Source organism: Salinicola acroporae, from assembly GCF_003206615.1.
Classification (GTDB): Bacteria; Pseudomonadota; Gammaproteobacteria; order Pseudomonadales; family Halomonadaceae; genus Salinicola; species Salinicola acroporae.
On record NZ_PZJW01000006.1, the window covers coordinates 1 to 230,686 of the forward strand.

At 63.3% G+C, this 230,686-nt stretch carries 202 protein-coding genes and 6 tRNA genes (1 of these 208 cut by a window edge); 127 read left to right on the forward strand and 81 right to left on the reverse strand.

All coding sequences use genetic code 11. The features are described 5' to 3' along the window. The first annotated feature begins 191 nt into the window (after positions 1-191). Together rlmM and tusA are read left to right on the forward strand one after the other, a co-directional pair. Complete coding sequence (gene rlmM, locus DOM54_RS09415) at positions 192-1,271, forward strand: 23S rRNA (cytidine(2498)-2'-O)-methyltransferase RlmM (RefSeq protein ID WP_420852740.1); 1,080 nt, start codon at positions 192-194, stop codon at positions 1,269-1,271. Positions 1,272-1,297: 26 nt separating this feature from the next. Beyond that, positions 1,298-1,540 carry a sulfurtransferase TusA gene (gene tusA, locus DOM54_RS09420; RefSeq protein ID WP_110716101.1) on the forward strand — a complete coding sequence of 81 codons (243 nt, stop codon included), beginning with the start codon at positions 1,298-1,300 and terminating at the stop codon, positions 1,538-1,540. A 46-nt stretch (positions 1,541-1,586) separates the two neighbouring features. Here the strand turns inward: tusA and DOM54_RS09425 are convergent, their stop codons facing one another. Next, positions 1,587-2,282 carry a hypothetical protein gene (locus DOM54_RS09425; RefSeq protein ID WP_110716102.1) on the reverse strand — a complete coding sequence of 232 codons (696 nt, stop codon included), beginning with the start codon at positions 2,280-2,282 and terminating at the stop codon, positions 1,587-1,589. Positions 2,283-2,372: 90 nt separating this feature from the next. After that, entirely contained in the window at positions 2,373-3,812 is a 1,440-nt protein-coding gene (locus DOM54_RS09430) for an MATE family efflux transporter (protein WP_240613841.1), read from the reverse strand. A 112-nt stretch (positions 3,813-3,924) separates the two neighbouring features. Here DOM54_RS09430 and DOM54_RS09435 point away from each other — a divergent pair, with 112 nt between their 5' ends. Next, positions 3,925-4,518, forward strand: a complete 594-nt coding sequence (locus DOM54_RS09435; RefSeq protein WP_110716103.1) for an elongation factor P hydroxylase — start codon at positions 3,925-3,927, stop codon at positions 4,516-4,518. On the opposite strand, the gene DOM54_RS09440 is transcribed toward DOM54_RS09435, so the two are convergent. Together DOM54_RS09440 and DOM54_RS09445 are read right to left on the reverse strand one after the other, a co-directional pair. Next, positions 4,475-4,957 carry a hypothetical protein gene (locus DOM54_RS09440; RefSeq protein ID WP_110716104.1) on the reverse strand — a complete coding sequence of 161 codons (483 nt, stop codon included), beginning with the start codon at positions 4,955-4,957 and terminating at the stop codon, positions 4,475-4,477. The two genes, DOM54_RS09435 and DOM54_RS09440, sit on opposite strands and share 44 nt — an antisense overlap. After that, the gene (locus DOM54_RS09445; RefSeq protein ID WP_110716105.1) at positions 4,954-5,829 is read right to left on the reverse strand and encodes a TatD family hydrolase; all 876 of its coding nucleotides are present in this window, start codon (positions 5,827-5,829) and stop codon (positions 4,954-4,956) included. Before DOM54_RS09445 ends, DOM54_RS09440 begins: the two co-directional genes overlap by 4 nt. A 199-nt stretch (positions 5,830-6,028) precedes the next feature. Here DOM54_RS09445 and DOM54_RS09450 point away from each other — a divergent pair, with 199 nt between their 5' ends. Next, complete coding sequence (locus DOM54_RS09450) at positions 6,029-7,957, forward strand: ATP-binding cassette domain-containing protein (protein WP_110716106.1); 1,929 nt, start codon at positions 6,029-6,031, stop codon at positions 7,955-7,957. 63 nt (positions 7,958-8,020) lie between these two features. On the opposite strand, the gene DOM54_RS09455 is transcribed toward DOM54_RS09450, so the two are convergent. Further along, positions 8,021-8,476 (reverse strand): universal stress protein, encoded by a 456-nt coding sequence (locus DOM54_RS09455; protein WP_110599056.1) that lies wholly within the window; start codon positions 8,474-8,476, stop codon positions 8,021-8,023. A gap of 224 nt (positions 8,477-8,700) precedes the next feature. Here DOM54_RS09455 and DOM54_RS09460 point away from each other — a divergent pair, with 224 nt between their 5' ends. Then, a complete protein-coding gene (locus DOM54_RS09460) occupies positions 8,701-9,222 on the forward strand; it encodes a hypothetical protein (RefSeq protein WP_110716107.1) in 522 nt (173 codons plus the stop codon). A 74-nt stretch (positions 9,223-9,296) separates the two neighbouring features. Here the strand turns inward: DOM54_RS09460 and slyA are convergent, their stop codons facing one another. Continuing rightward, positions 9,297-9,749 carry a transcriptional regulator SlyA gene (gene slyA, locus DOM54_RS09465; RefSeq protein ID WP_110716108.1) on the reverse strand — a complete coding sequence of 151 codons (453 nt, stop codon included), beginning with the start codon at positions 9,747-9,749 and terminating at the stop codon, positions 9,297-9,299. Positions 9,750-9,826: 77 nt separating this feature from the next. Next, positions 9,827-10,963, reverse strand: a complete 1,137-nt coding sequence (locus tag DOM54_RS09470; protein WP_338067020.1) for a DUF5924 family protein — start codon at positions 10,961-10,963, stop codon at positions 9,827-9,829. 309 nt (positions 10,964-11,272) lie between these two features. Here DOM54_RS09470 and fadB point away from each other — a divergent pair, with 309 nt between their 5' ends. Beyond that, positions 11,273-13,438: a fatty acid oxidation complex subunit alpha FadB gene (gene fadB / locus DOM54_RS09475; RefSeq protein ID WP_110716109.1), complete on the forward strand. Its 2,166-nt coding sequence runs from the start codon at positions 11,273-11,275 to the stop codon at positions 13,436-13,438. A gap of 26 nt (positions 13,439-13,464) precedes the next feature. Beyond that, positions 13,465-14,640, forward strand: a complete 1,176-nt coding sequence (fadA, locus tag DOM54_RS09480) for an acetyl-CoA C-acyltransferase FadA (protein WP_110716110.1) — start codon at positions 13,465-13,467, stop codon at positions 14,638-14,640. 83 nt (positions 14,641-14,723) lie between these two features. On the opposite strand, the gene DOM54_RS09485 is transcribed toward fadA, so the two are convergent. After that, positions 14,724-15,608, reverse strand: coding sequence for a S66 peptidase family protein (locus tag DOM54_RS09485; protein ID WP_110716111.1), 885 nt, complete (start codon positions 15,606-15,608; stop codon positions 14,724-14,726). A 33-nt stretch (positions 15,609-15,641) separates the two neighbouring features. Between DOM54_RS09485 and DOM54_RS20410 the strand changes: the two genes are divergently transcribed. Beyond that, positions 15,642-16,007, forward strand: a complete 366-nt coding sequence (locus DOM54_RS20410) for a M24 family metallopeptidase (RefSeq protein WP_240613842.1) — start codon at positions 15,642-15,644, stop codon at positions 16,005-16,007. Positions 16,008-16,210: 203 nt separating this feature from the next. Here the strand turns inward: DOM54_RS20410 and DOM54_RS09495 are convergent, their stop codons facing one another. The 6 genes from DOM54_RS09495 to DOM54_RS09515 all read right to left on the reverse strand — a co-directional run bounded on the left by DOM54_RS09495 (position 16,211) and on the right by DOM54_RS09515 (position 23,801). Continuing rightward, positions 16,211-18,343, reverse strand: coding sequence for a putative bifunctional diguanylate cyclase/phosphodiesterase (locus DOM54_RS09495; RefSeq protein WP_110716112.1), 2,133 nt, complete (start codon positions 18,341-18,343; stop codon positions 16,211-16,213). A 156-nt stretch (positions 18,344-18,499) separates the two neighbouring features. Beyond that, complete coding sequence (locus DOM54_RS09500) at positions 18,500-18,895, reverse strand: MAPEG family protein (protein WP_162619818.1); 396 nt, start codon at positions 18,893-18,895, stop codon at positions 18,500-18,502. Between the two features lie 86 nt (positions 18,896-18,981). Then, complete coding sequence (locus DOM54_RS20015; protein ID WP_162619819.1) at positions 18,982-19,209, reverse strand: MmgE/PrpD family protein; 228 nt, start codon at positions 19,207-19,209, stop codon at positions 18,982-18,984. A 25-nt stretch (positions 19,210-19,234) separates the two neighbouring features. Then, positions 19,235-20,683 (reverse strand): TolC family protein, encoded by a 1,449-nt coding sequence (locus DOM54_RS09505; protein ID WP_240613843.1) that lies wholly within the window; start codon positions 20,681-20,683, stop codon positions 19,235-19,237. Then, positions 20,683-22,020 carry an HlyD family type I secretion periplasmic adaptor subunit gene (locus tag DOM54_RS09510; protein ID WP_110716115.1) on the reverse strand — a complete coding sequence of 446 codons (1,338 nt, stop codon included), beginning with the start codon at positions 22,018-22,020 and terminating at the stop codon, positions 20,683-20,685. Before DOM54_RS09510 ends, DOM54_RS09505 begins: the two co-directional genes overlap by 1 nt. After that, the gene (locus tag DOM54_RS09515) at positions 22,017-23,801 is read right to left on the reverse strand and encodes a type I secretion system permease/ATPase (protein ID WP_110716116.1); all 1,785 of its coding nucleotides are present in this window, start codon (positions 23,799-23,801) and stop codon (positions 22,017-22,019) included. Before DOM54_RS09515 ends, DOM54_RS09510 begins: the two co-directional genes overlap by 4 nt. A 658-nt stretch (positions 23,802-24,459) precedes the next feature. Between DOM54_RS09515 and DOM54_RS09520 the strand changes: the two genes are divergently transcribed. After that, the gene (locus DOM54_RS09520) at positions 24,460-31,929 is read left to right on the forward strand and encodes a carbohydrate-binding protein (RefSeq protein ID WP_110716117.1); all 7,470 of its coding nucleotides are present in this window, start codon (positions 24,460-24,462) and stop codon (positions 31,927-31,929) included. Positions 31,930-31,976: 47 nt separating this feature from the next. Here the strand turns inward: DOM54_RS09520 and holA are convergent, their stop codons facing one another. From holA to leuS, 3 genes are all read right to left on the reverse strand, one after another. After that, a complete protein-coding gene (gene holA / locus DOM54_RS09525; RefSeq protein WP_110716118.1) occupies positions 31,977-33,035 on the reverse strand; it encodes a DNA polymerase III subunit delta in 1,059 nt (352 codons plus the stop codon). Then, entirely contained in the window at positions 33,032-33,520 is a 489-nt protein-coding gene (locus DOM54_RS09530; RefSeq protein WP_110716119.1) for an LPS-assembly lipoprotein LptE, read from the reverse strand. The genes holA and DOM54_RS09530 overlap by 4 nt, the downstream gene beginning before the upstream one ends. Before the next feature lie 106 nt (positions 33,521-33,626). Further along, a complete protein-coding gene (leuS, locus tag DOM54_RS09535) occupies positions 33,627-36,197 on the reverse strand; it encodes a leucine--tRNA ligase (protein ID WP_110716120.1) in 2,571 nt (856 codons plus the stop codon). Between the two features lie 238 nt (positions 36,198-36,435). Between leuS and DOM54_RS09540 the strand changes: the two genes are divergently transcribed. Together DOM54_RS09540 and DOM54_RS09545 are read left to right on the forward strand one after the other, a co-directional pair. Next, a complete protein-coding gene (locus DOM54_RS09540; protein WP_110716121.1) occupies positions 36,436-36,987 on the forward strand; it encodes a zinc ribbon-containing protein in 552 nt (183 codons plus the stop codon). Between the two features lie 106 nt (positions 36,988-37,093). Then, the gene (locus tag DOM54_RS09545; protein WP_110716122.1) at positions 37,094-38,458 is read left to right on the forward strand and encodes an alpha/beta hydrolase family protein; all 1,365 of its coding nucleotides are present in this window, start codon (positions 37,094-37,096) and stop codon (positions 38,456-38,458) included. A 24-nt stretch (positions 38,459-38,482) separates the two neighbouring features. On the opposite strand, the gene DOM54_RS09550 is transcribed toward DOM54_RS09545, so the two are convergent. From DOM54_RS09550 to miaB, 7 genes are all read right to left on the reverse strand, one after another. Further along, positions 38,483-39,853 carry an MFS transporter gene (locus tag DOM54_RS09550; protein ID WP_110716123.1) on the reverse strand — a complete coding sequence of 457 codons (1,371 nt, stop codon included), beginning with the start codon at positions 39,851-39,853 and terminating at the stop codon, positions 38,483-38,485. A 115-nt stretch (positions 39,854-39,968) separates the two neighbouring features. Next, on the reverse strand, positions 39,969-41,345 hold the full coding sequence (gene hglS / locus DOM54_RS09555) for a 2-oxoadipate dioxygenase/decarboxylase HglS (RefSeq protein ID WP_110716124.1): 1,377 nt from the start codon (positions 41,343-41,345) through the stop codon (positions 39,969-39,971). A gap of 246 nt (positions 41,346-41,591) precedes the next feature. Next, positions 41,592-43,079, reverse strand: coding sequence for an apolipoprotein N-acyltransferase (gene lnt / locus DOM54_RS09560; protein ID WP_110716125.1), 1,488 nt, complete (start codon positions 43,077-43,079; stop codon positions 41,592-41,594). A gap of 90 nt (positions 43,080-43,169) precedes the next feature. Beyond that, positions 43,170-44,063 carry an HlyC/CorC family transporter gene (locus DOM54_RS09565; protein ID WP_110716126.1) on the reverse strand — a complete coding sequence of 298 codons (894 nt, stop codon included), beginning with the start codon at positions 44,061-44,063 and terminating at the stop codon, positions 43,170-43,172. Between the two features lie 291 nt (positions 44,064-44,354). Continuing rightward, a complete protein-coding gene (ybeY, locus tag DOM54_RS09570; protein WP_110716127.1) occupies positions 44,355-44,840 on the reverse strand; it encodes an rRNA maturation RNase YbeY in 486 nt (161 codons plus the stop codon). After that, on the reverse strand, positions 44,837-45,841 hold the full coding sequence (locus DOM54_RS09575; RefSeq protein ID WP_110716635.1) for a PhoH family protein: 1,005 nt from the start codon (positions 45,839-45,841) through the stop codon (positions 44,837-44,839). Before DOM54_RS09575 ends, ybeY begins: the two co-directional genes overlap by 4 nt. Before the next feature lie 250 nt (positions 45,842-46,091). Further along, the gene (gene miaB, locus DOM54_RS09580) at positions 46,092-47,441 is read right to left on the reverse strand and encodes a tRNA (N6-isopentenyl adenosine(37)-C2)-methylthiotransferase MiaB (RefSeq protein WP_110716128.1); all 1,350 of its coding nucleotides are present in this window, start codon (positions 47,439-47,441) and stop codon (positions 46,092-46,094) included. A 265-nt stretch (positions 47,442-47,706) separates the two neighbouring features. On the opposite strand from miaB, the gene DOM54_RS09585 reads away from it, so the two are divergent. The 3 genes from DOM54_RS09585 (at position 47,707) to DOM54_RS09595 (ending at position 49,581) form a co-directional block, all read left to right on the forward strand. Next, a complete protein-coding gene (locus tag DOM54_RS09585; protein ID WP_110716129.1) occupies positions 47,707-48,036 on the forward strand; it encodes a DUF1820 family protein in 330 nt (109 codons plus the stop codon). A 239-nt stretch (positions 48,037-48,275) separates the two neighbouring features. Then, the gene (locus DOM54_RS09590) at positions 48,276-48,893 is read left to right on the forward strand and encodes a TIGR04211 family SH3 domain-containing protein (protein ID WP_110716130.1); all 618 of its coding nucleotides are present in this window, start codon (positions 48,276-48,278) and stop codon (positions 48,891-48,893) included. Between the two features lie 19 nt (positions 48,894-48,912). Further along, entirely contained in the window at positions 48,913-49,581 is a 669-nt protein-coding gene (locus tag DOM54_RS09595; RefSeq protein ID WP_110716131.1) for a class I SAM-dependent methyltransferase, read from the forward strand. An 80-nt stretch (positions 49,582-49,661) separates the two neighbouring features. Here the strand turns inward: DOM54_RS09595 and DOM54_RS09600 are convergent, their stop codons facing one another. The 8 genes from DOM54_RS09600 to ggt form a co-directional block, all read right to left on the reverse strand. Continuing rightward, positions 49,662-50,255, reverse strand: a complete 594-nt coding sequence (locus DOM54_RS09600; RefSeq protein WP_110716132.1) for a YajG family lipoprotein — start codon at positions 50,253-50,255, stop codon at positions 49,662-49,664. Between the two features lie 105 nt (positions 50,256-50,360). Then, the gene (locus tag DOM54_RS09605; protein WP_110716133.1) at positions 50,361-51,446 is read right to left on the reverse strand and encodes a sulfate/molybdate ABC transporter ATP-binding protein; all 1,086 of its coding nucleotides are present in this window, start codon (positions 51,444-51,446) and stop codon (positions 50,361-50,363) included. Then, positions 51,443-52,270, reverse strand: a complete 828-nt coding sequence (gene cysW, locus DOM54_RS09610) for a sulfate ABC transporter permease subunit CysW (protein WP_110716134.1) — start codon at positions 52,268-52,270, stop codon at positions 51,443-51,445. The genes DOM54_RS09605 and cysW overlap by 4 nt, the downstream gene beginning before the upstream one ends. Further along, positions 52,270-53,106: a sulfate/thiosulfate ABC transporter permease CysT gene (cysT, locus tag DOM54_RS09615; protein ID WP_240613844.1), complete on the reverse strand. Its 837-nt coding sequence runs from the start codon at positions 53,104-53,106 to the stop codon at positions 52,270-52,272. Before cysT ends, cysW begins: the two co-directional genes overlap by 1 nt. Positions 53,107-53,120: 14 nt before the next feature. Continuing rightward, positions 53,121-54,149, reverse strand: a complete 1,029-nt coding sequence (gene cysP / locus DOM54_RS09620) for a thiosulfate ABC transporter substrate-binding protein CysP (RefSeq protein WP_110716136.1) — start codon at positions 54,147-54,149, stop codon at positions 53,121-53,123. Positions 54,150-54,316: 167 nt separating this feature from the next. Further along, the gene (locus DOM54_RS09625; RefSeq protein ID WP_110716137.1) at positions 54,317-55,477 is read right to left on the reverse strand and encodes an MFS transporter; all 1,161 of its coding nucleotides are present in this window, start codon (positions 55,475-55,477) and stop codon (positions 54,317-54,319) included. 21 nt (positions 55,478-55,498) lie between these two features. Further along, entirely contained in the window at positions 55,499-56,728 is a 1,230-nt protein-coding gene (locus tag DOM54_RS09630; RefSeq protein ID WP_110716138.1) for an SH3 domain-containing protein, read from the reverse strand. A gap of 68 nt (positions 56,729-56,796) precedes the next feature. Then, positions 56,797-58,545, reverse strand: coding sequence for a gamma-glutamyltransferase (gene ggt, locus DOM54_RS09635; RefSeq protein ID WP_110716139.1), 1,749 nt, complete (start codon positions 58,543-58,545; stop codon positions 56,797-56,799). A 304-nt stretch (positions 58,546-58,849) separates the two neighbouring features. On the opposite strand from ggt, the gene DOM54_RS09640 reads away from it, so the two are divergent. The 8 genes from DOM54_RS09640 to DOM54_RS09675 all read left to right on the forward strand — a co-directional run bounded on the left by DOM54_RS09640 (position 58,850) and on the right by DOM54_RS09675 (position 68,765). Next, positions 58,850-59,560, forward strand: coding sequence for a gluconate 2-dehydrogenase subunit 3 family protein (locus DOM54_RS09640; RefSeq protein ID WP_206019068.1), 711 nt, complete (start codon positions 58,850-58,852; stop codon positions 59,558-59,560). Positions 59,561-59,563: 3 nt separating this feature from the next. Next, positions 59,564-61,336 (forward strand): GMC family oxidoreductase, encoded by a 1,773-nt coding sequence (locus DOM54_RS09645; RefSeq protein ID WP_110716140.1) that lies wholly within the window; start codon positions 59,564-59,566, stop codon positions 61,334-61,336. 11 nt (positions 61,337-61,347) lie between these two features. Then, positions 61,348-62,673 carry a cytochrome c gene (locus DOM54_RS09650; protein WP_110716141.1) on the forward strand — a complete coding sequence of 442 codons (1,326 nt, stop codon included), beginning with the start codon at positions 61,348-61,350 and terminating at the stop codon, positions 62,671-62,673. A 135-nt stretch (positions 62,674-62,808) separates the two neighbouring features. After that, complete coding sequence (rpe, locus tag DOM54_RS09655; RefSeq protein ID WP_110716142.1) at positions 62,809-63,495, forward strand: ribulose-phosphate 3-epimerase; 687 nt, start codon at positions 62,809-62,811, stop codon at positions 63,493-63,495. A 12-nt stretch (positions 63,496-63,507) separates the two neighbouring features. Beyond that, a complete protein-coding gene (locus DOM54_RS09660; protein ID WP_110716143.1) occupies positions 63,508-63,840 on the forward strand; it encodes a GIY-YIG nuclease family protein in 333 nt (110 codons plus the stop codon). A gap of 41 nt (positions 63,841-63,881) precedes the next feature. After that, positions 63,882-64,628: a ParA family protein gene (locus tag DOM54_RS09665; protein WP_110716144.1), complete on the forward strand. Its 747-nt coding sequence runs from the start codon at positions 63,882-63,884 to the stop codon at positions 64,626-64,628. A 76-nt stretch (positions 64,629-64,704) separates the two neighbouring features. Continuing rightward, positions 64,705-66,450, forward strand: coding sequence for a VRR-NUC domain-containing protein (locus DOM54_RS09670; RefSeq protein WP_110716145.1), 1,746 nt, complete (start codon positions 64,705-64,707; stop codon positions 66,448-66,450). After that, positions 66,447-68,765 carry an ATP-dependent DNA helicase gene (locus DOM54_RS09675; protein ID WP_110716146.1) on the forward strand — a complete coding sequence of 773 codons (2,319 nt, stop codon included), beginning with the start codon at positions 66,447-66,449 and terminating at the stop codon, positions 68,763-68,765. Before DOM54_RS09670 ends, DOM54_RS09675 begins: the two co-directional genes overlap by 4 nt. Here the strand turns inward: DOM54_RS09675 and DOM54_RS09680 are convergent. From DOM54_RS09680 to DOM54_RS09690, 3 genes are read right to left on the reverse strand one after another with little or no spacing between them, the layout of a single operon-like run. Further along, entirely contained in the window at positions 68,762-69,196 is a 435-nt protein-coding gene (locus tag DOM54_RS09680; protein WP_206019069.1) for a RidA family protein, read from the reverse strand. The genes DOM54_RS09675 and DOM54_RS09680 overlap by 4 nt on opposite strands. Beyond that, positions 69,180-70,838 carry a dihydroxyacetone kinase subunit DhaK gene (locus DOM54_RS09685; protein WP_110716147.1) on the reverse strand — a complete coding sequence of 553 codons (1,659 nt, stop codon included), beginning with the start codon at positions 70,836-70,838 and terminating at the stop codon, positions 69,180-69,182. The genes DOM54_RS09680 and DOM54_RS09685 overlap by 17 nt, the downstream gene beginning before the upstream one ends. Positions 70,839-70,872: 34 nt before the next feature. Then, the gene (locus tag DOM54_RS09690; RefSeq protein WP_110716148.1) at positions 70,873-72,171 is read right to left on the reverse strand and encodes an NAD(P)/FAD-dependent oxidoreductase; all 1,299 of its coding nucleotides are present in this window, start codon (positions 72,169-72,171) and stop codon (positions 70,873-70,875) included. Between the two features lie 320 nt (positions 72,172-72,491). On the opposite strand from DOM54_RS09690, the gene DOM54_RS09695 reads away from it, so the two are divergent. The 3 genes from DOM54_RS09695 (at position 72,492) to DOM54_RS09705 (ending at position 75,645) form a co-directional block, all read left to right on the forward strand. Then, positions 72,492-73,157, forward strand: coding sequence for a phosphoglycolate phosphatase (locus DOM54_RS09695; protein WP_110716149.1), 666 nt, complete (start codon positions 72,492-72,494; stop codon positions 73,155-73,157). 219 nt (positions 73,158-73,376) lie between these two features. After that, a complete protein-coding gene (trpE, locus tag DOM54_RS09700; RefSeq protein ID WP_110716638.1) occupies positions 73,377-74,873 on the forward strand; it encodes an anthranilate synthase component I in 1,497 nt (498 codons plus the stop codon). A gap of 154 nt (positions 74,874-75,027) precedes the next feature. Beyond that, entirely contained in the window at positions 75,028-75,645 is a 618-nt protein-coding gene (locus DOM54_RS09705; protein WP_162619821.1) for a TVP38/TMEM64 family protein, read from the forward strand. 76 nt (positions 75,646-75,721) lie between these two features. Here DOM54_RS09705 and argF read toward each other — a convergent pair whose 3' ends face one another. Beyond that, positions 75,722-76,639 carry an ornithine carbamoyltransferase gene (gene argF / locus DOM54_RS09710; protein ID WP_110716151.1) on the reverse strand — a complete coding sequence of 306 codons (918 nt, stop codon included), beginning with the start codon at positions 76,637-76,639 and terminating at the stop codon, positions 75,722-75,724. Between the two features lie 416 nt (positions 76,640-77,055). Here argF and grxD point away from each other — a divergent pair, with 416 nt between their 5' ends. Next, a complete protein-coding gene (gene grxD / locus DOM54_RS09715) occupies positions 77,056-77,400 on the forward strand; it encodes a Grx4 family monothiol glutaredoxin (RefSeq protein ID WP_110599175.1) in 345 nt (114 codons plus the stop codon). Positions 77,401-77,471: 71 nt separating this feature from the next. Here the strand turns inward: grxD and rnt are convergent, their stop codons facing one another. Next, a complete protein-coding gene (gene rnt / locus DOM54_RS09720; protein WP_110716152.1) occupies positions 77,472-78,137 on the reverse strand; it encodes a ribonuclease T in 666 nt (221 codons plus the stop codon). Between the two features lie 223 nt (positions 78,138-78,360). On the opposite strand from rnt, the gene DOM54_RS09725 reads away from it, so the two are divergent. The 4 genes from DOM54_RS09725 to DOM54_RS09740 all read left to right on the forward strand — a co-directional run bounded on the left by DOM54_RS09725 (position 78,361) and on the right by DOM54_RS09740 (position 81,390). Continuing rightward, positions 78,361-79,581 (forward strand): argininosuccinate synthase, encoded by a 1,221-nt coding sequence (locus DOM54_RS09725; RefSeq protein WP_110708706.1) that lies wholly within the window; start codon positions 78,361-78,363, stop codon positions 79,579-79,581. A gap of 61 nt (positions 79,582-79,642) precedes the next feature. After that, complete coding sequence (locus DOM54_RS09730; RefSeq protein WP_110716153.1) at positions 79,643-79,948, forward strand: HlyU family transcriptional regulator; 306 nt, start codon at positions 79,643-79,645, stop codon at positions 79,946-79,948. Positions 79,949-80,103: 155 nt separating this feature from the next. Then, entirely contained in the window at positions 80,104-80,766 is a 663-nt protein-coding gene (locus DOM54_RS09735) for a glutathione S-transferase family protein (RefSeq protein WP_110716154.1), read from the forward strand. 108 nt (positions 80,767-80,874) lie between these two features. Further along, positions 80,875-81,390, forward strand: coding sequence for a DUF1161 domain-containing protein (locus DOM54_RS09740; RefSeq protein WP_110716155.1), 516 nt, complete (start codon positions 80,875-80,877; stop codon positions 81,388-81,390). 15 nt (positions 81,391-81,405) lie between these two features. Here DOM54_RS09740 and nth read toward each other — a convergent pair whose 3' ends face one another. The 3 genes from nth to metG form a co-directional block, all read right to left on the reverse strand. Then, positions 81,406-82,044 (reverse strand): endonuclease III, encoded by a 639-nt coding sequence (gene nth / locus DOM54_RS09745; protein ID WP_110716156.1) that lies wholly within the window; start codon positions 82,042-82,044, stop codon positions 81,406-81,408. After that, the gene (locus DOM54_RS09750; protein WP_110716157.1) at positions 82,041-83,057 is read right to left on the reverse strand and encodes an RnfABCDGE type electron transport complex subunit B; all 1,017 of its coding nucleotides are present in this window, start codon (positions 83,055-83,057) and stop codon (positions 82,041-82,043) included. The genes nth and DOM54_RS09750 overlap by 4 nt, the downstream gene beginning before the upstream one ends. 211 nt (positions 83,058-83,268) lie before the next feature. Beyond that, the gene (gene metG, locus DOM54_RS09755; RefSeq protein WP_110716158.1) at positions 83,269-85,329 is read right to left on the reverse strand and encodes a methionine--tRNA ligase; all 2,061 of its coding nucleotides are present in this window, start codon (positions 85,327-85,329) and stop codon (positions 83,269-83,271) included. A 251-nt stretch (positions 85,330-85,580) separates the two neighbouring features. Between metG and DOM54_RS09760 the strand changes: the two genes are divergently transcribed. From DOM54_RS09760 to DOM54_RS09795, 8 genes are all read left to right on the forward strand, one after another. After that, complete coding sequence (locus DOM54_RS09760; RefSeq protein WP_240613845.1) at positions 85,581-86,003, forward strand: DoxX family protein; 423 nt, start codon at positions 85,581-85,583, stop codon at positions 86,001-86,003. Next, positions 86,000-86,341: a DUF2845 domain-containing protein gene (locus tag DOM54_RS09765; protein ID WP_110716159.1), complete on the forward strand. Its 342-nt coding sequence runs from the start codon at positions 86,000-86,002 to the stop codon at positions 86,339-86,341. The genes DOM54_RS09760 and DOM54_RS09765 overlap by 4 nt, the downstream gene beginning before the upstream one ends. 113 nt (positions 86,342-86,454) lie before the next feature. Continuing rightward, positions 86,455-87,384: an AEC family transporter gene (locus DOM54_RS09770; RefSeq protein ID WP_110716160.1), complete on the forward strand. Its 930-nt coding sequence runs from the start codon at positions 86,455-86,457 to the stop codon at positions 87,382-87,384. 37 nt (positions 87,385-87,421) lie between these two features. Next, positions 87,422-89,809, forward strand: a complete 2,388-nt coding sequence (locus DOM54_RS09775; RefSeq protein WP_240613846.1) for a DNA polymerase II — start codon at positions 87,422-87,424, stop codon at positions 89,807-89,809. Between the two features lie 167 nt (positions 89,810-89,976). Continuing rightward, a complete protein-coding gene (locus DOM54_RS09780) occupies positions 89,977-90,246 on the forward strand; it encodes a hypothetical protein (protein WP_110716162.1) in 270 nt (89 codons plus the stop codon). 223 nt (positions 90,247-90,469) lie between these two features. Beyond that, positions 90,470-91,198: a glutathione S-transferase gene (locus DOM54_RS09785; protein WP_110716163.1), complete on the forward strand. Its 729-nt coding sequence runs from the start codon at positions 90,470-90,472 to the stop codon at positions 91,196-91,198. A gap of 82 nt (positions 91,199-91,280) precedes the next feature. Continuing rightward, on the forward strand, positions 91,281-91,796 hold the full coding sequence (gene luxS / locus DOM54_RS09790; RefSeq protein WP_110716164.1) for an S-ribosylhomocysteine lyase: 516 nt from the start codon (positions 91,281-91,283) through the stop codon (positions 91,794-91,796). Between the two features lie 164 nt (positions 91,797-91,960). Beyond that, positions 91,961-92,422 (forward strand): tellurite resistance TerB family protein, encoded by a 462-nt coding sequence (locus tag DOM54_RS09795; RefSeq protein WP_110708718.1) that lies wholly within the window; start codon positions 91,961-91,963, stop codon positions 92,420-92,422. A gap of 7 nt (positions 92,423-92,429) precedes the next feature. Here the strand turns inward: DOM54_RS09795 and DOM54_RS09800 are convergent, their stop codons facing one another. Both DOM54_RS09800 and DOM54_RS09805 read right to left on the reverse strand, forming a co-directional pair. Continuing rightward, on the reverse strand, positions 92,430-93,509 hold the full coding sequence (locus DOM54_RS09800) for a serine hydrolase (protein WP_162619823.1): 1,080 nt from the start codon (positions 93,507-93,509) through the stop codon (positions 92,430-92,432). Further along, on the reverse strand, positions 93,506-94,696 hold the full coding sequence (locus DOM54_RS09805; RefSeq protein WP_240613847.1) for a heparan-alpha-glucosaminide N-acetyltransferase domain-containing protein: 1,191 nt from the start codon (positions 94,694-94,696) through the stop codon (positions 93,506-93,508). The genes DOM54_RS09800 and DOM54_RS09805 overlap by 4 nt, the downstream gene beginning before the upstream one ends. A gap of 184 nt (positions 94,697-94,880) precedes the next feature. Between DOM54_RS09805 and apbC the strand changes: the two genes are divergently transcribed. Continuing rightward, a complete protein-coding gene (apbC, locus tag DOM54_RS09810; protein WP_232822251.1) occupies positions 94,881-95,684 on the forward strand; it encodes an iron-sulfur cluster carrier protein ApbC in 804 nt (267 codons plus the stop codon). Between the two features lie 226 nt (positions 95,685-95,910). Continuing rightward, positions 95,911-96,477, forward strand: coding sequence for a dCTP deaminase (gene dcd / locus DOM54_RS09815; RefSeq protein WP_110599211.1), 567 nt, complete (start codon positions 95,911-95,913; stop codon positions 96,475-96,477). A 138-nt stretch (positions 96,478-96,615) separates the two neighbouring features. Here dcd and DOM54_RS09820 read toward each other — a convergent pair whose 3' ends face one another. From DOM54_RS09820 to purM, 3 genes are all read right to left on the reverse strand, one after another. Continuing rightward, a complete protein-coding gene (locus DOM54_RS09820) occupies positions 96,616-97,704 on the reverse strand; it encodes an aldo/keto reductase (protein WP_110716166.1) in 1,089 nt (362 codons plus the stop codon). Between the two features lie 175 nt (positions 97,705-97,879). Next, positions 97,880-98,632, reverse strand: a complete 753-nt coding sequence (gene purN, locus DOM54_RS09825; RefSeq protein WP_110716167.1) for a phosphoribosylglycinamide formyltransferase — start codon at positions 98,630-98,632, stop codon at positions 97,880-97,882. Next, positions 98,629-99,723, reverse strand: a complete 1,095-nt coding sequence (gene purM / locus DOM54_RS09830; protein ID WP_110716641.1) for a phosphoribosylformylglycinamidine cyclo-ligase — start codon at positions 99,721-99,723, stop codon at positions 98,629-98,631. Before purM ends, purN begins: the two co-directional genes overlap by 4 nt. A gap of 91 nt (positions 99,724-99,814) precedes the next feature. On the opposite strand from purM, the gene DOM54_RS20020 reads away from it, so the two are divergent. The 3 genes from DOM54_RS20020 (at position 99,815) to dauA (ending at position 102,589) form a co-directional block, all read left to right on the forward strand. Then, the gene (locus tag DOM54_RS20020) at positions 99,815-100,021 is read left to right on the forward strand and encodes a hypothetical protein (RefSeq protein ID WP_162619824.1); all 207 of its coding nucleotides are present in this window, start codon (positions 99,815-99,817) and stop codon (positions 100,019-100,021) included. Further along, entirely contained in the window at positions 100,018-100,719 is a 702-nt protein-coding gene (gene hda, locus DOM54_RS09835; RefSeq protein WP_110599217.1) for a DnaA regulatory inactivator Hda, read from the forward strand. Before DOM54_RS20020 ends, hda begins: the two co-directional genes overlap by 4 nt. Positions 100,720-100,807: 88 nt before the next feature. Further along, complete coding sequence (gene dauA / locus DOM54_RS09840; RefSeq protein ID WP_110716168.1) at positions 100,808-102,589, forward strand: C4-dicarboxylic acid transporter DauA; 1,782 nt, start codon at positions 100,808-100,810, stop codon at positions 102,587-102,589. On the opposite strand, the gene DOM54_RS09845 is transcribed toward dauA, so the two are convergent. Further along, positions 102,568-103,581 (reverse strand): LysR family transcriptional regulator, encoded by a 1,014-nt coding sequence (locus tag DOM54_RS09845; RefSeq protein ID WP_110716169.1) that lies wholly within the window; start codon positions 103,579-103,581, stop codon positions 102,568-102,570. The genes dauA and DOM54_RS09845 overlap by 22 nt on opposite strands. Before the next feature lie 177 nt (positions 103,582-103,758). Between DOM54_RS09845 and DOM54_RS09850 the strand changes: the two genes are divergently transcribed. From DOM54_RS09850 to DOM54_RS09875, 6 genes are all read left to right on the forward strand, one after another. Next, on the forward strand, positions 103,759-104,994 hold the full coding sequence (locus DOM54_RS09850; RefSeq protein ID WP_110716170.1) for an aldose epimerase family protein: 1,236 nt from the start codon (positions 103,759-103,761) through the stop codon (positions 104,992-104,994). A gap of 316 nt (positions 104,995-105,310) precedes the next feature. Further along, positions 105,311-106,303, forward strand: a complete 993-nt coding sequence (locus DOM54_RS09855) for an arabinose ABC transporter substrate-binding protein (protein ID WP_110599225.1) — start codon at positions 105,311-105,313, stop codon at positions 106,301-106,303. Positions 106,304-106,345: 42 nt separating this feature from the next. After that, the gene (gene araG / locus DOM54_RS09860; RefSeq protein ID WP_110716171.1) at positions 106,346-107,839 is read left to right on the forward strand and encodes an L-arabinose ABC transporter ATP-binding protein AraG; all 1,494 of its coding nucleotides are present in this window, start codon (positions 106,346-106,348) and stop codon (positions 107,837-107,839) included. A gap of 52 nt (positions 107,840-107,891) precedes the next feature. Further along, positions 107,892-108,893 (forward strand): L-arabinose ABC transporter permease AraH, encoded by a 1,002-nt coding sequence (araH, locus tag DOM54_RS09865; RefSeq protein WP_110716172.1) that lies wholly within the window; start codon positions 107,892-107,894, stop codon positions 108,891-108,893. Positions 108,894-109,114: 221 nt separating this feature from the next. Continuing rightward, positions 109,115-110,515: a GntP family permease gene (locus tag DOM54_RS09870; RefSeq protein ID WP_110716173.1), complete on the forward strand. Its 1,401-nt coding sequence runs from the start codon at positions 109,115-109,117 to the stop codon at positions 110,513-110,515. Between the two features lie 80 nt (positions 110,516-110,595). Further along, positions 110,596-112,359 carry an IlvD/Edd family dehydratase gene (locus DOM54_RS09875; protein WP_110716174.1) on the forward strand — a complete coding sequence of 588 codons (1,764 nt, stop codon included), beginning with the start codon at positions 110,596-110,598 and terminating at the stop codon, positions 112,357-112,359. Between the two features lie 19 nt (positions 112,360-112,378). Here DOM54_RS09875 and DOM54_RS09880 read toward each other — a convergent pair whose 3' ends face one another. Next, positions 112,379-112,798, reverse strand: coding sequence for a secondary thiamine-phosphate synthase enzyme YjbQ (locus DOM54_RS09880; protein WP_110716175.1), 420 nt, complete (start codon positions 112,796-112,798; stop codon positions 112,379-112,381). Between the two features lie 244 nt (positions 112,799-113,042). On the opposite strand from DOM54_RS09880, the gene attM reads away from it, so the two are divergent. The 3 genes from attM to DOM54_RS09900 all read left to right on the forward strand — a co-directional run bounded on the left by attM (position 113,043) and on the right by DOM54_RS09900 (position 116,952). Next, positions 113,043-113,828 (forward strand): AttM family quorum-quenching N-acyl homoserine lactonase, encoded by a 786-nt coding sequence (gene attM, locus DOM54_RS09885; protein WP_110716176.1) that lies wholly within the window; start codon positions 113,043-113,045, stop codon positions 113,826-113,828. A gap of 148 nt (positions 113,829-113,976) precedes the next feature. Then, complete coding sequence (locus DOM54_RS09890) at positions 113,977-115,104, forward strand: zinc-dependent alcohol dehydrogenase family protein (RefSeq protein WP_110716177.1); 1,128 nt, start codon at positions 113,977-113,979, stop codon at positions 115,102-115,104. A 468-nt stretch (positions 115,105-115,572) separates the two neighbouring features. Continuing rightward, a complete protein-coding gene (locus DOM54_RS09900) occupies positions 115,573-116,952 on the forward strand; it encodes a class II fumarate hydratase (RefSeq protein WP_110716179.1) in 1,380 nt (459 codons plus the stop codon). A 133-nt stretch (positions 116,953-117,085) separates the two neighbouring features. Here the strand turns inward: DOM54_RS09900 and DOM54_RS09905 are convergent, their stop codons facing one another. The 3 genes from DOM54_RS09905 to DOM54_RS09915 all read right to left on the reverse strand — a co-directional run bounded on the left by DOM54_RS09905 (position 117,086) and on the right by DOM54_RS09915 (position 120,783). Continuing rightward, on the reverse strand, positions 117,086-118,162 hold the full coding sequence (locus tag DOM54_RS09905; RefSeq protein WP_240613848.1) for an endonuclease/exonuclease/phosphatase family protein: 1,077 nt from the start codon (positions 118,160-118,162) through the stop codon (positions 117,086-117,088). 111 nt (positions 118,163-118,273) lie between these two features. Next, positions 118,274-119,800, reverse strand: coding sequence for a glycerol-3-phosphate dehydrogenase (glpD, locus tag DOM54_RS09910; RefSeq protein WP_110716180.1), 1,527 nt, complete (start codon positions 119,798-119,800; stop codon positions 118,274-118,276). Between the two features lie 176 nt (positions 119,801-119,976). Beyond that, positions 119,977-120,783, reverse strand: a complete 807-nt coding sequence (locus DOM54_RS09915; protein WP_110716181.1) for a DeoR/GlpR family transcriptional regulator — start codon at positions 120,781-120,783, stop codon at positions 119,977-119,979. Positions 120,784-121,379: 596 nt separating this feature from the next. Between DOM54_RS09915 and DOM54_RS09920 the strand changes: the two genes are divergently transcribed. The 9 genes from DOM54_RS09920 to DOM54_RS09960 all read left to right on the forward strand — a co-directional run bounded on the left by DOM54_RS09920 (position 121,380) and on the right by DOM54_RS09960 (position 129,013). Continuing rightward, positions 121,380-121,456, forward strand: a tRNA-Val gene (locus DOM54_RS09920). Positions 121,457-121,487: 31 nt separating this feature from the next. Further along, positions 121,488-121,564, forward strand: a tRNA-Val gene (locus tag DOM54_RS09925). A 426-nt stretch (positions 121,565-121,990) separates the two neighbouring features. Then, positions 121,991-123,100, forward strand: a complete 1,110-nt coding sequence (locus DOM54_RS09930; RefSeq protein WP_110716182.1) for an ABC transporter ATP-binding protein — start codon at positions 121,991-121,993, stop codon at positions 123,098-123,100. Next, positions 123,101-124,213, forward strand: a complete 1,113-nt coding sequence (locus DOM54_RS09935) for an ABC transporter ATP-binding protein (protein WP_110716183.1) — start codon at positions 123,101-123,103, stop codon at positions 124,211-124,213. It begins immediately after the preceding gene. After that, positions 124,197-125,063, forward strand: coding sequence for a carbohydrate ABC transporter permease (locus DOM54_RS09940; RefSeq protein WP_206019087.1), 867 nt, complete (start codon positions 124,197-124,199; stop codon positions 125,061-125,063). Before DOM54_RS09935 ends, DOM54_RS09940 begins: the two co-directional genes overlap by 17 nt. 7 nt (positions 125,064-125,070) lie before the next feature. Beyond that, on the forward strand, positions 125,071-125,871 hold the full coding sequence (locus DOM54_RS09945; RefSeq protein ID WP_110708739.1) for a carbohydrate ABC transporter permease: 801 nt from the start codon (positions 125,071-125,073) through the stop codon (positions 125,869-125,871). A 30-nt stretch (positions 125,872-125,901) separates the two neighbouring features. Continuing rightward, on the forward strand, positions 125,902-126,174 hold the full coding sequence (locus DOM54_RS09950; protein ID WP_110716185.1) for a DUF2160 domain-containing protein: 273 nt from the start codon (positions 125,902-125,904) through the stop codon (positions 126,172-126,174). Positions 126,175-126,327: 153 nt separating this feature from the next. Beyond that, positions 126,328-128,004 carry an ABC transporter substrate-binding protein gene (locus DOM54_RS09955; RefSeq protein WP_206019088.1) on the forward strand — a complete coding sequence of 559 codons (1,677 nt, stop codon included), beginning with the start codon at positions 126,328-126,330 and terminating at the stop codon, positions 128,002-128,004. 175 nt (positions 128,005-128,179) lie between these two features. After that, on the forward strand, positions 128,180-129,013 hold the full coding sequence (locus tag DOM54_RS09960; protein WP_157958370.1) for an HDOD domain-containing protein: 834 nt from the start codon (positions 128,180-128,182) through the stop codon (positions 129,011-129,013). A gap of 39 nt (positions 129,014-129,052) precedes the next feature. On the opposite strand, the gene DOM54_RS09965 is transcribed toward DOM54_RS09960, so the two are convergent. The 4 genes from DOM54_RS09965 to DOM54_RS09980 all read right to left on the reverse strand — a co-directional run bounded on the left by DOM54_RS09965 (position 129,053) and on the right by DOM54_RS09980 (position 132,248). Next, on the reverse strand, positions 129,053-129,523 hold the full coding sequence (locus DOM54_RS09965) for a GAF domain-containing protein (RefSeq protein WP_110716188.1): 471 nt from the start codon (positions 129,521-129,523) through the stop codon (positions 129,053-129,055). Positions 129,524-129,643: 120 nt separating this feature from the next. Continuing rightward, a complete protein-coding gene (locus tag DOM54_RS09970) occupies positions 129,644-130,444 on the reverse strand; it encodes a MetQ/NlpA family ABC transporter substrate-binding protein (protein WP_110716189.1) in 801 nt (266 codons plus the stop codon). Positions 130,445-130,570: 126 nt separating this feature from the next. After that, positions 130,571-131,224, reverse strand: coding sequence for a methionine ABC transporter permease (locus DOM54_RS09975; protein WP_110716190.1), 654 nt, complete (start codon positions 131,222-131,224; stop codon positions 130,571-130,573). Further along, positions 131,205-132,248 carry a methionine ABC transporter ATP-binding protein gene (locus tag DOM54_RS09980; RefSeq protein WP_110716191.1) on the reverse strand — a complete coding sequence of 348 codons (1,044 nt, stop codon included), beginning with the start codon at positions 132,246-132,248 and terminating at the stop codon, positions 131,205-131,207. Before DOM54_RS09980 ends, DOM54_RS09975 begins: the two co-directional genes overlap by 20 nt. Before the next feature lie 359 nt (positions 132,249-132,607). Here DOM54_RS09980 and DOM54_RS09985 point away from each other — a divergent pair, with 359 nt between their 5' ends. Continuing rightward, positions 132,608-133,198, forward strand: a complete 591-nt coding sequence (locus DOM54_RS09985) for a malonic semialdehyde reductase (protein WP_110716192.1) — start codon at positions 132,608-132,610, stop codon at positions 133,196-133,198. A gap of 25 nt (positions 133,199-133,223) precedes the next feature. Here the strand turns inward: DOM54_RS09985 and rutR are convergent, their stop codons facing one another. After that, the gene (gene rutR / locus DOM54_RS09990) at positions 133,224-133,880 is read right to left on the reverse strand and encodes an HTH-type transcriptional regulator RutR (RefSeq protein ID WP_110716193.1); all 657 of its coding nucleotides are present in this window, start codon (positions 133,878-133,880) and stop codon (positions 133,224-133,226) included. A 395-nt stretch (positions 133,881-134,275) separates the two neighbouring features. Between rutR and rutA the strand changes: the two genes are divergently transcribed. The 18 genes from rutA to DOM54_RS10080 all read left to right on the forward strand — a co-directional run bounded on the left by rutA (position 134,276) and on the right by DOM54_RS10080 (position 147,183). Further along, positions 134,276-135,379 carry a pyrimidine utilization protein A gene (gene rutA, locus DOM54_RS09995; RefSeq protein WP_110716194.1) on the forward strand — a complete coding sequence of 368 codons (1,104 nt, stop codon included), beginning with the start codon at positions 134,276-134,278 and terminating at the stop codon, positions 135,377-135,379. Beyond that, positions 135,376-136,170, forward strand: a complete 795-nt coding sequence (rutB, locus tag DOM54_RS10000; protein ID WP_276309675.1) for a pyrimidine utilization protein B — start codon at positions 135,376-135,378, stop codon at positions 136,168-136,170. Before rutA ends, rutB begins: the two co-directional genes overlap by 4 nt. Positions 136,171-136,172: 2 nt before the next feature. Then, positions 136,173-136,559: a pyrimidine utilization protein C gene (gene rutC / locus DOM54_RS10005; protein WP_110716195.1), complete on the forward strand. Its 387-nt coding sequence runs from the start codon at positions 136,173-136,175 to the stop codon at positions 136,557-136,559. A 43-nt stretch (positions 136,560-136,602) separates the two neighbouring features. After that, the gene (gene rutD, locus DOM54_RS10010) at positions 136,603-137,376 is read left to right on the forward strand and encodes a pyrimidine utilization protein D (RefSeq protein WP_110716196.1); all 774 of its coding nucleotides are present in this window, start codon (positions 136,603-136,605) and stop codon (positions 137,374-137,376) included. Between the two features lie 42 nt (positions 137,377-137,418). Beyond that, positions 137,419-137,979 (forward strand): flavin reductase, encoded by a 561-nt coding sequence (locus tag DOM54_RS10015; protein WP_110716197.1) that lies wholly within the window; start codon positions 137,419-137,421, stop codon positions 137,977-137,979. Positions 137,980-138,100: 121 nt separating this feature from the next. Beyond that, positions 138,101-139,615 (forward strand): NCS1 family nucleobase:cation symporter-1, encoded by a 1,515-nt coding sequence (locus tag DOM54_RS10020; RefSeq protein ID WP_110716198.1) that lies wholly within the window; start codon positions 138,101-138,103, stop codon positions 139,613-139,615. Positions 139,616-139,644: 29 nt separating this feature from the next. Next, positions 139,645-139,863 carry a hypothetical protein gene (locus DOM54_RS10025; RefSeq protein WP_110716199.1) on the forward strand — a complete coding sequence of 73 codons (219 nt, stop codon included), beginning with the start codon at positions 139,645-139,647 and terminating at the stop codon, positions 139,861-139,863. A 14-nt stretch (positions 139,864-139,877) separates the two neighbouring features. Continuing rightward, positions 139,878-140,486: a riboflavin synthase subunit alpha gene (locus DOM54_RS10030; RefSeq protein ID WP_110716200.1), complete on the forward strand. Its 609-nt coding sequence runs from the start codon at positions 139,878-139,880 to the stop codon at positions 140,484-140,486. A gap of 170 nt (positions 140,487-140,656) precedes the next feature. Beyond that, positions 140,657-141,208: an adenine phosphoribosyltransferase gene (locus DOM54_RS10035; RefSeq protein WP_110599292.1), complete on the forward strand. Its 552-nt coding sequence runs from the start codon at positions 140,657-140,659 to the stop codon at positions 141,206-141,208. A 74-nt stretch (positions 141,209-141,282) separates the two neighbouring features. After that, complete coding sequence (gene gpt / locus DOM54_RS10040) at positions 141,283-141,771, forward strand: xanthine phosphoribosyltransferase (RefSeq protein ID WP_110716201.1); 489 nt, start codon at positions 141,283-141,285, stop codon at positions 141,769-141,771. Between the two features lie 18 nt (positions 141,772-141,789). Further along, on the forward strand, positions 141,790-142,479 hold the full coding sequence (gene ung, locus DOM54_RS10045; protein ID WP_110716202.1) for a uracil-DNA glycosylase: 690 nt from the start codon (positions 141,790-141,792) through the stop codon (positions 142,477-142,479). 57 nt (positions 142,480-142,536) lie between these two features. Further along, a complete protein-coding gene (gene upp, locus DOM54_RS10050) occupies positions 142,537-143,166 on the forward strand; it encodes a uracil phosphoribosyltransferase (RefSeq protein WP_110716203.1) in 630 nt (209 codons plus the stop codon). Next, positions 143,163-143,783 carry a molybdenum cofactor guanylyltransferase MobA gene (gene mobA / locus DOM54_RS10055; protein ID WP_240613849.1) on the forward strand — a complete coding sequence of 207 codons (621 nt, stop codon included), beginning with the start codon at positions 143,163-143,165 and terminating at the stop codon, positions 143,781-143,783. The genes upp and mobA overlap by 4 nt, the downstream gene beginning before the upstream one ends. Then, entirely contained in the window at positions 143,776-144,354 is a 579-nt protein-coding gene (mobB, locus tag DOM54_RS10060) for a molybdopterin-guanine dinucleotide biosynthesis protein B (RefSeq protein ID WP_110716204.1), read from the forward strand. Before mobA ends, mobB begins: the two co-directional genes overlap by 8 nt. A gap of 132 nt (positions 144,355-144,486) precedes the next feature. Next, positions 144,487-145,269 carry a cyclic pyranopterin monophosphate synthase MoaC gene (gene moaC / locus DOM54_RS10065; RefSeq protein ID WP_110716645.1) on the forward strand — a complete coding sequence of 261 codons (783 nt, stop codon included), beginning with the start codon at positions 144,487-144,489 and terminating at the stop codon, positions 145,267-145,269. 16 nt (positions 145,270-145,285) lie between these two features. Continuing rightward, the gene (gene moaE, locus DOM54_RS10070; protein ID WP_110716205.1) at positions 145,286-145,747 is read left to right on the forward strand and encodes a molybdopterin synthase catalytic subunit MoaE; all 462 of its coding nucleotides are present in this window, start codon (positions 145,286-145,288) and stop codon (positions 145,745-145,747) included. Then, entirely contained in the window at positions 145,744-146,733 is a 990-nt protein-coding gene (gene moaA / locus DOM54_RS10075; protein ID WP_110716206.1) for a GTP 3',8-cyclase MoaA, read from the forward strand. Before moaE ends, moaA begins: the two co-directional genes overlap by 4 nt. 159 nt (positions 146,734-146,892) lie before the next feature. Further along, a complete protein-coding gene (locus tag DOM54_RS10080; RefSeq protein ID WP_110599309.1) occupies positions 146,893-147,183 on the forward strand; it encodes an H-NS family histone-like protein in 291 nt (96 codons plus the stop codon). Between the two features lie 196 nt (positions 147,184-147,379). Here the strand turns inward: DOM54_RS10080 and DOM54_RS10085 are convergent, their stop codons facing one another. Further along, positions 147,380-148,978 carry a ribonuclease J gene (locus DOM54_RS10085; RefSeq protein ID WP_110716646.1) on the reverse strand — a complete coding sequence of 533 codons (1,599 nt, stop codon included), beginning with the start codon at positions 148,976-148,978 and terminating at the stop codon, positions 147,380-147,382. 416 nt (positions 148,979-149,394) lie between these two features. Between DOM54_RS10085 and purU the strand changes: the two genes are divergently transcribed. Further along, positions 149,395-150,243: a formyltetrahydrofolate deformylase gene (gene purU, locus DOM54_RS10090; protein ID WP_110716207.1), complete on the forward strand. Its 849-nt coding sequence runs from the start codon at positions 149,395-149,397 to the stop codon at positions 150,241-150,243. Positions 150,244-150,260: 17 nt separating this feature from the next. On the opposite strand, the gene dinB is transcribed toward purU, so the two are convergent. After that, the gene (gene dinB / locus DOM54_RS10095; protein ID WP_110716208.1) at positions 150,261-151,328 is read right to left on the reverse strand and encodes a DNA polymerase IV; all 1,068 of its coding nucleotides are present in this window, start codon (positions 151,326-151,328) and stop codon (positions 150,261-150,263) included. A 17-nt stretch (positions 151,329-151,345) separates the two neighbouring features. Further along, positions 151,346-151,993 (reverse strand): transcriptional repressor LexA, encoded by a 648-nt coding sequence (gene lexA, locus DOM54_RS10100; protein ID WP_110716209.1) that lies wholly within the window; start codon positions 151,991-151,993, stop codon positions 151,346-151,348. 292 nt (positions 151,994-152,285) lie between these two features. Between lexA and DOM54_RS10105 the strand changes: the two genes are divergently transcribed. The 3 genes from DOM54_RS10105 (at position 152,286) to DOM54_RS10115 (ending at position 154,708) form a co-directional block, all read left to right on the forward strand. Next, positions 152,286-152,954, forward strand: coding sequence for a TetR/AcrR family transcriptional regulator (locus DOM54_RS10105; RefSeq protein ID WP_110716210.1), 669 nt, complete (start codon positions 152,286-152,288; stop codon positions 152,952-152,954). An 86-nt stretch (positions 152,955-153,040) separates the two neighbouring features. Then, positions 153,041-154,057, forward strand: a complete 1,017-nt coding sequence (gene nagZ / locus DOM54_RS10110; RefSeq protein ID WP_110716211.1) for a beta-N-acetylhexosaminidase — start codon at positions 153,041-153,043, stop codon at positions 154,055-154,057. Between the two features lie 78 nt (positions 154,058-154,135). After that, complete coding sequence (locus DOM54_RS10115; protein WP_110716212.1) at positions 154,136-154,708, forward strand: hypoxanthine-guanine phosphoribosyltransferase; 573 nt, start codon at positions 154,136-154,138, stop codon at positions 154,706-154,708. A 40-nt stretch (positions 154,709-154,748) separates the two neighbouring features. Here DOM54_RS10115 and ppsR read toward each other — a convergent pair whose 3' ends face one another. Further along, the gene (gene ppsR / locus DOM54_RS10120) at positions 154,749-155,582 is read right to left on the reverse strand and encodes a posphoenolpyruvate synthetase regulatory kinase/phosphorylase PpsR (protein ID WP_110716647.1); all 834 of its coding nucleotides are present in this window, start codon (positions 155,580-155,582) and stop codon (positions 154,749-154,751) included. 278 nt (positions 155,583-155,860) lie between these two features. On the opposite strand from ppsR, the gene ppsA reads away from it, so the two are divergent. Next, on the forward strand, positions 155,861-158,233 hold the full coding sequence (ppsA, locus tag DOM54_RS10125) for a phosphoenolpyruvate synthase (protein WP_110716213.1): 2,373 nt from the start codon (positions 155,861-155,863) through the stop codon (positions 158,231-158,233). Positions 158,234-158,334: 101 nt separating this feature from the next. Here the strand turns inward: ppsA and DOM54_RS10130 are convergent, their stop codons facing one another. From DOM54_RS10130 to acnB, 3 genes are all read right to left on the reverse strand, one after another. Further along, positions 158,335-160,149, reverse strand: a complete 1,815-nt coding sequence (locus tag DOM54_RS10130; protein ID WP_110716214.1) for a glycerophosphodiester phosphodiesterase — start codon at positions 160,147-160,149, stop codon at positions 158,335-158,337. A gap of 171 nt (positions 160,150-160,320) precedes the next feature. Beyond that, positions 160,321-160,911, reverse strand: coding sequence for an outer membrane beta-barrel protein (locus DOM54_RS10135; protein WP_110716215.1), 591 nt, complete (start codon positions 160,909-160,911; stop codon positions 160,321-160,323). 257 nt (positions 160,912-161,168) lie between these two features. Continuing rightward, positions 161,169-163,772 carry a bifunctional aconitate hydratase 2/2-methylisocitrate dehydratase gene (gene acnB, locus DOM54_RS10140; protein ID WP_110716648.1) on the reverse strand — a complete coding sequence of 868 codons (2,604 nt, stop codon included), beginning with the start codon at positions 163,770-163,772 and terminating at the stop codon, positions 161,169-161,171. 491 nt (positions 163,773-164,263) lie between these two features. Here acnB and DOM54_RS10150 point away from each other — a divergent pair, with 491 nt between their 5' ends. Both DOM54_RS10150 and DOM54_RS10155 read left to right on the forward strand, forming a co-directional pair. Then, positions 164,264-164,926 carry a MiaE family protein gene (locus DOM54_RS10150; protein ID WP_167406511.1) on the forward strand — a complete coding sequence of 221 codons (663 nt, stop codon included), beginning with the start codon at positions 164,264-164,266 and terminating at the stop codon, positions 164,924-164,926. 110 nt (positions 164,927-165,036) lie between these two features. After that, positions 165,037-168,939, forward strand: a complete 3,903-nt coding sequence (locus tag DOM54_RS10155) for an ATP-binding protein (RefSeq protein ID WP_110716218.1) — start codon at positions 165,037-165,039, stop codon at positions 168,937-168,939. Between the two features lie 37 nt (positions 168,940-168,976). Here the strand turns inward: DOM54_RS10155 and DOM54_RS10160 are convergent, their stop codons facing one another. After that, positions 168,977-169,699, reverse strand: a complete 723-nt coding sequence (locus tag DOM54_RS10160; protein ID WP_110716219.1) for a UDP-2,3-diacylglucosamine diphosphatase — start codon at positions 169,697-169,699, stop codon at positions 168,977-168,979. Between the two features lie 44 nt (positions 169,700-169,743). Then, a complete protein-coding gene (locus DOM54_RS10165) occupies positions 169,744-170,238 on the reverse strand; it encodes a peptidylprolyl isomerase (RefSeq protein ID WP_110599333.1) in 495 nt (164 codons plus the stop codon). A 183-nt stretch (positions 170,239-170,421) separates the two neighbouring features. Here DOM54_RS10165 and DOM54_RS10170 point away from each other — a divergent pair, with 183 nt between their 5' ends. Beyond that, positions 170,422-172,161 (forward strand): glutamine--tRNA ligase/YqeY domain fusion protein, encoded by a 1,740-nt coding sequence (locus DOM54_RS10170; RefSeq protein ID WP_110716220.1) that lies wholly within the window; start codon positions 170,422-170,424, stop codon positions 172,159-172,161. 21 nt (positions 172,162-172,182) lie between these two features. Beyond that, entirely contained in the window at positions 172,183-173,574 is a 1,392-nt protein-coding gene (gene cysS / locus DOM54_RS10175; protein ID WP_206019090.1) for a cysteine--tRNA ligase, read from the forward strand. A 72-nt stretch (positions 173,575-173,646) separates the two neighbouring features. On the opposite strand, the gene mtnN is transcribed toward cysS, so the two are convergent. Both mtnN and folD read right to left on the reverse strand, forming a co-directional pair. Beyond that, on the reverse strand, positions 173,647-174,351 hold the full coding sequence (mtnN, locus tag DOM54_RS10180) for a 5'-methylthioadenosine/S-adenosylhomocysteine nucleosidase (RefSeq protein WP_110716222.1): 705 nt from the start codon (positions 174,349-174,351) through the stop codon (positions 173,647-173,649). A gap of 37 nt (positions 174,352-174,388) precedes the next feature. Then, entirely contained in the window at positions 174,389-175,246 is an 858-nt protein-coding gene (folD, locus tag DOM54_RS10185) for a bifunctional methylenetetrahydrofolate dehydrogenase/methenyltetrahydrofolate cyclohydrolase FolD (protein WP_110716223.1), read from the reverse strand. 245 nt (positions 175,247-175,491) lie between these two features. Here folD and DOM54_RS10190 point away from each other — a divergent pair. The 10 genes from DOM54_RS10190 (at position 175,492) to DOM54_RS10235 (ending at position 184,698) form a co-directional block, all read left to right on the forward strand. Further along, positions 175,492-175,568 (forward strand) — tRNA-Pro (locus tag DOM54_RS10190). Between the two features lie 47 nt (positions 175,569-175,615). Continuing rightward, positions 175,616-175,692: transfer RNA gene (locus tag DOM54_RS10195), tRNA-Arg, on the forward strand. Between the two features lie 45 nt (positions 175,693-175,737). Then, positions 175,738-175,812: transfer RNA gene (locus tag DOM54_RS10200), tRNA-His, on the forward strand. A gap of 24 nt (positions 175,813-175,836) precedes the next feature. Beyond that, a tRNA-His gene (locus DOM54_RS10205) sits at positions 175,837-175,911 on the forward strand. Positions 175,912-176,205: 294 nt separating this feature from the next. Beyond that, on the forward strand, positions 176,206-177,561 hold the full coding sequence (tig, locus tag DOM54_RS10210) for a trigger factor (protein ID WP_110716224.1): 1,356 nt from the start codon (positions 176,206-176,208) through the stop codon (positions 177,559-177,561). A gap of 85 nt (positions 177,562-177,646) precedes the next feature. Next, positions 177,647-178,267 (forward strand): ATP-dependent Clp endopeptidase proteolytic subunit ClpP, encoded by a 621-nt coding sequence (clpP, locus tag DOM54_RS10215; RefSeq protein ID WP_110599345.1) that lies wholly within the window; start codon positions 177,647-177,649, stop codon positions 178,265-178,267. Positions 178,268-178,330: 63 nt separating this feature from the next. Beyond that, positions 178,331-179,614, forward strand: coding sequence for an ATP-dependent Clp protease ATP-binding subunit ClpX (clpX, locus tag DOM54_RS10220; protein ID WP_110716225.1), 1,284 nt, complete (start codon positions 178,331-178,333; stop codon positions 179,612-179,614). A gap of 171 nt (positions 179,615-179,785) precedes the next feature. Beyond that, on the forward strand, positions 179,786-182,188 hold the full coding sequence (gene lon, locus DOM54_RS10225) for an endopeptidase La (protein ID WP_110716226.1): 2,403 nt from the start codon (positions 179,786-179,788) through the stop codon (positions 182,186-182,188). A gap of 177 nt (positions 182,189-182,365) precedes the next feature. Then, entirely contained in the window at positions 182,366-182,638 is a 273-nt protein-coding gene (gene hupB, locus DOM54_RS10230; RefSeq protein WP_110599351.1) for a nucleoid-associated protein HU-beta, read from the forward strand. A 236-nt stretch (positions 182,639-182,874) separates the two neighbouring features. Further along, a complete protein-coding gene (locus DOM54_RS10235) occupies positions 182,875-184,698 on the forward strand; it encodes a SurA N-terminal domain-containing protein (protein ID WP_110716227.1) in 1,824 nt (607 codons plus the stop codon). Positions 184,699-184,860: 162 nt separating this feature from the next. Here the strand turns inward: DOM54_RS10235 and DOM54_RS10240 are convergent, their stop codons facing one another. The 7 genes from DOM54_RS10240 to DOM54_RS10270 form a co-directional block, all read right to left on the reverse strand. Further along, entirely contained in the window at positions 184,861-185,112 is a 252-nt protein-coding gene (locus DOM54_RS10240; protein WP_110716228.1) for a YkgJ family cysteine cluster protein, read from the reverse strand. A gap of 6 nt (positions 185,113-185,118) precedes the next feature. Then, positions 185,119-185,973, reverse strand: coding sequence for a 6-carboxytetrahydropterin synthase (locus DOM54_RS10245; RefSeq protein ID WP_110716229.1), 855 nt, complete (start codon positions 185,971-185,973; stop codon positions 185,119-185,121). Next, positions 185,973-186,626: a 7-carboxy-7-deazaguanine synthase gene (gene queE, locus DOM54_RS10250; RefSeq protein WP_110716230.1), complete on the reverse strand. Its 654-nt coding sequence runs from the start codon at positions 186,624-186,626 to the stop codon at positions 185,973-185,975. Before queE ends, DOM54_RS10245 begins: the two co-directional genes overlap by 1 nt. Positions 186,627-186,844: 218 nt before the next feature. After that, on the reverse strand, positions 186,845-187,543 hold the full coding sequence (gene queC / locus DOM54_RS10255; protein ID WP_110716231.1) for a 7-cyano-7-deazaguanine synthase QueC: 699 nt from the start codon (positions 187,541-187,543) through the stop codon (positions 186,845-186,847). Positions 187,544-187,599: 56 nt separating this feature from the next. Next, positions 187,600-188,655, reverse strand: a complete 1,056-nt coding sequence (locus tag DOM54_RS10260) for an asparaginase (RefSeq protein ID WP_110716232.1) — start codon at positions 188,653-188,655, stop codon at positions 187,600-187,602. A 7-nt stretch (positions 188,656-188,662) separates the two neighbouring features. Next, positions 188,663-189,286 (reverse strand): CBS domain-containing protein, encoded by a 624-nt coding sequence (locus DOM54_RS10265; protein ID WP_110708781.1) that lies wholly within the window; start codon positions 189,284-189,286, stop codon positions 188,663-188,665. 68 nt (positions 189,287-189,354) lie between these two features. Further along, the gene (locus DOM54_RS10270; RefSeq protein ID WP_110716233.1) at positions 189,355-189,855 is read right to left on the reverse strand and encodes a hypothetical protein; all 501 of its coding nucleotides are present in this window, start codon (positions 189,853-189,855) and stop codon (positions 189,355-189,357) included. A gap of 230 nt (positions 189,856-190,085) precedes the next feature. Here DOM54_RS10270 and fliD point away from each other — a divergent pair, with 230 nt between their 5' ends. The 12 genes from fliD (at position 190,086) to cheW (ending at position 202,648) form a co-directional block, all read left to right on the forward strand. Further along, positions 190,086-191,420 carry a flagellar filament capping protein FliD gene (fliD, locus tag DOM54_RS10275; RefSeq protein ID WP_110716234.1) on the forward strand — a complete coding sequence of 445 codons (1,335 nt, stop codon included), beginning with the start codon at positions 190,086-190,088 and terminating at the stop codon, positions 191,418-191,420. A 15-nt stretch (positions 191,421-191,435) separates the two neighbouring features. Then, complete coding sequence (fliS, locus tag DOM54_RS10280) at positions 191,436-191,849, forward strand: flagellar export chaperone FliS (protein WP_110716235.1); 414 nt, start codon at positions 191,436-191,438, stop codon at positions 191,847-191,849. 4 nt (positions 191,850-191,853) lie between these two features. Beyond that, positions 191,854-192,234 (forward strand): flagellar protein FliT, encoded by a 381-nt coding sequence (locus DOM54_RS10285; protein WP_110716236.1) that lies wholly within the window; start codon positions 191,854-191,856, stop codon positions 192,232-192,234. Next, positions 192,231-193,421 (forward strand): flagellar hook-length control protein FliK, encoded by a 1,191-nt coding sequence (locus tag DOM54_RS10290; RefSeq protein ID WP_110716237.1) that lies wholly within the window; start codon positions 192,231-192,233, stop codon positions 193,419-193,421. The genes DOM54_RS10285 and DOM54_RS10290 overlap by 4 nt, the downstream gene beginning before the upstream one ends. After that, on the forward strand, positions 193,418-193,714 hold the full coding sequence (locus tag DOM54_RS10295; protein WP_110716238.1) for an EscU/YscU/HrcU family type III secretion system export apparatus switch protein: 297 nt from the start codon (positions 193,418-193,420) through the stop codon (positions 193,712-193,714). Before DOM54_RS10290 ends, DOM54_RS10295 begins: the two co-directional genes overlap by 4 nt. A 320-nt stretch (positions 193,715-194,034) precedes the next feature. Further along, positions 194,035-194,367: a flagellar transcriptional regulator FlhD gene (gene flhD, locus DOM54_RS10300; RefSeq protein ID WP_110599379.1), complete on the forward strand. Its 333-nt coding sequence runs from the start codon at positions 194,035-194,037 to the stop codon at positions 194,365-194,367. A 3-nt stretch (positions 194,368-194,370) separates the two neighbouring features. Next, complete coding sequence (gene flhC, locus DOM54_RS10305; protein ID WP_110716239.1) at positions 194,371-194,961, forward strand: flagellar transcriptional regulator FlhC; 591 nt, start codon at positions 194,371-194,373, stop codon at positions 194,959-194,961. A gap of 187 nt (positions 194,962-195,148) precedes the next feature. Then, positions 195,149-196,036 carry a flagellar motor stator protein MotA gene (motA, locus tag DOM54_RS10310; RefSeq protein WP_110716240.1) on the forward strand — a complete coding sequence of 296 codons (888 nt, stop codon included), beginning with the start codon at positions 195,149-195,151 and terminating at the stop codon, positions 196,034-196,036. Then, a complete protein-coding gene (motB, locus tag DOM54_RS10315) occupies positions 196,033-196,953 on the forward strand; it encodes a flagellar motor protein MotB (protein WP_110716241.1) in 921 nt (306 codons plus the stop codon). The genes motA and motB overlap by 4 nt, the downstream gene beginning before the upstream one ends. A 716-nt stretch (positions 196,954-197,669) precedes the next feature. Next, entirely contained in the window at positions 197,670-199,346 is a 1,677-nt protein-coding gene (locus DOM54_RS10320; RefSeq protein ID WP_110716242.1) for a methyl-accepting chemotaxis protein, read from the forward strand. Between the two features lie 681 nt (positions 199,347-200,027). Further along, a complete protein-coding gene (cheA, locus tag DOM54_RS10325) occupies positions 200,028-202,151 on the forward strand; it encodes a chemotaxis protein CheA (protein ID WP_110716243.1) in 2,124 nt (707 codons plus the stop codon). After that, a complete protein-coding gene (gene cheW / locus DOM54_RS10330) occupies positions 202,148-202,648 on the forward strand; it encodes a chemotaxis protein CheW (protein ID WP_110716244.1) in 501 nt (166 codons plus the stop codon). The genes cheA and cheW overlap by 4 nt, the downstream gene beginning before the upstream one ends. A gap of 14 nt (positions 202,649-202,662) precedes the next feature. Here the strand turns inward: cheW and DOM54_RS20025 are convergent, their stop codons facing one another. Further along, positions 202,663-202,827 (reverse strand): hypothetical protein, encoded by a 165-nt coding sequence (locus tag DOM54_RS20025; protein ID WP_162619825.1) that lies wholly within the window; start codon positions 202,825-202,827, stop codon positions 202,663-202,665. A 56-nt stretch (positions 202,828-202,883) separates the two neighbouring features. Between DOM54_RS20025 and DOM54_RS10335 the strand changes: the two genes are divergently transcribed. The 10 genes from DOM54_RS10335 (at position 202,884) to DOM54_RS10380 (ending at position 214,562) form a co-directional block, all read left to right on the forward strand. After that, positions 202,884-204,494 carry a methyl-accepting chemotaxis protein gene (locus DOM54_RS10335; protein ID WP_162619826.1) on the forward strand — a complete coding sequence of 537 codons (1,611 nt, stop codon included), beginning with the start codon at positions 202,884-202,886 and terminating at the stop codon, positions 204,492-204,494. Positions 204,495-204,626: 132 nt separating this feature from the next. Next, positions 204,627-206,795 (forward strand): methyl-accepting chemotaxis protein, encoded by a 2,169-nt coding sequence (locus DOM54_RS10340; RefSeq protein ID WP_110716246.1) that lies wholly within the window; start codon positions 204,627-204,629, stop codon positions 206,793-206,795. A gap of 14 nt (positions 206,796-206,809) precedes the next feature. Further along, on the forward strand, positions 206,810-207,712 hold the full coding sequence (locus DOM54_RS10345; RefSeq protein ID WP_110716649.1) for a CheR family methyltransferase: 903 nt from the start codon (positions 206,810-206,812) through the stop codon (positions 207,710-207,712). A 5-nt stretch (positions 207,713-207,717) separates the two neighbouring features. Then, complete coding sequence (locus tag DOM54_RS10350) at positions 207,718-208,773, forward strand: protein-glutamate methylesterase/protein-glutamine glutaminase (RefSeq protein WP_110716650.1); 1,056 nt, start codon at positions 207,718-207,720, stop codon at positions 208,771-208,773. Positions 208,774-208,837: 64 nt separating this feature from the next. Beyond that, positions 208,838-209,227, forward strand: a complete 390-nt coding sequence (cheY, locus tag DOM54_RS10355; RefSeq protein WP_110599394.1) for a chemotaxis response regulator CheY — start codon at positions 208,838-208,840, stop codon at positions 209,225-209,227. Positions 209,228-209,246: 19 nt separating this feature from the next. Continuing rightward, positions 209,247-209,915, forward strand: a complete 669-nt coding sequence (gene cheZ / locus DOM54_RS10360; RefSeq protein ID WP_110716247.1) for a protein phosphatase CheZ — start codon at positions 209,247-209,249, stop codon at positions 209,913-209,915. Positions 209,916-210,066: 151 nt separating this feature from the next. Then, positions 210,067-211,230 (forward strand): flagellar biosynthesis protein FlhB, encoded by a 1,164-nt coding sequence (flhB, locus tag DOM54_RS10365; RefSeq protein ID WP_240613850.1) that lies wholly within the window; start codon positions 210,067-210,069, stop codon positions 211,228-211,230. Beyond that, entirely contained in the window at positions 211,227-213,311 is a 2,085-nt protein-coding gene (flhA, locus tag DOM54_RS10370; RefSeq protein ID WP_110716249.1) for a flagellar biosynthesis protein FlhA, read from the forward strand. Before flhB ends, flhA begins: the two co-directional genes overlap by 4 nt. Continuing rightward, positions 213,308-213,733 (forward strand): flagellar protein FlhE, encoded by a 426-nt coding sequence (locus DOM54_RS10375; RefSeq protein WP_110716250.1) that lies wholly within the window; start codon positions 213,308-213,310, stop codon positions 213,731-213,733. Before flhA ends, DOM54_RS10375 begins: the two co-directional genes overlap by 4 nt. Positions 213,734-213,863: 130 nt before the next feature. After that, positions 213,864-214,562, forward strand: coding sequence for an RNA polymerase sigma factor FliA (locus DOM54_RS10380; RefSeq protein ID WP_110716251.1), 699 nt, complete (start codon positions 213,864-213,866; stop codon positions 214,560-214,562). 134 nt (positions 214,563-214,696) lie between these two features. On the opposite strand, the gene DOM54_RS10385 is transcribed toward DOM54_RS10380, so the two are convergent. Genes DOM54_RS10385 through DOM54_RS10395 form a run of 3 tightly spaced genes read right to left on the reverse strand, consistent with a single transcriptional unit; the run spans position 214,697 to position 218,323 of the window. Beyond that, on the reverse strand, positions 214,697-215,314 hold the full coding sequence (locus tag DOM54_RS10385) for a PqiC family protein (protein ID WP_240613851.1): 618 nt from the start codon (positions 215,312-215,314) through the stop codon (positions 214,697-214,699). After that, positions 215,311-216,963, reverse strand: a complete 1,653-nt coding sequence (gene pqiB, locus DOM54_RS10390; RefSeq protein ID WP_110716252.1) for an intermembrane transport protein PqiB — start codon at positions 216,961-216,963, stop codon at positions 215,311-215,313. The genes DOM54_RS10385 and pqiB overlap by 4 nt, the downstream gene beginning before the upstream one ends. Further along, positions 216,956-218,323, reverse strand: coding sequence for a PqiA/YebS family transporter subunit (locus DOM54_RS10395; protein WP_110716253.1), 1,368 nt, complete (start codon positions 218,321-218,323; stop codon positions 216,956-216,958). The genes pqiB and DOM54_RS10395 overlap by 8 nt, the downstream gene beginning before the upstream one ends. 307 nt (positions 218,324-218,630) lie before the next feature. Here DOM54_RS10395 and DOM54_RS10400 point away from each other — a divergent pair, with 307 nt between their 5' ends. Beyond that, entirely contained in the window at positions 218,631-219,605 is a 975-nt protein-coding gene (locus DOM54_RS10400; protein WP_110716254.1) for a calcium/sodium antiporter, read from the forward strand. 25 nt (positions 219,606-219,630) lie between these two features. On the opposite strand, the gene DOM54_RS10405 is transcribed toward DOM54_RS10400, so the two are convergent. The 4 genes from DOM54_RS10405 to DOM54_RS10420 form a co-directional block, all read right to left on the reverse strand. Next, positions 219,631-220,572 carry an ArsA family ATPase gene (locus tag DOM54_RS10405; RefSeq protein ID WP_162619827.1) on the reverse strand — a complete coding sequence of 314 codons (942 nt, stop codon included), beginning with the start codon at positions 220,570-220,572 and terminating at the stop codon, positions 219,631-219,633. A 29-nt stretch (positions 220,573-220,601) separates the two neighbouring features. Beyond that, positions 220,602-220,898, reverse strand: coding sequence for a cory-CC-star protein (locus tag DOM54_RS10410; RefSeq protein ID WP_110716256.1), 297 nt, complete (start codon positions 220,896-220,898; stop codon positions 220,602-220,604). Further along, entirely contained in the window at positions 220,885-222,642 is a 1,758-nt protein-coding gene (locus DOM54_RS10415) for a carbon starvation CstA family protein (protein ID WP_110716652.1), read from the reverse strand. The genes DOM54_RS10410 and DOM54_RS10415 overlap by 14 nt, the downstream gene beginning before the upstream one ends. Positions 222,643-222,801: 159 nt before the next feature. Next, a complete protein-coding gene (locus DOM54_RS10420; RefSeq protein ID WP_206019071.1) occupies positions 222,802-224,037 on the reverse strand; it encodes a multidrug effflux MFS transporter in 1,236 nt (411 codons plus the stop codon). Between the two features lie 484 nt (positions 224,038-224,521). On the opposite strand from DOM54_RS10420, the gene DOM54_RS10425 reads away from it, so the two are divergent. From DOM54_RS10425 to DOM54_RS10445, 5 genes are all read left to right on the forward strand, one after another. Beyond that, positions 224,522-225,934, forward strand: a complete 1,413-nt coding sequence (locus tag DOM54_RS10425; protein ID WP_110716258.1) for a cytochrome ubiquinol oxidase subunit I — start codon at positions 224,522-224,524, stop codon at positions 225,932-225,934. A 3-nt stretch (positions 225,935-225,937) separates the two neighbouring features. Beyond that, positions 225,938-226,939 carry a cytochrome d ubiquinol oxidase subunit II gene (cydB, locus tag DOM54_RS10430; RefSeq protein WP_110716259.1) on the forward strand — a complete coding sequence of 334 codons (1,002 nt, stop codon included), beginning with the start codon at positions 225,938-225,940 and terminating at the stop codon, positions 226,937-226,939. 38 nt (positions 226,940-226,977) lie between these two features. Further along, entirely contained in the window at positions 226,978-228,663 is a 1,686-nt protein-coding gene (cydD, locus tag DOM54_RS10435; protein ID WP_240613852.1) for a thiol reductant ABC exporter subunit CydD, read from the forward strand. Beyond that, entirely contained in the window at positions 228,660-230,351 is a 1,692-nt protein-coding gene (gene cydC, locus DOM54_RS10440) for a thiol reductant ABC exporter subunit CydC (RefSeq protein ID WP_110716261.1), read from the forward strand. The genes cydD and cydC overlap by 4 nt, the downstream gene beginning before the upstream one ends. A 107-nt stretch (positions 230,352-230,458) precedes the next feature. Beyond that, a protein-coding gene (locus DOM54_RS10445) for an acyl-CoA dehydrogenase (protein ID WP_110716262.1) crosses the window boundary here: on the forward strand, positions 230,459-230,686 show its 5' portion. 951 nt of this gene lie beyond the right edge of the window; the window shows 228 of its 1,179 coding nt (coding positions 1-228); it begins with the start codon at positions 230,459-230,461; its stop codon lies beyond the right edge, outside the window.

Here is a 230,686-nt window from a genome sequence, read left to right on the forward strand (position 1 = left end):
AGTAGGTCATCGTCAGGCACCTATACCGAACCCCCGGCTCAGGCCGGGGGTTCATTCGTTTAGGGGTCTCTCCCTGAAGAGTAGCGGAGCGCCGCCCGGGGCATCGTCAGGCTTCTATCCCAAACCCCAGCTTCGAAAGAGGCTGGGGTTTTTTTATGGCGGATTGACTTCGAGCAAGTATCAGTAGCGAGGTGGTTGTGAATCGAGTGCCCAATGAGTGGCTGCTGTATTGCCGGGCCGGTTTCGAGCCGGATCTCGCGGCCGAGGTCACGGAGCGCGCGTCCGAAATCGGCGAGTTCGGGCAGGTAGTCATGGCAGAGCCCAATAGCGGTTTCATACGCTGGCAAAGTCATGACCTTCAGCCCGCGAATAACATCCATCGCGAGCTGCCGTTGAGGTCACTGGTGTTCGCGAGACAGTCGCTCGTCGCGTTCGAGCCGCTGGCGCTCTCTCGCGAGGACCGAATCTCGCCCATCGCGAACCTGATCAAGGAGAGCGGCTGGAATTTCGAGTCGATCTGGCACGAGACCCCGGACACCAATGACGGCAAGACGCTCGGACGCCTTGCGAAGTCACTCAGCCGCCCGCTGGAGAGTGCGCTGAAGCGAGGCGGCGGCCTGCGTCGCAAGGCCGGCGGGCGAAGGCTGCATCTATTCTGGCTGGCCGGCGATGCGATCCAGGTGGGGATCAGCTTTCCGGGCAATAGGAGTGATCATCCGGGCGGGATCCTGCGTCTCCGCCATCCGGCCGATGCCCCTAGTCGCTCGACGCTCAAACTCGAGGAAGCCTGGCATACCTTCGTGCCGAAAGAGGCCTGGGAGGCGCGTCTTCACGACGGCATGCAAGCCGTGGACCTGGGGGCCGCGCCGGGCGGCTGGACCTACCAGCTGGTGCGGCGTGGCATGTTCGTCTATGCCATCGACAACGGGCCCATGGCGCCAGGATTGATGGCGACGGGCCAGGTCGAGCACCTGCGCGAAGACGGCTTTGTCTGGGAGCCGCCGTACCGGCTCGACTGGCTGGTATGCGATATCGTCGACAAGCCGATGCGAGTGATCGACATGGTCGAGCGCTGGCTGATCAAGCGATGGTGCCGCGAGGCGATCTTCAACCTCAAGCTGCCGATGAAGAAAAGGTGGGACGAGGTTCGGCGCTGTCTGATACGGCTCGAGAACGCGTTGAAGGCAGCGGGCGTGAGCGCTAGCATCGCTTGTCGCCACCTGTATCATGACCGTGAAGAGGTCACCGTCCATGTGAGACTGGATGGATGAATGACGATAGCTTGCGAGAGGCAGCCATGAACGACGCTAGGCTCCAGCCGGGGGAAATACTGGATACACGGGGGCTCTACTGTCCGGAACCGATCATGCTGATGCACAACAAGGTGCGTGACATGGCAACCGGTGACATTCTGGAAGTGATTGCCACCGATCCCGCGACGACCCGCGACATCCCCAAGTTCTGCAATTTCCTGGGGCATCGGCTCGTCGACCAGAGCCAGGATGGCGACGAATACCGCTATCGCATCCAACTGGGATGAGATAGCGGTAGGGCAGGCCGGTCAGCCACTTTTTCACCTGACCGAGTCAGTTTCCCGGCATCACCATCAGCGCCAGCGCCTCCAACGTATCCGGATCTTCGTTCCGGATGCGGTTGGCGATATTGCGCTGGAAGAAATAGAGCGTGCGGTGGCGGCTTCGACCAGGATAGAGGCAGTCGTCCCCCAACAGAACGGGAAGTGACGTGGCCCGTGTGTCGTCGGCCAGCATCGCATCGACTGTTCCATTGCTGTAGAGATGCCATCCGAAGATCTGCTTGAGCTGCCAGGGCTTGCCATCTTCGTCCATGCACAGTGCGTGGGTGCCCTGGGTTTCCGGCAGTTGCTGAGTCAGCGAAACGTCCTGGGTTTCCTCATAATCGAAATAGGCCGCCGCATGCTCGAGCTCGGCGACCTTGTGCTCGGGCGCATCGTGGAATATCTCGTGGGTCTCGGGGTCGCGGTAGCCGACGAAATGACCATATTCAGGATCGTCCAGCTCGTGGCAAGGCGCCAGCGATTCCATCCAGGGCACCAGCCCGACGACTTCGTCATCTTCACGCAGGCCCCACGCCAGCAGCGGCAGGCCGTAGAGCGTGTCGGGGTCGGAGGCGAGGAAGTAGAGCATCTCCAGGCCGTCGAGTTCGGGCGATAGCCGGACCAACCGCTTCCTGGCTCTCAGCCGATGCCTCATGGTTTCCAGATCGATGATCTGCGCGGATCGAGGGGAAAGTGGGACACCCATGGCTACCCTCCTGGTCGGCAATGTCTCGGCTTGAGGCATGACGCCAGTATTAGCATAGCCATGAAGGGCATGTTAAGCCCCGCGATACCCTCAGTGACGATAATTTCCGCTTTTCGCCAATCGTCGGCTGCCGACATGCCATAGCCGCCAGGCAAGTAGCGCCGCTGCCGTCGTCAAGCCCGCATTGAGCCCGATCCAGTAGCCATAGATGCCCAGTGCGTCGAACGCATCTTCCAGGCCGCGCCCCAGCAGATGTCCGCACCCCAGGCCGACGAGCCAGTAGGAAAACAGCGTGATGCCCATCACCACCCGGGTGTCCTTGTAGCCACGCAGGGCGCCAGCCAGGTTGACCTGGAGCGAATCCGAGATCTGAAACAGCATGGCCAGCAGAATCAAAGACATGGCCAGGGTACGCACGTCGGTATTGCTGGTGTAGAGCGACACGACCGGTGCCGCCAGCATCCAGATCAGCGCGCTGTTGAGCAGCGCCAATGCAAGGCCGACGCCGATACCGTTCCAGGCCACGAAACGTGCCTCGGCGGCATTCCCCGCCCCGAGTCGGTTGCTGACCCTGACGGTCAGGGCCATGCTCAACGACAGCGGCAGCATGAACAGTATCGACGTGACGTTGAGGGCGATCTGGTGCGCCGCCACGGTGACCTCGCCGAGGTAGGCCACCAGCAGCGTGATCACGGTGAACAGCGTGACCTCGAAGAAGATGGCCAGGCCGATCGGGAGGCCGATATACAGGAGCTCCGCGATATCCTGTCGACGCGGCGGGGTCGGTGAGGCCCACAGGACCACCGGGGCGTAGGCACGGCTGCGAGTGGTGTACCAGATCATTCCCAGACACATGGCCCACATCGACATGGCGGTCGCGATACCACAGCCGAATGCGCCCAGCGCGGGCAGCCGCTGCAGGAAAAGAGGGATCTCGTTACCGAATAGCCCGACCAGTCCCGGGCCGCCATAGATCAACAGAAAGTTGCCGGGGATATTGACGGCGAGACCGACGAGGCTGATCCACAGCGCCGGCCGAGTGTGATGCATGCCGTCGGAGAAGGCTCGCAGCGCCTGGTATATCGCGATCGCGGGAATGCCGAAGGCCGCGGCATTCAAGTAGGCGGTAGCCAGGCGGGCGACATCGTCGGGAATCTGCATCAGGCGAAAAATGACGCTGGCGCCCAGCGTCATGGCAAGAGCGCTGAGAACGCCCAGTAGCAGCGCCACCCAGAGCGCCTGATGGACCTTGCCGCGGACCTGGTCGTGGTTTCCGGCACCCATTCGATGGGCCACGATGGGAGTGAGCCCCATCAAGGTGCCGGTCATCAGCAGCATCAGCGGTACCCACAAGCTGGCCCCGACAGAGACCGCCGCCAGGTCGATGGCGCTGGCTCGGCCCGACATGATGACATCCGACGCGCTCATGCCTGCCTGAGCCAATTGCGCGCCGCAGATCGGCAGGCTCAGACGCACGAGGCTTCCGGTTTCTCGGCGGCAGCGGTGAAGATGGCTGACGGTCGACGACACGGGATGCTCCTTGACCGAACGGACAGGGCGGCGATTCTAGCAGGAGTCGCGGGGAAGCGCTCGGCGGCAGGTGTGAACTTACGTATACTCCGGCGCAGTTCCGGAGGCCCTGATGACACACGACATCGAAGACCTGATCGCGCTGTTCGACGGTATCTTTACCGATAGCTATCGTACTCGACTGGTGCGTGGGGAAAACGAACCCATCTATCTGCCGGCCGACGCTTGTCACGAGCATCATCGGATCGTCTTCGCCCACGGTTTTTTCGCCAGCGCGCTGCATGAGATCAGCCATTGGTGCATCGCCGGTGCGGCACGGCGGCAGCTCGAGGATTACGGCTACTGGTACGAGCCAGACGGGCGGGATGCCGAGCGACAGGCCGACTTCGAACGTGTCGAGACCGCGCCCCAGGCGCTCGAGTCACTACTCAGCGCCGCCTGTGGCAAGCCGTTCGAGGTCAGTATCGACAATCTCGATGGGGTCGAGGTGGACCGGTGGGCGTTCAGTGCGAAGGTGGCTGCGCGGGTGGCACGATACCGACGCGAGGGAATCCCCAGGCGGGCGCAGGCACTCATCGATGCGCTCGCCATTTTTTACCGCGAAGAGGCTGGGCTTCAGGCAGCCATCGCCGCAGGACGGCGACGGCTGGAGATGGGAGCCTCTATGCGTCGCGCTGGACGAGACGCTGATGGAGATAGAGCATGACCTGGACTTCGTGCTCCGGGCGGAGGGGCTCCAGCCCCATCTCTCCGAACAGTTCGCTGCGAGCCCGTGACCAGTCACCCGCATCGAGCTCCGGGTAAAGGTTGGCCGCCGGGGCAAGCTCGACGAAAGGGTCGACACCGAAGTCGTCGAACATCATCGACAGCGCGGCTTCATCATCCTGAACGCCCGCCGTGTAGAGCGTCTCGCTGAAATGGTCGTTCTCCAGCTCCCGGAGCACGTCCAATGGGCTGATGCCGAGATGTCGGAGTTCGTCCAGATCGTAGCCACCGAGGGACAACAGTTCGTCGTCCAGCCACTCATCGTCGGGCTGAATCAGGGTGTGCTTGATCTGACCGTTGGGTAGCGCCCACGCGATGGCCAATGGCAGCGAATTGTCGTCGCCGGTCTCGACGGCGATGAATCCCGGGTAGTCGGTCATTTGCCAGCGTCCTCGTTCAGCCGAAAGAAGCGCTTGGCCGTCAGCGTGGTTCGATGTGCCAGATCGGCTTCGCTCTCGCCGCGCCAGTGAGCCAGTTCTCTGACTATCCAAGGTAGCAGAGCCGGCTCGTGGCGGCGCCCCTTTATCTTCGCCGGCAGATTGCGCGGCAGCAGATAGGGGCAGTCGGTCTCCACCATTAGCCGCTCGGCGGGGATGTCGGCGACGAACTCACGGAGATGGTGACCACGGCGTTCGTCACTGAGCCAGCCGGTCTGGCCGATGTGCAGGTCCAGATCGAGATAGCCGTGGAGCGTCGCTCTATCTCCGGTGAAACAGTGGACCACGGCATCGCTGAGGCGGTCTCGCCAGTCGCTCAGGATTTCCAGCATGCGTCGCCCGGCATCGCGCTCGTGAAGAAAGACCGGCAGGCCCGACTCCGCCGCCAGCGCGAGTTGCGCTTCCAGGGCGCGCTCCTGGTCCGCCGGCGAGGAAAAGTTGCGGTGGAAATCGAGACCGCACTCTCCCACGGCGACGACCGAATCGTGCCGATGGAGATGGCGCATGGCTTGCTCCAGCTCGGAGCACCAATCGGAGGCATGATGGGGATGCAGTCCGGCCGTCGAATGAAGACCGGGGAACCGGGTCGCCAGCCGAGACGCCCTGGTGGCGCCTTCGAGGTCCGCGCCGGTGATCACCAGGGTCGTGACATTGGCGTGGGCCGCCCGAGCCAGCGTCGCTTCGAGGTCTTGTTCGAAGCTCTCGTGAGTGAGATTGGCACCGATATCGACCAGCGGTGACGGCGAGGTGATGCGTAGTGCTTCCGGCAGGGGGGATTCGTCGCCGGCTGCTTGCTGCTGTGGCGTGTCGCTCACGCGGCACTCCTTTCAGTCGAGGGGAAGATTATCGGCACACATTGTAAAGCGCCCGGGGCCAGGGGCGAAGCATGTGCCAATCCATTTCGGCGAGCGCGGGCTGGCAAGGTACAATACGGGCCGACGACAGGTTCAGCCAGAATAGCCACCGGGCTACCCACTTCCGTCATTTCGAAGACTCACGATCGCGAGGTTCCACGTGGCTCTGCTACGCCTTGAACAACTGCAACTGGCCTATGGCCACCATACGCTTCTCGATGGCGCGGACCTGGAGATCGAGAAAGGAGAGCGCCTGGCACTGGTGGGTCGAAACGGTACCGGCAAGTCGACCCTCCTGAAGCTGATCTCGGGCGACAATCAGGCCGATGACGGCCATATCTGGCGCGCCCCGGGGCTCAAGATCGGTGTGCTCGAGCAGACCCTGCCGGATGCCGACGAGGCGACGATCTTCGAAGTCGTCGCCCAGGGGCTGCCCGAGACCGGGGAGCTGCTGGCCGAGTATCATCGCTTGGTGGCGATGGCCGAACCGGACATGCGACGCCTGGAAACGTTGCAGACACGACTGGAAGCGCAGGACGGCTGGTCCTTTCATCAGCGTATCGATACCGTCCTGACGCGCCTTGGCCTGCCTGCCGATGCCATGATGAGCGGTCTCTCGGGGGGCTGGCGCCGCCGCGTGGCGCTGGCACGGGCGATGGTCTCGGGGCCCGACCTGCTACTGCTGGACGAGCCGACCAACCATCTCGACATCGATACCATCACCTGGCTTGAGGAGCAGTTGCTGGCATTCGATGGGGCGGTGCTGTTCATTACCCACGACCGCGCCTTCCTGTCGAAGCTGGCGACCACCATTCTGGAACTCGATCGCGGCCGGCTGGGGCGCTATCCCGGTGACTACGCCACCTATCAGGCCCAGAAGGCGCACGAGCTGGAAGTCGAGGCTCGCGAGCGGGCGGAGTTCGACAAGAAGCTGGCCCAGGAAGAGACCTGGATTCGCCAAGGGATCAAGGCGCGCCGCACCCGTAACGAGGGGCGCGTGCGAGCGCTCGAGAAGATGCGCAACGAGCGCTCCCAGCGTCGTGAACGCCAAGGCAAGGCATCGTTTCAGGTGGACAGCGGCGAGCGTAGCGGCAAGCGTGTCGTCGAACTGCAGCATGTGACGCAGTATTACGCCGATGCCTGCATTATTCGCGATCTCTCGCTGGAGATTCAGCGCGGCGACCGTATCGGTTTGATCGGTCGCAACGGTGCCGGCAAGACGACGCTGCTCAAGATCCTGCTGGGCGAGCTCGAGCCCAGCGAGGGCAACGTGAGAATGGGCACCAACCTTGCGGTTGCCTATTTCGACCAGTTGCGGGCCGGGCTCGAGCCGAACAAGAGTGTCTACGACAATGTCGCCCAGGGCAGTGACAAGGTGACGGTCGGGGGCAAGGACAAGCACGTCATCAGCTACCTGCAGGATTTCCTGTTTACCCCCGAGCGCGCGAGGCAGCCGGTCAAGGCGTTGTCCGGCGGAGAGTCCAATCGTCTGCTGCTGGCCAAGCTCTTCACCCAGCCGGCCAATGTGCTGGTCCTCGACGAACCGACCAACGACCTCGATGTGGAGACGCTCGAACTGCTGGAGGAGCTGCTGCTCGATTTCGAGGGAACGCTACTGCTCGTCTCCCACGACCGCGCCTTCATGGACAATGTCGTCACCGACGTACTGGCTTTCGAGGGCGACGGTGTCGTGCGCAGCTACGTGGGCGGTTACAGCGACTGGGTGCGGCAGGGTGGCCGGCTCCCGCCAGCGCCCTGGGAGCTGGCCGAGGCCCGCAAAGCCCAGCAGAAACTGGCCGAGCGACAGGCTACCCCGAACCAGTCGGCAGACAAGGCGGACGGCGACAAGCGTCGCCAGAAGCTCTCCTACAAGCTGCAGCGCGAGCTGGATACGCTGCCCGCTACGATCGAGACGCTGGAGGCACGGATCGCCGACTTCGAGTCCAGGATGGGAGCGTCGGATTTCTATCAGCAGGATGGTGAGACCGTGAGTCAGGCCATCGAAGCGCTGTCGGCAACCCAGGCGGAGTTGGATCGGGCCATGGAGCGGTGGATGGAACTGGAAGCGATGGCGGAAGGCAGCGGCTGACGGCGCGGCAGAGTATCGGCTCACCGCCCGCCATGGGCGGGCGGTGAGCGAGAGGCATCGGCCTCACTCTTCGGTTTCACCATCCTTGCCGACGCGGACCGCCAGGACGTCGCACTCGGCGCCGTGCAGCACGCCGGTGGACGTCGAGCCCAGCAGCAAGGCGAAGCCGTGGCGGCCGTGGGAGCCCACGACGATCAGATCGACGTCGTGGTCCTTGGCGAATCGCTGGATCTCGGTGTCCGGCATTCCGACCACGATATGCTGATCTTCCCGCGGGATGTCGTAAGGGTCCGAGATATCGGCCAGACGCTGTGTCGCGTGTTCGTCGAGCTGGTCCTGAATGCTCGTCAGGTCCATGGGGATGTCGCCACCATAGGCGAACCCTAGAGGCTCCAGCGTATGGATGATCGAGAGCTTGGCCTGGTTGCGGCGTGCGATGGGAATCGCTCGCTCCAGTACCTTGTGCGAATCCTTGGTCAGATCCACGGCAACCAGCACGTGATGGTATTCGTTGCTCATCGGGTAATCCCCCGTCCGGCGAATGAACATGGATAACTGTAAGCGTGCCTCATGAACGGCACAACGCTATTTTCGGCAGCGCCCTGCGGTCAGGCGCCGCAGCCGATCATCAAACATGCGTTGGCGTGACGCAACACGATGTCACCATCAGGGTACGATGTATCGTTCGATGTTCGGGTTTATAGCGATCACCAAGAGCCGAGGGCGGGACAATAGGAGAATTTATGGCGGTACTGGGGTTTCTGTTGGTCGCGTTCCTGCTGATGCTCTCGCCGATGGTATGGCTGCGGCCAAGCCGCGGCGAGACGCTGCGGGGGCAATTACGTCGGTACGTCAAGGCCAATGGTGGAGAGTTGAACTTCACCAAGGCACCGCTGGCACTGCCTAACGTTGCCCTGACGGGCTATCGATTGCGCTACCCGGGCACGGCGTCGGGTAGTGACTTCACGCTGATACGCAATGACGTCGCCAGTGACGCACTGGAGGCGGCAACCCCCCAGTGGCGGTGGCGCCAGGCACCGTTGCCGCCATTGAATGCCGAACGATTGCGATTTCTCGAGCAGTGGCTGGATACCTTGCCGAAGGATGCGCTGATCGTCGAATCCGGTAAGCACACGATGTGCGTCTGGTGGCAGGAGGCGATGAGCCTGGAGGATTTTCAGCAGAATTGGGCAAACTGGCTGGCCATGCGAGACAGCCTGGCCGGAAGTGGGAAAAAGGCCGAAGTGCCCACCAGGCCGCTATGATGGATGGCGCCACCCGCTCGGGTGGCATCGCGATATAGCGGCGCGCGAGCCCTCTCGGCACCGATATCGAGTCATCAACTGGCCTTGGCCTGCTCGGACTGGCGTTGCAGCTCCAGACCATTCTTCTCGATGCGGTCCAGCATGCCTTCGAAGAGGTCGATCTCGTCCGGCGTGAAGCCGCCCAGCATCTCGTCGCGCACTTCATTGACGATCTTCTCGATCTTCTCCAGCAGCGGTGTCGCCTCGTGGGTCAGATGCAGCCGTTTGGTGCGGCGGTCCTCGGCGCATGGGCGACGCTCGATCAGGTTCTGCTCCGCGAGTTGGTCCAGCGTCCGCACCAGCGAGGGGGCTTCCACGCCGATGGCTCGCGCCAGATCGCACTGGGCCTGGCCTCCCCCCATGTTGCGCAGATTCCAGAGTGTCACCCAGCGTGTCTGAGTCAAGCCCAGTGGTGCCAGGCGTTCATCGATGACGGCGCGCCAGAGTCGCGGCAAACGTGCCAATTTAAAGCCGATATGCTGTGCCATAGCGGATTACCTGAATCGTGAACGTCCTAACATTCTCCAAAGCACCGCAGGATAATGCAAGCCACAATGGTTGGCGATTAGTCGCCCTGTTTACCGTTATTCCCTAATACATGGCGGATATTCCATCCGGGGATCCCTGGCGGACGCTGAATCCTGCCATCGGCGATCGTCGCGTCATCGTTCGTGGCCACCGTGAATCGCACGCTGCCGATACGCTGCCCGGTCTGCGTGATCACGTCCACCTGCCAGCGTCCTTCCGGTTCACCGGAGAAATTCTGCTTGTGGGTCCAGGCCCGGTAGCCCTGATCACGACCGCCATGGATGACCAGCGCGATGCGCTCAACGACCTGACCGTCATGACGCCAGACGTGATAGATCTTTTCGCGCAGCCCACGCGGGGCCCGGATTGCGGTGTAGACGTAAAGTCCTCGCGAGCGAAGCGCCTGGGGGGTCAGCGTCATGCTGCCGGTGGGCGTCCGGGCCGCCGTATCGAAGCCGGGGGAGAGTGCGCTGCCGGATAGCCACAAGGTCGCTGGCGGTATCCAGGTGCGCCCGGTCCAGGCGATGCCGCCCAGAATGATCAGCAGTCCCACCATGGCGAGCCAGCGAGCGATGCCGCCAGGTCTGATGAGCCCAAGGACACTGGGCAGACTGAAGAACATCATGGCCAGGATCGCCAGTATCAGGCTCTCGCCGGTGGTCAGGCTCAGCATGATCGGCAGCGTGACCAGCATCACCACGAACACGCACAGTGAGTGGAGCAGGAAGTAAAGCCATCGATGCCGATTGGAGAGGCCAAAGTACAGCGGATCCAGGATGGCGAGGATCGAGCAGACGATCAGCAGCCCGGTGAACACCGCCTGACCGCTGGTCCAGATGGTGGTGGCGAGAAAGAACGGCAGGCAGAAGAACAGGGTTTCCTGATGCACCATCTGCGCGATGAAAGTCGCCGCCGCGCGAGGCAGGGCCGCGTTTCGCCCCCGCCGCGATAGCCATTTGCTGGCAATGCTTTCGATGATCAACAGGGCCCAGGTCAGCACCAGGCCCAGCGCCAGCAGGCCACCCAGCCACTGTTGTCGATTGACCAGGAAAAAGCCGAGCAGCCCCAGAACGAAGGCGATGGGTGGCCAGGCCCAGTGATAGCGACGTAAACGAGTGACAAGCGGTTCCAGCCGGGCCAGTATCGAGGGCGTCATGGTCTCTTTCTCGGCCACGGTCCAGGCTCCTTCGAATCGGTTCACGGGGGCGGTCGGGTGATGATCCGGAGGAAGAAGTCCCGGACCGCCGATGGGCGACACATTCTAGCGGTTGGGGATCGATTTTGCGCGACGGCACCGAACACGGGTTTCTCGCTTCCGGTAATGGCTGCGCCAACCTGGGGGTGAACAGGGTGGAGCGAGACTTTGGTTGAGCTTGACGAGCCTCGTCGCGCACCTCAAGCTCTCGATATTCAAACAGTCGTATGATTTGTCCTGTCGTCGATGGCGAGGGACATTTTCGCAGTCATGGCACGGAGGTTTCCCATGCTCTATCAAGGCGATGCCATCCGGGTCGAGGTCCAGGACGGCGGTATAGCGCTTCTGACGCTCGACCTCAAGGATGAAGCGATCAACAAGCTGTCGTCTTCGGTCATTGGCGAGCTGTCGCTGGCCGTCGAGGCTCTGGAAGCCGAAGCCGGCTTGAAGGGATTGATCGTCGCCAGCGCCAAGGACGTATTCATCGTCGGTGCCGATATCACTGAATTTCATGCCATGTTCGCCAAGGACGAGGCGTTCCTGGTCGACATGAACACGCGAATCCACGCACTGTTCAACCGCATCGAAGACTTGCCTTTTCCCACCGTCACCGCACTCAACGGGCTGGCGTTGGGTGGCGGGTGCGAACTCAGTCTGACTACCGATTTCCGTGTCATGGCGGAAACCGCGCAGATCGGGTTGCCCGAGACCAAGCTGGGTATCGTGCCGGGTTGGGGGGGCTGCGTCCGCCTGCCGCGTCTGATTGGTGCCGACAATGCCATCGAGTGGATCGCGGGTGGCTCGCAGAACGATGCCGAGACGGCTTTCAAGGTGGGCGCCGTCGACGATGTCGTGCCTCAGGAAAGGCTCATGGCTGCGGCCCGGGACATCCTCGACAAAGCCACTGCCGGTGATTTCGACTACCGCGCTCGTCGCACCGAAAAGGGGACCCCACTCAAGCTCAATGCGGTCGAGCAGATGATGGCGTTCGAGACCGCCAAGGGCTACGTCGCGGGCAAGGCGGGGCCGCATTATCCGGCACCGATCGAGGCGATCCGGGTCATCCAGAAAGGGGCGGGCGAGGGCCGGGAGCGAGCGCAGGCGATCGAAGCCCAGGCGTTTGCAAAGCTTGCCAAGACCGATGTCTGCTACAACCTCGTCGGCCTGTTCATGAACGATCAGGCGGTCAAGAAGAAGGCCAAGCAGTACGAGAAGAGTGCCGGAACAGTGGCTCGGGCCGCGGTGCTCGGCGCTGGCATCATGGGGGGCGGGATCGCCTACCAGAGCGCCTACAAGGGCACGCCCATCCTGATGAAGGATATCAAGCCGGAGGCGATCGAGCTGGGACTGAAGGAGGCTCGCAAGCTGCTGACCAAACAGCTCGAGCGCGGCAAGCTCAGCCAGACCAAGCTGGCGGAGGTGCTGAGCAACATCCGCCCGACGCTCTCCTACGGCGATTTCGATCACGTCGATCTGGTGGTCGAGGCGGTGGTCGAGAACCCCAAGATCAAGTCCGCCGTACTGGCCGAGGTCGAGGCCAGCGTCTCGGAAGAGACCATCCTGGCCTCGAACACCTCGACGATCTCCATCGATCGACTGGCAGCCGATCTCAAGCGGCCGGAAAATTTCTGCGGCATGCACTTCTTCAATCCGGTGCACCGGATGCCACTGGTCGAAGTCATTCGCGGCGCCAGAACCTCCGACACCGCGGTCGCCGCGACGGTCGCCTACGCTCGCCAGATGGGCAAGACGCCGATCGTGGTCAACGACTGCCCGGGCTTTCTGGTCAATCGTGTGCTGTTTCCCTACTTTGGCGGCTTCAGCGGCCTGGTCGAGCACGGCGTCGACTTCGAGCGCGCCGACAAGATCATGGAACGCTTCGGCTGGCCGATGGGCCCCGCCTACCTGCTCGATGTCGTCGGCATCGATACGGCCGTTCACGCCAGCGAAGTGATGGCCGAGGGCTTCCCGGATCGCATGGCCCACGAGGGCAAGTCGGCAATCCAGATCATGCTCGACAACCAGCGCCTCGGTCAGAAGAACGGCAAGGGCTTCTACGCCTACGAGGAAGACAAGAAGGGCAAGCCGAAGAAAGTCCACGATGACGAGGCGCACCGGTTGGTGGCCGAGGTCGTCCGGGAGACGCGCGAGCTCTCCGACGACGAGGTCATCGCACGAATGATGGTGCCGCTCTGCATGGAGACGGTGCGCTGTCTCGAGGAGGGTATCGTCGGGTCGCCCGCCGAGGCGGACATGGCATTGATCTACGGCATCGGCTTTCCGCCGTTCCGCGGCGGCGCGCTGCGCTACATCGACGCGATGGGCGTGGCCGAGTTCGTGGCGGTGGCCGAACAGCTCGCCGATGAGCTTGGTGCGCTGTATGCGCCGACGGCCCGGCTCAGGGAGATGGCCGCCAGCGGCGAGCGTTTCTACCCTGACGCCAGCGATCGCTGAATCCACCACCAATCGGAGTCAAAGTCATGAGTTTGAACGCTAGAGATGCCGTGCTGGTCGATGCCGTGCGCTCGCCCATGGCCAAAGCCAGGAACGGCGCCTTCCGTCACGTTCGCGCCGAGAATCTCTCCGCTGCGGTGATGCAGGCGCTGTTCACCCGCAACGACAAGCTCGACCCCGCGGGTGTCGACGACATCCTCTGGGGGTGTGTCAACCAGACCCTCGAGCAGTCGATGAACATCGCGCGCAATGCCGCCATCCTGACCGGCATTCCCCGCTCGGTGCCGGCGCAGACCATCAACCGCCTGTGCGGCTCGTCGATGAGCGCGCTGCATATCGCGGTGGCCAATATCCGTGCCGACATGGGCGACTGCTATCTGATCGGTGGCGTCGAGCACATGGAGCACGTGCCGATGACCCACGGCGTCGACGTCAATCCGGCGGCCAGCAAGACCACCGCCAAGGCGGCGATGATGATGGGGTTGACCGCCGAACTGCTGGGCAAGATGCACGGCGTCACCCGCGAGCAGCAGGATCAGTTCGGGTTGCGCTCCCATCAGCGCGCCAGCGAGGCCAATCGCCTGGGCTATTTCGACAACGAGATCGTGCCGATCGAAGGTCACGATGGGCAGGGTTACCGTAGCTTGATCAAGCACGACGAAGTGGTGCGAGAAGACGCCACGCTGGAGCAGATGGCTTCGCTCAAGCCGGCGTTCGATCCCAAGAACGGCACCGTCACCGCGGGCACGTCGTCCGCACTCTCGGTCGGCGCTTCGGCGCTGATGGTGATGAGCTACGAGCGGGCCAAGTCACTGGGGCTGAAGCCTCTTGCCAAGGTGGTATCGACCGGCGTCGCCGGATGCGATGCCTCGATCATGGGTTACGGCCCGGTGCCGGCGTCACAGAAGGCGCTGAAGGCCGCCGGGCTCCAGATCGGCGATATTCAGACGGTCGAGCTCAACGAGGCCTTCGCCGCCCAGTCGATCCCGGTGCTCAAGGATCTCGAACTGCTCGACCGGCTCGACGACGCCGTCAACCTGCACGGTGGCGCCATCGCCCTAGGCCACCCGCTGGGTTGTTCCGGGGCGCGTATCTGTACCACCTTGCTCAACGTGATGCGTCAGCAGGACACCACGCTGGGGCTGGCCACCATGTGCATTGGCATGGGGCAGGGGGTCGCCACGGTCTTCGAACGCGTATAGGGTCGAATTCGGGTAGGGTTTCCATCGACCACGGCCGCCTCGCCTATGCGAGGCGGCTTTTTTCGTTGGCCGCTACCCGCCGTTCAGGCGCGAAACTGCAGTTGACCATCGGCGATTCGGGCCGTGGCTCCATAGCGCCAGGGCAGGTTGTCACGGCCGTGGCCGATGGGCAGGCCGGCATAGAGCGGCAGGCCACGGGGAGTCAGCCAGGTGTCGAACAGCGTCTCTACTCTCAAGTCCCCATAGGGCACGCACTCTTCGAAAGTGCCGATACAGACGGCAGCCGCCTCATCCAATCCACCGGAGTGGACCAGTTGCCAAAGGTCACGCTCGAGCCGATAGAAGGGCTCGCCGACGTCTTCCAGAATCACGATGGCGCCAGGCGGTGCCCGGAACGCCAAGGGGGTGCCGGCGACACTGGCCAGCGTCGAGAGGTTACCACCCACCAGCGGCCCTTCGACGATGGTGGAGGTGGTGGCCGTGATGGGCGTCAACGCCACGCTGTCGGCAGGTCGGCCCTCGAGCAGCGCGAGCAGCGCGCTGAAATCGCGTTGGCTCGCGGCACGCAGGGCGGGATCATCGGCCGTGAGCTTCACGCCCTCCTTCATGACCGGGCCGTGGATCGCCGGCAATCCATGGCGGTGGCACTGATCCAGCAGCACACTGAGGTCGGAGTAACCGATCAACGGTTTGGGCGCCAGCCGGCGCCAGTCGATCTCAGTGGCCAGGTGCGCGCAGCCGTAGCCGCCGCGAACGGCCCATACGGCGTCGGCGTCGGGATCGGCGTAGGCCGCGTAGAGCGTCTCGAGGCGGTGGTCGACATCCCCGGCCAGGTAGCGGTGCCGCTTCTGCAGTTGGGCGGGAAAACGCACCGCGATGCCGAACTGCTGCAAGGCTTCCTCGGCCTGGTCCAGTATCTCGGGGCGGGTGAACGATGCCGGGGCTATCAGGCTGAACGTCATTGACATGGGGGAGCGTCGTCGCAGGTTCGTTGAAGGCAAATGGAGTCCGATACGTTACGTCACTGCCGCCTGGGAGGCTACCGACTCGATTTCCTGAATCGAGCCCGCCTAAGTCACGATGCCGATCAGGCAAGGCAGAACGCTTCGCCGAGCTCGCGCACCTTCCACGTCGGCCCCGGGACGTTCTCGGCCTATCAGCGCAGCCTCTATCGCATGGATGACGATCAGGTTCATCACGACATGGATATTCTCGAGCCGGGAATGAGTTATCGCGAGATCGCCGAACGGGCATGGAAAATTCCGCAACGGTTTCTGGATCGCCGCTATCCGCCGGTCATTCATGGCGTGGGCGTGCACGGCGAGATCCCGCTGGTCGCCCACCACATGGACTTCGACCGATTCTAAGGATGGCATCCTCGAGCCAGGCATGGTGGTATCGGAGGAGAGCTACATCGGGGGAGCGGGGCAGCTGACGGCGTCAAGCTCGAAGGAGAGGTGTTGATCACCGATACCGGTATTGCGAGATGGTCACGCTATCCTTTCAGCGACCCGCTGTTGGCCGGGTAACACCTTGGGCCGGATCGGAGCGGGGCGGCGGGTTTCTCGTGTCATGGCCGCTCCGCCAGACGCGCGATCAGTTGATCCATGTCCATCGGTCGACCCAGGAAGTAGCCCTGGTACTGCTTGACTCCCAGCGTCTGCAGCAGTTGCCACTGCTCCTCGGTCTCCACACCCTCGGCGACGGTTTCCATTCCGAGCAGGTTGCACAGGCCGACGATGCCCGCCAGTAGATGGCGTGAACGCTGGTCCGTCTCCAGGTCATGCATGAAACTGCGATCGATCTTGATGGTGTCGAAGGGAAGCCGCCTGAGATAGCCCAGCGAAGAGTAGCCTGCGCCGAAGTCATCCATCGCCACCCGAAACCCCTGGCGCCTGAGATGCTCGATCCGGGCTTCCGGTGCCCGCGTATTCTCCAGGAAGACGGACTCCGTCACTTCCAATTCGATCTGGTCGGTGGTGATCCGGTGGCGCTGGCAGGCACGCCGCAGGGTGGCCGCCAAATCGTCATCCATGACATGCAACGCAGAGATGTTGACTGCGACTGGCAAGGGGCTGCCGGTCGCGGCGAGAAGCGCAGCGTACTGGGCGGCTCTCTCGATCGCCAGATTCCCCAGCGATGATGCCATGCCGTTATGTTCCGCCAATGGCACGAACACGCTGGGTGGGACCTGGCCATACTCATCGGTGGTCCAGCGTGCCAGCAGCTCCGCGCCGATCACGCGACTGCCGCTGTCGAATTTGGGCTGGACGACGAAGTCGAGCGAATCCTTGGCGATCGCCTCGCGCAGCCGCGAGAGCATCGATATCTGCTCCAGATTGTGGTGTTTCAGCTCATGGTGATAGGCGACGATGGCGTTCTTGCCCCTATCCTTGGCCGCGTACATGGCGACGTCCGCGTGCTTGAGAAGGGTCTCGCCATCGCGACCGTTGTCGGGGGCATGGACGATGCCGATGCTGGCGGTGACACTGATCTGGTGGCCGCTGATGACCATGGGATGAGCCAGCGCCTCGAGCAGTCGCCTGGCGATCTTGTCGGCCAGTTGCCCATCGCTGCCCACATCGATCACCACCACGAATTCATCGCCGCCCCAGCGTGCGACCAGGTCCTTGCTCCGTAGCGTGGCACGCAGGCGCTTGACCATGATCTTCAGCAGGATGTCACCCGATTGGTGGCCCAGCGAATCGTTGATGTGCTTGAAACCGTCGAGATCGACGAAAAGCAAGGCCAGGCTATGCCCCGGGGCGAGCTGGAGCAGGCGCCGGTTCAGGGTCTGCTGAAGCGTCGCCCGATTGGGGAGCTGGGTCAGCGTGTCGATTCTGGCGAGATGCTCCAGCTCTCGCTCGGACCGCTTGCGGGCCGAAATATCGCGCAGGGCGGCGATGTAGTGGGTCTGTCCGGTGTCACCCAGCGTGAAATGGCTGAGTGTCAGCTCGACGGGAATAGGGGACTCTCCATCGACATGAAAGAGCCCCTCGTGATGCTGGGCCCGGTCGCTTCCCGCGGTTGCCGCCGGATCGGCTCGCAGGACCTCGGCCTCGATGTAGCGCTGCAGCGCTTGGCCTTGTATCTCGCCTGTCGGTCGACCGCCGAGCTCGATGAAGGCGTCGTTGGTTTCCAGGATGCGCCAGCGCTCGTCCACCACCAGCATCGGATCGCGAGACGCTGCGAAGGCGTGAGCTCTGACACTGCTGCGCGCAAGGTGGTCGTGAGGGTCGTCGATGATTTCCCAGGTGCCGGTGGCGATGAGTGGGGCGGCTTCTTCGTCTCTGGTCACCACCGCGCCGCGGACATGCCACCAGGTCTTGGGCTGGCGGGTGTCGGGGCGTATCAGCAGGTCGATGTCATCCTGCTCTCCGCCGTTGATACGCCGCCAGAGCGTGACAACACGGCGGCGTTCGGTCGATGGCATCGTCTTCAGCAGCGACCACCAGTCGATCCGCATCTGCTCGTGCGCTTCGATGGTATCGCCCACGGCCGTGCCGCACAGAAAGCCACGATCGGGAGACGACCAGCGCCAGTAGGAGGTCCGAGCGGCTGTCGTCGCCTCCAGCAGCCAGCGACGATGGGTTTCGCTCCCGGTCATCGCGCGTCCCGACGATACCGAGGTCTGCGTCGTCTCTCCGATCGCTTTTCCGTCATCGGGGAGTTGGTCACTCTGTGGATCGTCATCGATGGGCATGAAGTGAGATCTCGATCGCGCTGAATGGCGAAATGCAATCCCGCGGCGTAATGGAGATCGTATCGGCGCATTCAGCGAGAACTTGATGCCTGGGCGTGGCTTATGCGCTTTTGCCTCCACTCATGATCGCGAGCGCTTCCTTGTCGGGGCCGGTCCCTACAATAGGGCAATGGCGAACAGGCCCAGAACCGCGAGAAAACCCACCACGAAGAGTGCCGAACGCAGGGTGGGAAGATCTAGCGCATAGCAAAGGCCGTGGCCAACCCGCGCCAATACGAAGACGACGCAGGCGACATCCACCAACCAGCCACCATTCCCCACCGTCATGGTGGCCACGATGGCGGCGGTGAAGAGGGCCAGGGCTTCCCAGGCATTCTGCTGTGCGGCCCATAGACGGGCGCCTTTGCCCTCCATCCGCGCGTACTGCTGGCGCGGGTGCTGGTTGTCGATGCGCCCAAATTCACGCCGTCTGACAGCGCTACCCCAGAAGGCCAGCCAGAACGGCAGCAGGGCGATTATCAGCAGGCACCATAGCGGCAGATTCATCATCATCCTCTCGACCGGCTCCCGTTTGCGACGCGACTCCGTCGCTCCTAACCAAGGTAGCAGATCACCTGCCGGCCGTTGCTCCAGTGTCATCACGATCTTGAGGAGGGGCCCGCCCGCTTGCCGAGCACCGGCGCCGTCAACTGGCGATACTTGGTCTCGATGTCGCTGAGGGGACTGGTGGGATTGTCACGAGCCTCGCAAGGCTCGCTGGCGGCCACCCGGCCATCGCCGAGCGTGACAGTGGCACGCGCCCAACGCTCCGCCGGGGATTTTGCATCGTAGTCGTCATGACGGTGTACGTGAACGCGATCAGGCATTGCCAAATGACGTGGATGGTGGACATCAGCGACTGGCCGGCGCCGTGGTGGCAGGGGTAGCGCCCTCCTCGATGCGGGTGAGGATGCCGGCGACCTCCTCCAGGGTCGATGTGTCGAGTTGGCCGACGGCCGCATCGAGGTAGGTACGATCCTTGAGATAGAGACATAGCGTCTCGACCAGGCGGATGCGCAGATCGTAGAGCGAGGAACGCGCGTCGAGCACATCGACCAGATCCCTCAGGCCCAACGACTCGCCCCGAATCGCCGCCTGCAGGAACAGGCTGCCCGAATCCACCGAGCGCTGCAGGGCTTCGATCTGACGCAGGTCGCCTTGCATGCTTCTCAGGCGCTTGCGGACTTCCTGCTTGGCCAGGCGACTCTCGTTCTCCATCGATGCCGTGCCGGCAAGCGCCGTCAGCTCCCCCTGACGAATGCTGGCGGTCGTATATCCGCCCTGGTAGAGCGACAGGTTCATTTCCACGCTGGCGGTCAAGTCGCTGCTGGTTCGCAGCGCATCATTACTGTCGACATCACTGTAGCCGACCACCAAGTTGAGTTCGGGATAGCGAGAGGCGCGACGCACGTCGGTGTCGATTCTGGCGACGCGCTGACGCTCGGCGGCCAGTTGGACCTGGGGATTGTCGCCAGTCAGCGCCAGCCAGCTCTCCAAGGGCATCGATTCCGGGGCGATGGAGAGACTCTCCGGCGTCTCGATCAGCACTGGATCGAATACCAGCGGCGTGCCGGTCAGTCGCTCGAGATCGCTCGACGCATTGGCCAGGTCGTTCTCCGCGGAGGTCTGGTCGGCAACGGCCTGATCCAGGCGCGACTGGGACTCCAGCAGGTTGATTCGGTCGCCGATACCCAGATCGTAGGCACGTTGCGCCTGGCGCTGCTGGAGCACCAGCGATTCCCGCTGCGCAATCAGCAGGCCCAGCTTGCGCGATGCCTGGTAGGCATCGAGATAGGTCTCGATGACCTTGACCGCCAGATCCCTTTCGGCGACGGCTACCTGCAACGTCGCGGCGTCCATCTGGGCGCGAGCCTTGCCGACCCGGCGCCAGCGCTCGAGACTGAACAGCGGCTGTGTCATGCGCAGTTCCCAACTGGTATCCCGGGTCTTGCCCGCCACGCGGTCGTCGTAGACTTCGTCCGGATAGTCGTCAGGGTTTTCGGTATAGATGTTGTCGGCGTCCGTGTAGCGATACGCTGCGGTGGCGTCGAGTCGCGGACGCAGCCCGGCCTCCGCCATCGGCACCTCCTGCGCCACCGACTGGCTGTCCAGACGCTGGCTCTGCAGGCCGCTGTCGTAGGTCAATGCCAGTGCGACGAGTCGCGACAACGACGGTAGCGGCGCCGGGGCGGCAGTGGTCGGTGCGTCGGTCGGCGGCGTGATCTCCAGTGGCTGGGCATGTGTCGGGGTGGTCAGCGCGGCGAGGCATCCGGCCAGTATCAAGGGTCGTATGGATGGCATCACTCTTCTCGCATCGCTCTTGCCAGCATGTCGCTGAACGGCTTGAACATGTAGCTGGCGAAGGTGCGATCCCCTGTCTTCAGCATCACTTCCGCTGGCATGCCGGCCAGCAACTGCATCGACGAGGTCATCTCGGCATGCCCCGCGTCGGTCACTCTGATGCGTGCCTTGTAATAGTGCGTCCGCGTCGCCTGGTCTTCGAAGCTATCCGCCGAGACATGGCTCACTTCGCCCTCGATGACGTTCGAAAGACGCTGGTTGAAGGCGCTGAATCGAATTTCGGCGGGCTGGCCGGCATGGACATTGTCGATGTCGCGATCGGGAATTCTCGCTTCGACGACGAACGCTTCGTTGGCCGGGACCACCTCCAGGATCGTGTCGCCGGAGCGAATGACCGCACCCTGGGTGTGAACCTGCAGGCCGACGACGGTGCCCGAAACAGGGGCCACGATGGCGGTTCGCTGCACCTGGTCGCGCAGGGCGGTTACCCGCTCTTCGGCATCCGTGACCTGGGACTGAACATCCTTGAGATCCTCGCCCACGCCCTGGTGGTAATCCTGCAGGCGAATCTCCTTCTGGAAGCCGTTCTCGCTGATCTGCGAGCGCAACTGCGCCACCTCGGCACTATGCTGTGCGTTTTCCCCCTGATACTGGAGCACTTGGCGCTCGAGCTCACGCAGGCGCTGATTGTCCCCCAGCCCCTCCTTGAACAGCGTGCGGTAGTCGGCCGCTTCCCCGGACAGCGAGTTGATCTTGGACTGGTTCACCTGGCGCAGCCGCTCGAGCCCGGCAATCTGCTCCTGCATCTGATGGGCCTTTTCGTCGAGCGCGGAGAGCGCATCCTTCAGGGACTGGCGACGAACCTGGAACAGTCGTTTCTGGACATCGACCACCGCCTGGACGCGAGGAGGGACGTCGCCCAGCAGGGCGTCGGGGAACGTCATGGTGTCGCGATCGCTCTGTTCGGCCAGCAGTCGGACCTCGCTGGCCAGGGCAATGCGATACTCCGATTCGGCGATGGAGAGCTTGGCCAGCGGCTGGGTATCGTCGAGCACGATCAAGGGATCACCTGCGCTGACCTGATCGCCATCCGCTACCAGGATGCGCTTGACGATGCCGCCCTCGAAGTGCTGCACCTTCTTGGTCGAGGTCTCGACGGCAACCGATCCCGGTGCGACGACGGCAACCGCGAGGTCGGCGGTCAGCGACCAGAGCACAAAGCCGCCAAGCGCGAACACCAGTATTCCCAGGCCCCAACGGCGGCTGGCATCGTCACGGGTCGGCAACTGGGGCTTGGGGGCGCCGAGCGAGATCGGTGTGGAAGAGGCTGGCGTCATGGCGTCGGCGGCTCCGGTGACAGGGGCGGGAGAGAAGGAGCGTCGCCGGCGTTGCCGCGGGCGCGCATCCGGATCGAATGGACGGCGGCGCTGCCCGCCTGCTGGACTTCCGGGTCCTTCGCCATCGGCTTTCGCGATGGGGCGCAGGAGACCATGCGGCCCTCCTGGAGGACGAGCACACGATCGACATGATCGAGAATGGCCGGTGCGTGGCTGATGATGAATATCGTGGTGCCCTGGGACTTGAGCTGCCGCAGGCAATGTAGCAGCGCGCGTTCGCCACTGGCGTCGAGGTTGGCATCGGGCTCGTCGAGCACGACCATCACCGGGTTGCCGTACAGGGCCCGGGCCAGGCCGAGGCGCTGGCGCTGTCCGCCGGAGAGCACGCCGCCGCTGCCGCTGATCTGAGTGTCGTATCCTGCCGACTGGCGCAGGATCATGTCGTGCACCCCGGCCTTCTGCGCTGCCTCGATGACACGTGCCGGATCGATGTTACCGAAGCGCGCGATATTCTCGCTGATGCTACCGTCGAACAGCTCCACGTCCTGTGGCAGATAACCGACGAATGGTCCCAGCCGTTCTCGTGGCCACTGACCGATGTCGGTCCCCCCGATCCTGACGCAGCCGCTCTGAACCGGCCAGACGCCTAGCATGACGCGGGCCAGCGTCGACTTCCCTGCGGCGCTGGGCCCGACGATGGCGATGTGCTCGCCAGGGTTGACCGTCAGGCTGAGCTCCCACAACGTCGGCTGGGTGTCGCCGGGCGGGGCGGCTGTCACCGCTTCGAGCGCCAGCCGCCCGACAGGCGGTGGCAATGGCATACGCTGGGGATCGCCTGGCACCGCGACGAGTAGCGCCTGGAGTCTGGCGTGCGCAGTGCGTGCCGCGACGAAGCCTTTCCAGCCGCCGATCATCTGGTCGATGGGCGCCAGCGCCCGGCCCATCAGGATGGAGCCGGCGATCATCATGCCGCCGGTCAGGCTGCCCTCGATCACCAGCAAGGCGCCGAGTCCCAGAATCAGCGATTGGAACAGGACCCTTAGCGTTTTCGACACGTTGCTGAGGACACCGGCCCGATCACTGGCGCGCGATTGGTTGACGAGATAGTCGTGGTGCTTTTCCCGCCATCGGGCGAGGAGATGGGGAAGCATTCCCATGGCTTGGAGCACCTCGGCATTGCGCAGGTTGCTTTGGGCCAGGTCTTGGGACTGCACGTGTTCGCGGTTGGCTTCGTTCAGCAGTGACTGGGTGCTCTTCTCGTTGATCCAGGCCAGCGCCAGCAGTATGCCGGCGGCCACGGCGGCGAAGATACCGAACCACGGATGAAACAGGGTCAGAATGGCGATATAGACCGGTATCCAGGGCGCGTCAAAGAACGCGAACAGCCCGTTTCCGCTCAGGAACTGGCGTAGGGTCGTCAGGTCGTTGAACGGTTGGGCCGAGGGTTTGCCCGGTACCAGCAGGGCTCTCTTGAACGTAGCCTGATAGAGACGTTCATTGATCTGCATGTCGAGCCGGTTACCAACGCGTACCAGGATGCGCGAGCGCACCAGGTCCAGCGAGCCCATCACGACGAACAGAAATATCACGACCAGCGTCAACATCAGCAGGGTTTCGGGGCTACGCGTCGTGATGACGCGATCGTAGACCTGTAACATATAAATCGACGGAGCGAGCATCATCAAGTTGATGAACATGCTGAACAATAAAATATACAGAAAAGAACGGCGACTACTGGAGAGCGCCTTTTGAAGATCGGTCTTGTCGTCGGGTTGGGCCACGGTGCTGTACTCTTGTAACGTCATTTTGGAAAGTGGCGTCGGAGGGTGTTGTCACTTTTAGCATGCGGAAATTGTGAACAAGTTTACAAGCGCGTTCTCGGTCGGTATTTCTCCGTTGGATTTGCTTTCTGATCCACTGCTATCAGCATTTATTTAATAATATCAGATAGTTGATGTGTTTTGTTTCGGATTTTCCATGTGTCTTGAAAAACATGGGTCAATAAAAATGGAAATGTGAACCGCATAGGGTCTACGCATTTTTAATGAAGGGTGGTGGTCTGTGTTTAATACCTTTTCCTGATATTTTTGGTTGTTGAAATTTTTTGTAATTTTCATTGCTATGCAACAGCCGGCGAGAAATTGGCAAGTCGATGAAAGTGCGCTGGAAATAGACCGCCGCCAGTAAAGATGCCAAGTTTTTCTCGTCAAACTCGTTTCCGAAGTTTGAGAAGTTTCAACTTTGCGCGGACAGCGATAAACGATAGCTTGCGACCGATAAGACTTTGGTCCTGAGTCTCGTTATCCATACCAACCACGACAGGAACTTCCCGTCAGTCTATTTACGGGACGCTGGCATCGTGTCTGCACGCGCCTGGCGGGTTTCGATCGCCCGGGACTCGTCACATAACCACCATCACAACGCGTAGGGGCTCTATACATGTTCACGTTATCCATCATCGATGCCCAGACCGGAGCTATCGTCGAGTCGCTGGCGCAGGGCGCGGCCGTGACTCGCGCCCTCCTTGGCGAGGACTACTGGCTCGAGGCGACGCCTATCGGCAGCAGCAGCTTCGACGCCAGCGATGTCGCGGCCGTCTCGCTGACGATAACCGACTCCACGGGCACTCCACTGGAATTGATGGCCACCGAGAGCCCCTACCGGTTTCTCCTGCCCTCGGATCTGGACCGGGGGCTGACCAATCTGATGCTGGATGCTCAGGACGACAACGGTCAGCTGCTGGCCGGGAGCGAGCAGTCGACCGATATCGAGATCGTCAACGAACAGGGGTGGTCGGGCGATGTCTTTACCTTGCAGGGTGAATCGCTGATACCCGACGATGGCGCCTCGGTCGCCGATACCGTGATTCGCGACTCGGCCAACCCTGAAACCACGGCGGCCGCCGGGCCCGATGGGTTGTGGAACGGCTCGAGCGGCCCGGGCTATCTCGACATGGGGGGACAGATCGGGGATGCCGCCTATTTCGAGGTGCAGGTCGAGACAGCCGGCACCTACGAGTTGGATGTCCGGTATGCCGGAAGTAGTGCGAGCGGCGCCTCGCGTCCGATGGCGGTGCTTGTCGATGGGGTCGCGCAGGGGAACTTGACGTTTCCCTCTACCGGCTCCGGCGTGGCGGGATGGGAGACCTGGCAGCACGCCACGCTGACCCTGAATCTGGAGAGCGGGGCCAATCTCATCCGCCTGCAGAACCTGGTGGGGGGTGGGCCCAATATCGATAGTCTGACGCTCACGGCGATAGCCGGAGACGATGGGCCGGCGTCGCTGATCATTCAGGCTGAGGATCCCGAACGGGTCTCCATCGTCGACAGCGGCTCCACCAGTAGCAGCGCACTGACACGAGTGGTGGATAGCGAGCACCCCGATGCGCTCGGCAACGTGGGAGCGGGGGCCTTGGGTGGGGGGTATGTCGATTTTGGCACCGACGCCGGGGATGCGGTCACCTTTCATGTCTCACCGGATGATGTCGGCGTCTATAACGCCACCATTCGTTATGTCAACGGCGGCACCGGCGATCGCCCGTTGTTGGTGTCAATCAATGGTGCTGAGCCGACCCTGGTGTCGTTTCCGCCGACGGGTTCCTGGTCCAACTGGAGCGAGGTCAGCATATCGGTACCTCTGTCGCAGGCAGACAACACGCTGACCTTGACGCTGCCGTCGGCCGCGCAGGGTGGCGTGGCCAATGGCCCCAATATCGATCAGATCGGCTTCGACTATGTCGAAGCGCTCCCGGCGGACCCCACACTGGTGTTCTCGATCGAAGGTGAGGCGTTGACGATCGACGACGGGTCATCAGCCGCCGATACCGTGGTACGCGACGCGAGTAACCCCGAGCCGACTGGTGGTGGAGCCGACCGGCTCTGGGGGGATTTTACCGGTACCGGTTATCTGGACATGGGCGGGCAGACCGGCGACGCAGGATCGTTCACGGTCAATGTCGCCAGTGCGGGGTCCTATCTGCTGACGATTCGCTACGCGGCAAGCGGTGCGAACGACCGGCCGATGGCGCTGTCGGTGGATGGCGATCTGCAGGGCACCATCGCTTTTCCGTCAACGGGACTCAGTAGCGCGGGCTGGGAGAACTGGACGGAGACCACGGTTCAGATCGAGCTCGGCGCCGGCGACAATCTGGTTCGGCTCGCCAACATCGGCAATCTCGGGCCCAACATCGACAATCTGTCGATTCATACGCTGCCGGACAGCGGCGGCGATCCGGTTCCGGAGCCGGGAGACAGGTTCGAGGTCAAGATCAATTTCCAGCCCGGCGGGGCGGCAACACCGGAGGGCTACATCGCCGATACCGGGCAAGCCTTCGGGCAGCAGGCCTTGCAGGTCAACGGGCAGACGTTCCAGTACGGTTGGGTAACCGCGGCATCGATCGCCGACGGCACCGCCAATGGCACGACGCCGATGGCGATCGCCGGGCAGGACGCCGATGCCCTCGGCAACCGTGGCGGTACGCTGCCCGGGGTCGACCCGCTGCAGGCGACCTATGCCGGATTCGACAAACCCGGATACAGCCAGGCCGCCGGCTGGGAGATCGAACTGGAAGACGGTTACTACGAGGTCACGATCTCCATCGGCGACAGCGGCGGCGCCTACGACAGCGTCAACCTCATCAACGCCGAGGGCGAAGCGTTCAACACGCCCTTCGCCTCGATGCGGCCGGACGGTTTCCCGGCGGACGGCGATCCCTCCGACGACAGCGATGGTTATCGCTCCAGTCTGGTCACGCGAATCGTGCAGGTGACCGATGGCCGCCTGACCCTGGATTCGATCGGCGTCGGCAGCGACAACACCGAGATCCAGTACATCGAGATCCAGTCCCTACCGGATCTGACGCCGGACGACGATCGTGAAGCCCCGGCGGACTATGCCTTCTTCACCGATCCCAGAGCGGTGGCCGGGGTCGGGCAGCAGCAGGTGGAGGTTCATCTCCAGGCCGACGATGGCACCCTGCCGGTCGGTATCGACCCTACTTCCGACTTCTTCATCGGTATCTCGGTCGTGGAAGGGCGCGGCGGTGCACTGCTGGAGAGTCTCAATGACGGTTCGGTGAAGCTCTTCAACACCGTGACCGGTGAGGCGGTGGCCTTCAACATCAACACCACTGGCGGCTTCGACTCGCTGACCATCTCGCCGGTGGAGGCGCTGGACGAGTACACCAGCTACACGTTGGTGATCGATGGCTTTCAGGACCGCGGCGACAACGAGGATCCCAGCGCCCCGACAAGGGAGTTCCAGAAGTTCACCACGACCTTCGTCACCGGCGCCGAACCTGTCGTCCAGGACAGCGAAGTGGGCTTCGATACGCACGTGGAGCTGAACGGCGCCGAAGACGGCGCCTATCTGTTCAGCTCCATTACCATGTCTCCCGACTACACCAAGATTTATGTCTCGACGCTGGGCGGCGAGGTCAAGCGATTCGACGTCGACCCCATCACCGGCGGGCTCTCCAACGAACAGACCCTGGCGCTGGACTATTTCCAGACCGATGCCGGCGCCCGCGGCATCGTCGGCCTGAGCTTCGATCCCACCGATCCCAACGTGCTGTGGGTGACCGACAACTATCCCATCCCGCTGACCGGGCGCGACAACGGTGTGCCGGACTTCAGCGGGCGAGTCAGCAAGATCACCATCGACGACACCGACGCGACGTTCTCCGGTTCGGCGGAAACCTATATCACCGGACTGCCGCGCTCCAACGGGGATCATGTCACCAATAGCCTGGTGTTCCACGCCAACCCGGCGTTCGATGCCGTGACCAACCCCGACGTGCCGCCTTATCTGATGTATGTCTCGCAAGGGGCCAATACCGCCATGGGGGGCGATGACAGCGCTTGGGGAAATCGTCCGGAGCGGCTGCTGAACGCGGGTGTGCTCGAGATAGACCCCTATCGCGATGCACCGGCGGGCGGCTTCGACGTGTCGACCGAGCCACTGCCGACGGACGGCTCCAATACCCGCTACGAGGACGACGATGGCGACCTCAAGAACGGTCCCATCGATATGGGGGGCGGCCAGTATCTGGTCTTTGCCGAGAACGGCACCGCGACGATGCAGGACGCCAACGGCAACGTACTGATCGACTATTACGATCCGTTCGCCCCGGACGCCGTGCTCAAGATCTACGCGACCGGCATTCGCAATGCCTACGATCTGGTCTGGCACTCGAACGGCAACCTGTACGCGCCGACCAACGGCTCCGCCGCCGGCGGTACCACGCCGGATGATCCCTCGACCGGCTATAACGAGGGGCTGATCAACGTCGGTATCGAGGACGACTGGCTGTTCCGCGTGGAGCAGGGCGGATATTACGGACATCCCAACCCGCTGCACGATGAGTACATCCTCAACGGCGGTAACCCGACCGCCGGCACCGATCCCAACGAGAAGGACGAGTACGTCGTCGGCACGAACCCCGACAGCAACTACCGACTCGACGACGCCTACTCCCTGGGCACCAATCGCTCGCCCAACGGGGCGATCGAATACACCAGCAACGTGTTCGGCGCAACGCTCGATGGCAGTCTGCTCTTCGTCGAATACTCCGGGGGCGACGATATTCGATGGATCTCGCTGGATGAGAACGGCAACGTGTCGAGCGACAACGTGCTACGGGACGTGAACGGCAATGTCATCAAGTATGTCGATCCGCTGGACATCATCGAGAACCCGCTGACTGGCCAGCTCTACCTCATGACCCTCAATCGCAGCACGGGTGAGAGCCAGGTCGTACGCCTGGATCCAGTGCCTGGCGATATCATTGATCCCGGTGAAGGAGATGTCGAATTGACCACTATTGCCACCATCCAGGCCGAGGACGAGTCCCTGGCCGTCATCGCCTCCGGCGCCGGTGCCCAGATCGTGATTCGTGATGGAGACACGCCGGAGCCCACCCCCACCAATCCACCCTACGGTATCCGGCCGGGCGCCTTCGGGATGGACGGCAATACCGACTATAGCGACGGCACCGTGGGCGGCTACGCCGATTTCGGTTCGACCACTGCCGATTTCATCACCTTCAACGTCGATGTGAGCGCCGCCGACGCTGGCGATGCAGTGCTCAGGGTGCGCTACGCCAACGGCGGGACGGGAAACCGGCCACTGGAAGTCTTCGTCAATGACGAGAGCGTGGGCATCTTCGCCTTTGCACCGCCGGTCGGCGTCAGCGGTAACGCGGCCTGGAACACCTGGCAGACGCTGGACATTCCGGCCGAGCTGCTGGCTGGTGCCAACTCGGTCCGTTTGCAGGCGATCACCAATACCGGCCCCAACATCGATCAACTGGAAGTCCTGATCGAGGACACGACCCCGGGTTACGCGGTTTACGAAGCCGAGACGGCAGTGCTGCAGGGCGGCGCCATCGTGGTGCCCGAGACCCAGACGGATCGCGACGCCTCCGGCTCCGGTTTCGTGGACTTCGTCGGCAGCGGTGACCAGAGCATCACCTGGAACGTGGATGTCGACCAGAGCGGTATCTACGAGGTGGCTTTCCGATACTCGCTGACCACGGGTAAAGCCGACCGTCCCTTGGGGTTGACGGTCAATGGCGTCAACTATCCGACCGTCAACTTCCCCGCGGAGAGCCAGACGGTGAGCGACTGGGTCTATCAGACCGTCGAGATGAACCTGACGAAAGGTAGCAACTCGATCACGGTGATCGCCCCCAACGGCGTCGGGCCGGACATCGATTCGCTGGAGGTGCCTGACGAGCCGCTGGCCAATGCCGGCAATGGCGAGATCAGTGTGGTCAGCACCGATCCGGCTTTCTTCAGCGACCGCATCGCCTTCAACTATCTCGAGGACAACGATGCCACCAGTTCCTCTCCGGTTCCCCGCGAGTACAAGGACAGTGGCTCGGTCATCATCACCAACAATGGCACCGGCGAGCTGTCGATCGGCAGTGTGACGCTGAGTGGCCCTTTCATGCTGGCGGACTCGGATGCGCTGGACGATCTCCGACTGGCACCGGGACAATCCGTCGAAGTGGGTGTGCTCTTCAATCGCGCCGCCTATACGCCACCGACCAGCAATGCTGCCGATGGCGTGTTCGAAGGGGTGATGACCATCACCTCCGACGACGTCGACCAGCCGGTGACCGAGATACAGCTGGCTGGCTTCTGGGCCGCACGGGACGAAGGTGGCTGGGAACCCAACCTCAACGAGATCTGGAGAGTGTTCGGTTTCGGCAATCACATCGATGGACTCTCGACGCTGGATGGTGGCGGCCAATCGGTATTGCAGAACTTCGATCTCTACCAGGCCGTCAACGACCAGGAAGTGCTATCTCGCTACTGGCAGATCGCCGACGGTGTCGAATCGGCAACCGTCACCCAACTGGCGGCATTGCACGGGTACAGCGGGGCGCTGCTGGCGCTGCACGCGCCTGGCGACAAGTCGGCCCGGACCGCGCTGAGCAATCACGATAGCCTCTACAGCCAGTCGTTCCTGCCGCAAGTTGCCAATGGCGACTACGCGACAGCGACTTTCAATCGAGGCCGGATCCCCGATGCCTGGGCCGGCGACGACATCTTCGGTATCTCGGTCGCCAACCTCTCGACCGATCCGTCGCTCAATCCATCCGGCGGCGGCACGCCGCCGGCGGAGGATGCCGGCATCGAACGTGGCTATACCGTACGCGTGTTCCAGGCCTATGACACCGCCGGTAACGCCATCGCCAACACCTATTTCGTGGCCATGGATTACACCGGGATCAACTACGACTATAACGACAACGTCTTCCTGATCGAGGGCATTCAGCCGGCAACCCGAACTCCCTTCAACGAGACCGGTACGCCATGGGCCGTCGATCAGGACGGGCTCACGCTGGATGCGGCGCTGTTCGACGAGGGCGCGCCTTACCTGACCTACGAAGATTCCAGCGAGGTCCAGATGGGTACCAATTTCCGCGAAGGCGGGGTGGACATTCGCGGCAATGGCGATGCCATCGGCTGGATCGAGAATGGGGAGTGGGTCGAATACACGCTGGAAGTGGACCAGGCCGGCGTCTACGACCTCTCTTTCCTCTCGGCGCTGGGGGCGCAGACCGGCGCGGCGCGATCGATCACGGCCACCTTCGACAACGGCGCCGGCGTGTACGAGGTCGCTACCATCGGTGTCGACTTCACGGGGGGATGGAACACCTTCGTCCCGACCGACAGCCAGCAGGTGGCGCTGGAAGCCGGTACCCAGACGCTGCGACTGACGTTCAACGGTGGCTCGCAGAACCTGGAGTCGTTCAGCCTCGCGCCCGCCGCCCAGTCTGCCTTCAACGCGTCGGGAACACCGTGGGCCGTCGAGGATGGGCTGACGTTGAACGCCGGGCTCTACGATGATGGCGGCGCCGAGGTTGCCTACCACGACAGCAGCGAGGAGCAGTTGGGCATCAATGCCAGGAACGAGGGGGTCGACCTGCGTGACAACGGCAATTCGATCGGCTGGATCGCCGACGGCGAGTGGGTGGAGTACACCATCGATGTCGCCGCTGCGGGGACTTATCAGCTCTCGTTTGCCGCTGCCACGATGTCCAACGGCCGCACCGTCACGGCCAGCGTCGAGCAGGACGGCGCCACCTATACCAGTGCCGCCCCCCATGCCGTGACCAATACCGGTGGATGGAGCAACTATCAGGCCAACAACGGCATCGAACTGGATCTTGCCGCCGGCGAGCAGACGCTCCGGCTGACGTTCAACGGGGGCGCGATGAACCTGCAGTCATTCACGCTGACCCCGGAGAACACGGTGGCGGCCGCTGCTCCGATGGCAACGAGGATGGCGAGCGAGGAGGATTCGAGCCTGATGCAGACCATGGCGTTCGACGGGGTTGTCTCCAGCGACGACGTCGCCGTGGCCGGTGTCGACCACCCGGATACGGTGGGTGTTGCCTGACGCGCCCCGGGCGCCGATCGGCCGGGCACTTGCCCGGCCTGCGGTGGCTAGCCTGACCGGTAGGCGTGGGGCATCTCGGCCAGAATGCCGCGACCGCCGGACAGGGTGAGGGCTAGATCCTGGAGACAGTCCCAGATGGGGAGCGCAATGGCTCCCTTGATGGCCAGGTCGATACGCTGGGAGAACAGCAGCAGTTTGTGCAGGCGTCGTTGCGGCAGCCGTTTGAGTGCCTGTTGATAGCCGGGACGGCGCTTCTCGGGAATCATCGGTCGTTGAGCCTTGCAGGCGTGTTCCAGGCTCTGGCCCTGATCCAGGTGCTGGAAGATCGACAGCAGAATTCTCAGCTCTCGCGTCAGCGCCCATAGGATGACGGGCGCCTCGACCCCTTCCTGACGCAGGCCGCGGACGATCCGCACGACCCGGTCGCGATCGCCCTTCAGGCAGGCATCGGAAAGCGTGAAGACGTTGTATCGCGCGCTACTCTCCACCCCGCTGGCGATGGCGGCGGCATCGAGGCGGGCATTCGGGGGCAGCAGCAATGCCAGTTTCTGCAGCTCCTGGTCGGCGGCGAGCAGGTTGCCTTCGGTGCGCTCGCCGAGAAGGCGGGCCGCCTCCATGTCCATGCTGAAACCATAGCGATTGGCTCGGTCGCGCATCCAGAACCCCAGGCGTTGGTGATCCACCGGCCATACCGGAACGAAAAGCCCCAGCTTGTCGAGCGTCTTGAACCACTTGCTCGACTGCGCCTTGCGATCGAGTCGCTGACTGGAGAGCAGCAGTATGTTGCCGCTGTCGCCGGCCTGCTCGGCGTAGGCCTCGAGCGCCTTGCCGCCTTCTTGACCGGGGGACTGTCCTCCGAGGCGCAGTTCGATCAGCTTGCTCGAAGTGAACAGCGAGAGACTGGATGCGGACTCCAGCAACTGCGTCCACTGAAAGCCGGACTCGACGTGCATGACTTCCCGCTCCTCGACGCCTCGCTCACGGGCGACGCGGCGAACGGCATCGCACGCCTCGAGGTGTATCAGCGGCTCATCTCCGGCGATCACCACCACTGGCGGCAGGCGCTTGTTGAGCGACTCTTCCAGCTTGTCGGGAAAGACCTTCATGGTGTCTCGAGTGCGTCCAGCCGATCGATCAACTGAGTGGCCGCGTCGCGTCGCAACTGCTCGATGGCGTCGGTGCGTGCCTCCTCACCGGAATAGATGTCATCGGTGGAGAGCAGCACCGTCGTCGACACTTCGAGCTGCTGCTGATTGAGCAGGTAGGCGCTGTCCGAGACACGCTGTACCGAGAACGGGGCGGTCAGGGTGATCGAGGTCTCCCGGCTGCCGGAATCGGATCGCGTCAGTCGATTCTCGCCGATCCTTTCGTCGCCGAGGTTGAGGCGCAGGTCGGCATTCTCGACCACCCGCGTGCCAGCGCTCTTGAGCGAGCGGCGGACTTCCTCGCTGAACGGGGAGATGTTGGCGTTGAGGCTCAGCTCCTGGATGCCCAGAGCCGGCTGATGCAGTCCACGGAGCTGGAAGCCGCAGCCGGCCAGTACGGTCAGCGATACGGCCATCAGGCCGGCCAGAGCGGTGCGACGCATCATGAAAAGCTCCTGTTTGCATGGCGGCACTGCTCTCGCAGTGCCGGATAGGGCTCGGTGTCGCCCCGTGGGGGCAGCCGACGCTATCGGGATAGCAGCCGGCGACACTTCAGTTGGCAACGATATTGACCAGTTTACCGGGAACGACGATCACCTTGCGCACGGTCTTGCCTTCGATATGACGCTGGACGTTCTCCTCGGCCAGGGCCATGGACTCCACGCTGGCCTTGTCTGCGTCGGCAGGCACGTCGAGACGCGCCCGCAGCTTGCCGTTGACCTGCACCACCAGTTCCACGCTGGCCTTGACCAGGGCGTCCGCGTCCACCGTCGGCCAGGCCGCGTCGATGACCGGCTCCTGATGCCCCAGTGACAGCCACAGGGCATGACAGGCATGCGGTGCGATCGGCGCCAGCAGCAAGACGCAGGCTTCGATGGCTTCGCGGGTGACGGCGAGACCCTGCGGCGAGGTGTCGTCGAAACGTCCCAGCGCGTTGGTCAGCTCCATCACCGCGGCGATGGCGGTATTGAAGGTGGTCCGGCGGCCGATGTCGTCCCCGGCCTTGGCGATGGTTTCGTGGGTCTTGCGACGCAGGTCCTTCTGGGTGTCGTTCAGCTTGCCGATTTCCAGCGGCACCGGCGTTCCGGTCGCGAGGTGATCGGCGACCAGTTTCCACAGCCGCTTGAGGAAACGATGCGCCCCCTCGACGCCGGAATCCGACCACTCCAGGGATTGCTCCGGCGGGGCGGCGAACATCATGAACAGGCGCACGGTATCGGCGCCGAAGCGATCGATCATCGCCTGCGGGTCGACGCCGTTGTTCTTCGACTTGGACATCTTCTCGATGCCGCCCATCTCGACCGGCTCGCCGTCGCTGGACAACCTGGCCCGGATCGGCCGGCCCTTGTCGTCACGTTCGACCTCGACATCGGCCGGGTTGAACCACTCCTTGCCGCCATTCGCGGTGTCGCGATAGAAGGTCTCGGCGATCACCATCCCTTGGGTCAGCAGACGCTGAAACGGCTCGTCGCTGTGGACCAGCCCCTCGTCGCGCATCAGCTTGTGGAAGAAGCGGGCGTAGAGCAGGTGCAGGATCGCGTGTTCGATACCGCCGATGTAGAGATCCACCGGCAGCCAGTAGTCGGCACGCTCGTCGAGCATCGCTTGCGGGTTGTCGGCACAGCAGAAACGGGCGTAGTACCAGGACGACTCCATGAAGGTGTCGAAGGTATCGGTTTCCCGCGTCCAGCCGTCCCCGAGGTCGTAGAATGCCGGCATCTTCTTCAGCGGCGAGCCGGAGGCGTCGACCTCGACCTCCAGCGGCAGCGCCACCGGCAGTTCGTCGTCGGTCAGCGGCACGGTCTGGCCCTCGGGGCCGTACTTGACCGGGATCGGCGCGCCCCAGTAGCGCTGGCGGGCGACGCCCCAGTCGCGCAGGCGGTAGTTGATCTTGGTCTTGCCACGGCCGAGCGATTCCAGCCTGGCCGCGATGGCATCGAACGCGGCTTCGAAGTCGAGCCCATCGAACTCGCCGGAGTTGATCAGGTTGCCGTGCTCGGCGAAGGCGGCGGCGGAAAGATCCGGTGCCTGTCCCTCGGCGTCGGCGATGACGGGCTCGATCGGCAGCGCGTACTTGGTGGCGAACTCCCAGTCGCGCTGGTCGTGGGCGGGCACGGCCATGACGGCGCCGGTGCCGTACTCCATCAGCACGAAGTTGGCGACGAAGATCGGCACTCGGCGCCCGGTCAGCGGATGAATGGCCTGGAAACCGGTATCGCGGCCACGCTTCTCCATGGTCGCCAGCTCGGCTTCGGAGTTGCCACCCTGCTGGCACTCGAGCAGGAACTCGGCCATGGCCGGATCGCCCTCGGCGGCCAGCTTGGCCAGCGGATGGCCGGCGGCGACGGCGACGTAGGTCACACCGAACAGGGTGTCGGGGCGCGTGGTGTAGACATCGAGGTGCTGGTCGAGACCGTCGACGTCGAAGGAGAGCTCGACGCCGCGGGATCTGCCGATCCAGTTGCGCTGCATGGTCTTGACCTGCTCGGGCCACTCGACCTCGTCGAGATCGGCCAGCAGTTCATCGGCGTAGTCGGTGATCTTGAGGAACCACAGCGGGATCTCCTTGCGCTCGACCCGAGCGCCGGAACGCCAGCCGCGGCCATCGATCACCTGCTCGTTGGCGAGTACGGTCTGGTCGACCGGGTCCCAGTTGACCGTGGACATCTTCTTGTAGACGACGCCTTTCTCCACCAGCTTGGCGAAGAACCACTGCTCCCAGCGGTAGTAGTCGACGTCGCAGGTGGCGAACTCGCGGTTCCAGTCGTAGGCGAAGCCGAGCGCCTTGAGCTGACCACGCATGTAGTCGATGTTCTCGTAGGTCCACTTGCCCGGCGCGACGCGATTCTTGATCGCCGCATTCTCGGCGGGCATGCCGAAAGCGTCCCAGCCCATCGGCTGCAGCACGTTCTTGCCCTGCATGCGCTGGAAGCGCGTCACCACGTCGCCGATGGTGTAGTTGCGCACATGGCCCATGTGTAGCTTGCCGCTGGGATAAGGGAACATCGACAGGCAGTAGAACTTCTCGCGCGCCGAGTCCTCGACGGCCTTGAAGCTCTGATGCTGGTTCCAGTATTGCTGGGCGGCGTTTTCGATCGCTTGCGGGTTGTACTGTGCGTCCATCGGTTCGGTCAGGCACCTTGCGTTCGGCGTGTGGGAGCGCCAGAGTCCCCGCGAAAAGCTATACTCATCGCAGACGAAAAGCGCGGGGCCGGCTTGATTTTTCAGGCCCACAAGCATACCCCAGACCCGCTGTTGCAGGTAGGGTCTGGGGGCGAGGCGCTTGCAACGAGGTTCTGCAGCATGCAGCACGGAGTTCGATCGACATCGAATTCCGCCAACGCCAGAGAAGGGGATAGCCATGGATGAGCAACAGTCACGACCCGAATCGCGTTCGCGGCTCAGTGAGGCCTACGAACGTATCCTGACTCGCCTCAAGGATGGCGGCGGGGAACTCTCCTGGGAGAGCTTTCAGCACGAACTCGACGAGGCGGTGGCGTTCGAGTCCGAGTTCGAGGAGTTCACCAAGGACGAGATGGCACTGCTCAGGGCCTGGGTCGAGCGCGACATGCGCGACTTCCGCCAGTTCCTTGCCAAGGGGGGCGAGGGTGTCGCGACCTGGCTGGGCATCGATCTCGACGTGTTGTCGCGCCGGGTCAGCGAGGCGCTGTTCTCGATCGCCGATCGCACCACCATCGATCGGGAACGCTTCGATGACGACCTCGAGGCGGCCCGTGCCGACTATACGGCCGGCGAGGTGGCGCTGCCGGGGCGCATGAGCTGCGTCCACTGTGGCGCGGTGGTCCTGCTCGATCAGGTGTCGCGGCTGGATGCGTGTCACGCCTGCGGCCACCGCTACTTCCAGCGTGATTCGGGCGCCGCTCGGACCGAATCCGATCCGGGGCAGCCGTAACGGGCGATCACCGACGGCTGGCGCGAAGCCGGAGATGCCGGGGAACATTCGGCATCGACATAAGTCGTAACGGCATTCCACGCTGAAATCGACGAGGGGTCGGATCGTGCCGAAGTCAATCCACAAGTGGCAACGGGGCCTGCTGGCCGTCGGCCTGCTGGGAGGGATCTGCGGCCCCCTCCACGCCGATGCGCTGGCCCGGGACGCCGAGTCCATGGCGAGCGCCGGCTGCCCTGGCTGGTTGCCCGACGCAACACGCTGCTTTAGCGGCCAGGATGCCCATGGCGCCTATTACTGGATCGCGATCCCCGACGGCTGGAACCACAAGCTGGTGCTTCACAGCCACGGCGGTCCGCGCCCCAACGCGCCTCGACCCGACGATCCGCTCGATATCGATCTGCGCCAGTACGACGTGATGCTCCGGGAGGGTTATGCCTGGGCCGGCTCCAGCTACCGGCGGGGCGGCTACGGCGTGCGAATGGCGGCCGAGGATACCGATTATCTGCGCCAGCTTTTCGTCGAGCGCTTCGGCCGACCCGATCGCATCTATCTCCACGGGCAGTCGTGGGGGGGCAACGTCGCCGCCAAGGCCATGGAACTCTACGGGACTGACGAGGCGGGCCGGCACCGTTACGACGGGGCGCTGCTGACCAGCGGCGTGCTGGGGGGCGGTGCCCAGGCTTACCAGTTCCGCGCCGACCTGCGGGCGGTCTACCAGTACTACTGCGCCAACCATCCCTATCCCGGAGAACGGCAATATCCCTTGTGGGAAGGGTTGCCGGAAGGCAGCGACATGACCCCGGAAGCGCTCAACGCGCGGGTCGACGCGTGCACCGGCGCCGGGCTGCCGGCCGAGCAGCGCACCCTCGTCCAGCAGCAGACGCTGAACAATATCGTCGATGTCGTGCGGATCCCGCCGAGCACGCTGAAGGCGCACATGCGCTGGTCGACGTTCCTGTTCCAGGACATGGTCGAGCAGCGGCTCGATGGGGCAAGCCCGTTTTCGAACCGCGGCGTGCGCTACCGCGGCTCCAGCAACGATGATGCGCTCAACGCGGGGATCTCCCGGTTCGACGAGGATGCCCGTGCGGTCCAGAAGCTGGGCGAGGATGCCGGGCTCACCGGGATGACCGATATCCCCACCGTGACCATGCACGCGATCGACGATCCGATCATCTTCGTGGAGAACGAGTGGCTCTATCGGCGGGCACGTGAGGATAGCGGGACTGCCGACAGCCTGGTCCAGATCTATACCGACGAAGCGGTGCACAGCAAGCTCTCGACGCCGCAGTATGCTGCCGCGCTCGAGGCCCTCGACCGCTGGGTGGAGCACGACCGCAAGCCCACCCCGGAGGCGATCGCCCGCTACTGCGAAACGCGGGAAGCCAGTGTCTACGATGGGGGCTGTCACTTCGATACGGATTACGAAGTGGCCGACTGGCGGGCAAGAGTCTATGCCCGTCAGCCATGAGTGCGCGCTTTGCGAGCGAGAAGTCTAGAGAGCGGGTTGCGCGTCTGGCTTGGGGGTTCGCTGCCACTTGGCCTCGTCGGCGTCCAGCGCCCGGTGCGAGGATTCCGGCAGGCGCAGCCCGCCCCACATCGCCAGTAGCGTGATTGCGATGAGGTAGAGCGCGGGCGACAGGTTGTTGCCGGTGCGCTCGATCAGCCAGGTCGCCACCAGCGGCGCGGTGCCGCCGAAGATCGTGTAGGAGACGTTGTAGCAGAGCGCCGAGGCGGTATATCGAACGCGCGTCGGGAACTGCTCCGACAGCAGTACCGCCGTCACCACGCCGCAGATCACCGCGCCCACCGCCATCAGCATCGCCCCGATCAGCGATGCCCACCACTCGCCACTGCCGGCCAGGGTATAGGCGGGGAAGACCGCTCCGATGAGGCACGCCCCGGCGGTCAGGATCGTCTTGCGGCGTCCGACCCGATCGGCGTAGCGCCCGACGAACGGACACAACGCCGCGGCAAAGAGCAGCGCGACGAGGCTGGCCAGCAGTGCGACGGTGCGGGAGGCGTTGCCGACCACCTGCATGTAGGTCGTGAAGTAGGTCGTGAACATGTAGAACGACAGCGCCGTCACCGAGATGAAGGCACTGAGGCTGACGATGGTGGCGCCATGGGTGCGGACGGTCTCCTTCAGCGGTGCCTGCGGCACGGCATGATGGGCTTTCAGGGCCTGGAAGGCAGGGGATTCGTCCAGGCGCAGTCGCATGTAGAGCCCCACCAGCCCCAGCGGCGCCGCGATCAGAAAGGGGACGCGCCAGCCCCATGCGTTGAGAGCCTGTTCGGACAGCAGTGCACTGATGGCGTAGGTGAGTGCCGCCGCGGTAGCGAAAGCGAGAAAAGTCGAGACCGGCACGAAGCTGCCGTAACGGGCCTTGCGGGTGCGCGGCGCGTGTTCCATCACGAAAGCGCAGGCGCCGGCATATTCGCCACCGGCGGAGAAACCCTGGACGCAGCGGGCCAGCGCCAGCGCCAGCGGGGCGAACAGCCCGACGCTGGCGTAGGTCGGCAATACCCCAATCAGGGTGGTGGCGCCGGCCATCAGCAGCACGGTGACGGAGAGGATGCGCTTGCGTCCGATTCTGTCGCCGAGCATGCCGAAGAAGATGCCGCCCAGCGGACGTAGCGCAAACGAGACTGCGAATACCGCGAATGTCTGCAGCAGTGCCAGTGAATCGTCGCCGGGAGGGAAGAAATGCTGCGCGATGATCACGGCCAGAAAGCCGTAGACGGCGAAGTCGAACCACTCGACGAAATTGCCGATCGCCGATGCTGCGATCACCTTGCGTAGTGTGGCCAGATCGATGTCGGTCGGGGCCGAAGCGGTCGCATTGTTATTGTTGACCGTTGCCATTGCCAGTCTCCATGGATGTCGAGCGAAGCTCTCAGCCTAGGGCGACCGACGAATGGCTATCGCCATTCAGGCGACGAGAAGTGTTCTGGCCACGACGCCTCCTGTGCGGTGGCCCTCACGCCTCCAGCCCCAGCTGTTGTCGGACCCGCTCCAGCGAGTCCGTCTGCAGCCGGCCATAGAGTTCGAACTGATCGTGGACCGGCCTGCCCAGCGCCAGTTCGAAGGCGCTCTGGTTGGATTCGCTGGCATAGGCGTGATGCTGGGCATCGCCCAGGTTCGACTGAAAGATGCCGGCAGCGCTCACCGGCAGGAAATCTTCGTAGGTGATCGGCGTGGCGTCGATCCAGTCGGCTGCCATGGCGGCGTCGAGAGAGACGGGGACCGGTTCGCCTCCGGCCAGCCGCTGGCGGCCGCTATCGCTGACGCGGTATCGAAAGTAGGCGAGGTCGTCGCGTCGCAGCGTCTGAGGATCGTCGGGAAACGCCGAGAAGCACTCGCTCAACTGATGCTGATGCGCCGTATTGTCGGCCGCGGCCGGTGCCTGCCGCGAGCGGGTCAGCAGCTCGTCGTAGAGCGCCCGGCCTTTGGGCGTCAGCGCCGCACCGCGCTGCTCGATTTCGCCGAAGCGGGCGGTATGGGTGCCATTCTCGTCACTGGAAGCGAAACGCACTGGCTCTTCCAGTGCCTTGAAGCTGGTCTGGCGCAGCAGGATGGGGCAGTGGCGCCGTGGCGGGCCCTCGATGACCGCCTTGGGCGTGATGCCATAGCTCGGCATCGCGGCCTGGGCGGCGTCGATATCCAGCGTTCGCGGGGTGAGGTGATTGATGTGCGGGCCGCGAAAGCAGACGACATCGGCCACCAGGCGGTGCGCGTCGTGCAGCGCCCGGTAGGTGTCGTGATCGACGGTCGCGTCGCGATGCCAGCGAAACGTCTCGAGGATTTCGCTGACGAAGCATTCGGCCTGGTCACGGTCGAAACCGCCCTGGCGTTCGCCGACCGCGACCAGCTCCCTGGCCTTGGGCGTAAAGATATCGCGCTCGGCCAGAATCGCGGCGGCCCGGCGGCGCAGCCCGTCCTCTTCGATCAGTTCCAGGCGCAGCAGGGAGGTGAATACCCTGAACGGGTTGCGCTTGAGCGCTGCCTCGTCGATGGGTCGGAACGCCGTGGAGTGAACCGGTACGCCGGCTGCCGACAGATCGTAGTAGCTCACCGGGAACATGCCCATCAGTGCGAAGACGCGCCTGAGCATCGACAGTTCTTCGGCGGTGCCTACCCGAATCGCGCCGTGGCGCTCGACGTCCAGGCGTGACGTTTCGTCGTGGGCACCCAACTGGGCGGCCAGCGCCGGGTTTGCCGCGAGGGCCTCGAGGTTGATGTCGGCGACCAGTTCCAGCAGGTCGCCATACTGCGGCACCTCCTGGCGATACATGTCGGACATGGCTTGCGAGAAGGCGCTGCGGATATCGTCGGGGGAGACCAGTGGCAGTGTCATGACGGACTCGATGACCGGGAGTGAAGACCTCCATCCAACGCTATCGGTCTGCTGTAGGCAAGTGGCAAGCGTCGGCTCGGAACCAATCGATAAACGTGCGTCGCATATTGGAAAAGCGGAAGAGAGTGTAGGGGGAAGAGGGAAGCGCGGAATGGCTGGTGTGGGGGGATCGTTTCGAAAAGACGACACCGCCACCCGCCGGATTCGAGGGAATCCCGTGGATGGCGGTATCGCCGACGAATCGCCTCAAGATGGCTGGCGTGTCTTCCAGACCAGCGCCGGCGCCAGCAGCAGCAGGGAGAGTAGCCAGGTCGGCCAGCTACCGGTGCGTGTGAACGGCGTCAGCCCGGTCATCGGGACGACGTCACCGACGACGCTGGCGGCCTCGAACTGCGGTGCGCGCTCTCGCAGATGGCCCTGATCGTCGATGATCGCGGTGACGCCGTTGCTGGTGGCGCGGACGACGTAGCGACCGTTCTCGAGCGCACGCAGGCGTGCCATCTGGAGGTGCTGCAATGGACCGATCGAGCGGCCGAACCAGGTATCGTTGGAGACCGTCAGCAGGACGTTGGCATCTCGCGCCCGCTCGGCGACCAGGTCGGGGTAGACGATCTCGTAGCAGATGGCGCTGCCGATAGCGACGCCATGGGTCAGGATCGGCGCTTGGGAGTCGGCACCCGCTGCGAAGTCCGACATCGGCAGGTCGAAGAAGTCGATGATCCCACGCAGCAGGAAATCCAGCGGCAGGAATTCGCCGAACGGCACCAAGTGACTCTTGCGGTATTCGCCGCGGACATCGCCGACGCCGGTAATCGCATTGTAGTAACGCCCTGCCTCGTCACGCTGAACGATACCCGTGAGCAGCGAGGTCTGCGGTGGCAGCGTCGACTGCAGGCGGGCCATGAACGGGCGGGCCTGGCGCTCGAACATCGGCAGCGCGGTCTCCGGCCAGATGATAATGTCGACATCGTCGGGTTGCTGGCGGGTCATGCGGGTATAGGTATTGACGGCGTTGCGCTGTCCTTCGGCGCTCCACTTGGAAAGCTGGGGTAGATTGCCCTGCAGCAGCGCCACCCGCAGCGGATCGGCCGCCGGGGTGGTCCACTGGCCGGGCAGCGCCAGCGGTGCCAGCCAGAGCATGGCGATGGGGGCGATCGCCCACCAGCGCCGACGGCAGAACTCGACCAGCAGGGTTCCCGTCAGGGCGACGATCAACGACAGCAGGTAGACGCCGCCGACAGGCGCCCACGGCGCCAAGGGGGAGTCGACCTGGGCACTGCCCAGCAGCAGCCAGGGAAAGCCGGTGAAGGCCCAACTGCGGAAGGCTTCCCCCAGCACCCAGACGCCGGCGAAGCTGAGAAAGGCGAATCGGGGTGCGGTGAAGCGGCGATAGAGACCAAAGATGAAGGCATGGAACAGCGCCAGCGTGGCGACGAACAGCGCTGTCAGGAACAGCGCCAGGGGCACGCCGGTGTAGCCGTAGTCATGGATCGAGACGTACACCCAGGACGTGCCGGTACCGAATAGCCCGACGCCGAACAGCCAGCCGCGGAGTGCCGCCTGGCCGACGCTCAGGCGGTGCTGGCCGAGGTACATCAGGGCCACCGCGACCGGCCCTAGCCACCATAGATGAAAGGGCGCGAAGGAGAGCGTCGAGAACCCGCCGGCGACCAGTGCAGCGAGATAGCCAGGCCACGGGCGGCGGGCGGAAATCAACGGCTTGGCTTGCGGCATGTCGGTGGCACTCCTGATGAAAAGTGCCCCTTATATCAAAGTTGCCGCTCAAATGCGCCAGCTGGTTGCGACCCGCGAGGGCGGGATCGATCAGCCCTCGATCTGGCGCGAGGGCTCACTCTCGACCTCGGCCGGTACTGGCTTGGCTTGCAGCAGCCGGATGCGGCGATTATCGGCATTGAGAACGGTAAACCGCCACGCGCCGAGGTCGGTGTGTTCGTTGCGGCCGGGGAGATGGCCGAAACGCTGCATGATCAGTCCGCCGACGGTATCGAACTCATCATCGGAAAACTCGGTATCGAAGTGGTCGTTGAAGTCCTCGATCGGCGTCAACGCGCGGACGGCGTAGGTACCGTCGCCCATGTCGCGAATGTCTTCCTCTTCATCGGTATCGTGCTCGTCCTCGATATCGCCGACGATCTGCTCGAGGATATCCTCGATGGTGACGATACCGGCGGTCCCGCCGTACTCGTCGACCACTATCGCCATGTGGTTGTGAGTATCGCGGAACTCCTTGAGCAGGCTGTTGAGCCGCTTGGACTCCGGCACGAACATCGCCGGGCGCAGCACGTCCCGCAGCTCGAAGGCTTCGCGTTCCTCGCTGTTGCCCTTGAGCAACGGCAGCAGGTCCTTGACCAGCAGGATCCCGAGCACATCATCGAGATTGTCGTCGATCACCGGATAGCGAGAGTGCGCGGTTTCCAGGATGACCGGCAGGCAGTCCTCCGGTCGCTGGGCCACGCTGATGGCGGTCACCTGGGAGCGAGGAATCATCACCTCCCGCACCTGCTGGTCGCTGATCTGGAAGGCGCCCTCGATGATGGTCAGTGCATCCTGATCCAGGTTCAGGCGGGGACCAGCCTCGCGCAGGAAGGTGAGTAGCTCCTCACGGGAGCTGGGTTCATCGAAATCGCTGGAGAAGGTACTGATGAGTTTTTCAAGCCAGGATCGACTGCCCTGGCTACTCGATCGGTCTTCGCTCATGACTGTGGTCTCTTGTCCTCGGATGACGCACGGAAGGGGAAAGTGATATCGCTCCGGGGCGTCCGGCTGGGTGATGAAGACGCCACGGCACGCGCATACCCGATAGCGGGACGCATCGAATCGATGATCGATATCCAGAGGGGGCCGTCCGCAATCCGGAGGCGGCCAGGCGGAGGCTCGTCGGGCTGTTCGGCCGTCGGGGCCGGGGTCTCGCTGGATCGTTCCCAGTGAAGGCAGGAAGATCTCGTCGGTGTCGGCATGGCACTGAGTGTCGGAGTTGTGTGTCGAAGTCTAGGCCTCGGGTATCGGATCGGTGTCGCGATAGGGGTCCGCAATGCCGAACCGGGCGAGCAGCGCACGCTCCAGCGCCTCCATTCGCTCGGCTTCCTCGTCATCTATATGGTCATAGCCGAGCAAATGCAAGCCACCATGTATTACCAGATGGGCGTAGTGGTCATGGGTCGACTTGCCCTGTTCCCGCGCTTCTCGCACCACGATCTCGTGGCAGATGACCAGGTCGCCGAGCAGCGGCAGCTCGAGCCCGGGAGGGGCTTCGAACGGGAAGGAGAGCACGTTGGTCGGACTGTCCTTGCCCCGATAGGCGTGGTTGAGCTGCCGGCTCTCGTCGCATTCGACGAAACGGACGGTCAATTCGCTGCGCGGATCCGCCTCGTGCTCGAGCACTGCCGTCATCCAGCGTTCGAGGTCGGCTGCCTCGGGCAATTCGGTTTCGGCCCCGTCGCCGACGGCGACCTGGCGATCGATCTCGAGGGTCATGAGTCGTCGTGATCCCGCTGGGTCTCGGCATCGAGACGCGCCTGGCGGCGGTCCTCGCGGCGCTGTCGCTGGGCCGCTTCCTCCGTCGCCTCGTGGATGTCGTAGGCCTCGATGATCCGCTGTACCAGCGGATGGCGGACGACGTCCTTGGGCGCGAACTGGGTAATACCGATACCGGCGGTATCGCGCAGCACCTCGAGGACGTGGATCAGCCCCGAGCTCGAGCCGCGCGGCAGGTCGACCTGCGTCGCATCGCCGGTGATGACGGCGGTCGAGCCAAAGCCGATACGGGTCAGGAACATCTTCATCTGCTCGCGCGTGGTGTTCTGGCTCTCGTCGAGGATGATGAAGGCGTTGTTGAGCGTGCGTCCTCGCATATAGGCCAGCGGTGCGATCTCGATGATCTGGCGCTCGATCAGCTTGTTGACGTGCTCGAAGCCCAGCATCTCGTAGAGGGCGTCGTAGAGCGGGCGCAGGTAGGGATCGATCTTCTGGGCCAGGTCGCCGGGCAGGAACCCGAGTTTCTCGCCGGCCTCGACGGCCGGGCGCACCAGCAGGATGCGCCTCACTTCCTGGCGATTCAGCGCCTCGACCGCCGCCGCGACCGCGAGATAGGTCTTGCCGGTGCCTGCCGGGCCGATGCCGAAATTGATGTCGTGGCGGCGGATGCTGGCGACATACCCCTGCTGGTTGAAGCCGCGCGGCTTGATCAGCGTCCGCGGCGTGCGAATCAGCAGGCCGCCGGCTTCGATATCACCGGTCTCCTCCTCCATCGCCTCGACGCCCGACTCCTGCAGGTAGAGGTGGACCGTGTCCGGCGTCAGCTCGTCGGCTTCGGTCTCGCGATAGAGATGCTCGAGTACGTTCGCCGCCGCCTTGACGCCGGCATCCGGGCCGGCGAGCTGGAAGACGTTGCCGCGATTGCGCAGGGTCACGCCCATGCGCGCCTCGACGAGCTTCAGGTGCTCATCGCGCTGGCCACAGAGATTGGCCAGACGCATGGGGTCGTTGGGTTCGAGTGTCAGGGACACGACGCGGTTGTCGGACTGCTGGTCTTGGGTCAACGCAAAGAGATCCGTTGGAGTGGGTAAGTGTCGTCAGCTTACTGCGCCGCTTCCGGTCGGGGCAATGATCGTGATCAAGTCGGATCGACATCGCTCAGCCGGAGATGAGCCAGTGCGACGAGCGATGCGAGAACGGCGGCCGGGCATGAGGAAAGGCGCGACGTCCGCGCCTTATCCTCACACCGGGTCAATGTCGCTGTGGAGAGGCCAGCTCGCCGCGCAGCGAGTTGGGCAGCGCTTCGGTAATGGTGACATCGACGAAGTAGCCGATCAGCGAGGTCGGGTCCTCGGCCCGGAAATTGACGACGCGGTTGTTCTCGGTCCGCCCCGACAGCTGCCCGGGGTCCTTGGGCGAGAAGCCGGTCACCAGGATCCGCTCGCGGTTGCCGACCATGCGCCGGCTGATCTGCTGGGTCTGCTGGTTGAGTCGGTCCTGCAGGATCGCCAGACGCTGCTTCTTGGTCTCTTGCGTCGTCTCGTCCGGCAGGCTGGAGGCGGGCGTGCCGGGACGTTTCGAGTAGATGAAGCTGAACGACGCATCGAAGCCGATCCGATGGATCAGGTCCATGGTGTCCTCGAAGTCGGCATCGGTCTCGCCGGGGAAGCCGATGATGAAATCCGAGGAGAAGCTGATGTCCGGGCGCAGGGCGCGGATGCGTTCGAGCTTGTCGATGTACATGTCACGCCCGTGGCCGCGCTTCATCGCCGCCAGGATGCGATCCGAGCCGGACTGGACCGGCAGGTGCAGGTGGCTGACCAGCTCCGGGATCTCGCCGTAGGCCTCGATCAGGCTGTCGGAGAATTCGACCGGGTGCGAGGTGGTGAAGCGGATGCGGTCGATGCCGTCCACCGCCGCCACGCAGGCGATCAGTTCCGCCAGATCGATCTCGTCGCCCTCGGCGTCGAGTCCGCGGTAGGCATTGACGTTCTGCCCCAGCAGGTTGATTTCGCGAACGCCCTGTTCGGCGAGATGCACGACCTCTTCCATCACCGACTCGAAGGGGCGCGAGACCTCTTCGCCCCTGGTGTAGGGGACGACGCAGAAGGTGCAGTACTTGGAGCAGCCTTCCATGACCGAGACGAAGGCGGTGGCGCCGTCGGATTTCGGCTTGGGCAGGTGGTCGAACTTCTCGATCTCGGGGAAGGTGACGTCCACCGTCTGGATCGGCGTGGCGCTCTTGCTGCGCGCGTCGAGCATCGTCGGCAGCCGGTGCAGGGTCTGCGGGCCGAACACCATGTCGACATGCGGCGCGCGCTTGCGGATGTTCTCGCCTTCCTGGCTGGCCACGCAGCCGCCCACGCCGATCACCAGGTCCGGGTTCGCGGCCTTCAGCTTCTTCCAGCGCCCGAGCTGGTGGAACACCTTCTCCTGGGCTTTCTCGCGAATCGAACAGGTGTTGAGCAGGATGACGTCAGCCTCGCCCTCCTTGTCGGTGAGTTCCAGACGATGAGATTCGCCGAGCAGGTCCGCGATACGGGCGGAATCGTACTCGTTCATCTGACAGCCGTGGGTCTTGATGAACAGCTTCTTCGTCATAGGTTGCGTTGCTGCGGCCATGCGCGCGTCACCGATGCCCCGTGGAGGATGAGAAAAACAGCTGGAACCGGCTGCCGGCGTGGAGTCGCTGCCGGGCCGTGCTTCCTCGAGAACGCGGCATTATACGGGCGATGGGGCGATACAGCCAACCCGTGTCGCTCGCATGGCGTGGCGGCTGTGGTACCCTTGCGCCTATTTGCGATGCCATGGTCCGGGAACGAATGCTCGCGAGCGTGGCCGATGTTATCGAGAGAGCCGTTCGTCTATGCCCAGCAAGCCGATCTATCGGGTAGTGTTTCACAATCAGGGTGAGGTGTGGGAACTCTACGCCAGGGAGATCTTCCAAAGCGATCTGTGGGGATTCATCGAGGTCGAGTCTTTCGTGTTCGAGGATCAGTCCAAGGTGGTGGTCGATCCCGGCGCGGAAAAACTGCGCCGAACCTTCGATGGCGTCAATCGCAGCTACATACCCTACAGTGCGATCGTGCGTATCGATGAGGTGGAGCGTGGAGGCGTGGCCAAGGCGGTCAAGGCCGAAGGCAACGTTACCGAGTTTCCGCGGCCCATGGCCTGGCCGCCCAGGGACGACAGCTGAGACGGCAACTCGAAACTTCATGAATTGGTTAGTTTTTCATCAGTTTGTCGCGAATGCCGGGGTAGCCGGCGAATGGCGCCACTGTTACGCAAGTTGTCCAAATGGTTATCCACAGAAAGTGTGGATGACTGGATCACCGCCCTCGCAGGACGCGAGGTGTGGTCTCATCGTCGCCCGATTCATCGTTGCGTGAAGAGATGCCCAACCGTTATCGATTAGCCACTTAAGATCACGACGATATGTTGAAAATTCGAAATCTAGTCATGGGCTGCGCCTTGAGCGCCGCCCTGTTCTCCGCTTCCGCTCTGGCGCAGGATGGTCATTGGGTCAGCGATTCCCTGACCACTTTCGTGCGCAGCGGTCCGACCGACGGCTATCGTATCGTCGGGACGCTCACCAGTGGCGATCCCGTGACGGTGCTGCAGACCCAGGGGGACTACACCCAGGTCCGCGGGCCGGATGGCGACGAGGTGTGGGTACAGTCCCAGTTCATCCAGGACCAGCCCAGCGCTCAGCAGCAGTTGCCGGCGCTGCAGAAGAAGGTCGATCAGTTGACCACACGTCTCGACGGCATCGACGATGAGTGGAACCAGCGGGTCGCCGATATGCGCAACGACCTGAAGGACCGCCAGGCGCAGGTCGATGAGCTTCAGGCTACCAACAACCAGCTCAACCAGGCCTACTCCCAGGCGGAAAGCAAGATGCGCGAGATGCAGGCGCGTCTGGATACCCAGGAGGAGGACCTGCTGATGCGCTACTTCATGTACGGTGGCGGTGTCGCCGGTGCAGGCCTGATTCTGGGTCTGATCGTCCCGCACCTGCCGCGCCGCCGTCGCAAGCGCGACCGCTGGTTCTGAGTTTCCGAAGGGGAACGACATGAGCGGGGCGGACTGGCTGGAGCGCTGGCGGCAGGGACGCATCGGATTCCATCGTCAGGCGCCACACCCGGCATTGGAGGGGTTCTGGGACCGGCTCGGGGTGCGCGCCGGCGCCAAGGTTCTGGTGCCGCTGTGCGGCAAGAGTCAGGACATGCACTGGCTGGTCGAGCATGGCAACCCGGTGCTGGGAATCGAGCTGTCGCCGCTGGCCATCGAACAGTTCATTGCGGAAGAGCCGTGCCTCGCGGGAAAGAGGCGGGCGGCGCTACGTTATCGCCAGTCTGGCTTCGAGTGCACCCGCCTGGGGCGTGTCGAGCTGTGGTGTGGCGATTTCTTCCATTTCCAGGTGGAGCAGGCCGCCGAGCTCGCCGCTTTCTACGACCGGGCCGCGCTGATTGCACTGCCGCCCGCCACGCGTCAACGCTACGCCCACCACCTGGGGCAGTTGTTGCTGCCCGGCACGCGCGGCCTGCTGGTTACCCTGACCCATGACGATCCCGACCGAGGCCCGCCGTTCAGCGTGACTCACGCCGAGGTCGAGACGTTGATGGCGCCGAACTTCGAACTGGTGCTCTGCGATGTTGCCACCGCCGCCGACGGCCTGGCCGAGAGCGTCTGGCAACTGACCCGGCGCGGCCCAGCCCGCTCCCGCGACGAACACCCGTAAGCGACGAACCGCCTGCCACGTTACCGTGACAGGCGGTTCGTCGTTCCGGCACGCCGCTGAGGCGCTGTTGCGGGGGAAGGTCAGCGGGCCAGCAGGTTGGCCAGCTGCTGATCGCGAAACGTCCGGTCCAGGGCGTTGCTCAACAGCTCACTGACCATGCGGTTGTTGGTATCCCAGTCCGGCTTGAGCGCGTAGCTCTGCGAGCGCTTGGCGGTGTAGCGGCCGGTGTAGGTGTTGCCGCCGTTGTCGACTTCCGCCTGGATGATCGCCTGCAACTGCGAGGCGCCCAGCAGCGGCTGCTCGGCAGTGCCACGAGCATAGTTCAGCTCCGACAGGGTCAGCGTCAGGGCAGGGCCGCCGCTGTTCTGGCTGGTCGGATTGAATCCCATGCTGCGCAGGGCGTTCTCGGCCTGAGCGCGAATCTTGGGCATCACGTCGTGGGCTTCGACGGTGATCGTCGATGTCGCCGAGGCCGTTCCCGAGCGGGTGCCGATGACGCTGCTGTCTCGTCCGTCGACCACTTCCAGGGCGACCGCCTGCCCATTGCCGGTGTGCGGGAAGTCGCCGCTCACCTTGGGATTCACGGACAGGATCTGTGGACTCTGCGCACACGCCGTCAGCAGGCCGAGCAACAACATTGTGGCCGTGCACTTGAGTGCAAACCATTGACGCATAACGGTGAACCTCTCGAATCATGGAAACGGACAAGGCCCATTATAGACACCGCTCGTCCGTTTCCGGAACGCCAGTAGCCGCATCGCTCCGCTCGCCGGTTCGGTTCAGGAAGTCGCCAGCGGTGCCAGGGTCTGCGGTCGTGGCGTGTCGAAGCGATGCAGGCGGCTGGGCTGGGCGAAAAGACGTTTGCCTCGTTTCACGTCCAGGCGCTCGAACTCGGCGTGACCGATGGTGGCCAGCCAGGGTTCGCCGAGCCAGTCGGCCTCCAGCTCGAGCCGGACTTCCGCGCCGACCGGAACGACAGCCGTGACGCTGACCGGAAGGTGCGCACGGGCATCGGGCTGTTCCCCCAGCCAGATCTCGTGAGGCCGGAGCAGCAGCTCCTGGCGGCCATTCTCGACGCCGGGTACCGCAACGCGAGCGTCGCCGCAGGTCAGGACTTCGTCTTCGACATCGCCTTCAAGTCGGTTGACGTCGCCCAGGAACTCGAACACGAACTGGTTGGCGGGCTGGCGATAGAGGGTATCCGGCGTGGCGATCTGCTCGACCCGACCGTTGCTCATCACCACTACCCGATCCGACAGCTCCAGTGCTTCTTCCTGATCGTGGGTCACGAACAGGCTGGTGAAGTGGAGTTCTTCATGGAGGTGACGCAGCCAACGGCGTAGCTCCTGGCGGACCTTGGCGTCCAGTGCGCCAAACGGTTCGTCAAGCAGCAGCACGTCGGGTTGCAGGGCCAGGGCGCGGGCCAGCGAGACGCGCTGTTGCTGGCCGCCGGAAAGCTGAGCCGGGAAGCGCTGGGCGAAGTCCTGCAGCCGGACCATTTCCAGCAGTTGCATGACCCGGCCGCGGATCTCGCCGCTAGAGGGACGCCGGGCTCGCGGCATGGCGGTGAGACCGAAGGCGACGTTGTCGAACACGGTCATGTGGCGAAACAGCGCATAGTGCTGGAACACGAAGCCGATGCGCCGGTCGCGCACGTGGACCCGGGTCACGTCGCGGTCGCCGAAGTGGATCGAGCCGCCGTCGGCCTGTTCTAGGCCGGCGACGATGCGCAGCAGCGTGGTCTTGCCGGAACCGGAGGGGCCGAGTAACCCGATCAACTCCCCATCGTGGATGTCGAGATCGATGGGCTCCAGTGCGCGGGTGCGCCCGTAGCGCTTGTCGATCTGTGAGATGCGAATACTCATGTCGCGGTCTCCCGGCGCGCGGCGCGCCATTCGAGTGCGGCCTTGGCGGCCAACGTCAGTAGCGCCAGCAATGCCAGCAGCGATGCGCTGGTAAAGGCACCGACGGTGTTGTAGTCCTGGTAGAGCTGTTCGACCTGTAGCGGCAGGGTGTTGGTCTGGCCACGGATGGCCCCGGCGACCACCGACACCGCGCCGAATTCGCCGACGGCGCGGGCGTTGGTCAGGATCACGCCGTAGAGCAGGGCGTGGCGGATGTTCGGTAGCGTGACGCGACGGAAGATCGTCCAGCCGGAAGCGCCGAGGGTGACGGCGGCTTCTTCCTCGCGCGACCCCTGCGTCTGCATCAGCGGGATCAGTTCGCGAGCGACGAATGGGCAGGTGACGAACAGCGTCACCAGCACGATGCCCGGCCAGGCGAACATGATCTGGATGTCGTGGGCGTCGAGCCAGCCGCCAAGCCAGCCGTTGCGGCCATAGAGCAGCAGGTAGACGAGGCCCGCGACCACTGGCGAGACGGCGAACGGGATGTCGATCAGCGTCTGCAGCAGGCGCCGGCCGGGGAAGTCGAAGCGCGTCACCAGCCAGGCCAGAAACACCCCGAAGACCAGGTTGACCGGCACCGTGATCGCCGCGACCAGCAGCGTCAGGCCGATGGCGGAGAGGGTGTAGACACTGCTCAGATTCTGCCAGTAGACGTCGATGCCGCTCATCAGTGCCTGGGCGAAGATCGCCACCAGCGGCAGCAGCAGGAACAGCGCGGTCAACGCCAGCGCCGCGCCGATCAGCAGGCGGCGGACACGCGGTGCATCACCGATACGAATCATCAGCCGCGCCCTCCATGCAGTCGCTTGATGAAGCGGCCCTGCCACAGGTTGATCGCCAGTAGCAGCGCCAGCGAGGTGGCCAGCACGATCGACGCCACCGCCGAGGCGCCGGCGTAGTCGTACTCCTGCAGCTTGACGAAGACCATCAGCGAGGTGATCTCCGTTTCGTAGGGCTTGCCGCCGGCGATGAAGATCACCGCGCCGAATTCGCCCAATGAGCGCACGAAGGCGAGCCCGGTGCCGGTGACCAGCGCCGGCCACAGGTAGGGCAGGATGACGCGCCGAAAGGCGTGCCCATCGCTGGCGCCGAGCGTCATCGCGGCCTCGTCCACCTCGGCGGGAAGGTCCTCCAGTACCGGCTGCACGGTGCGCACCACGAAGGGAATGCTGGTAAATGCCATCGCCAGGGCGATGCCGACCCAGGTGTAGGAAACCGAGATCCCCAACGGTTCCAGCAGCCGTCCGATCCAGCCGTTACTGGAGTAGAGCGTCGCCAGGGTGATGCCGGCCACCGCCGTGGGCAGCGCGAACGGCAGGTCCATCAGCGCGTCGACCAGGCGTTTGCCGGGAAATTCGTAGCGCACCAGCACCCACGCCATCAGCAAGCCGAACGCCGCGTTGAACAGCGCCGCGACGCCGGCACCGAACAGCGTGACGGCGTAGCTCGCCAGCAGTCGCGGGTCAGTGATCAGGAACCAGTACTGCGACCAGCTCAGCTGCGAAAGCTGCCCCACCAGACTGGTCAGGGGCAGCAGCAGGACCAGCGAAACGAAGGTCAGCGAGATGCCGAGGGAGAGCCCGAAGCCGGGGAGCACCCGGCGTTCGCGGCGCCGCATGAGGGCCTGGGCGATCATCGGCGTTGGAGCTGATCCAGTTCACCGCCGCTCGAGAAGTGCGTCTCCATTGCCTCGGGCCAGCTGCCGAAGACGTCTTCGACGCGCAGCAGTTCGGTTTCCGGGAACTGATCGCTGAACTCGGCGGCGACCTTCTCGTCGTTGACGCGGTAGTTGAATCCGGCCAGCAAGCGCTGCGCTTCCTCGGTGTAGAGGTAATCGAGATAGCCCTTGGCCAGGTCTTCATTGCCGTTGCGCTGGGCGTATTCGTCTACCACGGCCACCGGGAATTCGGCCAGGATGCTGACGGGCGGCACCACCACCTCGTAGTCGTCCTTGCCGTACTCGTTGCGGATGTTGTTGACCTCGGACTCGAAGGTGATCAGGACGTCGCCGATTCCACGCTCGACGAAGGTCGTCGTGGCGCCGCGGCCGCCGGTGTCGAACACCTCGACGTTGCCGAGGAACGTCTTCATGTAGTCCTCGATCTTGGCCTCGTCGCCATCGAAGGCCTGGTCGGCGTAACCCCAGGCAGCCAGGTAGGTATAGCGTCCGTTGCCCGAGGTCTTGGGATTGGGGAATACCAGCGAGACGTCATCACGGGCGAGGTCGTCCCAGTTCTCGATCTGCTTGGGGTTGCCTTTGCGCACCAGGAACGCGGTGGTGGAATAGTAGGGCGAGGCGTTGTTCGGATAGCGATCCTGCCAATCCTTGGCGACCAGGCCGGCATCGGCAAGCACATTGACATCGGTGACCTGGTTGAACGTCACTACATCGGCGCGCAGCCCCTGCATGATCGAACGGGCCTGGGTCGAGGAGCCGCCATGGGACTGCTTGACGCCGACGGTCTCGTCGTGCTGTTCCTGCCACCAGTCGATGAACTTCGGATTGATCGCGGCGAACAGTTCGCGAGCGATGTCATAGGAGGAGTTGAGCAGTTCGCGTGGCTGATCCTGGGCCTGAGCCGACGACAGGGCGCCCAGCGTCAATGCCAGGCCAATGGTGGATGCCGCGAAGAGCGAGCGAGGTCTGGAGAGCCCAAGCATGAGTCTATTCCCTACGATTATTAGCGATGCCGGCAAGGCTAGATAAATCCTAATGGAATGACAATTCGTTTACTTAGAAGATTTTATTATAACTTTGCGCGGTAACTCTATAAGCTCCCGTGGCGGCAAGCCGGACGACCCGTCGCTCACTGCAGGGGGCGGCGCGCTCATCCCCGGCCGGATGGCCGGCCCAACCGCCGCAGACCGATCAGTCCCAGCAGCGGGCCGGGCAGCAGCCACCACGCAATCGTCGCTTCCAGCGCGGAGAGCCAAGGTACCAGCAGGGCGATCGAGAGGGCGGAGATGGCGAAGCCGATGGCGTTCTGGAGCGTCAACGCACTACCGACCATCGCAGGCGGGCAGGCGTTGGCGGAGAGGGCGGAAAACTGCGGTGAGTCGATCACCGCGAGCAGGCTCCACACCGCCAGGTACGCCATCAGGGCGACGAAGCCGAGATGGGGCGCCAGCCATGGATATAGCGCGCAGCCCATCGCCGAGCCGGCCAGCCCCAGGGCCGCGACCCGGCGGCTCCCGAGGCGCTGACTTGCCCAGCCGCCCAGCCAGCAGCCGGGGGCGCCGACGGCGATCAGGACAAACGACAACATCGACAGCATCCGCGGGGAAAGCTCGGGGTTCGCCGCGACCAGCAGCAGCGGGATGAGCGTCCAGAGCGTGTAGAGCTCCCACATGTGCCCGAAGTAGGCAATGGCGGCGCGGCGAAAATCGGCGATGCCGAAGGCGGCCAGTCCGGCCAGGCGTGACCTTGGCTGTGGGGCACTCCGTCCGAGGGGAGCGGCATCGCCCAACTGCCAGACGATGGCCGCCGCCAGCAGCGCCAGCAGGGAAGCGAACCACAGTGTCGCCCGCCAGTTGCCTCCCCACTCGATCCCGGCCAGCAGATGGGGCATCGCGGTGCCCAGGACCAGCATGCCGACCAGCCACGCCAGGCCGAGCCCCGCGCGTCCGGGCGCCCAGCCCACCATCAGTTTCATCCCGATGGGGTAGATGCCGGCCAACGCCAGCCCGGTCACCACGCGCAATCCCACGGCTGGCCAGAGTCCGCCAGCGTAAGGCAGCAGCGCATTGGAAAGCGCGCCGATCAGGCACGACAGTGCGAACAGGCGGCTGGCGGGGGCGCGATCGGCAAGTCCGCTCAGGCCGATCCCGAGCGTACCGGCCAGAAAGCCGATCTGGACCGCGCCGGTCAGCCAGCCCAGGTCGGCTGGCGCGAGATTCCACGCGACCTGAAGGTCGCCGATCACGGCATTGGGCGTGAACCACAGGGCGGTACCGAACCATTCGGCAATGGCGATCAGGACGATGGGCATCTGGAATGCCTTCCGAAGCGGCTAGTCGCTGCCTTGAGGATCATTGGCGACATGGTCATCTCCGGCACTGTCATCAATGGCATTGCCATCAACCGCATCGCCCTCTATGACACCGTCATCAACCGCATCCTCGTCAATCTTGTCGTCATTGGCTTTGGCCTGCTGGCCGTAGACGACGGCCCCGGGAATCACGAATTGGCGCATGCCCGTATCGATCTGGTAGTGATCGTCGATTTTTCGGGCGATGTAATCCGCGCCGCCATGACCGCCATGACCGCCATGACCGCCATGACTGATTGCGGTCACCATGCCGGTCTCGAACAGGATATGCAGCGAGTCTTTCGAATCCTGGCCCGGAGGCATGGCGATCCAGATGCCCGCATTGCCGGGCCCGTCGCGAATCACGCCGAAAGGGCATGGCTGGGCGGGTTGGCCCGGTTCCAGCACGCAGTCGACCGTACCCGTGGCATCGAAGTCGTGGTCGCTGCTCTTCAGGCCTTGAAGTTCGGTGTTGCCTCTCGAGGGGCTCGATGCCGACGGCGGGCTTCCCTCGACCAGAAATCGCCCGGCGACCCAGCCGCGGAGCCCCGAGCCCGTGGCGCGAACATGGCACCAGAGATCGGCGCCGCTCAGACGGCAGCCAAGATTCTCGAGCGTTTCGCCATTGGCCAACTGGCCGGCAATGGCGTACTGCTGGCCAGGACCCGACCGAACGTTGAGCCTGGTCGTCGCGTTTTCCAGCGCCACCTGCCAGTATTTTGGCCCGTCCATGTCATCGGGCCGGTTGGTTTCTGCAGGTCCGGTGCTGCGCCTGCTTGCATCGGCCGTCGTGGCATCGCGCGGTTCATCGACACCGATGGTCAGCGTATAGCTCGCCTGTTCGTCACGCCGTGCAGCCGCGCGGACCAGAAACACCTGAACGAGATAGTCGCTGCTTTCTGGCAGGGCGACATCTGCGACATTGCCCGCCATCATCCCCGCAAACAGGAACTCACCGCCGTCGGCCGACTTGATATTGAAGTAGACGCTGTCGCGGGAGGCGTCCAGGTCCACGGACAGGATCTGGCCCTGCTGCGCGGCGACGCGGTACTCGGCGGTCTGGTCGCCGCTGAGCCGAGCCTCGATCACGCGTTCGGGGTCGCTGGCGGCGAGCGTGATGCGCTCGCCGCTCGTCGGTTGGGCGGCGGCGCCAAATGGCATGACGGCGATCGCCAATAGACAGAGGATGTGCCGAGCGGGTGCGGTCAGCATGGCCACCGCCCGGCGTCATCCGCTCGATGCAGCAAGAAGCCGATCCGAGGCTTGGCATCTCTCATGGCTCAAATGCCCATCGCCGACGAGGTCGAGCGCCGCGGGTCGGCACCGCCGGTGAAGGTGCCGTCGTTCTCGATCAGGATCGACTGTGCCGCGCCCATCGCCTCCTGCTGACTGACCTTGTGGCCCATGGCCTCGAGCAGGGCGATGGTATCCGGGCTGATGCCGTCCTCGATGCGGATCTCGTCCGGCAACCATTGGTCGTGAATCCGGGGGGCGCTGACCGCGCTCTGAATGTTCATGCCGTGGTCGATCACGTTCATCACCACCTGCAGCGTGGTGGTGATGATGCGCGAGCCGCCCGGACTGCCGGTCACCAGGAAGTTCTTGCCGTCCTTCTTGACGATGGTCGGCGTCATCGAAGAGAGCATTCGCTTTTCCGGTTCGATCTTGTTGGCTTCCCCGCCGATCAGTCCATAGGCGTTGGGCGTGCCGGGCTTGGCGGAGAAATCGTCCATCTCGTTGTTGAGCAGGAATCCGGCGCCGTCGACGACGATGCCCGAGCCGTAGCTGAAGTTGATGGTGTAGGTGTTGGAGACGGCGAGGCCGCTATCGTCGGCGATCGAGAAGTGGGTGGTCTCGTTGGACTCGTACGGCAGCGGATCTCCCGCGGCGATATCGCTGCTGGGTGTGGCGCGGTCGAGATCGATCTGGCGGCGGAGCAATTCGGCGTAGGCCTTGGACGTGATGCCTTGCAGCGGGACATCGACGAAATCGGTGTCGCCCAGGTATTCGGCGCGATCGGCGTAGGCACGCTTCATCGCCTCGCTCATGACGTGGATCGTGCGCGCCGAGTTGAAGCCCATGGCGTGGATGTCGTAGCCCTCGAGGATATTGAGCATCTGCACGATATGCGCGCCGCCGGAGGAGGGCGGGCTCATGGCGTAGACATCGTAGCCGCGATAGTTGCCGTGCACGGGCTCGCGAATCGTGGGCTGATAGTCGGCGAGATCCTGTGCCGTCATCAGGCCGCCGTGGTTCTGCATCTCCGCCGTGATCAGGCGTGCCGTCTCGCCCTCGTAGAATTCGCGCGGGCCGTTTTCGGCGATGCGCTTGAGCGTTGCGGCAAGGTCGGGCTGGCGAAACCGCTCGCCGGGACGATAGAGCGAGCCGTCCGGCTTGTAGAACACCTTGCGCGTCGAATCCCACTGCTTGAGCCGATCCTGGGACTGCTCGAGCCCCTCCGCGAAGCGCGGAGGAACGATGAATCCCTCCTCCGCCAGCTTGATCGCGGGTGCCAGCGCTTCGGCAAGCGACATCGTGCCGTACTGGTCCAGCGCCACTGCCAGGCCGGCCACGGTGCCGGGCACCCCGGAGGCGTTGTGGGTATAGCGCGAGAGTTCGGAGACGGCTTCGCCCTGTTCGTTCTGGAACATGGTCTCGTAGGCCGCGGCGGGCGCCTTCTCGCGGTAGTCGATGGCGATGACCTTGTCGCTCTTTTCGTCGGAGATCAGCATGAATCCGCCGCCCCCGATATTGCCGGATCGGGGCTGTGTCACTGCTAGCGCGAAACCGGCGGTAACGGCGGCATCGACCGCGTTGCCGCCGTCCTCGAGAACGTCATGGGCGATCTGCGACGCCAGGTAATGGCTGGTGGCGACCATCCCGTGTTCGCCGAGCTGGGGGTGGAAGCGCTCGCCTTCGAGAATGGCGGACTGACCCATCGAGGTCACCGAGTACGCCAATGTCAGGCAGAGAACGCAGAGTCCGGCGACCCGGCGAGGATGGCGTTTGGCAGAAGTGAGTCTCGGCATGCGGTTACCCTCGGAATCCGATTGTTGTGGTGGCGAAAGCTGAATCGTGAAACCTGTCGGGACCACGATTAACGCCTTGGGCAGTATAGAAATTATTCGTCGCCGATGTCCTCTTCGGGTATTTGATTTCCGTGCTAACAAGTTTGGGGTGTGGTAGTTTGTCGCACCAAATGGAAATGAATGAGTACATAACCGCCGGTTATGTCGTGCTGAAGGACGGCGCCTGACCGCCGTCCGCCAATAACAAGGCTCGGAGCCAACGAGCCGACCGCTGTGCTTCACCCGGACTGTGAAGGAGATAACCATGAGCTCAGAGCTCAAGAACGCATCGCGTCGGGGGTTCATCAAGGGATCGCTGATGATGATTCCGGCGGTGACCGTCGGCGGTGGCGTATCGCTGACCGCCGCGGCCGCGGAGCCCCCCGCCAATCTCGACGACTACCAGCCGACGTTTTTCGATGCCGACGAGTGGCGATTCATTCTGGCCGCCTGCGACCGTCTGATCCCCAGCGATGGCGAAGGTCCGGGGGCGCTCGAGACCAATGTGCCGATCTTCATCGACCAGCAGATGGAGGGCAAATTCGGCCATGCGGCGGACTGGTACATGAAGGGGCCGTTTCATCCGGGGGTTTCGCCGCTGTTCGGCTATCAGTCGCCACTGGCGCCGCGGGAGGTCTACCGCAAGGGGATCGCGGCAACGGGGCGCTATTGCCAGGACAATCACGGCAAGGGGTTCGCAGCGCTCGATGTCGACACCCAGACCCAGATACTGACGCAGTTGGAGAAAGGGGAGATCGAGTTCGACGATGTGTCGTCCGGGCAGTTCTTTGCGTTTCTGCTGCAGAACACCAAGGAAGGCTATTTCGCCGACCCGATTCATGGGGGCAACAAGCACATGGCGTCGTGGAAGTTCATCGGCTTCCCCGGCGCGCGTGCCTCCTACCTGGAGTGGGTCGAACAACACAACAAGGCCTATCCGCTCGGTCCGGTCAGCCTTACCGGAGAGAGGGGATAGATCATGGCCAAGACCAACCCGCATGTGGATGTCGTATTGATCGGCCTCGGCTGGACCAATTCGATCATGGGCATGGAAATGACCGACGAAGGCCTCAGCGTGCTGGCGCTGGAGCGCGGCCCGGATCAGGACACCGTGCCCGATTTCGCCTATCCGAAGATGGCCGATGAACTGACCTACGGCGTTCGCTATCAACTGATGCAACGCCCGGCCAAGAATACGCTTACCGTCCGCCACGGGGTCAGGGACCTGGCGGTGCCGTATCGCAGTCTGGGGTCGTTCTTGCCGGGCAACGGCGTCGGCGGCGCCGGCACCCACTGGAACGGGCATACCTGGCGGCCGCAACCGCAGGAGCTGCGGTTGAAGAGTTACGTCGAGGAGACGTTCGGCGCGGATACCATTCCCGAAGAGATGGCCATTCAGGACTTCGGGGTCAGCTACGACGAACTGGAGCCGCATTTCGACTTCTTCGAGAAAGTCGCCGGCATCGCCGGCAAGGCCGGCAACCTCAACGGCGAGATCCAGGAGGGAGGCAACCCCTTCGAAGGCTGGCGCTCCGACGAGTATCCCATGCCGCCGATGAAGCGAACCCTCAATGACACCCTGTTCCGCGACATGGCCACCGAGCAGGGGCTGCACCCGTTCCCGATGCCCGCGGCCAACGCCTCCGAGGCATACACCAACCCATACGGCATGCAGCTGGCACCGTGCAATTACTGCGGGTTCTGCGAGCGCTATGGCTGCCTCAACTACTCCAAGTCGTCGCCGCAGACCTGCGTGCTGGGCGCGCTCAAGCAACGCAAGAACTTCGCCTATCGTGCCAACTGCGAGGTGATGAAGGTCAACCTGGCCAGTGACGGCAAGACTGCCACCGGCGTCAGCTACATCGACGAGAACGGCGACGAAGTGATTCAGCCGGCCGATCTGGTGATCATGGGCGCCTACTCGCTGCACAACGTGCATCTGCTGCTGCTCTCCGGCATCGGCAAGCCCTACGACCCCATCAGCGGCGAAGGGGTTGTCGGCAAGAACTACGCCTACCAGATGAACGGCGGCGCCACGCTCTACTTCAAGGACAAGGAGTTCAACCCGTTCATCGGTGCGGGTGCCAACGCCGAGGTGCTCAACGATTTCGGCGTCGAGCAGATCGATTTCGGTCAGGCGGGTTTCATTGGCGGATCCTACTTCAGCGCGGCCATGACCAACGGCCAGCCGATTCGCAACATGCCGTTGCCCAAGGGCGCTCCCAGCTGGGGCGCGCAATGGAAGCAGGCCGTCCAGGAGACCTACGGTCATACCATGACCATTGGTTCCCACGGCAGCAACATGTCCTACCGCGACTGCTACCTGGATCTCGATCCGACCTATACCGACGATCACGGTCGCCCGCTGATGCGCATGACCTTCAACTGGAAGGACAATGACGTGCGCATGACCCAGTTCATGAAGCAGAAGATCGATATCCTCTCCAAGGCCCTGAAGCCGGACGACTACAAGCTGTCGTTCAAGGATTTCAACTCCCAGTACGACGTCCGGCCGTATCAGACCACCCATAACGTGGGTGGCGCGATCATGGGGACCGACCCGACATCCAGCGTGCTCAACCGCTACCTGCAGACCTGGGACGTTCACAACGTCTTCGTGATGGGCGCCAGTGCCTTCCCGCAGAACATCCAGTACAACCCGACCGGCCTGGTCGGGGGGCTGACGTACTGGGCGGCCAAGGCAATCCGCGAGCAGTACCTGCCCAATCCCGGACCACTGGTTCAAGCCTGAGGAGTGCGATCATGATTCATCGATACTGGATGCCCGCACTCGTCGGGTGCGGTGTGCTGGGAACGGCGGCGGTCGCCATGGCGGCGCAGCAGAGCGAGGCCGAGCGGGGAGCGTATCTCGCGCGAGCGGGTGACTGCGTGGCCTGCCACACGGCGCCGGAAGGCAAGCCCTTTGCCGGCGGGCTGAAGATCGAGAGCCCGTTCGGCACGATCGTCTCGACTAATATCACCCCCGATCCGGAAGCAGGCATCGGCGACTATTCGCGGGACGAGTTCGCCGCCGCGCTGCGCGAGGGCAAGCGCGCCGATGGCGCCAACCTGTATCCGGCGATGCCGTATCCCTCCTACGCCAAGCTGACCGACGACGATATCGACGCCCTCTATGCCTACTTCATGCAGGGCGTGGAACCTGTCGCCGAGAAGGCGCCGGAGAGCGATGTCAGCTTCCCGTTCAACCAGCGCTGGGGCATCAGCCTGTGGAACTGGATGTTCACCGACGCCGATACATTCGCGCCCACGTCAGGTCAGAGCGAGCAGGTCGCGCGTGGTGCCTACCTGGTCCAGGGGCTGGGGCACTGCGGCAGTTGCCATACGCCTCGTGGCGTGCTTTTCCAGGAGAAAGCGCTGGATGACAGCGACGATGCCTACCTGACCGGCGAGACGCTGGAGGGGTGGTGGGCCCCCAATCTGCGTGGCGGTGGTGGCGACGACAATGGCGGGCGAGGGCTGCAGAACTGGAGCGCCGACGACATCGTCGCCTACCTCGCCACCGGGCGTAACGATCATAGCGCGGTGACCGGCGAGATGACCTCGGTCGTCGCTAACAGCACGTTGCATCTGGGCGACGAGGACCTGCACGCGATGGCGGCCTATCTCAAGTCCTTGCCGCGTGCAGCCGACGGTGACAAAAAGACCGGGAGCGAGACGACGCCGGAACAGACCGAGAAGATGCTTACCGCCGCCGATGTCGAGGGCAAGCCGGGAGCGCGGCTCTATCTGGATAACTGCAATGCTTGTCACTTCGCCAACGGTCAGGGCGCGCCCCAGGTCTTCCCCTCGCTGGTTGACAACGAACTGGTCAACGCCGACGACCCCACCGGGCTCGTCCACGTCATTCTGGCCGGGGCGCGTCTGCCATCGACGCCCGGCAAGCCGGAAGCGCTGGCAATGCCGGACTTCGGCTGGCGGCTCTCCGACGAGGAGGCTGCGCAGCTGGCGGCCTTCGTTCGCGGTGCCTGGGGCAACCACGGCGGCAAGGTGACCGCCGACCAGGTCGCGGAGGTCCGCAAGGCGCTGCCGGAGGATCGCCAGAGCAGCAAGCCCGACTTCGTGGATTGAAGCGTCGCCGCCAGGTCGACCGAACCGCCTCGCTGGCGTCGCCAGCGAGGCGGTTTTGCGTCCGGCCCGCCAAACGTCGAGGCACGTGCGCTAGAATGGGCGACAGAAGCCAGCCAGCACAAGGATTCCCCGCTCATGCGCGATTTCAAGATTGCCCCCTCGATTCTTTCCGCCAACTTCGCCTGCCTGGGGCAGGAGGTTGACGACGTGCTGGCGTCGGGGGCCGACATCATTCATTTCGACGTGATGGACAACCACTATGTGCCCAACCTGACGATGGGGCCGATGGTATGCGAGGCGTTGCGCAAGCACGGCATCACCGCGCCAATCGACTGCCATCTGATGGTCAAGCCGGTGGATCGGCTGATCGGCGACTTCATCGACGCCGGTGCCAGCTACGTGACGTTCCACCCCGAGGCTTCCGAGCATATCGACCGCTCGCTGCAGCTCATCCGCAGCCACGGCTGCAAGGCGGGACTGGTGTTCAATCCGGCCACGCCGCTCTCCTACCTGGACTACGTGATGGACAAGGTCGACATGATCCTGATCATGAGCGTCAACCCCGGCTTCGGCGGCCAGTCCTTCATCCCTGCCGCGCTGGACAAGCTCAGGGAGGCGCGTCGGCGTATCGACGCCAGCGGATTGCCGATCCGGCTGGAGGTCGATGGTGGCGTGGGGCCGGACAACATTGCCGAGATCGCCGGTGCGGGGGCCGATACCTTCGTTTCCGGCTCGGCAATCTTCAAGGCCCGTAGCCTCGACGATGCCCACCGCTACGACGGCGTGATCGGCAGTATGCGCTCGGCGCTGGCCGGGCTCTGATCGCCAGTGTCGATGCCAGCCGACCCGGCAACGGGCGCGCAGTCACGGCAGTGGTATCTCTATCTCGTCGAGATGGCCAACGGTTCGCTCTATACCGGCATCACCACCGATATCGAGCGGCGTTTTGCCCAGCACGTCAGTGGCAAAGGCGCACGCGCCCTGCGCGGCAAGGGGCCGCTGACCCTGCGGCACGCCCAGGCGGTCGGCAGTCACGGTGACGCGCTCAGACTCGAGGCCGCGATCAAGCGACTCAGCGCGGCCGGCAAACGTCGCTGGCTCGAGCGTCAGGCGCTGTCATCATCTTGTCATCGAAACGTCATCTCCGCGGATCCGCCCACGCCGTAGAATCCGAGACACTAACCGGCGACTCAGGGAATGTCTCGATCATGAAAGTGGTGGCCCTGCATAATTTCAAAGGCGGCGTCGGGAAGAGCTCGGCCGCCGTCAATCTGGCTCGGGAAGCCAATCGCGACGGTCTGCCGGTTCTGTTGTGGGACCTCGATGCGCAGGGGGCCGCCACCTGGATACTCGGCGGGGAAAACGGCATGAGCCGCAAGGTTGGCAAGCTGCTGGCGGGGAAATCTCCGCTGGGCGAGCAGGTCCAGCACACGCCGTGGGAGCGCTTCGACCTGTTGCCAGCGGATATTCGACTGCGTGATCTCGACCGCCTGCTCGATGACAACGCCGATGGCGGCAAGCACCTCAAGCGACTGATTGCGCCGTTCAGCGAGGAGTATGCGCTGATGGTGCTGGACTGCCCGCCGGGACTTTCCACATTGGCCGAACAACTGGTCCGTGCCGCCGATCGTATTCTGGTGCCGACCATTCCCAGCCCGCTGTCGGTCCAGGCCTTCTCGCGCATGGTCGATCATCTCGACCTCAAGAAGCGCCAGCGCCAGCGGCTCACGCCGTTCTTCAATCTGGTCGACCGACGTCGGACGCTGCACCGCGAATGGCTCGAGGCACCGCCGGCCGCCATCGGAACGCCGATGCAAACCTGGATTCCCTACGCCAGCGACGTCGAGCGCATGAGCCTGGAGTGCAGTCCGCTGGCCGACCTGGCGCCTCGCAGTCGTGCCACCCACGCCTACCGTCGGCTATGGCGGGAACTCAAGGCAGGGCTGGAGGATTAATCGGTTGCAAGACTTCGAACGGCAGTGACAGGTCTGTATACTTAGCCAGTGTTTTGAGTCCGACACTGGGGACGCCATGGCGCTGCCGACGCTCGAGGATCCGCTCTACTATCTCGCCAATTTTCGCCGCGTGCTCGACTGGCTGACGTCGCGTTACGCCGACGTGCTGAGTGTCGACGAAGCTGCTTTCATCGATGATTTCGAACGCCTGCCCCAGCCTTCCCAGGCGCTGCTGGTCAGGATGATCATGCGTCGGGGCGTCGATTTTCGTGCCAGCCGCCTCGACTATGTCGAGATCGGCGATACGCGTGCGGCGGCCGGGCCGCTGATCGCGGCCGGCTGGATCGAGGAGGGGGCGCCGCTGTCGCCGGAGGCGCTGTTCGCGCTGACGACCCGGCCGGAGATCGCTGCGCACCTGGGCGGCTGGCTGGCGACACTCGGTGTCTCCCGGAGCGCCGCCAAGGGGGCGTGGCTGGCGGTGCTGCAGTCGGCGTCTCCCGAACCTCGCCCCCTGGCCGAGTGGGCCCCCAAGCTCGAGGACCGTCACTACCGGCTGGGCGTCGACGCGATGTGCGAGCGTTTTCGGCTGATGTTCTTCGGCAATCTGCGTCAGCAGTGGTCGGAGTTCGTGCTGGCGGAGCTCGGCGTCTACCGTTTCGAGACCGTCGAACTGGAGGCAACCTCGCGGGCGTTTTCCCGACGCCAGGAACTGGAGGCCTATCATCACCTGCACCGCTGCCGGGAACGCTTCGAGGCCGATGAGGCGATGGCGTCGCTGCTGGCCGATATTCCACGCGAGCCGTTTACCAATGAGTGGCTGGAGCGGCGCCGGGGGCGGTTGATCTACAAGCTGGCCTACCGCCTCGAGCGCCAGGGTGAGCTCGACCAGGCGCTGAGTCTCTACCGGGAAAGTTCGGCACCGGAGGCGCGGCTTCGCCAGGTTCGAGTGCTGGAGGTACAGCAGGCGACGTCAGAGGCGCTGGCGCTGGCGGAACGGGCGGCAGCCAATCCCGTCAGCGCGGCGGAGCATCAAGCGCTGGAACGCGTGCTGCCCCGGCTTCGTCGCAAGCTCGGTCAGGCGCCGGGTCGCCGGCCGGAAGCGGCAAAGCCGCCCCGTCTGGACCTGGTACTGCCCCGCGCCTCCAGCGTCGAGCGAGCGGTGGCCCAGCATCTCTGCCGTGACGAGGCGCCGGTCTGCTACGTGGAGAACGCGCTCGTCAATGGCCTGTTCGGGCTGCTCTGCTGGGAAGCGATCTTCGCGCCACTGCCCGGCGCCTTCTTTCATCCGTTTCACTCAGGGCCGGTGGATCTGTTCGAGGCGGACTTCCAGGCGCGCCGGCGCGACCGGTTCGACAACTGCCTGGCAGCGCTCGAGACGGGCGACCACGCCGCGATCATCCGTCGACGCTACCGGGAGAAGTGGGGGACCCAGTCACCCTTCGTGTTCTGGGAGGCGCTCGACGAGCACCTGCTGGAGCTGGCCCTCCAGTGCATCCCGGTGCGCCACCTGCGGCTCTGGTTCGAGCGGCTGCTCGGCGACGTCCGTGCCAACCGCGCCGGGATGCCGGATCTGATCCAGTTCTGGCCGCAGGGCGGTGATCCCTCCCAGGCGACGCAGGACGCCACCGCGCCGGCTTATCGCATGATCGAAGTGAAAGGCCCTGGCGATCGCCTGCAGGACAACCAGAAGCGCTGGCTGGAGTTCTGCGCCCGACACGACATGCCGGTCAGTGTCTGCTATGTCACCTGGGACCCCGAGGACGATATCGAGGCGCCAGGCCTTCCCGGTCCCGATACGGCCGTTGCCGGGAGCGACTCTTGAGCTATCGGATCGCCGTTCGGGCGCTGTGCGAGTTCGCGGCCAAGCGAGGCGACCTCGATCTGCGCTTCACGCCGTCGCCCTCGGCACAGGAGGGGATCGCCGGCCATCAGCTCGTCGCGGAGCGCCGCGGGGAGCGATACGAGCGCGAGATTGCCTTGGCCGGTAGCTATCATCATCTCGAGGTGCGCGGGCGTGCCGATGGCTACGACCCCGACGCCAATCGGCTGGAGGAGATCAAGACCCATCGCGGCGATCTCGCTCGCCAGCCGGCCAATCAGCGTGCGCTGCACTGGGCTCAGGCCAGGGCCTATGGACACCTGCTGTGCGCCGAGCGCGGGCTGGACCAACTCACGGTGACGCTGGTCTATTTCGACATCGTCAGCCAGCGCGAGACGGTCCTGAGCGAACCGTGCTCCGCCGGGGCCCTGCGGGCCGAGTTCGAGACCCTCTGTCAGGCTTTTCTGGCCTGGGCGCAGCAGGAGCTGGCGCACCGCCGCCGCCGGGACGACGCCCTGAAGTCGCTCCGCTTTCCTCATGCCGATTTCCGCGAGGGCCAGCGGCCGTTGGCCGAATCCGTCTACAAGGCCATTCACACCGGCCGCTGGCTGATGCTGCAGGCGCCCACCGGCATCGGCAAGACGCTGGGGACACTGTTTCCGCTGCTCAAGGCGATGCCTGGCGAGCCACTGGACAAGGTCTTCTTCCTGACGGCGCGCAATACCGGGCAGCGACTCGCCCTCGACGCCTTGCATACGCTGGGCGCGGGCCATCGTCGCCACGGCGCAGCCGAGTCGCGTGTCCCCGTGCCCGACGAGACCGGGGTCCTGCCCCTGCGGGTGCTGACGCTGACGGCCCGCGACAAGAGCTGTGAGCACCCCGACAAGGCGTGTCACGGAGATTCCTGCCCTCTGGCCGCCGGTTTCTACGATCGCCTGCCCGCGGCCCGCGCGGCGGCGGTCGAACGCGGCTGGCTCGATCGTGCCGGCCTGCGGGACACGGCACTCGCCCACGACATTTGCCCCTATTACCTCGGCCAGGAGATGGCGCGCTGGGCCGATGTCGTCGTCGGCGACGTCAACTACTGGTTCGATTTTCACGCCATGCTCTACGCCTTGAGCCAGCAGCAGCAGTGGCGGGTCGGCGTGCTCGTCGACGAGGCTCACAACCTGGTGGAACGCGGGCGCGGCATGTACAGCGCGACGCTGGACCACGGCGCTTTCCGACGCCTGAAGCCGACGTTGCCGGCGCCACTCAAGCGGCCGTTCTCGCGGGTGGCCGCCCTCTGGCAGGCGCTGGCGGACGAGAGCGAAGCGGACTATCGGGTCATCGAGACGCTGCCCGGCAAGCTGATCGGGGCGTTGCAGCAAGTGGTCTCGCAGGTCGTCGAGTATCAGAGCGAGCAGCCGATCGCGCTCGACGGCGAACTGCAGCGATTCGCCTTCGACGCCCAGCACTTCTGCCGGGTCGCCGATGTCTTCGGCGAGCATTCGATCTGTGACGTGACCCGCCAGGCGCCCCGCGGGCGCCAGCGCCGGGCAGGGGCGCAGGTGACGTTGCGCAACGTGGTGCCGGCACCGTTTTTGGCGCCGCGATTTGCCGCGGCGCATGGCGGCACCCTGTTCTCTGCCACGCTGACCCCGGAAGCCTACTATCGCGATCTGCTCGGCGTGGCACCGGATACACCTTGGCTATCGCTGGATTCGCCGTTCCACGACTCGCAGCTGGCGGTACACGTTGCCGCATCGCTGTCGACGCGCTATGCCGATCGTGAGGCCTCGCTCACTCCGCTGGCGGATCGTATCGCCGCCCAGTTCCGTCAACGGCGCGGCAACTACCTGGCATTCTTCTCGAGCTTCGCCTATCTCGAGCGGGTCGCCGATCGCGTGGCCGAGCGCCATCCCGACTTGCCGCTCTGGCGACAGGCCGCGCGGATGAATGACGCCGATCGCGAGGCGTTTCTGGCACGCTTCGAGAGCGGCGGCGTGGGGATAGGGTTCGCGGTACTCGGCGGGATCTTCGGCGAAGGCATCGATCTCCCCGGCGATCGCCTGATCGGCGCCTTCGTCGCGACGCTGGGATTGCCCCAGGTCAACCCCGTCAACGAGCAGATGCGCGCCAGGCTGCAGGCGCTCTACGGTCGTGGCTACGATTACGCCTATTTTTTCCCGGGCATGCAGAAAGTGGTGCAAGCCGCCGGACGCGTGATTCGCTCGCCGCAGGACGAGGGTGTGATCCACCTGCTGGACGACCGCTTCGCCCGGCGCGAGTCCCGGGCGTTGCTGCCGGACTGGTGGCCAACCGCCAGTCTCGACTAATCGTCGGAGCGAGCGGGCTGCACCGCGGTACACTTGACTTCGACCAGTAGCCCGGGAAGGGCCAGGTCGACGACACCGATGACGGTCCAGGCACAGGTGCCCTTGGGGAATACGGTGTCCTTCACCTTGCGAAAGGTTTCCAGGTGGCGATGCAAGTCCACGTGATAGGTCGTCATATCGACGACGTCATCGAACGTACAACCGCCCGCGGCAAGGGCACTGCGCAGATTTTCCCAACAGGCTTGAAACTGCGCTTCGGGGTCCGATATCACCTCCAGCGCCGGCGTTCGCCCGACTTGCCCCGCGCAGTAAAGCATGCGACCGACGCGTATGGCCGGCGCGTAGCCCGCCCGCTCTGCCAATCGCTCCATGCCCGGCGGGATGATGATCTCCCGGTCGGCGGTCGATTCGACTTCAGGCATCTCGGTCATGGGTCAACGCCTCGAACACTCTCGCCACGGCTTCGGCGCCGGGGTCGACGATGCCCCTGAGCGCGCTCTCCGGCACATAGGCGGAGCGACCGGCGTTGGCGCGAACGAGCTGGGCGGTAGCCTGGGCGCCATCGCGAGCGGCCTGGGCTGCCTGGGACAGCGTCTCCCCCCGCTGCAGCGATTCGATGGCGGGCACCAGGGCGTCGAGCATGGTGCGATCGCCGGGCCTGGCGCCGCCGTAGGCCTGCATCTTCTCGACACCGGCGGCCAGTGCCTTCTGAAGGTCGCCGCGCTGGTCCAGCGAAGCCGCCGCTGCAGTGAACAGGATCGACAGCAGGACGCCGCTGGAACCACCCATGTCGCGCGAAAGGAGCTGGCCGATGCCGGCGAACATCAATGGCAGGGCTTCGGTGTTGAGCCGCCGGGCCGATAGCGCCTTGGCGATCGACTCGGTGCCGCTCTCCATGCTGGCGCCGGCGTCGCCGTCGCCGCTCTTGGCATCCAGCGCATCGAGTTCCGCGCGTGATTGGCGCAGGGTCGCGATGACTCGCTCCAGAAGGGCGGAAGTGGCGGGATCCTGCGGGGCATCGTCGGCCAGCGCCTCATGATCCTGGCGGGTATCCGGCGAAAAGCGGGCGGGAACCCGGGCGGCGTGCAGCCCTGGCCAGGCCGGCGCCGTCGTCGGAGCCGTCAGTGCCTCCACCACCTCGTCGTCGGCCGGCAGCAGCGTGAGCGAGAAGCCGTGCATGTCCAGCGAGGTCATCAGCGGTGCCGGGCCGATCAGATGGGCTATCTGATCGACGCCCAGTTGGTTGAACAGGCTGGCGGCGAGCACCCCCATCTCCTGGATGGAGCAGCTCCCCAGGTCGTTTAGCATCGCGATCCAGGGGCCGGACAACTGGCGCTCGGACAGTGCGTCACGCAGCGGCTCGAGTACCAGTTGCATCGCCTCGTCGGCGCTGTGCGGGTCGACCTCCCGCGTGCCGGTCTCGTTATGAATGCCCAGGCCCAGCTCCGGCGAGCGTTCGGCCGCCGCCTGGCCCGGCTGGGCCGCGGCGCTCAGCGCCATGCCCAGCGACCCCATGCGCTGGCACAGCGCTTCGGCCCGTTCGCGGATCACGTCCAGCGGCAGTTCCCGGCTCGCCAGATAACCGCTCAGCTTGTGCACCAGCACGGTACCGGCGATGCCTCGAGGCTGGGGGGCGTCCTCGATGGCGACATCGTCGGCGACGATGACCATGGCGACGTCCAGCCCCTCGCCCCGGGCCCGCTCGGCGGCGAGACCGAAGTTGAGGCGGTCGCCGGTGTAGTTCTTGACCACCAGCAGGCAGCCGGCCGCGCCGCAAACTTCGCGAATGGCCGCGAGTACCGCCTCGACGCTGGGCGAGGCGAACAGGCTGCCGGAGATCGCGCCGGTCAACATGCCTTCGCCGATATAACCGGCGTGTGCCGGCTCGTGACCGGCACCACCACCGGACAGTATCGCCACCTGGCGTTGGCCCTGATCCGCCTTGTCCCAATCGCGCCGAATCAGGATCCGCAGGCCGCTTTCCGGCTCGGCGACCCGCACTGGGGCGGTCGCCGCCATCGCCCGTAGAATCTCGTCGACGACCGCGCCCGGGGCGTTATAGAAACGATCCATGATCTCTCTCCGCTGACGTTTCGGGGTCGATGCCTCAGTGCAATTTCATCTTCGGCCTGATGTAGCGGTTGAGGCCATCGACGATGACCGTCATGCCCGTCTTGAAGATGCCGTGAATCGCCATCTGGTGCATCCGGTAGAGGGAAGCGTAGAACAGTTTGGCCAGCCGGCCCTCGATGAACAGGCTGCGCGCCGAGGCGCCACGCATCAGGCTGCCGACCGCCTCGAAGTGGGCCAGCGAGATCAGCGAGCCTCGATCACGGTAGACGAACGGCTTGAGCGGCTTGCCGTCCATGGCGGCACGCAGATTGTGGTAGCAGTGGGTCGCCTGCTGGTGAGCCGCCTGGGCCCGGGGTGGCACGCGTTTGTCGCCGGGCTGCGGGCAGGAGGCGCAGTCACCGAAGGCGAAGATGCGCTCGTCGTCGAGGCTCTGCAAGGTCTCGTGGACCTTGACCTGGTGGTTGCGCTCGGTGGCGAGCCCCAGCTGCGACAGGAATTCCGGCGCGCGAATGCCGGCGGCCCAGACGCTGAGGTCCGTCTCCAGCGGCTCGCCGTCGGCGGTAATGAAACCATGGGCGTTGGCCTCGGTGACCCGGGTGTCGACATGGATCTTGACCCCGAGCCGCTCGAGCTCACCGTGTACCGCGCGGCTGATCCGCTCGGGCAGGGCTGGCAGGATGCGCGGTGCCGCCTCGATCAGGTGAACCTCGAGCTTGCCGCTGTCGAGCGCCGTGAACCCGTAGCTGTGCAGCATCCGGGAGGCACCGAAGAGTTCGGCGGCCAGCTCGACGCCGGTGGCGCCCGCGCCGACCAGGCCGACGGTCAGCTTGGGATGTGTCCGGCGCTCCGGATCGCTGTAGCGCAGAAAGGTGTTGAGCATGTTGCGGCGAAAACTCTCCGCCTGCTGCGGGCTATCGATGAAGTGGCAGTGCCTGGCCACACCGGGCGTGCCGAAATCGTTGGAGACGCTGCCGACGGATAGCACCAGGTAGTCATACTCGAGCTCACGGGCCGGCAGCACGACGGCGTCGTCCTGGTCGTGGATCGGCTCCAGCGTGAGGGTGCGGTTGTCACGATCGATGGCGCTCAGCGTACCCCGCTGGAAGCGGTAGCCGTGACTCTTGGAGTGGCCCTGGTAGGAGACCTCGTCGAGTCCGGAGTCGAGCGTACCGGTCGCGATCTCGTGCAGCAGCGGTTTCCAGATGTGAGTGGGGTTGCGGTCGACAAGGACGATGTCGGCGCGCTGGGACTTGCCGAGCTTGCGACCCAGGCGGGTTGCCAGCTCGAGTCCGCCCGCGCCGCCACCGACCACGACAATGCGTGGTGTGGTCATGGGAAAACTCCAATCGAAAAATCGGGAAAATGAGAAGGGTACAGCCGGGGAAACCGGGATCGTCGGTCCGGGTGTCTCGAGGGGGGCTCGGGAAGGATGGCTGGTGAATGGCAGGCACACCGAGAGCCGAGTGATGACGACATCGGATTGCGAGACTGCACGTTCACGGAAATGAGCACCCGTCGATGCGACGAAAGATGTGCCCGAGGATACGCCGATCGTCGACACTTGGCATCCGTGGGTTGCGTAAACTTACGCCGTTTTGGGTAAGCTGCTGCGCGATGCGTCATCTTTTCAACCGTTCACTCGAGGATTCCCGCATGCACCCGTCGCTCCAGGACATCCGGTTGGTCGCCTTCGATCTCGACGGCACCTTGATCGATTCCGTGCCCGATCTGGCGGCGGCGGTGGACACGATGCTGAGCGAGCAGCGCCTGGCACCGGTGGGCGAGGCCAAGGTGCGCGACTGGGTGGGCAACGGCTCGTACAAGCTGGTAGAGCGGGCGTTGGCCAGCGTACTCGGCGAGGAGCCAGACCCGGCCCAGGTAATGGCGAGCCATGACGGCTTCCTGCGGGCGTATCACGCCGCATCCTGCGAGCGCACCCGGGTGTATCCGGGTGTCCGCGAGGCCCTCGAATCCCTCGAGATGAAAGGAATCATTGTCACGCTGGTCACCAACAAGCCCGCGGCGTTCATCGCCCCGATCCTCGACGCGCTGGGGCTGCGTCGCTATTTCCGCATGACGCTGGGCGGCGATTCGCTGGCGGAGAAGAAACCCCACCCCGCGCCACTGCTTCATCTGGCGGCGCAGTTCGGCGTCGCTCCCGCGCAGTGCCTGATGGTAGGGGATTCGCGTCACGACGTGGAAGCGGGAAGACGGGCCGGTTACCGCACGCTGGCGGTCCCGTACGGCTACAACCATGGCGAGCCGGTGACCTCGAGCCATCCGGATGGCGTGGTTGAATCGCTGGGGGAACTCGTTTAGGGTTTCCTGATCGGCGCCATGGCGGTTGTGGCGCCGTTCTTGCGCACCTCCCGATCTTTCCGTTTTCCCTCGACCGAGCTTTGACATGCGACCGGATATCCAACGCCTTTCCAGCCCCAGCGTGTTGATGCGCCACGTGACGCGTTGGCGATGGTGATCGTCAGTCGAACCGTTTCGTTTGCCGATTGCTGATTCTCACTGCTGGAGCCCGGTCCCATGATGACCCCCGATCGCTTTGCCGAGCTGGCGCAAGCCGGCTACAACCGTATTCCGGTCACTCGAGAGGTGCTGGCCGACCTGGATACGCCGCTGTCGACCTATCTCAAGCTGGCCGATGCGCCCTGGACCTTCCTGCTCGAATCGGTTCAGGGAGGGGAGAAGTGGGGGCGCTACTCGATCATCGGGTTGCCGAGTCGGGAGCGGATCGAGGTGCGGGGCCTGACTGTCCGGCACATCGTCGATGGCAGAGAGGTCGGCGCCAGTCAGGTCGAGGACCCGTTGGCCTGGATCGAGCGGTTCCAGGCCAAGTTCAAGGTGCCTGACCTGGACGACCAGCCACGATTCGATGGCGGCCTTGTGGGTTACTTCGGCTACGACACCATTCGCTATATCGAACCGAAACTGCGCACCGCGCTCGCCGCCGAGAAGCCCGATCCCATCGGCGTGCCGGACATCCTGCTGATGGTGTGCGACGAGCTGGTGGTCTTCGACAACCTCTCCGGTCGACTCCAGTTGTGGACTCACGCCGACCCGGAGTCGCCCCACGCCTATGCCGACGCGGTCGAGCGGCTCGAGACCCTGGAACTGAAGCTGCGCAGCGCGACCTTCAACACCTTGAGTCCGGGTACCGGCCGCGCGGACGTCGCCGAGGATGACTTCCACGCCAGCTTCAGCGAACAGGGCTACAAGGACGCGGTGGCGACCATCAAGGAGTACGTGCTGGCCGGCGACGTCATGCAGTGCGTGCCGTCCCAGCGCATGTCGATTCCCTACCAGGCGCCACCGCTGGATCTCTATCGGGCGCTGCGCAGTCTCAATCCGTCGCCCTACATGTTCTTTCTGAATCTCGACGACCATCACGTGATCGGATCGTCCCCCGAGATTCTGACTCGGCTGGAGGGGGACGAAGTGACCGTTCGCCCGATCGCCGGTACGCGTCCCCGCGGCGCCACGCCCGAGCAGGACAAGGCGCTGGAGGCGGAGCTGCTGGCCGATCCCAAGGAGATCGCCGAGCACTTGATGCTGATCGACCTGGGCCGTAACGATATCGGTCGCATCAGCGAAATCGGCACGGTCGAGCTCACCGACAAGATGGCGATCGAGCGTTATTCCCACGTCATGCACATCGTCTCCAACGTCACCGGCAAGCTGCGCGAAGGCATGTCGGCGATGGACGTGCTGAGGGCCACCTTCCCGGCCGGCACGCTCTCCGGCGCGCCCAAGATCCGGGCGATGGAAATCATCGACGAGCTTGAGCCGGTCAAGCGTGGCGTCTATTCCGGCGCCGTTGGCTATCTCTCCTGGCACGGCAACATGGACATGGCGATCGCGATCCGCACGGCGGTGTTGAAGGATGGCGAGCTGCACGTCCAGGCCGGCGGTGGCATCGTCGCCGATTCCAACCCCGACGACGAGTGGAACGAGACGCTCAACAAGCGCCGTGCGCTGTTCCGGGCCGTGGCGATGGCCGAGAAAGGGCTCGACAACCTCGAGTAAGCGGCCGCGGGAGGGAGCTTCGATCTTTCCCGCGCTTGTCATCGATTCTTCATCGGAACCCGATTAGATTGGGAGCATGCGACGCGCTCCCCTCGATTCCCCTCGATTTCATGTCGGTTCGTCACCACGCCCCGGCCGTCGCTGGTGGCTCCGGGTGTCGGCGCTATTCGGATTCGTCACGCTGACCGCAGGCTTCGTGGCCTGGGCTGGGCTGTCACTCGAGTCGCTGGAAACGCTGCATCCACTGCCGCTGCTGGCGGCGATGATACTGCTGCCGGCGCTGGGCCTGCCGATGACGCCGTTCTACGTCATCGCCGGACTGCGGTTCGGCATTCCCGGCGGGCTGGCGTTTTCCGCCATCGCCACGCTGCTCAATCTCCTGCTCTGCTACGCCATTGCCCATGGCCGCCTGCGGCCGACTCTGAGTCGTGCCATCGAACGGCGCTTCCCGGCACTGGCGGGTCTCGATCAGGCCCGGGGCGATGCCTGGCGAGTCACCTTCCTGATCAAGCTGGTGCCTGGGGTGCCGATGTTCATCAAGCATTACGCCCTGGGGATTGCCGGCGTTCCCCGATCGATCTACCTGACGGTGGCATTGATGACGACCGGACCATATGCCGTGGCGTTCGTGGTACTGGGTAAGTCGGCACTGGAGGGCAATATCGGCCAGATACTCGTCGCGATGGCGCTAGTGGCGCTGGCCGTCGTGACACTGAAGATGGCGGTAGGCTATCGGGAGCGGCGCAGAGCCTCGCGGCCGGCAGGGTCCTGACCGGGCCGGACAGAAGCGGAATGAAACCCTTGGTGCCGCGATCCACGATGGATCGCGGCGTTTTTCCATCGGGGCGTCAGGCGACCCGACCCAGCAACAGGAACTCGATCAGCGCCTTCTGGGCATGGAGTCGGTTGCCGGCTTCCTGCCACACCACGGCGCGTGGGTCGTCGAGCAAGGTGGTGCTGATCTCCTCGCCGCGATGCGCCGGCAGGCAGTGCAGGAAGATCGCCTCCTCGGTGGCCTGATCCAGCAACGCTTCGGTGACCTGAAAGCCGGCGAAGTCCCGCTCGCGCTTGGCCTGTTCTTCCTCCTGACCCATGGAGGCCCAGACATCGGTCGTGATCAGGTCGGCACCGCTGATGGCCTGGCGTGGGTCGCGCAGGATCGTGACCCGGTCGCCGGCGGCCGCGACGATATCCTCGCGCGGCTCGTAGCCCTCGGGACAGCAGATGCGCAGCTGGAAATCGAACTGCCGTGCGGCGTTGATCCAGGAGTGACACATGTTGTTGCCGTCACCGATCCACACCGCCGTCTTGCCCTTGACCGGCCCACGGCACTCGGTCCAGGTCATGACGTCGGCCAGCAGCTGGCAGGGGTGATAATCGTCGGTCAGGGCGTTGATCACCGGCACGGCGCTGGCGGCGGCAAACGCCTCGAGGCCGGCATGGGAGAAAGTCCGGATCATCACCGCATCGACCATTTCCGACAGTACCCGCGCGGTATCCGCGATCGGCTCCCCGCGGCCGAGCTGGGTATCCCGCGATGACAGGAACAGCGCATGGCCGCCGAACTGCGCCATGGCGGTTTCGAACGAGACCCGGGTTCGCGTCGAGGACTTCTCGAAGATCATCGCCAGGGTACGATTGCTGAACGGCGTGTAGACGGGGCCGTTGGTCTTCAGCCGGTTCTTGATCGTGATCCCGCGCTGGATCAGGTAATCGAGCTCTTCGGCGGAAAGATCCAGAAGGGTCAGAAAGTGGCGTGCGCTCATGGGCGGATTCCTGTCGTGTCTTGACGTTGAGACATGGGCTTCAAGGCATGCGGCATCATCCCGGCGCGCCGCACTGAAAACTCGATCGGTGGCTATGCCCGCCATGGCGACTGCCACCAGAAAAAGAAAAAAGCGCCGCGGGCGAAGCGCCCGGTGGGGCGTTTCGCTAGACGGCGCCAGGATCGCTGCGATGGGGAACCGCGCCCTGAGCGGGCGTCGGCGGCCAGCGTCGATCCGTGCGAAAGCCAATCATCCTAACCAGACCCCGTGAGCGGCGCAACGCCGCGGGTTGCCTTCACGGGTCGGCGGGGGTGTTTTCGGCCGGTGTCATCAGTAGAATGGTCTCACGGTCTTTTATATTCGCGCACACGCGAAGGGTGGGCCAGCGGCTCTCTCTTCCCGCTACAGGACGTCTCATGAGCGATACCATCGAAGCGATCAAGCAGCAGATCAGTGACAACGCCATCCTGCTCTACATGAAGGGGTCTCCCCAACTGCCCCAGTGCGGCTTCTCGGCCCAGGCGGTCCAGGCATTGATGGCATGCGGCGAGAAGTTCGCCTTCGTCAACATCCTCGACAATCCGGACATTCGGTCGGAACTGCCCAAGTACGCGAGCTGGCCGACGTTTCCCCAGCTTTGGATCGACGGTGAGCTGGTAGGCGGCTGCGACATCATCGTCGAGATGTACCAGAACGGCGAACTGGAGCCCATGGTCAAGGCCGCTGCGGCCAAGGCTGCCGAGGCCTCCAGCGACAGCTGATTCGTCACGTCGCCGATTGTCGTTGCCATGAAAGGCGCCCGTCCCAGGACGGGCGCCTTTCGTTTCAGCGGTCAGACATCGTCGAGACCCTGCTCCTTCATCGCCAGATTCCAGCCGCCCAGATCCTTGAAGCGGTTGACGATGGCGCAGAATAGCTCCGCCGTGCGTTCGGTATCGTAGCTCGCCGAGTGGGCCGAGGAGTTGTCGAATTCGATACCGGCTGCCTGACAGGCCCGCGCCAGGACCGTCTGGCCGTAGGCCAGGGCCGACAGCGACGCGGTGTCGAAGCTGGAGAAGGGGTGAAAGGGGTTGCGCTTGATATTGCAGCGATTGACGGCGGCGTTGAGAAACCCCTGATCGAATGAGGCGTTGTGGCCGACGAGGATGGCCCTGGAGCAGTCGTGGGACTTGATGGTCTTGCGAATCGGCTTGAAGAGTCCGTCCAGCGCCTCACGCTCGCTGACGGCGATCTGCTTGCGGAAGGCGCTGGAGAGGTCGATGCCGGTGAAATCCAGGGCGGACTGTTCGACGTTGGCCCCCTCGAAAGGCTCGACGTGGAAGGCGATGGTATCCAGTGGCAGCAGGTTACCCTGGTCGTCCATCGTCAGCGGCACGGCGGCGATTTCCAGGATCGCATCCGTTGCCGAATTGAACCCGCCGGTTTCGACGTCTACCACGACCGGGAGATATCCGCGAAAACGCTGCGCCATCAGCTCTTTCGTGCTGGCGTCCGACATGCAATGACTCCCATTCCCTTGGTGTGGTAGTGGTAATGTGTAGAGGAAACCGTGGTCCTGAAACCGCGTAGAGTCTAGCAGTTTCGGTCATTGGCGTCCCGTCGCTCGGTGTTCGTGGCGGGCCGGGAGCGTTATAATTTCGGACCGCATCGTTCGCCGATTGCCGCACGTCAACGAACCACATACCTTGCTCATCAATTCAAACTTGCTAAGGAGCTGTCGCATGTCCGATGTCAAAAAGGTCGTCCTCGCCTATTCCGGCGGCCTTGACACTTCCGTGATCGTGAAGTGGCTGCAGGAAACCTACGCTTGCGAGGTGGTTACCTTTACCGCCGATATCGGTCAGGGCGAAGAGGTCGAGCCGGCGCGAGCCAAGGCGCAGGCGCTCGGGGTCAAGGAGATCTACATCGAGGACCTGCGGGAAGAGTTCGTTCGCGATTACGTCTATCCGATGTTCCGGGCCAACACCATCTACGAGGGCGAGTACCTGCTGGGCACCTCCATCGCGCGCCCGCTGATCGCCAAACGGCTGATCGAGATCGCCAACGAGACTGGCGCCGACGCCATTTCTCACGGGGCGACCGGCAAGGGCAACGACCAGGTGCGCTTCGAGCTGGGCGCCTACGCGCTCAAGCCGGGGGTCAAGGTGATCGCGCCGTGGCGCGAGTGGGATCTCAACTCTCGCGAGAAGTTGATGGCTTACTGCGAGGATAATGACATCCCGGTCGATTTCTCCAAGAGCAAGAAGAAGTCACCGTATTCGATGGATGCCAATCTGCTGCACATCTCCTACGAGGGCGGCATTCTCGAGGATCCGTGGGCCGAAGCGGAAGAAGAGATGTGGCGTTGGAGCGTGGCGCCGGAAGCCGCGCCTGACAAGCCGACTTACATCGAGCTGACCTACGAGAAAGGCGATGTCGTCGCCATCGACGGCGAACCGCTGAAGCCGCACGAGGTGCTGGCCAAGCTCAACAAGCTGGGTGGCGACAATGGTATCGGTCGTCTCGACATCGTCGAGAACCGCTATGTCGGCATGAAGTCCCGCGGTTGCTACGAAACGCCGGGCGGCACCATCCTGCTGCGCGCGCATCGCGCCATCGAGTCGTTGACGCTCGATCGCGAGGCGGCGCATCTCAAGGACGAGCTGATGCCCAAGTATGCCAAGACCATCTACAACGGTTACTGGTGGAGTCCGGAACGGCGCATGCTCCAGGCTGCCATCGACGAAACCCAGACCTTCGTCAACGGCGTGGTGCGGATGAAGCTCTACAAGGGCAGCGCGACGGTGGTCGGGCGCAAGTCCGAGCAGTCGCTGTTCGACGAGTCGATCGCCACGTTCGAGGATGATGCCGGCGCCTACGACCAGAAGGATGCCGAAGGCTTCATCAAGCTCAACGCCTTGCGCCTGCGCATCGCGGCCGGCAAGGGCCGCTCCGCGAGCTAGCGCTCGACCCAACCCTCGATGCCGATATCTGCGATGTCGGCATCCGAATCGGGAGCAACGTATGTTGAAGAAACTGTTCTCCGGGCTGCTGGGCGGTGGCGACGCCAGATCCGCCACGCCCAAGCAAGAGCGCGAGCCGGTCGAGTACAAGGGGTTTCTGATCGTGCCCGAGCCGCAGGATGCCGGTGGCCAGTATCGGGTCAGCGGATGGATTCGCAAACCGGTCGAAGGCGGCGAGACCCTGGAGCGACGCTTCGAGCGTTCGGACGTGGTACCGGGCGAAGATGGTTGCGTGGAACTGACCGTCGCCAAGAGTCAGCGCTATATCGATGACATCGGTGACGAGATGTTCGAGCAGCAGCACTGAAGACCATCGATCGATCTCGATAACGGCGCCTGCAGGGCGCCGTTTTCGTCAGTGGCGGCTTCAACGATAACTTCCTATGGTTAAGAGCGTTCCCGGAGGCCGCTGAAAACCTTGGCGGCCGGGGGAGTCGAAGAAACCGGCAAGGAAGCGTTGACATGATCACTGTTCACCATCTCGAAAATTCCCGGTCGCAGCGTATCCTGTGGCTGCTGGAAGAGCTGGGTGTCGAGTACGAGGTTCGAACCTATCGACGCGATCCCAAGACCATGCTGGCGCCCGCGGAGCTGAAGCGGATCCATCCGCTCGGCAAGTCACCGATCATCACCGATGACGCCTATACCGTCGCCGAATCCGGCGCGATCATCGAATATCTCGTCTCCCGCTATGACGGTGACGCGCTGGTGCCGGAGGCCGATACGCCGGAGCGGCTGCGTTACACCTACTGGCTACATTACGCCGAAGGCTCGGCGATGCCGCTGCTGGTGATGAAGCTGGTTTTCTCGAAACTGGGCAAGCCCCCCGTGCCCGCGGTCATTCGGCCCATCGGCAGGCTGCTGGCCAACGGGGTCCGCCAGAAGTTCCTCGATCCCCAACTCGAGATGCATCTCGATTACTGGGAGAGTGAGCTGCGTCAGCACCCGTGGTTCGCAGGGGACGAATTTAGCGCGGCCGACATTCAGATGAGCTTTCCGTTGCTGGCGGCCGAAAGTCGTGCCGATCTCTCCGAACGTCCTAATATCAAAAAAGTGCTGAAGAACATGCGCGAACGCCCGGCCTATCAGCGAGCGGTCGAGAGAGGCGGCGAGTTTCGATTGTGAGACCCTTCGGTTCCCTGTTGGGTGGGGCGGGAGGATCGGCTCGGTACTTTTCGCGCGAATCGACGGTCCTGTCCGCCGTTCGTGCATTGCCATGGGTGAGGAGTGTCTATGCGTGTTTTTACCTGGAAGTTCGCCGTCTTGGCAGGGTTGAGCAGTGCCTGCCTGGCATCGTCATTTGCCTGGGCCCAGGCGCAGCAGGGTGAGTCGCCGTTCGACCAGCAACCCGAGACGCGCCTGGCCTGCGAGAGGCTCAAGGCACAGATCGATCAGACCATCCGCGACAATGGTGCCCGTCACTTCCTGCTCGAGATCGTCGACAACGCCCAGGTCGACGACGGTGTGGTGAAGGAGGGTGAAGCCTTCGCCGGCGCCGAGGTGGTCGGCAGTTGCGATGGCGGCACACGCAAGATCGTCTACAGCCGTGACGGCGCGACCGAGATGAGCGTCACGACACCGGAAACGGAGGCATCCTCTGCCCATGCCCCGGATAGTGCCGCGAACGGCGATGGCAGCAGCTTGCCGGAGGCCGCGCCCACTGCGCCCGAGTCCATGGGCGAGGGCACGGTGCCGACACAGGAGCAGGAAAGCGTGGATAACGCCCAAGAGCCGGAATCGAGCCCCTGACCGCCGTCGTCGGTTTCAGCCGATCTCGACCTTGTCGGGGTACTCGCACAGATCCTCGATCACGCAGCTGCCGCAGCGCGGCTTGCGCGCCAGACAGGTGTAGCGGCCGTGCAGGATCAGCCAGTGGTGGGCGTCCTTGAGATAAGCCTTGGGGACATGGCGCAGCAGCTTCTGCTCAACTTCGAGCACGTTCTTGCCCTTGGCGATGCGGGTGCGGTTGGCGACGCGAAAGATATGCGTGTCGACCGCCATCGTCAGTTCGCCGAATGCCGTGTTCAGAATCACGTTGGCGGTCTTGCGCCCCACGCCGGGCAGCGCTTCCAGCTCGGCGCGGGTGCGCGGGATCTCTCCTGCGTAGCGCTCGACCAGGATGTGGCAGGTCTTCATCAGGTTCTCGGCCTTGGTGTTGTAGAGGCCGATGGTCTTGATATGGGCCTTCAGCCCGTCGAGTCCGAGATCGATGATTGCCTGCGGCGTGTTGGCCACCGGGAACAGCCTCGCCGTGGCCTTGTTCACGCCCACGTCCGTCGCCTGGGCCGACAACAGTACCGCTGCCAGCAGCTCGAACGGCGTCGACCAGTTCAACTCGGTGGTCGGCTCGGGGTTGTGCGCCTTGAGGCGAGCAAAGATCTGCTCTCGCTTGGTGGCATTCATGAGCTCGTTCCATGATGGTCGCCCGCGTCACTGGCAGGCTGGTTGGCGGGCGATCGGCTGGCCAGGGAGATCAGCCGTTCCGCCTCGCGTATCTTGTCCTGGGCCTCCGCGATGCCGGCCTGGTCGCCCTGACGTCGGTAATGCTCCAACTCCTGTCGCGCCTTGCGCATCGCCTGCTCCGCTGCCGCCAGGGCGATGTGACGGTGATCGCGTGCGGCGTGCCGATTCGGTGATGGCGCGGCTTCGAGTTGTCGTGTCAAGGTGCCGAGCTGTTCCTCGAACCCCGCCAGGCGCTCGAGAAGCGCGGGGCGCAGCGCCTCTTCGGCGTTAGCCAACTGACGCTGCAGGCGTTTTCGACGTGCGGTCAGGGTCGCTACCTGCGCCTTCAGAGCGGTTACGTCGATATCGGCAGGCCGTTCATGTGATGCCGTGGGGGGGGCGGTCACCTGCCGTGCTGCAGCGGCGCGGCGCTGCTCGCGCCTGCGACGTTTCCGTTCGGCCTTGAGGGTCAGGCGCTGGTTGCGGGCCTCGAATCGTTGGCGCCCGTTACGGGCGCGCCAGTCGAGATACCGCTGCCGTTCGACATCACTGTTCGCCTCCACCCAGCGAGGATGCCCGACGAGGTCGATACAGTCGACGGGGCAGGGCGCCACGCACAGCTCGCAGCCGGTGCATTCCGATTCGATCACCGTATGCATCTGCCTGGCGGCACCGAGAATCGCATCGACGGGGCAGGCCTGGATGCACTTGGTGCAGCCGATACACTCGGCTTCTCGAATCACGGCCAGCAGCGGGGGCTGGGGCTGCTCGATCAACTCGAGAGGCGGCCGGCCGGTGAGCGCGGCCAGTCGATCCCGTGTCGCTTCCCCGCCGGGCGGGCAGCGATTGACGGCCTCTCCCTCCACGATCGCCTCGGCATAGGGACGACAGCCGTCATAGCCGCATTTGCCACATTGGGTCTGCGGCAGTTCGGCATCGATAAGCTCGACGGTGATCGTGGCGGGGTGAGACAAGCGATGACTCTCCATTGGCACACATGGCCTGCTCACCGCCTCGGATGGGCGGCGCGGGGCGCTCGAAGCCGGCCATTATAAACGCTCGAAGTGGCCGCTCCCAATCTTGGCCATCTCGCAGCAGCAGACGGCTCGTCCGTGATCAACGCAAAGCGCGCGACCGGGGTCGCGCGCTCGTGGGCAAGGTGTCACGCTGGCCGGGGCCCGGTCTTCAGGTCACACGCTGACCCGGTTTGGCGCCGCTATCCGGCGACAGCAGAAAGATGCCGTCTTCATCGCCGGCGGCCATCACCATGCCTTCGGAGACGCCGAAGCGCATCTTGCGTGGCGCCAGGTTGGCGACCATCACCGTCAGCCGGCCTTCGAGCGCTTCCGGCGCGTAGGCCTTGCGAATACCGGAGAACACGGTGCGGGTCTCGCCACCGAGATCCAGGGTCAGCTTGAGCAGCTTGTTGGAGCCTTCGACGTACTCGGCTTTCTCGATCTTCGCGATCCGCATGTCGACCTTGATGAAATCGTCGAACGCGATCTCGTCGGCGATTGGTTCGATGGCGGGTGCGTCGTCTGACTCGGCATCGGCGGGGGCTTTTCCAGTCAGTTTCTTCTCCTCCTCGAGCACTTCCTTGGAAGACTCGATCATCGAATCGATCTTGTCGCTCTCGACCCGGGTCATCAGCGGCTTGAACTTCCCGATGGCGTGACTTCCGAGCACTTGTTGGCGACTCTCCCAGTGCAGGCTGTCGACCTGCAGGAAGACGCGAGCCTGCTCGGCCATTGCCGGTACCACCGGCTGCAGATAGACCATCAGCGTGCGGAACAGGTTGATGCCCACCGAGCAGATATCGATCACCTCCTGCTCGCGGCCGCCCTCCTTGGCCAGTACCCAGGGCGCCTTGTCGGCGATATAGGTGTTGGCCTCGTCGGCAAGCTCCATCACCTTGCGCATGGCGCGGCCGAATTCACGCGCTTCAAAATCGGCGGCGATCTCGTCACCGGCAGCGATGAACCTGGCGACGAGTTCCGGCGCCGCGCACGTCGCCGAGAGCTGGCCGTCGCCCAGCTTGTTGATGAAGCCGGCACAGCGGCTGGCGATGTTGACCACCTTGCCGACCAGGTCCGAGTTTACCCGCGCCGCGAAATCCTCGAGGTTGAGGTCGAGATCGTCGACCCGGGAGGTCAGTTTGGCGGCGAAGTAGTAGCGCAGGTATTCCGGATTGAGGTGCTCGGCGTAGGTCTGGGCCTTGATGAAGGTGCCGCGGGATTTCGACATCTTGGCCCCGTTAACGGTCACGAAACCGTGGCAGTTGACTCCTGTCGGCGTGCGCAGGCCGGCGCCTTCGAGCATCGCCGGCCAGAACAGGGCGTGGAAATAGACGATATCCTTGCCGATGAAATGATAGACCTCGGCGTTGGAGTCCGCCTTCCAGTAGCTGTCGAAATCGAGACCTTCGCGATCGCAGAGATTCTGGAAGCTCGCCAGGTAACCGATCGGCGCGTCCAGCCAGACGTAGAAATACTTGCCCGGCGCGTCGGGAATCTCGAAGCCGAAGTAGGGCGCGTCGCGGGAGATGTCCCACTCGTTGAGCCCAGCCTCGAACCACTCCTGCAGCTTGTTGGCGATCTGGGGCTGGACCCGGCCGGAGCGCGTCCACTGCTTCAGGAAGTCTTCGAAATTGGGCAGCTTGAAGAAGTAGTGGGTCGAGGTGCGCACTTCCGGCGTCGCACCGCTGATCGCCGACACCGGATTGATCAGCTCCGCCGGCGTGTAGGTACTGCCGCAGACTTCGCAGTTGTCGCCGTATTGGTCCTCGCTACCGCATTTCGGGCAGGTGCCCTTGATGAAACGATCGGCCAGGAACAGCCCCTTGACCGGATCGTACATCTGCTCGATGTCGCGGGTACTGATATGGCCGGCATCGCGCAGTGCGGTGTAGATGCGCTCGCTGTGGAGGCGGTTTTCCTCGGAATGGGTCGAGTGGTAGTTGTCGAAGGCCACGCCGAATCGAGCGAAGTCCGCCTGATGCTCCTCGCTGACCTTGGCAATCAACTGCTCGGAGGTGATCCCTTCCTGCTCGGCACGCAGCATGATCGCGGTGCCGTGGGCGTCGTCGGCGCAGACATAGTGGCACTCGTGGCCGCGGCTCTTCTGGAAGCGCACCCAGATATCGGTCTGGATGTACTCCAGCAGGTGGCCTAGGTGGATCGAGCCGTTGGCATACGGCAGCGCGCTGGTGACGAGGATCTGGCGCGAAAGCGAGGCGTTGTTCGACATGGCGACTGGAACATTCCCGTAACGAAACCCGCGGCGTACCGATGGCATCGACGCCACGGGATGGATAGGCTGAAAACTTGGTCGCCGATTGTAGCATCGATGGCTGGGGCTTTGCGTCTGGTGCGCGCGTGGAGATGGGCATTGCCAAGGTTGCATGCCGGTGGCTGCCTTCGGGGCGGGAGGGGGCGCTTCTGTTCTATGCTGCTGGTAATGGGCCGTCTTTCGCTCTGACTCTCCACCCTTTCATGGAGGTGATTCCCATCGCTCTCGATCATCCTGGCTGGCGTATTGCCGGGCTCTCTCTCGTCTTCATCTGGTTCGCCATCGGTGGAATCGGTCATTTCGTGATGCTGGACGCCTTTGCGTCAATCATTCCTCCGGGTCTGCCCTGGCCCGAAGCGGCGGTGCTGATCAGCGGATTCTTCGAGCTTTTGGGGGCCGTGGGCATCTTGCTGCCACGCTTTCGTGCGTTGGCTGGCTGGGGGCTGGTGGCGCTGACGATCTGCGTGACGCCGGCCAACGTCTACATGTGGCTGCACCCCGAGCTGTTCCCTCAGGTCCCGGAGTGGCTGCTATTCTGGCGGCTGCCGTTCCAGGTGTTTCTGCTGTTCTGCATCGTGGCCTCGACACAGAAGCGCCTGCCAGGTTTCACCACTGAGTCGCATGGCCAATGACCGTGGCGCGCTCGGGTTGTCGTGCAGGTATGCGGGGTGGCCGCCAGGCGACGTCGATCGGCTTGGTGATCCTGTTGCTGAGTGTCGCGAATCCGGTGATCGCGATGCGATGCCAGGATGGGCTGACCGCCAACGGCGATACCCCCGAACAGGTTCTGCGGAAGTGCGGGGCACCGGCATCGCGTGTGATCGAACTGCCGCAGCGGCGCGGCGGCCATGTCATCGAAGGCGCGGTAACCGTCGAGCGCTGGGTATATGGCCCCAGGTATGGCGCGCGCTACCTTCTGCGATTCGTGGCGGGAAAGCTGGTCGACGAGCGTCTAGCGCTCAGCCCCTGATGGCTGGCATGGCGGGCATTCGACCCCTTCGCTCCGGGCCGACCGACGGTACCTTCCAGTGTTACAGTTAGCGGCCAAACCGTTACCGCCGACTGTCGCTCAAGGAATCCCGGATGGCCGAAATCGATCTTTCCCAGTCACTCTGGATGCTGCTCTTCTTCGTGGCGCTGGGCTGGCTGGCGGCGCGACGGTTGAGGGTCGATCCGCGGCCGATAGCGACGCTGCTCGTCTACATCATTTCACCACTGACCTTCTTCCATGGCCTGACCCAGGGGCAGCCCAGCGCCGACAAGCTGGTCCTGACGGCCAGCGTGCTGTTGCTGGCGACTTGCCTTTGTATCATGGTCAACAGGGTGGCCAGCCGCTTCTTTGCCGAACAGGAGCGGGCACTGCTGGCCTTTTCCGCTGGTACCGGCAACACGGGCTACTTCGGTTTCCCGATCGCGCTGGTGCTGCTGCCGCCGGAGGGGGTGACGCTCTATCTCTTCTGCATGCTGGGCGTTTCCCTCTACGAGTTCACGGTGGGCTTCTATGTCAGCGCCCGGGGACGTTTCTCGGTGAAAGAGAGCCTCGCCCGGTTGGCAAGGCTGCCGCTGATCTACGCCTTCGCCGCCGGCATGCTGGTCAGCGCGCTGGGCTGGCAGGTGCCGGATGTCGTTGCGGATGGGCTCGACTACTTCAAGTATTGCTTCACGGTGCTGGGAATGATGATCATCGGCATGACGCTGGGACGCGTGACGTGGCGGGAGTTAGACCTGCGTTTCGTTGCCGGCTGCGTGGGGGTGCGCTTTGTCGTCTGGCCGCTGGCGACGCTATTGATGGTGCTGCTGCTGCGGATGAGCGTGGGAATCTCGGACTCGCTGGCGCTGGCCTTTCTGCTCATCGGCGCCGTCCCCATGGCCGCCAATGTCGTGGTCATCGCCATGGAACTGGAGATTCGTCCCGAGAAGGGCGCCATCGCCGTGCTGATCACCACACTGGCTGCGCCCTTGCTGATACCGGTCTATCTCGGGTTCGCGTTGCCGTGGGTGCTCTCCTTCTGAGTGCTCTTCGAACGGAATGGGACGGATATCGATCGACGTGCAATCGAACAGCGTGACCCAACGGGGCTTCATCCTGACCCGGCATTGGCAGGATACGCCGACCGGTACCGAGGTATCGCTTTGGCTGGCCACCGATGACGGGCCGAAATGGGTGCGCCTGCCGCCACAGACATCGGTGGCTTTCGTCCCGGCCGATCAGCGCGAGAGGGCCGAACGCTCGATTCGCCAGGAGCGCGATGTCGAACTGCGTGAGCTCGATCTGAAGGACTTCGATCACCGTCCGGTGCTCGGCCTCTATTGTCGGCAGCATCGTCAGCTGATGAACCTGGAACGACGTCTCGCCGACGTCGGTGTCGAGCTGTTCGAGGCCGATATCCGGCCACCGGACCGCTATCTGATGGAGCGCTTCATCACCGCACCGGTCGAGGTGGTGGCGACCCAGGCGGCCGACGGTTCCCTGATCGATGCCCAACTGAGGCCGGCGCCGGACTATCGGCCGCAGTTGGCGCTTTGCTCGCTGGATATCGAGACCAGCGAGCGCGGCGAGCTCTACTCGATTGGCCTGCACGGCTGCGGCCAGCGCATCGTCTACATGCTGGGCCCGCCGGCAGGGGCGGGCAGCGAGGCGGATCGCGAGCGCGACTTCGAGCTGGTCTACTGCGACTCCCGCGCCGACCTGCTGCACGCGCTGAACGCCTGGTTCGCGCGCTTCGACCCGGATGCGATCATCGGCTGGAGCGTGATTCAGTTCGACCTGCGCCAGTTGCAGCGTCACGCCGACCGCCTGAATGTCGTCTTGCGGCTGGGGCGAGGCGGAGCGCCGGTCGAGTGGCGGGCCCATGGCCACCAGCCCAACCACTATTTCGTCACCATTCCGGGGCGGCTGGCGATCGACGGTATCGAAGCGCTACGCTCGGCGACCTGGAGCTTTCCCTCCTTCAGCCTCGAAAACGTCGCCCAGACCCTGCTGGGCGAGGGCAAGGCGATCGATAATCCCTACCAGCGCATGGCCGACATCAATCGAATGTTCGCTGGGGACAAGCCAGCGCTCGCCCGCTACAACCTCAAGGATTGCGAGCTGGTGACGCGGATCTTCGCGCATACCCGGATCATCGACTTCCTGCTCGAGCGGGCCAGCGTCACCGGGCTCTCCGCCGATCGCAGCGGTGGTTCCGTCGCGGCGTTTTCGCATCTCTATCTGCCGCGCATGCACCGGCTCGGCTTCGTTGCCCCGACGCTGGGCAGTCGCGATGGCGACGACAGCCCGGGTGGCTATGTGATGGATTCGCGCCCGGGACTCTACGACTCGGTGCTGGTGCTCGATTTCAAGAGCCTCTATCCCTCGATCATCCGCTCTTTTCTGATCGACCCGGTGGGGCTGGTCGAGGGGCTAGCCGATCCCACGCCCGATAAGGCCGTGCCCGGTTTCCTGGGAGCTTGTTTCTCACGCACCCGGCATGCGCTGCCGGCGATCGTGGCGCAAGTGTGGGAGGGGCGCGAGGCGGCCAAGCGCGAGGGCAACGCGCCGCTGGCCCAGGCGTTGAAGATCATCATGAACGCCTTCTATGGCGTGCTCGGCTCGCGGGGCTGCCGCTTCTTCGACCCGCGACTGGCCTCCTCGATCACCATGCGCGGCCACCAGATCATGCGCCGTACCCGGGAGTTGATCGAAGATGAGGGTTATACCGTTATCTACGGTGATACCGATTCGACGTTCGTGTGGTTGGGCGGGGCGCACGAGGCCGACGCCGCGAACACGATCGGCAGTCGGCTGGTGGCCAAGGTCAACAGCTGGTGGCAGCGCCATCTGCAAGAGGCGTTCCAGCTCGACAGCGCCCTGGAACTTCAGTTCGAGACGCACTTCAGCCGCTTCTTGATGCCGACCATTCGCGGTGCCGAGGAGGGCAGCAAGAAACGCTATGCCGGCCTGGTCCGCGAGGCGGACGGCAGCGAACGGCTGGTGTTCAAGGGGCTGGAGTCGGTGCGCGCCGACTGGTCGCCGCTGGCAAGGACATTCCAGCGCGAACTCTACCGGCGGATTTTCGCTGGTGAACCCTACCGTGAGTACGTGCGCGAGATCGTGCGTCTGACCCTGGCCGGGGAGAACGACGATCAACTGGTGTATCGCAAGCGACTCAGGCGCAAGCTGGACGACTACCAGCGCAATGTTCCGCCCCACGTGCGCGCGGCACGCCTGGCCGACGCATTCAATCGCCAGATGGCGCGCCCGCTCCAGTACCAGAATGGCGGCTGGATACGCTACGTGATCACGGTCGCCGGCCCGGAGCCGCTGGAGAATCGGCGTTCGACGATCGACTATGAACACTACGTCAGTCGTCAGTTGCAACCGGTCGCCGACGGCATCCTGCCGTTCGTGGGCGAGGATTTCGAAAAGCTCACCGGTCGCCAACTGGGGCTTTTCTGAACGTCCTCGATGCCCTGCCCCCGCCGGAGGCCGTTGACGCCAGATGCCAATTGACAGCCTTCGGCCGCGGTGCTAAATACGCGCTGCCGGCAATCGTGCCGGTGCTGCGCCAGGCAACCGGGCACGTGGGTGCGCGGTGCCGGGTGCCCCTCGAGGAATCATTCACGATGGCATTTCGCCGTATTCTGATGGCGTCCGGTTTGGTCGTGGCGATGGCCGGTTGCGCCTCCAACACCTTTGCGCCCAATTACCAGTCGAACAATACCGATGTCCTGCGAATCGGTGGCGAGCGCCCCGACGCCGCTGCCCCAGCCGTCGAGGATCTCGGCTCGTTCTGTGTCCAGACCACCCAACAATGGAACGATCAGGGCAAAACGCCGGACGGTCAGCGTCTGTGGGTGAAGAGCACGCTGCGCCAGGCGGTGGCGTGTCGCTGAGCCACTGAGTCTTCGGCCTTCGGTCGGCTGCTCGCGGGTCGTCGCCAGCGGCACGGTACAAGAGGCTCGAACCCTAACGGGTTCGAGCTTTTTTTGGCCTATGCTGAGGGGCGTGCTCGATCGGTGGATCACGCTCGCCTGGGGTTGTCTGCCGACGATCGCGTCGCCATGTACCCAACAGCCGGCACGCACGCGAACGGTGCCGAAGAGGGGAGGGAAACGGATGACCTACGAGCTCTACTACTGGCCGGGCATTCCCGGGCGTGGTGAATTCGTCCGCCTGGCGCTGGAGGATGCCGGCGCGGATTATATCGATGTCGGCAAGCGGTCTTCCGACAAGGGTGGGGGCGCGGGTGCCGTCAGTGAATTCATCCACGGTAGCGACCTGGGGCAGCCGCATTTCGCGCCGCCGGTGTTGAAGGCCGGCGGACTCGTCATTTCCCACGTCGCCAACATTCTGCAGTTTCTTGGCCCCCGGTTGGGGCTGGTGCCGGAGGATGAGTCCGCCCGTGTCTGGGCCAACGGACTGCAGTTGACGCTGACGGATTTCGTCGCCGAGATCCACGATACCCATCACCCGATTGGCAGCTCGCTCTACTACGAGGATCAGCAGGACGAGGCGAAACGACGTGCCAGGGTCTTCGTGCAGGAGCGGCTACCCAAGTTCCTCTACTATTTCGAACGTGTGCTGGCCGTCAACGCCGGTAACGAAGCCTACCTGGTGGGAACGGCGCACAGCTATGTCGATTTGTCGCTGTTCCAGGTGGTGACGGGGCTGCGTTATGCGTTTCCGCGGGCGATGGAGAGACTGGAACCGGAAATACCGGCAGTGACCGCACTGGTCGATCGTGTCAGTCAACGACCGACGCTCTCCGCCTATCTCACCTCGGATCGACGGCTCGATTTCAACCAGGGCGGCATATTCCGTCATTACCCCGAACTGGACGGGTGAGCGCGAGGCGCCGGCGCATGACAGCGCCGGTTAGCGTGCTAAAGTAGGTACCTGTCCGGACACGTCAACAAGGAGGCAAGGTATGCCATTACTCGACAGCTTCATGGTCGACCACACCAAGATGAATGCACCGGCGGTGCGGGTCGCCAAACAGATGAAGACGCCGGGCGGTGACAACATCACCGTCTACGACCTGCGCTTCTGCATTCCCAACGAAGAGATTCTGTCCGAGCGGGGCATTCACACCCTCGAGCATCTCTTCGCGGGTTTCATGCGCCAGCATCTCAATGGCGACGGCGTCGAGATCATCGACATCTCGCCGATGGGCTGCCGTACCGGGTTCTACATGAGCCTGATCGGACAGGTCGACGAAGCCACCGTGGGCGCGGCCTGGAACGCCGCGATGGAAGACGTGCTGGCGCTGAGGGACCAGAAGTCGATTCCCGAACTCAACATCTATCAGTGTGGCACGGCGGAGATGCACTCCCTCGATGAAGCGCAGCAGATCGCCAGGAACGTGACCACCCGCGGGATCGGCGTCAACTCCAACAGCGAACTCAAGCTGACCGAGGAGTTTCTCGCCGCCCACGGGACGTGACGAGCTCGCCTTCCGGCCCGTCGCGAGAGTGCTGACAACGTATCGGACCCGCAGCCCTGGCTGCGGGTTTTTTCGTCGGCGCGACCCGTCCGGAAGAACCTTTGGGGCAATCGGTGTCAAAACGTTACCCGATTGTTCGCCGTTCATCGCAGGGGGATTGACCAATGCTCGATACCGTTCAGCAGTTCTTTCAACGCGTTCTCGCCACGCCGCAGTCCGACAGCCGAGACGTGATCACGACGCAACTGGCGGTCGCCGCGCTGTTGAGCGAGATTCTTCGCGCCGACTACGAAACCGATCCCGAAGAGCTGGCCATGTTGCGTCGGATGCTGATGACGCAGTTTTCGCTGGACGAGGTCGCCGTCGACGAACTGGTCGAGCAGGCGCAGCGGCAGGTCGATGAGGCCGTGGACCACTTTCAGTACGTCTCGCTGCTCAACGAGCGCTACGACTACGATCAGCGTGTCGCGCTGATTGCCGCGATGTGGCGTCTGGCCTACGCCGACCATGAGCTGGCGGCCCTGGAGGAGCACCGGATTCGCCGCCTGGCCGATCTGCTCTATGTGACCCACAGTGACTTCATTCGCACCAAGCTGGCGGTGCAGGAGGAACTGAAGCGGGGGTGACGGAAATTCACTGGTCTTCCGCGGAGTCCTCGCGCGCCAGCACGCCGCTGGATTCGACCGCGCGACCGATGGCCTGGAAGGTGCGGTCGGCCTCCCGCCGCGAGGGCGCGCCGCGCAGGCAACTGACGACGACAACCGCACCCGGTGTCCCGGGGGCGAGGATGCCGGCATCGCAGAAGCGTGCATACTGGGTTCCGGTTTTCTGGGCAAAGGGCCACTGCCGCTGAAACCCGGCGGATAGGCGCCGATGGCCCGTGTCGGCGCGCTGCATGATCGATAGCAGGGTGGCGGTGGCTGCGGCGGGCAGCGCCTCGCCCTTGCCGATCCTCTCCAGCATGTCCGCGTATCGATCCAGCCTACCCGAGTTGAGCCCTGTCGCGTAATAGCGCTGGTAGGCCGCGGCGAGATCGAGCGCTGGAAATTGCTCCCGTCGGCTATCGGTCAACTGGGCGAGCCGGGTCAGGCGCGGTTCGCCGAAGTCGGCCTGTCGCAGGTCGATCAGTTGCCTGCCGGTCAGCGATTGTGCCCTGGGCGTGAAGACGCCGTAGAGATGCCGCCTCACGTCGATCAGAGTGGTAATCGGGCCGATTCCTTCGTCCATCAACGATCTCGCCCGGCGATTGACCGCTTCTAGTCCCACCCGTCTCATCAACATGTCGGTCGCGGTGTTGTCGCTGTCGATCAGCATTCGCTCGAGCAGGGTCCGCAGGGAGATCCTGGTGCCGGGAGCGGCCCAGTTGGTGGCGCCCGCGCCGTCGACGTAGTCGCTGGCGTGGAGTGTCATGGTGTCATCGAGATCGGCACCGTCCCTTGAGATCCGGTTGAGCAGCTCCACCGCCACCGGTACCTTGACCAGCGAGGCCCAATACCAGCGCTCCGCGTCGCGCCATCCGACTCGTTCTCCGTCATCGAGTCGACGAACGTGAACGCCTATCTCCCCGGTGCCCGTGCGGTCGTGATAGCGCTGATCGATCACCGCCAGCTGCTTCTCGATCCGAGCCTGCCAGGCGTCGGCCAAGGTCGGTGGCGCCCAGATCAGGACGCTGAGGCACCCGATCAGTACCCGTCGTCGGCGATGAGGGATCATGAAGCGCCCCGTCTCGATGTCAGCCAGTGGACCAGTCGGATCCATCCGGCCGTGGCGACGATCAGGGCCAGCGTCAGGCCGAGAGCCGTCGAGTAGTCGATGTTGTGCCAGTAGCCGAGCGCGATGCGGAACAGCAGGAAGATCACGCTGATATGGAAGATGAACGCCTGCAGGGCATCGCTGCCGATCAGGGTCACCGGCCTGAGCCATGTCGCCAGCGTCTTTCCGCCGACCACGGCGATTGCCAGCAGCGCCAGAGCCCCACCGACGCTGAACAGCATGAAGTCGAGGGCCGGCGGGTGCTTTCCAACGTTACGGGCCAGGGCCGCAAGGGTGTCGTCGAGGGTGGGCAGCGCGAGCCAGAAGAACAGCGCGAACAGCGTTGTAGAGGCGACGACGAGCGAGGCGATCAGGACCCGTCGAACAGCGGGGCTGGCGAAGCCGTAGAGCATCCACTCCCCGATCAGCAGGCCCAGCAGTACCAGAGGGCCGCGGGTCAGCTGCCCCCAGACGTAGTAGTCCTGGTGCTCGACGACCAGCGCCTGTAGCTGCGGCAGCTCCCAGAAATCGAACTCGCGAGCGAGCCAGAGGCCGAATCCGGCCAGCAGGATCGGGCTGGCCAGTCGGAGCCAGCCGGGAAATCGCTTCCATGCGGAGAGGAACCACGGCATCCAGAGCAGGGCGATGGCGTAGAAACCGAGTATCTCGACGAAGCTCGGAAAGCGCTGGTACCGAAGCGCGTCGAGGATATCCGCCGTCGGATAGAGGTGGCTCATCTCGACGATCGTGAGGATCTTGTACCAGATCCAGACGACCACGCCCCGCTTGATCAGGCCCCAGCGTCGGCGTGGCCAGTCCGGCTCTCCCACGCGGGGCAGGAAGACCACGGCCAGGGCGATACCGAACACGATCACGAACAGCGAGGAGGAAAACTTGGTGACCAGATGAATCGGCACGATGCCCCAGTCGGGGAACTGATCGAATGGCAGCAGCCCCTTGATGCCGTGGCTCAGGATCATCAGCACGACGGCGAAACCACGGGCCAGGTCGATGGCGTCGATCCGGCCGTCGGCCATTGGCGCCGCGAACGGGGCTCGCCACCAGGGAGTGGCGGGCGAGGGCATTACGGCGGAAGAGGTCGCGGTGGCGTGAGCCGCGGATTGGCCAGCGAGCGTCGTGGGGCACATCCCTGTGTCTCCAGGCTGTCACGGGGCGCCCGAGCGCGGGCGGGTCTCGGGTTACTCTACCACCTGCCCGCCGGTACTGCTGGCGTGGCGCGCCAGCAATTCCGACCGCGCCGCTAGGGTATCGGCCCCACGTCTCGTTATACTGGGCGCCAAATCATGGTGTGACCGTTGCAAGGAGAGATTCGTGATCGAGGGCATCAAGCATATCGTGGCCGTCGCTTCCGGCAAGGGCGGGGTCGGCAAGTCGACCGTCACCGCCAATCTGGCGCTGGCCATGGCGGCGGAGGGCTACCGCGTGGGCCTTCTCGACGCCGATATCTACGGTCCCAGCCAGGCCCGAATGCTGGGCCTGCCGGAGAATACCCGGCCCGAAGTGATCGACGAGAAGAGCATGAAGCCGGTGATGGCGCACGGCATCCAGGCGATGTCGATGGCGTTCATGGTCGACATCAATCAGCCCATGGTGTGGCGGGGGCCGATGGTTTCCGGTGCCTTCCAGCAGTTGCTCAACCAGACGCTGTGGGACGATCTCGATTTTCTGTTCATCGACATGCCGCCGGGCACCGGCGACATCCAGTTGACGCTGGCGCAGAAGGTGCCGGTGGACGGCGCGGTGATCGTCACCACGCCGCAGGACATCGCGCTGCTCGACGCCCGCAAGGGCATCGAGATGTTTCGCAAGGTCAATGTGCCGGTGCTGGGCGTGGTCGAGAACATGAGCCTGCACACCTGTTCGAACTGCGGCCACAGCGAGCCGATCTTCGGTGCCGGTGGGGGCGAGCGCATTGCCGAGCAGTACGACACCCAGTTGCTGGGCCAGCTTCCACTGCAGCTGTCGATCCGCGAGCAGGCCGATGGTGGCAAGCCCAGCGTGGTGGCCGAGCCGGATGGTGAGGTCGCCGCCACGTTTCGTGCCATGGCGCGCGCGGTCGTCAGCGGTGTCGCCGGGCAGGATACCGGTGGGCCCTCGATCTCGTTCAGCGACTGATCCCGGCCAGCGCACGAGCCGTCGCCAGCCTCGTTCGGACGGGGTTGGCGCGCGCCGCGGAGACGCGTCTTGCCGCCATTTTTCGCGGCCGGCCAGCCTGAATGCTGTTTTCGGACGCGTCGTTTCCTTCACGGAAGCGGGCCGCTATCATGTCGCCCACCGAGAAGTTTCCCCGATGATTTCATGACGTCGTGACGACGTCTGCCCCTGTCTCAAGGACGCCTGCATGAGCATTAAATCCGACAAGTGGATTCGCCGTATGGCGGAGCAGGAGGGCATGATCGAGCCGTTCGAAGCCGATCAGGTCCGCCACGTGAACAACCAGCGCGTGATCTCCTACGGCACTTCCAGCTACGGCTACGACGTGCGCTGCGCCGACGAGTTCAAGGTGTTCACCAATATCCACTCGGCGATTGTCGATCCCAAGGCGTTTGACGAGAAGAGTTTCGTCGATATCAAGGGCGATGCCTGCGTGATCCCCCCCAACTCGTTTGCCCTGGCGCGTACGGTGGAGTATTTCCGTATTCCACGCAGCGTGCTAACGATCTGCCTGGGCAAGTCCACCTACGCGCGTTGCGGCATCATCGTCAACGTGACGCCGCTGGAGCCGGAGTGGGAAGGGCATGTCACCCTGGAGTTTTCCAATACCACCAATCTGCCGGCCCGTATCTACGCCAACGAAGGCGTGGCGCAGATGCTGTTTCTGGAGTCCGACGAGATCTGTGACGTTTCCTACAAGGATCGTGGCGGTAAGTACATGGGGCAGCGCGGCGTAACGCTACCGCGCACCTGAAAGAACTACCTGCGTTGACAATACTGCGTCAAAAACGGCCTTAAAATGCTCATTTACAAACTCGTAAACTGCGCTTTTTCGGCCGTTTTCTCCTTGTCTTGCCTGCCTCGCTGACGTTCTTCGGTAGTTAGTTGATTATCATGAGGCCGAGCGGTCATCGGTGCGGTTCTTGATGGTCTCACCGAAGCCATCCAGGAACGGCTTTTCGGCCGGATCGAGGCGATCCATGCCGGAGACCACCCGATGCCAGTAGGGGTAAAGCGGTGCTGGGCGGGTCAGCCGTTCGAGGCGCTGGTGCTCCTCCTGGCTCAGCTCGAGATCGGCGGCGGCGAGATTGTCGCGAAGGTGCTCCTCGCTGCGGGCGCCCACGATCAATGAAGTGACGCCCGGGCGATCCTTGAGCCAGGCGAGGCAGGCGCGCGGGATCGAGCAGTCGTGGGCCTCGCCGATGGCGGCCAGCGCCTCGATAATATCGTAGGCGCGCTCCATGTCGTGGATGTAGGGCTCCGGCCAGCCGTTGCCCTGGCGGGTGTCCGGCGGCGTGGGCTGGCCGCGACGGACCTTCCCGGTCAGAAAGCCTTCGCCCAGCGGCCCCCAGATCAGCGAACCAACGTTCTGGTCCAGCGCCAGCGGCATCAATTCGTACTCGGCTTCACGAGATTCCGGGGTGTAGTAGATCTGCTGGCTGATCGGCTTGTTGAAGCCGTGAAGTTCGGCCTTGCCGAGGGTCTTCATCATCTGCCAGCCGGTATAGTTGGAGGTGCCCCAGTAGCGTACCTTGCCGCTGGAGACCAGATGGTGCATCGCCTCCAGAGTTTCCTCGATGGGGGTGACGCCATCCCAGTTGTGCAGTTGATAGAGATCGATATGGTCGGTGCCCAGCCGTTGGAGGCTGGCTTCGACGGCGCGAATCAGGTGGTAGCGCGAGGCGCCGCTGGCGTTGGGATCGTCGCCCAGCGGACTCCTGCCCTTGGTGGCGAGGATGATGTCGTTACGCTTGCTGCCAAGCGCCTTGCCAGTGATCTCCTCGGCCAGGCCCAGCGAATAGAGATCGGCGGTATCGATCAGGTTGACGCCGGCATCGAAGGCGATGTCGAGCAGCTTCTTGGCACCCTTGACGTCGACGCTCGCTGCCTTCTCGAAACCGTTGGCACCGCCGAAAGGCACCGTGCCCAGGGTCAACGTCGATACCATCAGACCAGAATTGCCCAGCGGACGATAATCCATATCGCTTCTCCTCCTTGGTTGCTGAAAGCTGCGCTGACGGAAATGAGAGTCGCCCGGCAGTGGGCCGGGCGCTGCAGGGTATCAGTCTGGCAAAGATTGGCGTCAGGGCAAGCCTAGGAGAGAGGCCGGTGGCAACGGCATGGCTCGCACGCGCCGGCATCCGGCGCGCGCGGGCTCAGTCGTCGAGGTCTTCGTCGAGCTCTTCGGCGGCATCGGCATGGGACATGCGCAGACCGGTGGGCGGCAATGGCATGTTGTCCAGCGTCACCTTGCCGTCGGCCGACAGCTTGATTCGGCCTTCCAGGAACCAGCGTACCGCGATGGGATAGATCAGGTGCTCGCGGGCATGGACCTTCTCGATCAGGGCGTCGAGATCCTGCTCGGGCTCGACCTTGACCACGGCCTGGATCACTACCGGCCCGCCATCTAGCTCTTCGGTGACGAAGTGCACGCTGACGCCATGCTCCGAAACGCCGTCCGCCAGCGCGCGCCGGTGCGTGTCCAGGCCCTGGTAGGCCGGCAGCAGCGAGGGGTGGATGTTGAGCATGCGCCCACGGTAGTGATCGACGAAAGCCGGCGTGAGAATACGCATGAAACCCGCCAGCACCACCAGGTGCGGTTCGTGGCGGTCGATCACCTTGATCAGCGCGGCGTCGAAGGCTTCGCGGGAGTCATACTCACGGTGGGGCAGGGCCACCGCGTCGACCCCGGCATCCCTGGCTCGCTTGAGCCCGTAGGCGTCGGCCTTGTTGGCGACCACGGCGACGATTTCGCCGCCACCGAGCTCCTCGTGCTGCTGGGCGTCCAGCAGCGCCTGCAGGTTGCTGCCGTTGCCGGAGATCAGTACCACCACCCGCGGCTTCTCGGCCGCGGCGGCCTCGAAGTCGTTCAACGTGTCGTGCTGTTGTGAAGGATAGTCACCGCTCATGCCGGCAGGTTCTCCAGTTGGACGGCCTCGGCGCCGTCACCGCGGGCGACGATATCGCCCAGCCGATAGACCGTTTCCCCGCTGGCCTCGAGATGGGCGATGGCCTGGTCGACCTGGTCGCGGCCGACCGCGATGACCATGCCGATGCCGCAATTGAGTACCCGGTACATCTCACGCTCTTCCACGTTGCCCTGCTGCTGCAGCCAGTCGAAGATGGCCGGACGCTGCCAGCGGGTGACGTCGATCCGGGCCGCCAGATCGTCCGGCAGCACGCGTGGCACGTTCTCGAGCAGGCCGCCGCCGGTAATGTGAGAGAGGGCGTGCACGTCGACGCCGCTGGAGCGAATCAATGACAGCAGCGGCTTGACGTAGATGCGGGTCGGCGCCATCAGCAGGTCGGCCAGCGGCTTGCCGTCGAGGGTCTCGTCGAGCTTGCCGCCACCGACCTCGAGGATCTTGCGGATCAGCGAGTAGCCGTTGGAGTGCGGTCCCGACGAGGCCAGCCCCAGCAGCACGTCGCCTTCGCCGACCTTGCTGCCGTCGAGAATCTCGGATTTCTCGACCACGCCTACGCAGAAGCCGGCCAGGTCGTAGTCGCTGCCCTCGTACATGCCCGGCATCTCCGCGGTCTCGCCGCCGACGAGCGCGCAGCCGGCCTGGCTGCAGCCCTCGCCGATACCGGTGACCACGTCGGCGGCGATATCGACGTCCAGCTTGCCGGTGGCGTAATAGTCGAGGAACTGCAGGGGTTCGGCACCGGCGACGATCAGGTCGTTGACGCACATGGCGACGAGATCGATACCGATGGTGTCGTGTCGGCCCAGATCCATGGCGAGGCGCAGCTTGGTGCCGACGCCGTCGGTTCCGGAGACCAGTACCGGCTGGCGGTAGCCACTGGGAATTTCACACAGTGCGCCGAAGCCGCCGAGCCCACCCATGACTTCCGGACGCGAGGTGCGCTTGGCGACGCCCTTGATTCTCTCGACCAGCGCATTGCCGGCATCGATGTCGACGCCGGCGTCACGATAGGTCAAGGAATGCCGGCCAGACGAACCGGGCGCGTTCGGAGTGTCGGAAGAGGAGCGCGTCATGGGAGGACCTTTCTGAATGGGGATGATGTTCGGCGGGGCGCATTGTAGCATTGCTTCATTGAGGGAACAGCCGAAGGGCGACGAGAGCGCGATGACAACACTGCAAATCTGGAGCGTGATCGGGGGCGCGCCGGCGATCTGGCTGTCTGCCCTGCCGGAGCCGGTCTCCCCGCCGGCGTGCGATGGTGCGATCGGTAGAATCGTCGTTGCCGCCATGGGCGGGCCGTTGCCGCTTCGTGGCCGGGCGAGAAACGTCCACGTCGCCCGGGGCCCAAGCTGGGGGAGTGGATCCGCATGAGCGTCGGGCCGTCACAACTCCCGCTGGGGGTCGGTCTTCGCGATGATGCGACGCTCGCCAACTACCTGCCTGGCGACAATGCGTCGCTGGTGTCGCACCTGACAGGACAACTGCAGGAGGGTGGGGAGTCGTTCCTCTACCTGTGGGGCGGCGAGGGCGTGGGTTGCAGCCACCTGCTGCAGGCGGCCTGCCACCAGGCGGATGCCCAGGGCAAGCGCGCGCTCTATCTGCCACTGGATACGCTGGGACACTTCCCGCCCGACATTCTCGAAGAGCCGGAACGGCTCGATCTGCTGGCCATCGATGACCTGCAACTGGTGGTGGGGCGCAAGCGCTGGGAAGAGGCGCTGTTCCACGGTTTCAATCGCTTGCGCGATGCCGGCAAGCGGCTGGTGATCGCTGCCGACCGCTCGCCGCGCCAACTCGAGGTCAAGCTGCCGGACCTGGCTTCTCGCCTGAGTTGGGGGATGGTGTTCCATGTCCAGCCGCTGGACGACGTCCAGCGGCTGGCCGCTCTCCAGCTCCGGGCCAGGGTTCGCGGGATGGAACTGCCGGCGGAAGTGGGGCGGTATATCCTCCATCGCGGGCCGCGCCAGCTCGACCCGCTGTTCGAGATTCTCTCGCGGCTCGACCGCGCGTCGCTGTCTGCCAAGCGCAAGCTGACCATTCCTTTCGTCAAGCAGGCGCTGGAGTGGTGAGCCGGCCCGCGCGGCCGGCGTCCCGTAGCGCCCACCTCTGACACCAATACCGGGCCCCGGTAGCGGGTATTCGACTCAAGGATTCATCATGGCTCGTCGTCGTTTTGCGCTGGACCCACCCGGGATCGCCACCGCCATGCGCGCGGTCTGGCGTGAAGGCTACGGCATCGCCGACCTTCGCAAGGATGTGATGGCGGGAATCACCGTCGGCACGGTGGCCGTGCCATTGTCCATGGCGCTGGCGATCGCCACCGGCGTGGCTCCGCAGCACGGGCTCTACACGGCGATCGTCGCCGGTGCCGTCATTGCCCTGACCGGGGGCGCCCGTTTCAGCGTATCCGGACCCACCGCCGCCTTCGTCGCCATTCTGTTCCCGATCGTCCAGCAGCATGGCCTGGGCGGCCTGCTGATCGCCTCGATGATGGCGGGCATCATCCTGATGGTGCTGGGTGCGCTCCGCATGGGGCGGCTGATCGAATTCGTCCCCTATCCGGTGGTGCTGGGCTTCACGGCAGGCATCGCGGTGGTGATTGCGATACTCCAGATTCCCGACTTCCTGGGCCTCTCCGGCGCCGGGCTGGGTGAACATTTCCTCGACAACGTGACCAGGATCGCCCTGTCGATGCCGAGCCTCGATCCGCTGGAGACGGGGATTGGCATCTTCACGCTCACGGTCATGCTGTTGTGGCCACGCGCCAGGATCCCCGTTCCCGCGCCGTTGATCGGTCTCGTCGCCGGCGCGCTGGTGGCTTATTGCGCCAATCGCTGGGCGGGCGCCGACGTCGAGACCATCGCCTCACGCTTCAGCTGGTCAGCGAACGGGGCAAGCGGAAGCGGGATTCCGCCCATCGCGCCTTCGTTCGCGCTTCCCTGGCTGCTGCCGGGCGCCGATGGCGAACCCCTCGAACTGAGCTTCGACCTGATCCGCTCGCTGCTCGGACCGGCGCTCGCGATCGCCATGCTCGGCGCGATCGAGTCGCTGCTCTGCGCGGTGGTGGCGGATGGGCTGACCCGGAGCAAGCATGACCCCAATGCCGAGCTGATCGGGCAGGGGATGGGCAATATCGTGGCGCCGCTGTTCGGCGGAATCACGGCCACGGCCGCCATCGCGAGAACGGCCACCAACATCCGCAGCGGTGCGCGCTCCCCGATTGCCGCGCTGGTGCACGCCGGCGTGGTCCTGCTCGCGGTGATGGCACTGGCGGGGCTGCTCGGACTGGTGCCGATGGCATCCCTGGCCGCGCTGCTGTTCGTCATCGCCTGGAACATGAGCGAGGCCCGACACGTCCTGCGGGTGCTGCGTTCGTCTCCCCCCGGCGACGTCGCCATCCTGGTCGTCTGTTTCGCGCTGACCGTCCTCTTCGACATGGTGCTGGCGGTGGCGGTCGGTATCGGCCTGGCGGCGGCGCTGTTCATTCGCCGAATGGCGCTGCTGACGCATACCGATCGTGTCGATGTCGAGAACCATCCCGCAACCCTGGGCCTGCCGCCCGAGATCGCGGTCTACGACATCGATGGCCCGCTGTTCTTCGGGGTTGCCGAAAAGGCGCTGACCTCGTTGCATCGCGTCGATCCCAAGGTGCGCATCGTCATCATCGACATGGGGGGCGTCCCGAGCATGGATGGCACCGCCATCGTGGCATTTCAGGCCCTGGTCGAGGCGATGAGGCGCCAGCAGGTCGCCATCATTCTGGTCGGCCTGCCCGCCCGCATCATCGTCAAGCTACGCCGCGCCGGCATCCGCAGAACCGGCACGCTGACGTACTGCCGGGATCTTTCGCGGGCCCGGAGCGTGGCGCTGCGCTGGCAAGGACGGCTGACGGAGTCGGAGGCGAGTTCGGCCCCCGCTCAGAGCGTTACATCCCGGTAATGGGCTGGCGCCCGGGCCTGGCTCCCGTCATCGGCGGCTCTGCGCTCGCGGATCAACTGATGAAGCGTGCTCATCAGCTTCGCGGCACCGGGTGACATGCGTCGTTCGCGCAGGCTGATCAGGCCGAACGGCTGGACGCTGATAACATCCGTCGACGGCAGGATCGTAAAACGGGGCTGGGTGCACAGCAGGTCGGCGACCTCTCGGGTCGTTACGGTGACCGCATCCGACTTGTCGACCATGGCGAGCGCCATGTAGATGTCCGGCGTATTGATGATGCGTTGGGGGGGAGCCACCTTGTGGTGCAGGAAGAGGTGCTCGACGCGCTGGCGCATCAGCGCCCCCGGGGGCTGGAGCACCCATGGGTAGTCCAGCATCGGCGTCAGATCGAAGGTCTCACGGGCGGTGAGCGGGTGATCCGCCCGGCATACGAAACACAGCGCTTCCTCCCCGATCTCCTCGAACACGAAATCGCCGGCCGGCATTCCGCTGGGGATCCGGGCGATGGCGAAGTCGAATTTGCCATCGCGCAGCCGCGGTACCAGGTTGCGGCTGACGTCGACATCGATATTGACCTCCAGGTGCGGGCTGTCGCGGTGGACGCGTTCCACCGCGCTGGCCAGCAGCGTCACGGCCGGCGCGAGAACCGTGCCGATGGAAACCGTCCCGGCGTTGCCGTCATTGAGCGCATTGATCTCCTCGCTGGCCTGCGCCAGCGAGGTCAACATGCCGCGGGCATGACGAATCAGGCTCTCCCCGTACCAGTTGGGCGTCACCCCCCGTGAATGCCGGTCGAACAGCGAGACGCCGAGCAGGTGCTCGAGATCGCCTAGCAGCTTGGATGCTGCCGGTTGACTCATGCCCAGCCGTTCGGCGGCACGATGAAGGTTGCGGCAGTCGTCGAGGGCGACGAACAGCTGTAGATGACGAAACTTGAGCCTGACGCGCAGGAACCAGTCCGGTGGCAGCAACTCGCTGGAGTGAGACTTCATGCCACCATCCCGCGCATGGATTCGACGTTTTTATAAGGCATGTTGCGCTGTTCTCGCGTAGTCAGATCGGGGCGCCCGGTCTAGGGTTTAAACGATCGTGTCGGCGGAAAGGAGCCGGCCGGAACGTCAGCAACGACCCTCGGGACGTGAAGCTCAAATGGAAGACAGGAGTTCGCTATGACTCGCCATCTCTCTGCTGTTCACCGATGTCTCGGCATCGGCCTGTTGGGCATGATGATCGGCCCGGCCTTTCTGCAAGCCCAGGCACAAACGGTGTCGACCACCTCGTCTTCGGCCATGCCGCCGGGAATCGAGCGCTCCTCGTTCGGCCAACTGCCGGATGGCCGCGAGGTCGACTGCTACCGCATCACCAACGACAACGGCATCGAGATGCGGGTCATCAACTACGGCGGCATCATCGTGTCGCTGAAGACCCCCGACCGGGCCGGGCGGATGGATGACATCGTGCTGGGCTTCGATTCGATCGGCGATTATCTCTCCGACACCTATCGTCAGGCCAACCCCTACTTTGGTGCCTTGATCGGGCGCTACGGCAACCGCATCGCCAACGGTCGCTTCACGCTCGACGGGGAGACCTATCATCTGCCGACCAACGATGGACCGAATACGCTGCATGGCGGCGATGTCGGGTTCAATCAGCGGCTGTGGCACGCCGAGCCTTTCTCCTCCGCCGAAGGGCGAGGCTTGGTGCTGACCTACACCAGCGCGGATGGCGAGCAGGGCTTTCCCGGACGGCTCTCGACGCGAGTCAGCTACACGTTGACCAACGACGACGAGCTGGCCATCGATTATCGCGCCAGGACGACACGCGCCACGTCGGTCAACCTGACCCAGCACAGCTATTTCAACCTGAAGGGCGAAGGCAGCCCCAGCATCCTGGACCATGAGCTGATGATCAACGCCAGCGCCTATACGCCGATCGACGAAATCCTGATCCCGACCGGCGAGATCGCCGATGTCAGCGGAACGCCGTTCGATTTTCGCGAGCCGACCGCCATCGGCGCCCGCCTGGGCCAGAAGAATACCCAGTTGGCCTATGCCAAGGGTTACGATCACAACTTCGTGCTGAGCAAAAGTCCCGGACAGGACGACACGCCGACGCTGGCGGCTAGAGTCATCGAACCCCGCAGCGGCAGGGTGCTCGAGGTGGCCACCACCGAGCCGGGCCTCCAGTTCTACTCGGGCAATTTTCTCGACGGAAGCCTCATCGGCAAGAGTGGACGTCCCTACACCCACCGCTCCGGCCTGGCTTTGGAGACGCAGCACTTCCCCGACTCTCCCAACCAGCCGAACTTTCCCTCGACGATCCTGAGGCCCGACGAGACCTATCACTCGCAGACCGTCTATCGCTTTTCGACGACGGCATCGGAAAACCGGCCCGCCACGGATTGAGTCCTGCCCGGAGAGTCGGCCGCGACTCTCCCATGGGTCCCGCTAGAGCCGCCGCCATGGCGGCTCCGGCAGACTGAAACGCCTGTTTTAACCAAAGTCGAAAAACGACTTTAGTCGGCCCGGCGGGTTCGTCCGCTGTGGTTCGCCCCGCCTGCCTGTTGTCCTCCCGGTTTGCTGATAGCAAATCATATATCGGTTTGCCGTTGGATCGTTATTAGCCGGTTATCGAACAACGGCTTAGTGTCACGACAGCCATGTCGTGGCAAACGTTGCCCAATAACAAACCCGATGTCCCCCGAGGGGCTGGAGGCCGCCAATGATTCGCTTTCTAAAATCGTCACTCTTCGTACTCGGCGTGACCGGCCTGGGGGTCGCCTCCGCGCCGCTCCTGGCCCAAGACGAGGTCAAGATCGGGTTCATCGTCAAGAAGCCCGAACAGGCGTGGTTCATCAACGAGCAGGATGCGGCGACCAAGCTCGGCCAGGAGGAGGGTTTCGAGGTGGTGCGGCTGGCCGGCGAGGATGGCCAGCAGGTACTCAGTGCCATCGACAACCTGAACTCCCAGGGCGCGCAGGGATTCGTGATCTGCCCGCCGGACGTGCGACTCGGGCCGGCGATCGTCAATCGCGCCAAGCAGTACGGCATGAAGGTCGTGACCGTCGACGACCAGTTCCTCGGCGCGGATGGCGAACCCATGGCTTCCGTCCCGCACCTGGGAATGTCGGGCTACAAGATCGGCCAGCAGGTCGGCGAGACGATCGCCAAGGAGATGAAGGCGCGGGGTTGGGATCCGCAAAGCGTGGCAGCCCTGCGCATCAGCAACAACGAGCTGCCCACCGCCAAGGAGCGCACCGACGGCGCCACTGACGCGTTGCTGGAAGCCGGCTTCGTCAAGGACAACATCTTCGACGCGCCGCAACAGAACACCGACACCAGCAGTGCCTTCGCGGCGGCGTCTCCGGTGCTGTCGAAGAACGGCCGCTTCGAGCACTGGGTGATCTTCGCACTCAACGAGGAGAGCGTGCTGGGTGGCGTCAGGGCCAGCGAGCAGTACGGGTTGTCTCCCGACCAGGTCATCGGCGTCGGCATCAACGGCTCCGGCGCGGCCTTCGCCGAGTTCTCCCGCGAGAAGCCGACCGGCTTCTACGGCACGATTGCCGTCAGCTCGACCATGCACGGTCGCCAGAGCGCCGAGAATCTCTATACCTGGATCACCGAGGACAAGGAGCCACCGGCCAACACCGAGACCACGGGCACGCTGATGACGCGCGACAACTGGCAGCAGGTTCGCGAAGAGCTGGGCCTGTAGGCCTACTCGCGAGACCGCGCTCCCATCGCTGAGGAGACTGGAATGGCGGAAGCTTATCTTCGCATTGACGGCATTACCGTCGAATTCCCCGGCGTCCGGGCGCTGGAGGGTGTCAGCTTCGCGGCGAGGGGAGGGGAAGTCCATGCCTTGATGGGCGAGAACGGGGCCGGCAAGTCGACGCTGCTCAAGGTGTTGAGCGGCGTCAACCGGGTCACCAGCGGGCAGCTCTGGATCGATGGTGAGCCGATCGTTTTCGCCAACGCGCGGGAAGCGTTGCGCCGTGGGGTCTCGATCATCTACCAGGAGCTGACGCTGTCGCCGAACCTTTCGGTGGCGGAGAACCTGCTGCTGGGGCAACTGCCGGTCAAGCACGGCTTTCTCGACCGGCGCCGGCTGCGCGAACGGGCGATGACGATCCTGGAGGAGTTGGGCGAGGGGAGTATTCCCCCCTCGGCCAAGGTGCGGGATCTGTCGATCGGCCAGCAGCAGATGATCGAGATCGGCAGGGCGCTGCTGCGCGATGCCCGCATCATCGCCTTCGACGAGCCGACCAGTTCGCTCTCGGTCCAGGAGATCCGCCATCTCAAGCGGATCGTCTCGCGGCTGCGCGACGAGGGGCGCGTGGTGCTCTACGTGACCCACCGCATGGAAGAGGTGTTCGAGATGTGCGATGCGGTCACCGTGTTCCGCGATGGCCGCCACATCCGCACCCACGACACCCTCGAAGGACTCGATCACGACACCCTGGTCAGCGAGATGGTGGGCCGCGAGATCGAGGATGTCTACGGTTACCGCCCGCGGGAACGCGGCGAGGTATTGATGCGCCTCGAGGGGATCGAGGGGCGAGGCGTGAGGGCGCCGGTCAGTCTGGAGGTGCATCGCGGCGAGGTGCTGGGGCTGTTCGGACTGGTCGGCGCGGGTCGCAGCGAGCTGATGCGGCTGGTTTGCGGGGTCGAGCGCGCCACCGCCGGCCAGGTCTCGTTCGATGGAACCAGCCGCCGATTCGGCTCGGCCCGTCAGGCGATCCGCGCCGGCATCGCGATGTGCCCGGAGGACCGCAAGTCCCAGGGCATCTTTCCCGTTGCCAGCGTGTCCGACAATCTCAATATCAGCTGCCGGCGCTTCTTCAAGCGCTGGGGAGGCTTTCGCGACCCTGCGCGAGAGACCCGCAACACCCACGACTACATCCGCCAACTGCGGATCAAGACGCCCGGCCCCAAGACCCCCATCGCCAACCTCTCCGGCGGCAACCAGCAGAAGGTGATCCTGGCGCGCTGGCTGGCGGAGGAGATCGACCTGTTCGTGATGGACGAGCCGACCCGCGGGATCGATGTCGGCGCGCGTCGGGACATCTACTCGCTGCTCTACGACCTTGCCGAGCGGGGCAAGGGGGTGCTGGTCATCTCCAGCGATCTGGCGGAGGTCAGCTCCATCTGCGATCGCATCGGGGTTATGCGGAACGGTGAGCTCATCGACATCGTCCCGCGCGAAGAGGCGACGCCCGAGCGTCTGCTGGGTCTGGCGCTACCGGCCTGAGACTGGCAACGGATTTCCACGAGAGTCTTGAATCGCAAGAGGATTCGACAACATGAACGATAAAGTTGCCGCCCAGTCGACGCTGCCCGTCGCAGGGCGCAGGGGACTTCCCAAACCGCTGCGGACGCTGCTGGACACATCGGGGCTGATCGCCGTCTTCATCCTGCTGTTCATCGGCCTCTCGGTGCTGGTGCCGGACTTCCTGACCGGGCGCAACATCGTTGGCCTGCTGCTGTCGGTGACGCTGATCGGCACCATCGCCACCACCATGATGATGGTGCTGGCACTGGGAGAGGTGGATCTGTCCGTTGCCTCCATCGTCGCCTTTTCCGGCGTCGTGGCGGCGATGGTGACGTCCACCAGTGGCAGCGTGGCGGTCGGCGTACTGGTCGGGATCGCGGCGGGCGCCGCCGTGGGCGCCTTCAACGGCTTCGTAGTCGCCCGCTTCGGCATCAACTCGCTGATCGCCACCCTGGCGGCGATGGAGTTCGTGCGCGGCCTGGCCTACATCACCTCCGGCGGCGATGCGGTAATGATCACCGTGCCGGGGTTCTTCGACCTTGGCAGTGCGTCGTTTCTGGGGCTGACGCTGCCGGTGTGGACGATGATTGGCTGCTTCCTGGTCTTCGGTGTCGTCCTGAACATGACGGCGTTCGGCCGCAACACGCTGGCGACCGGGGGCAACTCGGAAGCGGCCAGCCTGGCGGGCGTCAACGTGCGGCGTTTGAAGATCATGGTATTCGCGCTCCAGGGGCTGGTGGCGGGTATCGCCGGCGTCCTGCTCACCTCGCGCATGGGGCTGGGCGATCCCAATACGTCGCAGGGTCTGGAACTGGCCGTCATCTCGGCCTGCGTCCTGGGAGGCGTCTCGCTCTCCGGCGGCGTCGCCTCGATCACCGGCGTGCTGGTCGGGGTTTTGATCATGGGCTGCGTGCAGAACGCGATGGGGCTGCTCAACGTGCCCACCTTCTACCAGTATCTGGTGCGCGGGGCGATTCTGCTGCTGGCGGTCATGTTCGACCGTTGGAAACAGACGCGTCGCGCCGGGGGCTGACGGGGCGAGCGAGAGAAAGCTGCAACTTTGGTCGAGTCGACGGAACCGCCTTGCGTGATGAACCCGGGGCGCCGCGCTCAAGACGTGTCTATTGATAACCATATATATATCAATCGTGCGGATATTTGACATTTCTTGGTTATCGAATCTTGGCGCTAACGTAGCGGCAACCCACGGCGAGCCTGTCACGCTGGCGCCGTGGCAGGAGTCAGGAGGACGCCATGCAAGACACGACACAAGCGGCGGCCGGCCTCCCCACCTTGGGTTTGCTGGGGATTGCCGTTGCCGCCATCACGATTCTACTGATCTTGATCATCCGGGTGCGGCTGCATCCATTCTTCGCCCTGGTCATCGTCAGTATCGGCACCGCGCTGGCGACCGGCATTTCGGTTGCCAACCTGCTGCCGACGCTGCTGGGAGGGTTCGGCAAGACGCTCGGCAACGTGGCATTGCTGATCGGGTTCGGGGCCGTGCTGGGCCGCCTCGTCGCAGTGTCGGGCGGCGCGCGCGTATTGGCCGACACGCTGATTCACTTCTTCGGCAGCAGGCGGGCGCCCCTCGGGCTGTCGATCGCCTGTCTACTATTCGGTTTTCCGATCTTTCTCGACGCGGCCTTCGTGGTGATGCTGCCGGTGATCTACTCGGTGGCCCGCGAACTGAAGGCGTCGCTGTTGCTCTATGGCCTCCCGGCCGCGGGGGCGTTTCTGGTCATGCATGCGTTGATGCCACCGCATCCCGGCCCCGTCGCCGCTGCCGTGTTCCTGCACGCCGACATCGGCCAGGTGTTGTTCGTCGCCCTGCTGGTGGGGCTACCGACCTGGTACGCGATGGGCTATCGGCTGTCGCTGATCCTGGCCAATCGCTCGCCGTTCCAGGCGGTGCCCAACCTGATGGGCGGGGAGAGCGAGGAGCTCCCGCCGGAGAAGCGTCCGGCCTTCGGCACGGTGCTGCTGGTGCTGCTGCTGCCACTGGCGCTGATCTTCCTCAACACCGGTCTGTCGACGCTGGGCCAAGGGGGCGTCATCGATGGCGACAACCCCTTGGTCTCCGCGCTGATGGTGATTGGCGAGACGCCGATCGCGCTGCTGATCAGCACTTGTATCGCGATGTGGCTGCTGGTCATTCGGTCCAGCGAGCGCGGCGCGATGGATTCGATCAACGAGATCGTCGAGCAGGCGTTGTCGCCGGTCTGCAGCATCATCCTGATCACCGGCGCCGGCGGCATGTTCGGCGGGGTGCTGACGGCGAGCGGTATCGGCGATGCGTTGGCGGAGAGCCTGCAGGCGTTCGGGCTGCCGGTGATCCTTGCCGGCTACGTGATCGCCTCGGTGATTCGAATCGCCCAGGGCTCGGCAACGGTCGCGGGGACCACGGCAGCGGGGATCATGGCGCCGGTGGTACTGGGCGATCCTGGCCTTGCCGGACTGCCCGCCGCTTGCATCACCGTGGCGATCGTCGCGGGCGCGATCGGTTATTCCCATGTCAACGACTCCGGGTTCTGGCTGGTCGGTCGGTTCCTCGGTGTCGACACCAAGACCATGCTCAAGACCTGGACGGTGATCTCCACCGGTATTTCGCTGATGTCGTTCGGGCTGGCATGGCTTGTGTTTTCCCTGCTGTGACGCTGCCCGACGACCGGTTGGCAACATCCTGGACGACTGCCGTGGCCGTCATCCAATGACTAGGGTTCGAGGAGAGAGAGATGAGCGATTCATCGGATAGCCCCCACAACAAGCGCCGTCTGCGCTCGGCCCAGTGGTTCGGTACCGCCGACAAGAACGGTTTCATGTACCGCAGCTGGATGAAGAACCAGGGGATTCCGGACCATGAATTCCAGGGCAAGCCGATCATCGGCATCTGCAATACCTGGTCGGAGCTGACGCCCTGCAACGCGCACTTCCGCAAGCTCGCCGAACACGTCAAGAAGGGCGTGCTCGAGGCCGGCGGCTACCCGGTGGAGTTCCCGGTGTTCTCCAACGGCGAGTCCAACCTGCGCCCCACGGCGATGTTCACCCGCAACCTCGCGAGCATGGACGTCGAGGAGGCGATTCGTGGCAATCCCATCGATGGCGTGGTGCTGCTGGTAGGTTGCGACAAGACCACCCCGGCGCTGCTGATGGGCGCGGCGAGCTGCGACATTCCGACGATCGTGGTGACCGGCGGGCCGATGCTCAACGGCAAGCACGAAGGCGAGGACATCGGGTCGGGAACCGTGGTCTGGAGGCTCTCCGAAGAGGTCAAGGCCGGCAAGATATCGATTCATGACTTCATGGCCGCCGAAGCCGGCATGTCGCGCTCGGCCGGCACCTGCAACACCATGGGTACGGCCTCGACCATGGCCTGCATGGCCGAGTCGCTGGGGGTATCGCTGCCGCACAACGCCGCGATCCCGGCGGTGGATTCCCGGCGCTACGTGCTCGCCCATCTCTCCGGCAACCGCATCGTCGAGATGGTCGACGAGGACCTGAAACTGTCGAAGATACTGACCCGCGCTGCATTCGAGAACGCGATACGAACCAACGCCGCCATCGGCGGCTCGACCAACGCGGTGATCCATCTCAAGGCGATCGCCGGGCGCATCGGTGTCGACCTGCCACTGGACGACTGGACCCGAATCGGTCGCGGCACGCCGACCATCGTCGACCTGCAGCCCTCCGGGCGCTTCCTGATGGAGGAGTTCTACTACGCGGGCGGTCTGCCGGCCGTGCTGCGCCGGCTGGGCGAAGCCGACCGACTGCCCCACAAGGACGCGCTGACCGCCAACGGCAGGACGATCTGGGAAAACGTGCAGGATGCCCCGCACTATAACGACGAGGTGATTCGTCCGCTGGACAACCCGCTGCGCGAGGACGGCGGCATCTGCATTCTGCGCGGCAACCTGGCGCCCAACGGCGCGGTGCTCAAGCCTTCTGCGGCCAGCCCCGAACTGATGAAGCACCGCGGTCGCGCGGTGGTGTTCGAGAACTTCGACGACTACAAGGCGCGCATCAACGATTCCGAGCTTGAGGTCGAGGCCAACGACATCCTGGTCCTGAAGCACTGCGGCCCACGGGGTTATCACGGCATGGCGGAAGTCGGCAACATGGGTCTGCCACCGAAGATCCTCGAGCAGGGCATCACCGACATGGTGCGTATCTCGGACGCCCGCATGAGCGGTACCGCCTACGGCACCGTGGTCCTCCACGTGGCCCCGGAGGCGGCAGCGGGCGGACCGCTGGCGGCGGTCGAGAACGGCGACTGGATCAGCCTGGATTGCGACAACGGCAAGCTCGAACTCGAGGTCGACGACGCCGAGATCGCCCGCCGCCTGGCTGCCGCCGACCCGACCGCGGCATCGAGTCAGATCGCCACCAGCGGCGGCTATCGCCAGCTCTATATCGAGCGGGTGCTGCAGGCCGACGAGGGCTGTGACTTCGACTTCCTGCGCGGCTGTCGCGGCGCCGAGGTGCCACGGCACTCGCACTGAGGTGCTAGCGCGGCGGTCGTCACTCGCCCGTCAGGGTGGCGGTGATTCGGCGCGCGCCGCCGTTCTGGCGGTGCTCGCCGAGCCAGATGCCCTGCCAGGTGCCGGTGAGCAGGCGGCCATTGTCCACGGCCAGGGTCAGTTGAGTGCCGAACAGACTGGCCAGCACGTGGGCGGGCATGTCGTCGGGGCCCTCGAGGGTGTGGCGCAGGCCGTCGAGCCGTTCTGGGGCGATCCGGGCGGCAAACAGCGCCATGTCATGGCGTACGTCGGGGTCGGCGTTCTCGTTCAGGGTCAGCGAGGCCGAGGTGTGCATCAGCTGTAGATGGAGCAGACCGGTGCGGATCTCGGCCAGCCGCGGCAGTGCCGCCAGGACCTCCTCGGTGACCAGATGAAAGCCGCGCGGGCGCGCGGAGAGCGTGAATTGCTGACGGTGCCACATGGTTGAGACGTCTCCGTGAGTGTGCTGAGAGAGTGCATGCCTGGGACCAAAGTCCGCTAGTCAGGCCGTTCGGCGGTGTCCTACTCTGACACGCCGGAGCGCCCAGCGGCGAGGGTCGATGCCGCTGGCGGGTGTCGAACCTGGCGCCGTACGTTTACCGCGGTCATTGGCAAGTGAGAGGCAAGTCATTGGCAATGTCGTCTGCATGTCGTCGAACCCGATGTCGTCAAATCAGGAGTGCGTCATGACTACCCCACGTCTGTACATGTTCCAGACCGGCACGCTCAAGTGCCGGGTGTGCAATATCAAGATGAATGCGGGGTTGGATGAGTATGAGATCCCCGTGCCCTGGTATCTGATTACGCATCCGGAGGGAAACGTGGTCATCGATGGTGGCTGCGCCGTCGAGTGCGCCAGCGATCCGGAGAAGCACTGGGGCGATATCACCGCGGTCTATTGGCCGGTGATGCGGGAGGAAGAGGGGTGCGTTCAGGCACTGAAGACGTTCGGCATCGAACCCGAGGACGTGCGCTATGTCCTGCACAGCCACCTGCACCTGGATCACACCGGCGCCACCGGGCGCTTCCCCAATGCCACGCATATCGTCCGCCGACGCGAATACGAGTATGCGATGGCGCCGGACTGGTTCGCCGCCGGCGGCTATATCCGCGCCGATTTCGATCGTCCCGGGCTGAAGTGGCATCTGCTCGAGGATGGTGACGACGGCTACGACGTCTTCGGCGACGGCAGCATCCGCTTCATCTTCACCCCGGGGCACGCCCCCGGCCATGCCAGCTTTCTGCTCCAGCTCCCCGAGACCGGCCCGGTGCTGCTGGCGGTGGATGCGGCCTACACCACCGACCACTGGGAGGAGAAGGCGCTACCGGGCTTTCTCGCTTCGACCGTGGATACGGTGCGCTCCGTGCGCAAGCTGCACGCGCTGGCCGAGAAGACCGGGGCGCTGGTGGTCACCGGCCACGACCCGCAGGCGTGGCCGACCTTCCGTCACGCGCCCGAGTATTATTCCTGACAGACCGAGATTCTCCTGACAGGCCGAGTTTTTCTGACAGACGGAGTGCCGGGCCTGGCGTGTCGAATGCCGGGCCTGGCACATCAACGCCAGGCGCACCCGGCATGATGAGGCGTGCCGGGGCGATCCATCGAATAGGGAAGTCGCGATGAAAATGCATGCAGCCGTGATCCACGAGATGCAGAAGCCACGCCCGTACCGGGAGTCGCAGCCGCTGTCGATCGAGGAGGTCGAGCTCGACCCGCCCGGGCGCGGCGAGGTGCTGGTGCGCATGCGCGCCGCCGGGCTGTGCCACTCGGATCTCTCCACCATCAACGGCGATCGGCCGCGGCCGCTGCCGATGGTGCTGGGGCACGAGGCCGCCGGCGAGGTGGTCGAGGTCGGCGAGGGCGTCGAGGATCTCGCGCCCGGCGATCATGTGGTGTTCTCGTTCGCTCCCAGCTGCGGCGCCTGCGCTTCGTGTCTCTCCGGGCGTGCGGCGCTGTGCGCGCCGGGGCAGGTGGCCAATGGCGCCGGGCACCTGCTGGGCGGCGGCATGCGCCTGCACCGGGGCGGGCAGAAGATCTATCACCATATCGGGGTTTCCGGCTTCGCCGAGTACGCGGTGGCCTCGCGACGGTCGCTGACGCGGATCGATGCCGATCTGCCGTTCCATATCGCGGCGCTGTTCGGTTGCGCCGTGCTCACCGGGGTCGGCGCGGTGGTTCACACCGCCGGCCTGCGTCTGGGGCAGTCGGTGCTGGTGGTCGGCCTCGGTGGGGTCGGCCTGGCGGCGGTAATGGGAGCCGCCGGGGGCGGCGCTCGCCATGTGATCGCCGCCGATATCGCCCCCGACAAGCTGGAGACCGCCAAGGCGATGGGCGCCACCCATGTGGTCAACAGTGGCGATGCCGACGCCATCGACCAGGTGCGCGAGATCAGCGGCGGCGGGGTGGATATCGCCGCCGAGTTTGCCGGTGTCTCCAAGGCGCTGGAGTTCGCCTACGAGTGTACCGCCCGCGGCGGCACCACGGTGACCTCTGGGCTACCGCATCCGGACGTACGTTTCGCCATCAGCCCCACCCGGATGGTCGCCGAGGAGCGTACGCTCAAGGGCTCCTACCTGGGCGGCCACGTGCCGTCGCTGGATGTGCCGGAGTATATCGCGCTCTATCGCGCGGGCCGGCTGCCGGTGGAGCAGCTCTTGACCCATCGTCTGAAACTGGACGAGATCAACCTCGGCTTCGACCGTCTGGCCAGCGGAGAGGCGATTCGCCAGATCATCGACTTTGACTGAGCGCGCTCAGCCACCCAGAGGAGGTGTGCCTGGTGTATCATCATGGCCGCCTCCCGACATCCGCCGCGCGAAGTGGATGCAGTGTGACGACCGACTGCTAGTCTTGATTGAGTCCGGGCGCTGTCTGAAAACTGCCTGCGCTTGGCTGGATGACGTTAGAAATCAGCTCACTTACTGGGTTCGGAACGTCCGAAGGAGGGCGAGCGCCGCGGGTCACAGGCTCATTCGGGCCTCGTTGCCCGGTACACCAGCCCGGTCCGCTTTCGACGCGCGATATCCTGGTCGTTCGCACTTTGCGCAGCGGCGCCGTCCCCATCGTCGATCCTGACGATCTGTCGCTGATTTTTGCTTCGTTTGGCCATCGCACGCCGCTTTCTCAGCGAGCGCCCCACGAGAACCGGGAGATCGGCGGCGTGCCGATCTCCATGGGTTCCTTGGCATTTCATCCGTCATCGATAGGAGAAGGTCATGGCTCAGACACGAGTCGAGCGCGATAGCATGGGCGAGCTGAACGTTCCCGAGAGTGCTCTTTACGGCGCGCAGACCCAGCGTGCCGTCAATAATTTCCCGATCAGCGGCCAACCGCTGCCCTCGGCTTTCATCGCCGCGGTCGCCCATATCAAGCGCGCTGCCGCGGAGGTCAACCGGGAACTGGGGTTGCTGGACGATGACCGAGCGAAGGCCATCGTGGCGGCGGCCGATGAGATCATCGACGGCAAGCACGTCGATCAGTTTCCGATCGATGTGTTCCAGACGGGCTCGGGCACGTCGACCAATATGAACGTCAACGAGGTGATCTCTCACCTGGCCAGCCGGGAGGGTCTCGAGGTCCGCCCCAACGATCACGTCAACATGGGGCAGTCGAGCAACGACGTGATCCCCACGGCCATTCACCTCGCCGCGGCGACGCAGGTTCGCGAGCGCCTGCTGCCGGCGCTCCATTATCTGCGTGCGACCATCGACGACAAGGCGAAGGAGGTCGATGACGTGGTCAAGACCGGACGCACCCACCTGATGGATGCGATGCCGGTTCGCCTAAGCCAGGAACTCGGCGGCTGGTCCAGCCAGATCGGACAGTCGATGGAGCGCCTGGAGGACGGGCTCAAGCGGGTGACTCGCCTGGCACTCGGTGGCACGGCCGTCGGTACCGGCGTCAATGCCCATCCCGATTTTGCCGAGAAGGTGGCAGCGCGCCTGGCCAGCGATACCCACCTCGACTTTCGGCCCAACGACAGCTTCTTTGCCAGTCTGGCTTCCCAGGATGCGGCGGTGGAGCTCTCGGGCCATCTCAAGGCTTATGCCGTCGCGGTGATGAAGATATCCAACGACCTGCGCTGGATGAATTCCGGTCCTCTGGGCGGGCTCGGCGAGATCGAACTGGAGGCCTTGCAGCCGGGCAGTTCGATCATGCCGGGCAAGGTCAATCCGGTGATCCCGGAGTCGGCGGCCCAGGTTGCCGCTCAGGTCATCGGTAACGATGCAGCCATTACCGTGGGCGGACAGAGCGGTAATTTCCAGCTCAATGTGATGTTGCCGCTGATCGCGCACAACCTGCTGGGCTCGATCAAGCTGCTGGCCAATGTGAGCCGGCTGCTGGCGGATCGCGCCATCGCCACGTTCAATGTGCGTCGCGACAACATCGAGCGCCCGCTCTCGAAGAACCCGATTCTGGTCACTGCACTCAACTCGGTGATCGGTTATGACGCGGCAGCAGCGGTCGCCAAGAAAGCCTATCAGGCCGGCCGGCCGATCATCGACGTGGCCGAGGAGGAGACCGATCTATCGCGCCAGGAACTGGAACGCCTGCTCGATCCGGCCAAGCTGACCGAGGGAGGAATCCCCGAGTAGGGTCCGCTCTCCCTTCCGGTCGCCATCTGTAGCCAGATTCTGAGATCAATGGTTCCAGTTGGTGGCCGATACTACGACGCCACCCGCTCGGGTGGCGTCGTGGTCAAGCATGGTCAGTCCAGGCGAAGCGGGTTCAGACCGGCTCCTCGCCATGGCGATCCTGCGCTTCCTCGATCGTCTCCTCCGCCACTTCCCGCTCGTCGCTATCGGCTTTCTCGGGCTCGTTCTCGGCCGCCCGGGTCGGGTTGTGGCGGAGCGTCACCAATATGGGGAAGTGATCGGATCCCACTTCCGGCAGCCGCTCCATGTGGACGAGGGTGAAATGCTCGGTGACGAAGACGTGATCCAGCGGCCAGCGCAGCATCGGATATTTGGCGTGGAAGGTGCTGTACTGACCGCGACCGCGGCGAAGATCGAGCATGCCGCTGATCTTGCAGAACAGTTTCGTCGTCGGTGACCAGGCAACGTCATTGAGGTCTCCGGCAACGACGGTGGGGTCATTGCGCTCTGCAATGGTCTGGCCCACCAGCAGCAGTTCCGCGTCGCGCCACAGTGATTCATCGCTTTCCGAGGGGGCGGGCGGCCGCGGATGCAGGGCGTGGAAACGAATACGACTGCCATCCCTCAACCTTACCCAGGCATGAATCGAAGGGATATCATCCTGAATCAGCCATTTGACCTCGACATCTTCCAGCGGCAGACGGGAGTAGAGATGCATGCCGTAGAGATTGTCGAGGGGGATGCGCACCGCTTCCGGCATCGACTCGCCGATGGCGGCATCCAGTTGATCCCCCCACCATTGATCGGACTCCAACGTCAGCAGGATGTCGGGGTCGTGCTCCTGGACCAGGTCGATCAACTTCGATGCCTGGCGATTGGGAGTCAGGACGTTGGAGACGAGCAGCTTGAGTTCGTGTTCCGGCGCCTGGGAATTGGATTTGACCACCGTGCAGCGTGCCAACGGGGTCCAGGGGTAGATGCGCGCCCACTGGATGACCGCCGCGATCACGCTGGCGGCGACACCGGCCCAGTGCCACCAGCGCTCGGGTTCGAATGCGAGCTGAATCAGCGCTAGCGCGGTGGCGGCGATGGCTATCTGGAGAAGCGGGAAATCGAAACTGCGAACGCTCCAATGGCGAATCCGCATGTAAGGCGCCAGGGTGACCAGCAGCGTGAGGCAGCCGAGACAGCTAAAAAGGAGTTGCAGCAAGGGAGGGTTCCTTGTGTCGGGGTAGGACGCCGTGCTGGGCCAAGCGTAGCAGAAACGCGTTTCGTACCCACGGCAGTATGGCTTCCCGGCAACCTCGTGGCAGCTAATTCCTCATGAGACTTTGGATAGTGGGCGCGACTGACCGGCGATTGGGTGCTGGTCGAGGTAGCGCGCCAGCGTCTGCTGCTCGTCACTGGACAGGCGAAGACCCAGCTTGCTGCGTCGCCACAGGATGTCATCGCTGGTGCGTGCCCACTCGTGCTCGATCAGATAGTCGACTTCGGCACGGGTGAGACCGCCGCCGAAATGCTGGCCAAGATCCTCCTGGCTCTGCGTATCGTTGAGGAAGCCGAGACACAGCGAGCCATAGCTGGAAGCGAATCGTTCGGCCCGCTCTCGACCGAGAAACGGATATTCATCCACGATTCGATCGGTAAATGCCTGGCGTGACTCGATGTCACCGCCGGGTAGCCGGGCGTCGGCCGTCCACGACTGGCCCATGGCAGGCAGCAGTGGCTCGAGTTTGCGCATGGCCGCCTCGGCGAGCTTGCGATAGGTGGTGATCTTGCCGCCAAAGATCGACAGCATTGGCGCGCCGTGCCTGTCGAGGTCGAGGGTATAGTCCCGGGTCATCGCCGAGGGGTTCTCCGATTCGTCGTCGCACAGCGGGCGCACGCCGGCATAGGTCGCGACCACATCCTCGCGACCGAGCTGCCTGGTGAAGTGCGCGTTGAGCACGTCGAGCAGGTAATCGATCTCTTCGTCATTGATGGCGACCTGGGCGGGGTCGCCCTGATAGCGGCGATCGGTAGTGCCGATCAGGCTGTAGCGCTGCTGGTAGGGCAGCACGAAGACGATACGGCCGTCGCGATTCTGCAGAATGTAGGCACGGTCGTCATCGTTGAGGCGTGGCACTACCAAGTGGCTGCCCTGGATCATGCGGATGCCGTAGCGGGAGTCGCGCTTGGCATTGCCCTTGACGAAGGACTCCACCCAGGGGCCGGCGGCGTTGACCAGCACCTTGCACCGCTGTTCCTGGTGCTGCCCGCTATCCAGGTCTTCGAGAATGACCACCCACTCTCCCTGCTCCTCGCGAGCCTCGACGCAACGGGTGCGGACCCGGATATCGGCGCCTTTTTCCCGTGCCTGGATCGCGTTCAGTACCACCAGCCGGGCATCGTCCACCCAGCAGTCGGAGTACTCGAAACCACGCTTGATCGCCGGTACCAGCGGGCTTTCCGAACCGAAACGCAGGCGCTTGGCGTTGGGCAAGCTGTCGCGGTGGCTGAGATGATCGTAGAGAAAGAGCCCCGCGCGGATCATCCAGCCGGGCCGCAGGTGCGGTTGATGGGGCAGGATGAAGCGCAATGGCCAGACGATGTGCGGAGCCTTGCGCAGCATGACCTCCCGTTCCTTCAGCGCTTCGCGCACCAGGCGAAACTCGCGGTGCTCGAGATAGCGCAATCCACCATGGATCAGCTTGCTGCTGGCGGAGGAGGTGGCACTGGCCAGGTCCGACTGCTCGCACAGCAGCACGGATAGGCCCCGGCCGGCGGCGTCGTTGGCGATGCCGGCACCATTGATGCCGCCACCGACGACGATGAGGTCATGGACGTGACGCTGTGTCGTTGAGGCCATACCGCTCTCCGGAAGGTGATGATTCGGTCATGTTCGGTTTCGAACATAGACTAATCATTTCCGAACATCAATGGCCGCAGGCAGTTTCCTCGACCAAAAGGGAAGGCATGGAGGCAATCCATCATCGGGGAGAGCAAAGCCGGCGCGTGGCCGGCTGTTGCATGGGCGGTCGGACTTCAGCCCGCGTGGGCGGGCAGGGGCTCGATGTCCGCGGATATCGAAGGATCGGCGACGTAGAGCGCCACATCGTGCTCCCGCATCAGCCGGCGCAGTCCATCGGGTGGCTGCCGGTCGGTGAAAAAGGCGTTGATCTGGCTGAGGTTGCCCTGGCGTACCACGGCATTGCGGTGAAATTTCGAATGATCCGCCGCCAGGAAGACCTGGCGGGAGTTGCGCAGGATGGCTTGTGCGACTCGGACTTCCTGGTAGTCGAATTCCAGCAGCGAACCATCGCCATCGATGCCGCTGATACCGATGATGCCGTAGTCGACCTTGAACTGATTGATGAAGTCGATGGTGGCTTCACCGATGATCCCGCCGTCCCGCGAGCGGACCTGGCCGCCGGCGACGATGACATTGAAGTCGGTCTTGTGCTGCAGAATGGCTGCCACATTGAGGTTGTTGGTGATGACCTCGAGTCCGCTGTGCTGGCACAGCGCTTCGGCGATGAATTCATTGCTGGTGCCGATGTTGATGAACAGCGACGATGAATCGGGAATATGGCTCGCCAGCATTTCGGCTATTCGGCGCTTGGCGTCCAGATTCAACGTCTTGCGGGTATGATAGGCCGTGTTGACGGTGCTCGATTCCAGGCCGGCGCCACCATGGACGCGTTTGACGATGCCCTCTTCCGCCAGTTGATTGAGGTCGCGGCGCACCGTCTGGGGCGTGACGTCGAAGTCTCTGGCGAGCTGTTCGATCGAGGCATAGCCTTGCCGCTTGACCAGCTCGACGATGGCTTCGTGACGTTCCTGCTGTGTCATGGTGGTTTCCTGCCGCGTTCCGTTGACGGTTCTTTGACTGATTCGAGAGGCCAGTCTATCAAAGCTGGATGGCTTGACGTTGGCTCGGGAGGCGGTAACGGGCCGTTCATGACTACGACCATGGTCTAGATTTTCGGGACAGCGTCTCGGTTCGGCGTGACCCTCCGGCACTGCCGGTAGCCCGATGCTCCGCAACAGCGATGTCCATGGTCGGCATCGGCAAATGGCATCGGTCGAGTGGCGCCGGATATTCTCGGGCGACCAAGAGACCGGATTCTCACGCTGAGCGGCATTGGCATTGGCGTGAAATGAGCCGCCCAGAGCGCTGCAAATCAGCAACTTCGGCGGGGTCGTGACCGCGGCGGGCCGGGAGGGGAGTCGGGATCGCTCTCGTGGTGGCGATAAAATCGCTGTGTTGTTGAGGGTGGAGGTATCTACCAACCGAGGGGACGCCCGGCGCCGGCGGTAATCACAGGCGAATTGTCTCGGCGCGACAGGCAGTTGGCGTGATTTTTTTAGGTGCAGAGGGTTGCATTCCGCGCCCGCCTGGGTAAAATTCGCATCCGTTGTCACGGCGAGCCCGCCGTCATCGATGCAGGACCGTAGCTCAGTTGGTTAGAGCGCCACGTTGACATCGTGGAGGTCAGCGGTTCAAATCCGCTCGGTCCTACCAGTTTGCATCCAGCATCGTGCCAACACCATTCAGGACCATAGCTCAGTTGGTTAGAGCGCCACGTTGACATCGTGGAGGTCAGCGGTTCAAATCCGCTTGGTCCTACCAGATTCGAAACCCGAGCCTCGGCTCGGGTTTTTTGTGGCCTGTCATCCCTGGCGGCCACCCTTCGGGCCGCCCGAGGCCTCGAAAACTGCTCCCGACGGTTTTTTGTTTCGGCGATCTGGTCGTGCCCCGCGCACTGACGTCGGCCTGCGCCATCAGCATTCGCGTCTTTTCATCGCAAGCGATGTTGGTTTTCGAACAAATCCTGTCGAAAAAACACCTTTTTCAGCCGAGTTACCATCCCGAAACTTGTCCCGAGTGTTGGACATTAGTGGTTAAGACTAAGGTTTTAATATAATTAAACCGTTTTAAATCATGGCGTTATGAGTGCCTGTTTGTCATTGGTCCCGTCTGCTTTTTTCGTCGTATAGCTTTATGTAGCGACTGTTCTACGATGCTCGAAAGAGAAAAAAGGGAACGGTGCCACTCATGTCATTACAACTCGACAACGTGACACTGTCGGTGCGAGGCGAGACCTATATCAGCGATGCCAGCCTGACGTTGGAACCGGGGTCATTCAATGTGCTGCTGGGGCACACGCTGGCGGGCAAGACCACATTGATGCGGCTGATGGCCGGGCTGGACAGGCCCGACCATGGCAGGGTCTACCTCGATGGCCGTGACGTGACCCATGTGCCGGTTCGCCAGCGCAATGTCTCGATGGTCTATCAGCAGTTCATCAATTATCCGACGCTCACGGTCTTCGACAACATTGCTTCGCCGCTCAAGCAGGCCAGGGTCTCGCGGCAGGAGATCACCCGGCGGGTCGAGGAAACCGCGGCGATGCTGGGAATCCAGCACCTGCTGGGACGCTACCCGCAGGAACTCTCCGGCGGGCAGCAGCAGCGCACGGCGATGGCCAGGGCACTCGTCAAGGAAGCGGATCTGGTGCTGTTCGACGAGCCTCTGGTCAATCTCGACTACAAGCTGCGCGAGGCGCTGCGGGTGGAGATGCGCAAGCTGTTCGAATCGCGCAATACCATCGCGGTATACGCCACCACCGAGCCGGCCGAGGCGCTGGCGCTGGGAGGCACGACGACGCTGCTCCACCAAGGCCGGATCGTCCAGAGTGGTCCCGGCGACGAAGTCTATCGCCATCCCCGGAATCGTGAGGCGGCGACGCTGTTCGGCGAGCCTCCCATCAACCTGATGCCGATGACGATCCAGGCCGGTGAATGCCGTATCGCCGACCAGCGCCAACCACTGCCCGGGGTCTGGGAGTCGCTGTCCGAAGGCGATTACCAGATCGGTATCCGCCCCCATCACTGGTCGCTGGAGCCGCTCTCGGAGCCGGCCCTACGTTTGCCGACGATCTTGCGGGTGGCGGAGATCAGTGGCTCCGAGACCTTTCTGCACCTGTCACACGATCAAATCGAGCTGGTCGCGCACCTGATCGGCATCCACGAGTTCGGCGTGGATCAGGCGCTGGAGGTTCAGGTCCCTTTTCGCCAGCTCTTCGTGTTCGAGCCGGGGGGCGACCTGGTGTTGTCACCTCCTTCACCGCGATCGACAGTGCCCGACGGGCGAGGAGATCACTAGATGGCCGAGATCCGTCTGGAACAGCTGGCCCATAGCTATCACGGCGCGCCCTCAAATCCGGCCGACTATGCACTCCGGCCGATGGACCATGTCTGGGAGCAGGGCGGAGCCTACGCGTTGCTGGGGCCCTCGGGATGCGGCAAGAGCACGTTGCTCAACATCATATCCGGCCTGCTGGTGCCCTCGGAGGGACGGGTACTCTACGACGGCAAGTCGGTCAACGATCTCACCCCGCAGCAGCGCAACATCGCCCAGGTTTTTCAGTTTCCGGTGGTCTACGACACCATGACCGTTCACGACAACCTGGCGTTCCCGCTGCGCAACCAGGGGCAAACCCGGGAGCGCATCGATGCCCGGGTGAGAGAGGTGGCCGAGGCGCTGGAGATCGAGCCGCTATTGAATCGCAAGGCGCAGAACCTGACCGCGGACGAGAAGCAGAAGGTGTCGATGGGGCGCGGCCTGGTGCGCGACGACGTGGCAGCGATCCTGTTCGACGAGCCGTTGACGGTGATCGATCCGCAGCTCAAGTGGCGCCTGCGGCGCAAGCTCAAGGAGATCCATCAGCGCTTCAACGTGACGATGGTCTATGTCACCCATGACCAGTTGGAAGCGTCCACCTTCGCCGACAAGATCGCGGTGATGTACAACGGCCAGATCGTGCAGTTCGGCACCCCGAGAGAGCTGTTCGAGAACCCGCAACACACCTTCGTCGGTTACTTCATCGGCAGCCCCGGCATGAATCTGCTCGATATCGCGCTGGGTGCGTCGGGCATCGAGCTCGAAGATCGTGCGCTGGCGGTGCCCGATGCGGTCGTCGCCCGGCTTCGGCAGCACGAGAAGGGGCGCCTGCAGTTGGGCATCCGGCCGGAGTTCGTGCAGCTCGTGGCATCGGCGGATGCCGTCCTGCACGGGTATGTCGACCTGGTCCAGGACCAGGGCACCTTCAAGATCGTCGACGTGCGACTCGATACGCCGTCGGCGCCGGTGATCAAGGTGCGGCTGGAGGAGGAGGCGCCCGTGCCGGATGGGCGTATCGGCGTCCATTTCCCCGAAGCCTGGCAGCGCTTCTATATCGATGACCATCTGGTGGAGGCTGCTGATGAAGACCTATAACAACAAGGCCTGGTGGCTGGTTCTGCCGGTATTCGTGCTGGTGGCCTTCAGCGCCATCATCCCGATGATGACGGTGGTCAACTATTCGGTACAGGACATCTTCGACCCGAGCACGCGCTACTTCGTCGGCACCGAGTGGTATCGGGAGATCCTGGCGGATCCGAGGCTGCACGACTCGCTGGTGCGTCAGTTCATCTACTCCTTCTGTGTGCTGGCCATCGAGGTGCCGTTGGGCATCGTCGTGGCGCTATCGATGCCCCGGCGGGGACTGGGCGTGCCGTTCAGTCTGATTCTGCTGTCACTGCCGTTGTTGGTGCCTTGGAATGTGGTTGGGACGATCTGGCAGATCATCGGGCGGGAGGACATCGGCCTGTATGGCTGGACCCTCAACAGTCTGGGGCTCGATTACAACTACGCCTCCAACCCGCGGGATGCCTGGATCACCGTGCTGGTGATGGATGTCTGGCACTGGACGTCGCTGGTGGCACTGCTGTGCTATTCCGGGCTGCGCTCGATTCCTGACGTCTACTACCAGGCGGCAAGGATCGATCGTGCCTCGCACTGGGCGGTGTTTCGATTCATTCAATTGCCCAAGCTCAAGAACGTGCTGTTGATCGCGGTCATGCTGCGCTTCATGGACAGCTTCATGATCTACACCGAGCCGTTCGTGCTCACCGGTGGCGGGCCGGGCACCGCCACGACGTTCCTCAGCCAGACGCTGACCCAGATGGCGCTGGGCCAGTTCGACCTGGGCCGGGCTGCGGCCTTCTCTCTGATCTACTTCCTGATCATTCTGCTGGTGACCTGGGTGTTCTACACCGCCATGACCCACAACGACGACAAGGGATGACGCCGCCATGAGATTGCGCAAGAGCCTGGTGATGCTGGTCTATCTGCTGTTCGTGCTGGTGCCGATCTACTGGCTGGTCAACATGTCGTTCAAGTCGAACCGGGAAATTCTCGGCGGGCTGTCGCTCTGGCCCGCGGCGCCGACGCTGGACAACTACCGGGTCATCTTCACCGAGCCGACCTGGTACATGAGCTACCTGAACTCCCTCAGCTATGTCTCGATGAACATGCTGATTTCGTTGCTGGTGGCGTTGCCGGCGGCCTATGCGTTCTCGCGCTATCGCTTCCTGGGCGACAGGCACATGTTCTTCTGGCTACTGACCAACCGAATGGCACCACCGGCAGTGTTCCTGCTGCCGTTCTTCCAGCTCTACTCGGCGGTGGGGCTGTTCGATACGCCGATCGCGGTGGCGCTGGCCCACTGCCTGTTCAATGTGCCGCTGGCCGTCTGGATTCTCGAGGGCTTCATGTCGTCGGTACCCAAGGAGATCGACGAGACCGCCTATATCGACGGTTACACCTTTCCCAAGTTCTTCATCCGGATCTTCCTGCCGATGATTCGGCCCGGCATCGGCGTCACGGCGTTCTTCTGCTTCATGTTCTCCTGGGTCGAACTGTTGTTGGCGCGGACGCTGACCTCGGTCGATGCCAAGCCGATCGTGGCGCAGATGACCCGCACGGTTTCGGCCTCGGGTATCGACTGGGGCGTGCTGGCGGCCGCTGGCGTGGTCGCGTTGTTGCCCGGTATCGCGGTGATCTATTTCGTACGCAACCACGTGGCCAAGGGCTTCGCCCTGGGACGCGTCTGATCCGTTCGTCCAGAGAGAGGGGGAGTCACCATGGGTTGGATGGCCTGGACACTACCGACGGCACTGTTCTTCGCCGGAATCGCGGCGCTGCTGGTCGTGATGACGGTCTGGCAGACCGTGTCGCCGGGCCGGGAGCGCAAGGGCTTCCTGCCGATCTCCACGTCTCGCGGCGATCGGCTGTTCATTGGTCTGCTGGCGGCGGCATATGGCCATTTGCTGGTCCTGGCATTGACCGACTGGCCGCTCTGGATCGCGACGGCGATCTGCGTGGCAGGCATGACAATCATCATGAAATGGGGGTAACGAATCGACCAGGGATCATTGCTCTTCGGATAGCGCCAAGACAGGAAACGCAGCATAACAACGAGGGTTAACGCTATGTTCGATATCAAGAACGCCAGATCGCGCCGCCGGACGCCACTGGGCATCGGCATTGGAGTCGGCCTTGCAGGGCTGATGGCCGTCTCGGGGACTGCGATCGCCGACCAGTATCAGGATGCCGCCAAACGCTGGTTGAGTGACGAGTTCAAGACCTCGACGCTCACGCCCGAGCAGCAGATGGCCGAGATGCAGTGGTACATCGACGCCGCCAAACCGTTCCGTGGCATGCAGATCAATGTTGTTTCGGAAACGCTCACCACCCATAAGTATGAATCCGAGGTCCTGGCCAGCGCCTTCAGCGAGATTACCGGCATCCAGCTGAAGCACGACCTGATTCAGGAAGGGGACGTGATCGAGAAGCTGCAGACCCAGATGCAGTCCGGTCGCAACATCTACGATGCCTACGTCAACGATTCCGACCTGATCGGTACCCATTTCCGCTACGGCAAGGTGGTGCCGATTTCCGACATGATCGAAGGCGATGCCGCCGAGGTGACCTCGCCGACGCTGGATCTGGACGATTTCATCGGGCTCTCGTTCACGACTGGGCCGGACGGCAAGGTCTATCAACTGCCTGACCAGCAGTTCGCCAATCTCTACTGGTTCCGCGCCGACTGGTTCGACGACCCCGATCTCAAGGCGCGATTCAAGGAAAAATACGGTTACGAACTTGGCGTGCCGGTGAACTGGTCGGCCTACGAGGATATCGCGGACTTCTTCACCAACGACGTCCATGACATCGACGGCCAGCGTGTCTATGGCCACATGGATTACGGCAAGAAGGATCCCTCGCTGGGCTGGCGATTTACCGACGCCTGGTTCTCCATGGCCGGGGCTGGCGACAAGGGGATTCCCAACGGCCTGCCAGTGGACGAGTGGGGGATTCGGGTCGAGGATTGTCGGCCGGTGGGCTCGAATGTCACCCGCGGTGGCGCCACCAACGGCCCGGCCGCGGTCTTCGCGACCCAGAAGTACATCGACTGGCTGCACGCCTATGCGCCGCCGGAAGCCCAGGGCATGACGTTCTCGGAAGCGGGACCGGTGCCGGCGCAGGGCAATGTCGCCCAACAGATCTTCTGGTACACGGCGTTTACCGCCGACATGACCCAGCCCGGGCTGCCGGTGGTCAACGAGGATGGCACGCCCAAGTGGCGGATGGCGCCGTCGCCGGTGGGGCCGTACTGGGAGGATGGCATGAAGAAGGGCTATCAGGACGTGGGCTCCTGGACCTTCATGAATTCGACCCCTGAAAAGAATCGACTCGCCGCCTGGCTCTATGCCCAGTTCGTGACCTCGAAGACGGTCTCGCTGCAGAAGACGCTGGTGGGGCTGACGCCGATCCGCGAGTCCGACATTCGCTCCCAGGCGATGACCGATGCGGCACCGAAGCTGGGGGGGCTGGTCGAGTTCTATCGTAGCCCGGCGCGTCTGCAGTGGTCACCGACCGGCACCAACGTGCCGGACTATCCCAAGCTGGCCCAGCTATGGTGGCAGTATATTTCCCAGGCGGTCAGTGGCGAGACCAGCGCGCAGCAAGCCCTGGATGGGCTGGCGGATGCTCAGGACCGGATGATGGAGCGTCTGGAGCGGGCCAATGTCCAGCCAAAATGCGGGCCCAAGCTGAATGAGCCGCGCGATGCGCAGTACTGGCTGGATCAGCCCGGCGCGCCCAAGCCCAAGCTCGACAACGAAAAGCCCCAAGGCAAGACCGTACCCTACGACGAGATGGTGAAATCCTGGCAGGAGAGCTGAGGGTAGAAGCCGATACTTCACAGGGATGATGGCTGTCGCCTGGGCGGCGACCCTCCCGCCGGTTCTCCGGCGGGATTTTTTTTGTCGGCGCGAACCGTGGCGGGCGTATTCTGGACCCGGCCTCACGACTTTTGGCCGGGCGATAGATAACATGGGGGGACAGCAGGAGTGGAACATGTCACTGAATTCGCTTTTCGAACACATCCATCAGTTACCTAGCGTACCCGCCGTGGTTGGTGAACTGATCGCCAGCCTTGATAACGACAGGATCAGCATTCATCGGGTGTCGGCCACCATTCACAAAGATCCCAGCCTGAGCCTCAAGCTGCTTCGCTCCGCCAACTCGGTGCGATACGGCGTGGGGCGCAACGTGGCAACGATCGACGACGCCTTGCTGTTGCTGGGTTTCGATCGCGTGCGCACGCTCGTCATCGCTTCTGGCATGGTCGGCATGCTCAAGGAAGTGCCCGGGCTCGATCGCAAGGCATTCTGGCGCGAGTCATTCATGGTCGCCAATCTCAGTCGCACGATCGTTCGTCATAGCCAGTTGGGCGATCTGGCGCCGGAAACGGCGTTTACCTGCGGTATCCTGCATCACGTGGGGTCTGCGTTGATGCATATCGCCCATCCGGATGTCATGCAGCGCATCGATGCGCTGGTTGCCCAGGGAGCCCCTCGCACCGAGCTGGAAGCCAATCGATTCGGTTACACGTTCAGCGAAGTGGGCGCCGAGCTGGGCCGTCGCTGGCGCTTCCCGGAGACCATCTGCAACGCGCTGACCTACCAGGACAAGCCTCTGGATGCCGTGCCTTTCTCGCCGTATGCCGCTGCCGTGCACCTGGCGATCGGACTCTACCAGAACATCGCCAGCGGGCGCCGGGAGGAGCACGCCTTGGGCGAGATGCCGCGTGAGGTTCGTCGGCCCTTGGCACTGGACCTGTTGGCACTCTACGAGGACATCCTGCAACTGGTGCGCTCGGACGATGAATTGGGCGTCTTCCTGGATTGAGACCGGCTGCCATGCCTGGCAAGAGGATGGCGAGCGATCTCAGACAGCCGGGGCGCTCGCCAGGTCGCTGGCGGCGCCGAACACTCGACATAGGCGTTCGATGCCGGCCTGGTCCTCGCGGCTGAAGCGCGCGGGCAGCGGACTGTCGATATCCAGCACTCCCCAGAGCTCTTCACCGACGACAATCGGCACCACCAGTTCGGAACGTGAGGCGGCGTCGCAGGCGATATGGTCCGGGACGGCGTGGACGTCGTCGACGCGCTGGGTCTGGCGCGAGCGTGCAGCGGCACCACAGACGCCCTTCGAGAACGGAATCGGGTTGCAGGCTGGCAGGCCCTGGAAGGGGCCGAGGATGAGCGTCTCGGGCTGACGCTGGAGGTAGAAGCCGACCCAGTTCAGGTCGTCCAGCGCCTGCATCAGAAAGGCGCTGGTCTGGGCGGCATTGGTCAGCCAGTCGCGGGTGTCCAGAAGCGCTGCCAGTTGACGTTCCAGGGAGTCGTAATCGGTCATCTTGGATCTCCTGCGGGGATGGGTGCGGCGAGGGCGAGACGGAAACGAAAACCAGCGCCTCGGCGCTGGTTTTCATGGTGGTCATGAGCGTGTCTCGTCATGCGCGTGACAATGACGTGGTCACTTCCAGCCGGGAACGGCGCCACCCTGGAACAGTTCCTGGGCCTTGTCGGCAACGGCGTCTGACTGGTACGCCTTGACCAGATCCTGGATCGCCTCGCGATCCTGATCGCCACCGCGCACCACGATCAGATTGACGTAGGGGGAGTCCGGCCCTTCCTTGATCAGCGCATCGTCCAGTGTCAAACCTGCCGGCTGGGTGAAGGTGCTGTTGATGAAGGCCATGTCGACGTCCTGAAGCACACGCGGCATCTGGGCGGCCTCGATCTCCTTGAACGAGTAGTCGTGCGGGTTTTCGGTGATGTCGATCGGCGTCGCTTCCAGATTCTCGGCATCGTCGAGCGTGATCAGTCCATGCTTGTCGAGCAGGATCAGCGACCGTCCTTCGTTGGTCGGGTCGTTGGGTACGGCGATCGTCGCACCATCGGGCAGGTCGTCGATGCTGTCGTACTTGGCGGAGTAGGCACCGATCGGGTAGACGAAGGTCTTGCCGGCGATGGCGAAGTCGTAGCCGCGATCGTTGACCATTGACTGCATATAGGGCTCGTGCTGGTAGGCGTTGGCATCCAGGCTGCCGTCCGCCAGCGCGGCGTTGGGCGTCACGTAGTCGGTGAATTCGACAATCTCGACATCGAGGTCGTACTTCTCCTTGGCGACCTGCTTGGCCACTTGCATCACGTCGGTCTCGGGTCCGGCCATGGTGCCGACCTTGATGGTATCGGCGGTGGCGTACCCGGCACCGGCGGCCAGGCCGAGACCGAGCGCGGCGGCGCTCAGCGTGCGTGTCAGTGAAATCGGCATTTGGCGAAATTCCCCCTGTTGAGTGAGACGTGGACGCGGCTCCTGCGTCCGGTGATGCCGGAATATAACGGAATAAAGGCAATCACGGTAATTCATTCTGGTTATTAGTCTAGTGGGGCGCAACGATCACTTGTGATCGCTCTTGCGCACCAGATAATCCCCCAGACTCTGAAACAGCTGGACCATGACCACCAGCACCACCACGGTGATCAGCATCACCGTCGGGTTGAAGCGGTTGTAGCCATAGCGAATGCCGAGGTCGCCCAGGCCACCACCGCCCACGGCGCCGGCCATGGCAGAGTAGCTGACCAGGGCCACGATGGTGATCGTCAGGCCGTTGATGATACCGCCACGGGCCTCCGGCAACAGCACCTTGAGGATGATCTGCATCGGCGTGGCGCCCATCGACTGTGCCGCCTCGACCAGGCCGGGCGAAACCTCGTTCAGGGCACCCTCGACCAGGCGAGCGACGAAAGGGATCGCGGCGATGGTCAGCGGCACGGCGGCGGCGTTGGTGCCGATCGAACTCCCCACGATCATCCGCGTGAAGGGGATGATCGCCACCAGCAGGATGATGAACGGTACCGAACGGCCAACGTTGGTGACCACCCCGAGCACCGTGCTGACCACTGGCTGCGCCAGGATCTGGCGCGGTCGCGTCACGTAGAGCAGCACCCCGAGCGGGACCCCGGCCAGTGCCGATAGAATGCCGGCGATGGCCACCATGTATAGCGTCTCGAGCGTGGACTGCCAGACGAGATCAATCAGTGCGCTGGACATGGCCCAGTACCTCCACATGCAGATCAAAGGATTCGAGGGTCGTCAGGGCTTCACGTGTCTGCACGTCGCTCCCCATCAGCTCGGCGATCATCAGGCCCAGCGTGCGTCCCTGAATGGATTCGACCTTGGCCTGCAGAATGCTCACGTCGATGCCGTGTTCCCGCGCCAGCCGCGAGATCAGTGGAGTGGCGACGCTGTCGCCCGAGAACGTCAGCCGTACCACCGGGTGCGTGTTCGTTCCGGCTTCCGGCTCGAGACGCTCGATCAGGGCCTGCGGCGCTTCCAGCTTGAGAAAGTCGTTGAGGAACTCCCGCCCCAGCTGGGTGGCGGGCGCGGTGAAGAAGTCGCCCACGTCGGCGTCTTCGACCAGGCGTCCGTCGGAGATCAACCCCACGCGATGGCAGATGGTCTTCACCACCTCCATCTCGTGGGTGATCAGCAGGATGGTCAGCCCAAGCTGCTGGTTGATCTCCTGCAGCAGCGACAGGATCGATGCCGTCGTCTGCGGATCGAGCGCCGAGGTCGCCTCGTCGCACAGCAGCACCTTGGGTCGGCTGGCCAGGGCACGGGCGATGGCCACGCGCTGTTTCTGACCGCCGGAGAGCTGAGCGGGGTACTGCTTTGCCTTGTCCGCCAGTCCTGTCATGTCCAGCAGCGGCAGCACGCGTTCGCGGATGACCTGGCGAGACTGGCCCATCAGCTCCAGTGGCAGCGCCACATTGTCGTAGACAGTGCGATTGGTCAGCAGGTTGAAGTGCTGGAAAATCATGCCGCATTGGTGTCGTGCCTGGCGCAGCGCGGCCGCATCCATCGCCGTCAGCTCCTGCCCGTCGATGATGACGCGGCCGGCGGTCGGACGCTCCAGCAGGTTGACGCAGCGGATCAGCGTCGACTTGCCGGCGCCAGAGAGGCCGATGACGCCGTGAATCGTGCCCTTGGGAACCTGCAGGTCGATCTCTTTCAGCGCCTGCACGGCCCCGGGTCCGCTGCCGTAGGTCTTGGAAACGTTGTCCAGTGTGATCATTGGGCGTGTCGAAAGCGTCTGTGTGGGTGTCGGGGCGGCGGGGCGGCTCGGCACGATTTCAGCGCACCATCGGCAACGGCCCCGCGTCGATGAGCGCGATAGTATACGGATCTCGCGGGGCCGGAGCGACCGCGGCCGTGGGGCGTATCACATTGCGGCCGAGCCGGTGGCATCCGCTGTCATGAAAACCCGGCGACGATCAGGGCTGGAGGTCGGACCGGCGTGACGGCCCACGCAGTCAAGGGTTGCCATTCCGTCAGCGCATTGCTTGTATCGGTGGGGCACGGCGAACTTGCGAGCGCTGCTCGCGCGAGGCTTCTATTGGTACCACTTCATGCATGGCCACCAGGAGATGACAGATGATGCAGACATTGGACGATCAGGCACTGGATCAGTTGTTCAGGACAGCGCGTACACACAATGCGTGGCAGCCTCGCGACGTTACCGAGGAGACCCTGCGCAGGCTCTACGACATGGTCAGGATGGGGCCGACCTCGGCCAACTGCTGTCCGGCAAGGTTTGTCTTCGTCCGCTCCACGGCGGGAAAGGACAAGCTGCTGCCGTGCGTTTCCGCCGGCAACGCCGACAAGACGGCAACGGCCCCCTGCACGGTCATCGTCGCCTACGACAAGCGCTTCTACGATCAGTTGCCGACGCTCTTCCCCCACACCGACGCCCGTAGCTGGTTTACCGGTAGCGAGGCATTTGCCGAGCAGACGGCGCTGCGCAACAGCTCGCTGCAGGCTGGGTACCTGATCCTGGCGGCGCGGGCGATGGGGCTGGATACCGGGCCGATGTCGGGCTTCGATCCCGAGGCGGTGGACCAGGCGTTCTTCGCCGGCACCGGCTGGACCGCCAACATGCTGGTCAATCTGGGCTACGGGGATGAGGCAGGTCTCAAGCCACGCCTGCCACGCCTGGCATTCGAGGAGGCGTGCCAACTGGCTTGAAGCCGACCGCCGGGCGGGCCGCGACTCAGCTGTCGGCGTTCGTCCGGGGGAGTAAACCACCCAGCACGATGCGCGTGATGTTCTCCACCGTTGCCTCGAAGAAGGCCGGATCGGCGAGCGTTCTGCCGGAAATCGCCTCGATCTGGACGGCGAAGTCCGCGTAGTGCTGGGTGGTCCCCCACAACAGGTATATCAGGTGGTGTGGATCGACCGGCCGCAGACTTCCCCGGGCGATCCAGCCCTCGATCACTCTCGATTTTTCCTCCACCAGCAGGCGCAGGTTGCTCTGCAGATCCTCCCGCAGCAGCGGCGCGCCCTGGATCATCTCCAGACAGAACAGTCGGGATGCCTGGGCATGATCCCGCGACAGTTCGACCTTGATTCGGATGTAGTCGCCGATGGCGGTTTCGGGAGACTGCTCGGCATCGATGGCGCGTACCGGCTCCAGCCAGGTGTCCAGGATCTGTTGAAGAACGGCGACGTAGAGCTTCTCCTTGGAAGGAAAATAGTAGAGCAGGTTGGTCTTTGAGACGCCGGCCTGATCGGCAATGGCGTCCAGACTCGCACCGCGCAGGCCGAACTGGGAGAACAGCGCCAGGGCCGCATCCCGAATCCGTTGCTTGCGGGCTTCGCTGGCGGCGGCGCGATTACCGATCGGGGCTGCGGGGGTGATGGACGTCATGATCAACCTTCGTGAATCCCGCGACCGGCCAACGGGGCTTCGCTGGCATGTCGCGGCTGCGTATGTAAGAGCGGTCTCAAGGGACTGGGATTTTATCACGCCCCCAGGTCGCTAGCTTCATCTACCCGATGCTCCCGGCTCATGTGCGCAATGGCCTCTGGTCACATGCACTGAAACGGCGCGGGCGCCACGCGTCACGCATCATGGTTGCGCATTCCGACATCCTTTTCAGACCAATTGGTCCGGTGGCTTGTCGTCCGTGACCGGCAAGCTCTTGAAAGCGGATGGATAAGCTCGGGTTGGCACGTCGGTTGTAAAGGATTGATCAAGGCGTCGGCAGCATCGCAGTGCCGCGATGGCCGACAACTCGCTCCGATACGACGACGAGGTGGCTCATGCAACTAGGCGTCTTCATTCCCATCGGCAACAACGGCTGGCTGATTTCCGAAAACGCGCCGCAGTACATGCCGACCTTCGAGCTCAACAAGGCGGTGACGCAGAAGGCCGAGGGTTACGGCTTCGAGTTTGCGTTGTCGATGATCAAGTTGCGCGGTTTCGGCGGCAAGACCGAGTTCTGGGAGCACGCCCTGGAATCCTTCACTCTCATGGCGGGGCTCGCCGCGGTCACCTCGAAGATCGACCTCTACGCCACCGCGGCGACACTGGTGATGCCTCCGGCCATTACCGCGCGGATGGCGGCGACCATCGACTCGATTGCGCCGGGACGTTTCGGTATCAACCTGGTGACCGGCTGGCAGAAGCCGGAGTACAGCCAGATGGGGCTATGGCCGGGCGACGACTATTTTGCCAAGCGCTACACCTATCTCGATGAGTACGCAACGGTACTGCGGGAGCTGCTTGAAACGGGCCACAGTGATCTCGAGGGCGAGTTCTTCCAGATGGAGGACTGCCGACTGAGCCCGCGTCCGGAAAAGGGCGTGAAGATGGTCTGCGCCGGACAGTCGAGCGCCGGGATGGCGTTCACCGCCAAACACGCCGACTACAGCTTCTGCTTCGGCAAGGGGCTGAATACCCCGACCGCGTTCGCGGCAACGGCCGAGCGTCTCGCGGTTGCCGGCAAAGAGACGGGTCGCCAGGTCGCCTGCTATGTGCTGTTCATGGTGATCGCCGACGAGACCGACGACGCTGCCATGGCACGCTGGGACCACTACAAGGCAGGTGCCGATCAGGAAGCGCTGGACTGGATGGCCGACCAGGGCAGCCAGGACAAGAGCTCCGGCAAGGATACCAACGTGCGCCAGATGACCGATCCGACCTCGGCGGTCAATTTCAATATGGGAACGCTGGTTGGCTCCTTCGAGAACGTGGCGCGCATGCTCGACGAGATCGATACGGTGGAGGGGGTCGGTGGCGTGATGTTGACGTTCGACGACTTCCTTGCGGGGCTCGATACGTTTGGTCAGCGGGTACAGCCGCTGATGAAGACGCGGGTGGGCGTCGCTGATGTGGCGGCGCCGGTACCGGAGGCATTGGCATGAGCGAGCTCGAGCCTGCCGGCGCTGCCACGCCTGTTGTTCGGCGCGGCGGTATGGCCGCTGCAGACGAGATCGTGCTGGCCGGCCGCCCCGAGGCGATCGCCATGCCTCGCGCTGAAACCGCACTGATCGTCGTCGACATGCAAAACGCCTATGCCACGCCGGGTGGTTATCTCGATCTGGCCGGCTTCGACGTCTCGGCGACCGGGCCCGTGATCGAGCGTATCGCCAGAGCGATACGCATCGCCCGGGCCGCGGGGATCACGGTGATCTTCTTTCAGAACGGCTGGGACGCGGCCTATGTCGAAGCGGGCGGCCCGGGTTCCCCCAACTGGCACAAGTCCAACGCGCTCAAGACCATGCGCCAGCGCCCGGAACTTCACGGGAAGCTGCTGGCCAAGGGTGGCTGGGATTATGCGCTGGTGGAAGAGCTGAAGCCCCAGGCTGGCGACATCGTGCTGCCCAAACCCCGCTACAGCGGCTTCTTCAACACGCCGCTGGATAGCATCCTGCGTTCGCGGGGTATTCACCATTTGCTGTTCACCGGCATCGCGACCAACGTCTGCGTCGAGTCGACGCTGCGGGACGGCTTCTTCCTCGAGTACTTCGGCACCGTGCTGGAAGACGCCACCTATCAGGCCGGCCCGCCAGCCGCGCAGAGCGCCGCCATCTTCAATATCGAGACTTTCTTCGGCTGGGTTTCCTCCGTGGACGCCTTCGAAACCGCTTGTGCCAACGATGCCTCGACCCAACCCATTGGCACGACCCCCTCTCTTTCGACAACAGGACTGTAATCATGCCCAAGACCAGTGTGATTCCCGCCGGCTCCGGTGTACCGCTGGCGCCATTCGTACCAGGCAGTCAAGCCGACAACATCCTGTACGTGTCCGGCACGCTGCCGTTCGACAAGGACAACAACGTGGTTCACGTCGGCGATGCCGGAGCGCAGACCCGCCACGTGCTGGAATTGATCCGAAGCGTGGTCGAGACCGCCGGCGGTAGCATGGACGACGTCGCCTTCAACTCGATTTTCCTGCGCGACTGGAACGACTATGCGGCGATCAATGCGGTTTACGCGGAATTCTTCCCTGGCGAAAAGCCGGCGCGCTACTGCATTCAGTGCGGTTTGGTGAAGCCGGACGCACTGATCGAAATCGCCTCGGTGGCCCATCTGCCCCGATGAAGCGAAGTCACTGTCCACTGCCGCGCTGATCATAGGCCTGACCATGCACTACGAAATTCTGGGACGCGATGACCCTGACGCGCCGACGATTCTGCTCTCCGCCGGACTGGGTGGCGCCGGCCGTTTCTGGGAGCCGCAACTGGCCGCGCTCGAGGCCACGCATCGAGTGGTGATCTATGACCACCTTGGCACCGGCAACAGCGCCGCCGAGCTGCCTGCCGGCTACGCCATCGACGACATGGCGGGTGAGGCGCTGGCGCTGTTGGACAATCTAGGTATCGAACGGGTCGATTTCATGGGGCACGCGCTGGGCGGCCTGGTGGGGCTCCAGATGGCCCTGCTGGAGCCCGCTCGTCTTCATCGGTTGATCGTGATCAACGGCTGGAGCCGGGTCGATGTGCAGAGTGAGCGCTGTTTCCGCGTGCGTATCGCGCTGCTCAAGGAGTGTGGTGTGCAACCTTATCTGCACGCGCAGCCGCTGTTTCTCTACCCGGCGGACTGGCTCTCGGCGAACCATGATCGGCTGCTGGCGGAAGAGGCCCACGCGTTGGAGCATTTTCCGGGGGAGAACAACGTGCTGGCGCGTATCGGCGCGCTGTCGCGCTTCGATATCGACTCGCGACTGAGTGAAATCCATGCGCCGACACTGGTGATCGCCTCGCGTGACGATCTGCTGGTGCCGTACCTGCGTTCCGAACGTCTCGCTCGAGCGCTGCCCCATGCGCGCCTGGAGATGTTCGACTACGGCGGACACGGTCTGACGGTGACCGTGCCGGAAGCCTTCAATGCCGCCATGACGCGTTTTCTGACGGCGTGACTCTGCCACCATGGCGACAGGCGGCCCAGTGGAGATAGGCGCATGGCATTAGGACAGCAACACGTATCGACCCACAGACCGGAAGCCGAGCGCCGCGATGTCGACTCGGAGGCGCCGCCGTCAGTCTCGGCGGTCGCGTTTCGCCAGGCGATGTCCTGCCTGCCCACCGCGGTCTATCTGGTCACCACGGACGGGCCGGGAGGTCGCGCCGGGTTCACGGCCTCGGCGGTGTGCAGTGTCACTGATGATCCACCGACGCTGCTGGTCTGCATCAATCGCCGCGCTTCGGCCTATGCGGCCTTTGCCGACAATGCGTTGCTCTGCGTCAACGCGCTGGGTGCCGAGCATGAGACGGTTTCCAATGCCTTCGGCGGCAAGACGCCGATGGCGGAGCGCTTTGCGCGGGCGGAGTGGACCACACAAGCCACCGGCGCGCCGGTGCTGGTCGACGCACTGGCTCACTTCGAATGCCGTGTCAGCCAGCGCGTGGCGGTCGGGACCCACGACGTGCTGTTCTGCGAGATCGAGGCGATGTCGAGCTGCGACGGCCGCGAGCGCCTGCTCTACTTCGATCGACAATATCATCGGCTGCCGAGCCGGTAGCGCTATCGGGTCATCGCTCGAGCTGCGGTATCGAACACGGCACCGTCGCCTCAGCGGTCGCAACTCGGTCCCGGGCCGAGCGCGGGTGGTGAAAGAGTCCAACGGAATCGGGAGAACAACAATGACGACATCCGTTTCTCGCATGGTCGAACGTGACGGCAAGGTCGAACTCATGCTCGGCGACGACGTCCGCGACAGTACCTGTTTCAACGATGACATCGCGCCGACGGCGGCGGGCGAGCGAACCTGGTCGAAGTGGAATATTGCGGCGCTCTGGGTTGGCCTCTCGATCTGCGTGCCGACCTATACGCTAGGCGGTGTATTGACGGCCTACTTTGGCCTCGGCGTCGGCGAGGCGCTGGTCACCATTCTGCTCGCCAACGTGATCCTGTTGATCCCGTTGACGCTCAATGCCTTTCCCGGCACGCGCTACGGCATTCCTTTCCCGGTGCTTCTGCGCTCGTCTTTCGGGATTCGAGGCTCCAACGTACCATGCCTGATTCGTGCCCTGGTGGGCTGCGGCTGGTTCGGCATCCAGACCATGTTCGGCGGTCTGGCGATTCATCTGTTGCTGTCGACGATCGTGCCGCCATGGCAGGCCCTGGGCGGATGGGGCCAGGTTGCCGGATTTTTCATCTTCGCGGCAATGAATCTCTGGGTGGTGATCCGCGGGTCGGAGTCGATCAAGTGGCTGGAGACCCTGTCGGCGCCGCTGTTGCTGCTGGTCGCAGTGGGATTGATGGTCTGGGCGCTGCCTCACGTCTCTCTCGGCGAGCTGATGGCGCAGCCGCCGTCACGGCCGGAGGGGGCGTCGGTCACGACCTATTTCCTTTCCGGCCTGACGGCGATGGTCGGGTTCTGGGCGACCCTGTCGCTGAACATCCCCGACTTCAGCCGTTTCGCCAAGAGCCAGAAGGATCAGATCGTCGGCCAGGTGATCGGACTGCCGTTGACAATGTTCTTCTTCGCGGCGCTGGGTGTGGTGATGACCGCCGCCTCCGCGACGCTGGTGGGGGAGACCGTGTCCGACCCGGTCACGCTGATCGGCCATATCGATAGTCCGGTGTGGGTATCGATCGCGATGGTGCTGATCGTGATCGCCACGATCTCGACCAATACCGCGGGCAACATCGTCTCGCCGACCAACGACTTCCAGAACATCGCGCCCAAGCTGATCAATCGCACCGGTGGCGTGCTGCTGACGGGGCTGGTTGGCACGTTGTTGATGGGTTACGACCTGCTGCAGAAGGCCGGGATGATCATCTCGGATGTGACGCTCGAGAGCCTCTACTCCAACTGGCTGCTGGGCTATTCGAGCCTGCTGGGGCCGATCGCCGGAATTATGGCGGTGGACTATTTCCTGATCAAACGCCAGCAGTTGGACCTGATCAGCCTCTATCGTGATGGCGGTCGCTATCCCGCGATCAATATCGCCGGTTTCATCGCCTTCGGCATCCCCGTGACGTTGACCCTGATCTCGTTGACCACGGGCTTCTGGCAGTGGTTCTACGACTACGGGTGGTTCACCGGCTCGGCACTGGGCGCGCTCGTCTATTTCGTGGCGGGCAAGGCGTTGGACAGGACCCCGGACGTGCGATACGAGTCGCCGCGCGCGGATCGAGCCTCGCTGAGCTAGCGCGGCCGGGGCCACTGATCGAGAGAGTCATGCGGCAAACCAGGCCGTCCATTCGGGTGGCCGTCAACGCCGGACACATCCTGTTGGCGACACTGTCCGACCACCGGCCCGCCTGCGATCTGGAACCGCTCGGCGCGATGCATGGCGGGCAGCCCTGTTTCATGGCTTGCCTGGACGACGTGCTAGAATTCTCGATCTCTGCCGCCGAGGGCGAGGGTCTCTGTCGCCGTCGGCACGTCATCCGTTGAGGCCAGGAGGGGGCATGTTTACCGGGATCGTGCAGGATGTGGGAACCGTGGTGGCGATCGAGACGCGTGAGCAACTGCACACGCACGTGGTGTCGATGTCGCCGGCGATGCGCGAGGGGCTAATGCTGGGTGCGTCGGTCTCCCACAACGGATGTTGCCTCAGCGTGACGGCGATCGAGGGCGAAAACGTCAGTTTCGATCTGATGCGCGAGACGCTGCGCTTGACCAACCTGGGGGACCTGGCGCCCGGGGATCGGATCAACCTTGAGCGCGCGGCGCGTTTCGGCGACGAGATCGGCGGTCACTCCATGTCCGGTCACGTCATGGCGATGGCCCGGTTGGTGGAAATCGACGAGGCGCCGAACAATCGCCGTTTGTGGTTCGAACTGTCGCCCGATCTGGCGCGATTCGTGTTCGACAAGGGGTATATCGGGATCGACGGGATCAGCCTGACGGTCGGCGCTGTCGAGGCCGGGCGCTTCTGCGTCAATCTGATCCCGGAGACCCTGGCAAGGACCACGATCGGAGAGCGCCTGCCCGGTGACCGGGTCAATATCGAGATCGATCCCCAGACCCAGGCGATCGTGGAGACGGTGGAGCGAGTACTGGCCAGCCGTGGTTGACCGGCCGGCCTGGCTGACGGCGCCGCTCCCCGGCGCCAACGCCATCGCTGGCCCCGCGCAGGTCGCGCGGCGGCTTTGGCTTGGGTAACATGGGCGCCTTTGCGCCAGGATTTACCGTTCCGCGAGGGGCACCCTCGGGCGCGCCGTGTTCGGTCAATGGAGTTTCTTCGATGAGCAGCAGCATCTACGGCGACTATATCAAGTCGGTCATTCGTACCGTGCCCGACTGGCCCCAGCCAGGCGTCAATTTTCGAGACATCACGCCACTGCTCCAGAACAGCGCTGCCTTCCGCAAGCTGATCGACAGTTTCGTGCACCGTTACCAGGAACTTGAGGTTGATGCGATCGCGGCGATCGACGCGCGAGGGTTCATCGTCGGTGCGCCGCTGGCCTACGAGCTGGGCTGCAGCTTCGTGCCGGTGCGCAAGAAGGGCAAGCTGCCATTCCGGACCATCAGCGAAACCTATACGCTGGAGTACGGCGAATCGACGGTCGAACTGCATGCCGATGCCTTTCGCGAGCAGGATCGCATCGTGCTGATCGACGACATCATCGCCACCGGCGGTACCATGCTGGCGGCCGCCTCGTTGATCCAGCGCAGCGGTGGCCATGTCGTCGAGACCGCGACCATCCTCGATCTGCCGGAGCTGGGTGGCTCGGCCAAGATTCGCGAAGCGGGCTACAGCGTCTTCGCGGTATGCAGTTTCACCGAGGACGAATAGGCCGCTCGTCACCCAACGCGAGCCACGATGCCGTCATCGCCCGATGGCGGCCCGACCCATTGACTGGACCCGTCATGACCGCCAATCGTTACCAGCATCATTTCACCGTTTCCTGGGACCAGATCCACCGCGACGTCAGGGCACTATGCCATCGACTCGTCGAGCGAGACTTCGTGGGGATCGTTGCGATCACGCGCGGCGGCCTGATCCCGGCGGCGCTGATCGCCCGCGAGCTAAACATCCGCCTGATCGATACTGTCTGCATCAAGAGCTACGACGATCAGTCGCAAGGGAAGCTGGATGTGATGAAGGGCGTCGAGCACGATGGCGACGGCTGGCTGCTGGTCGATGATCTGGTCGACACCGGCAAGACGGCGCGTGCCGTGCGCGACATGCTTCCGAAGTCTCATTTCGTCACCGTCTACGCCAAGCCCGAGGGGCGACCGCTGGTCGATCAGTATCTGACCGAAGTGGCACAGGATTGCTGGATCCAGTTCCCATGGGACCTGGGGCATGCCTACGTCGAGCCGCTGGTCGATCAGGTCCGTCCACCCAAAACCTGACCGCTGCGGAGTGCATCCATGGCCCAGTCGCCGTTACCCGATAGCTGGAACGCCCATCTTGGCGACGAATTTCGCGCCTCCTACATGCAGGCGCTGCGTGAGTTCCTCGCCCAGGAGAAGGCGGCCCACAAGGTCATCTATCCTCATTCCTCCCACTGGTTTCGCGCCTTCGAGCTGACACCGCTGGAGCGGGTCAAGGTGGTGATCCTCGGTCAGGATCCGTACCACGGGCCCCACCAGGCCCACGGGCTCTGTTTCTCGGTACGCCCCGGGGTGCCGACACCGCCGTCGTTGCAGAACATCTACAAGGAGCTGGCCACCGACGTTGGCACCACGCCGGTGAACCACGGTTTTCTCGAGAGCTGGGCGCAGCAGGGGGTGATGTTGCTGAACAGTGTGCTGACGGTCGAGCAGGGCAACGCCGGTTCCCATCGCAATCGCGGCTGGGAGACGTTGACCGACCGGGCGATCCAGACCATCAACGAGCACTGCGATGGCGTGGTGTTTCTACTCTGGGGCAGCTACGCCCAGAAGAAGGCGAGCTTTGTCGATCGCGGCAAGCATCTCGTGCTTCACGCGCCGCACCCGTCACCGCTTTCCGCCCATCGCGGTTTCTTCGGCACACGCCACTTCTCTCAGGCCAATGCCTTCCTCGCCGAACGTGGTATCACGCCCATCGACTGGCAGTTGCCCGCCAGCGTCGCCTGACCCCGGGCAGGTCGCGTACAATATCGCGGTTATCCCATTCTGACGAAGGCGCCGATCATGAGTGTGCACCCCATCTCCCACCCCCTGGTCAAACACAAGCTTGGACTGATGCGGGCGGCCGACATCAGCACCAAGAGCTTTCGCGAGCTGGCCTGCGAGGTGGCCAAGCTGCTGACCTACGAAGCGACCCAGAATCTGGAGATGGAGCCGGCGACGATCGAGGGCTGGAACGGCTCCCCGATCGAGGTCGAACAGATCAAGGGCAAGAAGGTCACCATCGTTCCCATCCTGCGCGCGGGTCTGGGAATGCTGGATGGCGTCACCGATCTGATCCCCAGTGCGCGCATCAGTGTCGTGGGTCTCTACCGTAACGAGGAGACGCTGGAGCCGGTACCCTATTTCGAGAAGTTCGTCAGTGCCCTGGACGAGCGCCTGGCGATCGTGATCGATCCCATGCTGGCCACGGGCGGTTCGATGGTGGCGACGCTGGACATGCTCAAGGAGCGGGGCTGCCAGCAGATCAAGGTTATCGTGCTGGTCGCGGCTCCGGAGGGGATCGAGCGGGTCCAGAAAGCGTATCCCGATATCGAGATCTATACGGCATCTATCGACGAACGGCTCGACGAGAATGGCTACATCGTGCCGGGACTGGGCGATGCCGGCGACAAGATCTTCGGCACCCGGTGATCGAACGCGCCGATGTCACGGGGGTGTTGCTGGCCGGTGGCCGCGGCCAGCGGATGGGCGGCGTGGACAAGGGGTGGGTGGACCTCGATGGCCGGCCGCTGGTCGCGCAGGCATTGCAGCGGCTATCGTCCCAGGTCGATCGCGTCGTCATCAGCGCCAATCGTCATCTCGACCGCTATCGCCGACTGGGTCACGCCGTCGTCACGGATTCGCTGCCCGGCCATCCGGGGCCACTGGCCGGGGCGCTGGGTGCTCTGCGGGAGGTTTCCACGCCATGGATACTGCTGGCCCCGGTGGATATGCCTTGGCTTCCCGTCGACACCTTGGCCAGGCTTGCGGGCGCGATCGGCGGGGCGGATATCGCGGTCGCCCACGATGGCAGGCGATTGCAGCCCCTGGTGGCACTGATACGCAGCTCTCTGGGCGCGGACCTGTCGGACTGGCTGGCGGCCGGTGGCGGCCGGGTCGTCACCTGGTACGACCGGCACGACTGGATTGAGGTCGGTTTTCCCGGCCAGGATGCGCAGTTCACCAACCTCAACACCCCCCATGAGGTGGCGCTGGCGGCGTGCGCCCAGGCCGGTCACGCCAGCCCGCCGGATAGCTGCCATGAATGACGCCGTCGACACGCTCGCCTGCGACATTCCCCTGCTGGGAATTGCCGCCTGGAGCGGAACCGGCAAGACGACGCTGCTGGAGATTCTGTTGCCCCTGCTTCGAGCGCGGGGCTGGCCAGCGGCCGTGATCAAGCACGCTCATCACGACTTCGATATCGACAAGCCCGGCAAGGACAGTCATCGCCTGCGTGCGGCGGGAGCGACCCCCATGGTGGTGGCCTCCGGTCGGCGTTTCGCGCTGATGATGGAAACGCCAGGGCAGCAGGAGCCGGACTTGCCGACACTGGTGGCGCAGGTCGCCAGCTTGAAGCCGAAGCTGATTCTGGTCGAGGGATTCAAGACCTGGCCGATTCCGAAGCTGGAACTGTATCGCGGCGAGTCCGGTCAAGCGTGGGCGGCTGAACAGGATCCTTGGGTGCAGGCCGTGGCTTACAAGCCTGGCGAGGTTCCCCCTGGGACACTTGCCCGCCTGCCGTCGACGCTGCCCCGTCTGGATCTGGACGAGCCGGAGGCGATTCTGGCCTGGATCATCGATTGGGCCGCTGCCTGGCGGCCCAGGGCACGACCCTGAACGACCGATATCTTCACCGCGCGCATCGCGGCATCGTCTGCACCTGGTGGGGGCGGTGCGGCAGGCACCGTGGCGGCGATCACGCTACACTTGATATCTGATTCAATGATGGAAAAACGAGGCGAGTTCAGCATGACACTCACGCATCTCAATGCGCGTGGCGAAGCCCACATGGTCGATGTTGCCGACAAGCAGGAGACGCGGCGTGAGGCCCGAGCCCGAGGTTCGGTTCGCATGCAGGCTTCGACCCTGGCGCTGCTGGCCGACGGCGATCTGCCCAAGGGCGACGTGCTGGCCACGGCGAGAATCGCCGGCATCCAGGCGGCGAAGCGGACCCATGAATTGATTCCGCTTTGCCACGCGTTGGCCTTGTCCAAAGTCAGCCTCGAGTTCACCCTGGACATTGAGGAAAGCTGCGTGCACGTCGAGGCATTCTGCCGCCTCAATGGGCGCACCGGCGTGGAGATGGAGGCGCTGACAGCGGTTTCCGTGGCCTGCCTGACGCTCTACGACATGTGCAAGGCGGTCGACAGGGGCATGATCATCGATGGAGTCCGCCTCGAGCAGAAGAGCGGCGGCCGCTCCGGGGAGTGGTCGCGGCAGGCTGTGGCCCAAACGTCGCTGGCAACGACCGGGGAGAAGGGCGCCATCTCGCCAACCGGAACGCTGAAGGTGCAGTTCCTGGCGGAACTCAGGGAGCGTTTCGAAATCGCCGAGTGCACGCTGGCGTGGGAGCAACTCCCCACGGCCGATATCGCTGGCGTCAAGCTGGCGCTGATCGAGCGGGATGCCAAGTTCAAGGCGCTCCTGAGCCAGCGCGTGCTTTGCGCCCGCAATGAAGCCATGAGCCAGGACGGCACCGTGATTGCCCCGGGAGACGAGATCGCGTTCTTCCCGCCGGTCACCGGGGGCTGAGTGTAGAGGGTTCGCCATGAAGATTGCGATTAGCGTACAGAAGGCGACGTTCGACACGGAAGCGGAGCAGTGTCGGTTGACGACGGGGCGTCTCGATATCGGTGCCGTGGTCAGTTTCACGGGTCGGGTCAGGGATACCAACGAGCGACCCGGCGTCACCGCGCTGACGCTGGAACATTTTCCCGGGATGACGGAAAAGTCGCTCCATGAAATCGCGCTGGAGGCCGGAGAGCGCTGGACGCTTCAGGCCGTTACCATCATTCACCGCGTCGGACGTCTCCAGCCCGGGGACGCCATCGTACTGGTCATGACGGCCAGTCCGCATCGTCGCGCCGCCTTCGACGCCTGTGATTTCATCATGGATTACCTGAAAACGCGGGCCCCTTTCTGGAAAAAAGAGCACACCGACAATGGCTCTTACTGGGTGTCCGAGCGGCAAAGCGATCACGAGGCCGCGAATCGCTGGGAGCTTTCATGACCGATTTGATCGACAAGTTTTCACGTCCCGTCCGCTATGTCCGAATCTCGGTGACGGATCGATGCGATTTTCGATGCGTCTACTGCATGAGCGAAGAGATGACGTTCCTGCCTCGGGACCAGGTGCTGTCGCTGGAGGAGCTCTATCAGGTAGCGCGTGCCTTCACCGAGCTCGGGGTTGAGAAGATCCGGTTGACCGGGGGCGAACCGTTGGTGCGAAAAGGCATCGGCGATCTGGTTGCCGATATCGGCAGCTTGCCGGGACTGAAGGATTTCGCCATGACGACCAACGGTGCCGGACTGCGCCGCCACGCCCAGGCGCTTCACAGCGGGGGCATGACTCGCCTGAACGTCAGCCTGGATTCTCTCGATCCCGGAAGATTCAGGCGGCTGACACGAACCGGAGACCTGGAAAAGGTCATCGACGGGATTCACGCGGCTCAGGACGCCGGCTTCGAGAAAATCAAGCTCAATGCGGTAGTGCTGCGTGGTCGTAACGACGATGAAGTCCTCGACTTGGTGGAGTTCGCCCGTAATGAAAAGCTGGATATCAGCTTTATCGAGGAGATGCCGTTAGGCGACGTGTCGGATCACTCGCGGGGAGAAACTTTCTACTCGAGCGATGAGGTTCAGACGCGAATCGAATCCCGCTATCTTCTCATGCCGTCGCCCGAGACGACGCTGGGTCCTTCACGTTATTTCCGCATGGCCGACAGCGATTGTCGTGTCGGCTTCATATCGCCCCATAGCCACAACTTCTGCAGTACCTGCAACCGGGTTCGTGTCACCGTCGAAGGCCGATTGTTATTATGTCTGGGAAACGAGCATTCCGTGGATCTGCGCGAAACCCTGCGGCGCTATCCGGGTCAACTGCAGCCGCTCAAGGAGCAGATTGTAGCGGCCATGGATTTGAAGCCGGAGCGCCATCATTTTTCCACGGACGGCGATGTACAGGTCGTTCGCTTCATGAATATGACGGGCGGTTAACACGCATTCACACCGGTCCTAGGGTTAGTTGTGAGAATAAAGGCACGCAAATTATGCGTGCCTTTTTGATTTAATTTCTTGCCAACAAGGGTGGTAAGAATATACTTTCATCAAAACAACCGGTGTAATGCCGTATTGGAATCCAGCAAGGAGAGGACGATGTCCACCGAGTCATTGGAACGCATCGCTCGCAATAAGAATGTGGCTCGTGCCGCCGCGCGTCAGTTGAGTATGGAACAACTGCACAAACTGTCGGAAGTCATCGGGGAAGTGATCGAGCAGAAGCAGCAGGAAGATCATGAGCGACAGAAAGAGGAAGCCGACAAGCAGAAGAAGTTGGCCGAGATTCGAGAGGCGATGAACAACGCCGGACTGTCGATGGACGATCTGGTCGGCGAACAGCCCCGCAAGCGTCGCGGTCGGCCGCCCAAGAACGCCAGCAAGAACTGAGAAAATGCCACGATCCCCGGACGGCGCGACCTAGCTTCATCCCGTCCGGGTGCTCCCGGAAAAGCGCGTCTGCCGAATGGCAGGACGCGCTTTTCCGGTTTCTGGCTCCGCCGTTTGGTGCGCCCCGAAGCGCATCGTGGCTCGGAAAAGCCGACCAGGTCGGAGACGGCTTTCTCCTCAATCGATGCCCTGTGCGCTAGGGGGCCGTGCGCACTTCATACTCCGGCTGCGGATCGGCGGGCATCAGTTGTAGATGAATCTCCAGCGAGGTCGGCAGGCGTTCGTGGAGCCACTCGCGCAACGGGCCGAAGAGTTGCTGGCGGAGCTGGAGCAGCGTCTCCGCCGCAATGGCGTCTATGCGCTCATCCAGCCAGTCGGCCAAGGCATCTTCATCCAGCGGAAGGGATGTCTCGCTGTCCCATATCATCTGCCCGATGCGGGTCCATCCGGTGGCCGTCGGCAGGACATTCAACGCAATCGACAGTGACGTGTCATGGCGCCGGGCCGACACCGGATCGGCGCGCTCCCCAGGGCGCATTCTGGAGGCGATCAACCGAGGTCTGAGGTGGTGTGTACCGCGAGTGACCAGGGTTTCTGCATCCAGAGATAGCACGACACCGTTCTTGGCCAGTTGAGGAACGTGAATGTCCATGGTCGAAGCCAGCTCGCGGTGCGCTTGCTGGTGGGAGGCCTCTCCATGGACCGGTAACAGCATTTTCGGTCTTAGCCACCGGTAGAGCTGACGCAGCTCTTCGCGGGCCGGATGCCCCGAGGCGTGAAGCGCGGGATCGGTGTGCTCGTCATGGACATTGACGCCAAGCCGCTTGAAGCCGGCCTTGAGATGCGCGATGGGGCGCTCGTTGCCGGGGATGGCGCGAGCCGAGAAGATGACGTCGTCGTCGGCCAGCAGGTCGAGAGCGGGGTGTCGTCCTTGGGAGAGGCGAGACAGTGCCGAGCGAGGTTCGCCCTGACTTCCGGTGGCGATGATGAGAACCTCCTCGGCATAAAGGTAACCCAAGTCATGCGCCGGGACCCGTGGTGGAAAATCGTCGAGATAGCCCAGTTGAGTGGCGATCGACACCATGCGTTCCATCGAGCGTCCCAGCAGCGCCACGCGACGATTGGTGCGCTCGGCGATCGCGCCCAGCGCCTTGATGCGAGCGATATTGCTGGCGAAACAACTGACCACGACGCGTCCCCGGCACTCCCGGATGACCGACTCCAGCGCCTCGGCCGCTTCCGCTTCACTTCGGGAATGCCCTTCGACGTCGGCATTGGTCGAGTCGGCCACGACGAGGTCCACCGGAGCCAGCGCCTGGAACTGGGCGGCGGAGAACGGCGCGCCGATGAGGGGGCGTTCATCCAGTTTCCAGTCACCGGTATGCAGCACCTTGTGGCGTGGCGTGATGATGGAGAGAGCGCAGCTCTCAGGTATCGAGTGGGTCACCGGCAGGAAGGTGACACCGAAAGGGCCGGCAGCTACCCGGGTGCCGGGCTGGATAGGTTTCAGCGCATCGACCCTCAGGCCCTGCTCCGAGAATTTGGTCCGCAACATCTCGATGGCCAGAGGCGTGGCGTAAACCGGGCAGTTCCAGCGAGGCCATATCCAGGCCAGGGCGCCGAGATGATCCTCATGGCCATGGGTGATGAACACCGCGGAGGGGACCATCGCATTCGCTGCCAGGTGGTCGACATCGGGAATCTGCAGGGGCTGATCGGGCAGATCCTGGCGAATCGTCATGCCGCAATCCACGGCAATCCAGTGATCGTCATAGCCATAGAGCGACAGATTCATGCCGATTTCACCGCATCCCCCCAAGGGATGGAATTGCAGCGGCGGATAAGTGCGAGGTCGGATCTGTGCGCGCGGACGGAACATCGGCATCCTTGAAGGAGGAAATCTCGTCCCACTATAAGTCATGCGTCTCGGCGCGCTCAAACGGGCGGAGACGCTGGTCGGCGCTGATGGGTAGGGTACAATGTGCCGTTCGTCGGTAAGCGGCGTTACCTGTGACCGGGGCTGGTGCCGCCGCCGGTGGTTCCTCTTGCGGGTCATCATGGCGGTGGGCCATCGATGCGCCGCTTCTCCTGAGGTGATGCCGCTGCATCGGGTTCGGTTTCGCGACCGGGCCGAATGGTCAGTTCGAGCGCTTTTTACATCCCTGGCTCTTTCCTAAAGCGCTTATGCGTTAACAGAGTGTCCGTAGAGTTATGTCGCACAACTATCGTCTCATCGTCTCCTGTCCCGACCGCGTCGGTATCGTCTCGCGGGTGTCGGGCTTCATTGCTTCCCAGAAAGGCTCGATCATCGAGGCCAACCAGCATTCCGACCTGGCTACCGGGCGCTTTTTCATGCGTTACGACATCCAGGCCAATGCGTTGAGCGCCCAGGCGTTTCGAATCGCCTTCGCGCCCATCGCCGAAGAGTTCGAGATGAGCTGGCGTCTCAGCGACTCCGACCGACGCCAGCGGGTGGTGATCATGGTTTCCAAGGAGTCGCACTGTCTGGCCGATCTGCTCTATCGCTGGTCGGCCGGGGAGCTCGAGTGCGACATTCCATGCGTGATTTCCAACCATGACGATCTGCGCGCGATGGTGGCCTGGTACGGGATTCCGTTCCATCACGTTCCGGTGGGGCCCGGCGACAAGGCGTCGGCCTTTGCCCAGACCGAGCGTCTGATCGCGGCGGCCGAAGCCGATAGCGTGGTACTGGCGCGCTACATGCAGATTCTGCCACCCGATCTCTGCCAGCGGTACGCAGGCCGGGTCATCAATATCCATCACAGTTTCCTGCCGTCGTTCGCCGGGGCCAAGCCTTACCATCAGGCCTTCGAGCGTGGCGTCAAGCTGATCGGTGCCAGTTGCCACTATGTCACCGAGGAGCTCGATGCGGGGCCGATCATCGAACAGGACATCCAGCGCGTGTCGCATTGCCATGCCCCCCAGGATCTGGTGCGTCTCGGGCGCGATGTGGAAAAGGCCGTACTCGCGCGTGGATTGCGATGGCACCTACAGGATCGCGTGCTCATTCACGGCAACAAGACGGTGGTGTTCTCCTGATTCGCGCCACTTGGGCTTCAATGCGTCGTCGATTCGTCGGCGTCGAACAGGCCCAGCTGGCGCTGCTCCTGCTCCGGCACTAGCCGCACGCCGACACCCAGCAATCTGACCGGGCGTTCGCCTCGTCGCCATGCGCTCTCCAGCAGCTCATGGAAGCGCGCGTCGATGATGCCGCGAGCTCCCGTTTCCTGTGTCGTGCTGGAGAAGTCGTCGAAGCGTACCTTGACGAATTGCTTGGCAATGGCAGGGTCGCCATGGCGGGCGATGCGATCGTGGAGTTTTTCGATCAGGGGCTCGAGTGCTTCGTGGCAGTCACTCAGGTGGGGCAGGTCGCGGTCATAGGTGTTCTCGACGCTGACGGACTTGCGTTCACGCGAGACGTTGACCGGGCGGTCGTCGATGCCGTGCGCCAGCTCGTGCAGACGGCGACCGAACTTGCCGAACTGATCCAGCAGCTTGTCCATCGGCTGGGCTCGGAGATCGGCACAACTGGCGATTCCAAGGGTGTCGAGCTTGTTCGCCGTCGCTGGCCCGACGCCATGGAGTTTCCTGACCGGCAAGTCGGTAATGAAAGACTCCATCTCTGTCGGCGGGATCACAAAGAGGCCGTCGGGTTTGTCCCAGTCGCTGGCGATCTTGGCAAGGAACTTGTTGGGAGCGACGCCGACCGAGATGACGATGCCCGTTCTCGCCAGGGCTTCGTCCTTGAGCCAACGAGCCATCCAGGTGGCGCTGCCCCGGAATCGGGTGACCTCGGTCACGTCAAGGTAGGCTTCATCGAGAGACAGCGGCTCGACCAGCGGTGTCAGTTCGTGAAAGATGGCCTGGATCTGCTGCGACACGTCCCGATACTTGTTGAAGTCGGGCGGCAGCAGCTTCAACTCGGGGCAGAGGCGCAGCGCCCGCGCCGTGGGCATGGCGGAGTGCACGCCGAACTGCCGCGCCGGGTAGTTGCAGGTAGCGATGACCCCTCGTCGCTCGGCACTTCCGCCGATCGCCAGTGGCGTATTCGCAAGCGACGGGTCGTCGCGCATCTCCACGGCAGCGTAGAAGCAGTCGCAGTCGGCGTGCAGAATCTTGCGCATGGCGCCGGGCGATGGCCTCAGTGAAGGCCGGTGCCGTTGCCACCGCGAATGACGCCAACGCCGAGCCCCTCGATTTCCAGGTGCTGATGCTTGAGGTCGAGCACGATGGGCTCGAAGTCCGCGTTCTCGGCGATGAGTGTGACCCGGCTGCCCTGGCGCTGGAAGCGCTTGACGGTGACGTCGTCTTCGAGCCTTGCCACGACGATCTGGCCGTTGCGAATCTCCTGGGTGCGGTGAACGGCGAGCAGGTCGCCGTCGAAGATTCCGGCATCCTTCATCGACAGTCCGCGAACCCGGAGCAGATAGTCGGCGCTGGGCGTGAAATAGTCGGCGGGCAGGGGGCAGTATCGGTCGATGTGTTCGGTGGCCAGGATCGGGCTACCCGCGGCGACGCTGCCGATCACCGGCAAGCCCTCGATGGCGGTGTCGGTAGGCTCGGCTTCCTGCCCGCTGGCGGGCAGTCGAATCCCGCGGGAGGTGCCGGGTATCATGCGGATGACGCCCTTGCGGTCCAGTGCGCGCAGGTGCTCCTCGGCAGCGTTGGGGGAGCGGAACCCCAGCGCGCGGGCGATTTCGGCTCGTGTCGGCGGGTAGCCGAATTCGCCCATCGTCTTGACGATGAAATCATAGACGTTCTGCTGTCGTGCGGTGAGCGGTCGCGCCATCGGTCTCTCCCGGGCCTTGAGGGTCAATCAGGCGGTTTGGGGCCTGCTCGGATCGCCAGGCGTTATCCAGCTGAACGTGGATCGGATTGCGTCGCGTCCGATCCGCAGCCGGGCGTGTTCATGCATACAGGCTGGAATTGTATCCAGTCGTTCGCGATGAGGGAAGTCTTTCGCGCTCCGATTCGGAGGCCCGGAGCGCCAGGTCCGACGAAATGCTCGATTGTGTGGCTTGTGTGGGAATGATTAGAATCATAATCGTTCTAAGTCGTTGTTCTCAGGCGCGAGGTATGACATGGCCCGACCCGACACCGTTACTCGTATTCTCGATACGGCGGAGGTCCTTTTTGCCGAAAAGGGGTTCGCTGAAACCTCGCTGCGCAACATCACGACTCGGGCCAAGGTCAATCTGGCGGCGGTGAATTATCATTTTGGCTCCAAGAAAGCGTTGATCCAGGCCGTGTTTGCCCGCTACCTCGACCCGTTCTCGGAGCGGCTGAATCTGGCGCTGGATGGGCTGGAGGCGCGTTACCGAAAGGAGGGCGTGCCGCTCGAGGTACTGCTGGAGCAGCTCGCCACCAGCGTCCTCGAGGTGCCCGCCGAACGCAACAGCCTCAAGGTCTTCATGAAGCTGCTGGGGTTGGCCTATACGCAGGCCCAAGGCCATCTGCGGCGCTACATCCAGGAGCATTACGGGGAGACGTTCCACCGTTTCGTCCGCTGCCTGCGGCTGGCGACGCCGGACCTGCCGGACGCCGAGCGATTCTGGCGACTCCATTTCATGCTGGGCACCGTGATCTTCACCCTGTCCGGGCTCGATGCGCTGAGGGATATCGCGGACAGCGAGTATCAGGAGCACATGTCGGTCAGGGAACTGATCCGTCACCTGCGTCCGGTCGTGGTGGCCGGCATGCAGGCGCCGCTGCCCCCGTCCCTGGATAAGGTCGGTTCGGCTGTCGAGTGAGGGGATGGCTCCTGGCACCCTCGGCCTCTGTCATGGGAACCCGCTGTCGTCTAGAATCGGGCGCTCAATGGTCTCAGGTGTTAGCTATGACTCAACCTCTCGGCCCGGTCATGCTGGATGTCGAAGGCACCCGGTTACGTGACGAAGAGCGCCAGTTGATCTCGCGAGCGGAGGTCGGTGGTGTCTTGCTGTTTGCCAGGAATACCCCGGACGTCGCCACGACCCAGGCGTTGATCGGCCAGATTCGCGAGTGTCGGCCCGACATCCTGGTTGCGATCGACCAGGAAGGTGGTCGGGTGCAGCGCTTGAAGGAGGGCGTGACGCAGATACCGCCCATGGCGGTATTGGGTCACCACTTCGCGGAATCCCCCGAGTCGGCATTGACCCTGACCCAGGATGCCGGCTGGCTGCTGGGCATGGAAATGGCCGCTTGCGGTTTCGATCTGAGCTTCGCGCCAGTGCTCGATCTCGACGACGACCAGTCTCCCGCCATCGGTTCGCGAAGTTTCTCGCCGGATCCGGAGGTGACCGCCGCGCTGGCGGGGGCGTTCATCGAGGGGCTCCACGAGGCGGGCATGGTCGCGGTCGGCAAGCACTTTCCTGGCCACGGGGGGGCACGGCAGGACTCCCATTTCGGAGTTGCCGAGGACCCGCGCTCCTTGGCGGAACTGCGCGAACACGACCTGGTGCCTTTCGCCAGGCTGGCCAGCAAGCTGGATGGCATCATGCCGGCTCACGTCATCTACTCCGCGTTCGACGATCGGCCTGCCGGGTTCTCTCCCAGTTGGCTCGGAATGCTGCGCGAAGAGCTCGGTTTCAAGGGCGCCATCTTCTCGGACGATCTGACCATGACGGCGGCGCATGTGGCCGGGTCACCCAGCGAGCGGGCCGAAGCGGCCTGGGGGGCCGGTTGCGACATGGCTGTCATCTGCAATGCTCCCGCCGCGGCGCGCGAGGTCGTCGCGGCGTGTGAGGGCCGTCAGGCCCAACGTATCGCCAAGCTGCGTTACGCCCGTGCCCGTCCCACGCTGGCGTCGCTCGCCGCGATCTCCCGCTGGCGGCGTACCCATGCCCGTCTCGAATCGCTCAACGAGTCCGAATGACGGGCCGAGATCCCCTGTTTTCCCGCGACGGCCGGTGGTGACCCTGGCCGTCGCTCTTTGCATGGTGAACCGTAGACGATGAATCAACCCCCTTCGATCGACGCCTTGAGCTCGATGCAGGAAGTGATGGACAACGCCGATTGCCTTATCGATCAGGCGCAGGTGGAACAGGCGCTGGACCACATGGCGGCCGATATCACGCGCCAGTTGGGTGACAAGCTGCCGGTCTTCTATTGCGTCATGAACGGCGGGCTGATCACCACCGGCCATCTGCTCACGCGGCTCGGTTTTCCGCTCGAAGTCGACTATCTGCACGCCACCCGCTATCGCGGCGGTATTCGCGGCGGTGAGCTGTTCTGGCGAGTGTCGCCGGAAATTCCCATGGCTGGCCGCCATGTCGTGATCGTCGATGACATTCTCGACGAGGGCGCCACGCTGGCGGCCATTCTCGAGTACTGCCGCCAGGCCGGAGCGGCGAGCATCTCGACGGCAGTGCTGGTCGACAAGCGACACGATCGCAAGTCGTCGCCCGATCTCAAGGCCGACTACTGCGGCCTGGAGGTCGTCGATCGCTACGTGTTCGGCTTTGGCATGGATTACAAGGGATACTGGCGCAACGCGCTGGGCATCTTCGCGCCCAAGGGGTTGTGAGCCAACCACTGCTGGCGCCCCGAGTCTCGTTTCAGCCCGCCTAGCGCGGGCTGAAACGTCTCTGCAGGCCGGTTTCGTTCATCATGCGCGTCGAGATCTCCTCGATCGAAAATCGAGTGGTGTCGATGAACGGAATGTTGTGGCGGCGATAGAGCGCTTCCGCCTGGCCGATCTCCTGCATGCACTGGTCCATCGAGCAGTAGCGGCTGTCTGGCCGGCGTTCGGTGCGGATGGCCGACAGACGGCGGGCATCGATGGTCAAGCCGAACAGCTTGTGGCGATGGTTGGCCAGCGACGGCGGCAGGTTGAGAATGCCGTTCTCGTCCAGATCGTCTTCGGTCAGCGGATAATTGGCGGCACGGATGCCGAACTGCAGCGCCAGATAGAGCGAGGTGGGCGTCTTGCCGCAGCGTGACACGCCGATCAGGATGATGTCAGCCTCCTGATACTGATGCGTTCGCGCGCCGTCGTCGTTGTCCAGGGCGAAATTGACCGCCTCGATGCGATGCATGTAGACATCATCGCGGCCGATCGCATGGGTACGGCCGACGGTATACGTCGAGTGGGTCTCCAGCTCCTCCTCCAGCGGGGCGAGGAAGGTGGAGAAGATATCGACCTTGAAGGCTGGCGCCTCGGCGACGATGCTCCGGATCGACTGGTCGACGATGGTGTCGATGACGATGGGACGGATTCCGTCGCGCTCGGCGGTGGCCTCGATGATGCCGACCAGCGAACGGGCCTTGTCGAGCGTGTCGATGTAGGGCTTGGTGACCTGGATGAAATCCGTATTCTCGAACTGTGAGAGCAGGCTGCGACCGAGGGTCTCCGCGGTGATGCCGGTGCCGTCGGAGATGAAGAAGGCGGTGCGGGGCATGGCATTGATCCGTAGATGTCGATCGCCCATTGTCGGCCGAAATCCGCGGCCGGGGCAACTCGTCGTCGGGTGGGGAAGTCGCGTCGCGTCGCGGAACTACAGGAATGCGCGAAAAGTGCGAATTCCTGTAGAAATACTCCAAACTCTACGCCCTTAAACTTCTGGCTAAGCCGAAAGTCGCCTGTTAGCTTCTGGCCCCATCGAGGCGCAGCGGAGCGCGCCGTTTCATGCGCCACGGTTCATCAGCGGTGGCCGGCCGAGACGATCAGGAGACGACTTTGGAACCATTCATTATCACTTTCGAGCAGTTGGGGATGTCCGACGTCGAGCGCGTCGGTGGCAAGAACGCCTCGTTGGGGGAGATGATCTCCAATCTGGCGGACGCCGGGGTCACCGTGCCTGGCGGTTTCGCCACCACCTCCCATGCCTATCGTGAGTTCCTGGCCCATGACGGCTTGAACGACCGCATCAATGCCGAGCTCTCCAAGCTGGATGTCGACGATACCGAGATGTTGGCCAAGGTGGGCGAGAGGATCCGCCAATGGGTGATCGATACGCCCTTGCCCCCCGCCTTCGAGGATGCGTTGGGTGATGCCTATCAGACGTTGCAGGCTCGCCATCCCAACCTCAAGGTGGCGGTGCGTTCATCGGCCACCGCGGAGGATCTGCCCGATGCCTCCTTCGCCGGGCAGCAGGAGACCTTTCTCAACATCGACGGCTTCGACAACGTCAAGCGTGCCGTCCACGAGGTGTTCGCCTCGCTGTTCAACGATCGCGCCATCTCCTATCGCGTGCACCGTGGCTACCCGCACGAGAACGTCGCGCTCTCCGCGGGCGTTCAGAAGATGGTGCGCTCCGAGACGGCGGCGGCCGGGGTGATGTTCACGCTGGACACCGAGTCCGGCTATCGCGACGCGGTGTTCGTTACCGGTGCCTGGGGCCTGGGCGAAACCGTGGTCCAGGGTGCGGTCAATCCCGACGAGTTCTACGTTCACAAGCCGACGCTGGCTGCCGGCCGTCCGGCCGTACTGCGACGGACGCTGGGTTCAAAGCGGATCAAGATGGTCTACACCGATGACGCGGCGGCCGGCCGTTCGGTCAAGACGGTCGATGTCGGCCATGCCGACCGCCAGCGCTTCTGCCTGAGCGACGACGATGTCATGGAGCTGGCACGCCAGGCCGTGACCATCGAACAACATTACGGCCGCCCGATGGACATCGAATGGGCCCGCGACGGCGACGATGGCAAGCTCTACATCGTCCAGGCCCGGCCGGAGACGGTGGTGTCCAACCAGGAGGGCGGTACCCTGGAGCGTTTCACGCTCAAGAGCAAGAGCCGCGTGCTGGTCGACGGTCGCGCCATCGGCCAGCGGATCGGCCAAGGCAAGGTCAAGCTGGTGGCATCACCGGAAGAGATGCACAAGGTGCAGTCCGGCGACGTGCTGGTGACCGACATGACCGATCCCGACTGGGAGCCGATCATGAAACGCGCATCCGCCATCGTCACCAATCGCGGTGGCCGCACTTGCCATGCGGCGATCATCGCCCGCGAACTGGGGATTCCCGCCGTGGTCGGCTGTGGCGATGCCACCGAGCTGCTCCAGGACGACGTCGAGGTGACGGTCTCCTGCGCCGAGGGTGACACCGGGCACGTCTTCCAAGGCAAGCTGGAGTTCGACTGCCAGACCACCAGCGTCGACGCCATGCCGGAGATCCCGTTCAAGATCATGATGAACGTGGGCAACCCGGATCGTGCCTTCGCCTTTGCCGGGCTGCCCAACGAAGGCATCGGCCTGGCGCGGCTGGAATTCATCATCAACCGCATGATCGGCGTGCATCCGCGGGCACTGATGGATTACGACAAGCTCTCCAGCGACCTGCAGCAGACCATCGACCTGCGCACCGCCGGCTACGACGACCCGGTCAGCTTCTACGTCGATCGCCTGGTCGAGGGCATCTCCACCCTGGCGGCGGCGTTCTATCCCAAGCGCGTGATCGTGCGGCTGTCGGACTTCAAGTCCAACGAGTACGAGAACCTGATCGGTGGCAAGCTCTACGAGCCGGGCGAAGAGAATCCGATGCTCGGCTTCCGTGGTGCCTCGCGCTACATCTCCGACGACTTCCGCGCCTGCTTCGAGCTGGAGTGCCGAGCGCTCAAGCGCGTTCGCGACGAGATGGGGCTCAACAATGTCGAGATCATGGTGCCGTTCGTGCGTACGCCGGCCGAAGGCAAGGCGGTGGTGGATCTGCTCGAGGCCAACGGTCTCAAGCGCGGCGACGATGGGCTCAAGATCATCATGATGTGCGAGCTCCCCTCCAACGCGCTGCTGGCCGACGAGTTCCTGGAGCATTTCGATGGATTCTCCATCGGTTCCAATGACCTGACCCAGTTGACGCTGGGTCTGGATCGCGACTCCGCGATCATTGCCCACCTGTTCGACGAGCGGGACCCGGCGGTCAAGAAGCTGCTGTCGATGGCGATCCAGGCCTGCAAGGCCCAAGGGAAATACGTGGGCATCTGCGGCCAGGGGCCATCAGACCATCCGGAGCTTGCCAAGTGGTTGATGGAGCAGGGGATCGATTCGGTCTCATTGAATCCGGATGCCGTGCTCGAGACCTGGTTCATGCTGGCGGGTGAAACGCTGGGCTGATCGTCATTGGGCGGTGCAAGGGCCGGCGCGATACCATCGCGCCGGCTTTTTGGCTTTGACGGGGTGACGAGACGTCGGCGACTGCGCCGCCGCCGGGACGCTCACGAACGCAGCCAGTTGCGTAGCTTCACCAGCAGCAGTTCGCCGTCGGACATGGCCCGTCGCTCCTGCAGGATATTGGCGAGGGCATCGGGCCTGTCGGTGATGATGTTGTCGACCCCCATGTCGAGATAGCGCGACATGTCGCCGATGCCATTGACGGTCCATACTGCCACCCCCCGGCCGGTATCGTGAATGGTCCTGAGAAGGCTCGGCGTGGCCTGGGTATGGCGCAGGCCGATGATGTCGGCGTCGGTGGTATGCAGTGCGCCAGGCAGGACGAACTGCAGAAACAGGGTGGTCCGCAGCTCCTCGTCCTGGCTCTTGACCACCTCGATGACATCGGGTGACAGCGAGGCAATCACGGCGTGGTCCGTCATCTGGCTGGCCTTCAACTGGGCGATGACCTTCCGGGCCAGCTCCTCGGTAGTGCCTGGTGACGGTTTGAGCTCGACGTAGAGCCCGATACGATCCCGCGCATTGTCCAGGATCTGCTGGAACGTGGGAATGCGCTCGCCGACGAAGGCATCGCCGAAGTAGGAGCCGACATCGACCTGTTCGATCTCTGCCAGCGTCATGTCGCTGATGTTGCGGTCGACTCCGGTCAATCGACTCAGATTGTTGTCATGGGAGACGACGACCTGACCGTCCCCGCTCAGTCGGACGTCCAGTTCCAGGTAGTCTGCACCATCGGCGATGGCCTGGTTCATCGAGGCCATGGTGTTCTCGGGCGCCACCAGCGAGCTGCCGCGATGCGCGGTGATGGCGACGTGGTCGTTGATCTCGAAACCATGCAGTATCCAACCCGCCTGGCCCAGCGCAAAGACCAGCAGCAGGATCTCGGCACCCCAGGCGATCACCCCTGAGCGCTGCGGCGTCGCGGCAGGGCGAAACACCGGTGCCCGGCCAGTGGCGCGGTGATATAGCGTGATAACCACCAGGCTGTTGGCTGCGATGCCCAGGAAAGTGAGTGCGATCGTGGTGACGATATATAGCGCCAGATAGGTCAGCATCGCCGGAATCAGCACGCTGTTGCGCTCCGGCAGATACCCGAGCAACGTCCCGCCCAGGGTGTTGAAGGTCAGGGTGAAGACAATCGGGATGGCCGCCACCAGCAGCGCCATGCCGACGACGGCCAGGGCCATCCGCAGGCGACGTCCCTGGGTCAGTTCGCGGCTGCGTTTCAACGCGGCAATCGGCTTGAGGCCGTCGAGCATCATCGCCGGCAGTGCCAGGAACCAGCGGAAATAAAGGGCGGCACTGAGCAGCACCAGAACCACAACGATCGGCGTCGCCACGGCGAGAAATTCCCACAGCGCGGGGGGCTTCAGGTGGATCAGAATGTAGGGCTCGATATCGCCGAGCATGGCGCTGTAGAGGTGGGAGAGGCCGATGGCGAAAGGCGCGGCCAGGAGAAGGTGGCTTCCGACCTGGAGCAGGGTAAGGGTCACCAAGGCCGGAAAACGGCGCAGCACATGCCACAGCGAACCCATGGCCACCCGGTATCGATTCCCGGCCTGGCTCGAGACGACGAGCATCATCCCCGCTTGCTGAAGGAAGATCACCAGGAAGCTGAGTCCGATCGCCACCAGCAGCCAGAGCAGGCCCCAGGGCGAGAAGGCGACATCCAGAATCTGCCCGTTGCTGAGCACGGGGCGGCCGATGCGGTGAAGAAGTCCGGATAGCGTGTTGGCCGACAGCGGCACCCACACCGCCGAGGCGAGCAAGGTGAAGAACAGGTGGAAGGCGATCAACGAACGCAGGTGGGCGCGGATCTGTCGGGCGATGTCTTGGATCAGTGATCTGGGCGCTAGCATGGAGTGGTCGGCGGTGTCCCTTCCTGGGCCAGGTGGTCTCGATGACGAATGGTCGCGGCAAGGCGTGCCATTCAGTGTTGTCGTCAAACGGTCATCTTTGCAAGTTCGTCCGACCATTGACGAAAAAGGCCGCTCGAAGGCGGCCTGGACGCGGCACCGTCAACTGCTGGTCTAGAATTGCCAGCCCACGGAGGCGGTGTACGTATCGACCTTGAAGTCGCTGTCGAAGTCGTAGCGCTCGTATTCGGTGCGCAGCAGAAGGTGCTGATAGCGGAACTGCACGCCGGCACCATAGACCGGGTCGATCCCGTCGTTGTCATCGAGATCCGAGGTGGCGCTGAGTTCGCCCTTGGCCTCCGTTTCCCAACGTGCCATGCCTGCCTTGGCGAACAGCTCGAAGCCGGCGCCGACCGGCAGCTTGCCGACCAGACTCAAGCCGTAGGCCTTGCTCTTGAGGTCGACGACATTGCCGCCCCGGATCAGGTTGGGCTTGCCCAGATCGGCGTAGAAGGCCTCGGTGGCGAAGTAGGGGTTGTATTCGTAACCGACGAACGCCTTGTAAACGCTGTCATCATCGTCGACGCGATAGTTCTCGCCGCTGGCCCCGGCAAACTTGCCGATCTCGCTGTCGCTGCTCGCCACCTCACCGTAGCCGCCGCCGATGCCGAGATAGAGCCCGTCGGCGTTGGCCGCCTGCGCCGTCGGCGCCAGCAGCAATGGGGAAATCGTCATCGGAATGACGAGCCAGATCTTCTTTTTCATCGTGAATCTCCCTTGAATGCGTCCGGACAGGCATTCCGTCGCCTCATCGGCACATTGCCATGCGGATAACGTTTGGCAACGGACGTGCACGGACCTTCGACGCTGGCGAACAGCGTTTCATGACTCGCTCAGACTTTATGATTAGCCCCGGTCAGACGCAAGCGATCTATCATCGAGGCCCGGCATAAAAAAACGCCCCGCGATGGCGGGGCGTTTCGGTGACCTCTTCATGAAGCGCGAGCATCGGAAGAGACGTGTCAGGCTTCCTGGGCGACCGGAATGACGCTCGAGGCCGCTTTCTGGAAATCCTCTATCTCATGGAAGTTCAGGTAGCGGTAGATCTCACCCGCCATGGCATTGAACTCACCCATGGTAGCCTTGTACTCCTCGACCGTGGGCAGGCGGCCTTCGACGGCAGCGATGGCCGCGAGCTCTGCCGATGCCAAATAGACATCGGCGCCGTCACCCAGACGGTTGGGGAAGTTACGGGTCGAGGTGGATACCACGGTTGACTTCGGCGCAACGCGGGCCTGGTTGCCCATGCACAGCGAACAGCCGGGCATTTCCATGCGAGCGCCAGCCTTGCCGTAGATGCCGTAGTAGCCTTCCTCGGTCAGTTGATGTTGGTCCATCTTGGTCGGCGGCGCAAGCCACAGTCGCGTTTTCAGGCTGCCTGCCGGCTGCTTCTCGAGCAATTTGCCGGCGGCGCGGAAGTGGCCGATGTTGGTCATGCACGAGCCGATAAAGACTTCATCGATCTTCTGGCCGGCAACCTCCGAGAGCAGGCGGGCATCGTCCGGGTCGTTGGGCGCGCAAAGCACCGGCTGGTCGATCTCGGCCAGGTCGATCTCGATCACCGCAGCGTACTCCGCGTCGGCGTCGGCACGCATCAGGCTGGGGTCGGCCAGCCACGCTTCCATGGCTTCGATACGCCGCTCCAGCGTGCGGCGGTCACCATAGCCGGCGCTGATCATCCACTTCAGCAGGGTGACGTTGGAGTTCAGGTACTCGGTGACGCGATCTTCGCCCAGGGTGATGGTGCAACCCGCAGCGCTGCGCTCCGCGGAGGCGTCGGAGAGCTCGAACGCCTGCTCGGCGGTGAGATCCTCGAGGCCCTCGATCTCCAGGATGCGGCCGGAGAAGATGTTCTTCTTGCCGGACTTGGCCACGGTCAGGTGACCCTGTTGAATCGCGTAATAGGGGATCGCGTGGACCAGGTCGCGCAGGGTGATGCCCGGCTGACGCTCACCCTTGAACCGCACCAGCACCGATTCCGGCATGTCCAGCGGCATGACGCCGGTGGCCGCCGCGAAGGCCACCAGTCCGGAACCTGCCGGGAACGAGATGCCCATCGGGAAGCGGGTGTGCGAATCACCCCCGGTCCCGACGGTGTCCGGCAGCAGCATGCGGTTGAGCCAGGAGTGAATGATGCCGTCGCCCGGTCGCAGCGAGACGCCGCCACGGTTCATGATGAAGTCGGGCAGGGTGTGATGGGTCTCGACGTCGACCGGCTTGGGATAGGCGGCGGTGTGACAGAACGACTGCATCACCAGGTCGGCCTGGAAACCGAGGCAGGCCAGGTCCTTGAGCTCGTCGCGAGTCATCGGGCCGGTGGTGTCCTGGGAGCCGACCGTGGTCATCTTCGGCTCGCAGTACATGCCCGGGCGGACGCCGTCCATGCCGCAGGCCTTGCCGACCATCTTCTGCGCCAGGGTGAAGCCCTTGCCGGTGTCGACCGGCTGTTCCGGCTTGCGGAAGATATCCGAGCCCGGCAGGCCGAGTTCGTTGCGCGCCTTCTCGGTCAATCCGCGGCCGATGATCAGGGGAATACGGCCACCGGCGCGCACTTCGTCGAGGATCACCTGGGTCTTGAGTTCGAAGGTGGAAACGACTTCGTCGCTGTCGTGACGGGTCACCTTGCCTTCATACGGATAGACATCGATGACGTCGCCCATTTCGAGCTTGTCGACATCCATCTCGATCGGCAGGGCGCCGGCATCTTCCATGGTGTTGAAGAAGATCGGTGCGATCTTGCCGCCGAAGCAGAAACCGCCGGCACGCTTGTTGGGCACGTGGGGAATGTCGTCGCCGAAGAACCACAGCACCGAGTTGGTGGCGGACTTGCGCGAGGAGCCGGTGCCTACCACATCGCCGACGTAGGCGACCGGGAAGCCCTTGGCCTTGACCGTTTCGATCTGGGCCAGCGGGCCCTTGCTGCCCGCCACTTCCGGCTCGATGCCGTCGCGCGGGTTCTTGAGCATGGCGTTGGCGTGGAGCGGGATGTCGGGGCGCGACCAGGCATCCGGCGCCGGCGACAGGTCGTCGGTGTTGGTCTCGCCGGGTACCTTGAACACCGCGATGCTGATCTTGTCGGCCAGTGCCGGCTTGGCCAGGAACCATTCGGCCTCGGCCCAAGACTCGAGCACGGCCTGGGCGACGGCGTTGCCGTTCTTGGCCCGCTCGGCGACGTCGTGGAAGGCATCGAACATCAGGAGGGTGTGCTTGAGCTGCTCTCCGACTTCCTGCGCCAGCTCGCTATCGTCCAGCAGTTCGACCAGCGTGGCGATGTTGTAGCCGCCCTGCATGGTGCCCAGCAGCTTGACCGCATGGATCTTGTCGATCAGCGGCGAGGTCGCTTCGCCCTTGGCGATAGCGGTGAGGAAGCCGGCCTTGACGTAGGCGGCCTCGTCGACACCGGGCGGCACGCGATCGGTGATCAGTTCGAGGAGAAACGCCTCTTCACCGGCGGGCGGCTGCTTGAGCAGCTCGACCAGTTGGGCGGTCATTTCGGCGGTCAACGGTTTCGGCGGCACGCCTTCCTGGGCGCGCTCCTCGACATGTTGGCGGTAAGCTTCAAGCACGGTGGAGACCCTCATCTAGAGTTAGAGCCCGCATCAGCGAGACGGAATCCGGGCCATGACGTGGCAGGCACGGAACGTCTCGTCGTTCGGCAAGCCAGGCTCGTCTGGCGACCCTTGACATGGCTGTCACGAAATCGGCTGCGGTGGGCGCTGCGAAGTCTACGTGAAACTGTCGACAATGTTAAGGAGGCCACGCCGCCGCCGGGCCTCCGCCTCTTCGGGGCTGCCGTCAATGTCACCATGGTCGTGGAAATGGCTATCGAAGTCTCGTCGGGCAGGCGCTACCATGAGCCTATTGGACTCGAATCCACTCTGATTCAACGTATCGAGTGGTCGAGGTCCATGAGAGGTTCTCCGGACCGTGGACGCGACGCTGATCTCGAATGACTGATGAACGATGGTCGGGAAATACGCCATGTCTCGCTACGGTCCGATGTCTTCCATCCGTGAACGGGTTTGGCAGTTGTCTGCCGAGCGACCGAAGAACGTCAATGACTACTGAACGAATGATCGATGATACCGATGTCGACATCGGCCGCTTGCTGCCGGTCGAGCTGCTCGAGTTCCTACCTTGTGCCACGCCTGGGCGCTGGATCGAGGCCGCGTTGGAGAACCCGGCGCTGTTGTTGATCGACCATGCGCAGTGTGAAAAGAAGGCTGCCTCTACCGCGATGAGCCTGATGTTCCGGTATGTCGATCGCCCCGAGCTGCTGACCAAGATGTCTCAACTGGCGCGCGAAGAGCTTCTCCATTTCGAGCAGGTGGTCGGTTTGATGCAGGAGCGGGGAGTCGACTACTCCCATATTCAGGCGTCGCGCTATGCGGAGGGGCTGCGTGAACACGTGGCACGAGAAGAGCCGGATCGATTGATCGATATCCTGATCGTGGGCGCGTTCATCGAAGCGCGCTCGTGTGAGCGTTTCGCGCGGTTGATTCCTCATCTGGATGAGCCGCTTGCCAAGTTCTATCGCTCCCTCGTGCGTTCGGAGGGGCGTCATTTCGAGGATTACCTCGGACTCGCCGAACGCTATGGCGGCAAGGCCGCCGTGGCCGAACGCGTGGTTCGCTTCGCCGCTCACGAAAAAGCGTTGATCGAAGGCGAAGACGCCATGTTCCGCTTTCATAGCGGCGTGCCGAGTGCGACCTCGCCGTGAGTCGTCGCAACCTCAGCGATCATGCCGGCCCAGGTCGACCAGGGGCTCGTGTCAACCGGCTTGGCGATGATCTGCGTGTGGTCGCTTCTTCTATCGGATAATGGAAAACGATGAATTCAGGTCGAGCTACAACAACAATCGCGCTCTTCGGACATTTCGGGTATCGGCAGGGTGATCAGGCGCTGACGCATTTCAGCTACGACAAGGTGAAGGCGCTGCTGATCTACCTGCTGATGCAGGAGGCGCCGGCGAGCCGCGCCGCGCTGGCCGAAATGCTATGGCCGGACCAGGGCGTCAAGTCGGGGCGCACGAATCTTCGCCATGCCCTTCACTGCCTCCGGCACAGCCTCGGCGATCTCGCCGAGTCGTCCCTGACGGTCACCCGACAGACCATCTCCTTCGATCTGCCGTCCAGTGTTCACTGGGATCTTCGCGAGGTGGACGGCCTGCTGCGAGAACCGCCCACCATCGATGTTCTCGAGCGGCTGCTCGACTACTATCGTGGCGACCTGCTGTCCGAACTGCATCTGGGGCAGTGCGTTGCTTTCCAGCAGTGGCTGGTGCGCACGCGGGGCGAGTGGCGACAGCGCTTGACCGAATACGCGGAGCGGGTGCTGGAGGCGTGCTCGGCGCTGCCCGAGGGGCTGCTGCGAACCCTGATCCACCGAATCCCGGATTTTGGTCCTTTCCACGAGCGTTTGGTGAGACAGCTCGCCGAGCACGGACAGTTCGCCGCCGCCCGGGAACAGTTCAATGCCTTTCTGCAACACCTGGCGCTATCCGGCCAGCAGCCCGAGCCCGGCTTCCTGCAATTGGCGCGATTCTGGTCGGAGGGGCCGGAGCCGGGACAGGTTCACCTCGATTGGCCGAACGGCATTGGCGCCGATACCTCCCAGGGGCGGCGGGAGGCACCGGGATACTCGGCGGAAGATATCGATTATCGCCAGGTCACGGTCATGGCGATTGCGCTCCGACCGGCGGACGCCGGAAACGATCTCGGCCGGGCGCTGGCTTGCCTCAAGGCTCAGGACCAGCTGTTCCGATGGCTGGAGACCCAGTGTCGCCATCTTGGGGGTTTCTGGCAGGCCGCGGTGGGGAGTGGCGTGGGGCTCGCCTGCTTTGGCACCCACGGCCCAACTCATCAACTGGCCGAACTGGTGGCGCTGTTCGAGCATTGTCGCCAAGGGCTTACTCACGAACTCGATAACCTGTGGCAGGGCGAGGAGGCGCCACCCCGGTTCACGCTGACGGCCGGCCTGGATAGCGGTCGCGTGATCTGGCTTCCGGAGCGGCACTCGATCGATCCGTTCGGCGATGTGACGCAGGTGGCGCTGGCCATGATGGTGGCGGCCAAGAGCAGCGAGCTGGTCATCTCGCTCAACGCCAGCCAGCATCTGCCGCCGGCTTTCGACCTGCAATCTCGCCTGACCCCCCGCCTGATCAGCAGCGATGGTCGGGTTCAGCGACGGGGACTGGTGCTCGGCGTGGAGTCTTCCTGTCGCGAGGCCTTGCCGCCGAGTCTCACCGGACGCGAGGCCGAACTCCGCCAGCTGCGCGATGCGCTGGCCCGGGTCTCCCTCGGGCTGCGACAGAGTCTGCTGGTACTGGGTGACACGGGTATCGGCAAGTCCGCCCTGATGATCCACTTCCGGGAATATCTGCAACAAGAAGACGCGGCGGTTTTCTGGCGGCCCACGACTCGCTTGTCGAGTCAGACCTCCTACGGGCTGGTCCAGGCGCTATTGGGGTGGTATCTCGAAGCGGAGCCGGACGACGCCGCGATCAGGGAACTGGTCGACCGAACTCCCGCGATGGAGCGAGTCGGGACCGAGCGTCGACAGTTGCTGATCGACGTGCTTGGGCGGGCGTCGCTGGCCAGGGAGGACGCCGACGAGGCGGTGGAACTGGTCACTCAACTGACCCAGGCGTTGATTCTCGAGACCACCAGTTCTCGCCGTCCGCTGGTGATCATCGTCGACGATCTGCAGTGGTTGGACGAGCCGTCACTGAAAGTCCTGCAGAACCTTCAGGCCCGGCTGCCGATTCACACAGCCTTGTTACTGGTTGCCTCTCATCAAAATCGGGAGGTTCCCTCGGTCAGGTTGAACTGGGATCAGCAGGTGGTATTGGGGCGCCTCGACGCGGAACAGTCCGCTGACATGCTGGACTACCTGGCCCGCCGGCATCGACTCAAGCTGAACCTGCGATTGCGCGAACAGTTGATCGAGCGGTGCGAGGGGGTTCCTCTCTACTTGCAGGAGATCTGCCGCCGGCTCGAGATCGACCGGCGCGAGGGCAGGCGCCTGGACGCCGACAGCCTGCCGAGCGGATTGCTGGGGTTGCTCGCCAGCCGCATCGACCAATTGCAGGGATATCGCCATGTCGCCCACATGGCGGCAGCGCTGGGTCGTCAGTTCGAAGCCGGCATGCTGCGGGCCGGTCTGGCCATCGGTGATGATCTCTTCAAGGCGGCCCTGGAGCAGATGCGAAGGCTCGAGATCATCGAGCCCTGTGACATGTCGCCCTACGACTTCCAGTTCAGCCATCCGCTGCTGCAGGAGGCGGCCTATCTTTCGTGTCCACAGGACGTGCGGATCGTGCTGCATCAGCAGGTCGTGACGCTGATCGAATCCAGTTACCCCGCGTGGATCAGCCGTCATCCCGGAGATTTCGCCGAGCACTTGCGACGAAGTGGCGATCCGGCGCGGGCCGCACGCTATTTCGAAATGGCGGCAAGGAGTGCGCTCAAGGTCAGCGCTAACCGCACGGCATTGAAAATGGCCGAGTCCGGTCTTGCCTGCCTGAAAGTGACTTCCGGCGGTGGTGCCGAGCGTGAGATCAGTCTGCTGACGGTGAAAGGACAGGCGTGCTACGCGCTGGAAGGGCATGGCTCCCCGGCGGCGCAGGAGAGTTTTCTTCGGGCGCAGAGTCTGTGGCAAGGCTCGCTGCCGGATGACGATGAAGCCGACGATCAGGCGTTTCTGGTGACCTGGGGGCTCTGGGTGGGCGCCAGCCAGCGCCACGCCACGCAAGAGGCGGAGTCGCTGGCCCTGCAGTTGCGCGATCTGGCGCGACGCATCGACGATCCGCGCTACCAGCGTCTGGCGCTCTATGCCCGCGCCCATGGCGAATACTGGAGCGGCCGGATTTCGCTGGCCTACGAGCACCTCGATCAGGTCGATCCGCTGAGTTGGCCCATGGTTCTGGAGTGGTTGCCTTACTCCGATCATCCGCAGGTAGCCGCGGCCTGCTATCAGAGCTGGACCCTCTGCCTGCGGGGTGACTATCGACGCGCGGAGCAGCAGATGGAAGCCGCCATTCGCCTGGCGGAGTCCGTTCGGCATCCGGGGTCGTTGGCCATGGCGCTGATATTCGCCGCGTCCCTCTACCGGCAACTGGGACATATCCATCTGGCGACCGAACGTGGCCGTCGCGCCCACGAGATGACGCGTACCGCGGATCTCCAGCGCTGGCACTGGGAGGCGGAGTGCGTGCTGGGGTGGAGTCAGTCGCTGGCCGGAGAGGCGCGGGGCCTGCAGAGAATCGAGTCCAGCGTGGCCCGATTGAGCGAGTTGACGGGCAGGGAGCCCTGGCAACGGCCGTTCCTGTGGTACGGCGACGCCTGCCTGGCGCTCAACGATGTGGCGCGCGCCGCGGCGTATCTCGAGCCCTGTCTCGAGCATGCGCTGACACGGCGCTCCCTGATGATGCCCCAAATCGGCTTGCAGATGGCCCGGGTCAAGCATCGCCGGGGCGACGACATGGCGAGCGTGGCGTCCCTCATCGAAGCGTCGAGAAGCTGGGCCGTCGAAGCCGGCAGCCCCCACATGGAGTTGAAAAGCCTCGAGATGTGGCTCTCCCTGGTCGATCCCGGCGACCGGGAGAAGCAGCGCGCATTGCGCTATCGGCTGGGAGAGGTGGCGCTGTCCGATGCGCCGGTTCTGACCCGCTGGCGAACGCTGCTGGATAACGTCAGCGCCGCCTCGTCCCGTCCGGCCGACTTCCAGCTCTAGGCTTGGTGCGGGCAGGTCGGTGAGTCACCGGGCACGATCAGATCGGGAACGACTCCAGTGTCAGGCCGTCGTCGTCCACTCTCAGTTGCCAACCCTTGCCGGGGCGCCAGTCGCCGATCACGTAACGCGTCGCCGGCCCCCCACCGACGTTCAGTTCGTGCACGGCCGGTCGGTGAGTGTGACCATGGATCATGACGCTCACGTCATGGGCCTGCATCGTCTCGACGACGGCTTCGGGGGTGACATCCATGATGTCCTCGGCCTTGTTGGTGTTGGCTTCGCCGGACTGTTCCCGAAGTTTCCTGGCCAGCGCCATGCGCTCATCCACCGGCATCGCCAGGATCTGTGCCTGCCAGGCGGGGTCGCGAGCCTGGCGTCGGAAAGCCATGTAAGCCTCGTCGCGAGTACACAGGCTGTCGCCGTGCATCAGCAGGACCCGCTGTCCGCCCAGTTCCATCACCGTGGGGTCGTCGAGCAGGGCACAGCCGCTATCGGCGGCAAACGCCTCGCCGATCAGAAAGTCCCGGTTGCCGTGCATGAAAGCCAGCCGGGTACCGGCTTCGGCGCAGGCCTTCAACTCGGCGATGATCCGCTGCTCGAACTCGCCCCGGTAGTCGTCGCCGATCCAGGCCTCGAACAGGTCGCCCAGAATGGTCAGCGACGAGGCCTGTCGGACCGGCCCGCGCAGGTAGTCGATGAAACCCTTGGCGATGTCCGGCTGCGAGGGTTGAAGATGGAGATCGGCGATCAGCAGTTGCATGCGGGGAGTGGTTCCTGTCGGTGGTCGGCCCGTGAGGGGGAAGGTCAATCCGTGACTTCGGCACGTTCGATGATGACATCTTCGACGGGGACATCGCTGTGCATGCCACGCCGTCCGGTTGCCACCTGGCGGATCTGGTCGACTACCTCCATGCCGTCGACCACGCGCCCGAATACGCAGTAGCCCCAGCCCTGCACGCTCTTGTCGCGGTGGTTGAGGAAGTCGTTGTCGGAGACGTTGACGAAGAACTGGGCGCTGGCGGAGTGGGGATCCTGGGTGCGCGCCATGGCGACGGTGCCTTTCTGGTTGGTGAGGCCATTGTCGGCTTCGTTCTCGATCGTGGTGCGCGTCGGCTTCTGCTCGAAGTCAGTGTCGAAGCCGCCGCCCTGAACCATGAACCCATCGATCACGCGGTGAAAGAGGGTCCCGTCGTAATGGCCGTCGCGAACGTACTGCTCGAAATTGGCGGCGGTTTTCGGGGCCTTCTCGAAGTCGAGTTCGAGCTTGATGGCGCCGTGATTGGTGTGCAAAACGATCATCGGAAATCCTGGCTGATTCTGGCTGTCGTGAGACGGCAGGCGGCTTGGCGCCGGCCGCGGGCGTCGCGCTATAATAGCGGCTTTGGGTCGCCGGGAGAAACCGCTGTCCGCGCGTGTTAACCTGCGGTCATCAGGGCCGCATCGTCGGCCGATCATCCGAATCATAGAGGTTGCCTGCATTCCATGAGCGTCGAAAGCAACACGAGCGCCGAAAGTCCCAACGATCGTTCCGAAGCCCAGTCCGGTGCCGAGACCCAGCAAGGGGCGCCGAATTTCCTGCGTAACCAGATTCGCGACGAGCTCGAGTCGGGGCAGGCGACGACGATCGTGACCCGCTTTCCGCCGGAGCCGAATGGGTTCCTGCATATCGGCCACGCCAAGTCGATCTGGGTCAACTTCGGCCTGGCGGAGCAGTTCGGTGGGCGCTGCCATCTTCGCTTCGACGATACCAACCCGGCCAAGGAAGAGCAGGCCTATATCGATGCCATCCAGGAAGACATCCGCTGGCTCGGCTACGAATGGAGCGGCTCGGTGCGCTTCGCCTCCGACTATTTCGACCAGCTCTATGCCTGGGCGCAGCATCTGGTCCGTGAGGGCAAGGCCTACGTCGACGACCTCTCCCCGGACGAGATTCGCGAATACCGGGGAACGCTGACCGAGCCGGGCCGGCCGAGCCCCTATCGGGAGCGCGGTGTCGAGGAAAATCTGGATCTGCTGGAGCGCATGCGGCTGGGCGAGTTCGCCGAGGGCAGCAAGGTGTTGCGGGCCAGGATCGATATGGCCGCGCCGAATATCAACCTGCGCGACCCGATCCTCTACCGCATCCGTCATGCCGTGCACCATCAGACCGGCGATGCCTGGAAAATCTATCCATCCTATGATTTCGCCCACGGCCAGTCCGATGCCATCGAGGGCATCACGCACTCGCTGTGCACGCTGGAATTCGAGGATCACCGCCCGCTTTACGAGTGGTTCCTGGCGCAGTTGCCGGTGCCCTCCCTGCCGCGCCAGACCGAGTTCGCGCGGATGAACGTCAATTACACGGTCACCTCCAAGCGCAAGCTCAAGCTGCTGGTCGACCGGAACGTGGTCGATGGCTGGGACGACCCGCGCATGCCGACGATCTCCGGGCTTCGCCGCCGCGGTTATACGCCGGCCTCGCTGCGCAAGTTCTGCGACATGACCGGGGTCAGCCGTGCCGCCAACGTAGTCGATATCGCGATGCTCCATTTCGCCATCCGCTCGGATCTCGAGGACAATGCGCCGAGGGCGATGTGCGTGCTCGATCCGCTCAAGGTGGTGCTGACCAACCTTCCCGCGGACCACGGCGAGGTGTTCGAGGTGCCGGGGCACCCGGCGCGGGAGGACATGGGCACCCGCCAGCTGCCGCTGACCCGCGAGATCTGGATCGATCGCGAAGACTTCATGGAGGAGCCACCGAAGAAGTTCTTCCGTCTGGCACCAGGGAAGGAGGTTCGCCTGCGCAATGGCTACGTCATTCGTTGCGACGAGGTGATCAAGAACGACGAGGGCGAGATCGTCGCGCTCCACTGCAGTGTCGACTTCGAGACCCTGGGCAAGAATCCGGAAGGGCGCAAGGTCAAGGGCGTCATCCACTGGGTCAGCGCCGAGCATGGCGTACCGGTGGAGGTCAGGCTCTACGACAACCTGTTCCTCGACGAGGCGCCGGATCGGGACAAGGATGCCGATTTCCTCGATCACCTGAACCCGGAGTCGCTGGTCACGGTGCAGGGCATCGCCGAGCCCTCGCTGGCGAATGCCGAACCGGAAGCGCGCTACCAGTTCGAACGGGTCGGTTACTTCTGCGCCGATCGTCACGCTTGTCGCGATGGCAAGCTGGTATTCAATCGCACCGTGGGGCTCAAGGACAGCTGGGCCAAGATTCAGAAGAAGCAGGGCTGAAGGAACGAGAACATGAGCGGGCTGGAGATCTACAACACGCTGACGCGCCGCAAGGCGAAACTCGATCCGATCGAGCCCGGCAAGGTGCGGATGTACGTCTGCGGGATGACGGTCTACGACTACTGCCACCTGGGTCATGCCAGGGTGATGGTGGCGTTCGACGTGATCACGCGCTGGCTGCGCCAGACCGGTCTGGACGTGACGTACGTTCGCAACATCACCGACATCGACGACAAGATTCTCCGACGCGCGGAGGAGAACGGCGAGTCGATTTCGGCGCTGACCGAGCGCATGATCGCGGCCATGCACGAGGACGAGGCGCGGCTGGGGGTTCTGCGGCCGGATGCGGAGCCTCGCGCCACAGGGCATATCCCGGAGATCGTGGCGATGATCGAGCGCCTGATCGAAGGCGGCTATGCCTACGCGGCCGCCAACGGCGACGTCTACTACCGTGTTCGCCGCTTTGCCGACTATGGCAAGCTCAACAACCGCAATCTCGACGACATGCGCGCGGGTGCCCGGGTCGACGTCGACGAACATAAGGAGGATCCGCTCGACTTCGTACTCTGGAAGGCGGCCAAGCCGGGCGAGGCTAGTTGGTCCTCGCCCTGGGGCGAAGGCCGACCAGGCTGGCATATCGAGTGCTCGGCGATGTCGACCTGCTGCCTGGGCGAGACCTTCGATATTCATGGCGGCGGCCCGGATCTGACCTTCCCGCATCACGAGAACGAGATCGCCCAGAGCGAGGCGGCCACCGGCAAGCCCTACGTCAATGTATGGATGCACGCCGGCGCGGTACGGGTCAACCAGGAGAAGATGTCCAAGTCGCTGGGCAACTTCTTCACGATTCGAGAGGTGCTGGAAGTTCACGATCCGGAAGTGGTGCGCTACCTGCTGGTCGCCAGTCACTATCGCAGTCCGATCAACTATGCACCGGAGTCCCTGAGCGAAGCCCGCAAGTCGCTCGAGCGTTTCTATCATGCCCTGGACGGCGTCGAGCCGGCTCACGGTGACGTTGAGGGCATCTATGCCGAGCGCTTCTCGGCAGCGATGAGCGACGATTTCAATACGCCCGAAGCCCTGTCGGTGCTGTTCGACCTGGCGCGGGAGATCAATCGGCTACGAGACACCGACCCGGCTCACGCCAGTGCGCTCGGCCAGGAACTCAAGCGGCTGGCGAATCTGCTGGGCTTGCTTGAGCGTGCACCCGTCGAGTTCTTCAAGGCTGGTGCTGCCGAGCTGCCGCTGAGCGAGGCCGAGATCGAATCTCGAATCGAAGCGCGGGCGACGGCCAAGCGTCAGCGGGACTTCGCCGAAGCCGACCGAATTCGCGACGAACTGGCCGCGCTGGGCGTCGTGCTGAAGGATTCGCGCGAGGGGACGCGCTGGAGTTTCGAAGCGCCGCCAGCCTGAGCCCCAATGCTGTCCTGAAACGACGAACCCCGCCAATTGGCGGGGTTCGTCGTTATGGCACTCGGCTCGGTCTCAGGCGCTGGCCAGGCGAGCGATGATCGCCTCGACCATTTCGGCGGAATGAGTCGCGGCTTGTTCCAAGAAGGCGTCGAACGAGAGGCTGGACTCCTTGCCGGCGATATCCGATAGCGCCCTGATGACCACGAACGGGCAGCCGAACAGGTGGCACGTCTGGGCAATGGCGGCGGCTTCCATCTCCACGGCCAGGATCTGGGGGAAGTGCTTGCGCACGGCGTCGACGTGCGCCGGGTCGGCCATGAAACTGTCGCCGGTGCAGATCAACCCCTCGTGGACGCGCAGGGCTCCGAGCGTCTCGATGCAGGCGCGGGCCGTGTCGATCAATCCCGGATCGGCGCTGAAGCCGGCGGGCATCCCGGGGACCTGACCCATCTCGTAGCCGAATGCCGTGACGTCGACGTCATGGTGGCGTACCTCGCTGGAGATGACCACGTCGCCTACCTCCATCGCCGCGCCGAAGCCGCCAGCGGAGCCGGTATTGATGATGGCGTCCGGGCGGTAGTGGGTCATCAGTTGGGTTGCGCCCACCGTGGCGTTGACCTTGCCGATCCCGGACTGGAGCAGCACGATTTGGAGGCCGTGACGCTCGCCGCAATGGAAGATGCCGCCAGGGTGGCGTTCGGTGCGGGGATTGTTCAGGCGGGACGCGAGCAGGGCGACTTCCTGCTCCATGGCGCCGATGATACCGAGAGTCTGCATGGGTTGATCCATTGTCCTGATGGGAGCGGTCGATGATTCACTGTGCATCGTGGAGTTCGGCGGCCTGGAGGGTGTTCTGCAACAGCGTGGCGACGGTCATTGGGCCGACGCCGCCGGGTACCGGTGTGATCCAGCTGGCGCGTTCGGCGGCGGTGTCGAAATCGACGTCTCCGATCAGCGTGCCATCCTGCTGGCGGTTGATGCCCACGTCGATGACGATCGCCCCCGGCTTGACCCAGTTGCCATCGATCAGTCCGGGTTTGCCGGTGGCGACCACCAGCAGGTCGGCCTGCCTGACCTTATCCTCTAGCCCTTGGGTGAAGCGATGGCAGATCGTGGTGGTGCAGCCGGCGAGCAGTAGTTCGAGCGCCATGGGTCGACCGACGATGTTGGAGGCGCCGACGATGGTGGCGTCCAGTCCTCGCAGCGGGATTCGGTTGTGCTCCAGCAGGGTGATGATGCCCTTAGGGGTGCAGGGGCGCAGCAACGGAAGTCGCTGTGCCAGGCGCCCGAGGTTGTAAGGGTGGAACCCGTCGACATCCTTGTCCGGACGAATGCGCTCGAGCAGGGGGTTGGCGTCGAGATGGGCTGGCAGTGGCAGTTGCAGCAGAATGCCATCGACGGTCGGGTCGGCGTTCAGCCGGTCGATCAGCGCTTCCAGCTCCTTTTGGGTCGTGGTGGTCTCGAGCCGATGGCTGAAGGAGAGGATGCCAGCGTTCTCGCAGCCCCGGTGCTTGTGGCTGACGTAGACCTCCGATGCCGGGTCGTGACCGATCAGAATGACGGCCAGCCCCGGGCGGCGCAGCCCTTGTTGGGTACGATGTTCCACGTCGGCTTTTACCTGACTGCGAATTGCGCCGGCAATGGCTTTGCCATCGATCAACTGAGCGGTCATCGACTTTCCTTTCTGAGTCCTGAAGGCCGGCGGGTCGCCGGAGGAGGTGGGCAATTTTCGCACGCCCAGCGATGCAGTCAACGCACGGTGACGGGGAAGTGGGATTCGGGTCCGACGGTGACTTCCTCGCTGCCTGACGAATCGGGCCTGAGTGCACGTAAAGGCTTGACCCCGCTGAAAGGATCCGTAGAATACGCAGCGCATCGAAGGGCTCGTAGAGTCATCGGCCACGAAAAACGCGGCATCGGGGTATAGCGCAGTCTGGTAGCGCGCCTGCTTTGGGAGCAGGATGTCGGGGGTTCAAATCCCTCTACCCCGACCAAAGCTGTCGTCTTCGCGTGTCGATGGAAATGCAGCCGGTATTGGAATGCGCCTATAGCTCAACCGGATAGAGCAACGGCCTTCTAAGCCGTAGGTTGCAGGTTCGAGTCCTGCTGGGCGCGCCACTCAACACGGCGTGACGCGTTCCCGCTCGATGCAGAATCGGTATGGTGGGTGTAGCTCAGTGGTAGAGCCCCGGATTGTGGCTCCGGTGGTCGTGGGTTCGATCCCCATCATCCACCCCATTACCGATCAAGCTTCTAGAAATGGTGGGTGTAGCTCAGTGGTAGAGCCCCGGATTGTGGCTCCGGTGGTCGTGGGTTCGATCCCCATCATCCACCCCATTTCTTCCCTTCGTTAGTCTATTTCCTCTCATGGCTTTTCTCTCCGGCTGTCGGCTTCACTATGCGGCCAGGCGTCGTCGATCGATGGCTCGAGTGCATCGAGAATCCTCCTAAAGTCGATTTTTGCCGCATCAGGCTTGTATTTTGCCCCGATCGGTACCATTTACCGCGCTAGTCAGCTTGCCAGTAGGCATGGGGGTTCTTAAAATCGCCCCCTTGCTTTGAAATGACAGTTTTGAAGTCACAGTCTTTGAGTTGCATTCACAGAACGCCCCCGTCGGTAGAGGATCATCTATGCAAGTTTCCGTTGAGACGACATCCCAGATCGAACGTCGCATCACTGTTCAGGTTCCCGCAGCCGAGGTCGATGAAGCGGTTGCGACTCGCCTGCAAGACACCGCCAAGCGCGTTCGTCTGAATGGCTTTCGTCAAGGGAAGATCCCGATGGCGGTCGTGCGCCAGCGTTACGGCAAGGATGTCCGCAATGAAGTCGTCAGTGAGCTGATGCGTCAGCACTATGTGCGGGCAATCACCGAGCAGAGCCTGAACCCGGCCGGCTACCCCTCGATCGAGCCGAAGGTCGATCAGACGGGCAAGGACCTGGAGTTCGTCGCCACGCTCGAAGTCTATCCGGAAATCGAGCTCAGCGGCATCGATGGCACCCCCATAGAGCGCCCGCAGGCGGAGATCGCCGAGGCCGATATCGACACGATGATCGAGACCCTGCGCGGACAGCGGGCCGAGTTCCAGCCGGTCGAGCGCGCAGCGGAAGAGGGCGACAAGGTCAAGATCGACTTCCAGGGCTTCCTCGGCGATGAGCCGTTCGAGGGCGGTTCCGCCGAAGGGCACGAGCTCGAGCTGGGGTCCAATCGCTTCATTCCGGGCTTCGAAGAGCAGTTGATCGGCGCCAAGGCCGGTGACGAGAAGAGCATCAGCGTGACCTTCCCGGAGGACTACCAGGCCGAACACCTGGCGGGTCAGGAGGCGACCTTCAAGGTCAAGGTTCATGAAGTCTCTGCCAAGGCGCTGCCGGAAGTCGATGCCGACTTCATCAAGGAGTTCGGCGTGGAAGACGGCGATGCCGACAAGTTCCGGGCCGAGGTCAAGGGCAACATGGAGCGCGAAGTCCGCCAGGCGGCCCGTAACCGGGTCAAGCAGCAGGCTCTCGATGCGCTGCAGAAAGCCAACGACGTCACGGTCCCGCAGTCGCTGATCCAGCAGGAGACCGACGGGCTCAAGCGTCAAGCCGCCCAGCAGTTCGGCCTCGGTGAAGACTTCGACGTCAGCCAGTTGCCGAACGAGCTGTTCGCCGAGCAGGCTCGCACCCGTGTCAAGATCGGCCTGCTGCTGGCGGAAGTCATCAAGCAGCACGAGCTCGATGCCAGCGATGACGAAATCCGTGCCCGTGCCGAGGAACTGGCAACCCAGTACCAGCAGCCGGAGCAGGTCGTCGACCAGTACATGCAGAACGATGAGCTAAAGGGACAGGTCAAGTCTGCCGTGCTGGAAGACAAGGCCGTTGACAAGCTTCTCGAGCAGGCTCAGGTTAACGACGTCAGCATGAGCTACGAGCAAGTGCTGCAGGCCGCCCAGCAGTCCGAGGAAGCGGGCGAAGAGGACGAAGCCGAGGAAAGCGATTCCAAAGCATGACGGGTGCTTGGTAAGCGAGACGACCCGGTTCCGGCCGGGTCGCTAGTCGATGGGCCTGACAATCACCAGATGTAAGGAAATCGCGATGCGTAACGAGTTCGACATCAGTAATGCCGGTGGCCTGGTCCCGATGGTGGTGGAGCAGAGTGCGCGCGGCGAGCGGTCATACGATATCTATTCTCGTCTGCTCAAAGAGCGTGTCATCTTCCTGGTTGGCCAGGTCGAGGACTACATGGCCAACCTGGTTGTGGCGCAGCTGCTGTTCCTGGAGTCCGAGAATCCGGACAAGGACATCCACCTTTATATCAACTCGCCGGGCGGCTCGGTGACCGCAGGCATGTCCATCTACGACACCATGCAGTTCATCAAGCCCGATGTCTCCACGGTCTGTATCGGCCAGGCGGCGAGCATGGGTGCGCTGCTGCTTGCCGGCGGTGCGAAATCCAAGCGCTTCTGTCTGCCGCATTCGCGGATGATGATTCACCAGCCGCTTGGGGGATATCAGGGTCAGGCTGCGGATATCGAGATCCACACCCGGGAAATCCTGACCATTCGCCAGAAGCTGAACCGCATTCTGGCCGAGCACACCGGGCAGGATATCGACAAGATTGCTCAGGACACCGATCGGGACAACTTCATGGATGGCGAACAGGCCGTTGAATATGGCCTGATCGACGCCATGCTGGATAAGCGTCCGGTATCCTGATAGCGTTTGAGTCAAGGTTTCACACGGCGGCGCCCCGCGTCGCCGTCCTGACGAGGTACACGAATGGCCGACGGTAAAGGCAAAGACGACAACGGCAAGCTGCTCTACTGCTCGTTCTGTGGCAAGAACCAGAACGAGGTTCGCAAGCTAATCGCCGGGCCGTCCGTCTATATCTGTGACGAGTGTGTCGATCTCTGCAACGACATCATTCGCGAAGAGGTTCTGGAAGCCGACGCCGAGAGCGATGAAGACCGTCTTCCCGTACCTCGAGAGATCCGCAATACGCTCGACGACTATGTGATTGGCCAGGATCGCGCCAAGATGGTGCTGTCGGTGGCTGTCTACAACCATTACAAGCGCCTGCGCAGTAGTGGTGGCAAGAGCGACAGCATCGAGCTGGGCAAGTCCAATATCCTGCTGATCGGCCCGACCGGTAGCGGCAAGACGCTGCTGGCGGAGACGCTGGCGCGCCTGCTCAACGTGCCGTTCACGATTGCGGACGCCACCACGCTGACGGAAGCCGGCTATGTCGGTGAGGATGTCGAGAACATCATCCAGAAGCTGTTGCAGAAGTGCGACTACGACGTCGAGAAGGCTCAGCGCGGTATCGTCTATATTGACGAGATCGACAAGATCTCCCGCAAGTCGGATAACCCGTCGATCACTCGCGACGTCTCCGGCGAAGGCGTCCAGCAGGCCTTGCTCAAGCTGATCGAGGGCACGACGGCCTCCGTGCCGCCGCAAGGGGGGCGTAAGCATCCCCAGCAGGAGTTTTTGCAGGTCGACACTGGCAATATCCTGTTCATCGTCGGCGGTGCCTTCGCCGGCCTGGACAAGGTGATCCGCGACCGCGCCGAGAAGGGCGGGATCGGCTTCAACGCCTCCGTCAAGAGCAAGGAAAGCAACAAGGGGGTTGGCGATATTCTCGCCGACGTCGAACCGGAAGATCTCGTCAAGTTCGGCTTGATCCCTGAGTTCGTCGGACGCCTGCCGGTCATCGCCACGTTGACGGAGCTGACCGAGGACGCGCTGGTCCAGATTCTGATCGAGCCCAAGAACTCGTTGGTCAAGCAGTACGCCCATCTGTTCGAAATGGAAGGTGTCGAGCTGGACTTCCGAGAGGATGCGTTGCGAGCGGTGGCCCACAAGGCCATGGAGCGCAAGACGGGCGCTCGCGGTCTGCGGTCGATCCTGGAATCCGTGCTGCTCGAGACCATGTACGATGTCCCGTCGCTGGATGGCGTGACCAAGGTCGTGATCGATGGCTCCGTCATTTCCGGTGACAGCGAGCCGTTGCTGATCTACTCGAAGCAGGAAGAGAGCCGCGTCGCCAACAAGGACGGGTGATCGAGCCCGCGTTGTTACCTGCCTAGACGAGGGGGCCTGACGGCCCCCTCGCTTTTATGGCTATCGCCCGCGTCGATCACTCTTGCATCTGAGCGGTGGCGCCCCCACGTATCTTCCCTATTGCCGCTCTGGTGGCTCACCCATCCGAAAGTTTGTCGAGGAAATGCTGTAATGGCGCAGAGCTCTGACCAGACACTCAAGCTTCCGCTCTTGCCGCTGCGTGACGTGGTGGTCTATCCGCAGATGGTCATCCCACTGTTCGTGGGGCGTGAAAAGTCCATCCGCGCGCTGGAGACGGCGATGGAGCACGACAAGCGGGTTTTGCTCGTCGCGCAGCGCGAGGCCGCTCACGATGATCCTGGCGTCGAGGATCTGTTCGGTATCGGCACGGTCGCCGACATCATGCAGTTGCTCAAACTGCCCGATGGCACCGTCAAGGTTCTCATCGAAGGCAGTTTTCGGGCCGATATCCAGGAAGTCCTGGAGGATGAGGACGGCTTCATCAGCGCGCAGGCGGTTGCGCGGGACAGTGAACCGCTGAGCGAACGCGAGCAGGAGTCGCTGGTTCGCGTCCTGCTCAATCAGTTCGAGCAGTACGTCAAGCTGTCCAAGAAAGTGCCGAGCGAGGTCCTGTCCTCGCTGCAGGAGATCGAGGATCCCAGCCGATTGGTCGACACCATCTGTGCGCATCTGTCGTTGAAGATCGATGACAAGCAGGAACTGCTCGAAATGGATCGCGTACGTGATCGGGTCGAGCACCTGATGGCGCTGATCGAGTCGGAGATCGATCTGCTCCAGGTCGAGAAGCGCATCCGCTCGCGGGTCAAGGACCAGATGGAGAAATCCCAGCGCGAGTACTATCTCAACGAGCAGATGAAGGCCATCCAGAAAGAGATGGGCGAGCTCGAGAACGTCCCCAACGAAGCGGAGAAGTACGAGCAGCGCATCCAGGAAGCCGGCATGCCGCAGGAGGCCGTCGACAAGGCCACGCAGGAACTCGGCAAGCTCAAGATGATGTCTCCGACTTCGGCGGAGGCGACCGTTGTGCGCTCCTACCTGGATTGGGTGCTGTCTGTGCCCTGGAAAAAACGCACCCGCGTGAAGCACGACCTGGCTCACGCGGTCAAGGTCCTGGACGAAGATCACCACGGGCTGGAAGAGGTCAAAGAGCGAATTCTGGAATATCTCGCCGTGCAGAAGCGGGTCAAGAAGCTCAAAGGGCCGGTGCTCTGTCTGGTGGGACCGCCTGGCGTGGGCAAGACTTCGCTGGGGCAGTCCATCGCGCGCGCCACCAACCGCCGCTACGTCCGGCTTGCCCTTGGTGGCGTACGTGACGAGTCCGAGATTCGTGGCCACCGCCGAACCTACATCGGCTCGCTACCGGGCAAGCTGATACAGCGGATGAGCAAGGCAGGGGTGCGAAACCCGCTGTTCCTGCTCGACGAGGTCGACAAGATCGGCATGGATCATCGGGGAGATCCCTCCTCGGCACTGCTCGAGGTCCTCGATCCCGAGCAGAACGACAAGTTCAGCGATCACTATCTCGAACTCGATTACGACCTATCGGACGTGATGTTCATCTGCACCGCCAATTCGATGAACATCCCCGGACCGCTGCTCGACCGCATGGAAGTGATTCGGCTGCCTGGGTATACCGAGGACGAGAAGCTCGCTATCGCCAAGCGTTATCTGGTCCCGAAGCAGCTCAAGGCCAATGGCCTCAAGGAGGAGGAACTGACCTTCAGTGATGAGTCCATCCTCGAACTGGTGCGCTACTACTCTCGCGAGGCTGGGGTGCGTGAACTCGAGCGCCAGATTGCCAAGGTCAGCCGCAAGGTGCTGCGTGAGCGCCTCGAGGCCGGCAAAGGTCAGGGGGCCCAGGCGGGATTGAAGCTGTCGGCCGACGATATCGAGCGTTACGCCGGCGTGCGTCGATACAGTTACGGTCTGGCCGATCAGGCGCATCAGATTGGGCGAGTCACCGGCCTGGCGTGGACCTCGGTGGGTGGCGAACTGCTGTACATCGAATCCGTGGTCACGCCGGGCAAGGGCCGCGTCAACAAGACCGGTTCGCTGGGCGACGTCATGAAGGAGTCGGTCAGCGCGGCGCACACCGTGGTGCGGGCCAGAGCCAGTCAGTTCGGCATCGATCCAGAGCGCTTCGAGAAAGAGGACCTGCACATCCACGTCCCTGAAGGAGCCACGCCCAAGGATGGTCCCAGTGCCGGTATCGGCATGGTGACCGCCATGGTATCCGCCTACACCGGGCGCCCGGTACGATGTGACGTTGCCATGACTGGCGAGGTCAACCTGCGAGGCGAGGTCATGCCGATCGGCGGGTTGAAGGAGAAATTGCTGGCTGCCCGACGCGGTGGTATAAAGATCGTACTCATACCGGAGGATAATCGTCGGGATCTGAAAGAGGTGCCCGACAATATCAAGAATGCATTGGACATTCGCTCGGTAAAGTGGATTGATGACGTGTTGTCAGCGGCGTTGACGAATCATGTCGACGAGGATGACAAACTTGTCGAAGATGTAACTTCTTCGCAAACCAATGTCAGCACACATTGATCTTGTCGATAAGCAAATTTCGTGCGCCAAGCCCGATATGACGCGGTTTTTCTGAGGATCTCGATTGACAGGGTAATCTTGGCATTGCTATAAAATGCCCACTTGTTGTGATCGTGACCGCGTCTCTGATTGCGCATCGATGTCCTGTTAATTTCGTATACAGTCAAGGGGTGAAGTGTGAATAAATCCGAGCTGATTGAAGCCATTGCTGCGTCTGCCGATATTCCCAAGGCCGCTGCTACTCGTGCACTCGACGCGATGATCGAGTCCGTATCAGACAGCCTGAAGAAAGGCGACTCCGTAGCACTGGTTGGGTTCGGGACTTTTGCGGTCAAGGAACGTGCTGCGCGTACCGGCCGTAACCCGCAGACTGGCAAGCCGATCAACATCAGCGCTGCCAAGGTGCCGAGCTTCAAGGCGGGTAAGGCACTCAAAGACGCGGTGAACTGAGTTTCGCTCTGTCGCGGGCTGGCGCTTCGCTAAGCGTCGGAAGGCCTAGGCGGTTAGGCCGTTGAAAGCCCGTAGCACATAAGCGCATCGCCTCAGCGGTGCGCTTTTTTATTGCCTGCTGCAATGAATCGGCTTCCGCAGGTGCCGTCGCCAGTGATCCGTCCCCGGGTGCGCCTCGGTGGCATGGCGGTGTACGATACGGGCGCAAATTTGGGTCAACGACATGCGAGGACAGCATGCTGCAACGAATTCGTGAGGGTTCTCAGGGGTGGGTGGCGAAAGTCATCGTGGGAGCCATCATCGTCACTTTTGCGCTTTTCGGCGCGGAGTCTCTGGTCAGTTACTTTTCTGCCGGAAGCAATGATGCGGCGACCGTGAACGGTGAGTCCATCAGCCGCCAGGCCGTCGAGACGCAGGTTCAGCGAGGCATCCGGTCGGGCCAGGTTCCTGCCAGCCAGGAGCGCCAGTTCCGAGGCCAGGTGCTCGATCAGCTGATTCGGCAACGCACCCTGGATCAGTACGCCAGCGAGGGCGGACTGCACATCTCCGACAGCCAGCTGGACCAGCTGATCGTGTCGCTACCTGAATTTCAGGATCAGGACGGTCGCTTCTCGAACGATCTGTTCACCAATCGCCTGGCCCAGGCCGGTTATACGCCTTCATCCTTCCGTCGCGAACTCCGAGCCGATACGCTGCGGCGCCAGGTTCAGCAGGGGCTTGCGGCCTCCACGTTCCTGCTGCCGTTCGAAAAGACACGGCTGGCGTCGCTGCAGCATCAGCAGCGGACATTCCGCTATGCGCAATTGTCAGCGGCGGACCTCGAGCAACCCGTGGTTCCCAGTGATGCCGATCTTCAGCAGTACTACGACCAGCATCAGCAGGACTATCGTCGCCCCGAGCAGGTCAAGGTCAACTATATCGTTCTGAATCAGGAGGACGTGGCCAAGGACATCGAGGTCAGCGACGACCAGTTGAGCCAGGCCTACGAGCAGGCACGAGCCGAGGCCCCGCGCGAGGTATCCCACATCCTGGTGACGTTCGGTGACGATCGCACGGAAGAGCAGGCGCGGGAGCGCCTGGCCGAGGTCCAGTCCAAGCTGGCGCAGGGCGCAAACTTTGCCGATCTCGCGCGAGAATATTCCGATGACTCTTCCTCTGCCAGCAACGGCGGGGATCTCGGCGCGATTCAGAAAGGATTCTTCGGGGAGAGTTTCGATGAGGCCGCTTTCTCACTGGATCCGGGACAGGTGTCGAAAATCGTCCAGACGCAGTATGGCCTGCACCTGATCAAGGTGACGGGGATCGATATCCCGTCGTTCGAGGACGATCGCGAAGCCCTCACTCAGCAGGTCAAACTCGAACAGTCTCAGTCGCTCTTCAATGAGCGTGCGCAGAAGATGACCGATGATGTCTATCAGGCGGAAGATCTCTCCAGCGTCGCCGACGAGCTTGGACTGAAGGTGATGACCAGTGACTGGTTTTCTCGGGACGCGGGTGGCGAAGGAGTGCTCTCCAATCCGGATGTCGCCGCCGCTGCGTTCTCCCCGGATGTGCTCGAGGACGGCTATAACAGCGATGTGATCGAGACCGACGACCAGCAGCGGGTTGCGCTTCGTGTCGTCGATCACCGTGAAGCCAGCACATTGCCGCTCGACGAAGTCCGGACCCAGGTCGAAAGCGCGGTCAAGACGCAGCAGACTCGACAGCGATTGCAGGAGCTCGCGACCGCGACCCTGGCGTCGCTGCGCAGCGGTCAGGCGGCAGCGGATATCGATTGGCAGCAAGCCGACAGTGTCACCCGGGATGCCGACGGCTTGCCGGATGCCGTGCTCCAAGAGGCTTTCCGTCTTCCTCATCCCGAGGATGGCCAGACGGCCTGGGGGCACATCGACAGTCAGGATGGCGTTGCCATCGTCGGGGTCGAGTCGGTGCAGTCGGGCGATGCCGACTCCGGTGACGCAGATTTTGCGACACGTCTGGCGCAACGTCTGCAGGCCCAGATCGTCATTCAGGGACTGACCCAGACGCTGCAGGACGAGGCGGACATCGAGCGTAACTGATCCCCCGCCAGCCAGGCGTGCTGCTTTGCCTGATTCTCGCCGAACCCTCCCTGGCCTGACGGTATATTTGCCGTCAGCCGGGAGGGTTCTTATCGTCAGGGAGGATGGTTGGTGAGGGCCAGGCTTTTCCGATTGGCAATGGCGACAGCGGGGGTGTGCGACTCAGCGAGTGGCTTGCTCCCATTGCGTGAGAATACGTAGCGCCTGTTCGCGGTCATCGCTGCACAGCTCCCGATCGTACTCGAAGCGCCGGCAGACGGTCGGGCGGCTTGCCTCCCCGAATAGCCGGCATAGATTATCGTCGTCGAGTTGTACGCAGCGAACGCCGGCGGGCTTGCCCTCCGGCATGCCGGGGATGGGAGTGGTGATCGATGGTGCGATGCAGCAAGCACCGCAGCCGGCTCTGCAACTCATGCCTTTCTAGCCCGTCGTCCTGGTGCCACGGCTCTCGGCGAGCGCACCCTTGTCGATCCCCTCGAATGCCTGCACCCGAATATGGGCGCCGGTGGACGAAGCAATCTGCTCGGCAAGCCAGGCCGCGATGTTTTCGACGGTGGTGGGCGCGGGCAGTGTGTGGCAGCGCTCTCTCGGCAGATGCAGCTGGAACTTTCCCTGTTCCGATCGATAGCGGACTCGCATGATGTCATCACCGCGGCGGGGGCCGACGATATCGGCATCGTCGACGAGATAGCCATTATCCAGGCGCTGTGCCCACTGCATCTCGAGTTCGGAATCGCGTTTGCCGTCCCGCCAGATTCGCAGGTGCGAGCGATGGCCGTGGGCGATGCGCTGACAGTTGCCCTTATGGTGCTTGAGACCGTGGCTGTAACGATAGATCGCGCCGTCGGCCAGCTCTTCGCGAAGGCGAATTCGGATCGCTTCGACCCGAGGTGGCGGTCGTTTGCTGAGTTCGGTGCTGAGGTGCGCACCCAGGCGCTCCGAGGTGATCTCTCCCCACGGGAATAAGGTGAAGCCTTGGCGGGGCGCCCGAAGTTCCAGCGGGAAGGGGAGTTCGGCCGCCAGGTGGAGACCTTCGCTGCACTCCTCGATCTTGACGCCGGCTGCCTGGGTCGGCACCAGCAACGTATGATCCAGGCCCGCATCGAGGCGCGACTTGATCCACGGTTTGACCTCGCCGAAGTCGAACAGCATGCCGTCCTCCCCCAGCTCGCCGTCGAGTTCCACGTCGACGTGCCAGCTGGCGCCGCTCAGTCCGCGTTGGGGAGACCAGATCGATGCGTCGATGTTGGTCAGGTTATTCACGAACAGGGTCATCAATCGATTCCTGCGATCTTGTGAGTCTGCAGCGAGAGACGCCATTGCGGGTGCCGAAGGCAATATCCGACGGTTGCTGCCATCGGGTCGCCATCGCTGACGATGGCACCTGGGTTGAGATCCATCGGCTGCAGGAAAAAATGGGTGAAATCGAGCCCGGCGAAATTCGCCGGATCGACGCCCGCCTGGGGATAGACGAGCTTGAGCTCGTGGCCCCGGGTCAGGCGTAGCGTCGTATCGCTTTTCGGGCTGACACAGATCCAGTCGATGCCCGCGGGTGCCGGCAGCGTGCCGTTGGTCTCGACGGCGACCTCGAATCCCTGCGCATGCATGGCGTCGACCAGCGCCTCGTCCAGCTGTAGCAGGGGCTCGCCACCGGTGAAGACCACGTAGCGCGAGACATTGGCCTGATCGGGCGCCTGCCAGAGTGCCGTCAGGTGGGCTGCCAGAGCGGCGGCATCCAGAAACTGGCCGCCATTCTGACCATCGATTCCGACGAAATCGGTATCGCAGAAGGTGCACCGACTTCTCGCGCGGTCACCCTCTCGGCCGGACCAGAGGTTGCAGCCGGTGAAGCGGCAGAAGACGCTGGCGCGACCGGCTTGGGCGCCTTCTCCCTGCAAGGTATAGAAGGCTTCTTTGACGCTGTACATGCAAACTTCCGTGCTAGGTTCATGCGGGCTGGCCGTCGAGCCGGCTACGCCCGGGCTTGGCGGGTCGGGGCGTGTCGCGACGACGGTAGACTGCTTGGATTTTGTACCGCAAGCCGGCGAGCGAAGGCAGGATAAGGCAAGACGGCGAAAATGCGGAATTGACGCGGTGTGAATGTGCCTCTCGTGCCGACTTCGAGCGCGAGCAATTTCGACCCCCCCTAGTGCCGGTCTGGCAGTGCGTAGGGAATCGGATCCTCCAGTCCGACGCGGGCGAAGGCGTCGAGTCGCTCTCGGCAGCTGCCGCACTCGCCACAGGCGGTCTCTCCGCCCAGGTAACAGGTCCAGGTCCGGGCATAATCGAGTCCCATCTCGATCCCGTCGCTGAGAATGCTCGCCTTGTCGCTATGTAGATACGGCGCTTCGATTCTGACCGATTCGAAGTTGGCGATGGCGGCGACGTCGTTCATGCGGTCGACGAACGCCGGTCGGCAGTCGGGGTACAGGACGTGATCACCGCCATGTGCGCCATAGAAACAGACAGCGGCTTCGATGTTGACCGCATAACCGATTGCCAGCGATAGCAGGATCATGTTGCGGTTGGGTACCACGGTATCGGCCAGATTGTCTTCGGCGTAGTCCGCCCTGGGCAGCGCGCGACTGCTATCCGTCAGTGCCGAATTGCCGATCAACTGGTGGATGGCGCGGATGTCGACGACCCGGTGAGACACTCCCAGCTCCTCGCACACGCGGCGGGCGACGTCGAGTTCACGAGCGTGGCGCTGACCGTAGTCGAACGACAAGGCATGGACCGTGTACCCGTCGCGGATGGCGCGATGCAGGACGGTGTAGGAGTCCATTCCACCGGAGTATATGACCACGGCCGGCTCGGATGGGGAGTGAGAAGTCGAGGATGTCATGCTGTCAACCTGTGGCAGGGCAATCGGACTGGTATAGGATTTGGCGCCACCCGAGGCTATGTCGCGAAGGCGCCTCGTTCGCCGACGAGGGGCGTCAGGAAACGCTGCTTGAGTTCCTCCGGTGACAACGCCTGGGCCAGCAGATGGGCGAGTTTACTGTGCGCGGCTTCCGGCGTCATGTCATCGCCGGACAAGATGCCAATCTCCGTCAGTGTCCGACCGGTGGCATAGACGTCGAGATTCACCCCTCCGACCGGGCATTGACTGATGGCGACCATGGTCTTGCCCGTCGAGGCGGCGCGCGCCAGCACGCCGATCAGCTCCGTATCTTCCGGTAGATTGCCACTCCCCCAGCACTCGATGACAACGCCCTTGATCTGGTCGTCGTCCAGCCACCGAGCCACGTCCCTGGCGCGGATGCCCGGCCACAGGAGCAGGCGCACGACGTCGGGAAGTGGCGTGGCGGCTAGCTCGAATTGCGGTGCTCCTCGGTGTTGCCAGCAGCGTGAGGAGTACAGGACAGGGGCGTGATCCACCATCTCGCCGAGCAGCGGCCAGTTCGGCGTCTCGAATCCAAGACTGGACTCCGTGTACCATTTCCGTGCACGGCATCCTCTCATCAGGCGACCGCCGAAGCTGACGCAGACCTCTCTCAAAACGCTCTCCGCCGCAAACCGCAACGCTGCCTCGAGGTTGTCGAGCGCGTCGCTATCGGCGGCTTCCAGCGGTTTTTGCGCCCCCGTCACGATGACCGGCTTGGATAGGCCCTGGAGTCGAAAAGCCAGGCTGGTCGCGCACCAGGCGAGCGTATCGGTTCCATGCAGCACCACGAACCCCGAGAAATCCCGATATCGTTCGGCGATCATGCTCGCCAGAGCCACCCAGTCGACGGGCGTGGCGCTGCTGGAGTCGATCGGGCTGGCCGCTTCCCACAGGACATGTCGTGGCAGCTTGCGCTGCCTGTCGGGTGGCAACGTCGACAGCGCCGCCGCCATGCGGGATTCGAAATCGCCTGCGGCCACCAGACCCCGGTCGCTTTCACGCATGCCGATGGTTCCACCGGTGTAGATGACCAGAATGGGAAGGGCATGGTTGTCGGTCGCGGAGTTCATGATGCGTCTAGAGGTCGTGGCCAAGGATGACGTGGCAGATCGCGGAGAAGGTGCGAGCTTCCGGCGGATGGTTGAAATCGACCCCCAGCGCACGGCTGATATTGGATGCCGAAATGATGCCGCGAATCCTCGAAGCGCCGCTGCCATCCGGTTCGGTGATCAGCACGTGTTGGTCACCCGATGTCTTCAGCGTTTCCACCAGATCGCCCACGCTGGCATGAGAAATCCGGGAGTAGGAGAGCGAATGCAGTTCGCTGCGTGGCGTCTGGATCATCTCGGCAGTCACTTCGTCCCGACCGATCTGGTGTTTCTGCATCGCCAGCGTGATACGGCGACCGCCGATCAACTCGCGGGCATTGATCACGCCGGTGAAGTTGCCGCTGGCGTTGACCAGCATCAGTAGCCGGACACCGGCCTGCTTCATCGTTTCCAGCGCCTGGGAGATAGAGCTCCCGGTCGGCAGGGTATAGGGATGACTGACGCTGAAATCCGTGACCAGCATCGCGGCGGAGCTTTCCAGCGTCACCGACTGGGTCTGTGTCACAGGCTGAACGATACCGCTGACGCCATCCAGGTTTTCCAGGGGCAGTGCGGAAAAATGGACTTTTGACGGGTGGAGAGGATTGGCCATGGAGAGGTCTCCCTAGGTCGGTTGAGGCTCATTGTTGATCAAGCTCGGATCGAGCCTGACTGAAACCGTTACAGGTACTGGTGAAGATCGCCGCGCACGCTATCGAGGAAAGTGATGAAGCGCGTATCTCTCTCGTCGTCGTGACGGTCGGTGCGGCAACCCAGTTTCATGCTTTTCTGGACCAGGAGTTCGTCATAGATATCCAGCGTGATCTTTATCGGTCTCTCCGCGGAAGGCGTGATATCCCCCTCTTCCAGCGTGAACGTCTCGAACAGCGTGGCCCGGATGCGGGTGGTCCCGCCTTCCGCCAATACACGACGCACGAACAACCAGCCTTCGCAGGCGAGATTCTCGCCACTGTCACGCCGTCGTTGAAACAGGGCTCGATAGCTGGCGCCTTCCTTGGCAGCGCGGTCCGCCATGCTGCGATAGGCTTCAGTGACCCGTGACGCCATGGCGCCGGTATCCGCAAGTTTGCGCAGGGCTGCCTGATGCTCGCGCCCCAGTTGTTCCTGCCGTTGAAAGCGCTGCCACAATCGATAATCGGCATGCAGGGAGTTCGCGTCCATGTCTTCTCCAGAGAGTGGCAAATTGTCGGTGGCCTATGATCGCCTATCCAGTGGTCGTCTGGCCACCCAAGGTGGCTGTCTTCCCGAACGGGAAGAAAAAGAAGATCAGGCGACGCTAAAGTTCCCCCTTCAGCAGCCGATGAGCAAATTGACGCGTGAAAGTGCGCCTAATCGGCGTCTGCCGTTGCGATCGGCGTGTTACAAATGGCGTCAAGGCTTAGAGAGGTTACATGGCTACCATATCGTCACTGGGGATCGGTTCCGGGCTGGACCTGAGCGGGCTGCTCGATGACCTGAGAACGGCGGAGAACGAGAAGCTTACGCCGATCGTCACCCAGCAGAAAAGCTACAAGACCAAACTGTCGGCTTTCGGAACGCTCGAGAGTTCGTTGACGGCACTGCGCGACGCCGTCGGCAAATTGAGTGATCCGAAAACCTTCACCGCGGTCACCAGCTCGATGACTGGCGATGGCGTGACCGCCAACATCAGCGGTGACGCCGTCTCGGGGCGTTATCAGGTCAATGTTTCACAATTGGCGCAGGCCCAATCCCTGGCATCGGGCGGCTTGACCACCGACAAGACCGAAGCGCTCGGCAAATCCGGCACGTTGGGGCTCAGTGTCGGGGGAAACGAGTCGGTCGACATCTCCATCGGTAGTGACGATTCGCTGGAAGATATTCGGGACGCCATCAACAAGGCCGATACCGGTGCCACTGCATCGATCGTGTTCAACGGCTCCCAGTATCAACTGACGCTGACGTCCGCGGAGACGGGAACCCAGTCATCGATCCAGGTGACCGACAACGACGACCTCTTCGGGTTCAGCGAGACGGTGCCGGCGCAGGATGCAAAACTCGAAGTCAACGGGATCTCGATCACTAGCCAATCCAATACCGTCGAAGGGGCCCTCGAGGGCGTCACTTTCAACCTGACATCGACGACGGAAAGCGCGCAGACGCTCAGCGTGTCCAAGGACACGGAGTCGATGACAAAGGCGGTGAACGACTTCGTCGCTGCCTACAACAGCTTCCAGGACACCGCCGATACTCTCACCTCCTACGATTCGGACTCCGATACGGCCGGCGTGCTACTGGGCAATTCGACCATGCGCAGCATCGAGTCGCGCCTTCGTGGCGTGCTCAGCTACAGCGGTGGTGAGGGCGAATTCTCGATGCTGTCGGATCTCGGTATCGAGCGTCAGTTGGATGGCACGCTCAAGGTCGACGACGACAAGCTCGCCGACGTCATGTCCAACAACAGTGAAGCTGTCAGCCAGTTCTTCGCCGGTATCGAGGGTGAGGGCGGCTTCGCTGCCAGCGTCGACGACACCATGGGGACGATTCTGGATGACGACGGGCTGCTGAAGATTGCCACCGACGGTATCGATACCTCGCTCGAGCGCTTGAGCGACCGGTATACGCGGATGCAGACGTCCATCGATGCAACGGTCGCTCGTTATCGCTCCCAGTTCGCTGGCCTCGACTCGCTGGTTTCCCAGATGAATTCCACCAGTGATTACCTGACCCAGCAGTTCAATGCCCTGAACGCGCAGCTCAACCAGTAATAGGTCGCAACGATGATGAATTCCCGACAGGGTGCCGGCGCTTATGCCAGGGTCGGCGTCGAATCGGCGGTGATGTCCGCAGACCCCCACCAACTGATCGTCATGCTGTTCGATGGGGCGCAGGCCGCCATCAGCAGTGCCCGGCTGCATATGCAGGATGGCAACCGTTCGGCCAAGGGGCTGGCCATCTCCAAGGCGATCGATATCGTCAACAACGGTTTGGCGGCCGCTCTGGATCACGAGCGTGGCGGTGAAATCGCCGCGAATCTTGCGCAACTGTACGATTATGTCGCTCGGCAACTGGTGCAGGCCAATTTGCGTGACGACGTGAACCAGCTGGACCAGGCGGCATCACTGCTAGACAATATTGGATCCGGCTGGCGCGAGCTTCGGCATTCGCCCGCCGCATCGTCGTTGGCAGGAGTGTGATCGAATGAGATCAGCCGTGTCGGTCGTCGACCAGTACCGTCAGTTGCTTGAAACGTCGAGTCGGATGCTTGGCCTGGCGCGGGAGCAGGACTGGGAGGCGCTGGTACAGTGCGAAGCCGGTTACCTGGTGTCGCTGGAGCGCCTGCGCAGCGAGGACAGTGAAGAGCCGTCGAGCGATGCAGAGCGCAAGGAGAAGATGGCGCTGCTCGCGCGCATCCTCGAGCAGGATGCCGAGACCCGGCGTGCCTTGGAAGCCAGGCGCGAAGAATTGAGCCATCTCATTGGCAGTTCCCGGCGACAGCAGGCTCTAGGTGAGGTCTATCAGGCTGGAAGGGGCAGCATCGCCTCGCGACTGCGCTCGGTACCGCCAGACGAGCGGCCGTGAGCGGCATCACTCCCATACTCGACACCCTGCTGCATCAAGTCCTTGGCAAGCGTGTCGATACCCCGATCATCAAGGATCAGCCCTTGCCGGTATCGGCGGCCACCTCGTCCGATGCCATCCAGCCCGCGCGCAGCGACTCGAGATTGCATCAGCAGACGGGTGCGAGGGAGAGCGTGCCGCTCCCTGGCAATGCCGCCGGCAATGCGTCTGGCTCTCCCGCGGCGACCGGCAGAATCGATGCCTCATCGACACAGCTGCACCTGAGTCACGCCGCGAACGAGATCGCGGATATCCTTGCGCGATTTCCCTCCACCCAGTCGCCATCGATCAGACCACTCCTTTCGTTGCTGCTCCAGCCCGGCGATAGTCCGCAGGCATTGGCAGCGGCCCTGTCGCAGAGCGTCAGGGAAAGTGGCGTTTTCTATGAGTCTCACCTGCTGCGCTGGATGGCGGGGCAGTATCCTCGCGCCGCGCTGATGCGGGAACCACAAGCTTGGCTGAGTCTGACGTTCCGTCCTGCCTTCACTTCGCCGTCTTCGCCCACGCCCAGCCTCCACGGCTGGAGCCTCGCGCCCCAAGGCGCGAGCCGGGGTGGCGCGTCCAATCTGCCGGGAGTCTCGAAGGGTGGTGTCGCGGCATTGCCTGGTGACACGCCCGGCCAGGCGAGTGCCGCACGACTTGCTGGTGCCACGCATGCCATGACGATGTCCACGAAAGGCGACCCGGATGCGCAGGTCTCGGCGTCGATGACGCGTGCCCATCAGCTATCTCAGTCTCCTTCGGACACTCTTCAGTCGCTGGTTCGCCAGCAGCTGGAGGTGATCGCCGCCCCCAGTCTTCGCTGGGAGGGTCAGCTGTTGCCGGGCGTCCCCATGGTGATGGTCTTGAGCGAGATTCCGCCCAATATCGTGCGCGACGACGATCAGGAGGGGGCGCGGGGCGGCCGCGAGCAGGAAAGCGAGGAGGGGGGCGCCAGCGACTGGCGTGCCGAGGTTCAGGTTCGCTTACCCTCCCTGGGCGTTATCGATATCGTCTTTCGCACGCGGCACGACGCCTCCCTGCAGGTTGAAATCTCCCCCGCCGAGGCGTCGGCCCGGGAGTTCATGGAGGTCGAGCTTTCGCCCTTTCGGGAGCGATTGTCGTCGCTGGGCCTGGAGGTGGATCTGGCGCTTGGGAGGCGGGCATGAGTGGTGATGGGGAGCATGACGCGCGACGGCGGGCCGTGGCTTTGGCGTACAGCGGCGAGCGTAACGACGCACCGCGCGTCGTCGCCAAGGGGTACGGGAACCTCGCCGAGCGCGTTATCGAGCTTGCCAACCAGGAAGGGATATTCGTGCATGACTCACCGGAGTTGGTCGCGCTTCTGATGCAGGTCGATCTGGATGCTCGGATTCCGGAGTCCCTCTATCAAGTCATCGCCGAGCTTCTGGTCTGGATTGAGCAGGTCGACCGTTCCCTGGGTACGGAAAAGTCGAATTAGCGTTTATTTCCGGTTGCACAATTCAACGATTCGGCATTTTTTGTGTAACTGCCCGGTGCCGGAGGCCGAATTCTAATTAGGTTTTTCGCCCGATCCATTGAAGATATTGAGATATAGATCAATCGTTTAGATAACTCTGTCCATGGCGGCAACCAAAGGTCAAGTTACCTATGGACATATTTTGTAACACTGCTTGCTTTTTTTCATCAAAAAGTAGCAAACTTGGTTCATCATGAAGAGCTGATGTATAGCGCCAACAGTAGCAACCCGGAGCACCTGATCAACTGGTGCCAATAAAACCATACGCAGGGAATCTAGTGATGCACTCCAACAGTCTTCTCGACGACATTCAGGATCTCAATCTATCCTACTTGCTGCTGGTCCAGCGTCTGCTCAACGAGGATCGAGAGTCCGCGATGTTCCGGCTCGACCTCAATGCCGACCTGGCCGACACCATCGGGCAGTTGTCGATCAAACAGTTGACGCAGCTATCTCGCACCAACCAGCTGCTTTGTCACCTGCGCTTCACCGACGCCGACAAGCTGAACCTGCTGGTACACAATCCTCGGGCGCAGGGGCTCGAGCAGACCCATGCGGCGCTGTTGATGGCCGGCGCGGGCCGCGCTCCGTCCTCCGTGCAGCAGAGGAGCTGAGTCATGGCTGATAAGAGTCTCGTCGCGGAGATGTTTCAGGTTCAGTTGGCGATCGAACTGATCGAGCTGGGCGCACGATTGCAGGTCCTTGAGACGGAGACCGACCTGAGTCGTGGGCGGCTGATCAAGCTCTACAAGGAGGTCAAGGGGATGTCGCCGCCGAAAGGCATGCTGCCGTTTTCGGCCGACTGGTTCGTGACCTGGCTGCCGAACATTCATTCCTCGCTTTTCTACAATATCTATCGCCGTCTCAATGGTGAGTTGGGATGCGAGCGGATGAGCGCCTTCGTCAAGGCTTACCGGCTCTATCTGGAGCAAGTGTCACTGGATGGCGTGGAAGCGACACTGGGGCTGACCCGTGCCTGGACGCTGGTTCGGTTCTTCGAAAGCGATCTCCTGCAGCTGTCCCGCTGCAAAGGCTGTCACGGCCAGTTCGTTGCCCATGCTCATAGTCCCGCACATGACTACGTCTGTGGGATCTGCCAGCCGCCATCTCGGGCAGGAAAGACGCGCAAGGCAAAACGGGTCGCCAAGCCGTTGGAGCGCACCTTCACCCCCGTCGAGATACCGTTGGCGAAACGCCTGGCCATCTAACGGCAACGCGCTGCCGAAGCGGGCTTCATCGCCCGCTTTTTTTGTGCCTGTCGTCATCTGAGGATTAGCCATTCGTCGTAAGCTTTCGGCGAATGACGTTTTTCTGATATTCCCACCCTCAAGCCCACCGGGTCCGCTGCCGATACAGTCTTCAGGTTCGCCATGTAATGTATACGGGAGTCGCTCCGTGCTGATCTTAGTCGGCTACATCATCGTTTTAGGCAGCGTGTTCGGTGGCTACGTCGCGATCGGCGGTCATCTTGGCGCGCTGGTCCAACCCGCCGAGTTCGTCATGATCATTGGCGCAGCGCTCGGTGCCTTCGTCTGTGCCAACAACGGCAAGGCGATCAAGGCCACTCTGCGTTCATTCTCGAAACTCAAACGCACCAAGCGCTACAACAAGATGATGTACATGGAGTTGATGGCGCTCCAGTACCGGCTTCTGACCAAGGCTCGTCGAGATGGCATGCTGGCGATCGAGCGCGATATCGACTCGCCGCAGGATAGCGCCATCTTCGCCGATTACCCGAAGATTCTCTCCGACCCGATGATCATGGCGTTTTTGACCGATTACTTGCGCCTGATGGTCAGTGGCAACATGGACCCGTTCGAGATCGATGCGCTGATGGAGCACGAGATCGAGACGTTCCAGCACGAGGCGGAGATGCCGGCTCACTCGCTGTCGGCGGTCGGTGATGGCTTGCCGGCGTTCGGGATCGTCGCCGCCGTCATGGGGGTGGTGCATGCGCTGGGCGCCGCAGACCAGGGCGCCGGGGTGATGGGCCAGATGATCGCGCAGGCACTGGTCGGCACCTTTGCCGGTATCCTGCTGGCATACGGATTCGTCACGCCGGTGGCGCATCACATCAATCTTCAGGTGGGCGAAGCGACCAAGATGCTGCAATGCATCCGCGTCACGCTGATGGCGAGCCTCAACGGCTTGGCACCGCAGTTGGCCGTCGAGTTCGGTCGCAAGGCGCTGTTTACCGCCCTGAGACCTTCCTTCAGTGAGCTCGAGGAGCACGTACGCTCCAGCGGTCAGACCTTGCGCGGCACGGGGACGGATGGCTCATGAGCGGTAGCGGTGAGCGGCGCCCGCTGATCATCAAGCGCAAGCGAGTTCAGGCGGCAGCGCACCATGGTGGGTCCTGGAAAATCGCCTATGCCGATTTCATGACGGCGCTGATGGCCTTGTTCCTGGTGCTCTGGATTCTCTCCACGGCCAGCCCCAGCCAGCTGGAGCACATTGCCGAATATTTCCGCACGCCTCTCGCCGTGGCGTTGACGGGTGGCGACAAGACCACGGCCAGTACCAGCGCCATCCCCGGTGGCGGCGACAACCCTACCAAGACCGACGGTGAAGTGCGCCGGACCAATGTCCGCGAACAGACGCGCTCAAGCGACGAACAGCGCAATCTGCGCTATCTGCGCGATCGTCTGCAAAGCGTGATCCAGAGTGATCCCCAGCTCAAGGAACTGCGGTCGCAGTTGCGTATGGACTTCTCGCCGGAGGGATTGCGTGTCCAGATCGTGGATAGCGACAAACGGCCAATGTTCGAACTCGGCAGCGATCGGCTGGAGCCCTACATGCAGAAGATCCTCCGCCGAATCGCACCGGTCCTCAACGAGATGCCCAACCCGATCAGTATCAGTGGCCACACGGATGATCTTCCCTATGCCGGGGGCGAGAAAGGATACAGTAACTGGGAACTCTCCGCCGATCGTGCCAATGCCTCCCGAAGAGAGCTGATCGCGGCCGGCCTCTCCCCCGACAAGCTGCTGAGGGTGGCTGGCATGGGGTCCCGGGTCACCCTGCCGAACACGCAGCCCAGTGACGATGTCAATCGCCGTATCAGCATAGTGGTACTGGACAACCGCGCAGCGCGGGCCATCGAGCAGCAGGAGCAGGCGCCGTTTCCGGACCAGGCTCCCGCTCCAGCGGCCGATGGCGATGGCCGCATTGCAATATTCGGCCAGGAATCATCGAATTGATGCGGCCGCGCCCTCTACGTAAGCCTCCGCGTCAGTGACTCATGAAAATCTCGGCTCCTGTGATCGCTGCCCCGCGTTATTTCAAATCCTTCCCATGTGAAACAAAGCCGCTGATCCAGCGGCTTTGACAGTTCAGTAGCGTTCATTCTCGTATCGCCCGCGCGCTCCTCAAGATCAGAGAAAAAGTGAGTAACCTCCCAGGCATCGCTCACGGACAAAACTCCCCACTGCTCTGACCGACACGAAGATCCAAAAAGGCGAAACCACGCAAGAAGTTCAATCCATGGGGAACGCCGGCGGGCTCTACCCAAGAGTCCAGCCCATGGAATCGAAGATCCGACGATGTCGCTATCGCCGCTACCACACGCCGAACGGACTCACGATGAGTGGATACTCTCTCATTGGCCGCGCAGACGATCGTTAACCATGGTCAGGCGTTGCGCAGGCCACAGGGATTGCGCTGGGTACCGGTGATGGTGAAATGGAGGGAGAGGCTTTGCCAGATCTGCCGGCGAGAATCCGTGAATCGGCGATAGAGTGCGATTGGTCCCGCTGTACGGTCGGGAGTCGCTGTTCGCTTGAGAGCAAATGCTGCCGGATGTGGCGGGCAGGTAGGCGATATGTTTCTTAAAGTGTATTATTTGTAACATTTGTAACTTCAAGTAACGGGCTCGGGGCCGATATTGTGTAAGAAATCTCCTACACTGGAACGCGCCATGCTCTCACATTTCAAGATCGGAACCAGACTCGGTATCGGGTTCGGCCTCATCCTTCTGCTGTTACTGGCAACCTTGGGGGCCGGTATCATCGGTTTGAAGTCGATTCAGGATACTGCCCAAGTCGCGCTCGACCGCGATGTCGCGCTGGGATTCAATGCAGCAAACGTGGAAAAACAAGCGCTGGAGCTTCGGCGTTTCGAGAAAGATACCTTGATCAACCTCGGGAATTCCGATCAGGTCAAGAGCTACCATGATCGATGGGTAACGTCTTATCAAAACCTGCAGGCTACGCTCGAAAAGGGGCTGCAGGTGACGCAGACGCCTACCATCGAGGCACTCTATCGCGACGGGGCGGAGGCTCTGAGGAGTTATGAACTTGGCTACACCGCGGTAGTGCAGCAAATCCAGAATGGCCAACTGATATCGACGGCTGATGCCAACGAGGCACTGGGCGAGTACAAACAATCGATCTATCAGTTGGAGAAAATCGCCACCAGTATCAATGAGACGGTTCAGGAGCGGGTGGCGCAAACTGACGAGACGATCGATGCTCAATACACGACTGCCTTTTGGTCTCTCATTATTTCGGCTCTGGCGGCGTTGGCCCTGGCGAGCATTCTTGCGGTAGTGATAACTCGCGGTATTGTCCTGCCGTTACGGAAGGCCGTCGAGTTGGCGAGGCGCGTGGCGGAGGGAGATTTGACTTCTAGCGTCGAGCCTAAGGGCAAGGACGAGTTGGCGATGCTGCTCGGCTCGATGAATGAGATGCAGCACAATCTCAGCGAGCTGGTGAGCGCTCTCCGTGCTAGCAGTGGGGAAGTCTATACAGGCGCCAACGAGATGGCTGTCGGCAGTGAGGAGTTGTCTTCCCGTACGGAACAGCAGGCTTCGGCACTTCAGGAAACGGCGGCGAGCATGGAGGAGATCACTTCGACGGTCCGACAGAATGCGGAGTCGGCGGACGAGGCGCATCGTCTCACCACGAGTGCTGCCGATACGGCGGAGATAGGTAACGGGGATATCCAACTCACGATAGAGCTCATGCAGACTATCGCGGGTAGCTCGAAAAAAATCGATGAATTGGTAGAGGTCATTGATTCTATTGCCTTCCAGACCAATATCTTGGCGTTGAATGCGTCTGTCGAAGCAGCCAGGGCCGGTGAGCAGGGGCGAGGCTTCGCGGTCGTTGCCAATGAGGTTCGGGCGTTGGCGAGCCGTAGTGCCTTGTCCGCCAAGGAGATCCGTGCAACGGTTGCGCTGACTTCCACTCATATCGCCGATGGTGCAAAACAGGCTGAACGCAGCGGCAAAACCATGCTTCAGATCGTCGAGTCGGTTCGTAAAATCTCGGGACTGATGAAGGAATTCTCAACCGCGACGCGTGAGCAAACTAGCGCCATTGAGCAAGTCAACGTTGCGGTTAGCGAGATGGATTCCGTCACGCAACAGAATGCGTCATTGGTCCAGCAGACCAGTACTGCCTCGACTTCTCTCGAAATTCAAGCTCAGCACCTTGCCAGTCTGGTCGCCAAATTTAAGGTCGATGAGAAATATGGCCTCTCACCTCCAGTGAAGGAGAAGATCGTCAAAAGCGAGGGAAAGACCAGCATTGCCTTATCCGGCAAAGCACCGAAAACTGATCCAGCGGTTGAAGAAGAGTGGGCCGCGTTTTAGACGAAGCTGCACTGGCCGTTTGCCAACCCCGGTTTACCGGGGTTGTTATCGAGGCCTTTTGAATACATCGCTATCGGGAACAGTAGCCGCTGTCGTCGAGGCTGTCCTCGATTTCAGAGGTGAGCCAATCAGCGCTGTCAATGCCGGCTTCCCGACTGATGAGGATGGTAGGGGGCTGGAATGAGGTCGGCGTGGCCGTGGGCGATCGGCAGCTTGTACGGGGCACTGCGGCTGGTGTTTGGTAGGTATATTCGCTCGAGTTTCTACGGAACTGCGATTTTTTCGTCCTGCTTGTTTTTACTCATGGTCTGCAACCAGCGTTCATGACACCCGTCGGTTCCCCACCCCTTCCGCGCGCAAGATGGGTTGGAAATGAAACAACGTTGGCTCTTGGCCTAGTCCTCGTCGTTGGTGAGCCCTGAGCCGGTTATAGACGCCAGTTTCTTGGTCCGAGATGGTTCAATCTGACAGTCGTGTGTCGGTGGAGGCGCCCCGGATGCATGACCGCACGTACCGCCAGGCTAAGAATTGATTAAAGAGGTCGAGAGACGCTGCCGATAGTGAGGACATCGTAAGCAGCGATCGGATGCGAGCTCGGGCCATCGTGAGTGAGGTTGTGAGGAAGCATTCTGAAGCAGGCTTTTCAAGTCCATATATATCAATGGTATAGGCACGCCGCAAATGGACATTTCCGATTTTTACGACACGTTCTTTGAAGAAGCCGAAGAGCTGCTGGCGGACATGGAACGCCTGCTGCTGGATCTCGATGTCGACGATCCGGATGGCGAAGATCTCAACGCGATCTTTCGCGCTGCACACTCCATCAAGGGAGGGGCAGGTACCTTCGGTTTTACCGTCCTGCAGGAAACGACCCACCTGCTGGAGAACCTGCTGGACCATACGCGGCGAGGCGAACTCAAACTGCGGCGCGATATCGTCGACACGTTCCTGGAAACCAAAGATATGTTGCATGACCAACTGGATGCCTATCGCAATGGTGGCGAGCCCGACGCGGAGGCGTTCGAGCGTATCTCCCGCGTGCTGCAGCAGATGGCGCTTGACGAGTTGGGGCAGGGCGAAGCGGTAAAGGGGAAGGCGACACCAGATCCGGTGCCGGCACCGACACCTCCGCCGGAGACCAGCGAAGTGGCCGAGGCCGATCGCGATGGCGCCGGCGAGACCGCTGGACGACAGCTTTCGATCACACTGAGCGGCGTCAGCGACAATGACCGGGAGCTGCTGGTCGAGGAGCTTCAGCACTTCGGGACGATCGCCTCGCAGTCCGGCGATGTCGCCCGGTATCGAGTCTTGCTCGATAGCACCGAATCCAAGGACGATATCGAAGCCGTTCTCTGTTTCATCATCGAGCCGGAGCAGTTGTCGATAGAAGTGGAAGCCCCGGGGGGTGGCGCGGATCTTGCGGAGCCTCAGGCACCGGCAGCCTCCGAGGCGATGCCCAAGAGTGAACCGATCTCCGCGGTGGCGCCCGATGATCTCCCCGAACCGGATAAAGTCGAGCCGAAGGGCAGCGCAACGCCATCGCGAGCGCCCGGCAAATCAGGCGGGAAAAGCGCCAAGGGCAGCGAATCCAGCACCATTCGGGTACCGGTGGACAAGGTGGATCAGATCATCAACCTGGTCGGCGAGTTGATCATCACCCAGTCGATGCTGGAGCAGACGGCCAGCGACCTGGATATCGTGTCCCACGGGCCGCTCGTCAACGGCATGAACCTGCTGCAGCGCAACGCCCGAGATCTGCAGGAATCGGTCATGTCGATTCGCATGATGCCCATGGACTACGTGTTCAGCCGCTTCCCCCGCCTGGTCCGGGACCTGGCGGCCAAGCTGGGCAAGGATGTCGAACTGGTGACCGAGGGCAAGTCCACCGAGCTCGACAAGAGCCTGATCGAACGCATCATCGATCCCCTGACCCATCTGGTGAGGAACAGCCTGGACCATGGCCTGGAGTCGCCGGACAAGCGTGAAGCCGCCGGCAAATCACCGACCGGGCGTCTGACCCTGTCAGCCCAGCATCAGGGCGGCAACATCCTGATCGAAGTGATCGATGATGGTGCCGGGCTCAATCGCGAGAGAATCCTGGCCAAGGCGAAATCCAGCGGTCTGCCCGTTACCGACTCCATGAGCGACGACGATGTCTGGCAACTGATTTTCGCGCCGGGTTTCTCCACCGCCGAGCAGGTCAGCGATGTTTCCGGGCGGGGCGTGGGCATGGACGTCGTCAAGCGCAACATCCAGGAGATGGGTGGGCACGTCGAGATCCTGAGCAAGCCGGGCCAGGGCACGACGACCCGGATCGTGCTGCCGCTGACGCTCGCGATCCTGGATGGCATGTCGATTCGATGCGGCAACGAAACCTTCCTGTTGCCGTTGAACGCAGTGCTGGAGTCTCTGCAGCCGCAGGCCGAGGACCTCTACTCGATGGCCGGCGACGACCAGTTGCTCAAGGTGCGCGACGAGTACCTTCCCATCATCGCGTTGCATCACACGTTGGACGTCACTGGCGCCAAGACCGAGTTGACCGAGGCCATCGCGGTCATCGTCCAGGGCGAGGGGCGTCGCTATGCACTGCTGGTGGACGACCTTGTCGGCCAGCAACAGGTCGTGGTCAAGAATCTCGAAACCAACTATCGCAGAGTGCCGGGAATCTCCGCCGCCACCATCCTCGGTGATGGCAGCGTGGCCTTGATTCTCGACATTGCCGATCTTCATCGTCTCGATCGACGCAAGTCGCAGCAGCGTTACGAGGCGAAACATCAAAACCTGCAAGAGGTATCGCTAGCATGAGCGCACAAGCGAACACGAACGCCCTCGCCAATGACACAGCGAGCAGTGAATATCTGGTCTTCTCCCTGGGCGACGAGGAGTACGCCGTCGATATCCTCAAGGTGCAGGAGATCCGTGGTTACGAGAACGTCACCCGCATTGCCAATGTGCCCGACTTCATCAAGGGGGTCACCAATCTTCGTGGCGTCATCGTCCCGATCATCGACCTGCGACTGAAGTTTCACCTCGACAAGGTCGAGTACGGCGGACAGACGGTGGTGATCGTGGTCAACGTCGATGATCGCATCGTCGGCATCGTCGTCGACGGCGTCTCCGACGTGATGAGCCTGGCACCGGACCAGATCAAGCCGGCACCGGAGTTCGGCGTGACACTCTCCTCGGATTATCTGAGTGGAATCGGCAGTCTCGAGGACCGCATGCTGGTACTGGTCGACATCGAGAAGCTGCTGACCCATGAAGAGATGCAGTTGGTGGAGCGGACGGCCGAAAGCGCCTGATTCCCTTCCCTGACTCAGGCGAAAACCGCAGCTTCGGCTGCGGTTTTTTTATGCGCCGCGAGATTCGCCGATGCTTGGGACTTTAGTCTGACGACGATAAAGGAAGCCTCCCGAAGGCCGATAAGATAGCTGTCGCGCTGACGATCAGCTTCAGTAAGAGCGGGCGTGGCGTCCATCAAGCAACTGTTCGAGCAACCTGGGTAAGAATGCCATGCTGAATTTTCGAGAGTGGACGATGCGTCGCAAGTTGTGGGCGACATTGGGATTGATGTGGATCGGCCTGATCATGGTGGCGGGTTGGTCGCTTTACTCCATGCGAGAAAACCTGATGGAGCAGCGAATCCAGAGCCTGCAGTACTTCATCGGCAGCGCCAAGCAACTGGTCGACAGCTACGTCAGCCAAGCGGAGAGTGGAGAGCTGAGCGAAGCGGATGCCAAGCAGCAGGCCCGTAATGCGCTCTCGCATCTTGGATTCGGCGCCGACGGGTATATCTTCGTCTTCGATTCGAATCTTGAGATCGTCGAGCATCCAAGGCGTGCGGTGGGGGACAGTATGCGGGATTACCAGGACCCCAACGGTGTCTATCTCTATCGCGAAATGTTCGCCGCCGCGCAGAAACCCGACGGTGGTCTGGTGCCTTACGCTTCCCGTCGCAGCGATGGCGACGAGATGTACGACAAGCTCAGTTACGTGATGCGCGTCCCGCAGTGGGACTGGCAGATCGCCACGGGTGTCTACGTTGACGATATCGATGCCGTGCTGGCCGATGGCGCCGCGGTCTACCTCGCACTTATCGCCGCTATCGGTGGCTTGCTGTCTTTGATCGTGGCCTGGGTCATTCGCAACGTGCTCGGGCGTCTGGGTGGCGATCCGGGGCATGCGCGCAAGAGCATCCAGAAAATCGCCGAAGGCGACTTCTCCCAGCCGCTGGAACTCAAGTCCAAGGACACCGACAGTCTTCTCTTCGCGATAGAAAGTATGCGCCAGCGCCTGTCGAAGACCTTCTCCGATATTCGAGCCAGCGCCGAGTGGGTCAACGTCGGCGCCGGGCAGATCGACAGTGGCAATCAGGATCTGGCGGTGCGAACGGATCAGCAGTCCGCTGCGATCGTCGAGACGGCCTCCAGCATGGAGCAACTGACCCAGACGGTTCGTCACAACGCCGATAATGCCGATACGGCCACCCAGGCCGCGATGCAGACTCGTCAGCGGGCCCAGCAGGGGGGCGAGATGATGCGCGACATCGAGACCACCATGTCGAAGATTCAGGAGGGATCACGGCAGATGGCCGAGATCGTCGACATGATCGACAACATCGCTTTCCAGACCAACATCCTGGCCTTGAACGCCTCCGTCGAGGCCGCGCGCGCTGGCTCCGCCGGTCGAGGGTTCGCCGTCGTCGCCGAGGAAGTGCGCAACCTGGCAAGCCGCAGCGCAGAGGCCTCCAGGGAGATCAGAACGTTGATCACCGGCTCCGGGGAGCAGGTCAACAGCGGGGCAGCCCTGATCGAGCAGGCGGGCCGGGCGATGGAGGAGATCGTTTCTTCAGTGGCCAGCGTCAGTGGTCTGATGGAAGAGATCGCCAACGCGTCTCGGGAGCAACGCAGCGGGATCGAGCAGGTCAACCAGGCGATCACCGAACTCGACCAGGTCACCAGTCAGAACGCCGCGCTGGTGCAACAGACCGCCAGTGCTTCCCAGTCGCTGGTGGGGCAAGCGCGAAAGCTTGAATCGACACTGGAGCACTATCGCGTGGCGGCAGCCGACAGCGACGATAACCCGGGGCTGACACAGTGGCGGCCGAGCAGCGAGCGGGAGCGCCAGGATCTGGAACAGCTTGCCTGAGCGGGCGTCGTCGAGAAGGAAGGCTCAAGAGCGTGGTCGATCGGCCGATAACAGTTCGCAACGATCACATTTGGTCCGCCGGGTGCCCTCCGGCGGACCCTGACTGGGCATAACAACACCAGGGATGCTGCGATGCGAAACAATCAACCAGTGACTGACCGGGAATTCGTGATCGACGATTCCGCTTACCTGATCTCGCGAACCGATCTCAAGGGCCGGATTACCTATGCCAATCCGGCGTTCGTCGAGGTCAGCGGTTTCAGTCGTGAAGAACTGATCGGTGCGCCCCATAACATTGTCCGTCATCCCGACATGCCCGCTGCGGCATTCGCGGACTTGTGGAAGACCCTCGAGAAGGGCGAAAACTGGTCGGGGGTGATCAAGAACCGTCGCAAGGATGGGTCTCATTACTGGGTCCAGTCCACGGTCACCCCCATCACCGAGGACGGCAAGATTGCCGGCTACACCTCCGTTCGCACCAAGGTGGCCGACCAGCGTCGCCGGCTCGCCGAAAAGCACTACCCGATGCTGCTGGCGGGTCGCAAGCGGAGTGTCCGGCTCGACCGGGGAGAATTGAAGCCTCGAGGAGTCATTCCCGCACTTCGGCGTCTCAGCCTGCGCTCGCTGAAAGGGCGGCTGATCTCGATGATGGCGCTGGCGCTGATCGCGCTGGCCGTCAGTGGCGGTGTCTCGGTCTATGCCCTGCATGAAAACGGCCAACGTCTGCAGGCGTTGACCGCCAATGGCCTCGAGGACCTGGCTCGACTGCAGAAGATCGACCAGTTGATGTCGAAAGGCCGGGATCTCGTCTCCAAGCCGGTCAGCAATCCGATGGCCGCCGACTTGGCGCCAATCAACGCGCAAGTCGATGCGCTCATCAGCGAATTGAACGATACCTGGGACGCCTATTATCAGAACCGGCCGATCAATCAGACGGCAGCGGCTGACACCTTTGCCGCCGACCTCGAGAGTTATCGGGACGACGGGCTGAAGGGAGTCATGGAGGCGCTCAACGGTGGTGACTTCTATCAATCCTACGTGGCCTACAACGATGTGCTGCAAGCCAACAGCGACAAGGCCAGCAGCGATCTCAACACGCTGGTCGAGGCAAAGCGGCAGAATGGCGCGGCGATGGCCGTCGACGCTGCTGAATCTCAGCGCACCACGATGGCCATCCTGCTTTCGCTGCTGGCAGCAGGGGCGATCATGCTGCTGATCGTTGGCATAACCACCATTCGGGCAACGCTCAAACCGGTGCGCGAGGCGCTGGACTTCGCGCTGCAGATAGCCTCGGGCAACCTGGGCGCGACGCTGCGCCAACGTGGCAGCGATGAAATCGGCCGTCTGATCGGCGCGCTAAACAACATGCGCCAGAGCCTGGGGACGATCGTCGGCGACGTGAATTCGAACGTCGCCGTGGTGGTGCCGGCGACCCAAAATATCGCCAGTGGCAACGAGGATCTCTCCTCGCGTACCGAGCAGCAGGCGGCATCGCTGGCGGAGACTGCCACCAGCATGGAGCAGATGACGGCGACGGTGAAACAGAACGCCGACAATGCTCGGCAGGCCAGCCAGCTCGCCAACGGTGCCACCGATACCGTGCGCCGTAGTGGCCAGGTCATGGGCGAGGTCGTCGGGACCATGGGGCGGATCACCGATAGCTCACGCAAGGTCGCCGATATCGTCGGGGTCATCGATTCGATTGCGTTCCAGACCAACATTCTGGCGTTGAATGCCTCCGTCGAAGCGGCAAGGGCGGGGGAGCAAGGGAGAGGATTCGCAGTCGTGGCCAACGAGGTGCGCAACCTGGCCAGCCGCAGTGCCGACGCCGCGAAGGAGATTCGTAACCTGATCGACAGCTCCAGCCAGGAAGTGGGACATGGTGCGGATCTGGTGCGCCAGGCAGAGGGGTCGATCGAGGAGGTCGTCAACGCGGTGACCCGCGTCAACGACATCATCAGCGAGATTTCCGCGGCTTCGGAAGAGCAGACCAGCGGCATCCAGCAGATCAGCCAGGCTGTCGCGCAGATGGACGAGGTGACCCAGCAGAACGCCGAGCGGGTGCAGACGACCGCTTCTTCCGCCGCAGAGCTGCGCGCCAGCGTCGAACATCTCTCTCTCTCGATCGCGGTCTTCCGGCTGGCGGGCGGTGGCGAGGAGCGTGTGACGAAGCGCGTTGATTCCCGGCTTGGCAAACACCCTGAGCGGCAGTTGGCAAAGCCCTCCCCGGTTACTGCCAAGTTGCCAGGTGCCGATCGGCATAACGTGAAGGATGACAACGAGGAGTGGGAGGCATTTTGAAAACCGAGGCGGTCATGTTCTCAGCACCCGGCAAGCGTGATGGTGGCGACGAGGGTGCCGTACGTTTCACTCGAGATCTCGACTTTACCCCACGCGACTTCGAGCGGGTCCGGGACCTGATCTACCGTCGTGCCGGTATCGTCATGGCGGAAAACAAACGTGAAATGGTCTATAGCCGGTTGGCAAAGCGCTTGCGCCTGCATGGCATGACTCGCTTCGGTGACTATCTCGACAGGCTAGAAGTCCGTTCGGATTCCGAGGAGTGGGAGGCTTTCACCAACGCGCTGACCACTAACCTGACTGCCTTTTTCCGCGAGGCGCATCACTTCCCGGCGCTGGCCGAAGAGATACGTCGTCGCGGCACCGGCATCAAGATCTGGTGTGCCGGGGCGTCGACCGGCGAAGAACCCTATTCGCTGGCGATGACGGTAAAGGAGACACTGGGCGCGGCTGCCTCCCAGGTGAAGATCCTGGCGACCGACATCGATACCGAGGCGTTGAACACGGCGCGGGCCGGTGTGTATTCGCTGGAAACGGTGGAGAAGCTTGGCGAGGCCCGCTGTCGCCAATTCTTCCAACGCGGCAGCGGTGCCCGTGCCGGCAAGGCCAGGGTGCGTCCGGAACTCGCCGCGATGATCGACTTTCGCCCGCTCAACCTGGTCACCGGGTCCTGGTCGATCAACGGGCCGTTCGACATCATCTTCTGTCGTAACGTCATGATCTACTTCGACAAGGAGACTCAGGCCGAGATCCTTCGCCGCTTCGCCGCCCAGTTGAAACCCGATGGGTTGCTGTTCGCCGGCCACTCGGAGAACTTCTCCTTCCTGAGTCAGGCTTTCCGTTTGCGAGGGCAGACCGTCTATACGTTGGCATCGCCGTCATCGCGAGTCGTGCCTGATGCGAGGATTGAACGGTGAAACCGATGATCAAAGTGCTATGTGTCGACGACTCGGCGCTCATACGGGATCTGATGACCAAGATCATCAACGACCAACCGGACATGACCGTGGTTGCCACGGCGCCCGACCCCCTCGTCGCACGCGATCTGATCAAGCGGCACAATCCCGACGTGTTGACGCTGGACGTCGAGATGCCGCGCATGGACGGATTGGATTTCCTGGAACGGTTGATGCGGCTGCGGCCCATGCCGGTATTGATGGTCTCCTCCCTGACGAAACGCGGTTCCGAAATCACCCTCAAGGCGCTGGAGCTGGGCGCGGTCGACTTCGTGGCCAAGCCGGAAGTCGGCATCCGCGAGGGAATGATGGAATACGCGGGAATGATCGCCGACAAGATCCGGGCTGCCGCCCAGGCGCGCCCGCGACAGCAGGGGCGAATGATGGAGTCCGGCGCGCCCCGGGAAGTCCTGAAGGCGCCGATGCTCTCGAGCGAGAAGATCATCATCATCGGCGCATCGACCGGCGGCACCGAAGCGATTCGCCAGGTCATCGAGCCGCTCCCGGCCAACAGCCCGGCGGTGCTGATCACCCAGCACATGCCGGGTGGCTTCACCCGCTCTTTCGCGGAACGGCTCGACCGCCTCTGCCGAGTCACGGTCAAGGAAGCCGAAGCCGGCGAGCGGGTCCTGCCGGGACATGTCTACATCGCGCCGGGAGACTGGCATATGCGCCTGACTCGCTCGGGGGCGAACTACGTAATCGCGCTCGACGACGGGCCGCCCGTCAATCGGCATCGCCCTTCGGTCGATGTGCTGTTCGAATCCGCGGCGACCTGCGCGGGTCGAAATGCACTGGGTGTCATCCTCACCGGGATGGGGCGTGACGGGGCGGCGGGCCTGTTGAAGATGCGCGAGGCGGGCGCCCACACGGTGGCGCAGAACGAGGCAAGCTGTGTGGTATTCGGCATGCCGAAGGAGGCCATTGCGCTGGGCGGCGCGACCGAAACCATCGGGCTGCAGGACATCGCGGGTCATCTGGTCCAGCAGATGCACGCAGCGGGGCGCGCGCAGCGCGTATAAAGCAAGTGGGCTCGCTGCCGATAATTCTCAGCAGGCCCGCCAAACGATTCGATGAGGACAGACGATGGCTGACAAGAACATGAGCATTCTGGTAGTGGACGATTTCCCGACCATGCGTCGGATCGTCCGCAGTCTGCTCAAGGAACTCGGGTTCGAGAACGTGGACGAAGCCGAGGATGGTCAGGAAGCCCTGACCAAGCTGAGGGCCGGCGGCTTCGAGTTCGTGGTTTCCGACTGGAACATGCCCAATCTCGACGGTCTGGAGATGCTCAAGGAGATTCGCCAGGACCCGAAGCTTTCGTCGTTGCCGGTGTTGATGGTGACGGCCGAGGCCAAGAAAGAGAACATCATCGCGGCTGCCCAGGCGGGTGCCAATGGTTATGTCGTGAAACCGTTCACCGCCGCGACGCTCGAAGAAAAACTCAATAAAATTTTCGAAAAGTTGGGCAAATAACGCCTCGGGAGGGGAGACCATGAGTAGTGCCAATCCTCAAGCCAGAGTTGCCGAAAGCGTGGCGCCCGACGACCTGATCCACAGAATTGGTCACCTGACCCGCATGCTGCGTGAGAACATGCGCGAGCTGGGTCTCGACAAGGAAGTGGAAAAAGCGGCCCAGGCCATTCCCGACGCCCGCGATCGGCTCAGCTACGTCGCGTCGATGACCGAGCAGGCCGCGGAGCGCGCGCTCAACGCCATCGATCATGCTCAGCCTATCCAGAACACGCTGGAGAGCGAGGCGGTCGCGCTCGACAAGCGCTGGGATGCCTGGTTCGCCGAACCCAAGGCGCTTGACGAAGCCAAGATGCTGGTGAAGGACACCCGTTCCTACCTGCAGACCGTGCCGAAGCAGACCAGTGCCACCAATGCGCAGTTGCTCGAGATCATGATGGCGCAGGACTTCCAGGACCTCACCGGTCAAGTCATCAAGAGAATGATGGAGGTGATCCACGAGATCGAGCAGCAGTTGCTCCAGGTCCTGATCGACAACGCTCCCGAGGGATCCGACCGCCGGGAACAGGCCGCGCTGTCATCGTCACAGTCAAACTCTCTGCTGAACGGGCCCCAGATCAACCCCCAAGCCGCCGATGTGGTCAGCAGTCAGGACCAGGTGGACGACTTGCTCGACAGCCTGGGATTCTGACGGCGACCACGCGCGCTACCGGGCGTTTCATCCTTCCCACATTCTCTCCCCCCGAAATAGCAGGGCGAACGCGCTGCTATTTCGCCCTTTGAACTGTACTCTCACCGAGCAAAATAGCGTCCATCCAATCATTCCCGGGCGGGACGCGCGCTTGGCCGAACAGAACGACAGCGATCAGGAAAAGACGGAACCAGCGACTCCCCGGCGCATCGAGAAAGCGCGCGAGGAGGGGCAGGTGGCGCGCTCTCGCGAGCTCGCCACCTTCCTGCTGCTGGTCAGTGGCGTGCTCGGACTCTGGATCATGGGCAACAACCTCTATGACGAATTGGGCATCGTCATGGAGCAGGCCTTTCTTTTCGACCACGGGTTAGCGTTCGACACGGCCCGCATGCTGAGCCATGTCTGGTCGATGGGCGAACATACCCTGATCGCCTTGCTGCCGCTTTTCCTGCTGTTCACGGTGGCGGCAATTCTCGGCCCGACGATGTTGGGCGGCTGGTTGCTGTCGGCCAAGTCCCTCAAGCCTCAATTGAGCAAGCTCAACCCGCTCAAGGGGTTGAAGCGAATGTTCTCGACCCAGGCGTTGGCGGAGCTGGCCAAGGCAATCGCCAAGTCGGTCCTGGTCGGTGGCGTGGGAGTGGCCTATCTGTGGACACAGCGCGACACCTTGCTCGCCCTGATGGAGATGCCGATCCAGCAGGCGCTGGCGACGGCCATGAGGATGGCGGCCGTGGGGTGCGCGCTCATCGTGACGTCGCTGCTGCTGGTCATCCTGATCGACGTTCCCTACCAGATTTGGAGCCACAACAAGAAATTGCGGATGAGCCGCGAGGACATTCGGCAGGAGCACAAAGAGACGGAGGGGGATCCCCACGTCAAGGGGCGCATCCGCTCGCAGCAGCAGGCCATGGCAAGGCGGCGGATGATGAGCAAGGTGCCCACGGCTGACGTGATCGTGACCAACCCCACTCATTATGCGGTCGCGCTGAGCTATCAACAGGATGCTATGTCCGCCCCGATCGTCATCGCCAAGGGTGCCGATCAGGTGGCTGCCAGAATCCGAGAACTCGGCGACGAAAATCGCGTGCCACGCCTGGAAGCCCCGCCGCTGGCTCGCGCGCTTTACCATCATGTCGATCTCGACCAGGAAATTCCGGGCGATCTCTATACCGCGGTAGCTGAAGTCCTGGCCTGGGCGTTCCGCCTCAAGCAGGTCGAAAGCGATGGTGGAGAGGTGCCGGCGGCCCCTCGTGACTTACCCGTGCCAACAGCGCTCGATGATGCGGCACCGGATTCATCCAAGGAGAGTGAATGAACGCGCTCAGCCAGTGGTTCGGTCAGCGCAAGTGGCCGGCAGACACGCAGTACAAGGTGCTCGCGGGCCCCGTACTGATCATCATGATATTGAGCATGATGATCCTGCCGTTGCCGCCATTCGCGCTCGATCTGTTCTTCACCTTCAACATCGCGCTGTCGATCATGGTGCTGCTGGTCAGTATGTTCACCGAGAAACCGCTGGATTTCGCGGCTTTCCCGGCGGTGCTGCTGTTCTCGACGCTGCTGCGGCTGTCACTGAACGTGGCCTCGACCCGCGTGGTACTGATGGAAGGGCACCAGGGCGGCGATGCCGCAGGCAAGGTGATCGAGGCCTTCGGCGAGTTCCTGATCGGGGGCAATTTCGCCGTCGGTCTGGTGGTGTTCCTGATTCTCGTCGTCATCAATTTCATGGTCATCACCAAGGGCGCCGGGCGTATCGCCGAGGTCGGGGCTCGCTTCACGCTGGATTCCATGCCAGGCAAGCAGATGGCGATCGATGCCGATCTCAACGCCGGCCTCATCGGTGAGGAAGAGGCACGCAGACGCCGTACCGAAATCAATCAGGAATCGGAGTTCTACGGCTCCATGGATGGTGCGAGCAAGTTCGTTCGCGGTGATGCCATGGCCGGGCTCTTGATCATGGTCATCAACCTGATCGGCGGGCTGATGATTGGTGTCGCCCAGCATGGCCTGCCCTTCGGAGAGGCCGTGAAGACCTATACCCTGCTGACGGTGGGAGACGGACTGGTTGCCCAGATTCCGGCGCTGGTGATCTCGACCGCGGCGGGTGTCACGGTGTCGCGGGTCAACACCGACCAGGACGTCGGCCAGCAACTGCTGAGCCAATTGTTCAACAACCCGCGAGTGATGTTTCTCGCTGCCGGCGTGATGGGGCTGCTCGGCATGATCCCCGGTATGCCTAACGTCGTGTTTCTGCTGTTTGCCGTCGTGCTGGCAGCGCTGGGATGGTGGATCCTTCGGCGTGAACAGGTCCAGGCGGTCCGCTCGGTGGAGGAGAGAGCGCCACCTGCAGTGCAGGAGACGCCCGAGGCGAGCTGGGACGATGTGCAACTGGTCGATACCCTGGGGCTGGAGGTAGGGCATCGTCTGATCCCGCTGGTGGATCAGCGCCAGAAGGGAGAACTGCTCGGGCGAATCAAAAGCGTGCGCAAGAAGTTCGCCCAGGATGTCGGCTTTCTGCCGTCGGTGGTGCATATCCGCGACAATCTCGAGCTCAACCCCAATGCGTACGTGATCACCCTGAAGGGGGTGGAAGTCGGGCGGGCGGAGGCGTTCCCGGGCAAGTGGCTAGCCATCGACCCCGGCCAGGTTTCCGGTGCCATCGAGGGCAGTCGTACCCAGGATCCGGCATTCGGGCTGACGGCTTACTGGATCGAGACGGCCCAGCGTGAGCGTGCGCAGATCTACGGCTATACCGTCGTCGATGCCAGTACGGTAATCGCGACCCATCTCAATCACCTGCTGCACGAAAACGCCGGCGACATGCTGGGCCGGGCCGAGGTCCAGCAACTGCTGGACAAGGTTGCCGAACACCAGAAATCGCTGGTGGAAGACGTGGTGCCCAAGCTGCTGCCGCTGACGTCGCTCCAGCGCATCCTGCAGAATCTGCTGGCCGAGGATGTCCCGATTCGCGACATGCACACGATTCTCGATGTGCTGGCGGAATACGCGCCGCAGCAGTCGGATGCCAACGAGCTGACCGCCCTGGTGCGGGTCGCGCTGGGTCGAGCGATCACCCAGCAGTGGTTCCCGGGTCGCGACTCGATGCATGTCATGAGTCTCGAGCCCAGGCTGGAGCAGGTTCTTACCCAGGCGCTCAACAACGGCGGTGCGCTTGAGCCGGGGCTGGCCGATACCCTGATGCAGCAGACGGCTGCCGCGGTCGAGCGCCAGCAGAGCCGGGACGAACCGACCGTGCTGGTGGTGCAGCATGGGTTGCGCGCGTTGCTTTCACGCTTCCTGCGCCGCCAGATCAAGTCGCTGGTGGTGCTCTCGCAAGCGGAGATTCCAGACGATCGTAATCTGCGGGTCACCACCACCATTGGCGCACCGTCATGAACCGTCGACGCGCGCTAGCATCATGGCGCATCGTGCTGGGCGCGATCGTCGCATGGCCCATCGCGTTGGCCTGGGCTGCCCAGGGGACCTGGGTGGTGCCGTTGCCAGGCCAGACCGTGGTGATGTCGGAGCGCCCGCTGGCGGGCGTCGAGATCCAGCCGCCGCCATCCCTCGCGGAGGCGAGTATCGATCGTGTCCGCTGGACGTTCCATACCGATACGCCTGCTCCGGCGTTGAAGGCCTGGCTATGCCAGCAGACGTTCTGCCTGCCGCTCGTCGGACGTCAGGGGGAAACGCTGCGCTTCTCGGGACGTTCGGCCGCCAGCCCGTTTCGGCTGCGGTTCCAGCTGCCGGTCACGGATCACGGCGTCGACAGGGTAAGAGTCTCGGCCAGCCAGTTGATCATCGATTATCGTGGGTAGCGCCGATAAACAACCGAAATAGCCGCCGGATAACGGGCAGTTTGCCGTCTTGGCTCGGCATGCGGGCGGCATAATGATGTCATTGGGTCATGCGTTTCGATGACCGTGGGTTTTTGGACGAGGCCATTCGATGTATACCGCACAAGGCAAAATCGATCAGCACGCAGTGATTGAGCAGTACTTGCCGATGGTGAGGCGCCACGCGCTCTCCCTTCAAGTGCGCCTGCCCGCCAGCGTGGAGCTCGACGATCTCATCCAGGCAGGAATGCTGGGCCTGCTGGATGCCATGGGCCGTTACGACGATGCCCATGGCGCCAGCTTCTCGACCTATGCCAATCAGCGAATTCGCGGCGCCATGATCGATGAACTCCGCAGTCGTGACTGGATGCCGCGGAGCGTGCGGCGTAGTGCCAGAGCCCTGGATCAGGCGGTGAGAAGGCTGGAGCAGCAGCTCGGCCGTGCCCCGGAAGAGCGTGAGATAGCTCGCGAGATGGGGATATCCCGCGACGAATACCATCAACTGCTGACGGACGCCAACAACGGATTTCTGCTGGCGTACGACGAGAGCGATAGCGAGAACGGCGTAACGGCGGTTTCCGAAGGGGGCCCGCCATCGCCGCTGGAGGCGCTCCTCGACGCAGATAACCGGGCCAACGTCATGGCGGCGATCGATGCGCTACCGGAACGCGAGAAACTGCTGCTGGGGCTCTATTATCAGGAAGAGCTCAACCTCAAGGAGATCGGCGCTGTGCTCGGCGTCAGTGAGTCCCGGGTCTGCCAACTGCACAGCCAGGCGGTGTCCCGGCTGAGAAGCCGGCTCAATCACTGATCGCGTCCCGGCCGGTCGAGCGGCCGGGATGACCCAGACCCACAGGGTTTGCCAGATTCATCCACCCGGGGACGGGAGGGCGACCCGGGCCGATGCCAATCAGTGTCCGAACGAGTCCGTCGAACTGGCGCCCTTCATTCGGCGGCTGGCGCCGCGCGAATCGCCGCCGCGACCTGCCGCGCCACGTCCTTCCACACCGCACCCAACGCACGCACCAGTGCCGGATAGCCGTCATTCTCCAGCGGCCGGGTCACATCGAAATGCCGTTGCATCACCAATCGGTTACCGTCGTGGAGTTGCCACTCCCCGGAGACCACGGCGCGACCGTCGTAGCGACCCTGGAACTGATCGACGCTCAACGATAGTCGCTGCGCCCCAGCGCCACCCTGAGCCGAGCTGACGACTGTCACGCTCGGGAGCTCGGCAGAGAGCGACTGGCGCAACTGGCGTGTCAACTGGTGGCCCAGCTCTTCGGCCCACAGATTCTGGTTGGCGGCGTTGAGCTCGATATCGCTGGTCTGCATCACGATACCTTCCTGATCGAGATAGCTGGCCACCTCGACCGGGCTGACACTGAGTTGCTGGTTCGCGGAGATCGCTGAGGCTGGCGACGGCGGACTCTCGATCTCTGGTAGGGTAAAGCGATTGGCCGGTGTCGATTGCGCGGCACAGCCGGCCAGGGCCGCGGTCGCGATCATCAGCAGGGTCGTGGCGCCGAACTGGCGCCAGCGGAACATGGTTGAGGCCATCATTGGGGAGCTCTCGGCACAGGGTCGGTTTGGACTTCGCGATCGAAGATCAGCGCATTGGGCTGCTCGCGAAGGGTCTTGGCTACCGGCTGCAGGTCGCGCATCAGTATTTCCAGCTGCTTGAGGGTGTCATTCAACTGACGGTACCCGGAGGAGCCGGCAGAGAAGCCGTTCAGCGTATTCTGCAACTCCTGGAGCGTGTCGTTGAGACTGCCCGGTAGCTGTTGCGTCGCGGGGTCGGAGACGATGGCATTGACCGACTCGGCGATCTGGCGCACTTGCTCCAGCGTCTGCTGGGAGGTCTGCATCGTCTGATCCAGGCGCTCGAGAATCGGCTCGACTTGCAGGTCGTTGAGCTTGTCCAGCAGGTTCGAGATCTTCTGTTCGATCTGCGCGAAACCACCGGAAACGGTCGGGAACACGGGCTTGCCGTCGAACGTCAGCGACTTGTAGGGATCGGCGTCCTGGCTGAAGTTGAGATCGACGAACAGGGCACCGGTCAGCAGGTTGCCGGCCTTCAGCGTCGCCCGCAGACCATAATCCTTGAACATGGTCTGGAAACGATCCCTGACTTCCTGGTCGTCGATGTCCTCGTTGACGTCTTCGCTGCTCTCCAGCCGCTGGGGCTCGATCCGAATCAGTACCGGGATCGCGAACTGGGTCAGGGTATCGGGCTGCGGGGCGGTGAAGTGCCAGGGGACACTGACGACCGTGCCCACGCGCACGCCACGATACTCCACCGGCGCCCCGCGACTGAGTCCACGAACGGTGTCATCGACCAGCAGGACATATTCGATGTACTGGTCGTAGGTTCCCTCGCGCGCACTCTCCTCGTTGTTGTAGAGGGTGTAGGTCGCGTCCTGCTTGGCGGGGTTGCCGCGGGCGATATCCTCGGGAACGCCGAAGGTCACGCCGCCGCTGATCAACGTCTCGAACGAGTCCAGATTGACGTTAACCCCCTCCGAATCCAGTTGTACGTCGATACCGGAAGAGCTCCAGAAACGCGTGGTATCGGTCACCAGGCTGTCGTAGGGGGACTGGATGAAGATACGGTGGCGCATCTCCCGTTTTTCGGGGTCGAAGTCGGTACTCTCCACGCGACCGACGGTGTAGCCCTGATAGGTGACCGGGTCGCCGGCGCTGAGTGAATTGCCAACCTGACTCACCAGGTTGACCCTGAGTCCAGGCGCATCCGGCGGCGCGACCGGCGGCTGCTCGAGGACATCGAAGCTGTCCTGAGCTTCATCGCTCTTGCCCGGCGCGAGCTGGATGTAGGCGCCGGACAGCACGGTATTGAGACCGCTGATGCCTTCGCGTCCGATGCGCGGCTTGACTACCCAGAAGCGCGTCTCGGTATTGAGCATTCTCGCCGCATCGTTGGACATGCGTGCCGTCACCACGGTGTGCGACAGGTCGTCGGACAGACGTACGGCTTCGACATGGCCGACCTCGACATTACGCGTCTTGATCAGGGTCTTGCCGGCCTCTATCCCCTCGGCGTTGTCCATGTTGAGCGTGATCAACGGCCCTCGGCTGGAGATGTTGTCCCACACCATCCAGGCACCGATCAGCGCCGCCAGCAGAGGCACTATCCAGATCGGCGAGAGTCGCGATTGCGACACTCGTTTGGCGCGTTGCATCGAATCAGGCATCGTCGGCTTCCTTGACAGGCGAATAGGGTGACTGGCGTTTGAGCGCGGCCGGCATGTGAGGCTGCATGTTGCGCGCGTCCCAGATCAGGCGTGGGTCGAAGCTGATCGCGGCCAGCATGGTAATGATGACCACGGCGGAAAAGGCGAGCGCTGCTGGCCCTGGCGTGATCGACAGCAGCGATCCGGCGTGGACCAGCGACACCAGAATGGCGACCACGAAGACGTCGATCATCGACCAGCGGCCGATCAGCTCGGTGATCCGGTACAGCTTCTGGCGCTTGTGCTTGAATTCGGATTCACCGCTGCGTCCGACCGTGATGCAGAGCCAGCCGAGTGCGAAGACCTTTCCGATCGGCACCACCACACTGGCAGTGAAGATGACCAGCGCGATGGGCCAGTCGCCATGACTGAGGAAGATCATGACGCCGCCGATGATGGTCGAGGGCGTTTCGTTGCCCAGCGACGTGGTGGTCATGATCGGGTAGAGGTTGGCGGGGATGTAGCAGAGTGTCGCCGCGATCAGCAGTGCCCAGGTCTTCTGCAGGCTGTGAGGACTCCGGAAGCGTAGCGGCTCGCCACAGCGCTGGCAGCGCCCGCGTCCGAAATGACCAAGGCGGTTGACCAGGCCGCAGGTCGGGCAGCCGGTGAGCTTCTGCTCGGCGGCCGGCTGGCCCGGTCGGCTCCCCTCGGGGGCGAGCGGTTCACCCACCAGCGAGAACCACATCCAGTCGGTGTCGATGGAGCGTGTGGTCAGCAGCAGCAGCAGGGCATAGACGCAGAACGCCCAGAATGACAGGCCCAGGTCGACGGATGCCATGCCGGCGATCTTGATCAGGCTGACGAGGGCGCCGATGACGAACACGTCCGCCATCATCCAGGGGCCTAGATGGGAGAGCGCGCGGGCGATGCGGTAGCTCCGCGGCAGCGGACGTCGTTGCAGGAGGCCGAGGTGCAGCCAGATGACGGCAACAAGGTAGACCATGGGCAGCACCACCACCGTCAGCAGCACCAGCATGCCGACGAAAGGCTCGTGAAACCTGACGAGACTGGCGGAGGTGTCGGCGAGATGAATGGCGTTGCTGACACCGCGCGCTTCGAAACTGATGAACGGGAAGTAGAGTGCCGCCGCCAGCGCCATCAAGGCGCTGATGGCGAATGCCAGGCTGCGTTCGGCGGGGCGACAATGACGGTGGCTCAGCGTATGGCCACAGCGTGGACAACTCGCTCGCTCGCCGGGATGCAGGGGCGGAAGCGCGACCAGCAAGTCGCATTCGTGGCAGGCACGAAGACGACGACGCGTCCGTCGAGGCGTCAGGAAGGTCGCCTTGTCGATGTCGGAGTCACTCTTGCCTGCTGCCAAAGCCGTACCCGATGCGAAAGCTGGATGAGAGGCGTACCACGCTGCTTTACGTCAGCATGTTACTGGAATACATACGTCCGTGCATGTTTGCTGGATGCACTTGAAGACGCTGACGTCGTTGTCGAAAAGTCATGATAGTTCAGCCGCTTGGATACTATAGTAGGCCAAGGCCGTTTTGCCGAAGAAGCACAATCGCTTACATGAGTGGTAGAGGCGCTTTCTGGCGAGCGCCGGAGCGCATCCGAACGCTCTGCCGCCGCCCCGTCATCGGTTGCCGGGGCCGTACGAACATAAAGGAGATCCTAACGTGTGGATGGCGTTGGCGGCCATTGTGGCCGGACTCGTGGTACTGGTCTGGAGTGCCGATCGGTTCGTGGATGGCGCGGCGGCGACGGCCCGTCACCTGGGGCTTCCGCCATTGTTGATCGGCATGGTGGTGATCGGCTTCGGCACTTCGGCTCCGGAGCTGATGGTTTCGGCTTTGGCAGCCGTCCAGGGAAATCCCGGCCTGGCGCTGGGGAACGCCTACGGCTCGAACATTACCAATATCGCCCTGATCGTGGGACTGGTGGCGCTGATCAGCCCGCTGACGGTGCACTCTCAAGTGATCCGCCAGGAGTTGCCGGTGCTCGGGGGGATGACGCTGATTTCACTGTGGTGCCTGCATGACGGCGTGATCTCGCGCATCGATGCGGTCGTCCTGCTCGCGCTGCTGTTCGGATTCATCGGCTACAGCATCTGGCGGGCAAGCCGTACCCACGGCGACGCGCTGGAGGCCGATGTCGAGACGCACGCGGCAGGAGACGCCATGTCGCTGAAGCGCGGCGTGGTCTGGACGCTGGTCGGCTTGCTGATGCTGATCGTCAGTTCGCGCTTTCTGGTCTGGGGCGCGGTCACGGTCGCCGAGGCGTTCGGGGTGAGCGATCTGGTCATCGGGCTGACGGTGGTTGCCATCGGCACTTCGCTGCCGGAGCTTGCGTCTTCCATCAGCGCGGTGCGCAAGAACGAGCACGATCTGGTGATCGGCAACGTGGTGGGCTCCAACCTGTTCAACACCCTGGCGGTGGTCGGCCTGGCCGGCGTGATACATCCCATCGACGTCGATCCCGACGTGCTGATCCGGGATTGGCCGGTCATGGCGGCATTGACGCTGGCGCTGCTGGTGTTCGGCATCGGCATCAAGGGGCAGGGCCGCATCAATCGGCTGGAAGGTGCCGTGCTGCTGATCAGTTTCGTGGCCTACACCGCGTGGCTGGTCTACGGCGTGATCGGCACGCGCTAGGCAATCGATTCGGGCCACCCGACTGTCATGGCTGAGCATGCCAGGGTGCCAACCCGCTCAGCGCTTGCTGGAGGGGTACCAGATCATCACAGCAGGCCGGGGCATGGGACTGGTGATCGATACGTATGCGCTCGCGGTCTAGGAAGGTCGCTTCGAGATGATCGATCCAGGGGCGTTGCTCGTCGCGCCAGTTGGCGAGCCATTGGCTGTCGACCTCGGCAGGCAGGCACTTGTTGATGACCACGGCGCCGACGTGCAGCCCGTGGCTCTCGAGCAACTCGCGGGTGCGCGCGGTTTCCAGCGCCGGCAGGCGTTCCGGATTGGCGACCAGGATCACCGCTGAGTGCGCGGGGCAGGTCAGGTGCTCGCGGGCCGCGGCGAGGCGTCCGCGGCGGCGCATCAGCGTCTCCTGAATGGGGTCGTCGACGACCTCGCCGTCGCCGAGCCACGCCTTGTAGTCGCTGCGCACCTTGCGGCGGCGTTGCATCAGCCCCTCCACCCAGGCGCCCATGATCTCGGGCAGCGCCAGCAGACGTACCGTGTGTCCGCCGGGCGCGGTGTCGAAGATCAACCGATCGTACGCTTCGCCGGTATCCAGCAACAGGCCGACCAAGGCATCGAACAGGGCGGCTTCCTCGGTGCCGGGAGCGTGCCGTGCGAGGTCGAGTTGGCGAAATACGGTTTCGCTGCGCTCGCCACTGACCAGGGGACGCAGCGTGGCCTTGACCTGTTCCAGGTAACGATGCGTCTCGTGGTCGGGATCGAGCTCGACGACGTCGAGACCGGCCTGCATGCGCGTTGGGCTCGGCCCCGGCGAGCGTCCGAAAAGATCGGCCAGGTTGTGGGCCGGGTCCGTGGAGACCAGCAGGGTGCGCCAGCCGGCTGCCGCGCAGCTCAACGCATAGGCGGTGGCGCAGCTGGTCTTGCCGACGCCGCCCTTGCCACCGAAGAAGAGGCTCTTGGCCATGCTGGGTTCCTTGTGCGACATGCGCCCGCCTAGCAGCAGCGGAAGCCCGCCAGGGGCGAGCGCGGCATGCCCTGGCGTGTGTGCCACTCATGGAAGCGATCTAGCATGTGCGGGTAGAGCTCCAGAGTCATGTCACTGACGGGATTGGGTATCCCCATCATGTCGCAGAAGCAAAGCAGCATGAAGAGATCCTCCTCATCCTGCAGCTCCCGGGCGATTTCGCGCCGGTGCGGCAGGCTCAGGACCGCGTCGTATCCCTGGATCGCGCGATGCAACCGCGATCGCCACAAGGCAACCGCGGAGCCTTCCTTGTCAGGGCGATTCATCGGAACTCAGCGCCTGGCCCTGAGGGGTTGCTTCACCCTGGCGGAAGCTGCGCGATGCCTCGAGGAGGATCCACAGCGTGAACACCATGATCAGGCTTCCGAAGATGAACAGCAGCCAGTTGCGGTCGGCATCGCCGAAACCCGACCAGGTGAAGATCACCTGCTGCCCCATCGCCCATAGCGTCATGACCAGCAGGAACAGCATGGGGGCCAGGGTGAAGATCACCGGACGGCCCTGGCGCTTGAGCCATACCGAGACCAGCATCAGCGTGATGCCGGCCAGTAGTTGGTTGCTGGTGCCGAACAACGGCCACAGCAGGTAGCCGCCGGAGCCGAAGCCGTTGGGACCTTCCGGCAGGATGACCAGCGCACCGCTGGTCACCACGGCAATGCTGGTTGCGACGTGCTTGCGGGCGATGACCGGCATGCCGTACTCATTGCCCAGTTCGGCAATGATGTAGCGCATCAGGCGCACGGCGGTATCCAGGGTGGTGGCGGCGAAGCTCACCACGATGACCGCGATCAGCGTCGACCCCACGTGTTCGGGAATGCCGAGATTGCCGGCGAGCTGCCCAGCGCCCCGCACGAACGATCCCAGGCCGTTGGAGCCGGCCGCGGAAAAGCTCGAGTAGGTGGCGGTGAAGTCGGCGCCTGAAGCGAATAGGGTGCCCACCGCGATGATCGCGATCATCGCCAGCATGCCTTCGCCCAGGGCGCCGCCATAGCCGATCATCCGCGCATCGGTCTCCTTGTCGAGCTGCTTGGAGGTGGTGCCCGAGGCGACCAGGCCGTGGAAGCCGGAGATCGCGCCGCAGGCGATGGTGATGAACAGCAGCGGGTACCAGCTGATTTCCGCCTCGCCGTTGATGCTGGGCGCGGTCATCTCCGGCGCGCCGAACAGCAGCCCCAGGTACAGCAGCGCCAGGCCAACCACCAACTGATGCGAATTGATGTAATCGCGCGGCTGCAGCAGCTTCCAGACCGGAAGCGTCGAGGCGATGTAGACGTACACCATCAACACGACGATCCAGACCAGAAAAGCCATCGAGGTGCCGTTGAAGCCGCCGACGACCGGCGCGTCGGCACCACCGAACCAGTTCACCAGGTCGAACTGCAGCAGTGGCACCTCGCTGGCCACCAGCACCGCGCCATACATCACCGCCAGAGCGATCACCGACGGCAACAGCATCGAGCCCGAATGGCGATAGACGCGATAGCCGATCCACACGGCCAGCGGGATCTGGATGAAGACCGACAGCACGCTGGCCGGGAAGGTGATGAACAGCTTGGCGATGACCCAGGCGAAGACCGCGTTGACCATCAATACCAGAATCAAGATGATGAACAGGAACAGCAGTTTGGCACGCTGTCCGATCAGCCGGTTGGCCAGTGTCCCGATCGAGTGGCCCTTGTGGCGGTTGGAAAGTACCACCGCGCCGAAGTCGTGGACGCCGGCGGCGAAGACGGTGCCCAGTACCACCCACAGGATCGCCGGCAGCCAGCCCCAGTAGATCGCGATGGCAGGCCCCACGATGGGCGCCGCCCCGGCCACCGAGGTGAAATGGTGGCCCCACAGAATCCATTTGTTGGTGGGAACGTAGTCGACGCCGTCGCGATAGGTGTGCGCCGGCGTTTGAAAATCGGCTTCGAGTCGGTAGATGCGTTCGGCGATGAACTTCGAATAGAACCGATAGCCCATCACGAAACACACGGTACCGAACAGGGCGATCCAGATAGCGTTCATGGGCATCCCCTAGACCGTTCCGGTGGGCGTGGCGGAGCACGGCCACCTGCGTTGTCGTGGTATGCCTACACTACCGAAGATCGGGAGGGCGCTCCGTTAGACGAACGCATCAGGCGCGCGAGCGGCCTCGGAGAGACCCGAGACGTCCCGCTGGCGGCTTCAACCCGGTGGCTGGCGATCGAATCGCAGCGCGCTCCTCAACGCGATCTGGCCGATCACGGCAGCCGTGGCCAGTACCACGGCCGCTCCCAGGGCCGGGTTGTCGCCCAGGCCGGCCAACGCCGTGCACAGGGCGCCTATGCCCATCTGGGCGAATCCGTAGAGCCCGGCCGCGGAACCGACCACCTTGGGATTGATTCCCACGGCCAGCGTCAACGCGGTCGGCCCGGTCATTCCCACCCCGAAGGTAAACAGCAGAACCGAGGCCTCGAGGGTGACCACCGAAGCCCAGCCGGCCAGCACGATGACCAGCATCGAGATTCCACCCGCCAGGCTCAGCAGGCTGGCGGACAGCATCAATCGAACCAGGCCGATGCGGTGGATGGCGCGATTGGTGATGAAGTTGCCCAGCGAGATGCTGAGGATCAGCAGCGACAGGTAATAAGCCACGTGGCTCGCCGGCTTGCCCAGCTGTTCGACGAAGATGAACGGTGCCGAGGCGACGAAAGCGAACATCGCCGTGGTGACGCAACCCCCGCCGATCGCGTAACCGATGAACGCGGGAGAGTGAAGCAGGGTGCGATATTCGCGGGCCAGATTGGGCAGGTTGATGCGGCCGGTGGCTTGTGCCGTTTCCGGCATCAGCCGCCAGACGAACAGCAGGTTGCCGACGCCCATCAGGCAGAGTGCCAGCAGCACGGTTCGCCAACCCAGCGTCGACGTCAGCAGGCTGCCGATCAGCGGTGCCATGGCCGGGCCGATGGCGACCACCAGATTGAGCACCGCCAGCCGCTGCACGGCTCGATCCGGGGCCGCGGTGTCACGAATCATGGCGCGCCCCAGCGCCAGCCCGGCGCAGCCGCCGAAGGCCTGGAAGAAACGCGCCGCGATCAGCATCTCGACGCTCTGCGCCTGCCAGGCGACGACGCCCGCGATGCTGTAGATGGCCATGCCGAGCATTAACGCCGGGCGTCTCCCCAGCGCGTCGGAAAGCGGGCCATAGAAGAGCTGGCCGAGCGCCAGACCCAGTATGTAGAGGCTGATGGTCAACTGCATTCGGGCGTTGTCGGCGTGCAGCGCCTCTCCGGCGATCGGCAGCGCCGGCACGAAGATGTGCATGGCCAGCGTGCCGGCCAGGGTAATCATGACCAGCATCCACAGGGCCGGCACGGGACCAGCCCTTGTCGTCTGGGCCGGGGAAGCCGGTCGGGCGGTCGAGGTGGTCGGGTCGGTCACGAAGCGCCTCGTGAGCAGGGAGAGAAGAGTCAGGCGAGATCCAATAGCGGGATAGCCATTAGCCTGTATGTCATTCGAACCTTACGCGATCTGACTTTGTATGACCATTTGACCAAGGCCTTTTGTCGCGTGGCGACGCGAGGCGGCCCCGATCGTCATGAAATGTCAGGCAGGCATATTGTCGCAGATGTCCTGGAATCCACCGGGATGAAAGCCGGGTGTCTGAGTGGCGCGGAGGCTTGGGAACCCTTGTGGTTGGCGACTTTCGGCAGCATTGCCTAGGTTGTCTAGAGCGTTGTACGCAACCGCGCGACACGGGCCTGCGACAACCGGACACGGCGGCCCGGCCGAGGGTCGCGCTTATGATAGGACGCATCGAACGGCTGCAATGGCCGGGCGAAGGACAAACAGCAAACAGTCAGATGAAACAGCTGCCGTCGGGGCATGAGGGAACCGCTGCCCTGGCGCTTGCGAGGAGTCAGCCATGGCGTTAGATCCTATCCTGCTATCACGATTGCAGTTCGCTTTCGTGGTCTCTTTTCACGCAATATTTCCCGTGTTCACGATAGGGCTCGCTTCCTATGTGGCGGTGTTGCAGGGTCTCTACGTCGCGACCGGCAACGCGGTCTGGGATCGTCTGGGCCTGTTCTGGACCAAGATCTTCGCCGTCGTCTTCGGCATGGGCGTGGTTTCCGGCATCGTCATGGCTTTCCAGTTCGGCACCAACTGGAGCAATTTCTCCCAGTTCGCCTCGAATTTCATCGGGCCGATGCTGAGCTACGAAGTGATCACCGCGTTCTTCCTTGAGGCCGGATTCCTTGGCGTGTTGCTGTTCGGCCGCCATCGTGTCTCGCCGTCGGTGCATTTCTTCGCCGCGCTGATGGTCGCCATCGGTACCTTCATCTCGGCCTTCTGGATCCTGGCCACCAACAGCTGGATGCAGACGCCGCAGGGTTACGAGATCCGCGAGGGTGTCCTGCACGTGACCTCCTGGCTGGAGGCCATGTTCACGCCATCCTTCCCGTATCGATTCGCGCACATGGCGCTGGCGGCCTTCCTGACCGGAGGCTTCGTGGTCTGCGGGGTCAGTGCCTGGTTCCTGCTCAGACGACGCGATGTCGAGGCGCACAAGCGGGCGCTTTCCATGACCATGTGGCTGCTGCTGATTCTGGCACCGCTCCAGGCGTTCGTGGGTGACGAACACGGTCTCAACACCCTCGAGCACCAGCCGATGAAGGTTGCGGCCATGGAGGGGAATTGGGAGACCCAGTCCAATGTCCCGCTGCTGCTGTTCGCGCTACCGGACCGCGAGCTCCAGGCCAACCGATTCGAGATCGGTATCCCCAACGGCGCCAGCCTGATTCTGCGTCACGATGTCGATGGCGTGGTCCCAGGGCTCAAGGAAATCCCGGTCGATCAGCAGCAGCCGGTATGGATCGTCTTCTACAGCTTCCGGGTCATGGTCGCCCTGGGACTGTTGATGATCGCGTTTGCGGTCACCGGGCTGGTCCTTCGCCGTGGCGGCAGGCTATATACCTCGCGCTGGTTCCTGCATGGCCTGCAGGGCATGAGCCTGGCACCGTTCATCGCGGTACTGGCGGGGTGGTTCGTGACCGAAATCGGGCGCTCGCCCTGGCTGGTCTACAACGTGCTCTCCTATGCGGACGCGGTCACGCCCTCGCTGACGGGCGGCATGGTGCTGGCGACGTTGATCGGCTATGTCGCGGTCTACGCGGTGATCTTCTGGGCGGGTATCTACTACCTGTTCAAGGTCGTTCGCCAGGGGCTGGACGACCTCGGTGCGGATGAGGAAGTCCATGATGTCGATCGCCCCATGCGTCCCTTGTCCGCCACCCACGTGCCATTCGACGGCACCACCGCATCATCCAGGAGCTGAGCCATGGAAATGTACGATCTGTCGCTGATCTGGGCCGTCATCATCGCTTTCGGCGTGATCATGTACGTGCTGATGGATGGGTTCGACCTGGGCCTGGGCATCCTGTTTCCGTTCGCCCCCGACGAGGATGCCCGCGACGTGATGATGAACTCCGTCGCACCGGTATGGGACGGCAACGAGACCTGGCTGGTGCTCGGTGGTGCCGGTCTCATCGCGGCGTTCCCGCTGGTCTACACCATCCTGCTCCCGGCGCTCTACCTGGGGGTATTCCTGATGCTGGCCGGATTGATTTTCCGTGGCGTGGCGTTCGAGTTTCGCTTCAAGTCCAAGCGGACGCGGGGGTGGTGGAACGCGGCCTTCGCCGGCGGTTCCTTCGTCGCGGCGTTCGCCCAGGGCTGTGTGGTGGGGGCCTACATTCAGGGCTTCGAAACCGCGGATCGCGTCTATACCGGCGGGGCGTTCGACTGGTTGACGCCGTTCTCGGTGCTCACCGGAATCGGGTTGGTGGTCGGTTACACCCTGCTGGGCGCGACCTGGCTGGTGCTGAAGTCCGAAGGGCATGTTCGCGAGTGGGCGCGTGGCTTGATTCCCGGGCTGCTGATCGGCGTACTGGCGATATTCGTCATCGTCAGTCTGTGGACACCCTGGATCGATCCGGGCGTGTTCGACCGCTGGTTCGACCATCTGCAGGTGATCTGGCTGCTGCCGTTCGCGGCCCTGCTCTGCGCGGCGGGCATCTACCTTGCCACTCGCCGTCGTCGTGAAGGGCTGGCGTTCCTGTTGACGCTGGGCCTGTTCATCTTCACCTACCTCGGACTGCTGGTCAGCCGTTGGCCCTACGTGATCCCGCCGGACTACACGCTCTGGGACGCCGCCTCGGCGCCGGAATCCCAGTTCTTCATCCTGATCGGAGTGCTGTTCGTGGTGCCGATCGTGCTGACCTACACCGCGTGGTCCTACTGGGTCTTCCGCGGCAAGGTGCGCGTCGGAGAGGGCTACCATTGAGTGCCGCCAGGCGATCCGCGAACCCGTCACGCGAGTGGTTGAGGCAGCAGACGGCCGCTGTCCGGCCCTGGTATCGAGGCGCCGTCTGCTGTGGCCTGTTGGTGGGGGTTGCCACGCTGGTCCAGATGGGCGCGCTGGCCTGGGTCGTCGACCGGGTGATCTCGGACGGCGCCTCGCTCGAGACGGTCGTCGGTGGGATCTCGATGATCGTCGCTGCCATTGCCGCCCGGGCACTGGCGCAATGGGGGCAGGAAGTCTGCGGCCAGGCCTGCGGGCTGCGGGTGAAGCAGCAGGTGCGTGCCCGTTTGCTGGCGCGTCTGCAGCAGTTGGGGCCGGTGCGGCTGGCGTCGCGGCATAGCGCCGGTCTCGCCAGCCAATTGGTGGACCAGGTCGAGTCGCTGGAGGGCTACTACGCCCGCTTCTTGCCGCAGATGGTGCTGGCGGCGCTGATCCCCTTGATCTACCTCGCCGTGGTGTTTTGGCTCAACTGGCTGGCGGCGATCTGGTTGTTGATCGCGGCACCGCTGATTCCACTGTTCATGGCGCTGATCGGGATGGGCGCGCAGCGCCTCAACGAGGCGCAGTTCCAGGCGGTCACCCGGCTCTCGGGACACTTCCTCGACCGGGTTCGGGGCATCACCACACTGCAGCTGTTCGGTCTGGCCGAGCGCAGCGCCGAGGAGGTGAGCGAGGTCGCCCACGACTATCGGCGGCGAAGCCTCAAGACGCTGAGGGTGGCCTTCCTGTCGTCGGCGGTGCTCGAATTCTTCGCGGCGGTCTCCGTCGCGGTGGTGGCGATCTACATTGGCTTCGGCCTGCTGGGCTATATCCAGTACGGCCCCGCCGACCAGCTTGACCTGTTCAGCGGGTTGTTCATCCTGCTGCTGGCACCGGAGTTCTTCCAGCCGCTGCGCACCCTTTCCCAGCACTACCATGACCGGGCTTCCGCCCTTGGCGCGGCGGAAGGGCTGGTGGCGCTGCTGGAGCCGGAGGCCGACGAGAAGGTCGCACCGGGAAGAATCGACGGTGAAACCGGGCTGGACGAGACCCCGCGACAGCTTCCTGGCGCGGTTGCGCTCGACGCTGTCGAGTTGCGCCATCGCGGGCGAGAGCGAATTCTCGGGCCGGTGTCGTTGAAGATCGCTCCCGGCGAGGTCGTGGCGCTGATCGGTCCCTCCGGCAGTGGCAAGTCGAGTCTGCTGCAACTGATTGCGGGCTTCATCGCGCCCAGCGCGGGCAGGGTTCGGGCCACACCGACCCCAGCAATCGCGTGGCTGGACCAGCGACCGCTAATCGTCCAGGGGACGCTGGCCGACAACCTGCGGCTGGTAGCGCCGGACGCCAGCGACGAGGCGTTGCGCGACGCCTTGCAGCAGGCGGGGCTTCAGGCGTGGCTCGCCTCGACGCCGGCAGGTCTCGATACGTCTCTGGGCGAGCGCGGCTTCGGACTTTCCGGCGGCGAGGGGCAGCGGCTGGCGCTGGCGAGGGTCTTCCTCTCACCAGCGAAGCTGGTGCTGCTGGACGAACCGACGGCAGCCCTCGATCCGGAGACCGAGCGCGAGGTCATCGCGGGCCTGACCCGGTTGGCCGCCAGCGGTCGCACCCTGATCGTCGCGACCCATCACCCCACGATCATGGCCATGGCCGGTCGCGTCCTCGCGATCGAAGCGGGCAGGCTGTCCGCGGTCGAGCGTCCGGATGTCTCCCGGGAGGCGCACTCATGAAAGCACTGCTCTCACTGCGGCCATGGCTCGGCGTCCTGGCCGAGCGTCGCGGCCGGCTTCTGATCGGCGCGCTGCTGATGCTTGCCACGCTGCTCAGTGCACTCGGGCTACTCTCGCTGTCCGGCTGGTTCATCACCGCCACGGCGATCGCCGCGGTCAGCGCAATCGGTTACCTGGACGTGTTCACGCCCGGCAGCGGTATCCGGTTCTTCGCCGTCTCTCGCACCGCCAGCCGCTATCTGGAACGGCTCTACAACCACGACACCATATTGCGACTGCTGGCGGACCTTCGCGGGCGCGTATTCGCTGGCCTGGTCACCCTGGATGCGCGCACGCTGGCACGGGCCCGCGCTTCCCAGTGGCTCCATCGACTGACGGCGGATATCGACACGCTCGACAATCTCTATCTACGCCTGCTGGCGCCGCCGCTGGTGGCTCTGATCAGCGTGCTGGCATTCGCCGCTTTCGCCTGCGCCTTCCTGCCCGTTGCCGGAATCGTACTGCTGGCCATTCTGTTGCCGCTGGGCGTAACGGCGACCGTCGGCTGCGGCTGGTGGGGTTGGCGCGCCAGCCATCGCCGGATCGATCGGCAGGAACGGCTGCGGACACGCGCCATCGAGCAGGTCGAGGGGCTGGCCGAATTGACCAGCTATCGGGCCCTGGAGACACATCGCGCGCTCTGGCGCCGCGAGGAGCAGGCGCTGATCGACGACCAGCGCCAACTCGGCCGTCGAACTGCCACGGGCAATCTCGTTGTCACGCTCGGCATCCAACTGGCGACGCTGCTGGTTCTGCTGGTGGGGCTCGAGGCCTATCGCGGCGGCCAGGTGAGCGGGCCGGTGATGGTGATGCTGGCGCTGGGCACGCTGGCGGTCAGCGAGGGACTGGGTAATCTGCCGATGGCATTCATCCAACTGGGGGCCACGGTGCGGGCCGCCGAGCGGCTCAATGGCCAGGCCGAGCTCAAGACGCCGCTGGCCGGAGACCGGCTCACATCCGGAGGGGCGGCGCCATCGCTGGTCTATCGGGACGTCGCGGTCAGCCACGGCGCGCGAACCGTTTTCAGCGACCTGAATCTGGTCATCGGAGCCGGCAGGAAAGTCGCCATCATCGGCCCCTCGGGGATCGGCAAGTCGACACTGGCGCAGTTGGCGGTAAGCGCGTTCGACCCTCAGGCGGGGCGCGTCGAATTCGCCTCCCAGGATATCGCCCGGCTGGCGCCCGACTCGTTGCGAGCGCGAATCGGCTATCTCACCCAGCGCAGCGAACTGTTCCACGACACCCTGGCTGCCAACCTGCGTATGGGAAACCCGGATGCCAGCGATGCCGAACTCTGGGCCGTGCTCGCCAGTGTCGAACTCGGGGCCTGGGCGCGATCGCTGCCGGACGGCCTGGAAACCTGGGTCGGCGAGCAGGGGCGCCAGCTGTCCGGCGGCCAGGCGCGTCGAGTCGCCTTGGCGCGGGTGATGTTGCGCAATTCGCCGCTGGTGATCCTGGATGAGCCCTTGAGCGGGCTGGATGCCGAAACGGCAGCCTCGATCAAGTCGACACTGGATGCTTGGTTGGCAGGACGCACGGCGCTACTGCTGGGCCATGATCGCCAGGCGCTGCCAGCCTGTGACGATTGCTGGCGGCTGATGCCGGCTCAGACGGGACGGGTCGGCGAGCGCTGTTTGGAAAAAATGTAGACATTCATCCAATAGTGTCGACATTCAATATGACGGTACCCTGAGCATATCTTGCTCGTCCGTGCCGTCGAAGCCGGGCGATTCCATCGATGTCAGGAGCGCCAACCATGTCCGGTTTCCAGTGGGATGACCCTTTACTATTCGACCAGCAGCTCGGTGACGAGGAACGCCAGATTCAGCAACTGGCCCGCGACTACTGCCAGGAGCGCCTGCAGCCTCGCGTGCTGGAGGCCTTCGAGCGCGACCATTTCGATCGCGAGATCCTGCGGGAGATGGGCGAACTCGGCTTGCTGGGAGCCACGGTGGCCGAGGCCTACGGTGGGGCGGGCGCCAAC

Bases quoted from the DNA above. Each gene is read 5' to 3' on its own strand.
- cheY (WP_110599394.1), top strand. From the start codon at position 208,838: ATGGCTGACAAGAACATGAGCATTCTGGTAGTGGACGATTTCCCGACC.
- DOM54_RS09495 (WP_110716112.1), bottom strand. From the start codon at position 18,343: ATGCCCATCGATGACGATCCACAGAGTGACCAACTCCCCGATGACGGA.
- moaC (WP_110716645.1), top strand. From the start codon at position 144,487: ATGACACTCACGCATCTCAATGCGCGTGGCGAAGCCCACATGGTCGAT.
- DOM54_RS20020 (WP_162619824.1), top strand. From the start codon at position 99,815: ATGACAACACTGCAAATCTGGAGCGTGATCGGGGGCGCGCCGGCGATC.
- metG (WP_110716158.1), bottom strand. From the start codon at position 85,329: ATGTCGAACAACGCCTCGCTTTCGCGCCAGATCCTCGTCACCAGCGCG.
- leuS (WP_110716120.1), bottom strand. From the start codon at position 36,197: ATGGACGCACAGTACAACCCGCAAGCGATCGAAAACGCCGCCCAGCAA.
- moaE (WP_110716205.1), top strand. From the start codon at position 145,286: ATGAAGATTGCGATTAGCGTACAGAAGGCGACGTTCGACACGGAAGCG.
- DOM54_RS10085 (WP_110716646.1), bottom strand. From the start codon at position 148,978: ATGAATCTGTCGCTCTATGGCTATGACGATCACTGGATTGCCGTGGAT.
- DOM54_RS09765 (WP_110716159.1), top strand. From the start codon at position 86,000: ATGACCGTGGCGCGCTCGGGTTGTCGTGCAGGTATGCGGGGTGGCCGC.
- DOM54_RS09740 (WP_110716155.1), top strand. From the start codon at position 80,875: ATGCGTGTTTTTACCTGGAAGTTCGCCGTCTTGGCAGGGTTGAGCAGT.
- DOM54_RS10130 (WP_110716214.1), bottom strand. From the start codon at position 160,149: ATGCTAGCGCCCAGATCACTGATCCAAGACATCGCCCGACAGATCCGC.
- cysT (WP_240613844.1), bottom strand. From the start codon at position 53,106: ATGCGGCGCCGCGAACGCCGGGTGCTCCCCGGCTTCGGGCTCTCCCTC.
- DOM54_RS10410 (WP_110716256.1), bottom strand. From the start codon at position 220,898: ATGAATCGCCCTGACAAGGAAGGCTCCGCGGTTGCCTTGTGGCGATCG.
- DOM54_RS10020 (WP_110716198.1), top strand. From the start codon at position 138,101: ATGACGACATCCGTTTCTCGCATGGTCGAACGTGACGGCAAGGTCGAA.
- DOM54_RS09850 (WP_110716170.1), top strand. From the start codon at position 103,759: ATGACTCGCCATCTCTCTGCTGTTCACCGATGTCTCGGCATCGGCCTG.
- DOM54_RS09605 (WP_110716133.1), bottom strand. From the start codon at position 51,446: ATGAGTATTCGCATCTCACAGATCGACAAGCGCTACGGGCGCACCCGC.
- araH (WP_110716172.1), top strand. From the start codon at position 107,892: ATGAACGATAAAGTTGCCGCCCAGTCGACGCTGCCCGTCGCAGGGCGC.
- DOM54_RS10240 (WP_110716228.1), bottom strand. From the start codon at position 185,112: ATGAGTTGCAGAGCCGGCTGCGGTGCTTGCTGCATCGCACCATCGATC.
- DOM54_RS10245 (WP_110716229.1), bottom strand. From the start codon at position 185,973: ATGACCCTGTTCGTGAATAACCTGACCAACATCGACGCATCGATCTGG.
- cydC (WP_110716261.1), top strand. From the start codon at position 228,660: ATGAAAGCACTGCTCTCACTGCGGCCATGGCTCGGCGTCCTGGCCGAG.
- DOM54_RS09690 (WP_110716148.1), bottom strand. From the start codon at position 72,171: ATGACCACACCACGCATTGTCGTGGTCGGTGGCGGCGCGGGCGGACTC.
- DOM54_RS09935 (WP_110716183.1), top strand. From the start codon at position 123,101: ATGGCCGAGATCCGTCTGGAACAGCTGGCCCATAGCTATCACGGCGCG.
- DOM54_RS10385 (WP_240613851.1), bottom strand. From the start codon at position 215,314: ATGATGGCCTCAACCATGTTCCGCTGGCGCCAGTTCGGCGCCACGACC.
- mtnN (WP_110716222.1), bottom strand. From the start codon at position 174,351: ATGCAGACTCTCGGTATCATCGGCGCCATGGAGCAGGAAGTCGCCCTG.
- attM (WP_110716176.1), top strand. From the start codon at position 113,043: ATGACTACCCCACGTCTGTACATGTTCCAGACCGGCACGCTCAAGTGC.
- DOM54_RS10155 (WP_110716218.1), top strand. From the start codon at position 165,037: ATGAATTCAGGTCGAGCTACAACAACAATCGCGCTCTTCGGACATTTC.
- DOM54_RS09695 (WP_110716149.1), top strand. From the start codon at position 72,492: ATGCACCCGTCGCTCCAGGACATCCGGTTGGTCGCCTTCGATCTCGAC.
- DOM54_RS10295 (WP_110716238.1), top strand. From the start codon at position 193,418: ATGAGTGGTGATGGGGAGCATGACGCGCGACGGCGGGCCGTGGCTTTG.
- DOM54_RS09890 (WP_110716177.1), top strand. From the start codon at position 113,977: ATGAAAATGCATGCAGCCGTGATCCACGAGATGCAGAAGCCACGCCCG.
- DOM54_RS09530 (WP_110716119.1), bottom strand. From the start codon at position 33,520: ATGATGCGTCGCACCGCTCTGGCCGGCCTGATGGCCGTATCGCTGACC.
- DOM54_RS09550 (WP_110716123.1), bottom strand. From the start codon at position 39,853: ATGGCAACGGTCAACAATAACAATGCGACCGCTTCGGCCCCGACCGAC.
- DOM54_RS09505 (WP_240613843.1), bottom strand. From the start codon at position 20,683: ATGCCATCCATACGACCCTTGATACTGGCCGGATGCCTCGCCGCGCTG.
- rnt (WP_110716152.1), bottom strand. From the start codon at position 78,137: ATGTCGGACGCCAGCACGAAAGAGCTGATGGCGCAGCGTTTTCGCGGA.
- DOM54_RS10235 (WP_110716227.1), top strand. From the start codon at position 182,875: ATGCTGCAACGAATTCGTGAGGGTTCTCAGGGGTGGGTGGCGAAAGTC.
- DOM54_RS09455 (WP_110599056.1), bottom strand. From the start codon at position 8,476: ATGAGCAACGAATACCATCACGTGCTGGTTGCCGTGGATCTGACCAAG.
- DOM54_RS09970 (WP_110716189.1), bottom strand. From the start codon at position 130,444: ATGCCGATTTCACTGACACGCACGCTGAGCGCCGCCGCGCTCGGTCTC.
- queE (WP_110716230.1), bottom strand. From the start codon at position 186,626: ATGTACAGCGTCAAAGAAGCCTTCTATACCTTGCAGGGAGAAGGCGCC.
- gpt (WP_110716201.1), top strand. From the start codon at position 141,283: ATGACCGCCAATCGTTACCAGCATCATTTCACCGTTTCCTGGGACCAG.
- rutB (WP_276309675.1), top strand. From the start codon at position 135,376: ATGAGCGAGCTCGAGCCTGCCGGCGCTGCCACGCCTGTTGTTCGGCGC.
- motB (WP_110716241.1), top strand. From the start codon at position 196,033: ATGAGCGGTAGCGGTGAGCGGCGCCCGCTGATCATCAAGCGCAAGCGA.
- DOM54_RS10080 (WP_110599309.1), top strand. From the start codon at position 146,893: ATGTCCACCGAGTCATTGGAACGCATCGCTCGCAATAAGAATGTGGCT.
- luxS (WP_110716164.1), top strand. From the start codon at position 91,281: ATGCCATTACTCGACAGCTTCATGGTCGACCACACCAAGATGAATGCA.
- DOM54_RS09800 (WP_162619823.1), bottom strand. From the start codon at position 93,509: ATGATCCCTCATCGCCGACGACGGGTACTGATCGGGTGCCTCAGCGTC.
- DOM54_RS10165 (WP_110599333.1), bottom strand. From the start codon at position 170,238: ATGATCGTTTTGCACACCAATCACGGCGCCATCAAGCTCGAACTCGAC.
- DOM54_RS09625 (WP_110716137.1), bottom strand. From the start codon at position 55,477: ATGCCCATCGTCCTGATCGCCATTGCCGAATGGTTCGGTACCGCCCTG.
- purM (WP_110716641.1), bottom strand. From the start codon at position 99,723: ATGACGCGCTCCTCTTCCGACACTCCGAACGCGCCCGGTTCGTCTGGC.
- cysW (WP_110716134.1), bottom strand. From the start codon at position 52,270: ATGATTCGTATCGGTGATGCACCGCGTGTCCGCCGCCTGCTGATCGGC.
- nth (WP_110716156.1), bottom strand. From the start codon at position 82,044: ATGAATGCCACCAAGCGAGAGCAGATCTTTGCTCGCCTCAAGGCGCAC.
- DOM54_RS10135 (WP_110716215.1), bottom strand. From the start codon at position 160,911: ATGAAAAAGAAGATCTGGCTCGTCATTCCGATGACGATTTCCCCATTG.
- DOM54_RS09730 (WP_110716153.1), top strand. From the start codon at position 79,643: ATGTTGAAGAAACTGTTCTCCGGGCTGCTGGGCGGTGGCGACGCCAGA.
- DOM54_RS09630 (WP_110716138.1), bottom strand. From the start codon at position 56,728: ATGCTGACCGCACCCGCTCGGCACATCCTCTGTCTATTGGCGATCGCC.
- DOM54_RS10285 (WP_110716236.1), top strand. From the start codon at position 191,854: ATGAGATCAGCCGTGTCGGTCGTCGACCAGTACCGTCAGTTGCTTGAA.
- argF (WP_110716151.1), bottom strand. From the start codon at position 76,639: ATGAGCGCACGCCACTTTCTGACCCTTCTGGATCTTTCCGCCGAAGAG.
- DOM54_RS10405 (WP_162619827.1), bottom strand. From the start codon at position 220,572: ATGGCCAAGAGCCTCTTCTTCGGTGGCAAGGGCGGCGTCGGCAAGACC.
- DOM54_RS09725 (WP_110708706.1), top strand. From the start codon at position 78,361: ATGTCCGATGTCAAAAAGGTCGTCCTCGCCTATTCCGGCGGCCTTGAC.
- DOM54_RS10030 (WP_110716200.1), top strand. From the start codon at position 139,878: ATGTTTACCGGGATCGTGCAGGATGTGGGAACCGTGGTGGCGATCGAG.
- DOM54_RS09640 (WP_206019068.1), top strand. From the start codon at position 58,850: ATGAGCTCAGAGCTCAAGAACGCATCGCGTCGGGGGTTCATCAAGGGA.
- DOM54_RS09855 (WP_110599225.1), top strand. From the start codon at position 105,311: ATGATTCGCTTTCTAAAATCGTCACTCTTCGTACTCGGCGTGACCGGC.
- DOM54_RS09985 (WP_110716192.1), top strand. From the start codon at position 132,608: ATGATGCAGACATTGGACGATCAGGCACTGGATCAGTTGTTCAGGACA.
- cheA (WP_110716243.1), top strand. From the start codon at position 200,028: ATGGACATTTCCGATTTTTACGACACGTTCTTTGAAGAAGCCGAAGAG.
- DOM54_RS09915 (WP_110716181.1), bottom strand. From the start codon at position 120,783: ATGACACAGCAGGAACGTCACGAAGCCATCGTCGAGCTGGTCAAGCGG.
- lexA (WP_110716209.1), bottom strand. From the start codon at position 151,993: ATGGCGCGACCGCTCACCGCACGACAGCAGAACGTCTATGATTTCATC.
- ppsR (WP_110716647.1), bottom strand. From the start codon at position 155,582: ATGCCCCGCACCGCCTTCTTCATCTCCGACGGCACCGGCATCACCGCG.
- cheZ (WP_110716247.1), top strand. From the start codon at position 209,247: ATGAGTAGTGCCAATCCTCAAGCCAGAGTTGCCGAAAGCGTGGCGCCC.
- tusA (WP_110716101.1), top strand. From the start codon at position 1,298: ATGAACGACGCTAGGCTCCAGCCGGGGGAAATACTGGATACACGGGGG.
- DOM54_RS10015 (WP_110716197.1), top strand. From the start codon at position 137,419: ATGGCATTAGGACAGCAACACGTATCGACCCACAGACCGGAAGCCGAG.
- lnt (WP_110716125.1), bottom strand. From the start codon at position 43,079: ATGCCGCAAGCCAAGCCGTTGATTTCCGCCCGCCGCCCGTGGCCTGGC.
- DOM54_RS09510 (WP_110716115.1), bottom strand. From the start codon at position 22,020: ATGACGCCAGCCTCTTCCACACCGATCTCGCTCGGCGCCCCCAAGCCC.
- DOM54_RS10160 (WP_110716219.1), bottom strand. From the start codon at position 169,699: ATGCAACTGCTGATCGCCGATCTCCATCTTCAACCCTCGCAGCCGGAC.
- fliS (WP_110716235.1), top strand. From the start codon at position 191,436: ATGAATTCCCGACAGGGTGCCGGCGCTTATGCCAGGGTCGGCGTCGAA.
- DOM54_RS09595 (WP_110716131.1), top strand. From the start codon at position 48,913: ATGAGCGGGGCGGACTGGCTGGAGCGCTGGCGGCAGGGACGCATCGGA.
- clpX (WP_110716225.1), top strand. From the start codon at position 178,331: ATGGCCGACGGTAAAGGCAAAGACGACAACGGCAAGCTGCTCTACTGC.
- miaB (WP_110716128.1), bottom strand. From the start codon at position 47,441: ATGACGAAGAAGCTGTTCATCAAGACCCACGGCTGTCAGATGAACGAG.
- rutR (WP_110716193.1), bottom strand. From the start codon at position 133,880: ATGACGTCCATCACCCCCGCAGCCCCGATCGGTAATCGCGCCGCCGCC.
- DOM54_RS09960 (WP_157958370.1), top strand. From the start codon at position 128,180: ATGTCACTGAATTCGCTTTTCGAACACATCCATCAGTTACCTAGCGTA.
- DOM54_RS09770 (WP_110716160.1), top strand. From the start codon at position 86,455: ATGGCCGAAATCGATCTTTCCCAGTCACTCTGGATGCTGCTCTTCTTC.
- DOM54_RS09670 (WP_110716145.1), top strand. From the start codon at position 64,705: ATGGCGCTGCCGACGCTCGAGGATCCGCTCTACTATCTCGCCAATTTT.
- flhC (WP_110716239.1), top strand. From the start codon at position 194,371: ATGGCTGATAAGAGTCTCGTCGCGGAGATGTTTCAGGTTCAGTTGGCG.
- rutA (WP_110716194.1), top strand. From the start codon at position 134,276: ATGCAACTAGGCGTCTTCATTCCCATCGGCAACAACGGCTGGCTGATT.
- cydB (WP_110716259.1), top strand. From the start codon at position 225,938: ATGGAAATGTACGATCTGTCGCTGATCTGGGCCGTCATCATCGCTTTC.
- DOM54_RS09600 (WP_110716132.1), bottom strand. From the start codon at position 50,255: ATGCGTCAATGGTTTGCACTCAAGTGCACGGCCACAATGTTGTTGCTC.
- purN (WP_110716167.1), bottom strand. From the start codon at position 98,632: ATGAGCGGTGACTATCCTTCACAACAGCACGACACGTTGAACGACTTC.
- DOM54_RS09585 (WP_110716129.1), top strand. From the start codon at position 47,707: ATGCCCAGCAAGCCGATCTATCGGGTAGTGTTTCACAATCAGGGTGAG.
- cysP (WP_110716136.1), bottom strand. From the start codon at position 54,149: ATGCTTGGGCTCTCCAGACCTCGCTCGCTCTTCGCGGCATCCACCATT.
- queC (WP_110716231.1), bottom strand. From the start codon at position 187,543: ATGACATCCTCGACTTCTCACTCCCCATCCGAGCCGGCCGTGGTCATA.
- DOM54_RS10115 (WP_110716212.1), top strand. From the start codon at position 154,136: ATGAATCAACCCCCTTCGATCGACGCCTTGAGCTCGATGCAGGAAGTG.
- DOM54_RS09875 (WP_110716174.1), top strand. From the start codon at position 110,596: ATGAGCGATTCATCGGATAGCCCCCACAACAAGCGCCGTCTGCGCTCG.
- DOM54_RS09540 (WP_110716121.1), top strand. From the start codon at position 36,436: ATGGATGAGCAACAGTCACGACCCGAATCGCGTTCGCGGCTCAGTGAG.
- flhA (WP_110716249.1), top strand. From the start codon at position 211,227: ATGAACGCGCTCAGCCAGTGGTTCGGTCAGCGCAAGTGGCCGGCAGAC.
- DOM54_RS09820 (WP_110716166.1), bottom strand. From the start codon at position 97,704: ATGGATTATCGTCCGCTGGGCAATTCTGGTCTGATGGTATCGACGTTG.
- DOM54_RS09795 (WP_110708718.1), top strand. From the start codon at position 91,961: ATGCTCGATACCGTTCAGCAGTTCTTTCAACGCGTTCTCGCCACGCCG.
- DOM54_RS09680 (WP_206019069.1), bottom strand. From the start codon at position 69,196: ATGACCGAGATGCCTGAAGTCGAATCGACCGCCGACCGGGAGATCATC.
- DOM54_RS10415 (WP_110716652.1), bottom strand. From the start codon at position 222,642: ATGAACGCTATCTGGATCGCCCTGTTCGGTACCGTGTGTTTCGTGATG.
- DOM54_RS09880 (WP_110716175.1), bottom strand. From the start codon at position 112,798: ATGTGGCACCGTCAGCAATTCACGCTCTCCGCGCGCCCGCGCGGCTTT.
- DOM54_RS09425 (WP_110716102.1), bottom strand. From the start codon at position 2,282: ATGGGTGTCCCACTTTCCCCTCGATCCGCGCAGATCATCGATCTGGAA.
- fadB (WP_110716109.1), top strand. From the start codon at position 11,273: ATGCTCTATCAAGGCGATGCCATCCGGGTCGAGGTCCAGGACGGCGGT.
- dauA (WP_110716168.1), top strand. From the start codon at position 100,808: ATGGCTCGTCGTCGTTTTGCGCTGGACCCACCCGGGATCGCCACCGCC.
- nagZ (WP_110716211.1), top strand. From the start codon at position 153,041: ATGACTCAACCTCTCGGCCCGGTCATGCTGGATGTCGAAGGCACCCGG.
- DOM54_RS09645 (WP_110716140.1), top strand. From the start codon at position 59,564: ATGGCCAAGACCAACCCGCATGTGGATGTCGTATTGATCGGCCTCGGC.
- DOM54_RS20410 (WP_240613842.1), top strand. From the start codon at position 15,642: ATGGAGTCCGATACGTTACGTCACTGCCGCCTGGGAGGCTACCGACTC.
- DOM54_RS09435 (WP_110716103.1), top strand. From the start codon at position 3,925: ATGACACACGACATCGAAGACCTGATCGCGCTGTTCGACGGTATCTTT.
- dinB (WP_110716208.1), bottom strand. From the start codon at position 151,328: ATGCGCAAGATTCTGCACGCCGACTGCGACTGCTTCTACGCTGCCGTG.
- DOM54_RS10375 (WP_110716250.1), top strand. From the start codon at position 213,308: ATGAACCGTCGACGCGCGCTAGCATCATGGCGCATCGTGCTGGGCGCG.
- DOM54_RS09785 (WP_110716163.1), top strand. From the start codon at position 90,470: ATGACCTACGAGCTCTACTACTGGCCGGGCATTCCCGGGCGTGGTGAA.
- DOM54_RS09945 (WP_110708739.1), top strand. From the start codon at position 125,071: ATGAGATTGCGCAAGAGCCTGGTGATGCTGGTCTATCTGCTGTTCGTG.
- DOM54_RS09955 (WP_206019088.1), top strand. From the start codon at position 126,328: ATGGCCGTCTCGGGGACTGCGATCGCCGACCAGTATCAGGATGCCGCC.
- DOM54_RS09870 (WP_110716173.1), top strand. From the start codon at position 109,115: ATGCAAGACACGACACAAGCGGCGGCCGGCCTCCCCACCTTGGGTTTG.
- DOM54_RS09460 (WP_110716107.1), top strand. From the start codon at position 8,701: ATGGCGGTACTGGGGTTTCTGTTGGTCGCGTTCCTGCTGATGCTCTCG.
- fadA (WP_110716110.1), top strand. From the start codon at position 13,465: ATGAGTTTGAACGCTAGAGATGCCGTGCTGGTCGATGCCGTGCGCTCG.
- DOM54_RS09980 (WP_110716191.1), bottom strand. From the start codon at position 132,248: ATGATCACACTGGACAACGTTTCCAAGACCTACGGCAGCGGACCCGGG.
- hglS (WP_110716124.1), bottom strand. From the start codon at position 41,345: ATGACACTGCCACTGGTCTCCCCCGACGATATCCGCAGCGCCTTCTCG.
- holA (WP_110716118.1), bottom strand. From the start codon at position 33,035: ATGAAGGTCTTTCCCGACAAGCTGGAAGAGTCGCTCAACAAGCGCCTG.
- DOM54_RS10335 (WP_162619826.1), top strand. From the start codon at position 202,884: ATGCGTCGCAAGTTGTGGGCGACATTGGGATTGATGTGGATCGGCCTG.
- DOM54_RS10035 (WP_110599292.1), top strand. From the start codon at position 140,657: ATGAGCAGCAGCATCTACGGCGACTATATCAAGTCGGTCATTCGTACC.
- DOM54_RS09930 (WP_110716182.1), top strand. From the start codon at position 121,991: ATGTCATTACAACTCGACAACGTGACACTGTCGGTGCGAGGCGAGACC.
- DOM54_RS10025 (WP_110716199.1), top strand. From the start codon at position 139,645: ATGCGGCAAACCAGGCCGTCCATTCGGGTGGCCGTCAACGCCGGACAC.
- ung (WP_110716202.1), top strand. From the start codon at position 141,790: ATGGCCCAGTCGCCGTTACCCGATAGCTGGAACGCCCATCTTGGCGAC.
- DOM54_RS09845 (WP_110716169.1), bottom strand. From the start codon at position 103,581: ATGAAGTCTCACTCCAGCGAGTTGCTGCCACCGGACTGGTTCCTGCGC.
- glpD (WP_110716180.1), bottom strand. From the start codon at position 119,800: ATGGCCTCAACGACACAGCGTCACGTCCATGACCTCATCGTCGTCGGT.
- upp (WP_110716203.1), top strand. From the start codon at position 142,537: ATGAGTGTGCACCCCATCTCCCACCCCCTGGTCAAACACAAGCTTGGA.
- lon (WP_110716226.1), top strand. From the start codon at position 179,786: ATGGCGCAGAGCTCTGACCAGACACTCAAGCTTCCGCTCTTGCCGCTG.
- grxD (WP_110599175.1), top strand. From the start codon at position 77,056: ATGAGCGATACCATCGAAGCGATCAAGCAGCAGATCAGTGACAACGCC.
- DOM54_RS10320 (WP_110716242.1), top strand. From the start codon at position 197,670: ATGCTCTCACATTTCAAGATCGGAACCAGACTCGGTATCGGGTTCGGC.
- DOM54_RS10425 (WP_110716258.1), top strand. From the start codon at position 224,522: ATGGCGTTAGATCCTATCCTGCTATCACGATTGCAGTTCGCTTTCGTG.
- DOM54_RS09685 (WP_110716147.1), bottom strand. From the start codon at position 70,838: ATGGATCGTTTCTATAACGCCCCGGGCGCGGTCGTCGACGAGATTCTA.
- DOM54_RS10265 (WP_110708781.1), bottom strand. From the start codon at position 189,286: ATGGCCAATCCTCTCCACCCGTCAAAAGTCCATTTTTCCGCACTGCCC.
- DOM54_RS09500 (WP_162619818.1), bottom strand. From the start codon at position 18,895: ATGATGATGAATCTGCCGCTATGGTGCCTGCTGATAATCGCCCTGCTG.
- DOM54_RS09805 (WP_240613847.1), bottom strand. From the start codon at position 94,696: ATGTGCCCCACGACGCTCGCTGGCCAATCCGCGGCTCACGCCACCGCG.
- rpe (WP_110716142.1), top strand. From the start codon at position 62,809: ATGCGCGATTTCAAGATTGCCCCCTCGATTCTTTCCGCCAACTTCGCC.
- rutC (WP_110716195.1), top strand. From the start codon at position 136,173: ATGCCCAAGACCAGTGTGATTCCCGCCGGCTCCGGTGTACCGCTGGCG.
- DOM54_RS10105 (WP_110716210.1), top strand. From the start codon at position 152,286: ATGGCCCGACCCGACACCGTTACTCGTATTCTCGATACGGCGGAGGTC.
- slyA (WP_110716108.1), bottom strand. From the start codon at position 9,749: ATGGCACAGCATATCGGCTTTAAATTGGCACGTTTGCCGCGACTCTGG.
- DOM54_RS09575 (WP_110716635.1), bottom strand. From the start codon at position 45,841: ATGCGTCTGGCCAATCTCTGTGGCCAGCGCGATGAGCACCTGAAGCTC.
- trpE (WP_110716638.1), top strand. From the start codon at position 73,377: ATGACCCCCGATCGCTTTGCCGAGCTGGCGCAAGCCGGCTACAACCGT.
- DOM54_RS09780 (WP_110716162.1), top strand. From the start codon at position 89,977: ATGGCATTTCGCCGTATTCTGATGGCGTCCGGTTTGGTCGTGGCGATG.
- DOM54_RS10380 (WP_110716251.1), top strand. From the start codon at position 213,864: ATGTATACCGCACAAGGCAAAATCGATCAGCACGCAGTGATTGAGCAG.
- DOM54_RS09590 (WP_110716130.1), top strand. From the start codon at position 48,276: ATGTTGAAAATTCGAAATCTAGTCATGGGCTGCGCCTTGAGCGCCGCC.
- DOM54_RS09950 (WP_110716185.1), top strand. From the start codon at position 125,902: ATGGGTTGGATGGCCTGGACACTACCGACGGCACTGTTCTTCGCCGGA.
- moaA (WP_110716206.1), top strand. From the start codon at position 145,744: ATGACCGATTTGATCGACAAGTTTTCACGTCCCGTCCGCTATGTCCGA.
- DOM54_RS10170 (WP_110716220.1), top strand. From the start codon at position 170,422: ATGAGCGTCGAAAGCAACACGAGCGCCGAAAGTCCCAACGATCGTTCC.
- purU (WP_110716207.1), top strand. From the start codon at position 149,395: ATGTCGCACAACTATCGTCTCATCGTCTCCTGTCCCGACCGCGTCGGT.
- DOM54_RS10260 (WP_110716232.1), bottom strand. From the start codon at position 188,655: ATGAACTCCGCGACCGACAACCATGCCCTTCCCATTCTGGTCATCTAC.
- araG (WP_110716171.1), top strand. From the start codon at position 106,346: ATGGCGGAAGCTTATCTTCGCATTGACGGCATTACCGTCGAATTCCCC.
- ybeY (WP_110716127.1), bottom strand. From the start codon at position 44,840: ATGACCCTCGAGATCGATCGCCAGGTCGCCGTCGGCGACGGGGCCGAA.
- DOM54_RS09965 (WP_110716188.1), bottom strand. From the start codon at position 129,523: ATGACCGATTACGACTCCCTGGAACGTCAACTGGCAGCGCTTCTGGAC.
- hda (WP_110599217.1), top strand. From the start codon at position 100,018: ATGAGCGTCGGGCCGTCACAACTCCCGCTGGGGGTCGGTCTTCGCGAT.
- DOM54_RS10340 (WP_110716246.1), top strand. From the start codon at position 204,627: ATGCGAAACAATCAACCAGTGACTGACCGGGAATTCGTGATCGACGAT.
- DOM54_RS10345 (WP_110716649.1), top strand. From the start codon at position 206,810: ATGTTCTCAGCACCCGGCAAGCGTGATGGTGGCGACGAGGGTGCCGTA.
- folD (WP_110716223.1), bottom strand. From the start codon at position 175,246: ATGACCGCTCAGTTGATCGATGGCAAAGCCATTGCCGGCGCAATTCGC.
- DOM54_RS09440 (WP_110716104.1), bottom strand. From the start codon at position 4,957: ATGACCGACTACCCGGGATTCATCGCCGTCGAGACCGGCGACGACAAT.
- DOM54_RS10270 (WP_110716233.1), bottom strand. From the start codon at position 189,855: ATGGACGCGAACTCCCTGCATGCCGATTATCGATTGTGGCAGCGCTTT.
- clpP (WP_110599345.1), top strand. From the start codon at position 177,647: ATGCGTAACGAGTTCGACATCAGTAATGCCGGTGGCCTGGTCCCGATG.
- DOM54_RS09900 (WP_110716179.1), top strand. From the start codon at position 115,573: ATGGCTCAGACACGAGTCGAGCGCGATAGCATGGGCGAGCTGAACGTT.
- DOM54_RS09485 (WP_110716111.1), bottom strand. From the start codon at position 15,608: ATGTCAATGACGTTCAGCCTGATAGCCCCGGCATCGTTCACCCGCCCC.
- mobB (WP_110716204.1), top strand. From the start codon at position 143,776: ATGAATGACGCCGTCGACACGCTCGCCTGCGACATTCCCCTGCTGGGA.
- rutD (WP_110716196.1), top strand. From the start codon at position 136,603: ATGCACTACGAAATTCTGGGACGCGATGACCCTGACGCGCCGACGATT.
- DOM54_RS09660 (WP_110716143.1), top strand. From the start codon at position 63,508: ATGCCAGCCGACCCGGCAACGGGCGCGCAGTCACGGCAGTGGTATCTC.
- dcd (WP_110599211.1), top strand. From the start codon at position 95,911: ATGAGCATTAAATCCGACAAGTGGATTCGCCGTATGGCGGAGCAGGAG.
- DOM54_RS09665 (WP_110716144.1), top strand. From the start codon at position 63,882: ATGAAAGTGGTGGCCCTGCATAATTTCAAAGGCGGCGTCGGGAAGAGC.
- fliD (WP_110716234.1), top strand. From the start codon at position 190,086: ATGGCTACCATATCGTCACTGGGGATCGGTTCCGGGCTGGACCTGAGC.
- cheW (WP_110716244.1), top strand. From the start codon at position 202,148: ATGAGCGCACAAGCGAACACGAACGCCCTCGCCAATGACACAGCGAGC.
- DOM54_RS10150 (WP_167406511.1), top strand. From the start codon at position 164,264: ATGACTACTGAACGAATGATCGATGATACCGATGTCGACATCGGCCGC.
- DOM54_RS09975 (WP_110716190.1), bottom strand. From the start codon at position 131,224: ATGTCCAGCGCACTGATTGATCTCGTCTGGCAGTCCACGCTCGAGACG.
- pqiB (WP_110716252.1), bottom strand. From the start codon at position 216,963: ATGCCTGATTCGATGCAACGCGCCAAACGAGTGTCGCAATCGCGACTC.
- tig (WP_110716224.1), top strand. From the start codon at position 176,206: ATGCAAGTTTCCGTTGAGACGACATCCCAGATCGAACGTCGCATCACT.
- flhD (WP_110599379.1), top strand. From the start codon at position 194,035: ATGCACTCCAACAGTCTTCTCGACGACATTCAGGATCTCAATCTATCC.
- ggt (WP_110716139.1), bottom strand. From the start codon at position 58,545: ATGCCGAGACTCACTTCTGCCAAACGCCATCCTCGCCGGGTCGCCGGA.
- DOM54_RS09735 (WP_110716154.1), top strand. From the start codon at position 80,104: ATGATCACTGTTCACCATCTCGAAAATTCCCGGTCGCAGCGTATCCTG.
- DOM54_RS09650 (WP_110716141.1), top strand. From the start codon at position 61,348: ATGATTCATCGATACTGGATGCCCGCACTCGTCGGGTGCGGTGTGCTG.
- DOM54_RS10350 (WP_110716650.1), top strand. From the start codon at position 207,718: ATGATCAAAGTGCTATGTGTCGACGACTCGGCGCTCATACGGGATCTG.
- DOM54_RS09565 (WP_110716126.1), bottom strand. From the start codon at position 44,063: ATGAGCGAAGACCGATCGAGTAGCCAGGGCAGTCGATCCTGGCTTGAA.
- DOM54_RS09520 (WP_110716117.1), top strand. From the start codon at position 24,460: ATGTTCACGTTATCCATCATCGATGCCCAGACCGGAGCTATCGTCGAG.
- DOM54_RS20015 (WP_162619819.1), bottom strand. From the start codon at position 19,209: ATGCCTGATCGCGTTCACGTACACCGTCATGACGACTACGATGCAAAA.